Genomic DNA, 178,935 nt, shown 5'->3' with positions numbered 1-178,935 from the left:
GCGCCGATGGTACTGCAGGGGGGACCCTGTGGGAGAGTAGGACGCCGCCGAACAATTTTTCCGGGAAAGCCCCGCACCTTTTGGTGCGGGGCTTTTCTGCGTTCCAGGGCCTTTGAGGGCGTGTTCCCGCCACCTGTCCACGCACCGCCTACGTCGGGGTGACGAGGCGAGTGTCGTAGGCCAGGATGACCGCCTGAACGCGGTCCCTCGCGCCGGTTTTGGCGAGGATGCGGGTCACGTGCGTCTTCACCGTGGACTCGGCGAGGTGGAGGCGGGCGGCGATCTCCGTGTTGGACCAGCCCTGGCCGATCACGGTGAGGATCTCCCGTTCCCGTTCCGTCAGCGCGGTGATGCGCGGGTCCCCTGCGGCCGGGGCGCCGGGTGTGGCCGGGAGGTGGTGGACGTAGGCGTCGAGGAGGCGGCGGGTCAGGGTCGGGGCGACCACGGCGTCGCCCGCGGCCACCGCGCGGACGCCGGCGAGGAGCTCCTCGGGCAGGGCGTCCTTGACCAGGAAGCCACTGGCTCCGGCGCGCAGACCCTCGTAGGCGTACTCGTCCAGGTCGAACGTCGTGACGATGAGGATGCGGGCCCTGGCTCCTGACGTGATGATGCGCCGGGTCGCCTCGATGCCGTCCAGGCCCGGCATACGGATGTCCATCAGGACGACGTCCGGGTGGTGGCGGGCGACCAGGCCGACGGCCTCGGTGCCGTTGCCCGCCTCGCCGACGACGGTCATGTCGTCCTGGCTCTCCAGCAGCATGCGGAACCCGAAGCGCTGCATCGGCTGGTCGTCCGCGATGAGTACCGTCGTCACGGGTGTGTGTCCTCCAGGGGGAGGCGGAGCCGTATCTGCCATCCGCCGTGGTTCGGCAGCGGGCCGGCCTCGACCGTGCCGTCGTACAGTGCGGCGCGTTCCCGCATGCCCATGATGCCCTGGGCCGGCAGTGCGGCTTCCTCCGCGTCCGCGGTCGGTCCGGCTCCGGTGCCCGTGTCGGTGATGCGGGCGTCGAGGTGGGTGCGCGAGCAGGTGAGCGTGACCGTCGCGGACGTGGGTCGGGTGGCGTGCTTGAGGGTGTTGGTGAGGGCTTCCTGGACCACTCGGTACACGGTGAGTTGGCGGCCCGGGGTGAGCGACCGGGCGCGGGGTTCGCCGTGGAGCTCCAGGTGGACGGGCAGGCCCGCCCGGCGTACGCGTTCGATGAGGGGGGCCAGTTCGTCGAGCGTCGGCTGCGGGGTGCGCTCGGCCCCTGGCTGGTCGTCGCGCAGGACGCCCAGGAGACGGCGCAGCTCGGACAGGGCCTGCCTGCTGGTGGAGCCGATGGCTTCCAGCGCCTGGCCCGCCCGTTCCGGGTTCTTCCGGGCCGCGTACGCGCCGCCGTCCGCCAGGCCCGTGATGACGGACAGGTTGTGGCCGATGATGTCGTGCATCTCCCGTGCGATGCGGGTGCGTTCGGCGGCGGCGGCGAGCCGGGCCTGCTGATCGCGTTCGTGTTCCAGCCGGTGGGCGCGCTCGACCAGGGCCTCCGTGTACTCGCGACGGGTGCGTACCGCGATCCCCAACAGGACGACGAAGACCAGGCCCCAGACGTACGAGACCACTTCCTGCCCCCAGGCGGAGGGGATGCGGACGCCGATGGCCAGGACCGGGACGACGAACACCGCGGCCGCGACCCCGACCGTACGGAACGAGGAGCGCAGCACGGTCTGGAACACCGGGATCAGCTGGAGGAGGGCGGCCTGGACCACTGCGCCCGACCAGATGTTCACCAGGGACGCCGGTGCCATCAGCAGCAGTACGGCCATGGGGTGCGTCCGCCGCCACAGCAGTGGCAGGGAGAAACAGAGGCTCATCAGGAGCACCAGCGGTTCGGACGCCGTCACGTCGTCGTGGGCGACGGTCCGCCAGCCGCCGGAGGTGTAGTCGAGCACCGCCGCCACGACCCAGAACCCGGTCACCGCGGCGTCCCAGACCCGTGGCCGGCGCCGGTCGAAGGCGCGGAGCCGGTCCAGGGCGTTGCGGATGACGCGGATGAGGGGGGCCGTGACGGTGTCGTCGGCGGGTGGGGACGGGGGCGGTGCTGTGGTGGCTTCGGGTGCCGGGGGCGTGGCCGCGGCCTGGGAGTGGTCCGTCACCTCGTCGCTCTCCTCGCGTCAGACGTCGCGGCGGTTGAGCGCCAGCGCTGCCGCGGCCAGTGTCGTACCCGCCCACAGGGACAGGGCGAGCAGGGCGGGGCCGGGGGAGACGGTGCCCGGGATGGGAGTGGCGGACCCCAGGGCACCGGCGGCCTGGGTGGGAAAGTACATGATGGCGCGCTCCACCGCGTCGTACGGGAGCATCCCGAGGATCTCGGGCAGGACCATGACCCCGCCGATGAACGCGCCGATCGCGCCCGGTACCGAGCGCAGCAGCGCGCCGAGGCCGAGAGCGAGCAGCCCCATCAGAGTGAGCGCCGCCGCGTTCCCCGCCAGGGCGCGCACGATGCCCGGGTCGGTGAGCGAGGCGGCCTGGTCGGTGTCGTGGAGGAAGGCCTGGGCCGCCGCGAACGTGACCAGGGCCGTCGCGAACATGACCGTGAAGACGGTGGCGGCGAACACCGTGGCCTTGGCCCACAGGACGGGGAGCCGGGCGGGTACGGCGGTGAGCGAGGAGCGGATCATCCCGGTCGCGTACTCTCCGGCGGTCATCAGGATGCCCAGGACGACCAGGCACAACTGGCCCAGCATGCTGCCGTACAGGGTCAGGACGATCGTGTCGACGTCGGAGTCGCCACCGCCGGAGGTGTAGGTCGCGCCCATGATCAGGCCGATGACCAGGACCATGACCACTGCCGAGATGACGGTGATCCAGGTGGAGCGCAGTGAGTGCAGCTTGTGCCATTCCGAGCGCAGGATCCGGGTCGAGGTGACGCCGTACGACGATGACGGTGATGGTGACGGTGCGGTCGCGCCCGGGGGCCGACGGGTGGAGTGAGTGGTGGTCATGCGGGTGCTCCGGTGAGAGGGGAGGGGGAGGGGGGAGGTGAGCCGGCGGGAGTGGTGGCTGTTCGCTGCTGCGGCCGGTGGTCCACCGACTCCTGGGTGAGGTCCATGAACGCCTGCTCCAGCGACACGGTCTGCGGCGTGAGTTCGTACAGCGTGATCGCGTGTGCGGCGGCCACGCCTCCGATGTGCGCGGCGTCCACTCCTCGGATCCGGAGTTCGTGGCCCGGGGCGTCGGTGGTGGGGGCACGGGTGGCGGTGATGGTCACGCCCGGGCCCGTCAGGCGGGCGTCCAGGTCGTCCGGCTGCGGGGTGACGACCTTGACGGACGCCCCGCCCGCCGAGCGGATCAGCTCGGCCACCGTGGTGTCGGCGAGGAGCCTGCCACGGCCGATGACGATCAGGTGGTCGGCGGTGAGGGCCATCTCGCTCATCAGGTGGGAGGAGACGAGGACCGTACGGCCTTCGGCGGCGAGGGAGGTGAGGAGGGTGCGGATCCACAGGACGCCCTCGGGGTCCAGGCCGTTGACGGGTTCGTCCAGGATGACGGTGGCGGGGTCGCCGAGGAGTGCGGCGGCGATGCCGAGCCGCTGGCCCATACCGAGGGAGAAGCCCTTGACTCTCCGGTGGGCGGCGTCGGTCAGCCCGGCGAGGTCGATGACCTCCTCGACCCGGCGGCGCGGGATGCCGTGGGTGTGGGCGAGGGCCATCAGGTGGTTGAGGGCGGATCGGCCCGGGTGGACGGACCGGGCCTCCAGCAGGGCGCCGACCTGGGTGAGGGGCGCGGGATGGGTGGCGTAGGAGCGCCCGTTGACGGTGGAGCGGCCGTGCGTCGGGGCGTCGAGGCCGAGCAGCATGCGCATCGTCGTGGATTTCCCGGCGCCGTTGGGGCCGAGGAAGCCGGTGACCGTGCCGGGGCGGACGGTGAAGTCGAGGTCCTGGACGACGGTTCTGTCGCCGTACCGCTTGGTGAGTCCGTGTGCCTTGATCATGCGGTCGACGCTACGGAGACGGCGCGGCGCGGTCGTCCGACCGGGGGTTGGACGTGGGCCCGGGGCGTAGTACCGGGGTACGACGGGGTGTCGGTGTCGGTGTCGGTGTGGGTGTGGGGGTGGTGCGGTGGGGTCGTCGCTCTGTGGGTGGTGGCGGTGGGGCAGTGGGGGGGCGGTGGGGTTAGTCGGTTGAACGTCGGGCGGGCGGGGGTGAGGATCGGGGGATGGTTTATGTGATGCGTGCGGTGCACGCCGAGGAATGGCCGCAGGTCAGGCAGTTGCGGCTGGACGCTCTGAAGGACCCGGCGGCCCCGGTGGCGTTCCTGGAGTCGTACGAGGAGGCCTCGGCGAAACCGGACGCCTTCTGGCAGGAGCGCGCCGCGGCTGCCGCCGAGGGCGGGGGCGATCGTGTCCGGCAGTTCGTCGCGGAGTCGCCCGAGGGGGCGTGGGTGGGTACGGTCACCGTGCTCGTCGAGAGCCCGGCGGACGACGTGCGCTTCGGGGAGGCGCCCGCGGTGGAACAGGGGCACCTGGTCGGTGTGTTCGTCCGTCCCGAGGCGCGGGGGACCGGGGTGACGGACGCGCTGTTCCGGAAGGCCGTCGCGTGGGCGTGGTCGCTCTCCTCGCCCCGGCTGGAGCGGGTGCGCCTCTATGTGCACGAGAAGAATCCGCGGGCCGCCGCGTTCTACCGGCGGTTCGGATTCGTCCCCTCCGGGCAGCGGATCCCGGCCCCGGGCGACCGGGGCGAGCTGGAGCTGGAGTACGTCCTCGGGCGCGAGGGGTAGCGGCGCTTTCGGCCTTTCGTCCGGCCGGCGCTGCGGGGTCTTCCCGGCTAGCCGGCGCCCGGGGCGGGGGCGTGCAGGTGGTCCTGCCAGCGGGCCCGTCCCTGTTCCCGGGAGCGCAGCAGCACGAGGGCGGGCATGCCCTGGTGCTGGCCGGTCGCGAGCAGCTGCGGGAGCTGGGGCAGGGGCGCCACGGCCGCGATGTCGTCGAGGACGAGCGTCATTGGTGGGTCGAGCCGACCGTCGGATGACCGTGCGGCCATGCGGCGGCCGTGCTCGACCACGTCTGCGGCGAGCGCGGTGAGGAGGGGCATCGCGCCGGGGCGGGAGCGGGGATCCTCGATGGATTCGCCCACCAGATAGAGCGTTCCCCCTTCGTCCGCAAAAGATGCCAGCGCGAGGGAATCCGCTCGGTTCGCCGTGCAGGCCTCGCGGATGTGCACCGTGGACAGGGCGGCGAACGCCCGTACCGTCAGTTCCTGGGCCACTTCTCGTCGTTCGGGATAGGCGGTGAGGGCGGACTCCAGCAGGCCGGCGAGTCCGGACGCGGCCTTGGGGTGCGTACGGAGGAGGCGTACCGGTTCGTGGGCGCCGGACCCGGAGGCCCAGCGGAGGACCTGGCGGAAGGGGCGGCCGTCCACCGCGGCGGCGTGCAGCCAGCACTGGAGGAGCGTCTGCGCGGTGTCGGCCACCGCCGCGTCGATGCGGGCCTGCGGGCGCACCGGGGCGAGCAGGGCGGCGGCGCGTGCGGCGGCGACGTCGGGGAGCTCGCAGCCCGCGGTGGGCGACCAGTGCAGGCGGGCGGGGGTGTCGCAGAGGTGGCCCGGGTCGTAGACGAGGACCGGGCCGAGCTTGGCGCGGGCGTCCTTCGTCTCGGCCCAGACGGTGGGGTCCGAGGTGACGACGAGGGCGGGGCCCTCGGCGTCGTGTACGGCCCGGACGACGGTGGGACGCCGGGCGGGGGCGGGAGCGTAGACGAGGAGGGGGGTGCGGGGGGACGGGAGGGAGAGGGGGAGGGGGTGGGTGAGAGAGGCGTCGGAGGGCTCCTCGGAGGTCCCGGGGGCTTCGGGGGGCCCGGGGGCGTTCAGGGTTCCGCGGGCGGCGGCCTCGGGGGGAGTGGGCGTCTCTGTGGCCGCGGGTGTGTGCGCGGCTGCGGTGGGGTGAGTGGGCGTCAGTGCCTGTGCCTGTGCAGGTGCCGGTGCCGGTGCCGGTGCCTGTGCTGGTGCCGGTGCTTGAGGCTGGGTCGGGGGTGGGCTCTGTGCGGGGGGCTGCTTCTCCTGCGGGCCGAAGGCTCGTTCCTCGCGGCGCCGTTCCCGTACGGCCCGACCACGGGCCACGACTCCGAGCGCGAACACCACGAGGACCACCAGCACCATCAGTTCGCCGATGAACAGGCCCCAGAACAGGCCGTACCCGGAGAGCTGGGCGGGGGGTGTCCCCGGCCAGGCCGCGGCGAGGTCCTGGGGGGCGGTGGCCAGTTCGCGCAGGGCGAGCGGGGACCGGGTGAACGTCACGCCGTCCGGCCAGGCCCCGTGGGCGAAGAGCCCGGCGAGGCCGGTGGCCGTCCAGCCGACCAGGGTGGCGGCCAGGAGGAGGCCCAGGAGGCCGATCAGCAGGCCGTCAGGGATGCCGCCGCCCTGGGGCCGGTCGTGTCCGTCGTGATGGGCCGGGCCCCGGCCGCGTGCCGGCTGACGTGCCATGTCATGCCACCGTTGACTCTGACGATTCGTTCATCCGTGCTTGGTGCTCGATGCGGGCCGCCCGTTGTTCCGCCTCCAGCTCGGCGGCGCGGATGTCCTCGGGAAGCAGGTCGTCGGTCGATCCCTCGGTCATGGCACGGTCGGTGAAGACCAGGGGGCGTTCGGCTTCGGTGATCAGGTGTTTGACGACCTGGACGTTGCCGTTGACGTCCCAGACGGCGATGCCGGGCGTGAGGGTCGGGATGATCTCGACGGCCCAGCGGGGCAGGCCGATGACCCGGCCGGTCGCTCGGGCCTCGTCCGATTTCTGGGCGTAGATCGTGCGGGTGGAGGCCATCTTGAGGATGGCCGCCGCTTCCTTCGCCGCGGCTCCGTCCACCACGTCGCTGAGGTGGTGGACGACGGCGACGAAGGAGAGGCCGAGGCGGCGTCCGAACTTCAGGAGGCGCTGGAAGAGCTGCGCGACGAAGGGGGAGTTGATGATGTGCCACGCCTCCTCGACCAGGAAGATGCGCTTCTTGCGGTCGGGCCTGATCCAGGTGTGCTCCAGCCAGACGCCGACGATCGCCATCAGGATCGGCATCGCGATCGAGTTGCGGTCGATGTGCGAGAGGTCGAAGACGATGAGGGGCGCGTCGAGGTCGATGCCGGCGGCCGTGGGGCCGTCGAACATGCCGCGCAGGTCGCCGTCGACCAGACGGTCCAGGACGAGGGCGACGTCCAGGCCCCAGGCCCGTACGTCGTCTATGTCGACGTTCATCGCCTCGGCGGACTCGGGCTCCGGGTGGCGCAGCTGCTCCACGATGTCCATCAGGACCGGCTGGCGGTCGGTGATGGTCGCGGTGACGTAGGCGTGGGCGACCTTCAGGGCGAAGCCGGAACGCTCGTCGAGGCCGTGGCCCATCGCTACTTCGATGATCGTACGGAGCAGGGCGAGCTGGCCGGTGGTGGTGATGGAGGGGTCGAGGGGGTTGAGCCGGATGCCGCCGTTGAGGGCTGCGGTCGGGTCCAGGCGGATGGGGGTTATGCCCAGCTCCTGGGCGATGAGGTTCCATTCGCCGACGCCGTCCTCGCCCTGCGCGTCGAGGACGACGACCTGGCGGTCACGGAAGCGGAGCTGCCGCAGGACGTAGGTCTTCTCCAGCGCCGACTTGCCGTTGCCGGACTCGCCGAGGACGAGCCAGTGGGGGGCGGGGAGCTGTTGCCCGTACAGCTGGAAGGGGTCGTAGATGTAGCCCTTGCCGCTGTAGACCTCGCGGCCGATGATCACGCCGGAGTCGCCGAGGCCGGGGGCGGCGGTGGGGAGGTAGACGGCCTGGGCCTGGCCCGTCGACGTACGGACGGGGAGGCGGGTCGTCTCCACCTTGCCGAAGAGGAAGGAGGTGAAGGCATCCGACAATGCGGACAGGGGGTCTCGCATGGTGGGGGTGCCCTCTCTTGTCGCGGTTCGGTTCGGTGTGCGCTGCGGGTGGCCGCGTCAGCGGCGGATGCCGGTGGCGAACGGGAGCGTGTTCACGAAGGCCCGGTGGTGCTCGCGGTCGCACCACTCCAGCTTGAGATACGACTTGCCCGCCGAGGCGCGGATGGTGCGCTTGTCGCGGGCGAGGGCCTCGGGTGAGCGGGACGACACCGTGATGTACCCCACCAGGTTCACTCCGGCCGCACCGCTGGCGAGATCTTCACCCCGCTGGTCGAGCCGGCCGTGGGCGGCGATGTCGCGGGGGTCGACGGTGCGGTTCATCTTGGCCTGGCGGCTGGCCTCGGCGTCGTCGTTGGTCTTCTCCGTCAGCATGCGTTCGATGGCGACCTCGGTGGGTTCGAGGTCCATGCAGACGGCGACCGTACGGATGACGTCGGGGGTGTGGACGAGGAGCGGGGCGAGGAAGTTGACGCCGACGGGGGTCATCGGCCATTCCTTCACCCAGGCCGTGGCGTGGCACCAGGGGGCGCGGGTGGTGGACTCGCGGGTCTTGGCCTGGAGGAACGTCGGCTCGACCGCGTCCAGTTCGGCGGGCCAGGCGTTGCGCTTGGTCATGGCCTGGATGTGGTCGATGGGGTGGTCGGGGTCGTACATGGAGTGCACGAGGGAGGCCAGGCGGCTCTGGCCGAGCGGCTGGCGTACCCGGATGTCGGCCTCGGCGAGGCGGGCGCAGATGTCGGTGAGCTCGCGGGCCATGACGACGGCGAGGCCGGCGTCGCGGTCGAGCTTGCGGCCGCCGTGGGGGCGGGCGGCGCGGGCCATGGCGTTGGCCTCGGCGGCCAGTTCGCGGCTGTAGTGCATGCAGGCGACGAGGTAGGCGCGGTGCTGCTCGCTGGAGGTGGAGACCATGGACTGGAGCTGGTCGTAGGACTCCTGGAGCCAGCCCGGGGACGCCTTGTCGCCGCGCTGGGCGACGTCCTTGGCGTGGGCGTCGGGGTCGGCGGGGAGGGTGCGGGCGAGCATCTGGAGGCGGGTGACGAAGCCGTCGCCGTTGGCCACGTGCTTGAGGAGGGTGCCGAAGCGGTCGACGAGGGCTTCCTGGTCCTCGCTGTCGCGGAGGCCGACGCCGGGGCCCTCGATCTCGATGGCCGCGGTGACGGTGCGGCGGTCGGCGTGGAGGAGCACGGCGATCTCGTCGGGGCCGAACGGGGCGGCGAGCCAGCTGATCCGGCCGATGCCGGGGGGCGGGCCGATCTCGACCTCACGGCCGTCGGAGCTGATGCCCGCTTCCATGGCGGAGGAGCGGTAGGAGGTGCCGCGGCGCAGGGAGCGTTTGAAGCTGCGGTTGATCTCGAACCACTTGTAGAAGGTGCGGCCCTTGTACGGGACGTACACGACGGCGAGAGCCAGCATCGGGAAGCCCACGAGGCAGACGATGCGGAGGGAGAGGACGGGAACGAGGAGTCCGCTCATCATGCCGAGGAACGCGCCGGCGATGATGAGGGCGATCTCGCCGGTCTCGCGGTTCTTGCCGACGATCGCGTTCGGCCGGGCGCGGCCGATGAGATACGTGCGGCGGGGCGTCATCGTGTGGGACTGGGTCGTCAACGCCCTCCACCTCCTGTGTTCGAGTTACCTGTGGTGCCGAAGCCGCCTCCGCCTCGGGAGGAGCGGCTGCTGTGGGGGGTTCCGGAGGTGGGCGCGGATCCGCTGCGGGGCGAGGGGGCGGCGCCGCCTCCGCCGGTGGTGCGGGAGCTGTGGGCGGCGACGCCGCCGCTGGCAGGGTTGGCGGGGCGGGCGCCGCCGCCCCCTCCGCCGCTGTTCTGGTCGTTGCGGCCGCTGTGGGTCTTGATGCCCTGGGAGACGAGGGCGGCCGGGGAGCTGATCATGGCGGCGGCCTGGGAGCCGTCGGTGGCCTGCTTGCGGTTGGTGCGGGCGCCCTGGATCTCGTCGCCGAAGCCGGGGACGAAGCGGTAGATCATGGCGGAGGCGAAGATGGCCAGCAGGATGATGGAGAGGCCGGAGACGACGGCGGAGAAGGCGTCGGGGCCGTCGCCCGTGGAGAGTGCTCCGGCGAGGCCGAGGACGATGACGATGACCGGCTTGACCATGATCACCGCGATCATGATGCCGGCCCAGCGGCGGACGTGGCCCCACATGTTCTTGTCGACGAGGCCGGCGTAGACGACGATCCCGAGGAGCGCGCCGACGTAGAGCAGGGCGGCGCGGATGACGAGCTCCAGCCACAGGATGCCGGCCGCGAGGATCGAGACGAGCGAGACGACGATCAGCATGATCGGCCCGCCGCCGATGTCCTCGCCCTTCTTGAGGGCTTCGGCGAACGAGCCGAAGAACACGTCGGTCTGGCCGCCGGTGGCGGAGGAGATGACCTCGGTGACGCCGTCGGTGGCGGAGACGATCGTGTAGAGGATCAGCGGGGTGAAGGCCGAGGCGAGGACGGTGAGCCAGAGGAAGCCGACGGCCTCGGAGACCGCGGTGGTGAGGGGGACGCCGCGGATGGCCCGCTTGGCTACGGCGAGGAGCCAGAGGACGAGGGTGAGGATGGTGGAGGCCGCGAAGATGACGGCGTACTGCTGGAGGAACTTGGGGTTGGTGAAGTCGACGTTGGCCGTGGACTCGACGGCCTCGCTGAGCTTGCCGACGATCCAGGAGGCGGCGTCGGCGCAGCCTCGGGCCAGGGAGGAGAGGGGGTCGAGGGACTCTGCCGGGTCGGGAGACCCCGGCACGCTGCTGGGAGCGCTGTCGCCGTCGCCCTCCTCGCAGAACTTCTTCACCTCGCCGAACAGCAGACTGCAGTCGTTGCTGGGGCTCGGTGAAGGCGTCGGGGTGGGGGTCGGCTCCGCGGCCGCGCGACCGGCGAACGTCAGCGCGCCTGCTTGCAGTCCGATCAGCGTGGTGGCCACCGAACGGAAGCGGTGCTTGGGACTACGGCGCTTGGGGCTACCTGGCATAAGTGAAGCCTCCGTACTCCTCGACGGCCTTGCTGATCGCGTCCGACTGGGAAGCCGCGACGTCACCGGGAACCGGCGCCGGGCCGTCGCTCTCGGATGCTCCGGTCACTTTCCAGTCACCGTTCAACCACGACAACTGAGCCGTCCACGTCTTCCAGGTGGTGCTCACGGGCTTGGTGGAGTCCTCACCTGACATGCCGATGAGCCCCGTGTACCAGACAGCTACCTTTGCGGTGTCGTCGTCGAACGCGAGCACCTTCGTGCCCACGGGAACGGTCCTCGAGATGAAGGTGCTGCCCTGCGGGGCATTGCCGTCGGGGTCGAGACCGAGTCGCGCGAGGAACTCGGCCGAGTAGGCCAGGTCCTGAGGTGCTCTGAGTTTGTCCGCCGCCGCGGGCGAGTAGACCGTGTCGAGGATCCGGTGGCGGCTCTCCTTCGTGAACATCTCCGCAGACCCCAGCGCCACCGCGTAGTTCGCCGCAGCGCTCTGCGCCCCCTGCGCGTCGTGGGCGAAGCCGGAGGCGATCGTGCCGTTCTTGCCCTGGACGGGCTTGGTGCCGGTGGCCGCGGTGGGGGTGCTTCCCGCGGCCCCGGGCTTCTTGGCGCCCGGGGCGGCGTCCGCGTCGCCGCCACCGCCACCGCCGCGGTTGGCGAAGGCGATGGCAGCGATGAGGAGGACCACGACACCGGTGATCGTCACGAGGGAGCGGGAGTTGCGGGCCGGGCGGCGCGCGTGAGGAAGGCCCGCGTCGCCGTCGGGGAGACGGGTGCGGGTCTGACGGGTGCCGCCGAGGGTGCTGTACGGGTCGTCCGGGCGGCCCCCCTGGTCCTTGCCGCGGTAGTCGTGCTCGTCACCGGGACTCATGCCGCGTTCGCCCCCTCGGTCGTGTGCGGATCCGCGCAGGACGACGGTAGCTGTGCTGGTTGCCGCTTGAGCGCGGTGTGGTGACTCGACATCAGGGAAACGCGACCTCAGCCGGTGGGCACGACGGGCGGATGGTGGGGAGCGGGCTGGGGCGGCCCGGAGAAGCTGACCGACGGGGGGTCAGACAGCCATTCCGTAGACGATGGTGAACAGGGTGCCCAGGGAACCGATGATGAAGACCCCTGTCAGTCCCGCCACGATCAGGCCCTTGCCCTGCTCCGCGCTGAACGTGTCGCGGAGTGCCGTCGCTCCGATGCGCTGCTTCGCCGCGCCCCAGATCGCGATGCCGAGGCAGAGCAGAATGGCAATGGCCATCACCACCTCGATCATGATGCGCGCCTCGTTGCCCAGCGTCCCGAACGGCCCCCAGTCCGGAGCGATTCCGCCGATGATGGTGGTGATGTCGCCCTTCTCTGCTGCCAGGATCATGTAAGTCACCGCCCCTGTTGGGTAGTTCGCTGCCCGTGCCGTCCGGCACGGGTCGCCTTCTATCTTCGCTGATGAAACCGCGCTCGCACGACGCCTTCCCGGGTCTCTTTACCCGGATCTCGCACGTTTGACCGGGGCGGTCGCCCTGACCTGCGGCTCGTCAGGCTCCTCACGCATACACCTGGTTACTCTGTGTATCACGGGGTGTGACCAGGAGCAACGACGATGGCCATGGGTTCCTGACGCGGTTGCAGCGTTCGCGGGGCACGGCGTGTTCGTATGCGCCGTTCGAGAGCCGTCGGTGCGCCGGTCGGCTGCTAGTTCGATGCTTTGTCAGGTGTGGTTGGGGAAGCGCGCGCTGGGGCGAGGGGCCTCCGGGCGTGGACGGGTTGGGCCCGGCTCCCCCTTCGTTCGGGTGAACCGGGCGGCTCCGCTGGGAACGGTGCCCCGCTCGGCTCGGCCGGGAGCGACAGGGCTGGGGGCGCACGGCGCCGGGACCCGGCGGGTGCGCGTACGGCATGTCGCTCACCGCCGATTTGGCACAGTGCCGCTCCACGATCAAGAGGAACGGGGTGAGTGGTGTGGGCGGAGTGACGGTGTTCGGGCAACCGAACGATGGCGGGGAGCGGATCGGGGCGCCGGCGGGAGCGGCGGGGCCGGCGGGAGCGGCGGGGCCGGCGGGGTCAGCGGGGCCGGTGGGGCCGGCGGGAGCGGCCGGGGGTGGGGATCTTCGGCACAGCGGTGGGCCGTGGCTGCGGGCCGCTGGTGGAGCCGACGAGTTGGTCACGCACCTCGGCCCGGTGAAGGGCGAGCTGGAGGCGGCGCACCGGGGCTTGATCGCCGGGGCCGGGGCCGGGGCCGGGGCAGGGGCTTTGGGGGCACTGGCAGAACTGAACTCCGTGCGTGCCTCGTGGGAGCGCCGGATCGAGGGGGCGCGAGGCGAGTGCGGGAGCCTCGCCGGGAAGCTGCGGGCGGTCGTCCGGGGCCAGGCGCAGACCAACGAGGCGGTGAAGAGCGGCTTCGACGGGGTGAGGACGCCGGGCGGTGGTGGCGCGTGGTGAGCGGACGCAGCGGTGGTGCCGGTTCCGCTCTGACCTGGACCGCGTTACGTGAGGTGAGGTGCGCCGAACTGGAGCAGGCGGCGGACGGCTGGGGGCGGGTGAGCAACCGTGCCGACGCGGCCCGGGACCGTATCGAGGGCCAACTCCTGCCCGGCCTGCACCACACGCAGAAGGGGGAGGCGGTGGACGCGGCCGTGGGGCGGTTGCGCAGGCTGGGGACGAATTTCCAGTACATCTACACCGAGTGCGGGCTGCTGCGGACCACGCTGAACAGCCTGGCCCATGAGATCAGGGCCCAGCAGCGAGTGTTGCAGGGGGCGCTGGACGATGCGGCGGCGCTGAGGTTCACGGTGCACGCGGACGGTTCGGTGACGTATCCGGCGGCGGGCGAGGGACTGGTCGACGGGAAGCCGTTGGCGGGCGGGACGGCGTCCGGGGTTCCGAACCCGGGCATGGTCACCCCTTCGGGCCTCGTAGCGCCCAACCCGAACGCGGGGAAGGCCCAGGACATCGCGGACCGGGTGGCGCAGGCCGTGCGGACGGCGGCCGACGCGGACTGGCGGTACACCAGGATTCTGCGGTCACTGAAGGCGCAGGAGGGCCTGGGCGTCCCGGCCGCGACGTGGAAGGACGCCGCGGCCGACGCGGCGGCGGTGCGGCAGGCGGCGGGCAGCTACCTGAAGAACGCGATCCCGCAGGATGCGAGCCCGGCGGAGCGCAAGGCGTGGTGGGCCGGCCTGACGGACGAACAGCGGGAGGAGTACCTCGCGGTGTACCCGGATCAGATCGGCAACCTGGACGGGCTCCCGGCCCTCGTACGGGACGCGGCGAACCGGGACAACCTTCAGCTGCTGATGGGGAAGCTGGAGGGGCGGAACGACGAGGATTCGGCGACCAAGCTTGCTGCGCTGCGGGGGATCGACCGGCAGTTGAGGGCGGTGCCGCGGGCGGGGGAGCCGCCGATGTACCTGCTCGGGATCGGGGATCAGGGAAACGGTCGGGCGATCGTCTCGTACGGGAATCCTGATACGGCGCGGAATGTGGCGGCTTATGTTCCGGGGTTGAATACCTCGTTGGACGAGGAGTTTGCCAAGGGGGACCTGAAGCGGGCGCGTGACACAGCCTTAGCGGCAAGAGAGATCGACGAGTCCACCGCAGCGATCGTTTGGCTGGGGTATGACGCACCTCAGAGTCCGGACGGGATGAATAGCTTGGCTGTCGCCGGTACCGAAAGAGCGGAAACCGGGGGGCGGGCATTCTGCGGGTTCATGTCCGGGCTGGCTGTATCAAATGACCACGGTGACCCGCACATGACGGCTATCGGACACTCGTATGGTTCGAGAACGGTCGGGGCCGCTACGCAGCAAGGTGGTGGGATTCCTGGGGTCGATGACATCGTCCTGGTCGGGAGCCCGGGGCTCGGCGTGGACCGTGCGGAGGATCTCAAGGTGGGGAGAGACCACGTATTCGTTGGTGCCGCAGAGAACGACGTGGTGACCCACCTGCCCTCCAAGAAAAAGGCCTTGCTCGAGGCGGCGGGGAGCGCGCTCGGCCCGGCGGGGGCGCTGGCAGTGGACCTAGTTCATCCGAGAGGAAACGGCCTGTGGTTCGGGGAAGATCCGGCGAGTGAAGAGTTTGGTGCGCGGCGCTTCACAGTTGATCCGGGGCCGCCGGTGGTCGGCCTTGGGCGTGTTTCGATCGATGCGCACTCGCAGTACTTCGATCCGAAGCTGGACCCTGCTTCGGCTGACAGTATTGCGATGGTTGTCGCAGGAACTGGCCACAAGGTTAAGCAGGAGAGTGCGCGTTGAGGCTCCTCATTCGCTCCGTAATGATCGCCGGATGTATGGCTCTGGCAGTAATTGGATGTGCAACAGATAAGGGTTCAGGCGTGGATATGCAAGCTGCCGCAGAGCGATCGGATGAGATTCTCGATTCCGTACTTCTGGAGATTCGGCCGGAGCTGCGGTGGACGCATGGGCCCACGACCGTGGGCAGTTGCGATGTGTCACGCAGGCGCGTCGTTATGACCGATATCTCCCCTGCGAGGAGGGGGAATCTCTTAGGGGTGGTGGATCGGTTCTGGCGCAAGAGTGGATACCACATGACGGCCATCAATAACGATGTTGATTTCCCGGCAATCTATGCCCGAACGAGTGACGGGTTCGAAGTGAGGCTTCGTATCGGGGGTAAGGGGCAAGCCTTCTTTCAGGTAGACACGCCATGTGTTCGTGAGTCCGAAGTGGCCGACTCCACCAGCCAGGCGACGGCCCCCCTGTACGAGGGTGCGGAGTTTATCCCCCGCCCCAACATCCACTCCGACTTCTGGTCGGCAGGCGCCCCCGGGGTGGCGGCAACGGGGTCGTGAACGGGGCAAGTTGGCTCAACTGGGCCGGTGCGTGCGGGCTTTGAGCCCTGCATTGGGTCCTGGGGCCCATGTCGTGTCCCCTGCCCGTGTGGTCGCATACGCGGAGTGACTGATCTGTCGCCCGTTCCGCCCACTCACGAGGTAGGGGACTGCTCTTGTCCGGCATACGAAGAAGCGCGGTCCCTGTCGGCGTCGATGTAAGCGCTGCCGTAGCGGGTTCGGGGCGGTTGATGCCCCGGCCGTTGCAGGCGGTGCTGATCCTCCTTCACGTTCTCTTCGTGGCCACCCTGGTGGGCGCGATCAGGGCCCTGTCGACGGCGTCCTCGGTGGACGCGGTGGACGGGTACCTCCTCGGACTGCTGCTCTACGCCTCGTTACCCGGCATCGGCGCCTTCGTGCTGTCGTTGTACGTCCGTAAGGGCGGCGTTCGGGTCTGGTACGGGCTTCTCGCCGTTCAGGCGTGGATCGTCCTCGGCGCCCTCGCGGAGCTGAGCGGCGGGGCCGGAGCCGGGGGTGTCGCCCGGCTGGTGATACCGGCGGCCGCCATCGTGCTGCTCTGCCGGCCGGGGAGCCGTCGATGGTTCCGGAGCGGTCTGGAGCAGCGGGCCGAGCAGCGGCTGTTCAGCTTCGCCCGGATGATGAGGCTCCGCCGCGACGCTGGACAGACCGCGCTGGAGTATCTGGGCCTCGTCCTCGTGGTCGTCGCGCTCGTCGGCGGGCTGACGGCCACCGGAACCGGCCGGCAGCTCACCGCGGAGATCCGTAGCGCGATCTGCGAGCTCACCGGCGGCTCGTGCCCGGCCCCGGGGCATGACGCCGTGGCCGGCGGAGGAGGCGCCGACGGCAGGGGCAGTGGCAGCGGGAGCGGGAGCGGCAGCAGCGCCGGCAGCAGCGCCGGCAACAGCATCGGTCCCGGTGGTGCTCCGGGTGCCGGTACGCACGGCGGTGCTGGAGCCGACGGCGGCGGTGGCGGTGGCGGTGACGAGTCCAGTCTCACCGGCGGTACCGGCAGCACCGGTACCAGCGATGGCGCCCGTGACGCCGGAGGGGCCGCGACCGCCGGAAGCACTGGCGGTACTGACGGCGCCGGCGGAGACAGCGGCAGCACCGCCGGCAGCGGCGGCGGCTCCGGTGACACCGGCGGCTCCGGTGACACGTCAGGTCCCCCAGGGGGCGACCAAGGCGGCGGCTCCTTCCCCCCGAGCGATGCCATCGTGCCGGTCGACGCGGGTAGACCCGCGGGCCCCAACGGCGGCGGGTTCCTCGACGGGTTCCTCGGGGACGGGCTGGGCGGTGATGTCCGCGGCGTCGTCGACGCGGTCCTGCGGCCGGGCGAGAGCGGTCAGCGCGTCGCCGACCAGTGGGGGCGCGACACCCGGGGCGCGGGCGAGAAGTGGGAGCGGGGCGACTACGTCGGCGCCGCCTGGGACTGGAACAAGGCGGTCGGCGGCGCCGGCGCCGGGCTGGCGATACCCGGCTCGGGGGCGCGGGTCGACGCCGAGGTGCGGGACGCCGAGCGCGCGCACCTGAGCGGGCGGATTCCGCAGAACGCCCCGCCCGCCGGGAACAAGGCCTGGTGGGACGGGCTCTCGCCGGAGGAGCGCGATCGGTACATCGAGCTGGTCCCGGAGCGGATCGGCAATCTCGACGGCATCCCGGTCCTCGCGCGCGACGCCGCCAACCGCAGGAACCTTCCCGCGCTGATCGACAAGCTGGAGGGGGTCGACACCGACAAGGCCCGTGACCAGCTGGCCGGGTTGCGGGAGATCGACCGGCAGTTGAAGGAGAACGGCAAGCCGCCCATGTATCTCATCGGGATCGGGGACGAGGGCAACGGGCGGGCCATCGTCTCGTTCGGCAATCCGGACGCGTCCCAGAACGTGTCGGCGTACGTACCGGGGCTCAACACCTCGCTCGACGAGGAGTTCGCCAAGAACGACCTCGGGCGGGCCCGGGACACCGCGATCGGGGCGCAGGGGTACGACGACTCCACGGCGTCCATCGTCTGGCTCGGGTACGACGCGCCGCAGCTGCCGGACAAGGACGGGGCGGCGGGCTACTTCGCCGTCATGGGCACGGGGCGCGCGGAGAAGGGCGGGGCGGCCTACCGCGACTTCATGGGCGGGATCTCCGTGACCAACCAGAACAAGGACCCGCACCTGACGGCCATCGGGCACTCCTACGGGTCCCGGACCGTGGGCGCGGCGGCGGCCCGGCCCGGCGGAATTCCCGGGGTCGACGACATCATCCTGGTCGGCAGTCCCGGGGTCGGCGTCGACCACGCCGTGGACCTCGGCGTGGGCAGCGAACACGTCTTCGTGGGCGCCGCCGCCAACGACCCGGTGACCCAGCTGCCCTCGAAGACCCAGGTGGTGGTGGGTGGCATAGGCCTGGCCCTGGGCGGCCCCGGTGGGGCCTATCTGGCCGGCGATCTGGCCGATCCGGGTGACGACGACCTGTGGTTCGGGAAGGATCCGGCGAGCAAGGCGTTCGGGGCGCGGCGCTTCCCGGTGGCCGACGGCCCGCCGCTCGTCAGCGGGAGCGGTATCAGTCTGGACTCGCACTCGAACTACTTCAGCCCGGAACGCGACGCCGTGTCCGCGGACAGCATCGCCCTGATCGTGTCGGGCAACGCCGACCGGCTCAAGATGGAGGAACCGAAGTGAGTCGAGCGAAGCGGGCTCTGCCCCTCGGCGCGGTCGTCCTTGCCCTGGGAATCGCGCTGTCCGGGTGCGGGAGTGAGGACGGAAGCGCGCGCGACGGCGGCGTGAGCACCGGAAAGGAGCGGGGCATGGACATGCAGGAGGCTGCCGAGCAGTCCGACGCGATGCTGGACGCCGTCCTGAAGGGCATCGACCCCGACGTGCGGTGGGCGCACGGGCCGACCACCACCCGCGCCTGCGGTGTGACCCGCCGACGAGCCGTCATGACCGTCGTCTCCCCCGAACTCCGTCAGACGTTCCTGGACCGTGCGGAGACGTTCTGGCGGAAGAACGACTACCGGATCAAGGCGGTCAACAAGGACGAGAAGTTCCCGGCGGTCTACGCGGTCACGAAGAGCGGATTCGGTGTCAGCGTCTCCTTCCGGGGGAAGGGGCAGGCCTTCCTGGAGGCCGACAGCCCGTGCGTCAAGGAGTCCGAGGTCGCCGCTCCCACTGCCGAGCCGAACGGTCCGGCGTACAAGGACGTCTATCCGCTGCCCCGACCCAACGTGCGCTCCGACTTCTGGTCGGGGCCGGGCGGCTGAGGCAGCGTCACCCCTGGTGCCGGTGAGCCGTCGGCGCCCCCGTGTGCTTCGGGTGCGCCGGTGGTGTGCCGCGGATGACTCGTACACACCGTCGAAAACGGCTCTGAAGCGCGCCCCGATGGGGGATGGTTGAGGGGTGCGGAAATTCTGGGTGTTCGGTGGCATCGGCGTCGGCATGGTCATGTGCTTCCTGGCGCTGCTCGTCGTCGGTACGTACTCCGCCGCCGCCGGGCTCGCCGGGTCGGGGGGCGGCGGTGCCGTCGCGCTGGCCAAGGGGGCGGTCCCGGCGCGGTTCCAGCCGCTGGTGCAGAAGTGGGGCAACCTCTGCCCCGCCATCAACCCGGCGCTGCTCGCCGCGCAGTTGTACCAGGAGAGCGGCTGGAACCCACAGGCGCAGAGCCACGCCGCCGCGCAGGGCATCGCCCAGTTCATCCCCGGTACGTGGGCCACGCACGGGATCGACGGCAACGGCGACGGCAAGCGGGACGTGTGGGATCCCGCCGACGCGATCCCCTCGGCCGCCTCGTACGACTGCGAGCTCGCCGGGTACGTGAAGAAGGTGCCGGGCGACCCGACGAGCAACATGCTCGCCGCGTACAACGCCGGCGCCTACGCGGTGATCAAGTACGGCGGCGTCCCGCCGTACAAGGAGACGCAGAACTACGTCAGGATCATCCGCTCGCTGGAGAAGAGCTTCGCCCGGCCCGTCGGCCGCGTCGCGCCCTCCCGGCAGGCCGCCGGTGCCATCTACTTCGCACAGAAGAGGCTGGGCACGCCGTATCTGTGGGGCGGCAACGGTACGCCGGAGCAGCAGGGCCGGTTCGACTGCTCGGGGCTGACCCAGGCGGCGTACCGGACCGTCGGCATCGAGCTGCCGCGCGTCGCCAATGACCAGTACAACGCGGGCCCGCATCCCTCGCGGGACGAGTTGCTCCCGGGGGACCTGGTGTTCTTCTCCGACGACCTCACCAACTCGCGTGCGATCCGGCACGTCGGGATGTACGTCGGGGGCGGCTATATGATCAACGCGCCGTTCACCGGGTCGGTCATCCGGTTCGACAAGATCGATACGCCGGACTACTTCGGTGCGACACGGGTCACCAAGGACGGCGCCGCCGCCCTTCCGACGGATCTGCCCACGGGGTGACGGATGTCTGCCGCATGTCTCCCGGATGTGTCCTTCGCATCTTCTGTCGGCTCCTGGTGGTTCCCGGCGTCGCGTACGGGCGTACCGTTCGGGGCTTCCGGAGCGGCCGAGGATGCTGACGGGCAGTCGGCCGTGCCCGGAACTCTCTGTGAAGCCTGGGCCCTGAGCTGCGGTGACGAGTCACTCTTCGATAACGTCATGGTGATCATTCGGTGGAGAGCGGAACGCACACGACGGCCAGGCCGTTCCCTGGACAGGGGACGGGAACGGCACGCGCACTGACCATGCGTCGCAGCGATGCGGTACGGCGATGCTGTGCAGTGCGGTAGCGGACAGCACCGGACACGGGGGTTCGACCACGGCGGCGTGCAAGGACGCGCGTCGCAGCAGAAGAAGCAGACAAGGCAAGGGGCCGCAGCAGATGGCTGGACTCGAACTCGACGGGTCGAACCCGGACGTCAGTCTGCTCTACGACATCAACGGCCTCGCGAAGGCCGCTCCGACCTGGTTCGACCGGGTCATGGAGTTCGTCGGCGAGTACGGGATCATGTTCGGCCTGGTGCTGGTGGGCCTGTGGTGCTGGTGGAGCATGCGCAAGCGTGGGACGGCCGAGGACTCGGTGACGGCTGCCGCCGCCATCGTCTGGGCGCCGCTCGCCGCCGCCATCGCGATCCTCGTCAACGTCCCGATCCGCGGTTTCGTCGAACGGCCGCGCCCGTTCAACGACCACGAGGGCCTTGAGGTCCTGATCCACGGCAAGACGGACTTCTCGTTCGTCAGCGACCACTCCACCCTGGCGATGGGCATCGCCGTCGGCATCTTCGTGGCCAACCGGAAGTTCGGCTTCGTCGCGATCGGCCTCGCGCTCTTCGCCGGTTTCAGCCGGGTCTACATGGGCGTCCACTACCCGACCGATGTGATCGGCGGGTTCGCCCTCGGTACGGCGGTCGCCCTGCTGCTGGCCCCGCTCGCCATGGCGCTGCTGACCCCTCTGATGGCGGCGATCGCCCGCTCGCCGCGGGTGGGCTGGTTGGTCCGGTCGAAGAGCGCGGCCGTCGCGGACGAGCACGGCGAGGCGATGGGCATCCCCGAGCCGCGGCCCGGCTCCGGACGGGGCGACCCGGGGGAGAAGGACCTGGCCGCCTGACGATCTCTGTCAGCCCTGTCAGCCCTGTCAGCCCTGTCAGCCCCGTGAGTTACGTGAGCCCCGTCAGCCCCGTGAGTCCCGTCGATCTCGGTCGCAACCTCGGTCGCAACCTCGGTCGCAGCCTCGGTCCTGGCTCCGTCCGTCTCCCTTCTCTCCCCGCCCTTCTCCTCAGCTGATCGAACGGTTCTCCCGATCCCCCGGACGCCTCCGAGCGTCCGGGGGATCGTGCTTCGACCAGGTCCCGTGGGCGGGCGGGCGGGTCAGGGGGTGGCGAGGTGTTTCGCGGCGTCGGTCCGGGCCAGGTCGCGGGACCTGCGTGCCGGTCCCGACCAGCCGCAGGAGCAGCGGGCCAGGCAGAACGAGCCGCGTTCGATCGTCGTGGCGCTGTGCCCGGCCGACGGGCCGGGCGGGGGAGCGGAGGCGGAGTCGGACGGGTGGCCCGGGGCGGTGGGGGCCAGGACCACGACGGGGGCCGCCGGGGGAGCCGGGGCTGTCCGGGTGTGGGTGTGGGTGCGGGGGACGGTGGTGCGGGCCGGAGCGGGGAGATCCTCATGCACCCGACCACGGTACTGGCCACGGCCCGCGGGCGGGGGGCCGCGTCCAGTCTTCTGCCCACAGGGCACCGCACCCGGCGACGGAGCCCACGCTCCCCACCCCGCCGGGCCGCAACGCGCCGCTCCCCACCCCGCCGGGCCGCAACGCGCCGGGGGCGCGTGACGGGGGGCGTCGGCGGTCGTTATGCGGGGCGGGTGAGGGCTCGGCCGGTCGGTAGTCGTTGGGGGTTGGCAGGCGATGGTGGTGCAGCAGTACAGGGACGGAGGCAGGGCCCGTGCTGTTCGCGCCCTCGCCGCGGCCGGAGTGATCGCGGTCAGCGCCGGGTGTTTCGGCGGGGACGCGGGGAGCGGCGCGAGCGACGGTTCCGGGCGTCGGTCCGTGGCCGCCGATCGTCCGCTCGATCTGCTCGGGCAGGCGGCGGACGTCCTCGTCGAGGCGGGCGGCGCGGAGACCCGTACGTCGATGGAGACGGCGGCCGGCGGGACGCGGGTGACGATCCGGGGGCAGGGCGCGTACGACTTCCGCCGGCAGCTGGGGCGGCTCAAGGTGGTGCTGCCCGAGGAAGCCGCGGGTGCGGACGGACACCGGCCGATCACCGAGCTGCTGGCCCCAGGAACGCTGTACATGAAGAACCGCGGTGCCGGGGTGCCCGACGACAAGTGGGTCAGGATCGACACGACCACGCTGAAGGACGGCAACCTCCTCACCGGCGGGGTCACCGACCCGATGGCGGCGGCCGAACTGCTGCGCGGCGCGGCCGATGTGACCTATGCGGGGAAGTCCGAGCTGGCCGGGGTGACGGTGCACCACTACCGGGGGGTCGCGGATCTGGGCCGGGCGGCCCGGGCCGCGTCGCCGCAGTCGCGCGGAGCGCTGAGCGCGGCGGCGAAAGGGTTCAGCAAGGACGCCGTCCCGTTCGACGCCTACCTGGACGAGGACGGCCGGCTGCGGAAGGTGCGGCACCGGTTCACGTTCTCCGCCGAGGGCCCGGAGGTGTCGGTGGTCTCGACGCTGCTGCTGTACGGGTTCGGGCTGCCGGTCACGGTGAACCTGCCGGACGAGGACGCCATCTACACGGGCGAGATCCGGCAGGGGTGAGGGTGCGGGGCGACGGGACGGCCGGGCGACGGGTCGGGGCCGCGTCGGTGTTGGCGGCCGGGCGACGGGACGGGGCGGCGTCGGTGTTGGCGGCCGGGGTGGCCGGGACGGGACGGGTTGGCCTGGACGGGCCGGGTGGTGGGACCGATTGGGAGGGGGCGCAAAATGGTCCGTCCGTGCCATGCGCGGTGCGTATCGCGCTCTCTAGGCTGGGAAGCCGGTGTGCCGCCAGGGGCCGGTGGCGGCCGGGAGACGGCAGAGAGAGGTGACGCAGGTGGTGACGCTCAGCGCCCCGAACGCTCAGGACTGTGTGGCCCTCGCCGAGATCGAGCTGTGCGGCGAGCTGATGATCGCCGCGTCGGCGGCGGGCGAGGAACGCCTCAGTCCCGACCGGATCGACGAAGTGCTCGACGTACGGGGTGCGGAGTCCTGGGCGACGGTCCCCCGGCAGGCCGTTCGCCGGGGGTGACGCCCGCTTCCCTCCGTACCGCCCCACCGCTCACGAGGTCGGGCCTCAGGTGCGGAGCAGGCGGGCGATGGCCTTCGTGGCCTCCTCGACCTTCGCGTCGATCTCCTCGCCGCCCTTGACAGCCGCGTCGGCGACACAGTGGCGCAGGTGCTCCTCCAGCAGTTGGAGGGCGAAGGACTGGAGCGCCTTGGTGGACGCCGACACCTGGGTGAGTATGTCGATGCAGTAGACGTCCTCGTCGACCATGCGCTGGAGGCCGCGGATCTGGCCCTCGATGCGGCGGAGCCGTTTGAGGTGCTCGTCCTTCTGGTGGTGGTAGCCGTGAATGCCGCGGTCGTGGTCGGTGACGATGTCCACAGGGGTGGCCGCCCCCGCGTCCGGGGCCGTCACGCCCGTTGATTCCGTCCCCGTGGTCCCGGTCGTGGTCATCTGCGTCCTCCCGTTGCTGTCCTCTGAGTGTCCCTGCCGGTAAGTGTCCCTGCCGGAACGTGAATGCGGAGCCCTCGGGCCCGCTGTTGTGCCGTGGGGGCCGTGCCGGACGGTTCCGCCGCCCTGCCCCGTCCGCGCCGCACCGTGCCGTGTTGATACCCCTGACGGGTATATGGTAACGAATCCCGCCGAACCGTGACCGGGGGGCCGTGCTGATCGCCGTGTCCGATGGGCGACACTGAAGAACGCCGGTTAGCCGTGGCCGGATGATGCGCCTAGCATCAGCCTGACCGAATCCAAAGCACCCCGAGGACCCCACGTGCGCTTTCGTCTGACCCCCAGGGAGACGAGCTTCTACGACATGTTCTCCGCGTCCGCGGACAACATTGTCACGGGCTCGAAACTCCTGATGGAACTGCTCGGGGCGGATTCCGCCTCCCGAGTCGAGATCGCGGAGCGTATGCGGGCAGCGGAGCACGCGGGGGACGACGCCACCCACGCGATCTTCCACCAGCTGAACTCCTCCTTCATCACGCCGTTCGACCGTGAGGACATCTACAAGCTGGCGTCCTCGCTCGACGACATCATGGACTTCATGGAGGAGGCCGTCGACCTGGTCGTCCTCTACCAGGTCCAGGAGCTCCCCAAGGGCGTCGAGAAGCAGATCGAGGTGCTGGCCCGGGCGGCGGAACTGACCGCCGAGGCCATGCCGGGGCTGCGGACCATGGACAACCTCACCGAGTACTGGATCGAGATCAACCGCCTGGAGAACCAGGCCGATCAGGTCCACCGCAAGCTGCTGGCCCAGCTCTTCAACGGCAAGTACGACGCCATGGAGGTGCTGAAGCTCAAGCAGATCGTGGATGTGCTGGAAGAGGCGGCTGACGCGTTCGAGCACGTCGCGAACACCGTGGAGACCATCGCGGTCAAGGAGTCCTGAACCTCGTGGACACCTTTGCGCTGATCGTGACCATCGGTGTCGCGCTCGGCTTCACGTATACGAACGGCTTCCACGACTCCGCGAACGCCATCGCCACCTCGGTCTCCACCCGGGCGCTGACCCCGCGTGCGGCTCTGGCGATGGCGGCGGTGATGAACCTCGCCGGCGCCTTCCTGGGCCAGGGGGTCGCCAAGACCGTCAGCGAGGGCCTGATCGCGACGCCCGTGGGGCAGAAGGGGATGGGGATCCTGTTCGCGGCGCTGGTCGGCGCGATCATCTGGAACCTCATCACCTGGTACTACGGCCTCCCCTCCTCGTCCTCGCACGCCCTGTTCGGCGGCATGGTCGGGGCGGCGCTGGCCGGCGGCACGGACGTCATCTGGTCCGGGGTGCTGGAGAAGATCGTCATCCCGATGTTCATCTCGCCGTTCGTCGGCCTGATCGTCGGCTACCTGGTGATGGTCGGCATCATGTGGATGTTCCGGAACGCCAACCCGCACAAGGCCAAGCGCGGCTTCCGGATCGCGCAGACGGTCTCGGCGGCGGGCATGGCGCTCGGCCACGGCCTCCAGGACGCGCAGAAGACGATGGGCATCGTCGTGATGGCCCTGGTCATCGCGGACATCGAGGGCCCCAACGACGAGATCCCCGTCTGGGTCAAGATCGTCTGCGCGCTGATGCTCTCGCTGGGTACGTACGCGGGTGGCTGGCGCATCATGCGGACCCTCGGCCGCAAGATCATCGAGCTGGACCCGCCGCAGGGCTTCGCGGCGGAGACGACCGGCGCCGCGATCATGTTCGGTTCGGCGTACCTGTTCCACGCGCCGATCTCGACGACGCACGTCATCACCTCCGCGATCATGGGCGTCGGGGCCACCAAGCGGGTGAACGCGGTGCGCTGGGGCGTCGCGAAGAACATCATCCTCGGCTGGTTCATCACCATGCCGGCCGCGGCGCTGGTCGCCGCGCTGAGCTACGGAGCGGTGCTCCTGCTCTTCGGCTGAGCCGCCGCCGTGCGGTGATGCGACCGGGTTGGTTACACGTGTGGGTCCGCCCCCGTTCTCGTACGAGAACGGGGGCGGACCCTTTCGCCTTGTGGTGGCACCGCCATGCAGCACCGCAAGGCTGTCTGTGGGGTGGGACGGGGAGGCTTGGTGGCCGGCCCGGCCGGGGTGACTCAGCCGAAGCGGCCGGAGATGTAGTCCTCCGTGGCCTGGACCGACGGGTTGGAGAAGATCCGCTCCGTCTCGTCGATCTCGATGAGCCGGCCGGGCTTGCCGACCGCCGAGAGGTTGAAGAACGCGGTGCGGTCCGAGACGCGGGCCGCCTGCTGCATGTTGTGCGTCACGATGACGATCGTGAAGCGCTCCTTCAGCTCGCCGATCAGGTCCTCGATGGCGAGCGTCGAGATCGGGTCCAGCGCCGAGCACGGCTCGTCCATCAGCAGGACCTGCGGCTCGACCGCGATGGCGCGGGCGATGCACAGGCGCTGCTGCTGGCCGCCGGAGAGTCCGGAGCCGGGCTTGTTGAGGCGGTCCTTGACCTCGTTCCAGAGGTTCGCGCCGCGCAGGGACCTCTCCACGACGTCGTTGAGCTCGCTCTTGCGGTAGCTGCCGTTCAGCCGCAGCCCGGCCGCCACGTTGTCGAAGATCGACATGGTGGGGAAGGGGTTGGGGCGCTGGAAGACCATGCCGACCGTGCGGCGCACGGTGACCGGGTCGACGCCGGCGTCGTACAGGTTCTCGTCGTCCAGCAGCACCTTGCCCTCGACGCGGCCGCCGGGGGTCACCTCGTGCATCCGGTTCAGGGTGCGGAGGAAGGTGGACTTGCCGCAGCCGGAGGGGCCGATGAAGGCGGTCACGGAGCGCGGCTCCACGGTCATCGAGATGTCCTCGATGGCCTTGTGGCTGCCGTAGAAGGCGTTGAGGCCGCTGATGTCGATGCGCTTGGCCATGGAAAATCACTGCTTCTTTCGGGAGGTCGCTGTGGCCGCGTCAGCGACCGGTCTTCGGGGCCTTCCAGCGGGCGATGCCGCGGGCCACCAGATTCAGGATCATGACGAAGGCGATCAGCACCAGGGCGGCGGCCCAGGCGCGGTCGTAGGACGCGGCCTCGCCGACCTTGTACTGCTCGTAGATGTAGAAGGGCAGCGAGGACTGGGCGCCTTCGAAGGGGTTCGTGTTGATCAGCTGGCTGCCGAAGACCAGCAGGATGATCGGCGCGGTCTCACCGGCGATACGGGCGATGGCGAGCATGACGCCCGTGGTGATGCCGCCGATCGCGGTGGGGAGGACCACCTTCAGGATGGTGCGCCACTTCGGGATGCCGAGGGCGAGGGAGGCCTCGCGCAGCTCGTTGGGGACGAGCTTGAGCATCTCCTCGGTGGAGCGGACCACGACGGGGATCATCAGGATCGTCAGGGCCAGCGCGCCCATCAGGCCGGAGGGCTCCAGGTTGGCGATCAGCATGATCGACAGGATGAAGAGACCGGCCACGATGGACGGGATGCCCGTCATGACGTCGACGAAGAACGTGACGGCCTTGGCCAGCGAGCCCTTGCCGTACTCGACGAGGTACACGGCGGTCAGCAGGCCGAGCGGGGCGGAGATCACCGTGGCGATGCCGACCTGCTGCAGGGTGCCGATCAGCGCGTGGTAGACGCCGCCGCTGGCCTCGGAGCCGAGCACACCGGCCATCGAGTGGGTGAGGAAGTAGCCGTCCAGCCGCTCCGCGCCGCGGACGATCGTCGTCCACAGCAGCGAGGCCAGCGGGACGACGGCGACCAGGAAGCAGACCCACACCACGCTGGTGGCGAGGCGGTCCTTGGCCTGGCGCTGGTTCTCGACGATCGTCGTGGCGACGTAGGAGATGGCCAGGAAGAGCAGGGCCGAGATCAGGCCCCACTGGATGCGGCTCTCCCAGCCGGCGGCCAGCGAGACGCCGACGCCGAGCGCGACCGCGACGACGGCGAAGCCGAGCGGGGCGAGGCGGGGCAGGGAGCGGCTGCCGAGGCTGCTCTTCGGATCGGGCGATGCGGGCGTCGGGCGCTCGATGACGCCGGTGGGTGCGTGGCTCATGCGTTGGCCCCCGAGTACTCCTTGCGGCGGGCGATGATGAGCCGGGCCGCGCCGTTGACCAGCAGGGTGAGGACGAAGAGGACGAGGCCGGAGGCGATCAGGGCGTCCCGCCCGAACGCGTCGGCCTCGCCGAACTTGGCCGCGATGTTCTGGGCGAACGTCCCGCCGCCCGGGTTGAGCACGTGCAGCGAGATGAGGAAGCTCGGGGAGAGGACCGTGGCGACGGCCATCGTCTCGCCGAGCGCGCGGCCGAGGCCGAGCATCGAGGCGGAGATGATGCCGGAGCGGCCGAAGGGCAGCACCGAGAGGCGGATGACCTCCCAGCGGGTGGCGCCGAGCGCGAGCGCGGCCTCCTCGTTCATCTTCGGGACCTGGAGGAAGACCTCGCGGCTGACGCTGGTCACGATCGGCAGGATCATGATCGCGAGCAGGATGCCGACGGTGAAGAGCGAGCGGGCGACGCCGATCTCGGTCTTCTCGAAGATGTACGTCCAGCCGAAGAACTGGTCGAGCCAGAGGTTCAGGCCCTCCAGGTACGGCACCAGGACGAGTGCGCCCCAGATGCCGTAGACGATGCTCGGCACGGCGGCCAGCAGGTCGACCACGTACGCGATGGGGGCGGCCAGCTTGCGCGGCGCGTAGTGCGAGATGAACAGGGCGATGCCGACAGCGATCGGAACCGCGATGACCATCGCGATGATCGAGCTGACGACGGTGCCGAAGAGCAGGACCGCGATGCCGAAGACCGGCGGGTCGCCGGCCGGGTTCCAGTCGAAGGTGGTGAGGAAGTTGCCCTCGTTCTTCGAGATGGCGATGACGGAGCGGTAGGTGAGGAACACGGCGATCGACGCCATGATCACGAGCAGCAGGATGCCCGAGCCGCGGGAGAGGCCCAGGAAGATCTTGTCGCCCATGCGCCCGGTGGACCGGGGGCTGGGCCGCGTGACCGGCGGCGCCGGTGGCGTGTCTATCGGTGTGGTGGAAGCCATGGTCTTTCCGGTCTGTGTGGGGGAGCGGTGTGCTCCCCTGGCGGCGGTGCACCGGATGGAGAGTGGGCGGGAGGCGGGCCGGTCCGGAGGGGTGCGCCGGGCCGGCCTGCCGGCGGCGTTTCGCGTCGGTGGCGCGGGGCGCCGGTGACGGGTTACGCCGGTGGGCGGCCGGGCCGCGTGGGCCCGACCGCCCCGGGTGTTACGAGAGGGAGCCGATGGTCTCGCGGACCTTGGCGTTGATCTCGGCCGGGATCGGGGCGTAGCCGGCGTCGGTCAGGATCTTCTGGCCGTCGTCGGAGGCGGCGTAGGAGAGGAAGGACTTGACGGTGTCGAGCGTCTCGGGCTTGTTGCCGCTGTCGCAGACGACCTCGTACGTCACCAGGACCAGCGGGTAGGCACCCTCGGCCTTGGTGGTGTAGTCGAGTTCGAGCGCCAGGTCCTTGCCGGTGCCCTTGACCTTGGCGGCGGCGATGGCCTTGGAGGCGTTCTCCGAGGTGGCCTTCACCGGGGCGGCGCCACCGGTGGCGATGTCCACCGTGGTGATGCCCTGGGACTTGGCGTAGGAGAGCTCGAAGTAGCCGATCGCGCCGTCGACCTGCTTGACCTGGGCGGCGACGCCGGAGGAGCCGGACGCGGCCTGGCCACCGGGGGCCGGCCACTTCTTCTCGGCCTCGTACTTCCAGTCGTTCGGGGCCGCTGCGCCGAGGTACTTGCCGAGGTTCTGCGTGGTGCCGGAGTCCTCGGAGCGGTGGAAGGCCTGGATCGCCTTGTCCGGCAGCTTGACGCCCTCGTTCAGCTTGGCGATCGCCGGGTCGTTCCACTTCTTGATCTTGCTGTCGAAGATCTTGGCGAGGGTCGGGGCGTCCAGGACGAGGGTGTCGACGCCCTCCAGGTGGAAGCCGACCGCGACCGGGCCGCCGACCATCGGGAGGTTGATGCCCTGGCCGGTCTTGCACATCTTCTTCGACTCGGCGACCTCGTCGGGCTTCAGCGCCGAGTCGGAGCCGGCGAAGCCGACGGTGCCCTGGTTGAAGGCGACGATGCCCTCGCCGGAGGAGGAGGAGTTGTAGTTGATCTGCACACCGTCACAGGCGGCCATGTAGTTCTTGACCCAGAGGTCCATGGCGTTCTTCTGAGCGCTGGAGCCGGAGGCGCGCAGCTGCCCCTTGGCCTTGCCGCAGTCGACGTCCGACGCGGCGGTCGTCTTCTCGCCCGTCCCGGCCGTACCGCCACCGGTGTTGTCGTCCGAACCGCACGCCGTGAGGACCAGGGCGCCGGAGACGGCGAGGGCACCGAGCGCGGTGGCACGAAGCCGGTTCTTGCGCTGAAGCTTCACTTTCGGGTGTTCCTTCCAGGAGCCGCCGTGGTCAGTTCGTTCTACGACGGCGTGCGATGAGGAGCGGTGCGGTGGCTTGTCGCCGCGCACCGTGTACGTCCGAAATTAGGCAGAACAGGTGAAGCCGCCGACGGGGGAGAGTGAACGGCAGGTGAACCGTGTCGGGCAGGTGGGTGCGGACCGGGCCGGGCCGGTGGCCGGTGCGCGGCGCGGAACGTGGATCAGGGCTGGTCGGGGGCGGTGGCCGGGGCGCGGCGCGGAACGCGGATCAGGGCTGGTCGGGGACGGTGACCGGGGCGCGGTGCGGAACGCGGATCAGGGCCGGCTCGAATGCTGGTCAGGGTGCGGCGAGGACGTCCAGCAGGGCGGTCAGCTGCCGGACGTCGCGGGGCTGGGTGAGCCGGGCCCGGGCGGCGTCGGGGGTCAGCCACAGGATGCGGTCCACCTCATCGTTGGCGGTGAAGGAGCCGCCGGTCGCCTCGGCCGCCCAGTAGGCGACCTCCTTGGGCCGGCCGTCCACCGGGTAGCGGGAGGTGGGCAGCCGGTCCCCGGGGGCGCAGTGGTGGCCGGTCTCCTCCAGCACTTCCCGTACGGCGGCGGCCAGCGGGTCCTCGCCGCGTTTCAGCTTGCCTTTGGGAAAGGACCAGTCGTCGTAGCGGGGCCGGTGGACCAGGCAGACCTCGACCCCGCCCCCGCCCGGGGCGCGGCGCCACAGCACGCAGCCCGCGGCCCGGACGGTGCCGGTGCGGTGTTTCACGGGCCCGGTGGCCCCCGGGTCCCCGCTCATGGGGTGCTCAGGGCCGCGGCGTACGGCCAGGTCTCCCGGAAGACGGCCCGGGCCGCCTCCACCTCGTGGCGCTGGTCCGCGTGGAGCACGCCCAGCGCGTACGCCGTGGCCGGGGCGATCCGGGGGGTGCGGGCCGCCGCTGCCGCCGCCCCGGCCGCCTCCACGGCGTCCCGGTGCAGGTCGAGGGCGTGGCCCGCGCCGGTCAGGGCCGGGTCGGTGGCGCCGAGGACGACCTCGTGGGCGTACCGGTGCAGCCGCAGCAGCAGGCGGGTCTGGTGCCATGCCGCGTCCTGGGCCTCGTTGTACGGCTCGGTGTCGTCGGGCGGCAAGGCGGCCACGGCGGCGAGGAGGCGTTGCTCGGCGTGTTCGGCGGGCTCCAGGAGGGCCTCGGCGGTGCGGCCCGCGGGGCCGGGAGCCAGGGGGACGTCGGAGGCCAGGAGCGCCACGGCGTCGGCGATCGCGTGGAAGCGGGAGGAGCCGAGCGCCTGGAGGGCCGCGGAGTGGGACCGGGTCCGGGCGAGGGTGAGGCGGCGTTCCAGCAGCGCCCCCGCCCGTGCGGCGCCCACCCCGAGGGCGGCGCGGCCCTGGGCGTCGGAGGCGGCGCTGTCCCCGGCGGCCCGGACGCCCCGGGCGGCGGGGAGAGCGGGGCCGGAGAGCTGGTGCAGGGCCTCGACGAGCCGGGTGAGGCGGTTCGCGTAGGCGTGTTCGCGGGCGAGGATGCCGGAGAGCCAGGCCAGTTCGGCGCGGAGCTGATCGGCCCAGAGCGGGTCGAGCGCGGCCCGGAAGGTGTGCAGAGCGCCGCTGATCCGGCGGGCCGAGCGGCGCAGTGCGCGGGTGGCGGCGGCGGCGTCGTGGCCGCCGGAGTCCGCGGGGGCGCTGTGCTCGTGGTGCAGGCGCAGGCTCCGCAGGAACTCGGCGGCCTGCCCCCGCAGGTAGGGCGCGAGGACCGCCTCCGTGGTCAGGTCCCCGGTGGGGCGGGAGCCGACGGGGCGGGAGCCGACGGGTCCCGGGAGGGGAGCCGCCGCCGTGGTTCCGGCGAGCTGCCGGGCCCCCGGTCCCGTGGTGTCGGCGAGGTGCTGCGGTCCTGGTTCCAGGGGGTGTGCCCCCGGTCCGGTGGCCTCGGTCGGGCGCCGGGCCCCCGGTCCCGTGGTGTCGGCGAGGTGCTGCGGTCCTGGTTCCAGGGGGTGTGCCCCCGGTCCCGTGGCCTCGGCGGGCGGCGTGTCCGGTGTGGTGCCGGGGGCCGCTTCCGGCGTCGGCCGGGTCGTCGTCTGCTGGTCAGGGCGTCGCACGCCTGCGCCTCCGGGCGTCGATGAGCATTTCCTGGACGTGCCGCAGCGGCTGGCCGTCCGCGTCCGTGGCGTGCCGGGTCCAGTTCCCGTCGGGGCCCAGATGCCAGGAGGCGGTGGTGTCGGCCATACCGGTCTCCAGGAGTCGGCTGAGTGCGGCGCGGTGGGCGGGGTCGGTGACCCGGACCAGCGCTTCGATCCGGCGGTCGAGGTTGCGGTGCATCATGTCGGCGCTGCCGAACCACACCTCGGGCTCGCCGCCGTTACCGAAGGAGAAGACCCGGGAGTGTTCGAGGAAGCGGCCGAGTATGGAGCGGACCCGGATGTTCTCGGAGAGCCCGGCGACGCCGGGGCGGATCGCGCAGATCCCGCGCACCCAGATGTCGACGGGGACGCCCGCCTGGGCGGCCCGGTAGCAGGCGTCGATGATCGCTTCGTCGACCATCGAGTTGACCTTGATCCGGACGTAGGCGGGGCGGCCCGCGCGGTGGTGGGCGATCTCCTTGTTGATCCGGGCGATCAGCCCGTCGCGCAGGGACTTCGGGGCGACCAGGAGGCGGCGGTAGGTCTCGCGGCGGGAGTAGCCGGAGAGCCGGTTGAACAGGTCGGAGAGGTCCGCCCCGACCTGCGGGTCGGCCGTGAGCAGGCCGAGGTCCTCGTACAGCCGGGCCGTCTTGGGGTGGTAGTTGCCGGTGCCGACGTGGGAGTAGCGGCGCAGCGTGTCGCCCTCCTGGCGGACGACGAGGGAGAGCTTGCAGTGGGTTTTCAGCCCGACGAGTCCGTACACGACGTGGCAGCCGGACTCCTCCAGCTTGCGGGCCCATTTGATGTTGGCCTGCTCGTCGAAGCGGGCCTTGATCTCGACGAGGACGAGGACCTGCTTGCCGGACTCAGCGGCGTCGATGAGGGCGTCCACTATCGGGGAGTCGCCGGAGGTGCGGTACAGCGTCTGCTTGATGGCCAGGACGTCCGGGTCGCCCGCCGCCTGCTCCAGGAACGCCTGGACGGAGGTGGAGAACGAGTCGTACGGGTGGTGGAGCAGGACGTCGCGCTCACGCAGGGCGGCGAAGATGTCGGGCGCGGAGGCGGACTCCACCTCGGCCAGGTCCCGGTGGGTGCCCGCGATGAACTTGGGGAACTTCAGCTCCGGCCGGTCCAGCGAGGCGATGGCGAAGAGCCCGGTCAGGTCGAGCGGTCCGGGCAGCGGGTAGACCTCCGCGTCGGACACCTTCAGCTCGCGGACCAGCAGGTCCAGGACGTACGGGTCGATGGACTCCTCGACCTCCAGGCGCACCGGCGGGCCGAACCGCCGGCGCATGAGCTCCTTCTCCAGGGCCTGGAGGAGGTTCTCCGTGTCGTCCTCCTCGACCTCCAGGTCCTCGTTCCTGGTGACCCGGAACATGTGGTGCGCCAGCACCTCCATGCCCGGGAACAGCTCCTCCAGGTGGGCCGCGATGACGTCCTCGATGGGGACGTACCGCTGGGGCGAGGCCTCCAGGAAGCGGGTCAGCAGCGGCGGGACCTTGACCCGGGCGAAGTGCCGGTGGCCGCTGACGGGGTTGCGGACGACGACGGCGAGGTTGAGGGAGAGCCCGGAGATGTACGGGAAGGGGTGCGCGGGGTCGACGGCCAGCGGGGTCAGGACCGGGAAGACGCGCTGCCGGAAGAAGGTGAACAGGCGGGCCTGCTCCTTCTCGGTCAGGTCCGGCCAGCGGATCAGCTGGATGCCCTCGTCGGACAGGTCAGGGGCGATGTCCTGCTGGTAGCAGGCGGCGTGCCGGGCCATGAGTTCCCGCGAGCGGGTCCAGATGAGGTCCAGGACCTCGCGGGGCTGGAGGCCGGAGGCGGAGCGGGTGGCGACGCCGGTGGCGATGCGGCGCTTGAGGCCGGCCACCCGGACCATGAAGAACTCGTCCAGGTTCGACGCGAAGATGGCGAGGAAGTTGGCCCGCTCCAGGATGGGGGTGTTCGGGTCCTCGGCCAGTTCCAGGACCCTTTCGTTGAACGCGAGCCAGCTGCGTTCGCGGTCCAGGAAGCGCCCCTGGGGCAGCTCGTCGCCGTCCCGGTCGGGCTCGTAGGCGTCCGCGTCGGCGTCCAGATCGGGATCCAGATCGGCGGCGGTGGAGAAGCCGACCCCGTTGGAGGCGGGGGTGGCGTGCGGCCGGTGCGCGGCGAGCGAACCGACGGACGGCTGGGCTGCGGGCTGGACCGGGACCTCGGAGCTGGGCTGCTGGCTCATGGACCTATTGTTCCGCGCCGAGCGCTCCTCAGGCGCGTTGGAGCCCGGAAAGATCGCGGAAGGTCCGGGAAACCCCGGGTCACGGCCGGGGGTGCCTTGAGTGGCGTTTCCCCGGGCTCTCCCGTTGCGGCGGGGGGCGGGCACAGCTGGCTGCATCCCGTGAGGGTCGCAAGGGCGTCTGAATGGCCGGTAACGGCGACATGACGTACAGGAAGCGGTGCGCCTGCGGGTGGGCCTCGCGGTCACTGTACGTGTTCGGCGCGGCCGGATTGCCGAGCGGGGCGGGCGTACGTGTGCGCGGGGTACGCCCCCGGGCCCGCGCACGCGCCCGCCGTCCGGGCCCACCCCTCGCGGGGCCCGGACGGCGGTCCTTCCGTGGGTGGGTGCGGTCAGCCGTGCAGGCGGCGCAGGACCCGGAAGGCGGCGAACACGGCGAGGGCGGCGAGGGCGAGCAGGATGCCGGTCTCGACGAGCTGGAGGGGCCAGTAGTGGGAGGCGGGGTGGTGGTCGAGGTAGCCGTTGGCCACGCCCTGCTCCGACAGACAGACCTCGTGGTCGAGGGAGGAGTCGGTGCAGAGGTCGGCGGGCAGCACGTCGCCCCCCTTCGTCACCCAGCCCCACTCGACTACGGCGGCCCGGTCGGGCCAGTGGTAGCCGCCGTCCGGCGCGAAGGTGTCCCTCACGACCGGCCACAGGCTGTCGCGCAGCATGACCAGGGCGACCGTCACCAGTCCGGAGACGAACAGGCTCACCGCCATGGCGGGCACCGTGCGGCGCAGCCGGAGGCCGAGGAAAGCACCGAGTGCCAGGGCGAACAGGGTGTTCGCGACCGGGACCGTGCCGGACGCCATGAACGTGAACCACTCGAACCACGCGGCCGGGTATTCCGTTCCGGTCCGGGGCCGGGCCCACGCGAGGACGGCGGTCAGCGCGACGGCCCCCGGGACCACCAGCACGGCCGAGGCGGCAAGGCGGGCGATCAGCCAGTGGACGGGCGACACGGACTGGGTCCAGGACAGCCTGAAGGTGCCGTTCTCCCATTCACGGGCGATCAGCGGGCCCGCCACGAACGCCCCGACGACGGCGGGCAGGACGATCAGCACCAGGCTCGCGTGATCGGGTATCCGGCTGACCTCCAGCATGCTGTCGGCGTAGTCGCGGGCCGGCTGGAAGCAGGCCGGTACCGAACCGCTGGGCGTACAGCCGCTGTTCGCGAAGTCCGCCATGAGGTAGTCGGCCCGGAGTACTGCGGTGACCAGGGCGGCGGCCACGGCGGCGAGGAACGCTCCGGCGATCCACAGGCTCCGCCGGTGCACCCGCAGTACCACCCGCACGGCCCCCCGCAGGGTGGCGCGGCCTGGGGCGGCCGTGACCGCGTCGGGCTTCGGGGGCGTGAGGGTGCTCATGCCGCTGCCACCCCCTCCGCACCGGCCGTGCCCGCGACGACGCTCGCGCTCGGCGTGAACAGCGGCGGGGCGTCCGGGGAGCGGAGGTGGGCGAGCAGCAGCTCCTCCAGGGACGGTTCCGAGACGGCCCAGGCGGTGGTGTCCACGGGGCCCTCCTTCCTGACGAGCGCGGTGAGCTGACGTCCCGTCGTGCGGGATTCGACGACGGTGTGCGGGGAGAGGTCCTGCGTCCGGCCGGTGAGGAGGGCGTGGGCGGAGACGATGTCCTCGGCCTCCCCGCCGAGCCGGACGCGCCCGCCGTCGACGAACAGGAGGTAGTCGCAGGCGCCCTCCAGCTCGGTGAGGATGTGCGAGGACATCACGATGCTGGTGCCGTGCTCGGCGGTCTCCGCCATCAGGACGCCCATCAGCTCGTGCCGGGCGAGGGGGTCGAGGTCGGCCATCGGCTCGTCCAGCAGCATTAGTTCGGGCCGCTTGCCGAGGGCGAGGGCCAGCGCGAGACGGGTTCGCTGCCCGCCGGAGAGGGTACGGACGCGGGCCTTGCGCGGCAGTGGTCCGGCGATCCGGTCGGCGGTGGCACGGTCCCAGCGCCCGGGGTTCAGCTCGGCCCCGGCCCACAGGGTGTCGGCGACGGTGAGCTGCGGGTACAGGGGCTTGTCCTGGGAGACGAAGGCGATGCGGTCGCGTACGTCGCCGGGGGTGGTGGAGCCGAGGACGGCGAGCGACCCGGCGCTGGGGCGGTCCAGCCCGGCCGCCAGGTTCAACAGGGTCGACTTGCCCGCGCCGTTGGGCCCCACGAGGGCGCAGACGCGGCCGGCGGGCAGCCGGAACGAGCAGTCGTGCAGGGCGCGGTGGCGGCCGCCCCCGCGCCCGTAGGCCCTTCCGAGGCCGTGTGCCTCGATCGCGACGCCGGTCATCGTTCCTCGTCCCCCTTGTATGTGCTGTCCAGTACGGCGGTGAAGAGCGCGCCGACGTCGTCCTTCTCCAGGCCGGCCGCCCGGGCCCGGCGGGCCCAGTCGGCGAGTTCGGTGCGCAGCGGTGCGTCGGCGGCGGTCGCGTCGGCCGCGCCGCCCAGCGTGCCGAGCGTGCCCAGCGTCCGGCGGACGAAGGTGCCGAGTCCGCGACGGGCCTCGACGAGGCCTTCGCGCTCCAGCTCGCGGTAGGCCTTGAGGACCGTGTTCGGGTTGATCGCGGTGGCTTCCACGACCTCGCGGGCGGTCGGCAGCCGGTCGCCCGGTTCGAGTACGCCCAGGCGCAGGGCCTGCTTCGTCTGCTGGACGATCTGGAGGTAGGTGGCGACGCCGCTGCGCCGGTCGATGCGGAACTCGACCGCTGCGGATTCGGCTGTCATGCACTGCACCACCCTTTCACTAATTGAGTAGTGAAAGGGTGGTGTAAAAGCGGGGCGGCGTCAAGTGACGCCGCCCCTCGTCCGTCTGCCGGGGTGTCAGGACTCCGTGCGGTAGCCGGGGTGTCAGGACTCCGTGCGGTACATGAGGTCCACTTCGTGCGTGGTGAAGCCCATGCGCTCGTACACCGTCACGGCCGCCGTGTTGTCCGCGTCCACGTAGAGCATCGCGGTGGGCAGCGCCTCTGCGGCCAGGTGGTGCAGCCCGATCGAGGTCAGCGCCTTGCCGAGGCCGCCGCCCTGGGCTTCGGGCAGGACGCCGACCACGTACACCTCGCCGAGCTGCTCCGCCGCGTGCACCTTCGTCCAGTGGAAGCCGACGATCTCCCCGTCCCGCTCGGCCAGGAAGAAGCCCTTCGGGTCGAACCAGGGCTCCGCCTTGCGGTCGTCCAGGTCCTGCTGGGTCAGGGACCCCTGCTCGGGGTGGTGAGCAAAGGCGGCGCGGTTCACGGTGAGCCAGGCGGCGTCGTCACGGCCCGGCTCGAAGGTCCGTACGGTGACGCCCTCGGGCAGCACCGGCTCCGCCAGGTCGAGCGGGGCCAGGCTCCGCCGGAGCTGGCGCAGCTCGCGGAAGAGGGAGAGGCCGAGGACCTGGGCCAGGTGGCGGGCGGCGGAGCTGCCGCCGTGCGCCCAGACCCGCAGCCGCTTGCCGGTCGCGGCGAGGAGGGCCGCCCCCAGCGCCCGGCCGTGCCCGGTGCCGCGCCGGTCGGGGTGGACGACCAGCTCGGCGGCCGGGGCCTCCACCGGGTCGGTGTCCTCCAGCTGGGCGTAGCCGGCGAGCGTCCCGTCGACGGTGAGGAGGAAGTGCCGTACGCCGTCGCGGTGGCCGCCCCGGATCCGGAGCCTGCCCTGCTCGGAGACCGCCTGCCGGCCGTCCGACCGGGCGGCCTCGGCGAGCAGGGCGAGGACGGCGTCGGCCTGCGCGGAGTCGAGTGCGTCGAGGGTGTGGACCTCGCGTCCGGGAGCGGGGAGGGGTGCGTCAGTCGTCATGCCTCCGAGCGTACGGCGACGGGCGCGCCCGGCGGGGGCGCGGCGGGGTGGCGGGGCTGCGGACGGATGACGCGGGCGCTTGTGAGGGCGTTCCTGTCGAGCCACTTGGCCGGATGGCAACCAGTCCGTAACCCCGGACACCTGTTGCGCTACGCGCGTTGACTCTAGGCTGCGGCACGCAGGATCCCAGACGTGACACCAGCGACACGACTGCCACCACCGACAGCACTGACACACAAGGGGACCGATGTCAGCGACTCCGCAGAAGAACCGTGTGACACGGCGGCTGCTCGCCGCCACGGCCGGTCTGGCCACCGTGGGCGCGCTCGTCGCCGCGATGCCGGCCGGCGCCCAGGAGCGGGGCCACGGCCACGGGCACGGCCACCAGCCCCGTACCGTCGACGTGCAGTTGCTGTCGTTCAACGACCTGCACGGCAACCTGGAGCCGCCGGCCGGTTCGGCGGGCAACGTCTCCGAGACGCAGCCCGACGGCACGGTGAAGGCGATCCCGGCCGGTGGCGTCGAGTACCTGGCGACCTCGCTGCGCACCGCGCGCAAGGGCAACCCGTACTCCGTCACGGCGGCCGGCGGCGACCTGGTCGGCGCGAGCCCGCTGTTGTCGGGCCTCTTCCACGACGAGCCGACGATCGAGGCGCTGAACGGCCTCGACCTGGACGTCACGGCGGTCGGCAACCACGAGTTCGACGAGGGCGCGGCCGAGCTGGCCCGCCTCCAGGACGGCGGCTGCCACCCGGTCGAGGGCTGCTACGAGAAGGGCAAGAAGTTCCAGGGGGCCGGCTTCCCCTACCTCGCGGCCAACGTGACCAAGGAGAAGCCCGGCAAGCCGCTGCTGAAGCCGTACACCGTCTGGAAGAAGAACGGCGTCAAGATCGGCTTCATCGGTGTGACGCTGGAGGGCACCCCGGACATCGTCACCGCGAACGGCGTCAAGGGCCTCAAGTTCCACGACGAGGTCGAGACGATCAACAAGTACGCCCGCGAGCTGGACCGCAAGGGCGTCAAGTCCATCGTCGCGCTGATCCACGAGGGCGGGGCCCCGGCCTCCACCTCGTACAACTACGACTGCGACAGCCCCGGCGCGGGCGACGGCATCTCCGGCCCGATCGTCGACATCGCGAAGGGCATCACGCCGAAGGTGGACGCCCTGGTCACGGGCCACACCCACCAGGCGTACGTATGCACCGTCCCGGACCCGTCGGGCCGGCCGCGCATGGTCACCTCGGCCTCCTCGTTCGGCAAGGTGTACACGGACACCACACTCACCTACGACCGTCGCACCAAGGACATCGTCCGTACGTCGGTGAAGTCCGCGAACCACGTCGTGACCCGCGACCAGGCCAGGGCCGCCGACATGACGCGCCTGATCGACCGCTGGAACAAGCTCGCCGCCCCGATCGCGGGCAAGCCGCAGGGCTGGATCAGCGCCGACATCAACGGCCGCGGCTCCACGGCCCCCGAGAAGCCGCTCGGCAACGTCATCGCCGACGCCCAGCTCGAAGGCCTCGCCCCGGCCGACAAGGGCGGCGCGGAGGTCGCGTTCATGAACCCGGGCGGCATCCGCGCGGACCTGGTGCACAAGGCCTCCGGCAGTGAGGGCGACGGGGTCGTCACCTACGGCGAGGCGTTCACCGTGCAGCCGTTCACCAACATGATGAACGTCGTCGACCTGACCGGCGCCCAGCTGGTCACCGCGCTCCAGCAGCAGGTCAGCGGCTCCAACGAGGCCAGCCCGAAGATCCTCCAGGTCTCCAGGGGCCTCACGTACACCCTCGACCTGACGAAGAGCGGCGCGGACCGCGTGGTCGCCGGCACCATCAAGCTGAACGGCGCGGCGATCGACCCGGCCAGGACCTACCGCGTCGCGATGAACGAGTTCCTCGCGGGCGGCGGCGACGGCTTCGCGGCCCTCGGCCAGGGCACGAACAAGCTGGTCGGCGCCTCCGACCTGGACCTGTTCAACGCCTACCTGGCGGCCCACTCCACGGCCGCCGCCCCGCTGGCCCCGCCGGCGACGGACCGGATCACGGTCATTCAGTAACTCCGCGCGGGTGAAGGGGCGGTGGGCCTGGGGCCTGCCGCCCTTCCCTCGTTCCACGAGGTGGATCCGGCCTTTCCACAAGGTGGGGATCCGGGTGCCGGACACATCATTTCCCCGTTCCTGAGGAGCCCGTCGGGTGAGCAACGTGCTGAAGATGAACGGCGTCCGGCGGAAGGGCCGGAAACTCGCGTCCACCACGGTCGCGGACGCGATCGACTTCTCCGACGGTGCGGGACCGGCCCGCGCGGTCGCGTACCCGGAGCGTGAGCTGCCGCCGGGCGGCGTACCCGCCTATCTCGCGGCCCGCAAGAGCGGCGCCCGCTCCTTCGTGCTCTGGGCCGACGAGCACCGCCGGGAGCGGGTGGCCACGGTGGTGACCCGGTCCGCCGCCGGTGGCGTCGCCACCTTCCACGTCCTCGGCGCGCACGGCGAGCACCTCGGCACGATCGTGCTCGAGAAGGCGTTCCGCGGCAGGGGCCTTCGCACGCGCTGGACCGTGACCCCGGCCGGCGGCCCCGAGGCGGTGGGCTACAAGGGCCGGATCGTGTGGTGGTTCGTGTGGTGGCTGTGTCTGCCCCTGATGGTGGTGGTCGTCATCTTCTCCGTCCTCGACGGCATCCCCGGCAACGAGGGCGGTGCCGCGCGCGCCCCCCGGCGCATCCGATGGCGTGCGGGCGGCAGGATGCCCCTGGAGTTCAGGTCCCGCGGCAGCAAGCTGCATCTGCACGCGCCGGAGACGGACTGGCGGCTCGGGGCGGCGCTGGTCGCCCTGGTGGACAGCTTCAGCGCCGACATGTGGGACGGCCACCAGACGTGACCCGCCACCGGGCGGTGCTACGGGGTGGTGCGGCCCGGTCCTGCCGGCCCTCGCGATCCCCGGTGCGCGCATGAGGCCGGCGGGCGCGGGAGCAGCCGCGCTGGCGGGTGTCCGCGGGCGTGCGGGCTCCGGGCGGGCGTCATGGCGTACGCCTCCGGGCGGGCGTCATCGCGTACGCCTCCGGGCCGCCGGGCTCCTTGACGGAGGCCCGGGGCACGTCAGGGCCTGAACAGCGACGTCAGGCCGGTCACCTGGCCCGCGTCGTCGACGACCAGGTCGTATCCGATGCCGTCGGAGTACGTGGGGTCGAGCCGGTTGATCAGGGTGACCAGCTCGGCGGGGGAGTACGGGAGCAGCTCGGCGCGGCTGGTGCCGGCGACCTCGTCGCGGGCCGGGACCGCCAGCAGTACCTGGCTGTTCTCGGCCAGGGGAACCGTCGTGAAGGGACCCGTGCCCGGGTTGATCTCCCAGGTGTCGAACCGGGTGTTGATCTTCTTCTCGGCGGTTCGCGCGGACAGGTAGGCGCGTCCGTCGCTGATCCAGGCCTTGCTGATGTTGACGAACGGCTCGGTGCCGGCGAAGGGGGCGGTGCCGGCCGCCGCCGAGGTGTCCTTGAAGGCCGCCGCCGGGGCCGCCGGTGCGGAAGACGGGGCGGAAGGCTGGGCGGAGGACGGGGCAGGGGACGGGGCGGCGGCGTCGGTGGACTTCCTGTCCGCGTCCGTCCGGAAGCCGGTCTTGTCGGCTCGCGAGGGAGGTGTGGTCTTCTCGTCGCTCGCGGCGAGAGGCGTGCCCTGGTCGCCGTCCTCGGGCCGAGCGTCGTCCGCCGCGTCCGCCGCGTCCGTGGTGTCGTCGGCCGCGGGGGACGGAGCCGACTTGACGGCCGCGGAAGGAGCCATGTGGTCTGCGGACTTCTGGCCGCAGCCGGTCAGAACAAGGGCGCTGAGAGCGATAGCGGTGAGCCAGCCTTTTGCGGAGTGACGGCGGGAAGCGTTCATAGTCAACTGCTCCTATTGATCAGTGTGTTTGGGTTACACCCTCTCTACGCCCCACGCAGCCCCCCGGGTTGCACTCGGGCCAGATTATTTTCTTCTTTTGTATTTCACGGGCGCGCCGCCCCCGAACGACGAGTATCCCGGCAGTCGCGAAGACTGACGGGTCTCGTGGGGAAGCCTGTTCTGCCTGGTCAGGCGTTTATTTAACGGTCAGCCAGTAGGCTTCCCGAAGCGACTGCACGCGGCCCTCACCGTCATAATCGATGGCGAACACCCACTGCGGCCCGGCGCTCAGCCGGCCCACCAACGCGTCTATCCGAATGTCCCCCGCCTCTCCGGCGGTCACATTTTTGACTTCGACCGGAGTTTCCGGCCGCAGCGTTATTTTGTGCACCACTCCGGTGCGTGTGACGGTGCCCTTTCCGGCACGAGCCTGCGCCACAGTGACCCGAACCGTATTCCCGTCCCCCGCCACCGCGTCGTAAACGAAACCGAGTTCACTGGCGTATTCCTCTCCCGGTGCGGGCGTCGGGGCCACGAACGGAGAGGCGCTCGCCGCTGCTGTCGGCTTCGTGGCGGACGGTGCCGCCTCCGGTGCGAGCCGGGCAACTGACAGGATTCCCATGGCCAGAGCCGCCGCCATCACCACGCCACCCGTCGCCCGAGCCGCCCGTTTGCGCCGCCGGCGCCGATCGCCGCGCACGCGGACCTGCTCCGCGGTCTGTGGGGCGGCGTGTCTCCGGCCCGAGGCGGCGAGGTCGGCGAGCCGACCCTCCAGGTCGGTTTCATCGTCCATGCCTCACCTCCGCTCCTGTCCCCGGCGGGTTCCGGTGGGCCCCGGCCCACCGGTGTGCTCGGCTCACGGCTTGTACAGAGACTGCACCTTGGTGACCCGGCCCTCACCGTCGAAGCTCAGGTCGAATCCGGCGCCTCCGCGAATCCGGGGGTCCAACCGCGTCAGCAGGGTGACGAACTCGGCCTGTGAGGCCGGTAGGGGCTCCCCGCCCCCGGCCCCCGGGGTGTCATCGCCGCGCACCGGCACGGTCAGCAGCACCCGGGCGTCCTCCGCCAGGGCCACCGTGGTGTACTCCCCCGTGCCGGGGGCGATCTCCCAGGTGTCGAACTGGGTGTTCACCTTCTTCTCGGCGGGCCGCACCGACAGCTTGGTCAGCCCGCCCTCGGCCCAGGCCTTGTCGATCGTCACGAACTGCTTGGTACCGGCGAAGGGGACGCCGGTGGTGGCCTCAGCGGCCGGTGCGGCGTCCCCGGCGCCCGGTGTGGCGGCCGGTCCGGCGGCCGTCGTCCCGGCGGGGGAGGGGGCCGCGGCGTCCTCGGTCGTCCCGCCGCAGCCGGTCAGGACAAGGGCGCCGGAGGCGACGACGGTGAGCAGGCGCAACGTGGCCCGGCGGCGTGCGGCATGCATGTTCAACGTACTCCTGGAAGCCGGTGCGGACGGGTTGCACGGTCTCTACGCCCCACACCGCCCGCCGGGTTGCATCCGGGCCGGAACAATTTTCCGAGCGGGTCCGGACGCCGCACCGGCCGGACCTCCCGGCCGTCACTCCACGGTCAGCCAGTGGGCTTCCCGCAGCGACTGGACCCGGCCCTCACCGTCGTAGTCGAGGGCGAACACCCACTGCGGCCCGGCCCGCAGCCGGCCCACGACGTCCTCCAGCCGCTGGTCCCCCGGTTCCCCTCCGGTCAGGCGCTCCACCTCGACCGGGGTCACCGCCGGCAGGGTCAGCTCGTGCACCACGCCGGTGGGCACGGCCCTCCCCTTCTCGTCACGGAGCTGCTGGACGGTGACCCGGAACCTGCCCCCGTCCAGCTCCACCGCGTCGTACACATAGCCGAGTTCGACGGCGTATTCCTCTCCCGGCGCGGGCGTCGGGGCCACGAACCGGGGAGCGCTCGCGGACGGGCCCGGATCCGCGGCGGTCGGAGCCGGCTCGGACCCGGGCCGGACCAACGACAGACCCCCCACGACCACCGCGGCGGCCAGCAGCACACCGCCCGACGCCCGGGCGGCCCGCTTGCGCCGCCGGCGCCGGTCCCCGCGCGCCCGGATCAGCTCGGCGGCCATCGGCGCGGCCCCCTGGCGGCCGCCGGTGGCGAGGTCGGCGAGCCGCTCGTCCAGGCTGGTCTCGTCAACCACGTTCCACCTCCGACACCCGGTCCGCCCGCGGATCCAGCTCAGTATCGGCCAGAATCCTCGCCAGCGCAGCCCGCCCCCGGCTCAGCTGCGCCTTGACCGTGCCCACGGGGGAGTTGGTCTCCTCGGCGACCTGCTTCACTTCCAGGTCGCACAGGTGGTGGAGCACGATGACCCGCCGCTGCGCCGCGGGGATCTGCTTCAACGCCGCGACCAGCAGCACGTGGTGATCGTCCGGCGGCGGTACGTTCGGAGGCGGGCCCTGCCGTTTCGCGAAGGTGAGGGACGTACGCACCCGCCGCCACCGGCTGACCGCCAGCCGGTAGGCCACGGTGCGTACCCACGCCTCCGGCGCCCCGTCCTTGTCCAGCGCGGTCCGGCGCTCCCAGGCCCGCACGAAGGCTTCCTGCACCACGTCCTGCGCCTCGGCGCGGTCACCGATCATGGCGTACAGCTGACCGATGAGCCGGCCCACGCTCCCGGCGTAAAAGGCGTCGAACGCCTGCTCGTCCATCCCCACCTGGTCTTTTGGAAGATCGCCTATCCGTTCAGTCGTGCGAACACTGCCACCAGGCCCGCGCACGGCGCAAGGATCCGCGGAGAAGGATGTGGACCCGCCCGGGGCCCGGGATTTCGGACGGACGGGGGCGGGAGGGAGGTGGAGGGCTACGTGAGGGACTTCTGGGTCGGGACGACCACTCCGTACAGGTCCTGGATCGTGGCGAGAGCGGACTCGTGCAGCTGCTGTGCCGGGATGCCGTTCGGGTCGCCGTTCAGCGGCAGTGGACGGGTCGCGGAGGCGTCGGCGACGACAGTCGGGTGGTTGCCGTTGACGAACGCGCCCTGCGTGGTGAACAGGGTGCACATGTTGGTCATGAAACCGGCGATGATGACGTTCTCGCGCCCGGCCTTCTTCACCTCTTCGGCGAGGTTCGTGTCGTGGAATCCGTTCGGGACGCTCTTCTCCACGACGGGCTCGCCCTTGACCGGCTTCACGGCGGGGATGATCTGCCCCGCCTCCGACGTGAGGTCGTAGCCCTTGTCGACGATGTGGATGACCGGTGTCCTCGCCGCGCGGGCGCGCTTCAGCAGGGCCGCGGTGTTGTCGAGGGCGGGCTGCCAGCCGTCGAGCTCCATCACGCCCTCGGTGTAGGTGTTCTGGTAGTCGACGAGGATCAGCGTCGCGTCGGCCAGCGTGGCGGGGGTCTCGTCGAACTTGTTGAGCTCCCGCAGCGTGGTCGTGTCCTCGGCGGCGTTCTCCGAGGCGCCCTTCGCGGCGTTCTTCGCGGTGGCGCTCGGCGTGGCCGGGGCGCTGGAGCCGCCGTCCTGGCCGGGGGTGGCCTCGGGACTCCCGCCGCAGGCGGTGGCGGTGGCCGCGAGGAGGGCGGCGACGCCGATCGCGGTGACGGTGCGGAGCAGCTTCATCGGGTGATCTCCTGCTGGGAGGCGACGACGACCCCGTACAGGTCGCCGATGGTGGCCAGGGCGGCGTGATGCACCTGGCGGGCGTCGAGGTCGGTCCCGGCGACCGGCAGGGACCGGGTCGCGCAGGCGTCGGCGACGACCGTGGGGCGGTTGCCGCGCAGGAACGCGCCCTGTGCCGTGAACGCCACGCACATATGGGTCATCCAGCCCGCGATGATCACGTCCTGGCCCTCCGGGACGTGCTCGCCCAGGTCGGTGCCGTGGAAGGAGTCCGGGGCCTGCTTGACGACGACGGTCTCGCCGTCGGCCGGGGCGAGGGCGGGGTGGATCTGTCCGATCTCGGCCCGGATGTCGTACGGGGTTCCCACGCCGCCGTCGTTGATGACGTGCACGACCTTCGTCCCCGCCTCACGGGCCCGGGCCAGCAGGCGCACGGCGGCGTCCAGCGAGTCCTGCCAGCCGTCGAGTTCCATCACGCCACGGGTGTAGGTGTTCTGGTAGTCGACCAGGACCAGCGTGGAGTCGGCGAGCGTGGCCGGGGTCGCGTCGAAGCCGTTGAGTTCGCGCAGGGTGGTTCGGGACATGGGTGTACCGCCTCGGAGTGGTGCGTCGGGGAGATGCGCTCGGGTGTCGAGCTGTTCCCGACGCTAGGCCCGGACAGGGATGTCCGCAATGACGTCTAACATGCAGATACCGACATGCGTCTCCGGTGGCGACCGCCGCCGGACGTACGGCTGATCAAGGAGGTCGGGCATGGGCGTCGCCGGACGGCTCGTCGTCATCGTTCTCTTCGAGGGCGTCGACCTGCTCGACGTCACCGGGCCCCCGGAGGTGTTCTCGCTCGCCCGGCGCGAGACCGACGACGCGGCCGGATACGAGGTGGTCCTGGCTGCCGAGTCCATGGACCCCGTCACCACCGGGGCCGGGGTCCGCATCCTCCCTGATCTCACCTTCGACGAGGCGGCCGGGCGGAGCATCGACACCCTCATCGTCCCCGGCTCGGTGGAGGTCGACAGCGAGCGCCGGGTGCACGCCCTCGTCGACCCCGCGCTGGTGGAGCGGGTCAAGGAACTCACCGCGCGTACCCGGCGGGTCACCTCCGTCTGCGTCGGAGCGCATCTGCTGGCCGCCGCCGGCCTGCTCGACGGCAAGCGCGCCACCACCCACTGGTCGACCGCGCGACAACTCGCCGCCGAGCACCCGGAGATCGAGGTCGACGTCGACCCGATCTTCATCCGCGAGGGCGATGTGTGGACCGGGGCCGGGATCAGCGCCTGCCTCGACCTGTCGCTCGCCCTGATCGCGGACGACCTCGGTGAGGCGGTCGCCCTGCGTATCGCCCGTCAGCTCGTGATGTACCTGAAGCGGCCGAGCGGGCAGAGCCAGTTCAGTGTTCCGCTGGAGCAGATCTCGGCGACGCGGCGCGTCGAGGACCTCCGCCACCACATCCTGCGCAACATCGGCCGCCGGCTCACCGTCGAGGACCTCGCCGCCCACGCGCATGTCAGCGACCGCCACCTCACCCGGATCTTCAGGACCGAGCTGAACACGACCCCGCACGCGTACATCGAGTCCGTCCGGGTCGAGAAGGCGCGCAACGAACTGGAGTCCTCCGACGCCACCCTCGAACGCATCGCCTCCGTCTGCGGGTTCGGCACGGTGGACACCCTGGTACGCGCCTTCCGGCGGCGGCTGAACGCGACGCCGACGGAGTACCGGCGCAGGTTCCGGACCTCCCGCACGGGCTGAGCGCGCAGCACGAAGGGGGCGGCGTGCCGTATCGGCCCACCGCCCCCTCGGAGCGCGGCACGTATGTGGCCGAGCAGAAGCCGGAAGCCCCGGACGCGGAGGCGTAAGAAAGCCCCGCCCGCCCGCCGCGGGGGAACGACGGACGGACCGGGCCGCATGGGGGCTGTCAGCTGATGGCTACGCCCACGTGAGGCGTTGGCCATCGGGGCCGACGTGCAGCCGCATTCGATCGGCAGGCGGTCGCCCGTCCGCCTGCCAGCGTGTGACGCGTTCGGCGATCTGATCCCACAAGCGCGCCGCGCCGCCCTGCCGGACCATCCACCGCGCGCCGTCCCGGAAGACGACCGCCCACGATTCGGCGTCCACGTCGATCACGACGTGTTCGGTTCGGCCGTCCCGTTCGAGCGCGAGCCGCTGCGCGTGAGGCGCGGCGAACTGTGCGACGAATCGGGCCGTCCAGTCGTCGAGCACGTCCGCGCCGAATCCCGTGGGCACGGCCTCGCCCTCACTGAGGTTCGGCAGCATTCCGAGCGGGGGCGGAAGCTGCGGGCGGGCCAGCATGAACGAGACCTGTCCGCCGAGAACCGGGCCACTGGCCGTGCCGTCGTCGGCGACCGTGAGCCGTACGAGTTCGGATGCGTGCATCCATCCGCCGACCGTGACCAGGACCTCACCGCCGGGCCGGGTCTGCGCGAGCCAGTCGGCCGGCACCGTGTGCACGCCGCATGTCGCGATCACGCGGTCATACCGGCTGCCTTCCTTGTAACCCGCCAGGCCGTCACCGACCACGCGGGCAGGCCAGTGCCCGGCGCCCCCGAGCGCCATTCCGGCGCGGGCGGACACTTCCGCGTCCACCTCTACCGTGGTCACGTTGTCCTCGCCGACGACATGGCAGAGCAGCGCGGTTGAGTAGCCCGTGCCCGTGCCGATCTCCAGGACGCGCGTTCCCTCAGTGGCCCGCAGGTCTTCGAGCATCCGCACGACCAGCCCCGGCAGGGTGGACGACGAGGAGGGCGCCGCCGCGATGCGCCCCTCGACCTGGTCGGGGAAGACGCCCCCGGCCACCTGCGTCACGAGGGTGTCGTCTTCGTAGATCCGCCCGAGGCCGGCCGCGTCGTGCCCGGATACAGGCCGGTACCAGCCGCCGTCTTCGTACTCGAACCAGCCACGCGAGAGGAACGCCTCGCGAGGCACGGCCAGTACGGCCGCTTCCCATTCTGGGCTGCGCAGTGCGCCGGACTTGGTCAGGTGCCGCGCGAGGTCGGCCCGCAGTTTTTCCGAGGGCAGGTGGTCAGTCATGATGGCTCGCTCCGTTCTCCAGCAGGTCTGCGATTGCGCTGGTGACCGGCAGTCCGGCCGCTTCTTCGAGCCACGCCCATTGACCGTTCGGGTTGCACTCCAAGAACCACCATGCGCCGTCAGCGGTTACGGCGAAGTCGAAGGCTCCGAAGTTGAGCCCGAAGTCGGCGAGGAACCGCACCAGCGTCCCGCGGATCTCCTCCGGACAGGCCACGGGTTCATAGGCGAGGCTCTGATACTCCGCTCTCCAGTCCACGACCCCGGGCGGCGCGGTGATCCTGGCGCTGAACACCTGGTCGCCGACGACGACCGCGCGCACGTCCGCCACCTTGGGCACCTGCGCTTGGAACAGGTGCGCGCTGTAGCTCACCGCGCCGTCGATCTCCCCGGCCTCGACCGGAGCGGCCCAGATTCCGGCGGGCTCGCCCTCGACGTCGTACGCCCCGGCGTGCAAGGGCTTGTAGATGGCCGCCTGCTCGGCGCAGAACGCCTTGGCCTCCATCGGATCGTTCGTGATCAGGGTGGCCGGAGCCGTGAGACCTACCCGGGCCGCAGCGTCCAACTGCGCGGGTTTGTACTCGGCCCGCGCGATGGCCTGCGGGTGGCTGAGGTACAGGCACCCCGGCAGCGCGCCCAGCACTCCGCCCAGTCCCCGCCGGTTCTCCTGCGCGGCGAACCGGGCCGCCTGCTCGCCGCTGTCCGTCGGGTAGACGTTCGGGCGACGGTGGTACAGGGCGCGCACGGCGGATAAGTCGGCCGCCCGCTCTCCCGCAGTGAGCCGTCCGCCCCATCCGCCCGGCCCCAGACGCGCGGCGAGCACCGACGTGGCCGGAAAGTCCCGCCCAGGGTCGAAGCGCAGGACGGGCACCCGGCGCCGGTTCAACTCCGCGATGACCAGATCAGCGGTCGCGTCCTCATCCTGCGTGCAGACCAGCACCGAGCGTCCGTCCATGGCGCTACCCCCTAGTCCTGCGTTGCGTCGTGGCCGGAGTCGGCGTCTACCTTGCCGTCCTTGCCGACCTGCGTGGGCGGGTAGGTGTTCACGCTCCTACCGTGCTTGCCGAGTTCGGCCGGCGTCATCACGCCGTCCTCCCCGACCCATCGCCCGGTCTGCGTGGCGGGGTCAACGCCCGCGTACCGCCAGGGCGAGGGGGAACCGTTGCGCAACGGAGTCATACGGCGCAGTCCCCATGGGGCCTGTGCGATCGTCTCCGTACCTGCGAGGCTCGTTTGCAAGTCTCCTCCTTGGTCGCTTCGTACTGTGGATGTGGTGCAGGACCCGCCCCGGCAGGCGCTCGACCTGTCCAAGGGTTGCGGGCGGATGATCCGCCGGGGCGGGAGTCTGGGGGGCCCGCACCCCTGCCGGGGTTGGGTGTGGGAGAACCGTCAACCGGTCATCCCCGGCAGGGGGCGGAGTCTTCACAGCTAGAGCTGTCGCTTGCACTCGCGGCAGTACGTCTTGCCGCCGCGCCTCTCGGTCTGCCGGTGCCCACAGGTCTTGGTGTCGGTCTCGGTCATCGCGCCTTCCCGACCGGTAGGACCACGGGGGACCGCTTCCCTTTGCTGCGGGTAGCCGGTGACGGCCACCGGGCTCATCCACGGGCAGCGCGCGCGGCGGGGGTGCGTGGGAGGGCACGGCAAGCGTCGCGGACTGCGCAGCTCGTCGCGCACCCGCTCAGCGTCTCGGACCTTGCCGTCTGCCGTCTGCCGCTTGCCTGCCGTAGTCATGCCAGCTCCGAACCTTGGCCGTTGCGTCCCCGTGGGGGCGGGCGTCTCTGGTGTCCCCACCATTGCCAAAAGAACGAGTCAGGTACACGGACCGCACGTGACCAAATACCCTCAGTGGACAAGCTCTTGAGAGGCGGTCAGTGCGATGGAGCTAGAGCCGGACGAAGACGCAATGCCCGCTACACCTGCGGGGATGCTGGCCACACGTGCGGCACGTGCACGGGCCAAGACAGGTCTCTCGCTGCGCGCGCTCGCCGAGAAGCTGGGGTACCCACACACGTACCTGAGCCGGGTCGAACGCGGGGAGCAACTCCCGTCCGAGGCGCTGGCAGAAGCCCTCGACGACTTCTACGAGGCGGACGGGTTGTTCACCGACTTACTCGTTGTGGCCGTCGCGGCTGAGGTCCCGGTGTACGGGCGCAAGGTACTTGAGGAGGAAAAGCGAGCTGCACGCATCCAGACGTTCAACAGCAGCGTTGTTCCTGGCCTTTTGCAGACGGAGCCCTACACGTCTGCTCTCTTCACCGAGTCCATGCCGGGCAAGGATGCCGAGAAGGTCGCGCTTCAGGTGGCCATGCGCTCACACCGCCGGGCGGTGCTGGACTCTGCCGCACCTCCGCTGTACTGGGCCATCATGGACGAAGCGGCCCTACGCCGGCCGGTGGGCAGTCCAGCGATCATGGCCGAGCAGATCCGGCACATACTCGACGTGATCGAAAAGAACAGTGCAGTCCGGGTGCAGGCGCTTCCCTTCTCCCGTGGAGTCCATCCCCTGTTGGGCGGTAGCTTGAGCTTGCTCACCCTTCGGGATGGCGTGACCTTCGCTTACGTCGAGTCGTTCGCGTCTGGCACGTCAGTGGACACCCCGGCCGCTGTACTGGAGTTGACGACGCTCCTAGACATTGCCCGGTCGAAGGCCCTCGACAGCGGGGAGAGCGTGTCTCTGTTCCACAAGTACCTGAAAGAGTATGAAAATGACATTGACTCCTGATGAGAACACGCCGCCTCCGATCTGGGTGAAGAGCAGCTACAGCAACGGCCAGGGGGCCGAGTGCATCGAATGGGCACCAGAGCACGCAGCGGCCACGGGTGAGTTCCTGGTCCGTGACAGCAAGGACCCGAACGGCCCGCACCTGGCCCTGACTCGTGACGGGTTCGCCGGCCTCGTGGAGTTCGCCAAGAACCGCGGGTGACCCGCGCCCCACCGGCCCCGAGTGACCGGCCCTCGCCACGCGGCGGGGGCCGTTGTCACGTCAGGGAGCTTCTGTGGCCCCGGATCTAGCCCGCCCTCGAGGGCACAGGCAGGACACACGGCCACAGAAGATCACGGAAAACTGCTGCAACTACCAAAAGTAGTTTCCCCAGGTCAGAACACCTATTGCCGCGTCTGTGCAGGCCAAAGGATCACGAGGAGATTCCGTGACCTGCCGTCAGGCGTCGGAACCGGCCTTCCGGCGGCGGACGACGAACACCGCCGCCGCGCCGAGCAGCACGGCCGCACCGCCCGCGAGAGCGATCGAGGTGGTGGCGGAGGACGACCCCGTGGCGGCGAGGCTGCCGTCCGTGCCCGTCTTCGCCGGGGTGCCCGACGCCGAGCCCTGCGGCTGGTGGCCGGAGCCCTTGTCACCGGGCTTCGTGGTCTTGGCGGGCTTGGGCTTGGCGTCCTCGGTCTTGCCGGGCTTGCTGCCCGCGGCCTTCACGTCGAACTCGTACTGGTCCGCGCCGGGCGTCCCGCCGCAGGAGCCGTCCTTGTTGTAGAAGTGGGCCGCGATGAAGGCGACACCGTTGCCGGCCGGGGTGGCCTTGTCGAGGGTGAGGCGCATCTTCAGGTCGGTCCCGGTGTGTGCCTTCAGCGCGCCGACGGCGTCGATGTAGTCGTCCTTGACGTTCTTCCACTTCGGGGAGGACTCGGAGGACCACTGGAGACGGAAGAACTTGCCCGTGTCCTTGAGACCGGTCTTGTCGGTCGCGTGGACTCCGACGTACGTGATGATCTCGTCCATGTGCCGGTCGGAGCCGTTGGTCACCCGGAGGGAGAAGGCGGTGGTCGTCCCGGCGACGAGCTTGGTCGGCAGGCCGGTCACCACGGCGGTGAGGTCGTTCTCGGGCTCGCAGTCCTCGCCCTCCTCCTCGGCCTCCTTCTTGGCCTGGGCCAGCGCCGCGTCGGCCGCGATCTTCGCGGCGAGCGCGTCTTCGAGGGCCTTGTCGGCCACGCCGGCGGCGCGGAACGCCTCGATCCGGGCCTCGGTGACCGCCTCGCGGGCGTCGGCGGCCTTGGTGTCGGCGGCGGTCTTGGCGGTGGCAGCCGCCGTCGCGGTCGACTGGGCCTCGGAGAGCGCGGTCGCCGCGGCGGTCTTCTGCTCCTCGGTGGCCTCGGCGGGCAGCTCGGTGATGGCCGTCTCCGCTTCGGTCACCGCCTTGTCGGCGGCGTCCTTCGCGTCGGCGGCGAGCTTCGCGGCCTCCTTGGCGGCGTTGGCGGCGGCCACGAGGGGGTGGCTGTCCTCGGACAGTTCCTGAAGGGCCCTGCGCACCGTGATCTGGGCCTTGTCGCGAGCCTTGACGGCCTCTTCGTACGCCTTCTGGGCCTCGGCGGCGGCCTTCTCCAGCTCCTTGATGGTCGGCTTGTTCTGCTTGTTCTGCGTCTGCGTCTGCGTCACCGGCTTGGTGTCGGCGAACGCGGGGGTGACGGAGAGCAGCACGACGGGGGCGGTCACGGCGGCGGCGACGGCGGTGGCGAGAGCGCGGCGAATCTTCACATGATCCCTTGGTTGGGGTCCGAACGGAGAAAAAAAGCTGTGGGGCGGCTGCCACGGCGGAACATTCACGCGGGCGACCTGTGCCGATCGTATGGGGACCCTGTGAGGGGGGCGGGGCATTATTCCGGGCCCGGGGGCGGGGCGGCGCCCCCGGGAGCGGACAGACGTCACCAAAGCGCGCAGTTGCCCCCGGATTCCGTCTTTTCGCTGTGACGAAAGCCATGCGGCCGTGCCGTCCGTGCCGGTGCGCCCGTCAGGTCAGGCTGCGGCCGCTCGTGTGTCGTCGCTCCGGTGCGTGCGGTGTTCTCGGCAGTCGCGGCAGTGGCCGGGGGTGGGGGAGCGGAAGGCGCGGTCGCAGTCGTCGCAGGTCTGGAAGGGCGTGACGGTGACGCGGGGGCGGGTGGGGACGGTGAGGTCGCGGACGCCGGGGAGCGGTGGGGGCAGGAGGGCGGTGAGCCGGTGCTTGAGGAGCAGGGCGGGACGCCTGAGGGGGTGGGGCAGGTCGGTGGTGAGGGTGCGGCGGATGGCGTCGGGATGGGCGGCCCGTTCGAGCCAGGCCGCGACGCCGGGGGCCAGTTGACGGATGTCGGTCTCGGAGAGGGTGAACTCCGGTGTGTGACGGCGTAGGTCGCTGAGGAGCGCGGTGGCGGCGCGGTCGAGTTCCGGGGTCAGTTCGGCCGGCTGGGGGAGAGGCGGGGGCGGTGGCTTGGGTGCGGTCGGGTTCGGGACCAGCGGTACGGGGAGTGGGGCCGCCGGGGGCGTTACGAAGGAGGGCGGCGGCGGTACGGGCGGGAGCTCGGGCATGTCCGGCTCCGGCCCCGGCGGGGGCGGGGGTGGGGGCGAGGGTGCCGGTGCCGGAGCGGGAGTCGGGGCCGGGGCGGGAGCGGGAGCGGGAGCGGGAGCGGGAGCCGGGGCCGGGGCGGGGGCGGGCACTTCGCTCGGTGCCAGTGCCAGTGCCGGTGCCAGTGCCGCTGCCGCTGCCGCTGCCGGTGCCTGGGGTGTGGCTGTTGCGGCGGGTTGTCGCGGGATCGCCGTCGGACGGGGGCGTAACAGCGCTGTGGGCTGGTTGCAGAAGACCGTGCGGGTGACGGTTCGGCCGCTGGGCAGGCGGTCGCGGACGCGTTGCAGGTAGCCGAAGGCTTCCAGTTCCCGCAGGGCGGCTGCGATGCGCTTCTCGCCTTCCCGGCAGCGGGCGGCGAGGGCCTTGATGCTGACCTCCACGCCCTGGGGCAGCGACTGGATGCGTACGGCGATGCCGACTGCGGTGCAGCTGAGGTCGGGGTGCTGGGCGAGGTGGTTGCCGACGACGGTGAAGCGGTCGGTGTGCGGGATCGCGATGTGGATCACGCCTCGGGCCGGGAGGGGCCCGGGAATCTCTGCCAGGGCGCGCGTGAGCGCAGTATTCTGCTGGGTATCCATCGGGGAAGCGTCTTCTTCCGTGGTGGCCAGGCCCTCGGTTGGGATTGCAGTCCCGGTCGGGGGCCGACGTATGTCGGGTGGGGTGTTGCTGGCGTGAGCATATGCCGGACAACCCGCCCGAAAGCGAGCTGAGTTGGAAAACCTCACCCGTGCGGGTGACGAGCCCCTGGGATGCGTCAGGTGGTCGCCGGGGTGGGTCGGGTGGGGTTCTCTCTCTTGTTTCTTTAGGTAGTTGATGTCGCGCTTCACCAGGTCGCGGTCGAGAACGATCCGGTCGGCGGTCGACCGGCACGCACCAGGTCGCGGCGGCGCGCGACCCGGTCGGAGCAGCCCTTCTGTGAGCGTGCTCATCGGCCGGGACCGCACCGCATGGTGCAGCTGTTTCTTCGGGAGATCTCACGCTCGGCCAAACGCTGCCCCCCTGCCGACCCCCGCACGTCCGCCGGTTGCGCGGCAACGTCGAAGCCGTTCACGCTCGTCGCCCCCCGCATCGGTTTTCAGGAGCGTGGCGAGGATCCTCACGGTCGTGGTCTTGCCCGCCCCATTGGAACCGAGCAGGGCGAAGGGTTGACCCAGCGTCAAGGTCAAGCCGGTCCCGATCGAAGTCCGTATCGGACCGTTGCGGCAGTTCAGCCTGACCAACGCGAACCATCCCCACCACACGGTGCGGACCCGGGAGCCTCGCTCCAACCTGTGCTGGCACAACACTGACAGAGGAGCGGGGGCGCGATCGGCTGGCCCGCCCCCGCCCGTCCTGCGGTCAGCAGGGTGTCCGGTCGGGTCGATCAAGCCGCTCACGCCCAGCACGTTGTTGTCCTTCGCGGTGGCTTCTGCGTGGTTGGCCTGCACGACTTCGAGTGAGGACGGCGTGCCGTTCAGCATCTCCGTCACGTTCGCGGTGTCGGCGGACAGGGTGACTGGGCTGCCCTTGTAGTCGGGCTCCGAGTACAGCGTGACAGTGGACAGGCATCAGCCCGGAGGCGCCGTGCTCGCCGAGGTGGGTCAGGGAGGAGCGCCGGTACTCGTACAGATCCCAGCCGGTGCCGACCCCGGCGAGCGCGGTGTGCTGGTCGAGCAGCGCGCGGGCCTGCCCGTACGAGAGGCGGGCCGGGCCGGTGTCCGGGCAGACGTCTCGCGGCAAGTCTCTGTTCCCAGGTGCCGTCCACGGCCCATCTGAGCAGCCGCTTGTGAGCGGTTGGGAATGATCCCAGCTCGTCCGGCAGGTCCCGCCAGGGCGAGCCGGTGCGGTACTTCCACGCGATGGCCTCCACAGTCCGACGATGGTCGGCCCATCGCCGACCACGGACCGGATCAGCTGGCATCAACGGCTCGATCCGGTCCCACATCGCATCAGTGATCACCCGCCGAACAGACACATCCGATCAACCGGCGAGCAGATCAAGGAGACACGCTCTTGGTGCCGATCTGTGCCGAGTTCACCACGGAGTAGCCCCCCGCCGCAGGCGCCGCGTCAGTTCGGTGCCCCGCAGGGCAGTTGTGCTCGGGGAAGCCTGTTACGAGTCATGACACAGGCGGACCAGAGCACCCTTTTCGCCCAGCCCCGGCCCGGCCCCCGTCCTGGTGCTGGAGAGGGCCGGGCCGCGGGCGGTGTCAGCCGACGATGTTGTACAGGTCGAACTGCTCCCAGGAGCCGGTGATGTCGGCGGAGCGGGCGCGCAGCGTGTACTGGAGCGAACCCGTGTAGCTGTTCTCCATCGCGACGAAGAGGTTGTTCAGGGTGGACCGGAGCGCGTAGAGGTTCAGGTCCTCGTTGTGGTAGATCACGAAACGCTCCCAGCCGCCGGCGGTCGTCGAGCGGGCCCGCAGCACGTTCTGCGCCTGGCCGGCGAAGTTCTTTTCCACCGCCACGTAGCGGTTGTTCGCGAGAGACTTGATGGCGATGGTCTGGCTGGCCTCGTCCCATTCGAGCGCGAAGCTCTCCCAGGCGCCGAAGACGTGAGTGGAACGGGCGCGCACCGCTCCGGTGTTGGGCTCGGCGTAATTGATTTCGGTGACCGCGAACTTGCCGTTGCGCACCGACTTGATGGCCATGGGGCCGGACTCGTCGGCCGGGGCGGCGGCGCTTCTGCCGGAGGTGGAGAGGGTCTGCTGTCTGTCGGAGGCGTCGGCGATGCGCGCCAGGTCGGCCCCGTCCACCTTCTCCCAGCCCGCGGGGACGCCGCCTGCGGAGACTTCGCTCGCGGAGGCGCCGGCCGCGCGGTCGTTGTGCGGGGCGGCTCCGGCCGCCGGGGCCGCCAGGACGGAGGCGGTCAGCAGGGCGCTCAGAGAAAGGAGGGTGGAGGTCATGCGTCGCACAGGTCTTCCTCGCTTTTCATTGCCGCGCCTTCCGGAATCCGGAATACGCGGAGGGTGGAGAGAAAGGGTCCGGGCGTCGTCGCTCGCTCGCCCGCCGGGAACCCCGAAGTGGCCCCAGCGTAAGGGCAGTTCGCGATTCCCGGCAAAGGATTTCATAGCGTCACGGGAATTCCGGAAAAGGTCGTGCTGAATATGCTCTTCCGCTGTTATCCGTTAACCTTGATTCGTCAGCGGGGTTCGGTGGCTGACTTGCTCCGCAGTTCGCCTGTAATGTCCTCGGGTCACGCGGCCGGCGGATAAACCCGAACGTCCTTCTGAAGGTGACCGCAGCCACCACCTTCTTGGACGCGGACGTGATCAGCGCCGCAGCACGTCGCGCAGGAGCCTGGCGTTCTTCATGGTCTGGCTCGAACCTCTGCGCGCGGCCATCTCGTCGACCTCGGGGATGGAGCCCTTGGCTTGGCAGTGGGCGGCGCACTCGACGGCCAGTGCCAGGATCGCTCCCGCTCCGTTGACCGCTTTGCCGCGCAGCAGGGCGGGCAGGGCGGCCTCGAGTATCGACCAGACGGTCGCCCAGGCGCCGGTCTCGGCCGCCGCGCGCAGTACGGCGGTGGCCCGGGTGGGGGTTCTCAGCAGCGCCTGCAACTGTCCGGCGAACAGCCGGGCGTCCAGCTGCCCCTGCGCGGCGAGGACCAGCAGGGCGTCGACCACCGCGTCCGCCTCCTTCGGGTTCCCGTCGAGCCGCCGCGCGATCTGCCAGTGCGTGGCGTAGCCCGCGGTGCCGTGCATGTCCATCAGTCGCGGGAGCAGGCGGGGGTCCGGGAACATGGCCGGCGTGACCATCTGGGGACTCCTTGTGTGCGCGAGGCGTGCGGCCATCTCGTCGCGGTGGTGCGGCAGCTGCGCGAGCCAGAACGCGCCCGCTGAGGCGGTGTACGGTCCGGAGGGGCCGAGGAGGGCCGCGGCGACCGGCGGGAGAGGCAGGTCGTGGTCGGTACGGGGATCTGCGGGAGCCCACCGTCCCGGCTCCGCGCCGGTCGGGTCGTCGGCCGGCCACTTCTCGGGTGTCGTGTCCCGGTGGGGTGCGCCGCCCTGGTCCAGCCACCGTGCCAGTCGGCGGCCCGCGTCCGAGCGGAGTGCGCCCGCCGCGTCCCGCACCCGCTCGTCGTCGGTGGGGGTGGCCCGCAGCAGGGCCTGGGCCAGGTCGATGGGTGCGGGGGTGATGCCCAGGCTTTCGAACTCGGCGATCCGCTCCGCCAGGGTGGCGGCGTCCACCGCGCCGTTGGCGTGGGTCGGCAGGGCCAGCAGGTAGGGCTGCGCGCCGGACCCGATCAGTTCGATGGCCTCGGTGAGCCGCGCCTTGAGCAGGTCGTTGGGTGGGGTGGCTATCGCGGCCCAGAAGGCGCGGAGGTCCGGGTCCTCGTGGCGGAGGCGGATGTGCCATGTCCTCGGCTCGTCACCGCGCACCGCGGCCGCGACGTCGTACACGTCGAGCTGCGCGTCCAGTGGCGTCCAGCTCCAGCGGCTGCCCGGCAGGCCCAGTTTCCGGCGCATGACTGGTTCGAGCGCTTTGGACAGGGTGCTGCGGTCGAGGCGTGCGTGGCGGACGAGGCCGTCCAGAGCACGCTCGAAGGCCACCACGTTCTCGCGGTCGGCGAGCAGCACCGAGACCTCGGGGGCGACCTCGGCTGCCGTGGCGATGGGGTGGACCGGTGCCGGCTCGGGCACCTCCGGCAGGATGTCGCGCAGCGACTCGTCGGACGGTCCGGCAGACGGTCCGGTGGCGTCCCGCCCCGGCGGGCCGAGCAGTTCGGCGGCGCGCGCGGTGAGACCCGGGCTGAGGGATGCGGTGGCCTCGCGAAGGCCGGACAGCACCTGCTCGTCGGCCACCGCGGGCAGGTGGCGGGCGACCACGCGGAGGGCGCGTTCCTGGAGGCCCACGTCGGAGTGCTGGAAGGTGAGCGCCACGTCGGTCAGGACCCCGTTGGCGCGGGTGGCGTCCCGCTTGGCCACCCGGTCGAGCCAGGCGAGCTGGGCGCGCACCAGTTTCTTCTCCGGGCGGAGCAGGACGCGTTCGCAGATCTCGGTGAGGACGTCGGCCTCCAGCAGCCCCGCCCCGTCGAGACCGATGAGGACCTCCTGACCGTAGGCGGCGACCAGGGACGAAAGGTCGAGCATCGCGATGTGGTCACGGAGCAGGGGCGCGTTCTCGGCCGGGGTGAGGGCGAGGGCTCGCAGGTCGGTGAGGGGACGCGGATTGTCCCGGAGCACGTCCGGTATCAGGGAGCCGGCGAGTTCCGCGCGGGTGCGTGCCACGAGGTCCTGTTCGCCGGGGTCGAGGGACTCCCCGGCCAGCAGCTTCTCCGCCACCTGGGCCGCGGGGGTGCGGTGGGTGAGATCCAGGAAGGTGCGCCGGCTCAGCACGTCCCGGTCGATGACGCCCTTGGCAGCGAAGGCGGCGAGCTCCTTGCGATAGCCGGAGACTTCGACCTTTGGGCTTGCCACGGCGAGCGGGAGGAGTGCCGGGGTGAAGGGGTCGTTGCGCAGCCGTGCGAGGAGGTCGCCGTCACGCCGGCCACCGAGCACGTGGTCGGGGCGCCTGGGCCGCCAACGGCGGTCGGCCCGGTGCATCAGCCACTGCCTGATGAACTCGTCGGAGGTCGGCAGCGGACAGCCGGTGTCCAGGATGATGTGCTCGGCCAACTCGAACAGCAGGCCACTGTGGAGGCTGCCCCACCACGACTGCGTGGCGATGCAGGCGACCAGCTCCCCGCGCCACTCGGTGGAGTAGAAATGCGCGATGTCCACCATCCAGCCACAGGTCGAGGTCAAGTAGGTGGCGTTGGCCAACCAGTCCACTGCGTCCCGGGGGCTGGGTCTGCTGCCCATCCGGGCGGCGGCCAGGGCCTCCCACTGCGGGCTGGGGACGCCCCACTTGTTGCCGAGCCCCGGCTCGAAGTGGGCGTCGAGCGGGGCGGCCTGGGCGGCTCGCTGGTCCGCGGTGAGTTCACGGAGTGTCCCGAGCACCCCCTGGAGGTCACCGGCTTCCACGAGTTCGATCAGGTTCATCGTGCCGATTCCCTCTTCATGTCGTCGCGGACCATGCTGGCCGCGAGCACGTGTTTGCAGGGTCCGCGTCCGCCCTGGTATCTCGCCCACCACAGGCAGGTACAGCTCGGCCGGCCCGCGTCGTCGACGCGGACCATGTGGGTGTGGTCGTCCTTCCTGACCCAGGCGAGCGTGCCGTCGAGCCTGACGGCGCCCTCCGCGACCAGGGTCCGCGCACCGAGCAGCCGGGGGTTGCGGGCCTCCGCGTCACCGGCCGAATAGGGCAGGTGACGGTGGAAGTACGCCTGTTCGGCGAGGTCGTAGCCGATCTGCCCCGAGGTCCCGAGCACCGTGAGTGCCGCGCGGACCCGCTCGGGCGGGAGCCCGGCCTGGGCGGCCAGCACGGCTATGTCCAACGTCGGCTCCCAGGCGAGGAGTTCCGCCACCTGCTCGGCGTCGCGCGCCGCGGGCCCGGTGGCGAGGTCGTCGAGGACGCCGCCCTCGCCGGAGAACCCGCGCGAGGCGCTCGGCGAGAGCAGCAGCGTCAGCCGCATGCCGGGCAGCCCGACCTCCCAGGCGACGGCCGTGCCCTCGCCCTTGGCGGTCTCGGGGGCGTAGAGCCGCACACCGGTCGCGTACCGCAGCACGGGTATCAGGCCGGCCAGCCGCTCAGCACCGGGCAGGCAAACGGCGCCGGGCGCCGGTCTGCTGACGGCGCGTAAGGTGCGCCCGGTGGGTAGGACCCAGCGCGTGGTGCGGGCACCGGAGCCGAGGGTGAGGCGTGGCAGGGAGCGCAGGACGGCGGCCGCCTGCGCGGGCGGCACCTCGGCGCGCAGATCGAAACCGGCCCCGAGCACCTGGGCCTCGGCGAAGCCGCGCAGCCAGCGCTGCGGGAGGGGGACTTTCTTCTCCACGAAACGGCCCTCGAAGGTGGTGGCCTCCACACCCTCCGGACCCACGCGCAGGTGAAGCGGTTCGAGGCCGCCGAGTTTGGCGAGAGCCTGACGCAGCGGGACGTTGATGTCGACGTTCGTGGTGCCGTGGCCGACGTCGTCGCCGTCGAGGCCGGGTGCGAGGACGTCCAGACGCGCGTAGAGGCCGCAGCAGCCGGAGAACGACTCCATCCGCAGGCGGTCCCCGCCGGCGGTGACCACCGGGTCGAGCGAGGCGGCGGAGCTGGGCCGGTAGTAGCGGGTGGCCGCGACGTCCGCGACCGCGAGGAGCGCCGTGGCCGCGGCGGTCGGGGCGGTCAGGAACCCGTCGAAGAAGCGGGGGTTGGCCTGCTCACCGCCGGGTGTGGCACCGCCCGAGGTTTCCAGGGCGAGGCTGCGGCCGGAGGGGGACTCCCGCACCGCGGACGCGCCCAGATAGGCGTAGGACTGGGTCAGTGCTGTGCTCACGTCCGCAGGCTACGGCCAGGCACTGACATTGCTGACCTCGCGCTTCCACGAAGCGGGCTGCTTGAAGAAGGCGTTGATCCCATTCCGCTGAATAGACGAGGTCAAGAAACCGGGGTCAGAAACCGGGGTCAGAAACCGGGGTCAGAAACCGGGCTCAAGAAACCGTGATCAAGAAAGGTGACCCGCTCCGTCTTTGTTGCGGACACTTTGCGCCGCCCCCGGGCGCAGCGTGCTGCGGTGGGCCCGGTTGACGGCCATCAGGGCGTCCAGGGCGTCCCGGGTGGAGCGGAGGTCCTCGATGTGCGCGGAGAGCCGCTCCCGCTCGTGCTCCATCCGCTCCATCGCCGCGTCGGAGGTCTCCTCGCTGGGCGCGTCGACGCAGGGCAGCAGCTCCATGATGGTGCGGCTGGACAGGCCGGCGGCGTAGAGCCGTTGGATGAAGTGGACCCGCTCGACCTCGGCGTGCGTGTAGTGCCGCTGGCCGCTCGGGCTGCGGCTGCTCGTCAGGAGCCGCTGCTCCTCGTAGTAGCGCAGGGACCGGACGCTGGCCCCCGTGACGGCCGCGAGTTCTCCGATGCGCATGGTGTGGCCCCTCCGCTCCCCGCCGAGAGGGTCGCCGTACGGGCTTGCCCCTCACATTGATGTCAGGTTTTAGCGTAGCGCCGTACCCGGTTCACGGGTGCCTCGGAGCTGATGGAACCAGGAGATCCGCGCTATGGAGCAGAGCCTTTTCGACAGCTACCGCCTCGGTGACCTACGGCTGCCCAACCGGGTGGTGATGGCGCCGATGAGCCGTGTCCGGGCGGCCGCCGGAGGGCTGGCGACACCGTCGATGGCCACGTACTACGCGCAGCGGGCCACCGCCGGGCTCATCGTGAGCGAAGGGGTGCAGCCGAGCCTGGTCGGGCAGTCCAACCCCGGTACGCCGGGACTCCACACCGACGAGCAGGTCGCCTCGTGGCGGCCGGTGACCGCCGCGGTGCACGCCAACGGCGGCCGGATCTTCGCCCAGATCATGCACGGCGGCCGGGTCTCGCACCCGGACACCAACGGGCTGCGGCCGGTCGGGCCCTCCGCCGTCGCGGCGACCGGCGAGGTGTTCACGCCGACGGGCCCGCAGCCCGTGCCGGTGCCGCGCGCCCTGGAGACGGCCGAGGTGCCCGAGCACGCCGAGTCCTACGCCTCGGCTGCCCGCCGGGCCGTCGACGCCGGGTTCGACGGCGTGGAACTCCACGGCGCCAACGGCTACTTGATCTCCCAGTTCCTCTCCTCGAACGCCAACCTCCGCACCGACCGGTACGGCGGGTCCCTCGCCAACCGGGTGCGGTTCGCCGTCGACGCGATGGCGGCGACCGTCGACGCCGTGGGCGCGGCCAGGACCGGCATCCGGCTCTCGCCGGGCGGGGCGTTCTGGGGCGTCGAGGAGCGGGACGTGCCCGAGCTCTACGCCCTACTGCTGCGGGAGTTGGCGCGTCTGGAGCCGGCCTACGTACACCTGGAGGCCACGGCCGACGAGGAGGTGCTGGTCGCCCTGCGCCGTGCGTGGCCCGGCACTCTGATCATGAACCCGGTGCATCCGATGGGGGCCAAGCGCGCCGGGCGTTCCGACGCGGACCGCTGGCTCGGGCTGGGCGCCGATCTCATCAGCTTCGGCCGGGCCTTCATCGCCAACCCGGACCTGGTCGAGCGGATGCGCGCCCGGCTGCCGATCGCTCCGGAGGACGAGGCGACGTACTTCCAGGGGGGTGACACGGGGTACGTCACCTATCCCTCGTACCAGCACGCGGGCTGAGCCGGGGCGCGCCGGCACGGGGGCTGAGCCGGGGCGTACCGGCACGGGGGGCTGAGCCGGGGGACGTGGCCCGGGGGCCCACCTCCGGAGGAGGCCGGAGGCGCCCGCCCTCTTCCAGAGATGACGTGTTCCCGTCAGAATCCAAGGGCTCGGGGGCCAGACACCCCCTGCCCCCCCCATGCCCCACGGCCCTTGGAGGCACCCGCCATGTCCAGCCCCAGCCCCGCGCGCACGACCGGCCCCCCGCCCCGGCCCTCCCGCAGGGGCTTCCTGGCCGGCGCCCTCGCCGTCTCCGCCACCGCGATCGTCGGCGCGGCGCCCGCCGTCGCCGCCACGCGGGAGGCCGGCCGGGCGGCCCGGGGGGCGCAGGACTGGATGGCCGCCCTGCCCGACGGCACCGCGCTCCGGCGGCTCACGATCCCGGGCACCCACGACTCGGGAGCCCGGTTCGGCGGTCCCTGGTCGGAGTGCCAGAACACCACGATCGCCCAGCAGCTGGCCGGCGGTATCCGCTTCCTCGACGTACGGTGCCGGCTCATCGACGGCTCGTTCGCGATCCACCACGGGGCCTCGTTCCAGAACCTGATGTTCGGCGACGTCCTCGTCGCCTGCCGGGACTTCCTCGCCACGCGGCCGACCGAGACCGTGCTGATGCGCGTCAAGCAGGAGTACTCCTCGGAGGGCGACGCCGCGTTCCGGGCGGTCTTCGACGACTACCTGGACGTACGCGGCTGGCGGTCGCTGTTCCGCCTCGACGCCACCCTGCCCGACCTCGGCGGGGCCCGGGGCAAGGTGGTGCTGCTCGCGGACAACGGAGGGCTGCCCGGGGTCCGGTACGGGGACCAGGCCCTCTTCGACATCCAGGACGACTACATGGCGGAGCCGTTCGCCAAGTACCCGAAGATCGAAGCCCAGTTCCGGCGGGCGGTCCAGCAGCCGGGCAAGTTCTTCATGAACTACGTCTCCACCGCCGCCCTGATGCCGCCCCGCTGGAACGCCGACCGGCTCAACCCGCAGGTGCACTCCTTCCTGGAGCGCGCGGAGACCGCCGGATGGACGGGGCTCGGCATCGTCCCGCTGGACTACCCGAACCAGCGGCCCGGCCTGGTGGAGTCGCTGATCCGGCACAACCCCACGGGGTGAGGGGCGGTCGGCCCTGAATCACATCCCCGGCGGCGGCGTAGGCGCCCCCGGCAGCGTGAGCGCTGCCACCCTGCCGGGGCCGGGGTCCGGGGTCGGCGCATCCGTTTGCGTTTCTTTCGAATTGTGCGATGCTTGGGTCACCTCAAAGGAGACAGAGCTATGCATAGCACTGCGGAAGACCGCACCCTCCTGCCCGAGCACCGTGAGGAGATCGCCGAGCTCCGGTCATTCCTCGACCGGACGCCGGCCGCCGGCGAGCCTGCTTTGCTGCGGGGCCCCGACGGCGACACCCACAGCCTGCCCCCAGAGGTCTACGAAGCGCTCATGGTGGTAGTGCGGGCCTTGGCGGCGGGCAAGGCGGTGACCGTCGCACCGGTGAACACGACGTTGACCACGCAGGAGGCCGCCGACCTGCTGGGGGTCAGCAGACCGACCTTCGTCAAAATCCTCGACGACGGGGGTCTGCCGTTCAACAGGCCGGGACGGCACCGCAGGGTGCTCTTGGCGGATGTCCTCGCGTACAAGGAGCGGCGACGCTCGCAGCGCCGCCAGGGGCTCGACGAGTTGACCAGGCTGACCGAGGAATCCGGCCTCTACGGTGACTGACCACCCGATCGTGCCGAGCTGACTGGAGCGTGTGCAGCGCGCCGTTCTGGACACCTGTGTCCTGTTTCCGAACTATCTCAGGGACACCTTGCTGCGCCTGCGGAGGCCGAGCTCTACGAACCGCTCTGGTCGGCGGACATCCTGGACGAGCTGACCAGGAACGTTGCCGTACGGATCGGGGACCCGAGGGCCAAAAGGCTCGTCGACGCCATGACCGGCGCGTTTCCGGAGAGCTTGGTGACGGGGTACGCCCCGCTCATACCCGTCATGACGAACGACCCCAAAGACCGTCATGTCCTGGCGGCGGCGATCGGCGGAAACGCGCATGCCGTCGTCACGCTGAACCTGAAGGACTTTCCCGCGGCGGCTTCCGAGCCTTACGGGATCGAGGTGCTCCACCCCGACGATTTTCTCCTCGACATGCTCGACCTTGTTCCGGTGGAGTTGTACGCCGCCCTGCACACCCAGGTGAGCGGATACCGCAAGGAGCCCCGCGACCTCCATGGGTTGCTCGACAGGATCGGCGCGGGGGGCGCTCCCCAGTTCGCCGCAGAGGTCCGTCGTCGTCTGTGAGCCACCCGGCCCGCCGCCTCACAGCCCCGGCGGCGGCGTAGGCGCCCCCGGCAGCGTGAGCGCCGCCACCGTGCCGGGGCCGGGGTCCGGGGCCGGGCGCAGGGCGATCGTGCCGCCCGCCTGGTGCACCGTACGGGCCACGATGGACAGGCCCAGGCCCGAGCCGGGGAGCTGGCGGGCGGTCGGGGAGCGCCAGAAGCGTTCGAAGACGTGCGGGAGGTCCTCGGCGGGGATGCCGGGGCCCCGGTCCCGGACCGTCAGCTCGCCCCGGTGCAGCCGCACGTCGACCGTGCCGCCCGGCGGGCTGAACTTCACCGCGTTGTCCAGGACGTTGACGATCGCCCGCTCCAGGGCGGCCGGCTCCGCGCGCACGTACCAGGGGGCCAGGTCCTCCGTGATCGTCAGCTCCGGGCCGCGCAGGCGGGCGCGGCGCAGGGCGGTGCGGGTGGTCTCGTGCAGGGCCACCACCTGGAGCGGTCCTGGCTCGGCCGCGTCCGGGCGGGCCAGTTCCTGGAGGTCGCCGATCAGCGCGGCCAGCTCCGTCATCTGGGCCTTCACCGAGGCCATCAGCGCCCTGCGGTCCTCCGGCGGGATCATCCGGCCCGTCTCGTCGCTGCGGGCCAGCAGCTCCACGTTCGTCCGGAGCGAGGTCAGCGGGGTGCGCAGTTCGTGGCCCGCGTCCGCGATCAGCTGGGCCTGGCGGTCGCGCGAGGAGGCGAGCTGGGCCGTCATCGAGTTGAACGAGCTGGAGAGCCGGGCGATCTCGTCCTCGCCGTCCACCGGGATGCGTACGGTCAGATCCTCGGTGCGGGCCACGTGTTCGACGGCCTCGGTCAGTTCGTCGACCGGCCGGAGCCCGGCGCGCGCGATCCACAGCCCGGCCGCGCCCGCCCCGACGACACCGATGCCGGAGGCGGCGAGCAGGACCCAGGCCAGCTGGTTCAGCGGATCGGTGACCTGGGCCATGGGGACGGCCACGGAGACCGCGAGGCCCGGCCGGTCCGGACCGGCGGGCGAGGTGTGGACCCGCATCTCCGTGCCGTCCTCGGCCGTCGTGGTGTGCGTCGCGTCCTCGCGCAGCCCGGCGGCGACGGCCCGGTCGGTGGCGTCGATCGGGATGGCGGACCTGCCCGGCACCGTGCACGGCTTCGCCCCTACGGACGGCACGAGCTGGATCGTGTACGGGCCGGTCACGACCTGGAGGTCACCGGGCAGTCCGCTGGTGCAGGACGCCGTCAGCAGCCTGATCGCGTTCTCGTTCGGCTTGACCTGGGACAGCGTCGTGTCGAGCTGCTCGGTCAGCCGGTCCCGGGTGGTCAGCCAGCAGGCCGCGGCCACCGCGGCGACCGCCACCGCGACCGCCGTCGCGACCAGCATCGCGAGCCGGGAGCGCAGCGGCAGCGCCCGGAACCGGCGCAGCGGGCTCACGCCGGCCCGCTGCCGGCCGTGCGCGGTGGGCGCCGGACCGCTCACGCCTCCCCGCTCCCGCCCGTGCGCAGCGCGTAGCCCACCCCGCGCACGGTGTGGACGAGGCGCGGCTCGCCGCCCGCCTCCGTCTTGCGGCGCAGATACATCACGTACACGTCCAGGGAGTTGGAGCTCGGCTCGAAGTCGAAGCCCCAGACGGCCTTGAGGATCTGTTCCCGGGTCAGCACCTGGCGCGGGTGGGACAGGAACATCTCCAGCAGCGTGAACTCGGTGCGCGTCAGCTCGACCCGCCGCTCGCCCCGGCTGACCTCGCGGGTCGCCAGGTCCATCCGCAGGTCGGCGAAGAAGAGCACGTCGTCGTCGGGGGCGTCCGCGCCCGCCGCCGAGGCGTAGGAGCTGCGGCGCAGCAGGGCCCGGATGCGGGCGAACAGCTCGTCCAGCTCGAACGGCTTGACCAGGTAGTCGTCCGCCCCGGCGTCGAGACCGGTGACCCGGTCCCCGACGGTGTCGCGGGCGGTGAGCATGAGGATGGGCGTGGTGGAGCCGGTGGCCCGGATGCGGCGGGCGGCGGTGAGGCCGTCCATCCGGGGCATCTGGATGTCCAGGACGATGAGGTCGGGGGCGTAGGCCTCGGCCGTCGCCAGGGCGTCGTACCCGTCGACCGCGACCTGTGTCCCGTATCCCTCGAAGGCGAGGCTGCGCTGGAGCGCCTCGCGCACGGCCGGCTCGTCGTCGACGATCAGGATGCGCTGGGGATCGTCTTCGGCGGGGCTCATCGCTGTCTCGTCCTCTTCTCGTGTCGACCTGGTCCGTCCGCCCTGTGGGGGCGCTCTCAGCCTCGCACGGTCAGGCGCCGTTCCCCGCGCGAAGGGTGTCCAGGTCGGCCTTGAGGGTGTCCACCGGGATGGCGAAGCCGAGGCCGACGCTGCCCGTCGCGGAACCGCTGCCCGCCGCCGAGGAACTCGGCGCGTACATCGCCGAGTTGATGCCGATGATCTCGCCGTCCATGTTGATCAGCGCACCGCCGGAGTTGCCGGGGTTGAGCGACGCGTCGGTCTGGAGCGCCTTGTACGTGGTCGTCTCCTCGCCCGTGTCGCCGTTGAACTGCTGTCCCCCGAACTCGAACGGCCACTGCTGCCCCCCACCCTGCCGGCCCTGCCCCTGCCCCGAGCCGCCGGAGTCGTCCTTGGCCACGGTGACGTCCCGGTCGAGCGCGGAGACGATGCCGCTGGTGACGGTGCCGGTCAGGCCCTCGGGCGAGCCGATCGCCACGACCTGGTCGCCGACCTTGACCTGCGAGGAGTCGCCGAGCGTCGCCGTCTTCAGGCCGCTCGCGCCCCGGAGCTTGATGAGCGCGAGGTCCTTGTCGGGGGCGGTGCCCACGACGTCGGCCGTGTAGGTCTTGCCGGTGGAGAGGGTGACCTGGATCTGCCGCGCGCCCGAGATGACGTGGTTGTTGGTGACGATCTCGCCGTCCTCGGTGATCACCACGCCCGACCCGGTGGAGCTGCCCGCCGACGACGCCGCGCCGATCTCCACGATCGCGGGCGAGACCGCCTCCGCGACGCCCGCGACGGTGCCCTTGCTGGACTGCGAGACGGTGGTGCCGTTGACCGCGCCGCCGGAGCCGGTGGCCCCGGAGCCCCCGCCGTTCAGCTGGCCGACGAGGGTCGCGGTGCCGCCGCCGATCACGCCCGCCGCGATGGCCACCGCCGCCAGCAGCGCGACCGGCCGCTTCGCCCGGCGCCGGTTGGTGGGGGCGTACGGGGGCGGCGGCGGGTAACCGCCCGGGGCGCCGTCGTACGCCGTGCCGTAGCCGTAGCCGTACGGGGTCGGGTCCTGGTCCTGGTCCGTGGTGTACGCGCCGCGGGGGCGAAGGTTCTCCGTCATGTCCACCAGGCTGGTCAGCGAAGATGAGAAGGGCCTGAGTACGTCCTGAGAAGCCCGGAAGAACCGCGTATGCCCGCTGTAAGGGCGGAAGGTCCGCCGAGCGGGCGGTGTAAGGGCGGAAGGTCCGACGAGCGGGCGGTCAGGCGGACGCGGGGGGCTCCCCGCAGCCGCACGAGCGCCGGACCACCAGCGCGGAGGGGAACTGCTTCAGCCGCTCGCGCCGCGACCCCGAGACCCGCAGCGAGTCGTCCAGCACCAGGTCCACCGCCGCCCGCGCCATGGCCGGGCGGTCGGAGTGGACCGTGGTCAGCGGCGGATCGGTGAGGCCGGCTTCCTTCACGTCGTCGAAGCCCGCCACCGCCAGCTCGCCCGGCACGTCGATGCGCAGCTCGCGGGCGGCCCGCAGCACGCCGAAGGCCTGGTCGTCCGTGGCGCAGAAGATCGCCGGGGGCCTGTCCGGGCCCGCCAGCAGCCCGAGGGCCACCTGATAGGCGTCGTAGCGGTTGTACGGGGCCTGGAAGAGCCGGCCCTCCGTGGAGCGGCCCGACTCGTGCATCGCCCGTCGCCAGCCCTCGACGTGGTCGGCGACCGGGTCGCCGACCACCGGGGTCTCCTCCGTGCCGCCGAGGCAGGCAACGTACGCGTTGCCGTGCTCCAGCAGATGCCGGGTGGCGAGCTGGGCGCCGCCCACGTCGTCGGTGACGACGGCGACGTCGTCGATCGCCTCGGGGCGCTCGTGCAGCAGGACGACCCGGGCGTCCCAGGCCTCGATCTCGGCGGCGGCGCGCTCGCTGGGGCCCTGGCTGACCAGGATCAGCCCGGAGACGCGCATACCGAGGAAGGCCCGCAGATAGTGGACCTCGCGCTCGTCGCGGTAGTCGGAGTTGCCGACGAGCACCATCTTCCCGCGCTCGGCGGCGGCCTGTTCGACCGCGTGCGCCATCTCCGCGAAGAACGGCTGCCGGGCGTCCGGCACGATCATCCCTATGAGGTCCGTGCGGCGCGAGGCCATGGCCTGGGCGACCCGGTCGGGCCGGTAGCCCAACTGCTTGATCGCGGCGAGCACCCGCTCGCGCGTGGCCGGGGCGACCGGCCGGGGTCCGTTGTTGATGACGTAACTGACGACCGCGGTCGACGTCCCCGCCAGTCTCGCCACATCGTCCCGCGTCACCTTGGCCACGCGCGCAGTCTACGCGGATGGACCTAGGGCGTGGCAGCCTCTACCGGGGCTTCTTCCGGCACCGTGGCCGAAGAGGACTGCTCCGATCGGGCGACGGGGTCGGCCGCCTTCTGCCGGGCGGCGGCCCGGTCCTTCGCCTCCTCCGCCGCGCGCTCGACCTTCTCCGGCGTGACGAAGCGGTAGCCGACGTTGCGCACGGTGCCGATCAGCGACTCGTGCTCGGGGCCGAGCTTGGCGCGCAGCCGCCGTACGTGGACGTCGACCGTCCGCGTACCGCCGAAGTAGTCGTAACCCCAGACCTCCTGGAGGAGCTGGGCGCGGGTGAAGACCCGGCCCGGGTGCTGGGCGAGGTACTTCAGCAGTTCGAATTCCTTGAAGGTCAGGTCCAGGACCCGGCCCTTGAGCTTCGCGCTGTACGTCGCCTCGTCGACGGAGAGATCACCGTTGCGGATCTCCATCGGGGAGTCGTCGGAGGTGATCTGCCGGCGGCCCATGGCCAGCCGCAGCCGGGCCTCGACCTCGGCCGGTCCCGCCGTGTCCAGCAGGACGTCGTCGACGCCCCAGTCGGCGGTGACGGCCGCGAGACCGCCCTCGGTGACGACGAGGATCAGCGGACAGCCGGGTCCCGTGGACCGCAGCAGCTGACAGAGCGAGCGGACCTGCGGAAGGTCGCGCCGCCCGTCGACGAGGATCACGTCGGCGCCCGGGGTGTCCACGAGGGCCGGGCCCTCGGCGGGGGCCACCCGCACGCTGTGGAGCAGGAGCCCGAGGGCGGGGAGCACCTCCGTCGACGGCTGGAGTGCGTTCGTCAGAAGCAGCAGTGAACTCATCGCCGGCCACCTGCCTGGTTCGGTCGATCATGTTGCACGGTTCGCTCGCCCATTACGTCGGTCCTCCTCGTTCCCTGCGAGAGGGGCACTCCCGGGCCGGGCCCGGGGGAGTATGCGGCACTGCTTCGTACGTCATGCGGTCATGCGGTCATGCGATCCGCGTCATGCGGTTTCACGGTGCGGTCCCGCGCCCTGGGACCGCTGAGCTTGTGGAAACGTCTTCGTAACAACGCGGGTAAAGCACAAAAGGACCCGGGGGCTGCATTGCCCGGATCCTCTTCGCAGCAGAATAGCCCACATGAGTTCCGCGTCCGAGGGCCGATTCCCGAGTTCCTCTGTTCCCTTGCTCACGCGCCCCCCACGCTTCGCCACGTTGCTGACGGATGACGGCGTACCGGTCGAGGCGGTGTACGAACCGTGTACGGCGGGTCCCGGGACGCCGGAGGACGGAGCGTTCGAGGGGCCTGCGGCGTCCCCCGCGATCGTCGTCGCACACGGGTTCACCGGCTCGGCCGACCGCCCCGCCGTGCGCCGCGCCGCGCGGGTCTTCGCCCGGCGTGCGGCCGTGGTCACGTTCTCGTTCCGGGGCCACGGGCGGTCCGGCGGGCGCTCCACGGTGGGCGACCGCGAGGTGCTGGACCTGGCCGCCGCGGTGGCCTGGGCGCGGGAGCTGGGGCACTCCCGGGTGGTGACGGTCGGGTTCTCGATGGGCGGCTCGGTGGTGCTCCGGCACGGCGCCCTGTACACGGCCACATCCGTGACGGGGCAGGCACCCGTTCGTGTACCGGCGCACGCGGGGCGCATGGGTAGTTCGGGGGCGCACTCGGACGCGGTGGTCTCCGTCAGCGCTCCCGCCCGGTGGTACTACCGGGGGACGCCCTCGATGCGCCGGCTGCACTGGGTGGTCACCCGCCCCACGGGCCGCCTCGTCGGCCGCTACGGACTCCGTACCCGCATCGCGACCACGGACTGGGACCCCGTCCCGCTCTCCCCGGTCGCCGCGGTCCCGTTCATCGCCCCGGCTCCCCTGCTGCTCGTGCACGGCGACCGGGATCCCTACTTCCCGCTGGACCATCCGAGGATGCTGGCCGAGGCGGCCGGGCCCGGTGGCGCGGAGCTGTGGCTGGAGCGGGGGATGGGCCACGCCGAGAACGCGGCGGACGATGCCCTGCTCGCCCGTATCGCCGACTGGGCGACGGCCGCACCGCCCGCGTGACCCATCATGGAGAGCTGACGCACGAGGCGTCCGACGAACCGACCCGAAGGAGTGGCGCCATGGCAGCGGGGACGATCCGCTACTGGGCCGCGGCGAAGGCCGCGGCGGGCACCGCGGAGGAACCGTACGCGGCGGAGACCCTCGCCGAGGCGCTCGACGCGGTGCGCGAGAGGCACCCCGGCGAACTGAGCCAGGTGCTCCGGCGGTGCTCGTTCCTCATCGACGGGAACCCCGTCGGGGCCCGTGGGCATGAGACCGTACGCCTTGCCGAGGGCGGCACGGTCGAGGTGCTCCCGCCGTTCGCAGGAGGGTGAACCGCAGGCCATGAGCAGCAGCGATCAGCAGTACCCGTATCCGTACGACCCCGAGCGGCAGCAGCAGCCGGCGTCGCCGCACTGGCCCGACGGGACGGCCGGGCAGTCCGCCGCGCCCCAGGACCCGGACGCCTTCGACCAGGGCGGGACGCAGACGTGGCAGGCGCCGACCTGGGACACGCAGTACCAGCCGACGATCCGCCCGGGCGGGGAGCGACAGCACCGGGCGGGGGAGCAGGGGCAGGGTTACGGGCAGGGGCAGGGTTACGGGCAGCCGCAGCAGCCGGGTCCGTACGGGACGCCGGAGCCCGATCCGTACGGACGGCAGCAGGCGGGGCCGTACGCGGTGCCGCAGCCCGATCTGTACGCGACGCCGGAGCCGGATCCGTACGCGACGCCGGAGCCCGATCCGTACGGACGGCAGCAGCCGGGGCCGTACGCGGCGCCGGAGCCGCACCACCCTCCCTACGAGCAGCAGTACCAGGGTCCGCAGCAGCACCCGCAGCACCCGCAGCAGTCTCGTGAACCGCAGCAACAGGGACAGGGGCAGGGGCACGGGCAGGGACAGGGGCAGCCACAGCAGCCGTACCGGCCCTCGGCGGCTTCGGCGGCCGACGCCGCGTACCTCCCGCCCCAAGGGGCCTCAGGGGCCTTCCCGCTGCCGCCCGAGGCCCCGGCCGCGCCCGTGGCCCCCGCGGCACCCGTGCCCGCCCCCGCGCCCGCGACCGTGCGGCCGGAGCCCGGCGACACGGACTACAGCGCGCCCACGACGCTGGGCAACGCCCGGATCACCGACGCCCAGCGGGCCCGCGCGGAAGGGCGTTCGCCGATCATCGCGCCGGGGATGCAGCCCGCCGCGCTCACTGCCGTGCTCGGCCTGCTGCTCGCGGGGGGCGCGGCGCTCGGGCCGTACGCGCTGCTCGTCCCGGTGGTGCTCCTCCAGGCGGTGACGGCTGCCGGATGGTTCCGGCTCAACGGCATGTGGCCCGCCCGCCAGGGCATCGCGCTCGCCTTCGCCGGGGGCCTGGTCGCCGACGTCGTGCTGCTCGCCGCGGGCCGGGAGCACGGCCCCGCCGCGCTGCTGGGCACCCTGGGCGTCTGGGTGCTGCTCACCGTGGTCCTCCAGCTCCGCAGCCACGCGGGGGCCGACGAGCGGATGTACGGCCTGATGGCCACGGTCGTCTCGGCGTCGCTCGCGGTGCTCGCGGGCGGATTCCTCGCGGCGGCCCCGGACGCGGTGACGGTCGGCGGGGCGGCCGTCGCGGCGGCCACGCTCGTCCGTGCCCTTCCCCTGCCCGGCATCGCCTCCCTCGGGGTGACCCTGCTCACGGGTGCGGGTGTCGGCCTCGTCTTCGGCAACACGACCGACTTCGGGGCGAAGGGCGTGCTGCTCGGTCTCGCGGCGGCCGGGTGCGCGCTCATCGGGCTGCGGGTGGCGAGCTACGACTACCCGTCCCGCTTCGTGCACATGACCGCCGGGGTGGCCCTGCCGCTGACCGTGGCGGCCCCGGCCGTCTACCTGGTCGGCCGCGCCATCCTCTGACCGCCGCCCGGCCACCGTCGCCGACCGGCGGGCGGCCACCGCTCGACCGGCGTGCGGCCGCCGCACGGCCCGCCGGTCGACCACCGCACGGCCACCGTCGCCGACCGGCCCCCGGGAACCGATCGGGGGCCGTCGGTCGTCGATCATCCTGGGCGTCCCTCTCCTGCGGCAGTAGGGTCACGGGCGCCAGGGGGACCGATCGGCTGAGGTGGGGGAACGACACATGCGCGCACTGCGAATACTGCTGGTCCTGGTGGTAGTGGTCGGCGGCCTCTTCCTCGCCGTCGACCGTGCGGCTGTTCATTTCGCCGAGTCCGAGGCCGAGGACCGGATCACGATCAGCGGGGGCGGGCCCGCCACCACGGAGATCTCGATCAAGGGTTTCCCCTTCCTCACCCAGCTCGCCGCCTCGCGGCTCGACCGGGTCGACGTCGACCTCACCGGCATGGAGACCAGCGCCGCCGGCCGGGCGATACGGGTCAGCGAGGTCCGGGCCGAGCTGCGCGACGTGAAGCTCGGCTCCGGCTACCGCAGCGCCACGGCCGCCCGCGCCACCGGCACCGCGCTCGTCAGCTACGCGGACCTGACGGCGGCGGCCAGCGACGGCGTCGTGGTGGAGTACGGCGGCAACGGCAAGGCGAAGGTCACCGGCACCGTCGAGCTCCTCGGCCGGCCGATCTCGCGCAGCGTGCTGTCCACCGTGACCCGCGTCGACGGCCACACGATCAAGGTGCGCGCGGACGAGGTGCCGGGCGAGGGGCTGCCCGGCGTCGAGGAACTGGTCCGCAAGAAGACCGACTTCGAGGGCGACATCGACGGGCTTCCGCAGGGCCTGGAGCTCCGGGAGGTCAAGGTGACCGAGAAGGGCCTGGAGATCTCGGTGACCGGCTCGGACGTCTCCCTGACGGGCTGACCGACCGCCCCGCACTCCCCGACGGAGCCTCTCCCGCCCCCCGGACGGCTCGGCTGATCCGGATAGTGAGACGCCCGCGTCCGGTCCGCAGATACGGGGCAGGCTCGGGGGAGCCCCGCGCCGCATCCCCGGCCCGCACGCCTCTTCCGCGTCTCACATCACGGATGATCGTGTCTCATCATGCGACACGACGGTGACATCTCCGCCCGTACCTCCCTACGATCGGACCCATGAAGCGACAGGCGGATCTCACGAAGCGGCGGGCAGTAGACCTGTGCCGCGTCGCCGCCATGCTCTGTCGCACCTCCTGAGCGGGGCGTTCGCACCGTCCCGTCTCTCCCCGGCCCTTCGACCGTCGTCAGGGCCGGCCCCGTGCCCCGTACGCGCCGCGTTCCGTGCCCTCGCGCCTACACCCGCACCCAGCAACTCCGCATCTCGCACCACCCCGCCGCAGACTGCCCCGGAGGAGAACAACATGAGCCGCAGCGACGTCCTGGTAGACGCCGACTGGGTCGAGGCCCACATCGACGACCCGCAGGTCGCCATCGTCGAGGTGGACGAGGACACCTCGGCGTACGAGAAGAACCACATCAAGAACGCGATCCGGATCGACTGGACCAAGGACCTCCAGGACCCGGTCCGCAGGGACTTCGTCGACCAGGCCGGCTTCGAGAAGCTGCTCAGCGAGAAGGGCATCGGCAACGACACCCTGGTCGTCCTCTACGGCGGCAACAACAACTGGTTCGCCTCCTACGCCTACTGGTACTTCAAGCTCTACGGCCACGAGAACGTGAAGCTCCTCGACGGCGGCCGCAAGAAGTGGGAGCTCGACTCCCGCGACCTGACCGACGTCGTCCCGACGCGCCCGGCCACCCAGTACACGGCCAAGCCGCAGGACGAGTCGATCCGTGCGTACCGCGACGACGTCGTCAAGGCCATCGGCAGCCAGAACCTGGTCGACGTGCGTTCGCCCGACGAGTTCAGCGGCAAGCTGCTCGCCCCGGCCCACCTCCCGCAGGAGCAGTCGCAGCGCCCCGGCCACGTGCCGAGCGCCCGCAACATCCCGTGGTCGAAGAACGCCAACGACGACGGCACCTTCAAGTCGGACGACGAGCTCAAGGCGCTCTACGAGAACGAGCAGGTCGACCTGGCGAAGGACACCATCGCCTACTGCCGCATCGGTGAGCGCTCCGCGCTCACCTGGTTCGTGCTCCACGAGCTGCTCGGCCAGGAGAACGTCAAGAACTACGACGGTTCCTGGACCGAGTACGGCTCCCTCGTCGGCGTGCCGATCGAGCTCGGCCCCGCCAAGTAGTCCGCCGCCCCGTCCGACCGCCCGACCCGTCCGACCGACCGACCCGCACGACCCGACCAGAAGGACAGAACCATGTGTGGAGCACAGGCCGGTGGCCCCGACGCTTCGACGATCAAGCCCGGTGAGACCACCATCCAGGGCAGCGTGACCCGCGACGGCGAGCCCGTCACCGGCTACGTGCGGCTGCTGGACTCGACCGGCGAGTTCACCGCCGAGGTCCCGACCTCGGCGACCGGACAGTTCCGGTTCTACGCCGCCGAAGGCACCTGGACGCTCCGCGCCCTGGTTCCCGGCGGCAGCGCCGACCGCACGGTCGTCGCGCAGACCGGCGGGCTCTCCGAGGTCGCCATCGCCGTCTGATCCGCAGCGATCCGCAGCGATCCGCCGTACGCCGTTCCGTACGGCGTACGGCGCGAAGAACGGCCGGAGGGCCGCACCCCAGGGGGTTGGACGCCACCTGACGCGGGGTGCGGCCCTTCGTGCCGTCCGGGGGGCTCCGCCGGGTGGGCGGGCGGCCGGGGGGAGTCCTACGCTGGAGACATGTACGCCCGACGCAGGCGGAACTACGTCCTCATGATGGGCGGATGCGTCGCGCTCTTCGTGTCCGCCTGGGCCGTGGTGCGCCTGTGGTCCATGCCGGTCGCCGTCGGCATGTGCCTGGTCGCCATGGTGATCCCGCCCGTCGCCGCGATGGTCGCCAACCGGCGGGGCCCGGAGGACCGTTGGTGGGACGACCCGTCCGGCGACCCGGAGTCCGACGCGTGGTGGGACGAACTGGACGGGAGGAAACGCCACTGAGCCGCGCGAGGTCCTGCTGAGCCGGGGAGGCCCCCGCCTCGGCCGAGGAGCCCCCGCCCGGCCGTCCGATCAGTAGACGAGCGCCTGGGCGCCGTCCGCCATGGCCTCCTGCACGAAGACCTGCGCGCCCGCGATCCGCACGCCCTCCAGCACGTCCTTCTCGCCGATGTCGCGCCGGGCCGCGCACTGCGTGCACAGGGTGATCCGGCCGCCCGCCAGGATCGAGTCCAGCAGGTCCGGCAGCGGGGCCGCGTGCGGCAGTTCGAACTCGGCGGCCCGGCCCGGCAGGGCGAACCACGAGGACTCGCCGGTCAGCCAGAGCGAGACCTCCACACCGCTGGCGACGCCCACCGCCGCCACGGTGAAGGCCTGGGAGCAGCGCTCGGCGGCCTCGGGCCCGGCGGTCACCTTGATCACAAGCTTCTTCGGCATATGCCGAACTGTAATCGTCCAGGACGCAACCTCCTTGCTGACCCGGGGGTCACTTGTGCGCGCGGGTAAGGGAATCCGCGCTTCAGGTCTCTTGGGGGGACCCCTTTTGGAACCGAACGACACCATTCCTGCCGCGCCGGAAGGGTCCGCACCCGTGCCTCCGCCCGTGCCGCCCGTGCCGACGGAGCCGCCTGCCGCCGCCGATGCGCCGGTACGCCGCCGGCCGCGCGGACGTACGACGCTGATCATCGCGGCGGCGGCGCTGCTCGGGGTCTCGGGCGGAGCGGCCCTGGGCTACGGCATCCAGGCCGAGCGGGCACCCACGCCACTGGCCGCCCTGTCGCAGCCCGGCCTCGGCCACCCGGCGAAGCCGCTGTCCGCAGACCGGGCTCCGGCCCCGCTGCCCGTGGCCCAGGACCGGCGGGTCAGGACGGACGGAGACCTGCGCAAGCTGCTCGTCGACCGGCCCAAGGGCGCGAAGAAGACGATCACCGACGAGCTGGGCCTCGACGACGGCTGGCAGCCGCTCGATCAGTATGCCGAGACGAACTACAAGAACCCGCACTACATGTTCGAGGCGCTGACCGAGCAAGGACTGCGCCGGGTCGCCTCGGTCTCCTGGGAACAGGGGAAGTACCGGGAGACCGAGGTCCACCTGCTCCAGTTCCGGTCCGGCGACCTGCTCGGCGCGGCGGAGCACCTCGACAGCCAGTTGGAGTACATGCCGCGTGACGAGCGCGGCGCGGGCAACGAGGGAGATGCGATCAAGGGCAGCGGCGAGGGCCGCTACTTCCTCCACCCGGTCGAGCGGGAGACGGGATACCTCCCGGCGTACCGGGCCAGGGCCCTGGCCCGGCGCGGCGACATCGTGCTCGACATCCACATCTCCGACACCGTCCCGATCGGCAAGAAGGCCATCCGGACGCTGGCCGAGCGACAGCTGGAGCGGCTGTGAACGACGGCGAGACCCCTCCCTTGACCGATCCGCCCGGGCCTGCTGATCCGCCCGGGCCGCCCGGGGAGGCTGGACCGACCGTTGAAGCTGGGCCCACCGCCCCCACTCCCGCCCCCGCCCGCCGGGTGGTGCTGACCGCGCTGTCCGTCGTCCTGGTGCTCGGAGCGGTCGGCGGCGCGGCCGGGTACGTGAAGAACACCGTGGACACCGCGGACCGCACGGTCGCCACGACCGTCTGGGACGAGGACCACGCACCCACCGGCGAGGACCCGGCGGGCGAGCCGTCCCGGGGCCGCCACGACACCGAGCTGACCAAGCTCCTGCTCCCGGTGCCCGAGGGCTACCTCCTCGGCCCGGACATCGGCGAACTCGGCAACGACAGCGAGACGAGCGGCGCCAAGGCCGCCGCCGCGATGAAGGAGATGGGGCGCGGCCTGGCCGGGAAGGACCGCCGCGAGCTGGACAAGTCCATCGAGAAGCTCCGCATCCGGGGCATCGCGCAGCGCTCGTACGCCGCGGACTCCCATGACCTCGTCGTGAACATCCAGGTAGTGAAGATGCGGGACAGGCAGGCGGTCCGCGCGTCGTACCTGAACCGGAAGAAGCTGCTGGACTCCTTCGACTTCTTCCGCAAGGGACCGAAGGTGGACGGCCACAAGAGGGTGACCTGCTACCGGCTGCCCAAGGGCGACAAGAAGAGCCTCGACGGCGTCACCTGCATCGCGTACGAGGGAGCGGTCTCGGTGACCGTCGACGCGAACGGCAGCAAGCCGTTCAGCCCGTCCGAGGTCGGAGATCTGGTGAAGGACCAGCTTGACCACATCGCGTCCCCGGGGGAGTACGTATGAGCGAGCAGACGGTGACCCCTGGGACCACCACTGGGACGCCCGTGAGGCCCGAAACGCCGCCGCCCGTCCTTCCGCCCGAGGCGCCCGAGGCGGCGCCGAAGCCGCCCCGGCGGGTCCTGCGCGCCGTGGCCCGGTGGACCGCCGCCGCGCTGGCGTTCGGGGTGCTCGGCACCGGTACGGCCTTCGGCATAGCCTCCCTGGAGCGGACCGACGTCCCCGGGCTCGCCACCGAGGACGACGGCCGCTGGGACTACCCCAAGCTGGCCCTGCCCGCTCTCCCGGCCGGATCGCCCCGGCCGTTCGGGGCCGGCAACCCGGCCGAGATCCACCACGCCGACCTGCGCGACCTGCTGCTGCCGGCCCCCGCCGGAGCGGTGCCGGACAAGAAGCTGCCCGGCGGCTGGATCTCCACAAAGACGTTCCTGGACGCGTACCGGCAGCAGGACCGGCAGTCGGTGGCCCAGCTCCTGAAGGACGCCGCGCCGCGCCACATCGCGGCACGCGGCTGGGCCATGCCGGACGGCACGACGTCCCGGATCTACCTGGTGCGGTTCAACTCGACGGCGTTCGCGAGCCGCATGCTCGACGATCTGAACGTGGGCTCCTCGGCCGGTACGCCGTTGGACCGCACGGACACCACCGAGTTCGACGACACCTGGGGTTCGGACAACGACATCGAGAACCTCTCGTCGTTCGTCTTCGCCGAGCAGACGCCCTTCGGGGCCGAGCACGTCCGGCAGGCGTACACCCTGGCGGGGGACACGCTCGCCCTCGTCGTGCACGAGCGCGCCGGGAAGCGGGAGACGGACCGCGTTCCCTTCCAGCAGACGCTGATCCTCCAGAACCAGCTGCTCGCCTGAGGGCCGCCGCGGCTGCCCGCGGCCGACACCTGGACGAGAAGGCCGGGGCCCCACCCATTAGGCTGGGGCCCCGGCCCTGTCACCGCCGCCATCCGCTCGTCACGAGGAGCCCCCTGTGCTTGAGGCATTCTTCTCCGCCCTGCTGATCCTGGTCTGCGTGGGCGTCACCGCCTTCGCCGCGATCACCGTGAAGAAGCTGTACCAGGGCCAGCGCTGACCTTCGCCGTTCCCACGGTTCCCGCCCACCCCTCGCACCCTCACAGATCGTCTGAGCCGCTCATGATCGAGATTCCGTCCGACCTCCACCCGGACCTCGTCCCGCTGGCCTTCCTCCTCGGCAACTGGGCGGGCGCGGGCGTGTCCGACTTCCCCGGCGCCGAGAAGTGCAACTTCGGCCAGGAAGTCACCTTCAGCCACGACGGCCGTGACTTCCTGGAGTACGTCTCCCACACCTGGGTCCTGGACGACGAGGGCAAGCAGGTCCGGCCGCTGGAGACCGAGACCGGCTACTGGCGCATCGACAAGGACCGCAAGGTCGAGGTCGTCATGGCCCGCGACCAGGGCGTCATCGAGATCTGGTACGGCGAGCTGGCCGACCAGAAGCCGCAGATCGACCTGGTCACCGACGCGGTGGCCCGTACGGCGGCCTCCGGCCCGTACAGCGGCGGCAAGCGGCTCTACGGGTACGTCAAGAGCGACCTCATGTGGGTCGGCGAGAAGGCCACCCCCGAGGTCGAGCTGCGCCCGTACATGTCGGCGCACCTGAAGAAGGTCGTCACCCCCGAGGAGGTCGCCGAGATGGCGCGGAACCTCGAGGACATGCCCGACGACGGCATCGCGTTCTTCAAGTAGGGAGCCCGCCCGGAACCGGGGCTGCTGTCCGGTGCTCGCCCCGCCCTACACTGGGCGTGTGGTGAGCACCGACTGGAAGACCGATCTTCGGCAGCGCGGCTACCGGCTGACGCCCCAGCGTCAGCTCGTCCTGGAGGCGGTCGATGCCCTGGAGCACGCGACTCCGGACGACATCCTGTGCGAGGTGCGCAGGACCGCGTCCGGCGTGAACATCTCCACGGTGTACCGGACCCTGGAGCTCCTGGAGGAGCTCGGGCTGGTCAGCCACGCCCATCTGGGGCACGGCGCCCCGACGTACCACCTGGCCGACCGGCACCACCACATCCACCTGGTCTGCCGGGACTGCGCGGACGTCATCGAGGCGGATCTCTCCGTCGTCGCCGAGTTCACCGAGAAGCTGCGCGCCGATTTCGGCTTCGAGACGGACATGAAGCACTTCGCGATCTTCGGCCGCTGTGCGGACTGCGCGGCCACGAAAGCGGCGGCGGACGGGGCCGTGGACAGGGCCTCCGGCGGAACCTCCGGCAGGGCCTCCGGCGGGTCCGCCGACGCGGGTGCGAGCACGCCCGCGAAGGGCGCCTCCGCCAAGTCGTAGGCTGGGCGCATGAAGAGCCCCCTGCTGTCCCTGCCCGGTGCCGTTCCCGCCGAAGGCCGCGACGAAGGCGTCGCCGCGCACTACGGCGACCTGTTCCGCGAGCAACGCGCGCTGGCCGACGGCAACGGCTTCGTCGACCTCTCCCACCGGGGCGTCATCACCGTCACCGGCGACGACCGGCTGAGCTGGCTGCACCTGCTGATCACCCAGCACGTCAGCGACCTCGCCCCGCACCAGGCCACCGAGGCGCTCATCCTGTCCGCCAACGGGCACATCGAGCACGCGATGTATCTGGTCGACGACGGCACGACGGTGTGGATGCACGTCGAGCCGGACACCCAGGGCGAGCTGATCGCCTACCTGGAGTCGATGAAGTTCTTCTACCGGGTCGAGGTCGCCGACCGCACCGGCGACATCGCCGTCGTCCACCTCCCGGCCGGCTCCATCGCCGAAGTCCCGGACGGGGCGGCCGTACGGGAGACTCCTCAGGGCCGGGACCTGTTCCTGCCCCGCGCCGGCCTGGAGGCGTACGCCGCCGCCCACGGCCCCGCCGCCGGGATCCTGGCGTACGAGGCGCTGCGCGTGGAGGGCCACCGGCCGCGCGTCGGCTTCGAGACCGACCACCGCACCATCCCGCACGAGCTGGGCTGGATCGGCGGCGCCGTCCACCTCCAGAAGGGCTGCTACCGGGGCCAGGAGACCGTCGCCCGCGTCCACAACCTGGGGAAGCCGCCGCGCCGGCTCGTCTTCCTGCACCTGGACGGCAGCGAGGTGCACCTCCCCGGACACGGGACGCCGGTACGGCTGGCCGCCGAGGGCCAGGAGGGCCGCCAGCTCGGCTTCATCACCACCTCGGCCCGCCACCACGAGCTGGGCCCGATCGCCCTCGCCCTGGTCAAGCGGAACGTGGCCGTCGACGCGGAACTGCTCGCCGGCGACACGGCCGCCGCCCAGGAGACGGTCGTCGAGCCGTAGGCCCCCCGCTTACGGCTCAGGGGCTGTCCCGCCATACCTGGCGGACCGGACAGCCCCTACACCTCGATGATCACCGTGAACGGGCCGTGATTCGTGAGCGAGACCCGCATGTCCGCTCCGAACCGGCCCGTCTCCACCTGCGCCCCCAGCGCCCGCAGCCGCGCCACGACCTCGTCCACCAGGGGCTGGGCCACCTCGCCGGGCGCGGCGGCGTTCCAGGTGGGGCGGCGGCCCTTGCGGGCGTCCCCGTAGAGAGTGAACTGAGAAATCACCAGGAGGGGGGCGTTCACATCCGAACAGGACTTCTCGCCCTCCAGGACGCGCACCGACCAGAGCTTGCGGGCCAGCTGCGCCGCCTTCTCCGGGGTGTCGTCATGGGTGACCCCGACCAGCACACACAGGCCCTCACCGGCGATCTCCCCGACGATTCCGGGGGCCGAGGCGCCGTCCGTCGCACCGGCGACGGAGACGCTCGCGCCGTCCACTCTCTGTACCACTGCACGCATACAGACCAACCTATCTTGGGCTGAACGGGTACAGAACACCTGCGTCGGCACCGTGCGGAGTGGCACGATGCACGATGTCGGTGTGCCGACGCACCGGTCGAGGGGACGGAACAGCATGAGTACCTATGGAGCCGGACAATCTCCCGGTGCCGTACCGGGCGCGCGTCACCGCACCAGCACCCTGCGGTCACCCGTGCAGCGCAGTCTGCCGGGGCAGGGTCCCGTACCGCCACCCGCGACGCCCGCGGCAGCCGCCACCGTGCCCGAGCAGACCGGCGGCGACGCGGGCTTCGGCGGGCTGCGGCTGCCGGAGCTGCGGACGCTGCGCCGGGACGCCCAGCGCGACGAGGCCGATCTCAGTTACGTACGCCGGCTGGTACAGGGCCGGATCGACATCCTCCGCGCCGAGCTGGCCCGCCGCCGGGATCCGGCGGCCCCGGTGGAGGACGCGGCGGTGGTGAGCCGGCTCTCGGAGATCCTGACCGACACCCCGTCCCGGCACCGCACCTCCGCGCGGCACGTCACGCTGACGACGCCGCGCGGCGACGAGTTCCGGCAGCTGGCCGCCGAGAACCTCGCCGAGGTCGAACTGTCCGACCTGGAAGCCCGGACGGACGAGGAGCTGCACACGGCGATGGGGCGGCTCGTCCGCTACGAACAGCAGGTCTCCCGCCGCCGTCACGAGCTCCAGCGCACCGCCGACGATTGCGGCGCGGAGATCGCCCGCAGGTACCGTGACGGGGAAGCACAAGTAGACGACCTGCTCGCCTGAAGCGACCCTTCCGGGCGCGGGTCCCGCACCCCCGTCCCCGGAAGGCCACCCATGACGTCCACCGACGCCCCGTCCGCCATATCCTCCGCCCCGGTCCCGGCCCCCGCCCCGCCCGTCCTGGCCGAGGTCGTGCGCTCCGGGTTCACGGAGGGGCACCACCGGGGATCGCTGGTCCTGCTGGCCGCCGACGGCAGCGTGGAGCGGGCGATCGGGGACCCGGCGGCGCCGGTCTTCCCCCGGTCCTCCAACAAGCCGATGCAGGCCGCCGCGATCCTGCGGGCCGGCCTCGACCTCTCGGGCGAACGGCTGGCACTGGCCGCCGCGAGCCACTCCGGGGAGACCTTCCACCTCGACCTCGTACGGAAGATGCTCGCCGAGCACGGGCTGAGCACCGCCGACCTCCGGACCCCGCCGGACCTGCCGCTGGATCCGGTGGAGGCGGAGGCCTACCTCGCGAGCGGTCACGTGCGCGAGCGGCTCACGATGAACTGCTCCGGCAAGCACGCGGCCATGCTCGCCGTCTGCGTCCGCAACGGCTGGCCCACCGCCACCTACCTCGACCCCGCCCACCCGCTCCAGCAGCTCGTCGGCCAGGTCGTCGCCGAGGCGGCGGGCGAGCCGGTCGCGGCGCTCGGCACGGACGGCTGCGGGGCCCCGCTGATGGCGATCGGACTGACCGGCCTGGCCCGCGCCTTCCGGTCCTTCGTGCTGGCGGAGCCCGGGAGCGCCGAACGCCGGGTCGCGGACGCGATGCGCGCCCACCCGGAGTACGTCGCGGGCACCCGGCGTCCGGACACCTGGCTGATGCGCGAGGTGCCGGGGACGCTCTCCAAGATGGGCGCCGAGGCGGTCCAGGCGGTGGCGCTGGCCGACGGCAGGGCCCTCGCCTTCAAGATCGACGACGGGGGCGCCCGGGCGCTCGGCCCGGTGCTGGCCCGCGCCCTGGAGCTGCTGGGCGTGGACGCCCCGGTGGTCGCCAGGATCGGACGTTCGCCGCTGCTGGGCGGGGCGGCGGAGGTCGGGGAAATTCGCGCGACATTCTGAGGCGCGCGTGCCTAGCGTGGAGGGATGAGCCTCGATGTCCGCAACGTCACCGCGTCCGAGTTCCCCGAGTGGATGAGGGCGGTGGGCACCGGCTTCCTGACCGCCGGCAAGGAGCCGGGCGAGGAGCTCGTCGCTGACCGGCTCGCCGATGCAGACCTCTCCCGCGCGCAGGGCGTCTTCGACGCCGGGCGCTGCGTGGCGACGTTCCGCTCGTTCGCCCAGGACCTGACCGTCGTGGGCGGGGCCACCGTGGCGGCCGACGCGATCACCGCGGTCACGGTGACGCCCACGCACCGCCGGCGCGGGCTGCTCAGCCGGATGATGGCGACGGACCTGGCGGCGGCCAAGGAGCGCGGCGAGACGGTCGCCTCGCTGATCGCCGCCGAGTACCCGATCTACGGGCGGTACGGCTTCGGCCCCGCCGCCTGGAACGCCGTGTGGGAGGTCTCCGTGCACCGGGCCGGCCTCGACCCGCGCCGTTCCGGGCAGCCGGCGGGCGGCGGCCGGATCGAGATGGTGGACGGCACGGACGTCCGCAAGGTCGGCCCCGAGGTGCACGGAGCGCTCGCGGCCCGGCAGCCCGGGATCGTCACCCGCGGGGAGCGCTGGTGGCGGCGGCACACGGGGGTCGCACCCCGCCCGGACCACGAGAAGTGGACCGAGCCCTTCTACGTGGTGCACCGGGCCGCCGACGGCACGGTCGACGGCCTGCTGACGTACAGCACGGACGGCACGTGGGGCGACGCCATGCAGCCGCAGAACACCGCCTCCGTACACGACCTGATCGCGCTGAACCCGGCGGCCGAGCGGGCCTTGTGGCACTACGTCTGCTCGATCGACTGGATCACCACGGTCCGCTCGGGCAACCGGGCCCCCGACGACCTGCTTCCGCTGCTGCTGCCCGACCCGCGCGCGGCCCGGAAGGTCACGAACATCGACTGGCTGTGGCTGAGGCTGCTGGACGTGCCGCGCGCCCTGGAGGCCCGGACCTACGGCACCGAGGCGTCGCTCGTCCTGGAGGTCCGGGACGACGCGGGGCTGGCCGGGGGCCGCTTCCTGCTGGACGCCTCGACTGCCGGCGCCCGGTGCGCCCCGACCACCCGGAGCGCCGATCTGGCACTGGACGTGGCCGAGTTGGCGACGCTGTATCTGGGCGACGAGTCCGTGCGGCGGCTGGTGGACCTGGACCGGGCCGAGGAGCTGCGGGCGGGTGCGGCGACGACGGCGGACGCCGTGTTCCGTGCGGGCCGGCGGCCGTGGTGCCCGGACGTGTTCTGAGTCCTGTCCGCCGCCGGGACGGGGACCGGGCCCGGTACCGGCACCGGGCCCCGTCCCGGCGGCGGTGCCGGTGCCGTCGGCCCGGAGCCGGTGGTCAGCGGGTCCGGAGCCGGAACAGCGTCCCCGAGACGCCGATCGCCACGGCGAGCAGCCCGGCGGCCCAGGCGAGCGCGATCCAGGGGGTGTTGCCCACCTCCTGGCCGAGCAGCAGCCCGCGCAGGGACTCGATCGCCGGGGTGATCGGCTGGTGGTCGGCGAAGCCGTGCAGCCAGTCCGGCATGTTCTCGGTCGGGACGAACGCGCTGCTCGGGTAGGGCAGGAACGACATGAAGAACGTGAAGCCGCTCGCCGCCTCCGGGGTCCGGGCCAGCAGGCCGATCGCCGCCGAGATCCAGGACAGGGCCACGATGTAGGCCACCAGCACGACGCCCACCACGAGCCAGCCGCCCCAGGAGGCGGCGGGGCGGAACCCGATCAGCAGCGCGACGCCGAAGACCAGGGCGGTGGCGCAGAGGTTGCGGACGGCGCTCGCCGCCACGTGGCCGGCCAGTACCGGCATACCGCCCACGTCCAGGGAGCGGAACCGGTCGATGATGCCGCCCTTCATGTCCTCGCTGACGGCGGTGGCGGTGGTCGCGGCGCCGAACCCCGCCGACAGGAGCACGACGCCCGGGACGACGTACATGACGTACGAGTCGTAGCCCGTCCCCGTGTCGATGGCGCCGCCGAAGAAGTAGACGAAGATCAGCATCATCATGATCGGCAGGGCCAGGGACGTGATCAGCGCGTCGGTGTTGCGGCTGCTGATGCGCAGGGCGCGTGCGGCCATGACCGCGGTGTGGGTGAGCGGGCCGGTGCCGGGGGCGGGGCCGGGGCGCCGCGTGGCCCTGTCGGTGGGCCGGGCCGGGGTTCCGCGCCGGACGGCGGTGTCAGACACGGGTGGATGCCTCCGGGGTCGTGGGCGCGGTCGTGGGCGCCTTCGAGGTCAGGTCGAGGAAGACGTCGTCGAGGGTCGCGCTGTGCAGGCCGAAGCGTTCGATGGCGTGGCCCGTCGGGTCGATCTCGTCGAGCAGGGCGCGCACCTGGGCCGCCGAGCCGTCGGTGGGGAGACCGAGCGTCAGGGTCTCGGGGGAGTGGTGGACGGCCCGGCCGGCCAGCCGGAGGTAGGCCTCATTGCTGGTGAGGACCAGGTCGAGACGGTGGCCGCCGACGCGCGACTTGAGGTCGGCGGCGGTGCCCTCGGCGACGATCCGGCCTCGGTTCAGCAGGGCGATCCGGTCGGCGAGGCGGTCGGCCTCCTCCAGGTACTGGGTGGTGAGCAGGACGGTCGCCCCGCTCGCGGCCAGCTCCCGGACGACCTCCCAGAGTTCCTGGCGGCTGCGCGGGTCGAGGCCGGTGGTCGGCTCGTCCAGGAAGAACACCCCGGGCTCCGGTGAGCCGACGAGCCCGGCCGCCAGGTCGAGGCGGCGGCGCATGCCTCCGGAGTAGGCCCGGACGGGGCGGCGGGCCGCCGCGGTGAGGTCGAAGCGTTCCAGCAGCTCCCCGGCCCGGCGCCGGGCGTGGGCCCGGGACAGCCCGGTGAGCCGGGCCATCATCCGCAGGTTCTCCTCGCCGGTCTGGGTCTCGTCGACGGCGGCGAACTGGCCGGTGAGGCTGATCGACCCGCGCACCGCGCTCCGCTCGGCGACGACGTCGTACCCCGCGACGCGGGCGGAGCCGGAATCGGCCTCGGTCAGCGTCGCGAGGATCCGCACGGTGGTGGTCTTGCCGGCCCCGTTCGGCCCGAGGAGGGCGAAGACGGTGCCGAGCCCGACCTGGAGGTCGATGCCGTCGAGGACCCGGACGGCGGGTTTTCCGTAGGACTTGGTGAGGCCGTACGCCTCGATGGCGTGGGCGCCGGCGGCAGCGCTGTCGCTGTCGCTGCCGCTGTCGGTGTTGATATCGGTGTTGATATCGGTGTCGATATCGGTGGTTCCGGTCGGGCCGGTCATGGTCGAGCCCCCTTCTGCGTATGTCATACGCGTTATTGCGTAAGCATTACGCATCTCTAGGATGGGGTCAAGGCGCACGGGGGCGCAGAGCGCGACGGCGCCAGGACGGCGGCGTTGCCGGGACGGCGGATTGTCCGGGACGGCGGCGTGGCCGGGACGGCGGGCGAAGGGGATGCGGTGACGGAGAAGAACGGCTCGGGCGGCGGCGATCTGCCGGCCAGCCTGGAGGCGGCCTGGGGGCTGCGGGACCGCCCGGCCAAGGGGCCGAAGCCGGGCCTGAGCCTGGAGCGGATCGTGGCCGCGGCGGTGGCCGTCGCGGCGGCCGACGGGCTCGCTGCCGTGTCGATGGGCCGGGTCGCCCAGGAGCTCGGCGCGTCCACGATGTCCCTGTACCGGTACGTCTCCGCCAAGGACGAGCTGTACGTCCTGATGCAGGAGGCGGCCGTCGGCCCGCCGGAGCCCCTGTCGGCCCTGGAGGCCGACGCGGGCTGGCGGGCCGCGCTCACCGAGTGGGCGGCCGCGCAGCGCGAGCGGTACCACAGCCACCTCTGGGCCCTCCGGATCCCCATCGGCGGTCCGCCCGCGACCCCGAACTCGATCGCGTGGTGGGAGCAGGGGCTCCAGGCGCTGAGGGGCAGTGGTCTCCGCGAGGGGGACAAGACCTCGGTGGTCCTGCTGATCTCCAACTTCGTACGCAGCGAGGCGCTGATGATGGGCGACCTGGCGGCCGCCGTCACCGCGCGCGGGATCACCCCCGAGGAGCTGGCGGCCTCCCACGAACGCACCCTCAAGCGGCTCGTCGACCCCGAGCGGCACCCCGGGATCACCCGGCAGCTGGAGACCGGGGTCATGAGCGAGCCGGACGAGGCGGACTACGAGTTCACCTTCGGCATGGGCGTGCTGCTGGACGGGGTGGAGGCGCTGATCCGCAGGACGGCCGACGCCTCCGGCGCCGCTGGGGGCGTCGGCTCCTCCTCCGGCTCCTCCTCCGACGACGTCAAGTCCGCCTGAGGTCAGGGGCGTACGCTTCGTGGTCATGAACGGAGAGAAAGCCGGGGGCGAGTCCAGGAGCGCGGACGAGGTTCGGTCCCCGGGCCGGGCGCCGGAGCGCCCCCCGGCACCGGTCGGTCTGCGGGAGCGCAAGAAGCGGCTGACCTATCAGGCGGTCTCCGACGCGGCCATCACCATGTTCCTGGAGCGCGGCTTCGACAAGGTGTCCGTGGCGGAGGTGGCGGCCGCGGCGGACATCTCCAAGCCGACGCTCTTCCGGTACTTCCCCGCCAAGGAGGACCTGGTCCTGCACCGGTTCGCCGACCACGAGGACGAGTCCGCCCGGGTGGTCGCCGAACGGCCCCCCGGCGAGAGCCCGCTGGACGCCCTGCGCCGCCACTTCCTCGGCGGCCTCGACCGGCGGGACCCGGTGACCGGACTCTGTGACGTACCGGAAGTGCTGGCGTTCCTCCGCCTGTTGTACGGAACGCCGTCGTTGGTCGCCCGCATGTACGCCTACCAGGGCCGCTCCGAGGCGGCGCTCGCCCGCGCCCTCGGCGGCGGGCTGCCCGAACGGCTCGCGGCCGGGCAGATCATCGCCGTCCTGCGGCTCCTGGCCCTGGAGAACTGGCGCCGGATCGACGCGGGGGAGAGCGCGGACCGGGTCCACGCGTCCGCGGTACGGGCGGCCGAGCAGGCGTTCGTCCAGTTGCGGACGGGCCTGGAGCCGGAGTGAACCCGGGCCGGGGCGCTGACCCGCGGTCGCCCGGCTGAGGGTGGGGGTGAGGGGCGCGGGCCCGGTTCGCGGTGGTCAGTCGGTGAGCAGGGCTGCGGTCAGTGTGCGGCGGTGGTCAGTCGGCGAGCAGGGCCGCGGTCAGTGTGCGGCGGTGGTCAGTCGGTGAGCAGGGATGCGGTCAGGGTGCGGCGGTGTCCGGCCAGCCAGGTCTGGTGCCGGTCCCACGCCGCGCGCCCGCTCTCCGCGTACGCCGCCGCGTACGCCGCGTCCCCCCGCTCCACCCGCAGCTCGACGAACGCCCGGCACACCGCGGTGGCCTGCTCGATCACCCGGGGCAGGGCGGCCCGGTCCGCGCGCCCGAGTCCGTAACCGTCGGCCAGCACGCGCAGACGGTGCGACGGGTCGAGGCCGGCGCGGCCCCGCATCGGCGCCCAGTAGCGCGCCGCCATGGCCACGTCCCACACCGGGCGGCCGGGCGCGGCCAGGTCGAAGTCGATGAGCGCGGCGGCGCGGCCGTCCCGGAACACCACGTTCTCCAGGCACACGTCGTTGTGGCAGACCACCGCGCCGGGAGCCGTCGCCCCCTCCGGGTCCGCCAGGTCGCCGGGCCAGTCGGCCGCCCGGCCGGACGGAACGGCCGCCGCCGCGTCGTGCATGCGCCGGAGCAGCGCCCCCACGGAGCGCAGGGCCCCGTCCGTCCAGGCCCACGGCGGGTGCGGGGCGACGGCGACCTCGCCGGGGACGTACGAGAGCCGCTCGCGGCGTTCGGAGTCGGAGATCCCCAGCGGGACGGGTACGCCGTCGAACCCCTGCTCCCTCAGGGCCCGAAGGTGGGCGTGCAGGAGGGCGGCATGCGGTGGGGCGGGGCGTTCGACGGCATCGCCGTGACGGAGGACGGCTCCGGCGTTGGCCAGTCCGCCGGACAGCGCCTCCGGGTCCCGGTCCAGCGGGCTCAACACGCCCGCGCGGCGAGCTGCCGCGCCCTGTCGGCCGCCCCGTCCGCCGCCTCGGCGCTCCCCGCATCATCATTCTCGGCGCGAGGCCCCAACGCGCAAGGCCCCAACGCGCAAGGCCCCAACGCGCAAGGCCCCAACGCGCAAGGCCCCAACGCGCAAGGCCCCAACGCCCGTCGCAGGTCCGCCGGTTCGCGGTAGAGGACGCCGGTCATGCCGAGGGCGGCGGCCGCGTCGACGTTCTCCTGCCGGTCGTCCACGAACAGGCACCGGGCCGGCGGTACGCCCGCCCGCGCGGCAGCGATGCGGTAGATGGCCGGGTCGGGCTTGGCCACCTGCTCCACCGCGCTGCTCACGACCGCGTCGGCCAGGTCGGAAAGGCCCAACAGGGCTAGATCGGCGTCCAGTTGGAGAGTCGCGTTGGTGACGATCACCAGGGGGACGTGGGCCCTGGCCCGGCGCAGCAGCGCCACCACCTCCTCGTCGGCCCGGAACGGCGCGTCCGCGAGTGCCCGGCCCAGTGCGCGGGCCCGGTCCGCGCCCACCCGCTCCACGAGCCCGGCGGCGATGGCCGCCACCCAGGCGTCCGGGGTGATGCGGCCCAGGAGCAGCGGGAGGTCGACCTCGGGTGCGTAGGCGATGTCCGTCGTGGTGCCCTCCGGAAGTCCGGCGGCCCGCTCCAGGGCGGCGAGCGGGGCGGTGTCGTAGAAGCGGACGACGTTGTCGAGATCGCAGAGCACCGCGTCGAAGGCGCGCCCCGCGGGGACCGGAGGGGCGAGGGGAGGCGCTGCCGGAGTGCCGTCGTCGCCGGGGGTGTATCGGGAACTCATCCTGGTACTGGACTCCTGCCGTGGCGTTCGGCGTGGTGCGCCGGGTGCGGAGGGACGTGGTCGACCATAAACGGCCGCCGGACCGTTCATGGCCGATCACTGCCGCCCTTGGCCGTGTCCGCAAAGTCTCGTCCGGCCCGCCCAAAGGGTGGACGACGCTACTTCGCGGACACTCCCTCACGGGCGGCCCGCAGGACATCACGCGTCACCGTGTGTCCCACACTCGGCGGCGGTCAACCGGTCAGCGCCCGCCAGGTCACCGGGCCCGCCTCGCCGTCGGCCACCAGGCGGTTGCCGCTCTGGTAGGCGCGTACGGCGCTCGTGGTGACGGAACCGAACCCGCCGTCGACCGCCAGTCGGGCACCGCGTCTGTTCAGCGCGGTCTGCAGGGCCCGGACGTGGGACCCGCTCGCCCCCTGCCGCAGCGTGTACACGAGTACGGGCCAGGTGGCCGGTCCGACCTGGCCGTCGGCCGCCAGCCCCTTGGAGCGCTGGAACCGCTTGACCGCCTCGACGGACAAGGGGCCGTAACTCCCGTCGGCGGCCAGCCCGTGGCCGCGTTGGTTCATCAGGTGCTGGATCACCACGACCGTGGCGCCGCGCGCGCCCGGGTCGATCCTCGACCAGCCGCCGGACAGGTCCACGCCCCGGGCGGCCAGGAAGGTGACCGGGTTCACCGTGGCGCCGAGGCGTCCCGAGTGGGTCTCGAAGTGCAGATGGGGTCCGGTCACGTTGCCGGTGGCCCCCATGTCGGCGATGCGCTGTCCGGCCGAGACCTTGGCGTTGAGCGCGACGCGGTAGGCGCTGAGGTGACCGTAGTACGTGTACTGGTTGTTGCCGTGCGCGATCACCAGGGCGTTACCGGTCCGGCCCGGCAGCCCCCCTCCCCACGACCGGCGGACGACCGTGCCTCCGGCCGCCGCGTGGACGGCGGTGCCCGTGGAGTTGCTGACGTCCTGGCCGGCGTGGGACGCGCCGCCCCGGGGCGCGCCGTAGTGGCCCCCGGCCGGGAACCGGCCCAGGGCGGGATTGGCCCACGCCCCGTCCTTCGCCGCCGCCGCGGCCGTTGCTGTGGAGGCCCCGGCCGTGAGGTTCACGGCGAGCGCGCCCAGCCCCAGGCCCGCCAGCAGCCGCCGACGGGACAGGCCGTGGTCCGGGCGCTCCCTGTCCGCCGGTGTTTCCGCCGCCGCTTTCGCCGGTGTTTCCGCCGGTGTGGTGGTGGCACAGGATCGGCACATCATGTCTCCCTCGAAGCGGGTCGAGCGCGCGGGACGTCAGGGCGCGTGGGTGTGTGCGTGTGTGGGTGCGTGGGCTCGTGGGTGTCCGGGGCAGCGGCATCAGTGGGTACGAGGATCTACCCGCATGGACGATAGGGCCGGGCGGCTGCCCGGTCAGGGGCCCACGGGCCTATTGGGGGGCCCAACACGCGTATGAGCGGGCGGAGTTCCGTACCGGTTCCGTCTACCGCTCAGTCCCCGGCGGCTCCTGCGCCCGGCCGGCGATTCGGGACGCCAGCTCCTCGGCGAGGCGGGCGGCGGGCCCGCGACGGCGGCGGGAGAGGGCCAGACCCAGGTAGCGGCGCGGGCTCGGCCCGGCCAGCGGGAGGGCGACCAGGTCCGGATGCCGGGTCAGGCCGATCTCAGGGATCAGCGCGATGCCGACGCCGGCGCGGACGAGCGACTGGGCGAAGTCGTAATCCGTCGCCGTGCACGAGATGCGCAGCTCGACTCCGGCCAGCTCGGCGTGGCCGGCGAGCTGGGCGGCCGACTTCCGGCAGCCCAGAATCCATCGCTGATCGGCGAGTTCGGCCAGGTGCGGTGGGTCCGGACGTTCCAGGTACCGCGCCGCGGCGGGGTGGTCGCGCGGCAGAACGACCCGCAGCGGGTCCACCCCGAGGGGCGTCCAGTCGAGGCCGGACCGGTCACCGGCCCGGGCGGGCGGCGGACCGTCGAAGTGGTAGGCGAGGGCGAGATCGGCCCGTCCCTCGCGGACGCCGGGCAGGCTCTCCTCCGGCTCGGCCTCCAGGATCGTCAGCTCCACCTCCGGGTGTTCGGCGACGAACCCGGAGAGTGCGGCGGGCAGCAGCCGACGACCGCCACTGGCGAACGTGGCGACGGTGAGGGCGGTCCGCTCGGCGGCCAGCTTGTCGATGCGCCGCTGGGTGTCGGACAGTTCGGCCGCGATCGAGTCCGCCGCCTCCACCAGCAGGCGGCCCGCCTCCGTCAGCGTGACACCCCGGGTGGAACGTTCGACCGCGGGCGCGCCGAGGCCACGCTCCAGCGCGGCGATCTGCTGCGAGACGGCCGAGGGCGTGCAGTGCAGTGCGAGGGCCGCCTGGTTGAAGCTGCCGCGACGGGCCACCTCGCGCAGGACGGCCAGCCGCTGGACGTCAATCAACAGGTCTCCTTATGACGTGGTGCGTCGATCGACACTACCGCCGTTGACCGGAGCTGAGCAGACTGCATGCCGAAGACACTGAAGGACCCAGAAATCCGCAAGCAGGGCCGAGGAAGACGCAAGCAGGTCCACGAAGACACCAGCAGGCCCAGGAAGACACCAGCAGGCCCAGGAAGACACCGGGCGGGACGGCGTGCGGGCCTCCACAGGGCGGCGCGGGACTCCCCAGGCCGATGTACGGGAACGGGAACGGGAAGGGGACGCGGCATGGACGTATGCGTGATCGGGGGCAGCCGCCACTTCGGACGGCGGCTGATCGGAGAACTGCGGGACTCGGGGGCGGCGGTGACCGTGGTGAACCGTGGAACGACGCCCGCACCGCCCGGCGTGACCCATCTGCTCGCCGACCGCGACGACGAGGCGGCGCTGCGTACGGCGCTCGGCGGCCGTCGCTTCGACGTCGTGGTCGACCAGGTCTGTTACTCGCCGCTCCAGGCGGCCGTCGCCGCCCGGGTCTTCGCCGGGCGCACCCGGCGCTACGTGCTGACCTCCACGGTCGAGGTCTACGCCGAACTGGGCCGGCCGGGCGGACCGGCGGTCCCGGAGAATTCCGTCGTCCCCTCGGACGTGCTGTTCGACCTGGAGCTTCCATGGGCGGACGAGCGGTTCCTGGCGGACCACTACGGCGAGGGCAAACGCCAGGCCGAGGCGCTGCTCACGCGGGAGGCGCCGTTCGACGTCGTCCCGGTCCGCACCGCGCACGTCCTCGGCGGCGCCGACTTCACCGGGCGGCTCGCGCACTACGTGGAGCGGATCGGGCAGGGGCTGCCGGTGGTGGTCCATCCCGCGCCGCAGCCCGCGTCCTTCGTCCACGAGCCGGAGATCGCCCGCTTCCTCGCATGGGCCGCGGCGGCGGATTTCACCGGGCCCGTCAACGCGGCGTCCCACGGGCCGCTGGACGCACGGGAGTTGTGCGCGGCGATCGGCGGTGTGATCGCTGCCGTGCCGAGACTGGCCGAGGGGCCGCACGAGCTCCTCTCGCCGTTCTCCTTCGACCGCTGCTATGCCATGGACACCGGCCGGGCGTCCCGTCTCGGCTTCGGTTTCTCGTCGGTCGCCGACTGGCTGCCGCGCGTGGTCGAGGAGGCCCGAGGACGATGACCACCGCGCGGATTCCCACCGTGGACCGGACTGTCGGCGGCGTGGCGGTGGGGCCCATCGGCCTCGGCGCGATGCCGCTCTCCGTCGAAGGGCGCCCGAGCGAGGAGCAGGCCCTCGCCACGATCCACGCCGCACTCGACGCCGGCGTACGGCTGATCGACACTGCCGACTGCTACCAGTGGTACGCCGGTGAACTCGGCCACAACGAACGGCTGATCGCCCGTGCTCTGGCCGCCTACGGCAGCGGCTCGGAGGAGGTTCTGGTGGCGACCAAGGGCGGCCGGGGCCGACCCGGCGACGGGTCGTGGACGGTGGACGGCGACCCGCACCGCCTGCGGCGCGCGGCCGAGGCCTCGGCGCTCCGGCTCGGCGTGGAGGCCATCGGTCTCTACCAGCTGCACAAGCCGGACCCGGCCGTGCCCTTCGCCGAGTCGGTCGGCGCGCTCCGGGACCTGGCCGACGCGGGCACGATCCGGGCAGCCGGCCTCTCCAACGTGGACGGTGAGCAGATCCGTACGGCGCACGAGATCCTCGGCGCCCGCCTGGTCTCGGTGCAGAACCGCTTCTCTCCGGCGCACCGGTCCACCCGGGACACGCTCGACCTGTGTACGGAAATCGGCCTGGCCTTCCTGCCCTGGAGCCCGCTCGGGGGAATCTCGACCAGCGCCGTCGACGACCCGGGAACCGGCGAGCCCGCTCCGGACACCCCCTTCCACGACCTGGCCCGCGAGCGCGGCGTCAGCCCCCAGCAGATCACCTTAGCCTGGCAGTTGGCGCAGTCGCCGATCCTGATCCCCATCCCGGGCGCCCGACGGCCGGCCTCCGTCCGCGACTCCGTGGCGGCGGCCGGGCTCACGCTGTCGGCGGCGGAGGTGGCGGGACTCCACCTGTGAAGCCGCCGACAGCGTGCGGGGTGGTCAGCCTGCCGGGTGGCCAGCGTGCTGCGAGGCCGGCGTGCCGGGAGGTCAGCGTGCTGCGAGGCCGGCGAGCAGCTCGGCGGCGGGCTTCGGGTGGACGAGCCAGCGCAGATGACTGCCGGCGAGGGTCCGGACGTCGAAGGGGTTGTCGGGTGTGAGCGCGTCGGCCTCGCGGATCATGCGGTCCTGCACGGCCGGCGGAACGCTGGCGTCGTCGGCCAGGCGGACGTAGGTCCTGGGTATCCGGCCCCAGGTCGTTGCCTGTGCCCGGTCGGCGGCCGTACCGGCGTCGAGGTTCTCGTCGCACTGGAAGGTGCTGAGGAAGGTCCGGAACTCGTCATCGGTGAGGTCGGCGGCGAAGGCCTGCTTGAGCAGGGCGAGCGCCGTCGGGTCGGCCGTGCGGAAGTTGAATCGCAGCAGCCCGAGTTCGGCCGGGTTCCCGACGAGTGCGGCAGTGAGGGCTCCCGCGTCGACGTCGGCCATCTCCGGCTGGGCGTAGTAGTCGCCCACCTCCAGGTCGACGGGGCACCAGGCGGAGACGTAGACGATCCGGTCGACCAGGTCGGGCCGGGCGTTGGCGACGGCGGTGGTCGTGATGCCGCCCCTGCTGTGGGCGACGAGAACGGTGGGGCCGTTCCGCTTGGCCCTTTCGAGGACGTGGATCACTCGGGCGGCGTTGTCCGCGAGCGTGACTCCTCTGATGCCTCCCGGCTCCGTGGCGAGGGCGGCTGGATCCTGGGGGGCCTGGTAGGACGCCGGCGACGTCGCCTCGAATCCGTGCCCCGGAAGGTCGACCGCGACCGAGCGGTGCCCGAGCAGGGCGAGTTCGGCCTGTAGAGGCGCGAACGAGAAGGAATTCGCGAAGGCCCCGTGGACCAGGATGAACGTCGGTTGAGTATGCATGCTTCAGCCTCCAACAGAACGATCTTCGGAACAAGATCCGCCCGGCGGGAAGGCGCGCGCCGTGAACCCCGGGTCGGCCCCCGGCGGTTCAGAGCGTGAGTACGGGCCGGGTGGAGAAGTCCTCGCAGAGGCCCTCGCCGTCCGGGCCGTACGCGAACTCGGCCATGGAGGGGTTGCGGTTGGCTGTGGCCAGGGGCAGCCACGCCAGCACCCAGCCATAACCTCCGCACACCGACTCGCCGCCGTCGCCCCCATGCACCGCGGTGACGTCGCTCGTCAGCTCGGTGCTGTAGGTGTCATAGGCGATGCGCAGGCCGAAGCCGCTCAGTTGTTGATGCGGGCCGGTGTCGTCGTCGTAGGGGACGCCGCCGGTGGGGCAGTCGTCGCCCCACCGGAACAGCGTGTCCGCTCCGGCTCCGCAGGCGTGCTCCCACTCGTCGGAGCTCGGCATCCGCAGGCCGCGAGCCGCGAGGACGGCCGGCATGGCGGCAGGCAGCTCCGTCAGATTCTCGTCCCTCACGGCCATGAGCACCGTGGCCAAGGTGACGCTGCGGCGGGGGCTGAGCACCTGAGCGAGGTGGGCTCGCAGATCGGGGCCGTAGCCGAAGCCCTGTTCCAGGCTCTCCGCGTAGTCGGCGGCCTGCTCGGGCGTGGGCTGCCAGGTGTCGAGATCCCATCCGAGGGTCACCGCGCCGCCGGGTATCAGGGCGAATGACTGCCCGTCCCGCTCGATCCGCACCCGGTGCAGCGGAGCACCGAGATGCTCAACGGTCTCCACGCCGGTCACGCGGCCATCCACCTGGTGCGCGGCCTCTTGGGCGATGCGGCGTGCGGCAGGCAGCTCGAAGGACCGCCATTGGTCGAGAGTGAGATCAGCGAGAGAGATGGGCCGAAGTGTCACACCCGGGTCTGACACGGCTCACGCCCCAAGTCCGGCCCCGGTCGGCCCCGGTCGGCCCCGGTCGGCCCCGGTCGGCCCCGGTCGGCTCAAGACCCGCTGTCGGCCGCGCAGCCGGCGCCGGCTATCAGCCCCTGCGCCGGTGCCCGCGAGAAGGCCGAGTAGTCCTCGATGCCCGCCCACCCGCGTGGTTCGAGGAGCCACAGTCCCATGGCCGGTCCCGACATACCGCCCCCAGAGCCTCGTGGCCCAAGTGCCACCGGGACCCGGTTCTAGCAGGTCCTGACGGCAGGCGCCTGATCATTGTGGGCCCGGCCCAAGCTCAAGATCGATTCCAGCGCTGGAATCGTCCGGTTCAGTCCCCCGGGCAGTTACCGATCGACGTCGACGGGAACTCCACGCGTCTGCAACCGGGCCTTCAGGAACTCCATCTCCGGCAACGTCCCCACCAGGCCATCCTCGCTCAGTTCCCCGACCAGTTCACGAGCCCGCGACAACGAGGCTGCTGCGATCTCCCGAAAGACCTGCAAAGCCGGGACGAGACTGGGAACCGAACCGACCAGCCGCAGTCTGACGGACCCATGCGCCGCGAGGAGAGCCTCCCGAACATCATCAGGTGCTGGTCCCGGACCAGCGTGTTCGCACAGGCGGGTGCCACAGGACCCGCAAGAGAACTCCGCATCCCACCACAACTCGTCGTGAAGGATGAACTGGTTCACCTGCCGATCCGCCATGCCGCCGCACGCGCAAGGCGATGCGATCTTCGCGGTCTGACCAGTCACCCGGGCTCACCGACGTTCCACTCCTGAGGCAGCTCCTCGCCGCAGAAGACGCACACGAAGTCCCTGCAGTGCGAGCACGCGACGTAGAGACGCCGCCGGTAGCGGATCACCTCGCCTCCGGTACGCGCCTCAATCCGGGAGACCGCTGGCAATAGCATCCGAAGGGTCTCGTGAGGGAGACCCGTCAGGAGTGCCAGCCGCGGCAGAAGCATCGGAGTCCTCCGGAACCCATGGGAATCCACCAGAAGTTCTGGGCTGAAACCTCTCATGTGAGTGATGCCGCGAGCCAGCTCAGTCAGAGTCTTCATGATCACTGTCGGCATCGTCCGAGACGGGTCGAAGCCTGCGACGCGCCGCGTCCAGGCGTTCGCTGTAGTCCGCTGCGAAGATCCCAGGCAGGGACTTGTCGAGAGTTCCGGCCAGCCTATGAATGGGAGCCCAGACCGCCTCGTCGTCGACGAGACGGTTGAGGTCCGTCATCTGCACTCGCTCCAGCCAGTCCGACAGGACCAGCGCTTCGTCAGAGGTGAGCTTGATGATGATCTCCGTGTTCTCCACTGCTCGAACATAATGCGCCGACCCTGCGGTGTCAGAGGTGCCTGGCACAGTGCCGCCGTGGACATCGATTCCTTCTGGAAGCTCATCGAAGAGTGCCGACGGCAGACGCGGGGCCGGGACGAACGTCTGACGTGGCTGCGTGACGAGTTGTCGCGGAGGCCACTGACAGAGATCGTGCAGTTCCAGGTTCGCCTGGACGAAGTGACGCGCGAAGCCTTCACCTGGGATCTCTGGGCTGCTGCGGAGCGGATCTTCGGCGGCTGGTGTTCGGACGACGGATTCTGCTACTTCGGTCTGTGGATGGTGGGGATCGGTCGAGAAGCCTTCGCGCGGGCAGTGATCGATCCCGACGCTCTGGCCGACACCCCAGAGGTTCAGTGCCTGGTGGGTCGCCCTCGGGAGCTCTGGAACGACGACTGGCCGGAGTGGGAGTCTCTCGACTACGTCGCCATGGAGGCGTATGGACTGCTCACCCGCGCGGACGACGACTGCGGCGACGCATTCCATGAAGCCGTCGAAGCCGAGCAGGGCGCTGTAGGCGGCAATCCAGGGCCGCGCGGCGAGCAGTGGGACGCGCGATGCGAAGAGGAGTCGAAGCACAAACTGCCGAGCCTGAGCGCGATGTTTCCCCTCCGGCCACTGGTCCGGTAGACGCGAAAGCGCGAGGGATCAGGCCGAGGCTTCGGGGATGTCGACAGACAGGTGATGCCACGCGTGGACGCAGCCGCCGGAGCAGAAGCGCTCTCGTCGGCGTTCGTCGGCGACGGCCAGCACCGCGATCAGTAGCCGGAATGACTTGAGGCGCTCGTCGTGCGGGGTGAGACCGGCGATCTTTCCGAGTTGCTGGTCGATCCGCCCTCGTGTGATCAGAACAGTCGGTGTGTGCGTCGCGCGAAGTCCGGCGCGTCGGATACTTACCGGGCCGTCCTCGGTGGTGGCGCGGGCCTGAATACAGAAATGTGACAGGAGACGCAGGGTGTTGGACTGCTCCTCGGTCGAGAGGCCCTCGAACCACTCGATGCCCTGTGGCATCGGCCGAAGCTCCTGGGCGAGCTCGTTGAGAATGATGTACGAATCAGCCATTCTCCCGCCCCCGTTGCGCTCGGTCCACAGACTTACCCGGTGTCATCGAAGCAGACCATCGGGCGCCTGGAAAGGCAGTTCGTCGGCTTCCAGCGGCGCTGAGTATCCACGTACCCAGTGGCCGGGGAGGGTGGCGCAGAGCGGCTCCAGGTCGGCGAGCGTACTTCCCCGAACGTGGTTCCCCGTGAGGTCGTGACGCGTGCCGAGGAGCGCATACGCCTCGCGCGACGCGGTCGGCGGCGTGAGCCCCAGCATCTCCTCGGCTCGCTCCAGCTCCGGACCGTACGGGCCGGCCAGCTTCGCCGGGACTTCGCCAGGTCGTTTGCCAGAACCACTGGGACTTGCCGCATCTACTGAGAACGGACACCAGCGTGCTCAGTCACAGGCACCCATTGCAGTGGCACGCGACACTTTTGCAAGCATGTGCTTGCAAAAGTTAGCAGAGGTGTTGCACTATCGGGTCATGGCATCACTCAACGTCGGCAATCTCGGGGAGTACCTGCGGGAGCAGCGCCGGGCAGCGCAGCTCTCGCTGCGGCAGCTCGCCGATGCGACCGGGGTGTCGAACCCGTATCTCAGCCAGATCGAGCGCGGTCTGCGCAAGCCCAGCGCGGACGTGCTCCAGCAGGTCGCCAAGGCGCTGCGGATCTCGGCCGAGACCCTGTACGTACGTGCGGGGATCCTCGACGAGCGGGAGCGGGAGGAGCTGGAGACGCGGGCGGTCATTCTGGCCGATCCGTCGATCAACGAGCGGCAGAAGAACGTGCTGCTGCAGATCTACGACTCCTTCCGCCGCGAGAACGGATTCGTCCCCGGGCCCGGTGCGGACGGGAAAGCGGACGTCGGCCCCGTCGCGGACGGCGGCCTCGCCGCGGACGCTGATGCCGGGCCCCGTAACGGCGCCGGCGCCGGCGCTGACGCCACCGAAGACCAAGACCCTCACAGCTGAACAGCTGGTTCTGATGATCCGGGAGGACCACAGTCATGGCCATCACCGATGACCTGCGCAAGACCCTCACCGACCCCACCCCCCTCTACTTCGCCGCCGGCACGGCCGACCTGGCCGTGCAGCAGGCGCGCAAGGTTCCGGCGCTGATCGAGCAGCTGCGGGCCGAGGCGCCCGAGCGGATCGACGCGGTGCGCAACACCGACCCCAGGGCCGTGCAGGAGAAGGTGACCACGCAGGCCAAGGAGGCCCAGGCCACCGTGCAGGCGAAGGTCACCGAGGTGTTCGGTTCGCTCGACGCCGCCGACCTGAAGAAGCTGGGCGAGAGCGCTCAGGACCTGGCACTCCGCAGTGTGGGCGTGGCCGCCGAGTACGCGATCAAGGCCCGGGAGACGTACGAGAAGGTCGCCGAGCACGGCGAGCAGACGGTGCGGACCTGGCGCGGGGAGACGGCCGAGGAGATCGTCGAGATCGCCACCGTCGTCGAGGCGGAGCCCAAGCCGAAGGCCGCTCCCGCCGCGAAGCCCGCGCCCGCCGCGACCAAGGCCGCGCCCGCCGCCCCGGTGGAGTCCGCCGCGACCAAGGCCGCGCCCGTCAAGAAGGCGCCCGCGCCGCGCAAGCCCGCGGCCAGGAAGACCCCGCCGCCCGCCGGCAAGTGACCCCCACGGGTCCTTCCGGTGCGCGGTTCGCGGGACGCGTGACCGGGGCGCGGGGCGGGCACCTTTACAGGTGGCCGGCTCGTTGTCCCGGTACCTTGGCCTTTCCGGCCGCAGGGCGCTCATCCACTCACTAGGCGGTACACACCATGTCCAGTCCGATTCATCAGCTCTTCAATCTGGCGATGCTGGTGCTGGCCGTGATCGCGTTCGTCTTCGCGGCGACCGCCCGTGAGGACGCCTACCGTGCTGCCGACAAGAAGCAGAAGCCCTTCTGGCTGCTGATCCTCGGCATCGCCGTCGTCATCGACCTGCTGACCGTGATGAGCCTGTTCTCGATGCTCTTCCTCCAGCTCGCCGGTGTGGTCGCGTCGATCGTGTTCATGGTCGACGTGCGCCCCGCGCTCAAGGCGGTCTCGGGCGGCGGCGGTGGTGGCCGCAGCGGTGGCTCCAGCAGCGACGGTCCGTACGGTCCTTACAACGGCGGGCGCTGAGCCCTCGCCGCCCTCACGGACGGGGACGGCGGCCGGTCGACGGACGCGGGGTGGGAGCGCGGTGCGCTGCCGCCCCATCGTCGTATCCGCTCCGGATCGCGGCCCAGCAGCAGGACCGCCACGTCGTCGGTCAGCTCGCCGCCGTGTCGCTCCCGCACCTCGGCGACCGCCGCCTCCAGCAGCTCCTCGCCCGCCAGCCCCTGTTCCAGCCGGCTGTTGACCATCGCGACCATGCCGTCCTGGCCGAGCCGCTCGCTGCCGCCGTTCCCCGCGCGCCCCTCGATGAGCCCGTCCGTGTACATCATCAGGCTCCAGGCGCCGCCCAGCTCGACCTGACGGCGCGGCCAACGGGCCCGCGGCAGCAGCCCCAGGGCCGGGCCGCCGTCCTCGTACGGGAGCAGCCGGGCGGGCAGGCCGTGGCGGGCGAGCAGCGGTGCGGGATGCCCGGCCAGGCAGAGTCCGGCCCGTCGCCCGTCGGGTGCGATGTCCACGGTGCAGAGCGTCGCGAAGATCTCCTCGCTCTGCCGCTCGTGCTCCAGCACCTGCTGGAGCGTGGAGAGCAGCTCGTCCCCGCACAGCCCGGCCAGGGTCAGCGCCCGCCAGGCGATCCGCAGCTCGACGCCGAGCGCCGCCTCGTCCGGGCCGTGTCCGCAGACGTCGCCGATCATCGCGTGCACCGTGCCGTCCGGGGTGCGGACGACGTCGTAGAAGTCGCCGCCGAGGAGGGCGCGGCTGCGCCCGGGGCGGTAGCGCGCGGCGAAGCTCAGGCCGGAGCCGTCCAGCAGCGGAGTGGGGAGCAGGCCGCGTTCCAGGCGGGCGTTCTCCTGGGCGTGCAGCCGGGACTCGGTCAGCTGGTGCTGGGCGATGTCGGCGCGCTTGCGCTCCACGGCGTAGCGGATGGCGCGGCTCAGGACGCGCGCGTCCAGCTCGCCCCGGAAGAGGTAGTCCTGTGCCCCGACCCGGACCGCCTCGGCCGCCAGCTCCGTGTCGTCCTGCGCGGTCAGCGCGAGGACCGCGTGCAGCGGCGCGATGCGGAGTACGTGGGTGAGGGCCGCCAGCTCGTCGGCCCGCGCGGAGACGGGCTCGGGCAGCTCGGGCAGCGTTCCGCCGGACGTGCCGGTGCCTGCCGTCCCGGCGTCCGTGGGGGGCGAGCCGGGGCCGGATCCGCCGCCCGTGAGGGGCAGCGCCAGGTCCAGCAGGATGCAGTCGACGTCGTCGGTGAGCAGCCGCGCGGCCTCGGTGAGGTTGCGGGCGGTACGGATACGGACCCGGGTTCCGGCCGCCGCCGAGAGTTCGGGGACCGTGATGGTGGTGCCCGCCGGGTCGTCCTCGATCACCAGCAGGGTGAGGTCGCCGTGCGAGGTCTCCGCAGCGGGAACGGCTCGCTGCTGCGGTACGGGTACGGGCATCGGTTCGAGTTTCCTTCCCTCCCCCCGAGGGCGCGGCGGGTCGACGATCGACGATCCGCCAGACGGGGACGATAGCGGTCCGCGGTGGGGGAACGGAATGGCGCCCCGGGACCGGTCCTCGCCGGACGCGCCGCCATAAGCCGCGTCCCCACACGGATCCGGCGCGGCGGTCGGCCTAACGGCGGAGAAGCGCGCATGACAAACATCACGCGCTCACGGGCGGCGGCGTGGCCCCGCTCACGCGGCCCCGCCCACGCGGCCCCGCTCACGGGCGGCGGCGTGGCCCCGCTTCACGCGGTCCCGTTCACGCGGCCCCGTTCACGGCCCCGGGAGGGCCGTGCTGCCTGTTCGGTCGGTCCTACTTGTCCGGGCGGACCACGCCGAGGATCTTCATCGAGCCGGCGCCGGCCAGCGTGACGTTGCGGCCGGGGCGCGGGGCGTGGACGATCGAGCCGCCGCCGACGTACATCCCGACGTGGCTGGCGTCGGCGTGGTAGATGATCAGGTCGCCGGGGCGCATGTCCTGGATGTCGATGCGCGGCAGCAGCCGCCACTGTTCCTGCGAGGTGCGCGGGATCGTGCGCTTCGCCGCCAGCCACGCCTGTGAGGTCAGCCCCGAGCAGTCGTACGAACCGGGGCCCTCGGCTCCCCAGACGTACGGCTTGCCTATCTGCGCCGTCGCGAAGGCCACCGCGGCGGCTCCGCCCTCGCTCGCCTCGCCGCTGACGTCCTTGACGGGGCCGGAGGAGAGCCAGGCGGTCTGCGCCCTGTCCGCGGCGTCCCGCTCCAGCTGTCGGAGCCGGTCGCGCTCCTTCTTCTCCAGCTGTGATTCGAGCTTCTCCGCCGCCTTGATCTGGGCGTTGATCTTCTTCTTGGCCTTGGCCTGCTTGACCCGGATCGTCTCCAGCTTTTCCCAGTTGGTGCTGGCGTCCTGGGTGTACGTCTCCAGGTCCTGCTGTGTCTGGGTCAGATCGGTCAGGAGCGACTTGGACGCCTGCTGGCTCTGGCGGACCTGGTTGAGCCCGTCCAGGAACAGCTTCGGGTCGTTGCTCAGGGCCAGCTGCGCGCCGGGCGGCAGGCCGCCGTTGCGGTACTGCTCGCGCGCCTGGGCCCCGGCCTGGTCCTTCAGGGCGGCGATGCGCGCCTGGCCGTCGACGATCGCCTTGGCCAGCTTCACGATCTCGCCGGACTGCTTCTTCGTCTGCTCTTCGGCGAGGTTGTACGCGTCCGTCGCCGCGCCCGCCTTCCGGTACAGCGTGTCGATCTGCTCCCGGACCTTTTCGAGGTCCGCGTTGGAGTAGCGGGGCGGCGAGCCGGCGGAGGCGGAGGCGGACGGGGAGGGCGAGGGCTCCGGAACCGGGGCGGCCATGGCCTGGCCCGTGGACGTCAGCAGGGCCAGCGCACAGACCAGCGTGATGGCGGCAGTGGCGCAGTGGCGTCGGTTCACGAGCTCCCCCTCCGGGTTGTTACTCCGGGCCCGCCTCCGGACGAAGGCGACAATGTGTATCTGATTTACCGTCAGTAACTTCTCGGCAACGTCGCGATCGTGCCATGTCGTCCCGTAAAGCAACAGGGGCCGACGGTACCTGACGCGTCACATACCGCCCCCACAGGGCTACTTCGTCATGATTTCCCCCGTCCCCCCGTCCTTCGTCCCTCTGCCCCCGTCCCCCTGCCCCCGTCCCCCTGCCCCCGTCCCCCTGCCCCCGCCCGCCCGGCGCGCGCTCCGCCGCGCGACCCGCGTCATCTCCCCTCACTGGGACGAACGGTGCCCCTGCGGCGTTCCCGGAGCGGAGGCTTTCTGCCCTTCCGGGCAAGGCCTCAGTGGCTGTTGGGCCGCAGCGCGTCCCACGGCACGGTGATTTCGCCCTGCCGCCACCGCCGTACCCCGTCCGTCACCGGCCAGTCGGCCGCCACCGCCCGCACCGCCGCGATCCAGCGCTGCCGCGCGCCGAGCGAGGCGTACGGGGAGGCCGTCGCCCAGGCCCGGTCGAAGTCCCGCAGGAACGCGTGGACCGGCTCACCCGGAACGTTGCGGTGGATCAGCGCCTTCGGCAGGCGTTCCGCGAGGTCCGAGGGGCGTTCCAGCGAGCCGAGCCGGGTCGCGAAGGTGACCGTGCGCGGCCCCTCGGGGCCCAGCGCCACCCAGACGTGCCGGCGCCCGATCTCGTCGCAGGTCCCCTCCACCAGGAGCCCGTCCGGGGCGAGGCGGGAGCACAGCCGCCCCCAGACCTCGGCGACCTGGTCCTCGTCGTACTGGCGCAGCACGTTCGCCGCCCGGATGAGCAGCGGCCGGACGTCCAGCGGTACCTCGAAGCCGCCGTGCACGAAGATGAGGCCCTCGCGGGCGTACGGCCGCGCGGCGGCGACCCGTTCCGGGTCGATCTCGACGCCCGCCACCACGGTGCGCGGCTCGGCGGTGCGCAGCCGGTCCAGCAGCTCGACCGCGGTCCAGGGGGCCGCCCCGTACCCGAGGTCGACGGCGACCGGCGTCCCGGCGCGGCGCAGGGCCGGGCCGTGCGCGTCGGCGATCCAGCGGTCCATGCGGCGCAGCCGGTTCGGGTTGGTGGTCCCGCGGGTGGCGGTGCCGATGGGGCGCTGGCGCATGGGTCGAGCGTATGCGACGGGGCGGCGCGGGGTGGAGGAGAGGGCGTCCCCCGCTGCCGTGCGACGCGCCGACCGGCAACGTAATGATTTGGCAAAGCGGAAATGAAAGACGGGATTCCACTGTTCTCGCCCTTCGGAGGACCTCCGTGCCCTCCGGTCAGCATGCCCCGATCGAGGAGGACCGACGAGGTGAGCCAGTACGTCTCCCGGCTCGGCTCCACCCGCACGGCCGCGCGCCTCAGGTTTCCCGGAGGCTTCTCCGGGGCCTCCCGCAAGCCCCGCCGCATCGCGATGCTCTCCGTGCACACGTCCCCGCTCCACCAGCCCGGCACGGGCGACGCGGGCGGGATGAACGTCTACATCGTCGAACTGGCCAAGCGCCTCGCCGCGATCAACATCGAGGTCGAGATATTCACCCGGGCCACCACCGGCTCGCTGGCCCCCACGGTCGAGCTGGCGCCCGGCGTCCTGGTCCGGCACGTCGACGCGGGACCGTACGAGGGCCTCGCCAAGGAGGAGCTGCCCGCCCAGCTCTGCGCCTTCACGCACGGCGTGATGCAGGCCTGGGCCGGTCAGCGCCCCGGCTACTACGACCTCGTGCACTCCCACTACTGGCTCTCCGGCCAGGTCGGCTGGCTCGCCGCCCAGCGCTGGGGCGTCCCGCTCGTGCACGCCATGCACACCATGGCCAAGGTCAAGAACGCCGCGCTCGCCGAGGGGGACACCCCCGAGCCGGCCGCCCGGGTCATCGGCGAGACCCAGATCGTGAACGCCTCCGACCGGCTGATCGCCAACACCGCCGAGGAGGCCGCCGAACTCGTCCGCTTCTACGACGCGGACCCGGCCGCGGTCGCCGTCGTGCACCCCGGCGTCAACCTGGACCGCTTCCGCCCCTTCCCCGAGGGCTCCGACAAGCTCCGTCCGAGGGATGCCCCATCCGCCCGCGCCGCCGCGCGGGCCCGGCTCGGGCTGCCGCAGGACGCGCTGATCCCGCTCTTCGCGGGCCGCATCCAGCCGCTGAAGGCCCCGGACGTGCTGCTGCGCGCCGTGGCGGTACTCCTGGACCGGGACCCGTCCCTGCGGTCCCGCATCCTCGTGCCGGTGGTCGGCGGCCCCAGCGGCAGCGGACTCGCCAAGCCCGAGGGGCTCCAGAAGCTGGCCGCCCGGCTCGGCATCGCCGACGTCGTGCGGTTCCACCCGCCGGTGGGCCAGGACCGGCTCGCCGACTGGTTCCGCGCCGCGTCGGTGCTGGTCATGCCGTCCTACAGCGAATCCTTCGGGCTCGTCGCCATAGAGGCGCAGGCGACCGGCACCCCCGTGGTCGCCGCGGCCGTGGGCGGGCTGCCGGTGGCGGTGCGCGACGGGGTCGGCGGCTTCCTGGTGCAGGGGCACGAGCCGGAGGCGTACGCCCGCGCGCTCGGGCGGTTCGCGGACGCGCCGGAGCTGGTCGAGCGGATGGGGGCGGCCGCCGCGGCGCACGCCCAGTCCTTCGGCTGGGACACGGCCGCCTCGGCCACCGCCGACGTGTACACGGCCGCGCTCTGCGACCACCGCCGCCGGGCCCGGACCCACCACGGCTGAGCCCGTCCCGTGCGTCCCGGCGACCTGTCGTAGGCTCGCCGTATGGCTGACGTACCGGACGAGACCGCAGCGGCCCAGGTCATCGAGGCGACGCTGAACGATGCCGGGCTCGCATGGGAGAGCCCGGGGCGCGGCAACTACGTCGTGACGCTGCCAGGCACCCGCAAGCTGTCGACGACCTGTTCGCTGATCGTCGGCAAGCACTCCCTCTCCCTCAACGCGTTCGTCGTCCGACACCCCGACGAGAACGACGCCGAGGTGCACCGCTGGCTGCTGGAGCACAACCTCCGCCTGTTCGGGGTGAGTTACGCGATCGACTCGCTCGGCGACGTCTACTTGGTCGGCAAGCTGCCGCTGTCGGTGGTCACCCCCGAGGAGCTGGACCGGCTGCTCGGCGTGGTACTCGAAGCGGCGGACGGGGCGTTCAACACCCTTCTGGAGCTCGGTTTCGCGAGCTCGATCCGCAAGGAGTACGCGTGGCGGGTGTCGCGCGGCGAGTCCACCCGGAATCTGGACGCGTTCAGCCATCTGACCCGGCGGCCCCCCGGCAGCTGACCGGCGCGTGCGTCACCTTCTCCGGGCGGCGCGGCTATCAGCCACCCGGCCAAGGGCCGCGCCTGTCAGCCACCCCGGCGGCCAAGGGCCGCGCCCGTCAGCCACCCCGGCGGCCAAGGGCCGCGCCCGTCAGCCACCCCGGCGGCCAGGGGCCGCGCCTGTCAGCCGCCGCCACGGACGGCGTCCAGGGCGGCGACGAGATGAGGCGCGACCAACTCCCAGGTCTCCTCGGCGGCTTCGGACCCGACCGCGCGGGGCACGGTCTCGACCAGCATGATCAGGTAGAGGTAGCTCCGGTACAGCGCGTAGCGGGTCCGCAGCGAGTCCGTGAACTCCACCGCCGCGCCGGTCGACCGCGCGTACCCGTCGAGGAGGTCCCGGTCCTCCTCGATGTCCCCGAAGAGCGCGAGGGAGACGAAGTCGGCCACCGGGTCGCCCCAGAACATCCGCTCCCCGTCGATGATCCCGCCGATGGTGCGCGCGCCGGAACCACCAGTAACCAGCAGGTTTCCCGACCACAGATCGAAGTGGACGAGGGCGGGCCGGGTGACGTCGTCCAGCACGTGGGCCGCGCCCGCCAGCACCGTACGGATGTGGCCGACGGGGTACGGCAGCCGGGCCCGGTAGGTCTCGGCGTCGGCGAGCACGGCCTCGGTCATCGCGGTGAACGCGGCACGCCAGGTGGGGGCGAGCGGCCCGAACGGCTCGGCGGGATAGCCGAACCCGGCGCGGCCGGTCACGGTGTGCAACCGGCCCACCAAGCCGCCGAGTTCGGCGCGCAGCCGCGGCTCGTCGTCGGCGCACGGAGCACCGCTGGCCTCGTGCCAGGGGCGGCCGGGGCGGGCGGTCATGACCAGGTACGCGCCGGTCGGTGCGGCCGGGTCCGGTTCGCTGCGGACGACGCGGGGGACGGCGGGGCCGCAGGCCTGCGCGGCGGCGGTGCAGAACGCGACCTCGTTGACGAGGAGATCACGTTCGTACCGCAGGGCGGCGGCCTGTGGCGGGGGCGTCTTGACCACCCAGTCGCGGCCGTCGGTGAGCGTGACGCGGGTGACGGTGTTGTATGTGCCGCCGGTGAGGGTGGCGCGCGAGGCGATGTCGCGATCGCCGACCCCGAGGGCGTCGAGGACGCGGGCGAGCGTCGGATCGGGGGCGTGGCCGGACATACGGGTGACGTCCTTTCGCGTGGCGGGAGCGGGGTTGTACGGCGAGGTTGCACGGCTGGGGGGCACGGCGTGGCAGTACGGCGGGGTTGTACGGAGCTGCCACACAGTGCGTTCACAGGATGATCACAGCGGAATCACGATCACCGGAGGGTGCCACGGAACCGGTCGTCGCTCGCAGGTTCGATCGTAAAGTGTGGACCACTGCGACGGCCCGTCCCAGACGGAGTCGAAGTGCCGTACGGGAAGAGGGCGGTTGCTTTCCCAGCCGGATATTGCAGGAAGTAGAACCATGCGCGCCACTGCCGTACGCCGTACCGCCCTCGCCGCCTCCGCGGCCGCCCTCACCCTGCTGGCCACCGCCTGCGGCTCCACGTCGGACGCCGACAAGAAGGACGGGAAGGATGACAAGGGCGCCGGGGGCGGCAGCAGTTCGGCCCCGAAGACGCCGGCCAAGGCGCTCACCGCCGCCGAGCTGGAGAAGGCCACTCTCGCCCAGGGCGATGTGCAGGGCCGCAAGGTCACCAAGGCCGGCCCGGCCGACGAGGTCCCGGCGGACGGCGTAACGGTCGACAAGGAAGGCTGTCTGCCGGTGGCCCACGCCATGTTCGGCGTGGCGCAGAAGGGTTCGGTGGCCACCACGAAGCGCAAGGTGATCGACGAGCCGAAGACCGACGGCAAGAAGAAGTCGCTGGAGGACATGGCGGAAGGCGAAGCCGGGGAGGCGTTCAAGGACGCCTTCAACCTGACGTCCACCTTCGTCGCGCTGCACTCGTACGAGGGGGCGGCGGGCCCGGACGCGTTCGCCGCGCTGAAGAAGGCCGCCGCCGACTGTGCGGGCGGTTTCACCGCCACCGTCGCGGGCACGCCGACGAAGGTCGCCTCGATCGCCGAGGAGAAGGTCACCGGCGGCGACGAGGCCGCGGCCTGGACGGTCACCTCCGAGGACGAGGGCGACACCGCTCCGTTCAAGCTGGTGGCACTGCGCAAGGAGGCCACCGTGGCGACGTTCTTCTCCTTCAACCTGGCCGCGGCGGGCGGCGACGTGAAGTTCGAGGTGCCGGCGGAGGTCGTGGCGGCGCAGGACAAGAAGCTCGCCTGACTCGTCTGACGTACGGCCCCCGCCCCGCGCCCCTGCCCTTCCCGCCCGCCCCTCGGGTGGTCAGGGCAGGGGAACGAGGCGGACCACGGTGACGGTCAGGACGGACCGGGAGACGTAGTAGAGGACGATGGCCCCGGAGACGGTCGCCTCACGCCGGTCCCGTTCGCTCTTGACGGCGGAGGACGCGTGGCCGTACGGCTCCTCGCCGAGGGTGCGGGCCATCTCGTCCCGGAAGGTCTCGCCGCCGCGCATCTTGGCCAGGGTGTCGTCGGCGGGCGGCGCGTAGGAGATACGGAAGCTCAAGCGACGCTCCGCCTCTCGGCCTCGTCCTGCGCCAGCCGGTCCAGGATCTTCTCGGCCTCGGGGTCGGGGACGGCCTCCAGCATCCAGTGCCGCATGACGGCCTGAATCTCGTGCACCCCGGCCTCGTTGATCGCGAGATCGAACTCCTCGCGTCTCTCGTCGGGCAGCGCGGCCCGGATGTCCGGGATGGTGTTGGGCACCTCGACCTCGGCACCGCCGACGAAGGTCTTCAGAGACTCACCCATGATCGCTCTCCTCGATCTCCTTGCCCTGGAAGCACACGGACGGCATGGGCCCACCGTAGTGCGTACCAGGGGCACTTCGGCCGGTCCGAAGGGGTCACGGATCGGGCACGGATCGGGGTGCGCGGCGGCTGCGCCGACACCGCACGGCGGATGCGTCCTGGCCGCGCCGCGAGTCGGCCCGCACCGGCCGACGTGGCGCGGCTTGACCGCCGCGCCGTCCTACGGCAGCGGAGCTCGGCCCGCGCCACCCGACGGCAGGGCGACTCAGCCCGCCACCGGGATTTCAGCCCCGCCCGAGCCTCTCCGCGACCCGGTCGCGCAGGATCGCGTACTCCTCCTGAAGCCGCCGCCACTCGCTGACGGGCGGCCTGACTATGACGTCACCGCCCACGACGACCTCCTCCGGCCCGAACTGCTCCCGGGTCAGATCGATCTCGACGCCCATGCCCAGGCGGTTCCACCAGTGGAAGTCGGTGCGCACCCCGTCGACATGGACCTCGCCCCGGATCAGCCCCCCGCCGAGCAGGTCGTTGAGCACCATGGCGGTCACCCCGCACTGGTCCCGCGCCGGATTGTCCGGAGTCCAGCGGTCCCGGTACTCCGGGGTGCAGGTCTCGGCGCTCCAACTGTCGCGGAGGGCCCGTTCGATGTCGGTGAGCAGGTAGGTCGCCATGATGACCATGGTGGCAGGGGGCACTGACAACGCCGGGCCGAAGCAGGGAGCGAGGCCGGGGCGACGCCGGGTGGGCCGACCACCATCAATTGCGTCGACACAGCTCCCGGGCGCCCGGCAGAGTGGTCTCCCGTGACGAGCAGCGAACTGTGGAGCAGAGAGACCGCCGACCGCTACGACGACGAGGAGGCCGAGAACTCCTCGGCCGCCGCCCTCGAACCGGCCCTTGCCTTCCTCGCCGAACTCGCCGGAGGCGGCCGGGCCCTGGAGTTCGCCATCGGGACCGGGCGCGTGGGCGTGCCGCTCCGGGAGCGCGGCGTCCCGGTGACGGGCATCGAACTGTCCGAACCGATGGCGGCGGTACTCCGCCGCAAGGTCGACGCGGACACCCTCCCGGTGACCATCGGGGACATGGCCACCACGGTCGTCCCCGGCGAGTTCGCTCTCGTCTACCTCGTCTACAACACCATCTCGAACCTCCTCACCCAGGACGAGCAGGTCGAGTGCTTCCGCAACGCGGCCCGCCACCTCGCTCCCGGCGGCCGGTTCGTCATCGAACTGGGCGTTCCGCCCCTGCGGTTCCTCCCACCGGGCCAGGTCGCGGTGCCGTTCGACGTGTCCGAGCGGCATCTCGGCTTCGACACCTTCGACCTGGTCGAGCAGATCCTCGTCTCGCACCACTTCACCCGTGACGGCGAGGACGGCCGCTACCGTCGCGGAAGCTCCCGGCACCGGTACGCCTGGCCGGCGGAGCTCGACCTGATGGCCCGTATCGCCGGTCTTGAGCTGGAACAACGCGTGGCGGACTGGCACGGAGCGCCGTTCACCGATGACGCAGACCAGCACATCTCGGTCTGGCGCAAGCCGGAGGCCCCGGCGGCCTGAGCCACCGCCCGCCTCGCCGCGACCTTCTCCGAGCAACGCCCCGCCGGCTCTGGCGGGCCCGGAGCGCCGAGGAGCCCCCCACCACGCGGAAAGCCCGCGGCAGGGGGCTCGTCGAGCCGGAGAACGCGGGCTACTTCTTCTTGCCCTGGTTCTTCACGGCCTCGATGGCGGCCTTCGCCGCGTCCGGGTCCAGGTACGTGCCGCCCGGCTTCAGCGGCTTGAAGTCGGCGTCGAGCTCGTACGAGAGCGGGATGCCGGTCGGGATGTTGAGGCCCGAGATCTCCTCGTCCGAGATGCCGTCCAGGTGCTTCACCAGACCGCGGAGGCTGTTGCCGTGGGCGGCGACCAGGACCGTGCGGCCGGTGAGGAGGTCCGGGACGATGCTGTCGAACCAGTACGGGAGCATGCGGACGACGACGTCCTTCAGGCACTCCGTGTCCGGGCGCAGCTCCGGCGGGAGCGTCGCGTAGCGCGGGTCGTCGAACTGGGAGTACTCGGCGTCGCGCGCCAGCGGCGGCGGCGGGGTGTCGTACGAGCGGCGCCACAGCATGAACTGCTCCTCGCCGAACTCGGCGAGCGTCTGCGCCTTGTCCTTGCCCTGGAGCGCGCCGTAGTGGCGCTCGTTCAGGCGCCAGGAGCGGCGGACCGGGATCCAGAGACGGTCGGCGGACTCCAGGGCCAGCTGGGCGGTCCGGATCGCGCGGCGCTGGAGGGAGGTGTGCAGGACGTCGGGGAGCAGACCGGCGTCCTTGAGCAGCTCACCGCCGCGGACTGCTTCCTTCTCGCCCTTTTCGGTGAGGTTGACGTCCACCCAACCGGTGAACAGGTTCTTCGCGTTCCATTCGCTCTCGCCGTGGCGGAGGAGGATCAGCTTGTACGGTGCGTCGGCCATGAGTCCGAGCGTAATCGAACCCGTGCGGGCTCCGCGCGCCCGCCCGTCACGCGGACAGGGCCCGTGCCGGGAGGGCCCGACGGGCGGACGATTGACGGGGGCCGTCAATCCAGTGGCGGGCGGGGACCGGGGCTTCGTAATGTCTCGGACGTTGTCGGGGGTGTTACCCGAGACCTCGTTCCGTACGTCCCGTGGGGGGAATCCTTATGTCCGTCGCCGGTCTGCGCACAGCCGCCCGCGAGACCGTCTCCGGGCTGCCCCGCGAGTTCTGGTGGCTGTGGACCAGCACGCTGGTCAACCGCCTCGGGGCGTTCGTCGCGACCTTCATGGCCCTGTATCTGACCCTGGACCGGGGCTACTCCGCCTCGTACGCCGGGCTCGTCGCCGCTCTTCACGGGCTGGGAGGGGTTGTCTCCTCGCTCGGCGCGGGGGTGATGACCGACCGGCTCGGGCGGCGGCCCACCATGCTGATCGCCCAGCTCTCCACCGCGGCGTCCGTGCTGGTACTCGGGTTCATGGTGCACCCATTCGCCATCGCCGCCGTGGCGTTCTTCGTCGGCATGGCGAGCAACGCCTCCCGCCCGGCCGTCCAGGCGATGATGGCGGACATCGTGCCCCCGAAGGACCGGGTCCGGGCCTTCTCGCTCAACTACTGGGCCATCAACCTGGGCTTCGCGATCTCCTCCGCCGGCGCCGGGTTCATCGCCGAGTACAGCTACCTCGCCTGCTTCATCGGCGAGGCCCTGATGACGCTCGTGTGCGCCGTGCTCGTCTTCATGAAGGTGCCGGAGTCGCGGCCCGAGGAAGCGGCCGTGAAGACCGTCGGCGGCAAGCGGCCCAAGGATGAGGTGCGGCTGACCACTGTCCTGCGCGACGGGCGCTACATGGGCGTCGTGGGGCTGTCGTTCCTGGTGGCGCTGATCTTCCAGCAGGGGTACGTGGGACTGCCGGTGGCCATGGTGAAGGACGGGCTGTCCAGCTCCGACTTCGGTACCGCCATCTTCGTCAACGGTGTGCTGATCGTGGTCCTCCAGATCCCCGTCACCCGGTTCATCCAGGACCGCGACCCCCGACGGCTGCTGATCATCTCCTCGCTGCTCGCCGGGTACGGGTTCGGGCTGACGGCCTTCGCCGGGTCCGTCGCCGCGTACGCCCTCACCGTGTGCGTCTGGACCCTGGCCGAGATCGTGAACGCGCCCACGCAGACGGGCCTGGTCGTGCAGTTGTCGCCCGCCAAGGGCCGGGGCCGCTACCAGGGCATGTACACGATGTCCTGGTCGGTGGCCGCGCTGGTCGCGCCCCTGATGTCCGGCTTCGTGATCGACAACTACGGCGCCGCCTGGCTCTGGGCCGCCTGCGCCGTGATCGGCACGGTCGCCGGCCTCGGCTACTGGCTGCTGATGCGCAACCTGCCGCGCGAGGAGCACGCGGTGGTGGACGCCCTGCCCGAGCCCGCGCCCGTACCGGCCGAGGCCCGGCCGGATCTGGCCGAGCCGGAGGCCGCGCCCGCCGCCGCGGTGGAGCGGGCGGGCTGATCCGGGCGGACTGATCCGGGCGACCGGTGACGCGCACGGTGCCCGCCCGGAACAGAAGCCGGGCGGGCACCGTGCGCGCGTAGGAGGCGGGGGTCAGCCGGAGCAGCCGCCGCACTGGCACGGGGCACCGGACTGGCAGCCGCACCCGCAGCCCGACCCGCAGCCGCAGGCGCCGAGCACGGGTCGGCGCACCACTTCGGTCGAGGTCTCCTGCTGGGGTCCGGTCGTGGGGGAATCGGCCATGGTTCCTCCTGGAGGGCATACGGCTGGGCGGCGGACGCCGGTGCGCCGCCGCCGGGGACGTACGGGCATGGCCCACCGCTCACGGCCATGGCGTCGTCCGTCCCCGCCCCATTGCATGCCCATCCCAGCGGGCGCATCAACGGCGCACGCGCGCAGGAACATGAGTGCGACCCGCGTGCGCCGCCGATACTCCGGTACGCCAGCGGCTGCCGGAGCCGCTGGCGTACCGCCGAAGCTGCCGTTACGCGCCCTCGACCGGGGCCGCCGCCTGGATCTCGTCCGCGTGCTCGCCCGTCACCAGGTAGACGACGCGCTTGGCGACCGACACCGCGTGGTCGGCGAAGCGCTCGTAGTAGCGGCCCAGCAGCGTCACGTCGACGGCCGTCTCGATGCCGTGCTTCCAGCGGTCGTCCATCAGGTGCTGGAACAGCGTGCGGTGCAGCAGGTCCATCTCGTCGTCGTCCTGCTCCAGCTGGAGTGCCAGATCGACGTCCTTGGTGATGATGACCTCGGCCGCCTTGGCCATCAGGCGCTGGGCGAGCTGGCCCATCTCCAGAATGGTGGCGTGCAGGTCGTTCGGGACCGCCGCCTGCGGAAAGCGCAGCCGGGCCAGCTTCGCCACGTGCTGGGCGAGGTCGCCCGAGCGCTCCAGGTCGGCGCTCATCCGCAGCGAGGTCACCACGATGCGCAGGTCGGTCGCCACCGGCTGCTGGCGGGCGAGGAGCGCGATGGCGCGGGCCTCCAGATCGTGCTGGAGGTCGTCGACCTTCTGGTCGCCGGCGATCACGGTCTCCGCCAGCGCCAGGTCGGCGTCGAGCATGGACGTGGTCGCCCGCCCGATCGCCGAGCCGACCAGCCGGGCCATCTCGACCAGGCCCTCTCCGATCGAATCGAGTTCCTCGTGGTAAGCGTCGCGCATGGGAAGTCCCTCTCCAGTTCCAGACTGAGGCCGGGGTCTCGGACCGACCCCCACGGTTACACGGTGGGGCCGGAACGCGTCCGGATCCAACCCCCTAAGTGAACCGGCTCCTACCCCTCGGTGAACTCTGGGCGACGAGTGTTCGAGATGGCACTCGGACGGCTGGGAGGGAGTCGTCGCACCCGCATAACCTTGAAGCATGGACGTGAACGCGGCGGTCGCCGCAGCTGCAGCGATCGCCGGGCTGTTGACCGGTGTGATCGCCATGCTGGCGTTCCGCTGGAGTGAACGCGACCTGAAACGTCCCACGCGTACGTCGCTGCGGCCGGACAACAACGCGGCCCTGCCCCCCGGGGTGGACACCGTCCTCTCCGTTCTCAGCTCCTCCGCCGTCGTCCTCGACGAGAGCGACGGCGTGGTGAAGGCCAGCTCGGCGGCGTACGCACTGGGCCTCGTCAGAGGCGGCCGACTGGCCGTCGAACCCATGCTCAACATGGCCAGGGACACCCGGCGGGACGGAGAGATACGGCAGGGCGAGCTGGACCTGCCCCGGCGCGGCACGGGCCGGGGGGACACCCTCGCGGTCTCCGCCCGGGTCGCCCCGCTGGGCTCGCGGCTGGTGCTGCTGCTGGTCGAGGACCTCACCGAGGCCCGCCGGATAGAAGCGGTACGGCGCGACTTCGTCGCCAACGTCAGCCACGAACTGAAGACGCCGACCGGAGCGCTCTCCCTGCTCTCCGAAGCGGTCATGGACGCCTCCGACGACCCGGAGGCGGTGGAGCGGTTCGCCGGGCGGATGCAGATCGAGGCGACCCGGCTGACCAACCTCGTCCAGGAGCTCATCGACCTCTCCCGGGTGCAGAACGACGACCCGCTGGAGGACGCCGAGCCGGTCAAGGTGGAGACGCTGGTCGCCGAGGCGATCGACCGCTGCCGCCAGCAGGCGGGCTCGAAGCAGATCACCATGGCCTCCGCGGGAGCCGAGGGCCTCACGGTCTGGGGCAACCGCGGCCAGCTCGTCGGCGCGCTCGGCAACCTCGTCGAGAACGCCGTCAACTACAGCCCCGCCCACACCCGCGTCGGCATCGCCGCACGCCGCATGGGATCACCGGGCGGGGACCTCATCGAGATAGCCGTCACCGACCAGGGGATCGGCATCTCCGAGAAGGACCGCGAACGGGTCTTCGAGCGGTTCTACCGCGTCGACCCGGCCCGCTCACGGGCCACCGGTGGCACCGGTCTCGGCCTCGCCATCGTCAAACACGTGGCCGCCTCGCACGGCGGGGAGGTCACCGTCTGGAGCTCCGAGGGACAGGGCTCCACCTTCACCCTCCGGCTGCCCGAATCGGGCGCCACGAGGGAGCGCACCACCGGCGGACCGCTTATCGTCAACGACGACGACGAGGGGCCGTACGAGACCGACACCTTTGACCCCTTCCCTGCCCCGGAGGCTCTTCCGTGACCCGAGTGCTTGTCGTCGAGGATGAGGAATCCTTCAGCGACGCCCTGTCCTACATGCTGCGCAAGGAAGGTTTCGAGGTCGCCATCGCGGCGACCGGACCCGACGGTCTTGACGAGTTCGAGCGCAACGGCGCCGACCTGGTCCTGCTCGACCTGATGCTGCCCGGCCTGCCCGGCACCGAGGTGTGCCGCCAGCTCCGCAGCCGCTCCAACGTTCCGGTGATCATGGTCACCGCCAAGGACAGCGAGATCGACAAGGTCGTCGGGCTGGAAATAGGAGCCGACGACTACGTCACCAAGCCGTTCTCCTCACGGGAGCTCGTCGCCCGCATCCGTGCCGTCCTGCGCCGGCGAGGGGAGCCGGAGGAGGTCACCCCGGCCGCCCTGGAGGCGGGCCCCGTCCGGATGGACGTGGACCGGCACGTGGTCACCGTCTCCGGCGGCAAGGTCGACCTCCCGCTCAAGGAGTTCGACCTGCTGGAGATGCTCCTGCGCAACGCGGGCCGGGTGCTGACCCGGATGCAGCTCATCGACCGGGTCTGGGGCGCGGACTACGTCGGCGACACCAAGACCCTCGACGTCCACGTGAAGCGCCTGCGGGCCAAGATCGAGCCCGACCCGGGCGCCCCGCGCTACCTCGTCACCGTGCGGGGCCTGGGGTACAAGTTCGAGCCGTAAACCGAAGGACGCCGAGGGCCACACCGCCCGCTCCACGCCGAAGGGGCGCTTCCCGGCCGGGAAGCGCCCCTTCGGCGTGCTGTACGCCCCGCGTCCGCGTTCCGGTGCGTTACGGGGCTAGGAGCTTCGCGTCAGTCGGCCGCAGGCACCGAGGCGGCGTCGCCCGTGCCCTGGGTGCCCGTCTCGCCCTGCGTGCCGGTCTCGCCCTGGGCGCCCTCGGTGTCCGCGCCGTTCGCCGGCGTGCCGGACGTCTCGCCCTCGGAAGCGCCGGGGGTCTCCCCCTCGCCGGACGCGTCGCCGGACGCGCTGCCCGACGGCGTCGGCTTCGACGCGGGCGCCTCGGCCTTCGGACTGGGGCCGAAGTCCTTGAAGAAGCCCTCGGCCGGGAAGACGCTGGCGCCGAGGCCGACGTCGCCGGTCTTGCTGAGCTTGAAGACGACCTGCTGGACATCGCCGTTGCGCGCCGCCTCGCCGCTGTTCTCGATCACGGCGGCGGCGTTGCCCTTGCCGCCGATCGTGACCTGGCCGCCGGCCGGGACCACGATGGGGCCGTCGCCCTTGGCGGCCTGGAGCTTCACCTCGACGTCGCTGCCGGGCAGCGTGACCGACTCCAGCACCTCGCGCTCGGTGCCTTCGTTGAACAGCGTCGCGGCGACGACGGCGGGGCCGTCCGCGCCGCCCTCGGGCTGCGTGAGCACGTTCACGTTCTGGATCTTGATGTCGCCCACCGTGGTGGCCGGGTTGTCCGGCCTGATCTTGAGCGTCTCGGCGTTGTTGCCCGCCGCGCAGGCGGACAGGGAGACGATCGAGATCACGGTGGCGGCGGCGGCGAGGGCGCCGTGTCGAAGGCTGCGGCTCACGGCGGCGGCAACTCCTTGAACGAGTCGGACTGCGGACTTCGGACGTCAGTCGTCGAGCGGTGGTGTGTCGAGCGGTGGGTGTAAAGCCGCCCTAAGGGTGTGTCAGCGGCCTTAGGCTACCGAGCCGCCGCGCCCGCCCTGCACCCGACCCGCCCCCTACGCGCTCCGGCTCTTCCCCCGGGGCGGCGAGTGACGTTCCCGGGGGGATGGCGAGGGATGTTTTCCGGCGTGGGGAGGGAGGGCCCGGGAGGCTTCGCGGGTACGAGGCCGGAGGTACGTCATCCGAAGGGCCACGAGGTGTTCTACCGGCAGGTACGCCATGTGCCGTTCACATAATCCGCGTGATCAATTCTTCTGCCCGTGTCGTGGCGCCGTGGTCGTTTCTTCGCCATTCCCGGCTTCGCGGCGGAAAGGGGCCGGGTCTCACTGTGGCTTGATCAATTTCATTGCGGTCGGACAGTTACGTCCGTACGGGTGAGCGATCACCGAACGGAGTACGGAATGATGGGCATCTCGAAACCGACAAAACGGGACTTTCGTCCTCTTCTGTAGGGCTTCGAGGCTGCGTGACGGGGCTGTTTCGCTCCGGGCGCACAGCGGCTCCGACCTGCGAATACCGTCTTCCGGAAGCCTTCCGCAGCACGTTCGTGTTGCTGTTGTCAAGCCCCGAGATATGCCCTGACCTGCGAAAACGCCATTCAGGAGATGTGGTTCTCGTGTTACTCTGGATAGCCACGGAAGGGGTACCTGTCACATGACGTTCAAGGTTGGCGACACCGTGGTCTATCCCCATCACGGGGCCGCGCTGATCGAGGCTATCGAAACTCGCCAGATCAAAGGCGTGGACAAGACCTACTTGGTGCTCAAGGTCGCCCAGGGCGACTTGACGGTTCGTGTGCCGGCGGACAATGCGGAGTTCGTGGGCGTGCGCGACGTGGTCGGGCAGGAGGGGCTGGACCGGGTCTTCGAGGTGCTGCGCGCACCGTATGCCGAAGAGCCGACGAACTGGTCCCGTCGCTACAAGGCAAATCTCGAAAAGCTCGCCTCCGGCGATGTCATCAAGGTCGCCGAAGTAGTGCGTGACCTGTGGCGTCGGGAGCGCGAGCGCGGTCTCTCCGCCGGAGAGAAGCGCATGCTCGCCAAGGCCCGCCAGATTCTGGTGAGCGAGCTCGCTCTCGCGGAGAACACGAACGAGGACAAGGCCGAGGCTCTGCTCGACGAGGTCCTCGCGTCCTGAAACTGGATTACTCCGGTCTCGTGCGGCCGGAGCGCACCGGTTGTATGAATGTGCCGCGGTGCCCGCTGACCAGCCGTTTTCACGCTGTGTCGTCGGGCGCTGCGGCATGTTCGGACCCGCATCCGGTGCCCGACTGCCGGTAGCCCCGTGCCCGCGGTGAGATCCGCGTGTGCGGCGGCCGTCCGGCGAAGGACGGCCCCCGTGCTGTGTGAGCACCCGACGGCGACCTGCGCTCGACCGGGTGTCACGGAAGGGGCCCGGTGCGAGCCCAGGGCGTCACGCCCGGCTCGCTGGGCCCCTACCCATGTCGGTCGTGGAAACAAACCTGCCGAACCTTCGGACCTTCTCGGACCTTCGGAGTGCAACCGATGTCATCGACGCCACCCCCGACCGACCGGCCGCGCCCTCCCCGTACCGCCGCGGTGATCCCCGCGGCCGGACGGGGCGTGCGGCTCGGGCCGGGCGCGCCCAAGGCCCTGCGGGCGCTCGGCGGAACGCCCATGCTGATCCACGCCATTCGCGCCATGGCCGCGTCCCGGGCCGTCTCCCTCGTCGTGGTCGTCGCCCCGCCGGACGGCGCGCCCGAGGTGAAGCACCTCCTCGACGAGCACGCGCTGCCCGAGCGCACCGACTACCTGGTGGTGCCGGGCGGTGAGACCCGCCAGGAGTCCGTCCGACTGGGCCTCGACGCGCTGCCCGAGGACATCTCCGTAGTCCTGGTCCACGACGCCGCCCGCCCCCTGGTGCCGGTGGACACGGTCGACGCCGTCGCCTCGGCCGTACGGGACGGAGCGCCCGCCGTCGTTCCCGCCCTGCCCCTCGCGGACACCGTCAAGGAGGTCGAGCCCGCCGTCACGCCCGGGGAGCCGGAGCCGGTGCTCGCCACTCCCGTACGGGCCAGGCTGCGCGCGGTGCAGACGCCGCAGGGCTTCGACCGGGACACGCTGGTCCGGGCCCACGCCGAGGTCGCGGTCGACGGCGAGGGCGCCACGGACGACGCGGGCATGGTGGAACGGCTCGGCGCGCCGGTGGTCGTCGTCCCCGGCCACGAGGAGGCGTTCAAGGTGACCCGGCCACTCGATCTGGTGCTGGCCGAGGCGGTACTCGCCCGCAGGAGGGCCAACGATGGTTTCTGAGAACCCCGGAGCGGGAGCCCCCGTCCCCGGAGCGGGAGCCCCCGCCCCCGTCATCCCGCTCGTCGGCATCGGCACCGACATCCACGCCTTCGAGGAGGGCCGCGAACTGTGGTGCGCGGGCCTGAAGTGGGAGGGCGAGGGCCCCGGGCTGGCCGGCCACTCGGACGCCGACGTCGTCGCGCACGCCGCCTGCAACGCGCTCTTCTCCGCCGCCGGCCTCGGCGACCTCGGGCAGCACTTCGGCACCGGCCGCCCCGAGTGGTCCGGGGCCGCGGGCGTCACGCTGCTCACCGAGGCCGCCCGGATCGTCCGCGCCGGGGGCTTCGAGATCGGGAACGTCGCCGTCCAGGTCGTCGGCGTCCGCCCGAAGATCGGCAAGCGGCGCGAGGAGGCGCAGAAGGTGCTGTCCGACGCCGTGGGCGCCCCGGTCTCGCTCTCCGCCGCCACCTCCGACGGGCTCGGCTTCACCGGCCGCGGCGAGGGCATCGCCGGCATCGCGACCGCCCTGGTCTACCGGACCGCCTGACGCCCGGGCGGCGCCCCGGGCCCGCCTCCTCCTGCACATGGCGGCGCCCCGGGCCCGCCGCCTCCTGCACATCACTTGCACGTACGCTGAAGATGCAAGCGATGTGCAGGAGGAGGCCGAAGTGGTACCGGTGACCAGCGCGACCACGGTGACGGCGGGGGCTGCGGCGACGGCGGCCGACCGGGCCGGCGACCGGGTCGGCGACCGGACCGCCCACGACGGCCATCGGGACGCCGGATACGCCCTGCGCACCGCCACCGCCGACGACCTCGGCGGAGCGCGGGCCGTGATGCTCGACACCGTCTACCGCGACCTGAAGTCCGGCTACGTACCCCGCTGGCACGCCGACATCATCGACCCCCAGGCCGCCTATCTGCGCCCGGAGCGGTGCACCCTGCTCGTCGTCGAGCACCGCGGTGAGATCGTCGCCACCGGGGCCGTGCGCGACCGGGGGCCGCAGGCGCCGCCCAATCCTCCGTGGGTCGCGGAGCGCTTCCCGTCCGGAACCACCGCGCAGCTCTGCCGGATCTATGTGCGTCCCGAGCACCGCAGGCACGGACTGGCCCGGCAGTTGGTGCGCGAGCTGGCGGAGTTCGCCGCCCGGGCCGGAGGCTACGAGGCGCTGTACCTGCACACCGACCCCGCCGTGCCGGGCGCCGAGCCTTTCTGGCGTTCGCTGGCCCGCGAGGTGTGCGACGAGCGGGCGCTGCCCGGGGGCGGGCAGGGCATCGTCCACTTCGAACTGCCGATGCCCGGGGCCGCCCCCGGTGCCGCCGGCGTCCAGGGTGCCGCCGACGCCCCCGGTGCCGCCGACGGCTCCCGCCGGGCCACCCCTCCCCTTAGATGACAATCGTTTCCATATAAGGTCGTCGCCATGCCCGCCTCCCGCCTTCCCCGCCGCCGCGTCGCGCTGCCCCTGGCCGCCGCCACGCTCCTCGTGCCCGTCGCCACCGCCTGCACCTCGTCCACGGATTCCGGCGGCTCCGGCGGGGACCAGCGGCTGAAGGTGGCCATGGCCTTCCCGCCCGCCCAGGCCATGTCCCCGTACGGCGACGACGCCGTCACCCTGAGCCGGCTCGCCGTCGTCGAGGGGCTCACCCGGCTCGACCGCGACGGGGAGGCGAAGCCCGCGCTCGCCGCCTCCTGGAAGCGCGACGGCGAGCGGGCCTGGGAGTTCACGGTCCGCGAGGGCGCCGTCTTCCAGGACGGGACGAAGCTCGACGCCGCCGCAGTGGTCCGCTCGCTGACCGCCGCGCAGAAGGCGTCCCCCAAGCCCCGGGTCCTGTCCGACACCACCCTCACCGCCACGGCCGCGGGCACGGACACCGTACGGATCACCACGAAGGACGCCGACCCGCTGCTGCCCCAGCGGCTCGCCAACCCCTCCCTGAGCATCCTGTCCGCCGCCGCGTACAAGGACGCTTCCCGGACGAACCCCGCCGGGCACGCCACCGGACCCTTCACCCTCGCCGAGACCAACGGCGCGGTCAGCGCCACCCTGGAGCGCAACGACACCTACTGGGGCGGCAAGGCGAAGGCCCCCGGCGTCGACGTGAAGTTCGTCGCCGACGGCACCGCCCGCGCCAACGCGCTGCGGACCAAGGACGTCGACGTCGCCGAGTACGTACCGATCTCCCAGGCCTCGCTGCTCGGCGACGGCCTGGTCCACGAGTTCCCCTCCGCCCGCACCAACGGCCTCTCCCTCAACACCGAACGCGGCGTCTTCGCCGACCCGGCGATGCGCGCCGCCGCCCGCGAGGCCATCGACTCCAAAGCCCTGGTCGACGCCGTCTACGAAGGGCGCGCCGACACCGCCCAGGGGCTGCTGGGCCCCGGCGTCCCGTGGGCTGCCGACCTGCGCACCGCACCCACCGGCCGCACGAAGGCCGCCACCCCGGCCGAGGTGAAGAAGACGCCCGAGATCGTGCTGGCCACCTACACCAACCGGCCCGAGCTGCCCGAGGCCGCCACCGTCGTCCAGCAGCAGCTCCAGAAGCGCGGCTTCACCGTCAAGCAGGTCGTCCGCGACTACGCACAGCTGGAGGCCGACGCGCTCGCCGGGAAGTACGACGCGTTCATCCAGGCCCGCAACACCCTCCTGGACACCGCCGACCCGGTCTCCTACCTCGCCTCCGACTTCACCTGCGACGGCAGCTTCAACATCACCCAGCTCTGCGCGGCCCCCGTCGACGCCGCCGTCGACCAGGCCGCCGCCCTCGCCGACACCGACGCCCGCCACCGGGCCGAGATGACCGCCGAGGCCGCGATCCTCGGCTCCGACGCCCTCGTCCCGCTCGTCCACGAACGCTTCGTGCAGGGCTACGACGACACCCGCGTCCAGGGCGTCGCCCTCGACCCGATGGAACGCACCCTCATCACCGCCGACACCCGCATCGGGTGACCGCGTGAAGTACCTCGCCGGACGGCTCGGCGCGCTGCTCGCCGTCGTCGCGGTGATCGGGCTGCTGCCCTGGCTGACCCGGACCGACCCGGCCCGCACGATCCTGCACGCCCGGTACGCCGACCGGGCCCCGACACCCGAGACCCTCGCCGCGATCCGCGCCGAGACCGGGCTCGACGGCGGACCCCGGCACGTCCTGGGCGGCTGGCTCGGCGGACTCGTACGCGGCGACCTCGGAACCTCCTGGGTCTCCGGGCAGCCCGTCGGACCCGACGTGACCGCCGCCCTGGGCAACTCCCTCACCCTGATGGCCGCCTCACTCGCCGTCGCCGTGCTCCTCGCCCTCGCGCTGAGCGCCGCCACCCTCCGGCGCGGGGCCGCCCGCCGGATCGTCCGGGTGCGCGCCGGAGCGGGCGCGGCGGTCCTCGCCGCGCTGCCCGAGTTCCTGCTCGCCGCCGTACTGGCCACGGTGTTCGCCGTGCACCTCGGGTGGTTCCCGGCGCTCGGCTGGGGCACCCCCGACCAGCTCGTGCTGCCCGCGCTCGCCATGGGCGTCCCCGCTGGGGCGCTGCTCGGCCGGCTGCTGGACGACGCCCTGCCCGGCGCGTTCGCCGAACCCTGGGCCCGCGCCGCCGCCGCGAACGGCCTGCCCGGCCGCACCGTCGCCCGGCACGCCCTGCGCCGGGCCCTGCCCGGCCTGCTGCCCCAGCTCGGCCTGGTCGCGGTCGGGCTGACCGGCGGGGCGGTCGCCGTCGAGACGCTGTACGCCGTCCCCGGCCTCGGCGGCACGGCCCTGGCCGCCGCCCTCGCCCAGGACCTGCCCGTCCTCCAGGCGACCGTGCTGGTCCTGCTGCTCCTCGGAGTCGCCGCGGGCCTGCTCTCCCGCCTCGCCGTCCGCGCGCTGCTCGGCCCCGCCCTCACCGACCGCGCGCTCCCCGCCCTCGTCGCGCCCCGGCTGCCCGGCCGCCGCGCGCTCACCCTCGCCGCCCTCGTCCTCGGCGGCCTCCTGATCGCCGTCACCGTCGCGGGCCTCCTGCGCGACCCGCTCCACGTCGACACGGCCGCCCGCCTCGCCGGCCCCTCCACCGCGCACCCCTTCGGCACCGACAACCTCGGCCGCGACGTCCTCGCCCGCCTCGGCCACGGCGCCGCCCGCACCGCACTGACCGCCGGCGCGGTCGGAGCCGTCACCCTGATGCTCGGCCTGCTCCTCGGAGCCGCCCGCGCCGGAGCGCTCACCGAGACCGCGAACGCGCTCCCCGCCGTCCTCGCCGGCCTCGTCGTCGCGGGCATCGCCGGGCCCGGCCCCTGGGGCGCCGCAGCGGCCGTGGCCGCCGTCGCCTGGGCCCCGCTCGCCGCCCACACCGCCGCCCTGTACGCCCAGGAGAAGGCGGCCCCGCACCTCGCCGCCGCCGCGGCCCTCGGCGCGGGCCGGGCCCACCTGCTGCGCCGCCACGTCCTGCCCGGGGTCCTGCCGCCGGTGGTGCGCCACGCCCTGCTCCGCGTCCCGGCCATCGCGCTGGCCCTCGCCTCCCTCGGCTTCCTCGGCCTCGGCACACAGGCCCCGGCGCCGGAGTGGGGCCGGATGCTGTCGGAGAACATGCCGTACGCCGAACGCGCCCCGTGGGCCGTTCTCGCCCCCGCCGCCGCGCTCGCCGTCCTCGGCGCACTGGCCGTCCTCACCTCCGCCGCGGTGCGCGGGCGCACCCCGGCGGGCCTGAAGTGAACCGGCCCGCACCCGCGCAAGCCCCCGCCCAGGAGAGGCGCGGGCCCCGGCTCGCGAGCGCGCCCACCCCCTACCTCCGGCTCCTCACCGCCACCCAGTTCGCCTTCAACATCGGCTTCTACGCCGTCCTGCCCTACCTGGCCACCCACCTCGGCAGCGGCCTCGGCATGGCGGGCTGGCTCGTCGGCCTCGTCCTCGGGCTGCGCACCTTCAGCCAGCAGGGCCTGTTCGTCGTCGGGGGCGCCCTCACCGACCGCTACGGCCCGCGCCCCGTCGTGCTGGCGGGCTGCGCCCTGCGGATCGCCGGGTTCGGCTGGCTGGCCCTCGCCGGATCCACGGCCACCGTCATCGCCGCCGTGCTCCTCATCGGCTTCGCCGCCGCGCTCTTCTCCCCGGCCGTCGAGTCCGAGGCCGCCCGCGAGGCCGTCCGGCACGAACGGGACACCGGCGCCCCGCGCGCCCACGTCCTCGCCCTGTTCTCCGCCGCCGGGCAGGCCGGGGCGTTCGTCGGGCCGCTGCTCGGCTCCCTGCTCCTGCTGCTCGGCGGCGGCTTCCGGGCGGCCTGCCTCGCCGGGGCCGCCGTCTTCGTCGGCGTACTGGCCGGGCACGCCCGCCTGATGCCGCGCGCCGACCCCGTACGGGAACGGGAACGGGACCGAAGGCGGGGACAAGGACGGGAACGGGCACCCGACCCCGTACGCGAACGAGAACGGGACCGACGGCGGGAACAAGGACGGAAACGGGCAGCCGACCCCGTACGGAAACGCCGGGCACCCGACCCCGTACGCGGACGAGACCAGCCACAGGCGTCGCCGGACGCCGTCACCCGAACGGCCCCACCGGCCCGGTCGCCGTGGCGGGCCGTCTTCACCAACCGGCCGTTCCTGCTCCTCTGCCTCACGTACAGCAGCTACCTCGTCGCCTACAACCAGCTCTACCTCTCGCTGCCCGTCGAGGTGGAGCGGGCCACCGGATCGGGCGCCGCGCTCGGCTGGCTCTTCGCGCTGTCCTCGCTGCTCGTCGTCGTCGCCCAGTTGCCGCTGACCCGCTGGTCCGCCCACCGAATCACCCCGCGCACCGCGCTGGTCACCGGCCTCGTCACCGTCGCCGCCGGGTTCGCCGCCGTACCGCTCACCCCGGCGGGCCCCGGCGGCCTGCTGCCCGGCGCGGTGCTCGTCGTCCTGCTGACCCTGGGCCAGATGCTGCTGGTCCCCGCCGCCCGGGGCCTGGTGCCCGACCTGGTCGAGGACCGGCAGCTCGGGCTCGCCACCGGGGCGCTGTCCTCCGTCTCCGGGATCGCCGTCCTCGCGGGGAGCGCGGCGACCGGCGCCCTGCTCGACGCGCCCGCGCCCGTGCGATGGGCGGTGCTCGCCGCGATCCCGCTGGCCGGTGCGGCGCTCGCGTTCACCCTTCCGGCGGGCGGGGAGGGAAGGATCGGCGAACGCGCCCGGTTGCGGGGTAGGAGCAGCACTGGACGAAGGACCGCCCGCACCACCGAGGAGGACGTACGCATGACCGCCGCACTCTCCGCCGAGCTCAAGAACCTGCTCGACAGCCCCGTGTTCGTCAACATCGCCACCATCCAGCCCGACGGCAGCCCCCAGGTCTCCCCGGTCTGGGTCAAGCGCGACGGCGACGACGTCCTGATCTCCACCACCGTCGGCCGCCGCAAGGAGAAGAACCTCCGCCGCGACCCGCGCGTCACCGTGGTCGTCCAGCCCTTCGACAACCCGTACACCTACGCCGAGATCCGCGGCGAGGCGACGCTGACGACGGACGGCGGGCAGGAACTGATCGACGAACTGTCGGTGAAGTACACCGGCAAGCCGTACGCGGAGTTCAACCCGAACTCCGGCGACGACGGCCCCCGCGTCGTCGTCCGCGTCTCCCCGCGCAAGGTCGTCGGCCGCCTGTAGGCCCCACGGGCGGTGTGAGAACGCTCTCCGGGCCCTTCCAAGGCCGATCCGGGGCATCCCGGTACCAGAAAGTTGTCCCCGCGATCCCCAAGGGTCGCGGGGCACTGGTGCGGGCCTACTACCCTTGAGGCGTGACTATTCGCCTGCACGACACCAACGCCCGGCAGATCCGTGACTTCGTCCCGCTCACAGCGGGCTGCGTCTCGATCTACCTCTGTGGCGCCACTGTCCAGGCAGCACCGCACATCGGCCACATCCGCTCGGGCCTGAACTTCGACATCATGCGCCGCTGGTTCACCTACCGCGGCTACGACGTCACGTTCATCCGGAACGTCACCGACATCGACGACAAGATCATCGCGAAGTCCGCCGACCAGGGCCGCCCCTGGTGGTCGATCGGCTACGAGAACGAGCGCGCGTTCAACGACGGCTACGACGCCCTGGGCTGCCTGCCGCCCACCTACGAGCCCCGCGCCACCGGCCACGTGCCCGAGATGATCGAGATGATGCGCGGCCTGATCGAGAGCGGTCACGCCTACGAGGCCGACGGCAACGTCTACTTCGACGTGCGTTCCCTGCCCGGCTATCTGGCCCTCTCCAACCAGGAGCTCGACGATCTGCGCCAGCCCTCCGGCGAGGGCGAGACCGGCAAGCGCGACCAGCGTGACTTCGCCATGTGGAAGGCCACGAAGCCGGGCGAGCCCAGCTGGGAGACGCCCTGGGGCCGCGGCCGGCCCGGCTGGCACCTGGAGTGCTCCGCGATGGCCCACAAGTACCTGGGCTCCGCCTTCGACATCCACGGCGGCGGCATCGACCTGATCTTCCCCCACCACGAGAACGAGATCGCCCAGGCCAAGGCCTACGGCGACGAGTTCGCGAAGTACTGGGTACACAACGGCTGGGTCACCCTGTCCGGCGAGAAGATGTCCAAGTCGCTGGGCAACTCCGTCCTCGTCAGCGAGATGGTCAAACACTGGCGCCCGATCGTCCTGCGCTACTACCTCGGCACCCCGCACTACCGGTCCATGATCGAGTACAGCGAAGAGGCCCTGCGCGAGGCCGAGTCCGCGTTCGCCCGGATCGAGGGCTTCGTCCAGCGCGTCACCGAGAAGGCCGGCGAGGTCGTCGCCCCCGCCGCCGAGGTGCCGCCCGCCTTCGCCGAGGCGATGGACGAGGACCTGGGCGTGCCGCAGGCGCTCGCGATCATCCACACCACCGTCCGCCAGGGCAACAGCGCACTGGCCGCCGACGACAAGGAAGCCGCGGTCGGCCGCCTCGCCGAGGTCCGGGCCATGCTCGGCGTCCTCGGCCTGGACCCGCTCGACCCGCACTGGGCGGGCGAGACCGACCGGGGCGAGGACCTGCACGGCGTCGTCGACACCCTCGTGCGCCTCGTCCTCGACCAGCGGGAGGCGGCCCGCGCCCGCAAGGACTGGGCCGCCGCCGACGCCATCCGCGACCAGCTGGGCCAGTCCGGCCTCGTCATCGAGGACAGCCCCACCGGCCCCCGGTGGACGCTGGGACCGCGCTGAGCACCCGCTCCGAGCAGTGAGATGGTGCCGCCCGGCGATCCGGGCGGCACACTTTCCTTATACGTACGTACGTCTGAAAGCAACGAAACAGGTAGATCATGGCCGGGAACAGCCAACGCAGGAACCGCCGCACGTCCAACAAGAAGGGCATGCAGGTCGGCAGCGGTGGCCAGCGACGCCGTGGTCTCGAAGGCAAGGGACCGACGCCGCCGGCCTCCGCCCGCAAGGGACACAAGAAGAACCGGATCGCCGGCGCCCAGGCCAAGCAGGCCGCCGCCCGCCGCCCCGCCCCCCGGCGCGGCGGCGTCAAGGGCACCTCGGAGATGGTCGTCGGCCGCAACCCGGTCTACGAGGCCCTGCGCGACGGCGTGCCCGCCACCACCCTCTACGTCCAGCAGTACATCGACAACGACGAGCGCGTCCGCGACGCCCTCAAGCTCGCGAGCGAGCGCGGCAACATCAACCTGATGGAAGCCCCGCGCCCCGAGCTGGACCGGATGACGAACGGCCTGAACCACCAAGGCCTCGTCCTCCAGGTCCCGCCGTACGAGTACGCGCACCCGGAGGACCTCACCGCCGCCGCGTACGACAACAACGAGGACCCGCTGATCGTCGCCCTCGACGGGGTGACCGACCCGCGCAACCTCGGCGCCATCGTCCGCTCGGTCTCCGCGTTCGGCGGCCACGGCGTGGTCGTCCCCGAGCGCCGCGCGGCCGGCATGACCGCCGGTGCGTGGAAGTCCTCCGCCGGCACGGCGGCCCGCACGCCCGTCTCCCGGGTCACCAACCTCACCCGCGCCCTGGAGGGCTACCAGAAGGCGGGACTCACCGTCGTCGGCCTCGCCGCCGACGGCGAGCACACGGTCGAGGACCTGGAGCAGCTCGCGGGCCCGGTCGTCATCGTCATCGGCAGCGAGGGCAAGGGCCTCGGCCGTCTCGTCAGCGAGACCTGCGACTACCGGGTGCGGATCTCGATGCCGGGCGGCGCGGAGTCGCTCAACGCCGGCGTCGCGGCGGGCATCGTGCTGTACGAGGTGGCGCGCCGCCGCGGATAGCCGTCCGGCGGGCCCCGGGCCGGCCCGGGGCCGACCCGGGGCCCGCCGACCCGCCGGTACCACCGCGTCCGCGAGGCCGGGCGCGTCAGCGCGCGTCACGACGCGCGCGGCAACCGGGCCGCCCGCCCGGCGAGTCGACGCGCGAACCCGAACACAATTCCAGGTTGCCCGAGTTTGGCCTGATCTTGACGGGTCTCGGACACATCCGGTGCGGTCAAGGCAGTGTCCTAAACACACATCACTCGGTTAGATGAGTGTGGACACCAGAACGCCTCGGTTCGACGAGCAACCCGCCGCCCTGAGCATGACCAAGGTGGACAGCGACCCCGCGCAGGTCATCGTCAACCACGCCAGCTTCCGGGTGCAGCTCGCCCCGGGCCAGCGCACACGGCTGCGCGGTGCCCCCGCGGAAACGGCCCGCATCCCAGCCATGAGCGGCCCCGGCGGAGGCCGCAGGCGGGCACCGGTCGTCTGGAGCGGAAAGTCCGCTCCCGGCGACCCCGGCGCGACAGGCCTCCTCCAAGCCGTGCGCAACTCCACCGCGGGCCGCCTCGACGCCGGACTCGGCGGGGCCTCCGGGAGCGGGCACGGGGCGGGCGCGACGCAGGTCATCCCCCTCCTGGAGGAGACACAGCCCAACCCCGTACTGACCGCCCCCCACCCGCCAGGACACACCGGCCCCCTGCTGCCGCCCATGCGGCAGGCCGTCGGCGCGTACGACCCGGCCGAGGGACCCGACGACCTCGACAGGACCGGCACCCCCGGCGACGACGACTACGACGAGGCCGACGAAACCGCCGACTCCCGCGCCCGACAGGGCGTGGGCGACCCCGTCCGGCACGCCTACTACCCCGGCCACCGGATGAACCTGGGCGTCGTCCTGCTCCCCATGCGGGTGCTCCTCGGCTTCATCTCCATCTACGCCGGCATGGGCAAGCTGAGCGACCCCGTCTACTTCGACGGCGGCGAGCGCGGCTCGATGGTCAAGTGGCTGACCTCCCTGCACCCCTGGGCGATGGCCGAACCACTGCGCGACTTCGCGCTCTCCCACCCGGTCGGCGCCGGCCTGACCGTCGCCTTCCTCCAGGTCGTCGTCGGCGTACTCACCGTCCTCGGCCTCTGGCAGCGGGTCGCCGCCGCGTTCGGCGCGCTGCTCTCCGCCGCACTGCTGGTGACCGTGAGCTGGCGCTCGGTCGCCGTGTACGACGCACCCGACATCATCCTCCTCGCCGCCTGGAGCCCGCTGATCATCGCCGGCGCACCCGTCTACTCCGTGGACGGCCGACTGGCCGGAGAAGCCTGGCGCAAGCTCGGCCCGCGCTCCGAGATCTGGGACCTGCGCCGCCGAGTCCTGCGCCGCGGCACCGTCATCGCGACCGTCGTCGTCGGCTGCACCCTGCTCATCGGCTCCATCCTCGGCGGCGCGGTCCGCTCCAGCGAGGTCGTCACCGTCCCCGGACGCAACGACAACCCCACCAACCGCCTCCCCGGCATGCCGCTGCCCCAGGAGTCCACCGGCGAGCGCCAGGCCTCCCGTACGCCCGACCAGCGGCGACAGCCGGAGCCCAGCCGCACCGGCGCGGCCACCACCCCCGCCGACGGCCGGGCCACACCGGGCGCGACGCGCGACACCGGCGGCCAGAGCACCGGTTCGGACACCCAGCCCAGCCAGACCCAGGGCACCGACCAAGCACCCCCGCAGCAGTCCACCCCGCAGGAGCCCCCGGCGGCCACCAGCGCCGGACCCACCTCATCCGGCTCCACCGGCGACGCCTCCTCCGGCGGCGGCGAACCGGCCCCCACCGGCGGCTCGACCTCCACCGGCGGCGAGGGATCGACCACGGGCGGCGGCGGCCGGAACCCCATCGGCGGCCTCCTCGGCTGACCCCACACGACCCCGCACGACCCCGCACGACATCGGAAAAGGGGCGGCCCCCACCCGGGCGGAAGAACCGGGTGGGGGCCGCCCCTCCGTGTGAAGACGAGATCCCGGGCGGGGAGGCGACGGCTGTCAGCCCTCGTGGGAGCCGAGCTCGCGGGCCGCCTCCGTCAGGTCCTTCGCCGTGTCGATGGCCCGCCAGTACGCCCCGTTCGGCAACGGATACCCGGCCAGCCGACGCTCGCGGGCGAGACGCGGAAACGTGGTCCGCTCATGGTCGCCCCGGTCCGGCAGCAGCTTCGTGAACGCCGGCGAGAACACATACACCCCGGCATTGATCAGATACGGGGAGGGCGGCGACTCGATGAAGTCGGTGATGTGCCCGAACGCGTCCGTCTCCACAGCACCCCACGGGATCCGGGGCCGGGCGAGAGCCAGGGTGGCGGTGGCGTCACGCTCCGCGTGGAAGGCCGCCATCTCCCGCAGGGAGAAACGGGTCCAGATGTCACCGTTCGTGGCGTACCAGGGCTGCTCCGGATCGGGCAGCCGCCCGGCCGCGTACTTCAGACCGCCGCCGCGACCCAGAGGCTCGGTCTCCACGACGGTGGTGACCCGGAGCGGCAACACGGCGGCGTCCAGCCACTCCTGGAGCACCTCGGCGAGATGCCCACAGGAGACCACGGCATCGGTGACCCCCTCAGCGGCCAGCCAGGACAGCTGATGGCCGATGATCGGAGTCCCGGTCCCGGGAATCTCCACCATCGGCTTGGGGCGGTCGTCGGTGTACGGCCGCAGCCGCGACCCCTGGCCACCGGCAAGGATCACGGCCTGCGTCGGATACGTATGCATGGCAGGCACGATATGCGGTGCCCGCCGGACAGAAGGCGACGCTCCGCGCGACCGCCCCCCCCGGACTGGGAGTACTCAGCTGAACTGCGCGACGCCGGAGGCGAACGAGGTGTCGCAGACGGGCCGGGAGAAGCGGTGCGCCCGGGTCGGACCGTACTGCTCGACGGCCGCCTTGCCGAGAGCCTTCGCGATCGACATGCAGTGGCGGGCGAGCGAGGGACGCTGCTCGACGGCGCGCTGAAGGCCCGTGAGCGCGACGCCCGGGTCCTTCTCCCGCAGCTCCACGAGCAGCTTCTCGCGCAGGACGTCCTGCGGGGCATGCGGCTTCGCCGGCTTGGACACGGTCTCCGACGAGGCGGCCAGCAGCTGGGAGTCGTTGTCCGACTCCGCCCACTGGACACTGGTGACCGCGAGGGTCCCGGACAGAACCATGACGACGGGCAGGACGAGAGCGAGGGATCGGCCGATGCGGCGCGCGGTGTGGGTCACGCAGCGAGCGTAGCGGCCAGTGATGACCTGGCGACAATTCGTCACCCTTGCGGGGGATGGTTCGACGCGCCCTTTCGAATACGGGCTTGACGAACCGGGGTGAAATGCCCGTGAAATGCCCTGTGTGTCGGGGCATTTGCCGCCGCCCGGCACCGAAACCCAAACCCACCGGGACCACGCAAACGGCCCCGCACCCCCTTGCGAGGAGTGCGGAGCCGGGCGTACGGCAGGTGGGGCGGGGGGCGGGGCGTCAGTTGGTGAGACGCTCGCCCGTGGAGGTCGCGAAGACGTGCAGCTCGTCCGCGCGCGGGACGACGTGCAGCTCCGTGCCCTTCTCCGGGACGGCACGGCCACCGACGCGGACGACCAGGTCCTTGTGCTCGCCGGCGACCTGCGCGCCACCGTAGACGAAGCCGTCGGCGCCGAGCTCCTCGACCACGTTGACGGAGACGGCGAGACCGGCCGGCGCGTCCGAGGAGTCCTTGGTCAGCGACTTCGCGGCAGCGCCGCCGTGCTCGACGATGTCGAAGTGCTCGGGGCGGATACCGACCGTCACCGTGGTGTCACCGCGGTCCGCGGCGGCGGTGAGCGCCTCACGGGAGACCGGGACGACGCTGTTGCCGAACTTCACGCCGCCGTCGGTGATCGGGACCTCGACGAGGTTCATCGCGGGGGAGCCGATGAAGCCGGCGACGAAGAGGTTCGCGGGCCGGTCGTACATGTTGCGCGGCGAGTCGACCTGCTGGAGCAGCCCGTCCTTCAGCACCGCGACCCGGTCGCCCATGGTGAGGGCCTCGACCTGGTCGTGGGTGACGTACACCGTGGTGATGCCGAGACGGCGCTGCAACGAGGCGATCTGCGTACGGGTGGAGACACGGAGCTTGGCGTCGAGGTTCGACAGCGGCTCGTCCATGAGGAAGACCTGCGGCTCACGCACGATGGCCCGGCCCATCGCCACACGCTGACGCTGACCACCGGAGAGCGCCTTCGGCTTGCGGTCCAGGTAGTCGGTGAGGTCCAGCATCTTGGCGGCCTCTTCGACCTTCGCCCGGATCTCGGTCTTGTTGATACCGGCGATCTTCAGCGCGAAGCCCATGTTGTCCGCGACGGACATGTGCGGGTAGAGCGCGTAGTTCTGGAACACCATGGCGATGTCCCGGTCCTTCGGCGGCAGGTGCGTGACGTCGCGGTCACCGATGCGGATCGCACCGCCGTTGACGTCCTCAAGACCCGCGAGCATGCGCAGGGAGGTCGACTTGCCACAACCGGAGGGACCGACGAGGACGAGGAACTCACCGTCCGCGATGTCGATCTCCAGCTGGTCCACGGCCGGCTTCGTGGAGCCGGGGTAGACGCGGGACGCCTTGTCGAACGTGACACTGGCCATGCTGAATCTTCTCCTCAACCGGCAGGAACGTGCCGGACGATCCGAGTAGGGAGTGGTCTGGTCCACAGACGCGAACCTGCCGTGACGCTACCTGGCGTTCATATGTTCTGTCAGTACCTCTTGGGTCACGAAAGCGGCCCGTGGACCCGAAGACGCCAGAGCAATGCACTTTTGACCCGCCCCGTGTTAGAGGAGCTTCCTGCTTCGGCGCCCGTCGCCGACCGGACGCCACCCTGAAGGCGACACCCCGCCGGTCTGACACGGACTCCCCAGGCATCACGGCCGACGGCCCGTCGGTCCGGCTGCACACTTTCCTGCGTATCCACCTGCCGCACCCGAACAGATCCCCGGGCGCCTCACGCCGACTATGCCGTCAGCACCACGTCCGGCATCTCGGACGACTTGATCCCCGTCGTCCAGCGTGACCAGAGCCGCCAGCCCGAGGTCCAGACCGACCGCTTTCGGCGCACCGCCATCCCGCAGAAACACCGGCGGCAGCGGCTCCATCCGCTCCTCCACCAGCACGGAGACGAAGAAGCGCCCCGCCCGGTCACGGCTCACGGTCAGCTTCACCGGCCGCACCCCCGCCGGAAGCGGCCGGGACCACCGGACACGCAGCGGCCCGGACTGCTTGGCCAACGCGATCAGCCCCGTACCCGGCCGCTCCGGGTCCTCCACCCAGCGGAAGCCCGTACGGACGTAGGTCGCGGAGTCACGGGAACGGCCCTTCTTCTTACGCTTCGGCTGTCTCCCCGAGCCCTTGAAGAACCGCCCGAACGCGGCGTCGAGATGCGGAGCGCCTGCTGGAGGACCGTCGAGGGCACCTCCTGCAGCCATTGCGTCCCCTCGGCGTTCCGCCAGCCCGTGAGAGCCCGGCAGGACTCGGCGAACCCGAGCGCCACCCGGTGCTCGCGCCAGGCCTTGTCCCGCAGGGCGAGGCCCTCGTTGTAGGCCCAGCGGCAGGCGCCGAAGGTCTTGATCAGCTGCTCGGCCTGGGTGGGGGAGGGGTAGCAGCGGTACCGGTAGACACGCTGGCGGGTGTCCGCCTCCGGTGTCCGCCTCCGGCGTCCGCCGCTGCATCGGCACGGCCACCCGCTGCTGATGCTTGATCCGGTCGGGAACGCCCAGCGCCTCGCGTTTGATGCGCTGCGCATCCACGCCGGTGACGCGGAGCCGTCCGTCCTCCCCTGCGGCCTCGACCACGGCCCCTCCGCCTGTCCGATAGTCGGATGGCACGTCAGTGCGTTCAACGAACAGGTGAGTGGGAGGTTACGGCCGTCCGATATGCCTGTCCGTGGGGGAGCGGGGCTGTGTAGAGTTGTGGCGTCTTGGTGCGCGCTTCTGGCGCGCGTCCTTGCCGCCTTAGCTCAGTTGGAAGAGCTCTCCACTTGTAATGGAACGGTCGTCGGTTCGATTCCGACAGGCGGCTCAGCGTGGAGCCCGGGTCAGATGTACTTCTGACCCGGGCTTCTTCCGTTTCCGGGTGGCGCATGCCCGTTGAGTCCTTGTTTATCGGACCTTTATCGCGTTTCCCCAGGCTCGCAAGGAGCCGAACTCATGGGGGACCACATGCTCCGCATCCACTTCAGCGACGTGGATCTGGCCAGGACCCGGATGGCCCCCGCGCCCGACCCCCTCTTCGAGATCGCCGCGAGCCTGCACCGGCTGCAGTCCAGCCGAGGCCGCTGGGCGCATGCCGGGTGGTATCGGACGGCGCGGCGGGATCTGCGGGAGAAGGGCCTGGAACGGGCCTTGCGGAGCGTGCTGCTGCCTCTGTATCCCCGGGCCGCGTACTTCCCGGACTTCCTCACGCCGTCCACCGGGGTGGACGGGCTGGAAGCGGGTCTTGAGGCGCTCCTGGCCACTCCCGCGCGGCGGGTCGAGGAGGAGATCACCCTCTTCGACCGGCTCATCGGGGCGCCCGAATGGGCCGGGCGACTGGCCGAGCGCGGAGCGCGTCAGGAGTTCGTCGGGGTACTGCGCGCGTACTACGCCGCCGCCGTCGTGCCCCAGCAGGAACGTATCCAGGCTCGCATCGAGGCCGAGCGGGCGGTGCGTGGCCGTGGTCTTCTGCACGGTGGAGTGGAGGGGATGCTCGCCGGGCTCGGGCCGATGCTGCGCTGGCGTGCGCCCGTGCTGGAGGTCGCGTATCCCCGGCAGACGCGGGACCGGGATCTCCATCTGAACGGTCGTGGGCTCACTCTGGTCCCCTCGTACTTCAACTGGGGTGAGCCGGTCGCGTTCGCCGATCCGGGGCTGCCGCCGGTGCTCTGGTATTCGCTGCTGCATGAGCCGCCGGCCCGTCCTCTGCGGGAGGAGGACCCGGAGCGTTCGCTGGCCCATCTGCTCGGGCGGGCCCGGGCGGGGGCGCTGCGGGCGGCGGCGGGCGGTGCCACCACGGGGGAGATCGCCCGTGCCGCCGGGGTCTCGGCGTCCGCCGCCAGCAGGCATGCCACCGTGCTGCGTGACGCGGGGCTCATCACGACGGCCCGCATCGGCTCCGCCGTTCTGCACACCCTCACCCCTACCGGCGCGTCCGTCCTGCGGGCCGCCCGGTCCGGGGCGGGCGAGGAGATCGTGGACGCGCCGCGCTGAGCGGGCGGGTGCGGTGTCGCCCGGGAGGGCCACCGCGCGGTGTGAGGGGCGGGGTGGTCGGTGGTGGGCGTGCTGTGTGCGGCGGAGCAGGCAGCTGAAGGGGATGCGTAGGCACCAGGTGGCGCCGTGTGATGCCAGGTGGTGCCAAGTGGTGTTGTTGTGGTGCCATCTTGGGGTGTCTTGGTTGCCTCTGTGGTGTCGCCTCGACTTCTCTGGTTGTGATGTTGCAGGTCAGGGGCTTCTTTAGGTGGGGTGAGCCAGGGTGGCTCGACGTGGTGCCATTCGTGTGCCATGATGGCGTCATGGACCTCACCCCCTACGTCGACAATCTCCGGCGGGAACTCGCCGTCGCCGCGGATGCCAGCGGTGACGAAGCCCGCGCCCTGGCCGAACGGCTCAGTGCTCCTCTGGAGTCCGCCGTCCGGCTGACCCTGCTCAACGTGCTCTCCGCGGCCATGGGTGACGTCACCCGGGAGCTGGCCCCCGGTTCGGTCGACGTACGGCTGCGCGGGCTCGATCCCGAGTTCGTGGTGACGCCGCCGCCGGTGCCCGAGCCGGAGCCGGTGCGGGAGGAGCGGGAGGCGGTCGTGGCTCCCTCGGTGGTGGCTCCTTCGGCCGGGGAGGCCGACGACGGCACCATGGTGCGGATCAACCTCCGTCTCCCCGCCCACCTCAAGGGCCGCGCCGAGAGCGCCGCTGCGGCGGAGGGGCTGTCGGTCAACGCCTGGCTCGTGCGGGCGGTGTCCGTGTCCCTCGACGGCGGGGGGCGCGCGAGCGCGACGGGCCGGGGCAGGGACTCGGGCGGTCGCGGCTTCACCGGCTGGGTCCGCTAGGCCTGCTGGGTCTGCCGGGCCTGCTGGGTCTGCCGGGCCTGTTGGGCCCGCTAGGCCTGCTGGGCCCGCTGGGTCTGCTGGGCCTGCGCTGGGTCCGCTGGGCCGCCTCTTCGTAGGCGGCGCCCTTTCACCGGCGGATCGCCGATCCGGCCGACGTCACTGATCATTCAGCACTCACCGAGCCAAGAGGACGGGACAGCCATGCCTTCTTTCGATACCCCCGAGCCGATCTCCGCCGTCATCGAGCTGGACGCCGGCACCGCCCGCATCACCGCCGGCAAGCGCACCGACACGGTTGTCGAGGTGCTGCCGGGCAGCGGGTCCGACGAGGACGACGTACGCGCCGTGCAGCAGACCCAGGTCTCCTGCTCGGGTGGCCGTCTCACCGTCAGAACCCCCAAGAAGCGCTCCCTGTTCGGCAAGCCGGGCGCCGTCGTGGTGAGCATCGAACTGCCCGCGGGGTCCGATGTGCGCGGCACCTCCGCACTGGGCGGCTTCTTCGGCGAGGGGCCGCTCGGCGAGGTGCGGCTCAGGACCTCGCTCGGCGACCTCCAGGTGGAGGAGGCGGCCCGCGTCGAGCTCAGGACCGACCACGGCGACATCCGCCTGGTCCGCTCCACCGGGGACGCCGAGGTCATCGGCTCGGGCCGGGTCGAGGTCGGCGCCGTCGCCGGGGCGGCGGTCGTCAAGAACGGCAACGGCGCGACCGGGATCGACGAGGTCGGCGGTGTCCTCAAGGTCAACGCGGCCAACGGCGACATCTCCGTGGGCGTCGCGCACAGCGACGTCGTCGCCAAGTCCGCCAACGGGCGCATCGAGATCGGCGTCGCACGGGCCGGGGTCGACGCGACCTCCTCCAACGGGCGCATCCGCGTCGGCGACGTGACCCGCGGCCGCATCGCCCTGCGCACCTCCGTCGGCGACCTCGAAGTGGGCATCCACGAGGGCACCGCCGCCTGGCTCGACCTGAACCCCAAGTTCGGCACCGTACGCAACTCGCTCGGCGCCGCCGCCGGGCCCGAGGACTCCGACGAGACCGTCGAGGTGCACGCCCGGAGCGGGGCCGGCGACATCATCGTCCGCCGTGCCTGAGTGCGTTGTGCCCGAGGCCGCTGTGCCCGAGGCCGCTGTGTCCGAGACGGTCGTGTCCGAGGCCGCCGTGCCCGAGTGCGTCGCGCCCGACTCCGTCGTGGCTGGGGCCGCCGCTCCCGACTGCGCTGCGGCCGGCCCCCGCCGAGCTCGCCCCCCGTTCCGTCCACGCCCGACTCGCCGCTCACGCAAGGGCACCAGCACGAAGGGAACCAGCATGACTGTCACCCGGGCCTCCGCGCCGCTCGCAGCCCAGGCGATCACCGCCACCGGACTGCGCAAGTCCTACGGCGACAAGGCCGTCCTGGACGGCATCGACCTGGCCGTCCCGGCCGGCACGGTCTTCGCACTGCTCGGCCCCAACGGCGCCGGCAAGACCACCGCCGTCAAGATTCTCTCCACCCTCATCTCCCCCGGCGCCGGCTCCGGCGAGATCCGCGTCGGCGGACACGACCTCGCCACCGACGCCCAGGCCATCCGCGCCGCGATCGGCGTCACCGGCCAGTTCTCCGCCGTCGACGGGCTGATCACCGGCGAGGAGAACATGCTCCTCATGGCCGACCTCCACCACCTGCCCCGGCGTGAGGGGCGGCGGGTTGCCGCCGAACTCCTGGAGCGTTTCGACCTGATGGAGGCGGCGAGGAAGCCCGCCGCGGGCTACTCCGGCGGTATGAAGCGGCGCCTCGACATCGCGATGACCCTGGTCGGTTCCCCGCAAATCATCTTCCTCGACGAACCGACCACCGGCCTCGACCCGCGCTCCCGCCACACCATGTGGGGGATCATCCGCGAGCTGGTCTCCGGTGGCGTCACCGTCTTCCTCACCACCCAGTACCTCGAAGAAGCCGACGAGCTGGCCGACCGCATCGCCGTCCTCAACGACGGGAGGATCGCCGCCGAGGGCAGTGCCGATGAGCTCAAGCGGATCGTCCCCGGCGGCCACGTCAAGCTCCGCTTCACCGACCCGGACGCCTACCGGTCCGCCGCCTCCGCGCTGCGCGAAGTCACCCGCGACGACGAGTCCCTGTCGCTCCAGATCCCCAGCGACGGCACCCAGCGCGAACTGCGCTCCATCCTCGACTGGCTGGACTCGGCCGGTGTCGAGGCCGACGAACTGACCGTGCACACGCCCGACCTCGACGACGTGTTCTTCGCCCTCACCGGCTCCGGCGTGCCCGCCCGGGACAACCAGCCGAAGGAGAACCTCCGATGAGCACCCTCGCCCTCGCCGTCCGCGACACCAACACCATGCTGCGCCGCAACCTCCTGCACGCCCGGCGCTACCCCTCCCTCACCCTGAACCTGCTCCTCACGCCTGTCATGCTCCTGCTGCTTTTCGTCTACATCTTCGGCGACGTGATGAGCGCGGGCATCGGCGGCGGAGGGGGCGGCCGTGCCGCGTACATCGCCTACATCGTCCCGGGCATCCTGCTGCTGACCGTCGGAGCCACCGTGGTCGGGACCGCCGTGTCCGTCTCCACCGACATGTCCGAGGGCGTCATCGCCCGCTTCCGCACCATGGCGATCCACCGCGGTTCGGTGATCACCGGGCACGTCGTCGGCAGCGTGCTCCAGAGCGTGCTGAGCGTGGTCCTGGTCGGCGCGGTCGCCGTGGCCATCGGCTTCCGCTCCACGGACGCCACGCTCGTGGAGTGGCTGGCCGCTTTCGGGCTGCTCGTGCTCTTCTCCGCCGCCCTCACCTGGGTCGCGGTCGGCATGGGGCTCATCAGTCCGAACGCCGAGGCCGCCAGCAACAACGCCCTGCCGATGGTGCTGCTCCCGATGCTGTCCAGCGCCTTCATCCCGGTGGAGACGATGCCGGGCTGGTTCCGGCCGATCGCCGAGTACCAGCCCTTCACCCCGGCCATCGAGACCTTGCGCGGTCTGCTGCTCGGCAGCGAGATCGGCCACAACGGCTGGCTGGCCGTGGGCTGGAGTCTCGGGCTCGTGGTGCTCGGCTACTTCTGGGCGACCTCGAAGTTCGCCCAGGACCCCCGGTGAGTTCCCGCCCAGGTGTCGTGGCCCCGGTGGCGTGGCCCCGATGACTTCGGCTCCGGCGTCTCGATAGCTCAAGTGTCTCGATCCGATGTCTCGATCCGATGTCTCGATCCGACGACCTGGAGAGAACCTGATGGCGTACGACCCGGCCACCGACTCCGTGCCCACCGACTCCGTGCCCACCGACTCCGCGACCGCCGACGATCCGCCCGCCCTGCCTGCCGACCGGCACACCGGCTGCCCCTTCGATCCGCCCGCCGCGCTCATCGCGCTGAGCGACCGGCCGGTCCGCCTCCGCTACGCCGACGGGCACGTGGGCCGGCTGGTCACCGGGCACGCCGCGGCCCGCGCGGTGCTGGCCGATCCGCGCTTCAGCTCCCGCTACGAGCTCCTGCACCTCCCGCTGGCGATGGAGGGCGCGCCGGGGGAGCTGCCGCCGGCGCCCGTCGGGGACATCATCGGCCTGGACGCCCCGGAGCACACCCGCTACCGCAGGCTGCTCGCCGGCCGGTTCACCGTGCGCCGGATGCGTCAACTGACCGGCCGTGTCGAGCGGTTCACCGCCGACTGCCTGGATGCCATGGAGCAGGCCGGGCCGACGGCCGACCTGGTGGAGGCCTTCGCCCGGCCCGTGCCCACGCTGGTGATCTGCGAGCTGCTCGGCGTGCCCTACGCCGACCGGGGGCGCTTTCTGGGGCTGGTCGAGGTCATCTTCGACCAGGTGGCCGACGCCGGGGCCAGGGACGAGGCTTACGCGGGGCTGCTCCGGTACGTCGGTGAACTCGTCCTTGGCAAGCGGGCCGAGCCCACCGACGACCTGCTCAGCGACCTCGCGGCCCCTGGGCCCGGCCGGCTCGACATCCGTCGCCGGGCCACCGGGCATCTCTCCTTCGGTCACGGCCCCCATCAGTGCCTCGGTCAACAGCTCGCCCGGGTCGATATGACCGTCGCGCTTCCGGCGCTCTTCGCCCGCTTTCCCTCCCTGCGCCTCGCGGTCCCGCCGGGGGAAGTGCCGCTGCGTGAACGCTCCAGCATCTACGGAGTGGTCTCCCTGCCGGTCGCCTGGGGGGAGGAATAGCGCCGAACTGCCCTTGGGGCGTGGAGAGACGGTGAGTGTCCGTACCGATTTCTACCGGGGGGTAGGCGGCCCGGGATCCTTGTTATACCTTGCGTCTAACAAGGATCCCGGGCCGGCCGGTGTCCGGCCCGGCGCGGGCCGCCGCCCCCGGCCCGGTGATCCCGAACGGCACACAGCACGACCGACCCCGTGCAGTACAGGGCACCCAGCACGACCCCGACCCCGTACAGCGCGAGCCGACTCCGTACAGCGCGAGCCGACTCCGTACGCGCCGGTCGGCCGACGTACGCACCTCACCACGATCGAGGATCACCGCACTCGACCCAAGGAGCCGCAGCATGGCCGGCAGCACCGTTCCGTCGAAGGTCCAGGAGAGCCCGGAGGGCGACGACGTCGCGCGGCGGCTGCTCGACTCGGCCGCGCAGCTGGCGTACGACCCGGCCACCGAGGTGGACTGGGAGACGCCGCTGGACAAGGAGTTCCACGGCGCGAGCCCGGAGTGGTGCAGTCTCTACGGGACGGCGTACTGGGGCGAGTTGTCCGAGGGGCAGCGCAAGGAGCTCACCCGGCAGGAGGCGGCCTCGGTCGCCAGCACCGGGATCTGGTTCGAGATGATCCTCCAGCAGATGGTGCTGCGCGACATCTACATGAAGAACCCGGCGGGCGCGGAGTTCCAGTGGGCGCTCACCGAGATAGCCGAGGAGTGCCGCCACTCGATCATGTTCGCGCGCGGTGCGCAGAAGCTCGGGGCGCCCCACTACCGGCCCCGCCGTGCGGTGATGGAGCTGGGCAGGGCCTTCAAGACGCTGGCGTTCGGCGAGGCGGCGTACGCGGCGATCCTGGTCGCCGAGGAAGTGCTCGACGTGATGCAGCGGGACTGGATGCGCGACGAGCGGGTCGTGCCGTTCGTCCGCACGATCAACAACATCCATGTGGTGGAGGAGTCCCGGCACATGAAGTTCGCCCGGGACGAGACCCTCAAGCGCCTGGCGGGTGCCGGGTGGGCGCGCCGGCAGCTCAACGCGTTCGTCGTCGCCGTCGCCTCGTACTTCATCGTGACCAGCATGGTGAACCCGGAGGTCTACCGGCAGGCCGGGCTGGACAAGCGGCGTGCGCTGGCCGCCGCCAAGGGCAACGAGCACCACAAGTCCATGATGCGGTCCAGTTGTTCGGGGCTGATGGACTTCCTGGCCTCCGCCCGCCTTCTCACCAAGCCCGCCCTCGCGTTCTACAAGCGCGCGAACCTGATCTGAGCCGGGGTCATGACCTACGCCATCACCCAGACCTGTTGCAACGACGCCACCTGCGTGGCCGTCTGCCCGGTCAACTGCATCCACCCGACGCCCGAGGAACGCGCCTTCGGCAGTACGGAGATGCTCCACATCGACCCGCGGGCGTGCATCGACTGCGGGGCCTGCGCGGACGCCTGCCCGGTGGACGCGATCTTCCCGGTGGACTCGCTGTCCGCCGCGCAGCGGGAGTACGCGGACATCAACGCCGCCTATTACGAGGGCGGGGAGCCGGCCGCCGCAGAGGTCGACGGGCCGAACTTCCACGTCTGGGGCGAGCCGGTCTTCGGGCGCAGCCTGCCGTCCGACTTCGGGCCGCTGCGGGTGGCCGTCGTCGGCACCGGGCCCGCCGGGATGTACGCGGCGCAGGACCTGCTGCTGCACACCGCCGCCGAGGTGACCCTGATCGACCGGCTGCCGGTGGCCGGTGGGCTCGTCCGGTACGGCGTGGCCCCCGACCACCCCGCGACGAAGAAGGTGGGCGACGCCTTCTCCCGTTTCCACTCCCACCCCCGGGTCCGGATGCACCTGGGCGTCGAGGTGGGCCGGGAGGTCACGGCGGAGGAGCTGGCCGCCCACCACGACGCGGTGATCTACGCGGTCGGCGCCTCAACGGACCGGCGGCTCGGCATCCCCGGCGAGGAAGGGCCCGGATGCCTGTCGGCGACCGCGTTCGTCGCCTGGTACAACGCCCACCCGGAGGCCGTCGCGCAGGGCGTCGACCTGTCCGCCGAGCGGGTCGTCGTGGTGGGCAACGGCAACGTCGCCCTCGACGTCGCCCGGATCCTGGTCGCCGACCCGGAGGCGCTCGCGGGCACGGACATCGCCGCCCACGCGCTGGAGGCGCTGCGGGCGAGCCGGGTCCGCGAGGTGGTGGTGCTGGGGCGGCGGGGGCCCGGGGACGCGGCGTACACCCGCTCCGAACTCCTCGCGTTGAAGCATCTGCCGGGCGTGGAGCTGGTGGTGGACGACCACGATCCGCGTACGGCGGCGGCGATCGACGTGGCCGGTGCGGGCGACCGGGCCGGGCTGCTCCGGGGGCTCGCCCGGGCGCGGACGGCCGCCGCGTCCCCCGGGCGAGGTCGAGGGGCGGACCGGCGCATCGTGCTCCGCTTCCACTCCGAGCCGGTGGAGGTCCTGGGTGAGGCGGGCGCGCGTTCCGTGCGGGTCACCGACGGCGGCGGCGAGGGTGTGGTGGATCTGGCCGCCGGAATGCTGCTGCGGGCCATTGGATACCGGGGGTTGCCGGTCCCCGGGCTGCCGTTCGACGAGGCCTCGGGCACCGTCCCGCACGAGGGCGGCCGGGTCGCGGGGCTGCCCGGCGCCTATGTGGTCGGCTGGATCAAGCGAGGGCCCTCCGGCGGGATCGGGGCGAACCGCACCTGCGCGGCCGAGACGGTCGGCACACTCCTGGCCGACGCGGTCGTCGGGACGCTGCCCGCCCCGACGGGCGACGCCAAGGCGTTCCGGCGCCTGACCCGACGGCGTAACCGCCGGGTGGTGGACGCCCGGGGCCTGGCCGCGATCGACCGTGCCGAACGGGACCGGGGGCGGCGCGACGGGCGGCCCCGGGTGAAGCTCGCCACCGTCGAGGAGCTGGTCGCGACGGCGAGAGCGGGGCGGCTGCTGAGGCTGACCCGTTGACCCGTTGACCCGTTGGCCCGCCGCTTGCTGACGCGCCACTTGCTGACGCGCTGACCCCGCGTCGTGACCGGGGTGCCGGGTCACCGGGCGAAGTCCGGCCCGTAGTGCGGCCCGTGGTCCGGCCCGTAGTGCGGCCCGTGGTCCGGCGGTTGAGCCGTCGGGCCACGGGCCGCACTCCGTACGGGCGACGGTCAGACCTTGGACTCCGAGGCCTCCGGCACCCCCGCGGGGCCGCTCGCGGCGGCCGGCCGCATGGGTGCGGTCGCCGGGCGTACGGGGATGAGAGCGGCGACGACCGCCGCCGCGAGGCCCACACCGCAGCCGATGAGCATCGCGACGCGGAAGCCGTTCTGGGAGGCCAGCGGGAAGCCGCCGAAGTCCGTGGTCATCTGCGCCAGGACCACGCCGATCACCGCCGCCGCGAAGGACGTGCCGATCGAGCGCATCAGGGCGTTGAAGCTGTTCGCCGACGCGGTCTCGGACTGGGGCACCGCACTCATGATGAGCGCGGGCATCGCGCCGTACGCGAAGCCGACGCCCGAGTTGCAGACGAGGGTGACGATCAGCAGGCTCCACGGGGAGTCCGCGCCGATCAGTGGTACGGACAGGCCGTAGCCGGCGGCGATGAGGAGGCTGCCGACGGCCAGGGTGACCTTCGGGCCCTTGGCGGCGGACAGCTTCGCGCCGACCGGGGACATCGCCATCATCATCAGGCCCGCCGGGGCCATCCACAGGCCCATCGCCAGCATCGACTGGCCCAGGCCGTAGCCGGTGGCCTCGGGCAGCTGGAGCAGCTGGGGCACGACGAGGGACTGCGCGTACATCGCGAAGCCGACCAGGATCGAGGCCGTGTTCGTCATCAGGACCTGGGGGCGGGCGGTGACGCGCAGGTCGACCAGCGGTTCGCTGAGGCGCAGTTCCCACCAGCCCCAGGCGGGCAGCAGCACCAGCACGGCGGCGAAGAGGGCGAGCGTGGTGGCGCTGCCCCAGCCCCAGTCGGAGCCCTTGGAGACGGCGAGCAGCAGACAGATCAGGGCGGTGCCGAGGCCGACGGCCCCGAGCAGGTCGAAGCTGGTGGATCTGGTGGCCGGGCGGTCCCCGGGGACCAGGGCCAGGATCAGCGCGCCGACCGCGAGGGCCAGCACGGCGACCACCCAGAACAGCACCCGCCAGCTGGTGTTCTCCGCGATGGCGGCGGCGAACGGCAGGCCCAGCGCGCCGCCCACGCCCATCGAGGCGCTCATGATCGCGATGGACGGGCCGAGCTTCTCGGCCGGCACCACATCACGCAGCAGGCTGATGCCGAGCGGGACCACGCCCATGCCCAGGCCCTGGAGCCCGCGCCCGGCGATCATCGGGACCACCGACGAGGACAGGGCGCAGACCACCGAGCCGAGGATCAGCGGGACGAGCGAGACGAGCAGCATGCGCCGCTTGCCGTACATGTCGCCGAGCCGGCCGGCGACGGGCGTGGCCACGGCGGCGGCCAGCAGGGTGGCGGTGATCACCCAGGAGGCGTTCGACGCGGAGGTGTCGAACATCTTCGGCAGCTCCGCGATCAGCGGCACCACCAGGGTCTGGGTGAGCGCCGCCACGATGCCGGCGAAGGCCAGGATGCCGACCACGCCTCCCGGGCGGGCTGCGGGGGGTGAACTCTCCACGGGTACTGCTCCCTCTTGCCCTTCCGGGCCGGTCGTTCGTTCGAGTCGTTCGTTCGGATCGGTCGTTCGGGTCGTTCGCTCTCGCGTACGCGCTCTCGGGCGGCGCTCTCGGCGTTCGACTATGCAAGATACATTGATTGTGCATTATGCATAGCATGTGCATCATGCACATCTATCGTGAGAGACCTGGTTCGACGAAGGAAGCAGCGCGCGTGGACAAGCCCATCGACCGGATCGAACGCGAGACGATGCTGCTCGGCCGGTACATGCACATGGTCACCCCACGCGTGGACTGGCAGCTCGACCGGTCCGCCTACATCCTGCTCAGCCGGATCCAGGTGGAGGGGCCCATGTCCATCGGCCAGCTCGGCGACGCCTTCCGTCTGGACGCCTCCACGCTCAACCGGCAGACCGCCGCGATGCTGCGGGCCGGGGTCGTCGAGCGCATCCCGGACCCCGACGGTGGCATCGCCCGCAAGTTCGCGATCACCGAGGAGGGCGGACGCCGCCTGGAGAGCGACCGGGCGAGGAACATGGCGGGCCTCGCGAAGGTCCTCACGGACTGGACCCCCGAGGAGGCCCAGCAGCTCGCCGACTCCCTCAGCCGTCTGAACCTCTCCATCGAGCGTCTCGACGGACGGCCCTGGCCGCGCGACTGAGCGAGCGGCCCCGGGCCCGGCCCCGGGCCCGGGCCCGGGCCCGGTGGCTCAGTGGCGGCCCGCGATGCGGTCGGCCACCCTGGCGACGGGGTCCGTGCCGGGGCGGGGCGAGGTGCTCTCGCGGCGGTCGGCCGCGCGGTAGGCCGCGTACATGCCGTGGACGCCGAGCCAGCGGAAGGGCTCCGGCTCCCAGCGGCGTACCTTGTGGTTCACCCACGGCAGGGTGGTCAGCTCCGTCGGGCCCGCCTGCCCGGAGTCCTGCTGGATCAGGTCGCGCAGGGTGCGGGCGGCGAGGTTGGCGGTGGCGACGCCGGAGCCGACGTAACCGCCCGCCCAGCCCAGGCCCGTCGAGCGGTCCAGGGTGACCGTGGCGCACCAGTCGCGCGGGACGCCGAGGACGCCGGACCAGGCGTGGTCGACGTGGACGCCCGCCGTGGTGGGGAAGAGCCGGACCATCAGCTCGCGCAGGGCCGCGACCGTCTCGGGCCGGGTGCGGCCGTCGTTGTCGGTGGCCGAGCCGAAGCGGTACGGGTAGCCGCGGCCGCCGAGCGCGATGCGGTCGTCGGCGGTGCGCTGGGCGTAGAAGTAGGCGTGGGCCAGGTCGCCGAGGGTCTCGCGGCCCTCCCACCCGATCGTGTCCCAGATCCGGGCGGGCAGCGGCTCGGTGACGATCATGGAGGAGTTCATCGGGAGCCAGGTGCGCTTCTGCCCCTTGAGGCTCGCGGTGAAGCCCTCGGTGCACCGCAGGACGTACGGGGCGCGGACCGTGCCGTAGGGCGTCACGGCGTGCTTGGGCTTGATCTCGGTGACCGGCGTCGACTCGTGGATGGTCACGCCGAGCGCCTCCACCGCGTCCGCGAGGCCCTTGACCAGCTTGGCCGGGTGCAGCCGGGCGCCGTGCGGGGTCCAGGTCGAGCCGACGGCCCCCGTCACATGGACGCGCTCGGCGGTCTCGCGGGCGCCGCGCAGGACCCGGTCGCTCTCTCCGAAGGCGATCTCGACGCTGTGGAAGTCCTTGAGCCGGGCGAGCTGGGAGGGGGTGTGGGCCACTTCCAGGACGCCGCCCTGATGGATGTCGGCGTCGATCTTCTCTTCCGCGGCGGTCCTGACGACCTCGCCGACGGTGTCGTTCATCGCCTTCTGGAGCCGTACGGCGGCGTCGTGGCCGTGCAGCTTGGCGTACCGGTCCCGGCCCGCGATGCCGTTGTACAGCCAGCCGCCGTTACGGCCGGAGGCCCCGTAGCCGCAGAACTTGGCTTCCAGGACGGTGATGTTGAGGAAGGGGACGGCCTTCTTGAGGTAGTACGCCGTCCAGAGCCCGGTGTAGCCGCCTCCGACGATGCAGACGTCGACGCTCGTGTCGCCGGGGAGGGGTTCGCGCGGGGCGGGGGTGCCGTCCTGCGCGTACCAGAACGATATGCCGCCGACGACGGTACTGACGGTGCTCATGATGCCCCTGGTGTCCCTGTCCGGTCCGGTGAGATGGAGAGCGTACGTGTGGCGGGACGTTACTGCGCGCGGGGCTGTTCCGTCAGGGCCCGGTCGACGCGGGTCCCTAGGATCGGTGGGGTGATCGACATTCCCGACGAACTGATCGCCACCCAGTCGCGGTTCAACGGAGCGGCCGGCCGGGCCTTCGTCGCCGCCCTGCCCGGCCTCGCCGAGCGGTGCCTGGAGCGGTGGGGGCTGCGGCCGGACGGCCCGTCGATGTACGGGATGTGCGCCCTGGTCCTGCCGGTGGTGCGGGAGGCCGACGGGCGGCCCGCCGCGCTGAAACTCCAGTCGGTGGACGAGGAGACGGCGGGCGAACCGGTCGCGCTGCGGGCGTGGGCCGACGCGGGGGCCGGGGCGGTGGAGCTGCTCGGCCATGACCCGGAGACCGGTGCGATGCTGCTGGAACGGCTCGACGAGCGGCGGCCGTTGTCCGGCGAGGCCGACGTGCGGAATGCGGTGACGGTGCTCGGCGCGGTGCTGGCCCGGCTGGTGGCGGTGCCCGCGCCGGAGGGGCTGCGCACGTTGGGCGGGGCCGTGGAGCGGATGCTCGCGGCGGTCCCGGAGCGGGTGGGCCTGCTGGCCGACGCCGAGGACCGGCGGCTCGTCGCGGAGTGCGCGGCGGCGGTGCGGGAGGTCGCGGGGGAGCCGGGGGCCGGCTGCTGCACTGGGACCTGCACTACGGCAACGTCCTGGCCGGGCGCGCGGACGCGGGGCGGTCCGGGGAGTGGGTGGCGCTCGACCCGAAGCCGCTCGCGGGAGACCCGGGGTTCGAGCTGTTCCCGGCGTTGCACAACCTCTTCGACGCCGACGAGGTGGTGTGGCGGTTCGACGCGCTGACGGAGGCGCTGGGTCTGGAGCGGGACCGGGAGCGGGCGCGGGCCTGGACGCTGGGGCGGGTGCTCCAGAACGGGCTGTGGGCGGCGGCGAGCGGGGCGGGCCGGATCGCCCCCGACCACGCGGAGATCGCGCGGCGGCTGCTGGGGCGGTGAGGGGCCCGCCTCCCGCGTGCCGGTCGGGGGCGGGGGCAGGAGCGGAGCCGGGGCGGGGGGCACGAGCGGGGCCGGGGCGGGGGGCACGAGCGGGGCCGGGGCGGGGCGGGGCCGGAGGCCGCGAAACCAGGGTGTGGCCCGGGCCGCGGGTTGCTTACGCTGCGCCCATGATTCGTACCGCCACACCTGAAGACGTCCCCGTCCTGCACGCCCTGGTGCGAGATCTCGCCGCGTACGAGAAGGCCCTCGACGAAGTCGTCGTCACCCAGGAGCAGCTGCGCGAGGCGCTGTTCGGCGACCGGCCCGCCGCCTACGCGCACGTGGCGACGGCCGACGACGACGGTGGCGAGGCGATCGGCTTCGCCCTGTGGTTCCTGAACTTCTCCACCTGGCGCGGAGTGCACGGCATCTACCTGGAGGACCTGTATGTCCGTCCCGACCGGCGCGGCGGCGGCCACGGCAGGGCGCTGCTGACGGAGCTGGCGCGGATCTGCGTGGAGCGCGGCTACCAGCGGCTGGAGTGGTCCGTCCTCGACTGGAACGCCCCGTCCATCGCGTTCTATGAGTCGCTCGGCGCGCGCCCGCAGGACGAGTGGACGGTGTACCGGCTGACGGACGGGGCCCTGGCCCGGCTGGGGTCGGGCGGTCGCGGGGCCTGAGCCCGGCTGGGGTCGGGCGGTCGCGGGGCCTGAGCCCGGCTGGGGTCGGGCGGTCGCGGGGCCTGACTACGGCTCCAGCACCACTTTGCCCATCGTGCCCCGGGTCTCCAGCGCGCGGTGCGCGGCGGCGGCCTCGGCGAGCGGGAAGCGCTGCACGGCGGGCCGCAGCCGGCCGGCGGCGGCCTCGGCGAGGGCACGGGTCTCCAGGGCGCGCAGACCGCCGCCCCGCTCGATCATCCCGGGCCCGAGGACGGACCCGGACGTGATGCCGCGTGCGGCCAGCTCCTCGTCGGTGAAGGTGAGCGGCCCTCCGTCGTGGAGCCCCTCGCCCGACCAGCCGTAGACCACGTGCCGCCCGCCGGGGCCGAGGAGGTCCACGGCGGCGCGGGCGGTGGTCCCGCCGACGGAGTCGTAGACGACGGTCGCCCGCAGTCCCGCCGCTTCGAGGTGCTCGCGGGCCCGGCGGGGCCAGTCGGGGCGGGTGTAGTCGAGGGCGAGGCCGGCGCCTTCGGCCGTCGCCCGGGCCACCTTCGCCGGGCCGCCGGCCAGCGCGATCACGGTGGCTCCCGCGTTCCTCGCGTACTGGACGACGAGGATGCCGATCCCGCCCGCCGCCGCGGTGACGACGACCACCGAGTCCGGGCCGAGCGGGGTGGACCCGAGGATGCCGAGCGCGGTGCGGCCGGTGCCGATCATGGCGACGGCCCCGGCGGCGTCGAGCCCCTCGGGGATCTCGTGGAGCCGGTCGGCCTCGGTGACGGTGAGTTCGGCGTACCCGCCGGGCGCCATGCCGATGTGGGCGACGACGCGCTTGCCGAGCCAGTCGGCGTCGACGCCTTCGCCCACCGTCTCGACGGTTCCGGCGACCTCGCGGCCGGGGACGGTGGGGAGGGCGACGGGCGCCGGGTAGGGGCCGCGCTCCCCTTCCCGCAGCGCGGTGTCCAGGAGGTGCACCCCGGCCGCGGCCACGGCGATACGGACCTGGCCGGGGCCGGGGGCGGGGTCCTCGGTGCTCTCGTACACGAGGTTCTCGGCGGGGCCGAAGGCGTGAAGGCGTACGGCGTGCATGGCGGGCTCCCTGGGATCGCGCTGCGGGCTGTACCCGTCGCGGGCTGTGCCGGCTGTTGGCCGTGACGGTTGTGGGCCGTGACGGTTGTGGACGGTGACGGTTGTGGACGGTGACGGTTGTCGGCCGTGACGATCGTGAACCGAGCCCGCTGCGGGCTGTGTCCCCACCCTCGTACCTCAAGTCCGCTTGGGGTCAACTCCGGCCCTGGGCTCCCGTCCTGGAGCGCTGTCCGGCGGCCTTCACGGCGAGCAGGGCGGCTTCGATGCCGCTGGTGAAGGAGACCTCGCTGAGGAGTCCGGGGGCGGCGACCTGGTCGCCCGCCAGGAAGATCCCGTCGCCCCGGACGACGGAGGGCCGGTCCCGCCAGGTGGTGCCCGGGCGGTCGACGGCCCCGGTGCGGCCGTCGGCGAGGGCCTCGACGCGCCAGGTGGTGCGCTCCCGCCAGCCGGGGAAGCCGAGGTCGAGGAGTTCCTCGGCCCGCGCGGTCCCTTCCGCCCTGCGCGCGTCGGGGCCGATCGGGAACTGGCCCTGGAGCAGCTGTTCGCCGACCGGGGCGAGGCCGGGATCCTGGGCGGTGAACCGCTCCAGCCAGCCGGGCGCGTCCAGGTCCGACACGACGAACGCGTCACCGCGCCGGGTGCGCACCGCCAGGTCCAGCAGGACGGTGCGGCCGCTCTCCCAGGTGAGGGACGCGTCGTCGAGGAGGCCACGGGCGGAGTCGAGGGAGGTGGCGACGACGACCGGCCCGGTACGGGCCAGCTCGCCGAGGGTCCGGGCATCGACGCGGGCGGCGGTCTCGATGCCGACCCCGAGGCCCCGGGCGTGGCCGGCCAGCCGCTCGACGAGCGGAGCCCAGCCGCCGGCCGGGTAGTGGGCCTCGGGCGGGAACGAGGCCAGGCGGCGCAGGCGCTCCTGGACGAACCGGGCGGAGAGCGAACCCGGGTCGTGGTGGAACAGCGCGGTGGCGGCGAAGTTCGAGGCGGCCCTGGCGCCCTCCTCGCCGACCTGCCCGGCGGCCCACTCCAGGAAGGCGACGTCGACCGGGGCGGTGCGGGGGGCCCGGCGGGCGAGCCGCAGCAGGGCCACGGGCGGGGTCCGGCGGGCGGCTCCCGCGCGGCGGAAACGGAAGCGGAGGCCTTCGAGGGGCGGTACGGAGACGACGGCGCCGAGAAGACCGTGCCGGGCAAGCCAGGTCCAGTGCGGCCCGCGCCGGTACAGGGCGTGCGGGCCCTCGTTGGCGCGGTACGGCCCGTCCGCGGTCCTGGCCCGGCCGCCGAGGGTCCGGTGGCCCTCGTGCAGGGTGACGCGCGCACCGGACTCGGCCGCGGTGATGGCGGCGGTGAGGCCGGCGAGGCCGCCGCCGATGACGTGGATGTGTTCCATGGCTGGATCTCCTTCGCGTCTTTGATGATGCGACGGATCGCGGGCGGCGGCTCGTGACACGGTCGCCGGGGGGTGTCAGTGGGGTGCGTCACGATGGGGGCATGGCAGCGAGCGAGGGCAGGACGACCAGAACGACCAGAACGACCGGGGCGACCAGGGGGGCGAGGGCGGCCAGGGCGGTCAAGGGCAAGAAGGACACCATCGCGGCGGCGCGACGTCCGGAGGTGCGGCTGCCACCGCTCGTTCCCTATGACGGCGAGGGCCTGGAGCCGGACGGGGACTACGACGGGGTGCGGTTCGACGGGGTGGACCTGACGGACGCGTCGGGCCGGGGCGCCCGGTTCATGGACTGCGCCCTGGACGGCTGCACCCTGGACCGAGCGGAGCTGGCGCGGGCCCGCTTCATCGACGCGGTGCTGACGGGCGTACGGGGTGTGGGCACCGATCTCGCGGAGGCGTCGCTGCGGGACGTGGAGGTGGTGGACGCCCGCCTGGGCGGGGTGCAGCTGCACGGTGCGGTGCTGGAGCGGGTGGTGGTGCGCGGCGGCAAGATCGACTACCTGAATCTGCGCAGGGCCCGGCTCAAGGACGTCGTCTTCGAGGGCTGCGTGCTCTCCGAGCCGGACTTCGGGGACGCGCACCTGGTCCGCGTCGAGTTCCGGGACTGCGTGCTGAAGCGGGCGGACTTCAGCGGGGTCCGGATGGAGTCGGTGGACCTGCGCGCGGTGGCCGAGCTGGACATCGCGCGGGGTGTGGACCGGCTGGCGGGCGCGGTGATCAGCCCGTCGCAGCTGATGGAGCTGGCTCCGGCGTTCGCGGCGCAGATCGGGGTGCGGGTGGAGGCCTGAGGCCCTCGGGCGGCAACGCGGGCCTCACAGGCGGGGGAAGCGGGCCTGGAGGTCCCAGATCACGGGGTTGTCGGCGAGGCCCTCGTGCAGGTCGGCCAGGTCGGCGATCAGGTCGTGCAGGAAGTCGCGGGCCTCGCGGCGCAGGAGGGAGTGGCTGAAGGTGAGCGGGGGCTCGTCGCCGGGCATCCAGTCCGCCTCGACGTCGACCCAGCCGAAGCGCCGCTCGAACATCATCCGGTCCGATGACTCGGTGAAGTCCAGCTCCGCGTACTGCTGCCGGTGCGAGCGGTTGCCGCGCGGATCCTGGTCGATCTGCTCGACGATGTCGCACAGCGCCCACGCGAAGTCCAGCACCGGCACCCATCCCCAGGCTGTGGACACCTCGCGGTCCGCCTTGGTGTCCGCGAGGTAGACGTCGCCGGAGAACAGATCGTGCCGCAGCGCGCGGACGTCCGCGCGGCGGTAGTCGGTCTGCGGGGGGTCGGGGAAGCGGCGGGAGAGGGAGTAGCCGATGTCGAGCACGGATCGATGGTGTCATGCCCGTCCGGGGCGGACCGACACGATCGAGTGAAGCGGGATGGATATGCCGAACGCATATGTCGACCAGTTCTTAGTCTCCGGCATATGGTCAGTTCGCCTCATGAGGCTCATCATAGGATCTTCCAGGAGAATCCGGGCTTATTCGCGAGTGCCTTCCGCACCTTGGGCATTCCCTTTCCGGAACCTGTCGCGGTGTCGCTCATGGACACCGATCTCACGGAGATCAGACCGCTCGAACGGCACGTGGACACGCTGCTGCGCATTGATGTGGCCGACGGGGGCTCCCTGTTGCTGGCGATCGAGGCGCAGGGCAAGAAGGACCCGGACAAGCGCAGTAGCTGGGCGTACTACCTCGCCCACCTCTACGCGAAGTTCCGCTACCCGTGCGTGCTCCTGGTCGTCTGCCGGGACAAGGGGACGGCGGAGTGGGCAGCCGAGCCGATCCGTGTCGGCCTGGACAAGCACCCCAGCCTGGTCGCTCACCCCCTGGTGCTCGGACCGCACAATGTACCCATGGTCACGGACGCCGGCAGGGCGGCCGACGACATCCCGATGGCCGTCTTCTCGGCGATCACGCATAGTAACGATCACGACATCGCTGCCATACTGGAAGCTCTTGCCGAGGCGCTCCGGGCCACGGACGCCGATGCCGCGGCGGTTTTCGCCGAATTCACCGAGGCGGGCCTGGGAGCCACCCCGGCCCGTGAGATCTGGAGGAACCTGATGGGCACTGGTCTCAGTCACTTCCGCGGCTTCGTCGCCGAGAGCTTCCGCGACGAAGGCCGCGTCGAAGGCCGGGCCGAGGACATTCTGCGGATTTTCGCGGTGCGCGGTGTCACGGTGCCGGATGAAGCACGGCAGCGGATCACCGCCTGCAAGGACCTCGCCGTGCTCGATGTGTGGTTCGAACGCGCCGTCACGGCGAGGACCGTCGACGCGGTGCTCGCGGAGATCTGATCGCCGGGTTCGTCCCGGAGGTCCTGTCTCCGCGCGCACTTCAACAACGTCCCGTGTCCGGGGCCGTTCGGCGCAGGTCAGTCGGCCACGGCCTCGATGACGGCGAACGGCGCGGCCTCCGCGAGCGGGGTGACCGTCGTGAGGGCCAGGCCCGCGCGGCGGCACACCTCCGCGAAGTCATCGCGGGTGCGCTCCCGGCCGCCCAGATTCACCAGCATGTTGAGGTCGCTGAGGTAGGTGACCCCGCCGTCGGTGACGTCGGCCCGGACGTCGACCGCGTCGGGGAGCACGGGTTCCACGATCAGGACGAGGCCGCCTGACGGCAGCACCTGACGGCAGTGGCTCAGGATCGTGACCGCCTGGTCGTCCGTCCAGTCGTGCAGGACGCTTTTCAGCAGGTAGAGATCCGAGCCCCCGGGCACCGAGTGGAAGAAGTCTCCGGCGATCAGGGAGCACCGGTCTCCCATCCCGTGCCGCGCCATCGTGTCCGGCGCTCCGGCCAGGCCCTCCGCCGTGTCGAGGACGGCACCGGTGAGTCCGGGGTGGGCGGCCAGCACACCGGCCAGGAGGGTCCCGTCGCCTCCGCCGACGTCCGTGACCGTGGTGAACCGGCCGAAGTCGAAGGCGTTCCAGCCCGACGGAGGCGCGGTCACGGAAGCCGGCCATCCGGACCCCGTCGAGTGCCGTGCTGCCGAGGAAGGGGGCGACCTCCCAGCCGTGCTCGGAATCGTGCTCCCGAGGCGCGGGACCCACGTGATTTCTGCGCATGCCCCTACCGTTGCCGACTCCTGCGCGTCTGTCTTGGACGAAAGTTCCGGAGTCACCCGGTCCCGCTGTGCCGCGCTGGCGTCCGGCGATCACGCGGACCACCCTGATCACGCGGGTCACGCGGGTCGCCCGGGTCACCCGGATCACGTGGGCTTCGTGTCCCTTCGCGTGCCGACTCACGGAAGCAGGCGCTGCTCCTTCGCCACCGACACCGCGCCCGCACGCGTGTCGACGCCGAGCTTGTCGTAGATCCGGCCCAGGTGGGTCTTGACCGTGGCCTCGCTGATGAACAGGGCGCGGGCGATGTCGCGGTTGCCGAGGCCCTGGGAGAGCTGGGCCAGAATGTCGCATTCCCGGTCGGTGAGGCTGGGACGGGGGCTGCGCATCCGGGCCATCACCCGGCTGGCGACGGGGGCCGAGAGCGTGGTGCGGCCCTGGGCGGCGGACCGGATCGCGGCGAACAGTTCCTCGGGGCGCTCAGCCTTCAGCAGATAGCCGGTCGCCCCCGCCTCGATGGCCCGGGTGATGTCGGCGTCCGTGTCGTACGTGGTCAGCACGAGGACGTGGACCGTGCCGTCGGCCGCGATCCGGCGGGTCGCCTCGACGCCGTCGATGCCCTCGCCGAGCTGGAGGTCCATGAGGACGACGTCCGGCGTGAGCCGGGCGGCGAGCACCACGGCCTCCTCGCCGCTGCCGGCCTCGCCGACGACCTCGATGTCCGGTTCGCTGCCGAGGAGGGCGAGCAGTCCGGCGCGGACGACCACGTGGTCGTCGCAGAGCAGGATGCGTACGGGGGGTGTCTGCGGGCCTTGGCCGGTCATGCGGGGTCCTCCGGGGCGGTGAGGGGGGCGGGGGTGAGCGGGATCGCGGCCGAGAGGACCGTGCCCTCGCCCGGGGCCGACTCGATGGTGAGCGTTCCGCCGAGCTGGTGCACGCGGGCCCGGATGGCGGGGAGCCCGTGGCCGCGCACGGTGTCGGGGCTGCGGACGGGCGTGGGCTCCACGGTGAAGCCGCGGCCGTTGTCGCCGATGTCGAGGACCACCCGGTCGTCGAGGTGGGTCAGGGTCAGCCCGGCGGCGGTGGCCCCGGAGTGCTCCCGCACATTGGCCAGGGCCCCTTGGGCGATGCGCAGCAGGGCCGACTGCACCCGGTCCGGCAGCGGGGCGTGCGGGGTGCCCTCCACATGGCAGTGGACGGTGATCGCGCCCTCCGCCTGGGCGCTCTCGCGGGCCGCCAGCGTGTGCAGGGCCGCTTCCAGGCCGCCGCCCTGCGCCAGGTCGGCGGGGGCGAGGTCGTGGACGAAGCGGCGGGCCTCGGTGAGGTTGCGTTCCGCGATGCCGGTGGCCGTACGGACGTGGCGGCGGGCCGCGTCCGGGTCGGCGCTCCAGGTGCGGTCGGCCGCCTGGAGCAGCATCTGCTGGCTGGACAGGCCCTGCGCCAGGGTGTCGTGGATCTCCATGGAGAGCCGCTGACGCTCGGCGAGGGTCCCTTCGCGCCGCTCGGTGGCGGCCAGTTCTCGCCGGGTGCGCAGCAGGTCGTCGATCAGCTCGCGCTGGCGGGCCGCCAGTTCCCGTTGGCGTACCGCCTGGCGCTGCATATGGACGAAGACGGCGGTCGCCACGGCGGCGACCGCGGGCGGGGCGAGGACCAGATTCGGGTCGAACCCCTCGGCCAGGCGCAGTTGCGCGGCCACGACGAACGCGGTGAGCAGGGCGACCAGGGCGAGGGCCGCGCGCGGCGGCAGGATGCGCAGCCCGGTGTAGAACAACGGCACCGCGCACCACGCGAAGCTCGGCGCGAGGACGACCAGCACCATCCAGACGAGGACGAGCACGCCGAGCCAGGCGAGCCGGCGCGGGGTGGGGCGCGAACCCAGGACAGGTCCCAGGAGGTACAGCACCGCCAGGGTGATCGACAGGGCGATGATCCAAGGAGTTCGGGCCTCCCCGGGGTGCCGCATCAGGAACCGGGTCAGCGAGGCGCCGAGCAGCAGGAAGAACGCGGCGTGCATGAGCAGCGCGAGCCAGCGGGCGTCGGGGTCGGCGCCCGGCCCCGGACCGAGGCCGGGGCCGGCGCTCTTGCCCGGGCCGGAGCTCGTCCCCGGGCCGGAACCCGTGCCGGGGGCAGTGTCGGTCCCCGGGCCGGAACCCGTGCCGGGGGCAGTGTCGGTCCCCGGGCCGGAACCCGTGCCGGGGGCAGTGTCGGTGCCCGGGCCGGAACCCGTGCCGGGGGCGGAGCCGGGACCCGTGCCGGGGGCAGCGCTCCGGCCCGGGCCGGAGCCGGAGCCGGCGTCGGCGGGCCCGTCCCCCTCCGGGGCCTGCGGATCGCTCCGGTGCTCCACCTCGTACCTCGTGTTCCGTCTCGGCCGAACCCGCTGAGACCCTGCTGACCTGCGCGGATCTTCCATGGTGACCCGTTCCGGCGACCCCCGCATCAACCGATCGGCCGACGGGGGCGTCGGCCGACCCGCGCGCCGCTTCCAGCCGGTACGTCGACCGTACGGGCCCGGATCCGCCGGGAGGATCGATACCAGAGCGAAACGCCCGGACCACTACCGGGCCGATCCGCACACCGAACCACCGAACCACCGAACCACCGGACCACCGAACCACCGAACCACCGGACCACCGAACCACCGGGCCGCCCCCGGATCACCAAGGAGCCATCATGAAGAAGCTGTCGCTGCGCACTCGTGTCGTCACCGGCGCCGTCGTCGTCGCCGCCCTCGGGGCCGGCACGTTCGGCGCGATGTCCGCGAGCGCCTCCTCCCCGGCCGCCGCCCCCGCCGCCGCGGTCAAGGCCGACACGAGCAACCGGAACCTCCAGCAGACGACGCATCTGACCGTGGCCGCCGCCACCAAGGCCGCGCAGGCCACGCTGGACGCGGCGAAGAAGGAGAACCAGCGGATCTCCGTCGCGGTCGTCGACCGCAACGGCAACACCATCGTCTCCCTGCGCGGCGACGGCGCGGGCCCGCAGTCCCCGGAGTCCGCGGTGAAGAAGGCGTACACCGCCGTCTCCTGGAACGCCCCCACCTCCGAGCTGGTCAAGCGCCTGGAGCAGGCCCCGAACCTGAAGGACATCCCTGGCACCCTGTTCCTCGGTGGCGGTGCTCCGGTGCAGGTCAAGGGCGCCCCGGTGGCCGGCATCGGCGTGGCCGGCGCGCCCAGCGGCGACCTCGACGAGAAGTTCGCCCAGGCGGGCGTCGCGGCCCTCGCCCGGTAGTCACGACCCGCACAGGCACACGCACAGGCACAGGCACAGACGGGAACGGAGTACCCATGAACGCCCTCGATCACGACCTGCTCACCGCCGCACGCACCGGCGACACCGAAGGTGTGCGCACCGCGATCGAGGGCGGCGCGCGGGTCGACTTCCGCGACGAGGAGTTGCGCACCCCTCTCCTCCTCGCCGTCCACGGCGACCACGTCGAGGCGGCCCGGTTGCTCGTGGCCGCGGGGGCGGACCCGGACGCCCAGGACCGGCGCGAGGAGAGCCCGTGGCTGGCCACCGGCGTCACCGGCAGCGTCGCGATGCTGCACGTACTGCTGCCGGCCGGACCGGACCTGACCCTGCGCAACCGGTTCGGCGGCATCTCCCTCATCCCGGCGAGCGAACGCGGCCATGCCGGTTACGTACGGGAGGTGCTGCGGGTCACCGACATCGACGTCGACCACGTCAACCGGCTCGGCTGGACCGCCCTGCTGGAGGCGGTGATCCTCGGCGAGGGCGGGCTCGCCCACCAGGAGGTCGTGGAGCTGCTCCTCGCGGCCGGGGCGACGCGGGACCTGCCCGACGGCGACGGGGTGACGCCCCTGGCCCACGCCGAGCGGCGCGGTTTCGCCGAGCTGGCCGCCCTGCTGCGGGACGCCGCATGACCGGGGCGCCCGGCCCCCGCGCCGCCCGCCCGGGTGCCTTCCCGACCTCCGGCCCCCGCGCCCGTCGCCGGGGTGCCTTCCCGGCCTCCGGCCCCCTCATCCCCCGTCGCGACGCGGGCCGTGACGACGGCCCCTCGGCCTCCGGCCCCCGCGCCACCCTCCGGCTGCCCGGCCCCCGCGCCCGTCGCCTCGCCCTCGGGCTCGCCGCCGCCGCCCTGCTCGCCGGGTGCTCGACCGGCACGACGGAGGCGGCCCCGGACACCAGGGACACCCCGGGCACCCGTGGACCGTCCGCCGCGGCCGGCACCGCGGCGACCCCCGACCCCTCCCGCGCCCCCACCGGCCGCACCCCCGACGGCACCCTCCTCGTCGCCGACTTCGGCGGCGACACCGTGACCTTCGTGGACCCCGGGGAGGACGGTTCGGGGAGGAACGGGGCCCCCATCGCCTCCGTCGAGGTCGGCACCGCGCCCTACGGCCTCGTCGTCGGCGAGGACGGGCGGGCCTGGGTCGCCACCGCCGAGGGCGTCGCGGTCGTCGACACCCGGGAGCGGACCCGGCTCGCGCTCGTCCCGTACGAGACGGAGTCCGGCCCGGTCACCACCGGCGAGTACCGGGGCGGCGGCATGGGCATCGCCCTGGCCCCGGACGGGAAGCACGTCTACGTCGGGGTCAACGTGCCCGGCGGCGACGGCGCGGTCGAGGTCATCGACACCACGACCCGCGAGGTCACCGGCAGCGCACCCGTCGGCATGCGCCCCTTCGACGTGGACGTGTCCCCGGACGGCCGGGAGGTGTACGCCACCGATCACGACTCCTTCGACGTGACGGCGGTGGACGCCGACTCGCTGGAGACCCGGCGCATGGAGGTGGCCCCGTACGGCACGGAGGGCGGGCTCGGCTCCTGGCTGAAGCCGCACTACGCCGTCGTGCGCCCCGAGGACGGCAAGCTGCTGCTGCCGTTCGAGGGGGAGCGGCTCGCGGTCCTCGACCCGCGCACGGGAGAGGTGGCCATCGAGCCGATGACCGCCGACACCCATCAGCACGGCGCTGCCCTCGCCCCCGACGGCACCCTCCTCGTGGTCGGCACCGGCCCGATCGGACCGGACGACGAGGGCCCCTCGCTCACCGTCCGGTCCCCCGATGGCGCGGAACGGTTCGTTCCGCTGGACGGGCCGCACGAGGACGTGGCGGTGTCGGAGGACGGCCGCACGGCATACGTGACCGGCGGCTTCACCCGCGACGGGTACTGGAACGGCATCACGGTCGTCGACCTGGACGACGCGAGCAGCGAGCCGGTCCGCCTGGAGGCAGGCAACCGGCCGCTCGGAATCGCCATCCTCTGAACGGGAGCCGCCCGCTCTTCCCCCGAGGCGGGCGGCTCCTTCCCCCGATGCGGGCGGCTCCTTCCGCCCGGGAACCGGTCCTCCCGAGTCCTGGGATCTGTCGGGTCAACCACGCTCACCCGCTCCGGCGGCGCACCGCCCGAACCCCTGCTGCTCGCCCTCGCCCTGCCGCTCCGCGGCGGGGGCTGTACGGGCGGGGTTCGGGGGAACCCCGGCGTACGGCGGACGGGCGCACCGCCTACCGCCGGCGGACCGCCGAGCCGATGGCGAGTTGTCCGGCGACCGTCGCCGCGGGGCGGTTCGCCACCGAGGAGTCGCCCGACGGCACCCGGCTGTTCACCGCCGTGGACCGGAGTCGGCCGCCGCGAGCGAGGACGTGCCGGCGCGGATCACGGCCGTACCGAAGTGGTGGGCCGGGACGTTCCGCCCGTACCTTCACACGCGCCGGAGCCCCCGGCCGCGAAAGCGGCCGGGGGCTCCGGGTGAAGCGGGTGAAGCGGTTGTGCGCTCGGGTCAGAGGTTGACGCCGAAGTCCTGGGCGATGCCGCGCAGGCCGGAGGCGTACCCCTGGCCGACCGCGCGGAACTTCCACTCGGCGCCGTTGCGGTAGAGCTCGCCGAAGACCATGGCGGTCTCGGTGGCGGCGTCCTCGCTCAGGTCGTAGCGGGCGATCTCGGCGCCGCCGGCCTGGTTGAGGATGCGGATGAACGCGTTCCGGACCTGGCCGAAGTTCTGGCTGCGGTTCTCGGCGTCGTAGATGGAGACCGGGAAGACGATCTTGTCCACGTCGGCCGGCAGACCCGCCAGGTTGACGTTGATCTGCTCGTCGTCGCCCTCGCCCTCACCCGTGACGTTGTCACCGGTGTGCACGATGGTCTGGTCCGGCGTCGACTTGTTGTTGAAGAAGACGAAGTGGCCGTCCGAGACGACCTTCCCCGCCGGGTTGACCGCGATTGCCGAGGCGTCGAGGTCGAAGTCGGTGCCGGTGGTGGTGCGGACGTCCCAGCCGAGGCCGACCGTGACGGCGGTAAGGCCCGGTGCCTCCTTGGTGAGCGAGACGTTGCCGCCCTTGGACAGGCTTACTGCCATGGGAAGTCCCTTTCCTCGTCGTGTGCGGGCTTCGTGCCATCACGAAAGCTACCGTCACCCGTCATAACGCAAGCAGCAGACCACGAGGTTCCTGGTCGCTTTACTTTCTTTGCCGAACTTCGTCCCGAAGTGGAGCCGGTCAGGGGACACCGCGCGGCCCGGTGGCCGATCGCGGGCGGACCCAATGCGCGATCCCGTGGGCAAAAGGAGGTGACGGACAGGGTGCGGGGAGGGGACCATGGGTGTCATGTCCGGGCCCTATGTCATCCGCGGCTCGGTCTCCCTCCCGGAGGCCGAGCTCATGTGGCGTTTCTCGCGGTCCTCCGGGCCCGGCGGCCAGCACGTCAACACCAGCGACTCCCAGGTGGAGCTGCGCTTCGACCTGGCGGCGACCGACGCGCTCCCCGAGGTGTGGAAGGCGCGGGCGCTGGAGCGGCTCGCGAGCAGGCTGGTGGGCGGGGTGATCTCCGTACGGGCCTCCGAGCACCGCTCCCAGTGGCGCAACCGCGAGACGGCCGGCACCCGGCTCGCCGCACTCCTCGCCGAGGCCACGGCGCCGCCGCCCAAGCCCCGGATCAAGCGCAAGATCCCGCGAGGCATCAACGAGCGCAGGCTGCGCGAGAAGAAGCAGCGCGGCGACACCAAGCGCGGGCGCTCGGGCCGCGACTGGTGACGCCCGGGCCCGCGCGAGAGTGACGCTCAAGCCGCGACTGGTAGCGCCCCGGCCCGCGACGGGTGACGCTCAAGCCGCGATTGGTGACGCTCAAGCCGCGGCTGGTAGCGCCCCGGCCCGCGACGGGTGACGCTCAAGCCGCGATTGGTGACGCTCAAGCCGCGACTGGTAGCGCCCCGGCCCGCGACGGGTGACGCTCAAGCCGCGATTGGTGACGCTCAAGCCGCGACTGGTGACGCCCGGGGCCCTGTCCCGTCAGCCCAACTGGCGGTAGCGGCCCTTGAAGTACGCCAGCGGGTCGCCCTCCGGGCTCGGCAGCACCGCCGTGAGCACCCGCCCGATCACCAGGGTGTGGTCCCCGGCCACCACGCGCTGCTCGGTGCGGCACTCCAGCGTCGCCAGCGCCCCGCCGATCAGCGGCGCCTGCGTGACCTCGCCCCGTACGTACGGGACGTCCTCGAACAGCAGCCGGTCGCTGATCCGGCCCTTCATGGCGAACCGCCCCGCGATGTGCCGCTGGCTCGCGGCCAGGACGGAGACCGCCCACAGCGGCTGCTCGTCCAGCAGGTCGTCCATCCGGGAGCCGTTGCGCAGGCTCACCATCACCAGGGGCGGGTCCAGGGACACGGACATGAAGGCGGTCGCCGTCATGCCCACGTCCTCGCCCCGGCCGTCCTCGTCGAGGGGCGGCTCCTGGGCGGTGACCAGCACCACCCCGGCGGCCAGCCGCGCGAGGGCGGCACGGAACTCGTCGTTGCTCACTCCCTCAGCATGGGGGACGGTCTCGGGGCGCGGGGTGGGAGGCTTCGTCTGGAGCACACACCGACGCTAACCCCGGGGGCCGGACGGTCGCATCGGGCCAGGGGACCAGACCGGTCCTAGGACTCCGGAAAGGCCGCGTACGCGGGCGCGCGAGCGGCGTGACAGACGCGCGCACACAACGGGAACCGGGCCCTCCGGCTCCATCCACGCGCAGTGGAGCCGCCCCTCCGGCTCCGCCGCGAACAAGAACAGTCACCGTGAGTCACCGACCACACCCGGTCATCTGTTGTGACTTGAGTCACAGAGTCCATTTTCTGCTGACCCTGTGTACCGGGTGCACAGCTCACTGTGATTCAGTGGCCGTGACACTGCGATAAGTACGTCGATATGAAACCTGGAGTTGCTGTCGAGGTCTCGGGGAGTGCGAGCGATGGAGGCCGAGTCGGAACCGTACGTCCGCCTTGCGACCATGCGGCAGCTGCATCAGGCCGTCGCTGATCTCAACACGGCGCGGAGTCTGGCGGACACGCTGCAGACCGTGGCCGACGGAATCGTCGCGGGCCTCGGCTACGAGCTGGGCTGCGTGAACCTGGTCCGGCCGGACGGCGACCTCGTCATCGCCGCCTTCGCGGGCAACGCCGCGGCCGAGGCCCTGATCACCGGGCGCGTCGGCTCCCGTGCCTCCTGGGAGCGCCGGCTCTCCATGGGCGAGGCCTGGGACAGCCTCCGCTTCATCCCGCACACCGAGGGCTGGGTCCTCCTCGACGACGACGTACCCCAGTGGCACACCGAGGGGCCCGAACCCCGGTTCGAGGACGAGTGGCACCCGCTGGACCGGCTCTACGCCCCGATGTACGCCGCCGCGGGCGGCCGTGACCTCCTCGGGGTCATATCCGTCGACCGGCCGCGCAACGGGCGCCGCCCCGGAGCCTGGGGGCGCGAGGCGCTCCAGATGTACGCCTCCCAGGCCGCCATCGCGATCAGCAACGCCCGCCTGCGGGCCAACATGCAGCGTGCCCTGGTCCGCCTGGAGCGGGAGCAGCAGGCGCTGCGGGCCAGCGAGGAGTCCTTCCGGCAGGCCTTCGAGTACGCGCCCAGCGGCATGGCCATCGCGGAGATGGGCGGCGACCAGCAGGGCAGGCTGCTGCGCACCAACGACGCCCTGTGCCGGCTGCTGGGGCGCCCGGCCTCCGTCATGCGCCGCTACTCCTTCGCCGACCTGGTCCACCCCGAGGACATCGGCACCCTGCTGCGCACCTCCGCCGAGGGCGGCCGGGCCGAGCTGCGGCTGAGCCGCCGGGACGGCACCTACCTGTGGGTCTCGCTGCGCAATTCGGTCGTCGCCGACACCGCCGACGGGCCGCGCTTCCTGCTCACCCATGTCGAGGACATAGAGGAGCGCAAGCGGCACGAACTGAACCTCGCCCACCGCGCCTCGCACGACGCGCTGACCGGGCTGCCCAACAGCGCCGAGCTGAAGTCGCGGCTCAGCGCACGGATCTGCGAGCGGCCGCACTCCCCGGCCGCGACCGCGATCGAGGCGCTGGACGCGGCGTACGGGGACGTCGAGTCGTCCCTGACCCACGGCTACCGGGCCGACCGGTACGAGGGGACCCACGGCTACCAGGCCGACGGCTACGAGGGCGAGGCCGTCCCCGGCGGCGGCCCCTTCGACCACCATGTGCACACGGTGGCCCCGGATCCGGAGCACGACGACGGGACGAAGGGCCTCGCGGTCCTCTTCTGCGACCTCGACGGCTTCAAGTCCATCAACGACCGCTTCGGACACCACACCGGGGACGCCGTGCTCATCGAGGTCTCCCGGCGGCTGAGCACCTGTGTGCGGGACGGTGACACCGTCGCCCGGCTCGGGGGTGACGAATTCGTCGTTCTCGCCGACGGGCTCGGGGCGGCGGACGCCGCTGACCTGGCCGTTCGCCTGAGAAATGCCATCATTCCGCCCATAAGGGTCGATGGTCGCGCAGTCCGGGTCGGGGCGAGTTTCGGCATCGGCTGGGCCGAGTGCGGAATGACCGTCGAAGAGGTCCTGCGCTCCGCCGACCAGCGGATGTACGTGGAAAAGCGGTCCCGGTCGAAGGTTCACCGCAGGGCCGGATGAGGTTCACGGCCCGTTTCTCCCCCTACCCCGTGCCCGTTCCCCGACGGCCGTCCCGGCCGCCGAGCGCAATTCGGGCGCTGCTCCGTTCGAGGTAGGCTCGGCCGGTCGGCGACGGCTGGCGACATGGTGAGGAGTGACCCAGGGATGACGGCCGGAAACAACGGCGCGAGCAAGCCCGAGGACGACGATCCGTTCGGCTATCTGTACGCGGACGGACAGGCGGCAGGCGCCCAGCCGCCCGGCCAGGGCGGCTACGGCTACCCGGGCCCGGCCGCGCAGCCGGGCGTGCCCAGAACGTCCTACAACCAGGTGCGGGCCGTCGGCGAGCGCCAGTACGGCCAGCAGCAGGCGCCGCAGCAGCAGGGCGGGTACGGCTACCCGCCCCAGCAGAGCTACGGCCAGCAGCCCCCGCAGCAGTACAACCGGCCGAACCCGCAGTACGCGGCGCCCGAGACCTACCCGGGCGGCGGGCCGGGCGGACAGCCTCCGGCGCAGGGCGGCCACGGCGGCGGTCCGGGCCGGGGCGGCCCGAACACCAAGGCGCTCCTGATCGCGGCGGTCGCCGTGGTCGCGGTCGTCGTCATCGGCATAGGCGCCGCCCTGCTCACGGGCGAAGACGGCGACAAGGACGACAAGAAGGACGAGGCGTCCTCCTCGCAGGGCCCCGCCGGCGAGGTCGAGCAGTCGAAGAAGCCGGAGAAGAAGCCCAAGGAGTCGCCGAAGCCGGTCGAACTGCCGAAGCAGGACGCGGCGACGCTGACGCTGGGCGGCACGGCGGCCCTGGACTCCACGGTCGAGGGCGCCAAGGGCGCCAACGGCAACTACATCAACCTGAACGAGGTCGGCCGGTCGGCCACCTGGACGGTCGAGGTCCCCGAGGCCGGCGCGTACACCCTGTACGTGACCTACGGCGTGCCCGGCAAGGACGCGAAGACGACCTTGACGGTCAACGCGCAGGAGCCCCGCTCCATCAACATGAAGAACTTCGCGCAGGCCCCCGAGGGCGACCTGGAGAAGGGCTGGACGAACACGTACGCGTACGTCCAGCTCGACAAGGGGTCCAACACCCTCAAGCTGTCGTGCGAGACGGGCGATCAGTGCGACGCCAATCTCGACCAGCTGGAGCTGAAGTCCGGCCACATCAAGAGCTAGGACGTGTCCGGCGGATCTTGACCGGGTCCGCGGCCTGATCCGCCGGACACGCCCTGGACACCTCTGTGCGCGCCGACGCCCTGACCGCCCCCGAGGTGGTCAGGGCGTCGGCGTGTGCGGCTCCACCGTGACGCGCGGCAGCAGCTCCGCGTAGGCCGCCGCGTCGAACTCGCCGGCCGTCGGGGCCAGCACGGTCGCCGTCGACAGGGCCACCGCCCGGGCGAGGCGATCCGGCCAGTCGAGGCCCTCGGCCAGGGCGGACAGCAGTCCGGCCACCGCGGAGTCGCCCGCCCCGGTCGGGTTGCCGCGCACGGGGGCGGGCGGGGCGGCCCGCCAGACGCCGTCCGGGGTGAGGGCGAGCACACCCTCCGGGCCGAGGGACGCGATCACGGAGTGGGCCCCGCGGCGGCGGGCGTCGCGGGCGGCGCGCAGCGGTTCGCGGAAGCCGGTCAGCCGGGCCAGTTCCTCGGCGTTCGGCTTGACCAGGTCGGGGCGGGCGGCGATGCCCCGACGCAGCGGTTCTCCGCTGGTGTCCAGGAGCACGGGCACGGCGGCGGCGCGGGCGGTCCGGACCAGTTCCGCGTAGGCCCCGACATGGATGCCGGGCGGCAGGCTGCCGCAGAGCGCGACGGCGTCGGCTCCGGCGAGCAGCTCCTTGTACGTCCGCAGGAAGGCGGCCCATTCGGCGGGGCTCACCTGTGGTCCGGGTTCGTTGAGCTGGGTGGTGTCGCCGGTCGAGCGGTCGGCGACCGCCAGGGTGCGGCGGGTGTTCCCGGCGACGGGCACCAGCGCGTCGCGTGGCGGGAGCGGGGCCAGCAGGGAGCGCAGGACGTCCCCGGTCGGGCCTCCGACGAAGCCGGTGACGACGCAGTCGTGGCCCAGCGCGCCGAGGACCCGGGCGACGTTGAGGCCCTTGCCGCCGGGGCGTTCGGTGACCTCGTCGACCCGGTGGCTGCGGTGCGGGACGAGCGCGTCGACGGTGTACGTCACGTCGAGCGCGGTGTTCAGGGTGACGGTCAGGATCATCTCTGCCGGTCCCTCCCTCGGTGCGTGGCCCTGGGGCCTTTCGTTTGGATCAGGTCGGGCTCGCGGGGGCCGACCTGATCCAAACGAAAGACCCCAGCGGTGCGCTCACCGGTCCGCGGCGCGCCCATCCGATGATCATGTCAAAGCGATGGCGGTCGGCCCAGTTCCGCGGGCCGACCGCCATCGCTTCGTTACGTGCTCACCGCGCGGGCTACGCGGTCTTCGGCTCGATGATCCACTCGCCGCGGCGCATGACGCCCTTGAGGACGAAGTCCTCGTCGAGGACGACCAGGTCGGCGTCCTTGCCCGCCTCCAGCGAGCCGACCCGGTCGTGGACGCCGAGCAGCCGGGCGGGGTTGGCGGAGATGGACCGGACGACGTCCTCGACGGGGATGGCGTCGACGGTGACGGCCCGCCGGAACGCGGTGTCCAGGGTGAGCGTGGAGCCGGCGATCGAGCCGCCCTCCACCAGCCGGGCCACCCCGTCGGTGACCTCGACCGCGAGCGGGCCGAGCTCGTACTTGCCGTCGCCGAAGCCGGCGGCGTCCATCGCGTCGGTGATCAGCGCGACGCGGCCCGCGCCCTTGTGGCGGTAGGCCAGCTCCAGGACGGCCGGGTGCAGATGCGTGCCGTCGTTGATCAGCTCGACGGTGATCCGGTCGTCCTCCAGGAGGGCGGCGATCGGGCCGGGGTCGCGGTGGGCGAGCGGCGGCATCGCGTTGAACAGGTGCGTGGCGACGGTCGCGCCCGCCTCGATGGCCTCGACGGTCTGCTCGTACGTCGCGTCCGTGTGGCCGATCGCGGCGATGACCCCGTGCTCGGCGAGCAGCCGTACGGAGTCGATGCCGCCGGGCAGCTCGGTGGCGAGGGTGAACATCCGGGCGGTGCCGCGCGCGGCGTCCAGCAGTTCGCGGACGTCGGCCGGGTCCGGGTCGCGCAGCAGCTCCTCGCTGTGGGCGCCCTTGCGGCACGGCGAGATGAAGGGGCCCTCGAAGTGGATCCCGGCCAGGTCGCCCTGCTCGACCAGCTCGGACAGGATGCCCGCGCGCCGGGCGAGGAAGTCCATGGAGCCGGTGACCATGGAGGCGACCATGGTGGTCGTGCCGTGCTCGCGGTGCGTACGGATGCCGGTGAGGACCTCGTCGACGGTGCCGGAGGTGAAGGAGCCCCCGCCGCCGCCGTGGTTGTGCATGTCCACGAAGCCGGGGACCACCCAGTGGCCGCTGAGGTCGATGGTCCGGGCGTCCTCCGGTGCGGAACCGGAGATCCGGGTGGACTCGACGGCCACCCGGCCGTCCTCGACGGTGCCGGTGGGGAGCACCACCCGGGCGCCGACGAGAACGGTGCTGTCTGCTGCGCGTCCGGCCATCAGGCGGAAACCTCCGTGGAGAGTAGATCCCAGGCGAGCAGCCCCGCGCCCAGGCATCCGGCGGTGTCCCCGAGGGCCGCCGGGACGATGTGGGGCAGTCCCTGGAACGTGACGCGTTCCTCGACGGCCGCACGCAGTGGTGTGAACAAGGTTTCCCCGGCTTCGGCGAGTCCGCCACCGATGATGAGCGTGGCCGGGTCGAGGAGGGTGAGCGCGGTGACGAGGCCGGCGGCGAGCGCGTCGACCGCGTCCTGCCAGACCCGGATCGCCGCGGGGTCGCCCGACTCGACGGCCTTCGCGCAGTCCGCGGCGTCCGCGCCTGGGTCCCCGGAGGCGGCGGCCCAGGCCCGGGTCACCGCGGCGGCCGAGGCCAGCGTCTCCAGACAGCCGCGCTGGCCGCAGCTGCAGTCGGGGCCGTCCGGGCGGACCACGATGTGGCCGATCTCGCCCGCGTTCCCGTGGGCGCCCGCCTCGATGACCCCCGCGATGCCGATGGCCCCGGCGATCCCGGTGCCCAGCGGGATGAACACGAAGCGGTCCGAGCCCCGCCCGGCCCCGATCCGGCCCTCGGCGAGCCCCCCGGTGCGGACGTCGTGGCCGAGGGCGACGGGGACGCCGAGGCGCTCGCCGAGGAGGGCGCGCAGCGGTACGTCGCGCCAGCCCAGGTTCGCGGAGTACTCGGCGATGCCCTTCTCGGCGTCGACGATGCCGGGCACGGCGACCCCGGCGGCGACGGCGCTCTCGCCGAGGTGCTCCTCGCCGTGGGCCCGCAGGTCCGCCGCGAACCCGAGGATGGTCTCGACGACCGCGTCGGCGCCGCGCTCCCGGCCGGTGGCTCGCCGCGCCTCGTGGAGGAGGGTGCCGTCGGTCCCGACCAGTGCGGCCTTCATTCCGGTGCCGCCCACATCGAGGGCGATGACATGTCTCACGGGAGACAGTTTCGCCCGCCGACCCCCAAAAGGTCTAGTCCACTAGCGAGGTTTGTTGCGCACCCATACAAAATGATGAAGGAGTGAAGGCCGGTCTTTTTCTCCCGGAAAGTCACTCATGGGGAACCCGGACCGGGGGGAATCGGCCCAAAGGTCTGGACCAAGATACGGGTAGAGGCCGCCGACTGCCAGTGCGCGTACGCCAGTTGTGGCCCCCGGGACCGGTATACGTTGCCGAAGCGATACGCCGGTGGTGTAGACCTCCGCGTCGCCAATGGGGGAAAATCGCAGTTCATCCGGACGGTGCCCAGGACAGGGCGGCGCTGCCGCGGCCGAACCCGGCCGGGGGCCGGCGCCGTGCGCGCCGTCCGTGAGCCAGGTGATCAACGAGGATGGGCGAGGCTGTGCAGCGGCGCTTTTTGGGTCTGACCGCGGTGGTGGCCGCGTTGGGAATGACGGCGACGTTGTCGGGCTGCGGCGGTGACGGCGGCTCGGGCGACGTCACGCTCAAGCTGGTCGCCGCCGACTACGGCACCAGCCCGGAGAACAGCTCCGAGAAGTACTGGAGCGGAGTCGCGGCGGGCTTCGAGAAGGAGCACCCCGGCATCAAGGTCGACGTCACCGTCCTGCACTGGAAGGACGTCGACCGCGAGGTCGCCGCCATGGTCAAGGCCGGCGACGCCCCGGACATCGCCCAGATCGGCGCGTACGCGGACTACGCCAAGGCGGGCAAGCTCTACACCGCCGACGAGACGCTCGCGATCCGCACCACGGCGAACTTCCTGCCGAGGCTGGCCGACGCCGGCAAGATCGACGGCACGCTGTACGGCCTGCCCTTCGTCGCCAGCACCCGGCTGCTCTTCTACAACGAGAAGCTCTTCGCCCGGGCGGGCCTGGACGCCCCCGAGACCTGGGACGACATCCGGAGCGACGCCGCCGCGCTCAAGGAGAAGGGCGTCGACTACCCCTTCGCCCTGCCGCTCGGCCAGGAGGAGGCCCAGGCCGAGACCCTGATGTGGCTCCTCAGCGGTGGCGGCGGCTACACGGACGACGTCGGCGCGTACGACCTCGACTCGGCCCAGAACATCGCCACGTTCCGCTGGCTGCGGGACAACCTCGTCGGCGAGGGCCTCACCGGACCGGTCGAGCCGGACAAGCTGGACCGGGCGAAGGCCTTCAAGGCGTTCGCCGACGGCGAGGTGGGCATGCTCAACGGCCACCCCACCCTCATGGACGAGGCCGAGGCCAAGGGCGTCAAGGTCGGCATGGTGCCGCTGCCCGGCTTCGACGGCCCGACCAAGGGCTCCATGGGCGTGGCCGACTGGATGATGGGCTTCAAGGAGAACGGCCATCGCAAGGAGATAGGCACGTTCCTCGACTACGCCTACTCCGACGAGAACGTGCTGGAGTTCGCCGAGAGCTACGACCTTCTCCCGGTGACCGGCAGCGCCTCCGCCGCGATGGAGACCGACAAGAAGCACAAGAAGCTGCGCCCGTTCCTGGCGGCCCTGCCGAACTCGACGCTCATCCCCTACAGCAAGACGTCCTGGGCCTCGGTCAGCGACGGGATCAAGAAGAAGATCGGCAGCGCGGTCGCGCCGGGCAGCAACCCCGAGAGCATCCTCGGCGAGCTCGCCACCGAGGCGTCACAGGCGGAGGCCGCCGAGTAGCAGCCGCGCGCACGGTGTCGGGGGCGGGCGTTAGGTTGGTTGATATGACCGCCCCCGACCACGAGCACCGCGCCCCCCGGGCCGAGCCCGCCCCCGACGCCGGCGGACTGTCCGTACGGGACCGGGCGCTGCTGGCCCTGGAGCGGCGGCCCTGGGCGGGGCCCGGGGCGAAGGAGCGGGCGATCCGCGAGGAGCTCGGGATCTCGCCGGTCCGCTACTACCAGCTGCTGAACGCGCTGATCGACGACGAGCGGGCGCTGCGCGAGGACCCGGTCACGGTGAACCGGCTACGGCGCGTGCGCGACGCGAAGCGCAGGCGGCGCTGAGCGCTCCCTTCCGGGGGCTCCGCCCCCGGTCCCCCCGCTCCTCAATCGCCGGAGGGGCTTGACTCAGCTCCGCAGCCCAGCACCAGGTCCACCGCCCGGTCCAGGCGGGCCCGTTCGTGGTCGGTCAGATGCGGGTTCGCCCGCTGGCGGGCGCGGGCGAGGGACAGATCGGCGGCCGACGCGCCGCCGTCGTCGGTGAGTTCCGCCAGGAGCGCCGTCAGCAGGGGCCGGACGTCCGCCCCGGCGGGGACCTCCGGGTCGAGCGCTGTCCGGGCCAGCGTCAGCGCCGACATCGCCCGGTCGAGGCCGGGCGGGCCCTCCGCCGCGGTGGACCAGTCGATCACCACCGCGCCCCCCTCCGTCAGCACCACGTTCTCCGGACGCAGATCCAGGTGGAGCACGCAGTCCTCCGGGTCGGCCGAGACCCGGGGCGGTATGGCGTGGAGCTCGCGCAGCAGCCGGGCGAGCAGCGCGCCCGCCTCGGCCGCCGACCACCGCCCCGCCCGCAGGGCCTCGGCCAGGGTCGGGCCGGTCAGTCGCTGGAGCACCAGGTCCGTGGGGCGGGCCCCCTCGGCGGGCGGACCGATGCGCGGCACCGGGAAGCCGAAGGCGCCGACGTAACTCATCACGGCCAGCTCCTCCGTGGTGTCGGTGCGGTCCCGGTAACGGCGAAGGACCCAGGAGCCGTCGAGTGCGTACACGTCGGCGGTGCGTCCCGAGCCCAGAAGTTGGCCTGTGTGCATGGGGCCGAACCTACCCGGGCGCCCCGCCGAAAGGGAGACGCGATCCGGCTTCGCCCGGCAGGGCCGCGAAATCGGCTCCGTACCCGCCCGCGGGGTGGGCCGGAGCACGCGCCGCGCGGCCCCATAACGCGGAGGGAGGGGGGTGAACGGGATCTCCTGCGCCGGGTGTCGCCGCCGCTACGGTTTCGGCAATTCCCTGGTCCGGACCAACCCCAGCCGGACCTGGACACCCCCAGAACCAAGGAGAGTGACGTGGAGAGAACCACGCTCCGCAGACGCGCCCTCGCCGCCGGCACCGCCACGGTGGCCGTGGGTGCGCTCGCCCTCGCCGGCCTGACCGGCGTGGCGTCCGCCGACCCCGCGGCCACCGCCGCCCCGGCGGTCTCCGCCGACAGCCTGTCGCCCGGCATGCTGGCCGCCCTGGAGCGCGACCTCGGCCTCGACGCGGACGACGCCCGCAGCCGGATAGCCAACGAGTACCGCGCCGCCGCCGTCGCCGCCGGGCTGGAGAAGTCCCTCGGCGCCAGCTTCGCCGGAGCCAGGGTCAGTGGCGCGAAAGCGACTCTGACCGTCGCCACCACCGACGCCTCCGAGGCCGACCGGATCATCGACGCCGGAGCGCGCGCCGAGGTCGTCGGCCACAGCCTGGACCGGCTCGAAGGCGTCAAGAAGACCCTCGACAAGGCGGCGCTGAACAAGGCGCCCAAGAACGTGCCCGTCTGGTACGTCGACGTCGAGACCAACCGGGTCGTCGTCAACGCCGCCAGCACCGCCGCAGGACAGGCGTTCCTCAAGGCGGCCGGGGTCGACAGCGGCCTCGTCACCGTCGCCAGGTCCGCCGAGCAGCCCCGCGCCCTCGCCGACATCCGGGGTGGCGACGCGTACTACATGAACGGCTCCGGCCGCTGTTCCGTCGGCTTCTCGGTGAAGCGCGGCACCCAGAACGGCTTCGCCACCGCGGGCCACTGCGGCCGCGTCGGCACCACCACCAACGGCGTCAACCAGCAGGCCCAGGGCTCCTTCCAGGGCTCGACCTTCCCGGGCCGGGACATGGCCTGGGTCGCCACCAACGCCAACTGGACCCCGCGTCCGCTGGTGAACGGCTACGGGCGGGGCGACGTCACCGTCGCCGGCTCCACCGCGTCCGTCGTCGGCGCCTCGGTCTGCCGCTCCGGCTCCACCACGGGCTGGCACTGCGGCACCATCCAGCAGCTGAACACCAGCGTCACCTACCCGGAGGGCACCATCTCCGGCGTGACCCGCACCAGCGTCTGCGCCGAACCGGGCGACTCCGGCGGCTCCTACATCTCCGGCAGCCAGGCGCAGGGCGTCACCTCCGGCGGCTCGGGCAACTGCTCCTCCGGCGGTACGACGTACTTCCAGCCGATCAACCCGCTGCTCCAGACGTACGGGCTGACCCTGGTCACCAGCGGTACGCCGACGGACCCGCCCACCACGCCGCCGACCGACCCGCCCACCGACCCGCCGGGCGGCACCTGGGCGGCCGGCACCACGTACGCCGCCGGTGCCACGGTGACGTACGGCGGAGCGACCTACCGCTGCCTCCAGGGACACACGGCCCAGCCCGGCTGGACCCCCGCGGCCGTCCCGGCGCTCTGGCAGCGGGTCTGACCACCCGGGACCGGTCCCGGGTCCGACCGCCCCGGGACCGGTCCGGCACCACCGAACCTCCTGAACCTCCCGCCTCCCGCCTCCCCGCGTCGAGGAACCCCGAGGACTCCGAGGAACCGTCATGACCCCACAGATGGACAACACAACCCCCCATGAGCCCGACGCGTCCGACGAGACGCCGGGGGACCGGCGGCGGATCAGCCGCAAAGGTCTCCTGAAGGCCGCGTTCGTCGCGAGCGCCGCGCCCCTGCTCGCCGGAGGCGGCGTCGCGCTCGCCCGGGACGCCGCCTCGTCCGGGAACGGGCCGCTGGCCCCGACCCCGGAGTGCGACGACGGCGACGACACGACGCCTCCGCAGATGGAGGGGCCGTACTTCAAGCCCAACTCGCCCCGCCGCACCAGCCTGGTGACCCCGAGCACCCCCGGCGTACCGCTCACCGTGAGCGGATACGTCTTCGGCCGGGCCTGCCGCCCCATCTCCGGGGCGCTGCTCGACTTCTGGCAGGCTGACGCCAACGGGGCCTACGACATGGCCCAGTTCGCCTTCCGCGGTCATCAGTTCACCGGCGCGGACGGGTCGTTCAGCCTCACCACCATCGTGGCGGGCCTCTACCCGGGCCGCACCCGGCACATCCATGTGAAGGCGCAGGCGCCCGGCGGGCGCATCCTCACCACCCAGCTGTACTTCCCGAACGAGCCGCGCAACAACACCGACGCGCTGTTCGACCCCGAGCTGCTGATGAACGTCCGCACCGTCGGGAACGGGCGCCAGGGCACCTTCGACTTCGTGCTGGACGTCGCCCAGACGCCCGGCCCGACCGATCCGCCCACCGATCCGCCGGGCGGCACCTGGTCGTCCGGCACCTCCTACCGCGCGGGTGACCGCGTGACGTACGGCGGGGTCGCCTACCGCTGTCTGCAGGCACACCGGGCCATGTCGGGCTGGGAGCCGCCGAACGTCCCCGCGCTGTGGGAACGCGGGTAGACGAGGACACAGCGAGCGCACCACCGCCCGCGCCCCGTTCACGCCGTCCGGCGCGTGAACGGGGCGCTTCTCGCGTTCCCCCGCGAGGCCCCGCTCCCGGCCCCGGAAATGTTTTCCCGGATCGGCCGAAACATTTTCCCGCCCCCGCCGCGTCGTACAGGGGGAAGGGCGGAACGGATGGACGGGGGAGTGTGTGAGGGCGTCGCGTACCGAGGAGTTCAAGGTGTTCGCGGCCGGCCGGGCCGGCCATCTGTTCCGCTCGGCCTCCCTCCTGACCAGCGGCGACGTGCATCTCGCCGAGGACCTGGTGCAGGAGACGCTGAGCCGGATGTACGTGCTGTGGGGCCGGGCCCGCCGGATCGACAACCCGGCGGCGTACGCGCAGACCGTGCTCGTACGGACCTTCCTGACCCACCGGCGACGCCGCTCCGCGAGCGAACGCCCGCTGGCCGAACTGCCCGAGGGCGCTCAGACCGCCCCCGACGACCCGGCGCTGCGGATGACGCTGCTCCGGGCCCTGGCCCAACTGGCCCCCAAAGACCGGGCGGTCGTGGTGCTGCGGTACTGGGAGGACCGGAGCATCGAGGAGACCGCCGCCGCCCTCCAGGTCAGCCCCGCCGCCGTACGGACCCGCTGCGTGCGGGCCCTCGGGCGGCTGCGTGAACTGCTGGGCGGCAGCCTCGCGGAGCTCGCCGCCCGCTGACCTCCGGCAGCCACCGGCCGCCTGCCCGACCGGCCCCACGGGCCGTCAACCGTCGATCATCCAGAACGAGAAGTGGTGGTTCCCCATGCCCAGTGAAGACGAGCAGCCGTTCGAGGACGGCCTCGGTACGGAAATCCGCCGTGCCGGAGAGACCTTCGAGCTGTCCGGCCGCGGCGCCCTGGTGGACGGCGCGCTGGAACGCGGCCGGCGCACCGTGCGCCGCCGTCGTGCCGCCGCCGTGGCGGGCAGTGTGCTGACCCTGGCCCTCGTCGGCGGCGGGGTCACGTTCGCCACCGGACAGCTGGGCGCCTCCGGCGACGGGGCGAACGTCGCGAGCAGCGGCCCGATCCCGCAGACGGCCGCCACCCCCACGGACGCCGCCACGGACACCGCCACCCTCACACCGACGGCCGCGCCCACGGACGCCGCGACGGCCACGCCGTCGGACGCGCCCCCGGCCCCGACCCCGGACGCGCCGGCGCCCACCGCTACGGACACCGCGCGCCCCGGTGAGCCCTCGCCGGACCCGGCGTCGCGCGGAACGCACGATGCGGGGGAGCCGGCGCCGCCGCTCGACTACTCCCTGCTGATGCCCACCTTCCGCTCGCTGCTGCCCGACGGCCTCTCCGTAGGGGAGGAGACGGACAGCGGGGGCGAGTTCGCCTCGGTCGTCGTCGACGACAGCAAGGGCCGGTCCCTCGTGCAGATCAACGTGCAGCCCGACATGCGGGACGTCGCCGACCAGCTGTACGGCGAGGCGACCACCCTGCCGGACGGCACCCTGCTCGCCACCTCGAAGAAGCCCGGCGAGAAGGGCGGCCAGGGAGTGGTCATGTGGACGGCCGACACGATGCGCCCCGACGGTATGCGGGTCGTCGTCTCGGCCTTCAACTCCGGCGAGCAGTCGAGCCCCGCCACCCGGCCCACGCCCGCGCTCACGATGGACCAGCTCACCGCCCTGGCCCTCAGCCCGGAATGGCCGAGGCTCCAGCAGCGGTAGGGCGCGTCCTGCGGACCGGGACCGCGCCTGCGGCGCCTGGTATGCCTCAGTCACGCCACGGGCGTCACTTGGCGTCACTTGGCGTCGGCGTATCGCTCCACCACCGCCGTCGTGAAGGGGAACCGCACCGGCGTCTCCCCGAAGGCGGTCCGCCCGGCCAGCTCGCCCGCCGCGCGGATCGCCTCCGCGACGGCCTCGGCCTCCCCGGCCGGGCAGTGCACGATCACCTCGTCGTGCTGGAAGAACACCAGCCGCGCCCGCAGCCCCTGCTCGTGGAGCGTCCGGCGCAGCGCGGCCAGCAGCAGCAGCGCCCAGTCGGCCGCGCTGCCCTGCACCACGAAATTACGGGTGAAGCGCCCCCGGGCCCGGGCCCGCCCCCCCGCCCGCGCGGCCCCGGCCCCCCCGGGGCCCCCCCGGGGGCGGCCCGCCCCCGCGGCCGCCCCCC

The 178,935-nt window shown here is 72.0% G+C and carries 172 protein-coding genes, 1 tRNA gene and 6 pseudogenes; 89 read left to right on the top strand and 90 right to left on the bottom strand.

Going from position 1 to position 178,935, the window contains the following annotated elements:
* Positions 1–148 precede the first annotated feature (148 nt).
* Genes ACH4KB_RS29925 through ACH4KB_RS29910 form a run of 4 tightly spaced genes read right to left on the bottom strand, consistent with a single transcriptional unit; the run spans position 149 to position 3,971 of the window.
* On the bottom strand, positions 149–814 hold the full coding sequence (locus tag ACH4KB_RS29925) for a response regulator (RefSeq protein ID WP_398068955.1): 666 nt from the start codon (positions 812–814) through the stop codon (positions 149–151).
* Positions 811–2,133: a sensor histidine kinase gene (locus ACH4KB_RS29920; RefSeq protein WP_398068954.1), complete on the bottom strand. Its 1,323-nt coding sequence runs from the start codon at positions 2,131–2,133 to the stop codon at positions 811–813. Before ACH4KB_RS29920 ends, ACH4KB_RS29925 begins: the two co-directional genes overlap by 4 nt.
* A gap of 18 nt (positions 2,134–2,151) precedes the next feature.
* Positions 2,152–2,982, bottom strand: coding sequence for an ABC transporter permease (locus ACH4KB_RS29915; protein ID WP_398068953.1), 831 nt, complete (start codon positions 2,980–2,982; stop codon positions 2,152–2,154).
* The gene (locus ACH4KB_RS29910; RefSeq protein ID WP_398068952.1) at positions 2,979–3,971 is read right to left on the bottom strand and encodes an ABC transporter ATP-binding protein; all 993 of its coding nucleotides are present in this window, start codon (positions 3,969–3,971) and stop codon (positions 2,979–2,981) included. The genes ACH4KB_RS29915 and ACH4KB_RS29910 overlap by 4 nt, the downstream gene beginning before the upstream one ends.
* Positions 3,972–4,195: 224 nt before the next feature.
* On the opposite strand from ACH4KB_RS29910, the gene ACH4KB_RS29905 reads away from it, so the two are divergent.
* Positions 4,196–4,756, top strand: coding sequence for a GNAT family N-acetyltransferase (locus ACH4KB_RS29905; RefSeq protein WP_398068951.1), 561 nt, complete (start codon positions 4,196–4,198; stop codon positions 4,754–4,756).
* A gap of 47 nt (positions 4,757–4,803) precedes the next feature.
* On the opposite strand, the gene ACH4KB_RS29900 is transcribed toward ACH4KB_RS29905, so the two are convergent.
* The 6 genes from ACH4KB_RS29900 to ACH4KB_RS29875 form a co-directional block, all read right to left on the bottom strand.
* Positions 4,804–6,453, bottom strand: a complete 1,650-nt coding sequence (locus ACH4KB_RS29900) for a type VI secretion protein (RefSeq protein WP_398068950.1) — start codon at positions 6,451–6,453, stop codon at positions 4,804–4,806.
* A 1-nt stretch (position 6,454) separates the two neighbouring features.
* A complete protein-coding gene (locus ACH4KB_RS29895; protein ID WP_398068949.1) occupies positions 6,455–7,873 on the bottom strand; it encodes an ATP-binding protein in 1,419 nt (472 codons plus the stop codon).
* A gap of 57 nt (positions 7,874–7,930) precedes the next feature.
* Positions 7,931–9,481 (bottom strand): SCO6880 family protein, encoded by a 1,551-nt coding sequence (locus ACH4KB_RS29890; protein WP_398068948.1) that lies wholly within the window; start codon positions 9,479–9,481, stop codon positions 7,931–7,933.
* A complete protein-coding gene (locus ACH4KB_RS29885; RefSeq protein WP_398068947.1) occupies positions 9,478–10,845 on the bottom strand; it encodes a hypothetical protein in 1,368 nt (455 codons plus the stop codon). Before ACH4KB_RS29885 ends, ACH4KB_RS29890 begins: the two co-directional genes overlap by 4 nt.
* Complete coding sequence (locus ACH4KB_RS29880; RefSeq protein ID WP_398068946.1) at positions 10,835–11,710, bottom strand: hypothetical protein; 876 nt, start codon at positions 11,708–11,710, stop codon at positions 10,835–10,837. The genes ACH4KB_RS29885 and ACH4KB_RS29880 overlap by 11 nt, the downstream gene beginning before the upstream one ends.
* Before the next feature lie 180 nt (positions 11,711–11,890).
* Positions 11,891–12,199 (bottom strand): hypothetical protein, encoded by a 309-nt coding sequence (locus tag ACH4KB_RS29875; protein ID WP_003968086.1) that lies wholly within the window; start codon positions 12,197–12,199, stop codon positions 11,891–11,893.
* A 779-nt stretch (positions 12,200–12,978) separates the two neighbouring features.
* Between ACH4KB_RS29875 and ACH4KB_RS29870 the strand changes: the two genes are divergently transcribed.
* The 6 genes from ACH4KB_RS29870 to ACH4KB_RS29845 all read left to right on the top strand — a co-directional run bounded on the left by ACH4KB_RS29870 (position 12,979) and on the right by ACH4KB_RS29845 (position 21,169).
* On the top strand, positions 12,979–13,260 hold the full coding sequence (locus ACH4KB_RS29870; protein WP_398068945.1) for a hypothetical protein: 282 nt from the start codon (positions 12,979–12,981) through the stop codon (positions 13,258–13,260).
* On the top strand, positions 13,257–15,071 hold the full coding sequence (locus ACH4KB_RS29865) for an alpha/beta hydrolase (protein ID WP_398068944.1): 1,815 nt from the start codon (positions 13,257–13,259) through the stop codon (positions 15,069–15,071). Before ACH4KB_RS29870 ends, ACH4KB_RS29865 begins: the two co-directional genes overlap by 4 nt.
* Before the next feature lie 787 nt (positions 15,072–15,858).
* On the top strand, positions 15,859–18,294 hold the full coding sequence (locus ACH4KB_RS29860; protein WP_398068943.1) for an alpha/beta hydrolase: 2,436 nt from the start codon (positions 15,859–15,861) through the stop codon (positions 18,292–18,294).
* Complete coding sequence (locus ACH4KB_RS29855; protein WP_398068942.1) at positions 18,291–18,875, top strand: hypothetical protein; 585 nt, start codon at positions 18,291–18,293, stop codon at positions 18,873–18,875. Before ACH4KB_RS29860 ends, ACH4KB_RS29855 begins: the two co-directional genes overlap by 4 nt.
* Before the next feature lie 151 nt (positions 18,876–19,026).
* Positions 19,027–20,022 carry an NlpC/P60 family protein gene (locus ACH4KB_RS29850; RefSeq protein ID WP_398068970.1) on the top strand — a complete coding sequence of 332 codons (996 nt, stop codon included), beginning with the start codon at positions 19,027–19,029 and terminating at the stop codon, positions 20,020–20,022.
* 421 nt (positions 20,023–20,443) lie between these two features.
* Positions 20,444–21,169 (top strand): phosphatase PAP2 family protein, encoded by a 726-nt coding sequence (locus tag ACH4KB_RS29845; RefSeq protein WP_398068941.1) that lies wholly within the window; start codon positions 20,444–20,446, stop codon positions 21,167–21,169.
* Positions 21,170–21,429: 260 nt separating this feature from the next.
* Here ACH4KB_RS29845 and ACH4KB_RS29840 read toward each other — a convergent pair whose 3' ends face one another.
* Complete coding sequence (locus ACH4KB_RS29840) at positions 21,430–21,726, bottom strand: hypothetical protein (protein ID WP_398068940.1); 297 nt, start codon at positions 21,724–21,726, stop codon at positions 21,430–21,432.
* A gap of 235 nt (positions 21,727–21,961) precedes the next feature.
* Here ACH4KB_RS29840 and ACH4KB_RS29835 point away from each other — a divergent pair, with 235 nt between their 5' ends.
* The gene (locus ACH4KB_RS29835; protein WP_398068939.1) at positions 21,962–22,822 is read left to right on the top strand and encodes a hypothetical protein; all 861 of its coding nucleotides are present in this window, start codon (positions 21,962–21,964) and stop codon (positions 22,820–22,822) included.
* 265 nt (positions 22,823–23,087) lie between these two features.
* A complete protein-coding gene (locus ACH4KB_RS29830) occupies positions 23,088–23,291 on the top strand; it encodes a hypothetical protein (protein WP_383260024.1) in 204 nt (67 codons plus the stop codon).
* 45 nt (positions 23,292–23,336) lie between these two features.
* Here the strand turns inward: ACH4KB_RS29830 and ACH4KB_RS29825 are convergent, their stop codons facing one another.
* Complete coding sequence (locus tag ACH4KB_RS29825) at positions 23,337–23,720, bottom strand: metal-sensitive transcriptional regulator (protein WP_398068938.1); 384 nt, start codon at positions 23,718–23,720, stop codon at positions 23,337–23,339.
* A gap of 319 nt (positions 23,721–24,039) precedes the next feature.
* Here ACH4KB_RS29825 and ACH4KB_RS29820 point away from each other — a divergent pair, with 319 nt between their 5' ends.
* Together ACH4KB_RS29820 and ACH4KB_RS29815 are read left to right on the top strand one after the other, a co-directional pair.
* The gene (locus ACH4KB_RS29820) at positions 24,040–24,660 is read left to right on the top strand and encodes a DUF47 domain-containing protein (RefSeq protein ID WP_026290881.1); all 621 of its coding nucleotides are present in this window, start codon (positions 24,040–24,042) and stop codon (positions 24,658–24,660) included.
* A 5-nt stretch (positions 24,661–24,665) separates the two neighbouring features.
* Positions 24,666–25,664 carry an anion permease gene (locus tag ACH4KB_RS29815; protein ID WP_398068937.1) on the top strand — a complete coding sequence of 333 codons (999 nt, stop codon included), beginning with the start codon at positions 24,666–24,668 and terminating at the stop codon, positions 25,662–25,664.
* Between the two features lie 173 nt (positions 25,665–25,837).
* Here ACH4KB_RS29815 and pstB read toward each other — a convergent pair whose 3' ends face one another.
* From pstB to mshD, 11 genes are all read right to left on the bottom strand, one after another.
* A complete protein-coding gene (gene pstB, locus ACH4KB_RS29810; RefSeq protein WP_398068936.1) occupies positions 25,838–26,614 on the bottom strand; it encodes a phosphate ABC transporter ATP-binding protein PstB in 777 nt (258 codons plus the stop codon).
* Positions 26,615–26,654: 40 nt separating this feature from the next.
* A complete protein-coding gene (gene pstA / locus ACH4KB_RS29805; protein ID WP_398068935.1) occupies positions 26,655–27,737 on the bottom strand; it encodes a phosphate ABC transporter permease PstA in 1,083 nt (360 codons plus the stop codon).
* Positions 27,734–28,726, bottom strand: a complete 993-nt coding sequence (gene pstC, locus ACH4KB_RS29800; protein WP_398068934.1) for a phosphate ABC transporter permease subunit PstC — start codon at positions 28,724–28,726, stop codon at positions 27,734–27,736. Before pstC ends, pstA begins: the two co-directional genes overlap by 4 nt.
* A 199-nt stretch (positions 28,727–28,925) precedes the next feature.
* Positions 28,926–30,062, bottom strand: coding sequence for a phosphate ABC transporter substrate-binding protein PstS (gene pstS, locus ACH4KB_RS29795; RefSeq protein ID WP_398068933.1), 1,137 nt, complete (start codon positions 30,060–30,062; stop codon positions 28,926–28,928).
* Positions 30,063–30,399: 337 nt separating this feature from the next.
* Positions 30,400–30,849 (bottom strand): NUDIX hydrolase, encoded by a 450-nt coding sequence (locus tag ACH4KB_RS29790; RefSeq protein ID WP_398068932.1) that lies wholly within the window; start codon positions 30,847–30,849, stop codon positions 30,400–30,402.
* Positions 30,846–32,138: a CHAD domain-containing protein gene (locus ACH4KB_RS29785; protein WP_398068931.1), complete on the bottom strand. Its 1,293-nt coding sequence runs from the start codon at positions 32,136–32,138 to the stop codon at positions 30,846–30,848. The genes ACH4KB_RS29790 and ACH4KB_RS29785 overlap by 4 nt, the downstream gene beginning before the upstream one ends.
* Positions 32,125–34,374 (bottom strand): RNA degradosome polyphosphate kinase, encoded by a 2,250-nt coding sequence (locus ACH4KB_RS29780; RefSeq protein ID WP_397924888.1) that lies wholly within the window; start codon positions 34,372–34,374, stop codon positions 32,125–32,127. The genes ACH4KB_RS29785 and ACH4KB_RS29780 overlap by 14 nt, the downstream gene beginning before the upstream one ends.
* Positions 34,375–34,763: 389 nt before the next feature.
* Positions 34,764–35,780 carry a hypothetical protein gene (locus tag ACH4KB_RS29775; protein ID WP_398068930.1) on the bottom strand — a complete coding sequence of 339 codons (1,017 nt, stop codon included), beginning with the start codon at positions 35,778–35,780 and terminating at the stop codon, positions 34,764–34,766.
* A complete protein-coding gene (locus tag ACH4KB_RS29770; RefSeq protein WP_398068929.1) occupies positions 35,777–36,697 on the bottom strand; it encodes an ABC transporter ATP-binding protein in 921 nt (306 codons plus the stop codon). Before ACH4KB_RS29770 ends, ACH4KB_RS29775 begins: the two co-directional genes overlap by 4 nt.
* Positions 36,694–37,131, bottom strand: a complete 438-nt coding sequence (locus ACH4KB_RS29765; protein WP_228924345.1) for a GntR family transcriptional regulator — start codon at positions 37,129–37,131, stop codon at positions 36,694–36,696. Before ACH4KB_RS29765 ends, ACH4KB_RS29770 begins: the two co-directional genes overlap by 4 nt.
* A gap of 123 nt (positions 37,132–37,254) precedes the next feature.
* Positions 37,255–38,178 carry a mycothiol synthase gene (gene mshD, locus ACH4KB_RS29760; protein WP_398068928.1) on the bottom strand — a complete coding sequence of 308 codons (924 nt, stop codon included), beginning with the start codon at positions 38,176–38,178 and terminating at the stop codon, positions 37,255–37,257.
* A 247-nt stretch (positions 38,179–38,425) separates the two neighbouring features.
* Here mshD and ACH4KB_RS29755 point away from each other — a divergent pair, with 247 nt between their 5' ends.
* Entirely contained in the window at positions 38,426–40,237 is a 1,812-nt protein-coding gene (locus tag ACH4KB_RS29755; RefSeq protein ID WP_398068927.1) for a bifunctional metallophosphatase/5'-nucleotidase, read from the top strand.
* Between the two features lie 136 nt (positions 40,238–40,373).
* Positions 40,374–41,054, top strand: coding sequence for a hypothetical protein (locus tag ACH4KB_RS29750; protein ID WP_398068926.1), 681 nt, complete (start codon positions 40,374–40,376; stop codon positions 41,052–41,054).
* Positions 41,055–41,272: 218 nt separating this feature from the next.
* Here the strand turns inward: ACH4KB_RS29750 and ACH4KB_RS29745 are convergent, their stop codons facing one another.
* The 7 genes from ACH4KB_RS29745 to ACH4KB_RS29715 form a co-directional block, all read right to left on the bottom strand.
* Complete coding sequence (locus ACH4KB_RS29745; RefSeq protein WP_398068925.1) at positions 41,273–42,049, bottom strand: hypothetical protein; 777 nt, start codon at positions 42,047–42,049, stop codon at positions 41,273–41,275.
* 196 nt (positions 42,050–42,245) lie between these two features.
* Positions 42,246–42,842 (bottom strand): hypothetical protein, encoded by a 597-nt coding sequence (locus tag ACH4KB_RS29740; protein WP_398068924.1) that lies wholly within the window; start codon positions 42,840–42,842, stop codon positions 42,246–42,248.
* A gap of 63 nt (positions 42,843–42,905) precedes the next feature.
* Positions 42,906–43,469, bottom strand: coding sequence for a hypothetical protein (locus ACH4KB_RS29735; RefSeq protein WP_398068923.1), 564 nt, complete (start codon positions 43,467–43,469; stop codon positions 42,906–42,908).
* Between the two features lie 135 nt (positions 43,470–43,604).
* A complete protein-coding gene (locus ACH4KB_RS29730) occupies positions 43,605–44,201 on the bottom strand; it encodes a hypothetical protein (RefSeq protein WP_398068922.1) in 597 nt (198 codons plus the stop codon).
* Positions 44,194–44,712, bottom strand: coding sequence for a SigE family RNA polymerase sigma factor (locus ACH4KB_RS29725; protein ID WP_398068921.1), 519 nt, complete (start codon positions 44,710–44,712; stop codon positions 44,194–44,196). Before ACH4KB_RS29725 ends, ACH4KB_RS29730 begins: the two co-directional genes overlap by 8 nt.
* A 152-nt stretch (positions 44,713–44,864) precedes the next feature.
* Complete coding sequence (locus ACH4KB_RS29720; protein ID WP_398068920.1) at positions 44,865–45,623, bottom strand: isochorismatase family protein; 759 nt, start codon at positions 45,621–45,623, stop codon at positions 44,865–44,867.
* Positions 45,620–46,207, bottom strand: coding sequence for a cysteine hydrolase family protein (locus tag ACH4KB_RS29715; protein ID WP_398068919.1), 588 nt, complete (start codon positions 46,205–46,207; stop codon positions 45,620–45,622). The genes ACH4KB_RS29720 and ACH4KB_RS29715 overlap by 4 nt, the downstream gene beginning before the upstream one ends.
* 169 nt (positions 46,208–46,376) lie before the next feature.
* On the opposite strand from ACH4KB_RS29715, the gene ACH4KB_RS29710 reads away from it, so the two are divergent.
* Positions 46,377–47,372, top strand: coding sequence for a GlxA family transcriptional regulator (locus tag ACH4KB_RS29710; protein ID WP_398068918.1), 996 nt, complete (start codon positions 46,377–46,379; stop codon positions 47,370–47,372).
* A 177-nt stretch (positions 47,373–47,549) separates the two neighbouring features.
* Here ACH4KB_RS29710 and tgmC read toward each other — a convergent pair whose 3' ends face one another.
* The 3 genes from tgmC to tgmA are packed head-to-tail and all read right to left on the bottom strand — an operon-like array spanning position 47,550 to position 49,907.
* The gene (tgmC, locus tag ACH4KB_RS29705; RefSeq protein ID WP_398068917.1) at positions 47,550–48,671 is read right to left on the bottom strand and encodes an ATP-grasp peptide maturase system methyltransferase; all 1,122 of its coding nucleotides are present in this window, start codon (positions 48,669–48,671) and stop codon (positions 47,550–47,552) included.
* Positions 48,664–49,623, bottom strand: coding sequence for an ATP-grasp ribosomal peptide maturase (tgmB, locus tag ACH4KB_RS29700; protein ID WP_398068916.1), 960 nt, complete (start codon positions 49,621–49,623; stop codon positions 48,664–48,666). The genes tgmC and tgmB overlap by 8 nt, the downstream gene beginning before the upstream one ends.
* Before the next feature lie 11 nt (positions 49,624–49,634).
* Positions 49,635–49,907 (bottom strand): putative ATP-grasp-modified RiPP, encoded by a 273-nt coding sequence (gene tgmA / locus ACH4KB_RS29695; RefSeq protein WP_398068915.1) that lies wholly within the window; start codon positions 49,905–49,907, stop codon positions 49,635–49,637.
* 685 nt (positions 49,908–50,592) lie between these two features.
* On the opposite strand from tgmA, the gene ACH4KB_RS29690 reads away from it, so the two are divergent.
* A complete protein-coding gene (locus tag ACH4KB_RS29690) occupies positions 50,593–51,390 on the top strand; it encodes a helix-turn-helix domain-containing protein (RefSeq protein ID WP_398068914.1) in 798 nt (265 codons plus the stop codon).
* The gene (locus tag ACH4KB_RS29685; protein ID WP_398068913.1) at positions 51,374–51,592 is read left to right on the top strand and encodes a DUF397 domain-containing protein; all 219 of its coding nucleotides are present in this window, start codon (positions 51,374–51,376) and stop codon (positions 51,590–51,592) included. Before ACH4KB_RS29690 ends, ACH4KB_RS29685 begins: the two co-directional genes overlap by 17 nt.
* Positions 51,593–51,829: 237 nt before the next feature.
* Here ACH4KB_RS29685 and ACH4KB_RS29680 read toward each other — a convergent pair whose 3' ends face one another.
* The 9 genes and pseudogenes from ACH4KB_RS29680 to ACH4KB_RS29640 all read right to left on the bottom strand — a co-directional run bounded on the left by ACH4KB_RS29680 (position 51,830) and on the right by ACH4KB_RS29640 (position 61,920).
* On the bottom strand, positions 51,830–53,155 hold the full coding sequence (locus ACH4KB_RS29680; protein WP_398068912.1) for an LAETG motif-containing sortase-dependent surface protein: 1,326 nt from the start codon (positions 53,153–53,155) through the stop codon (positions 51,830–51,832).
* Between the two features lie 258 nt (positions 53,156–53,413).
* A complete protein-coding gene (locus ACH4KB_RS29675; protein ID WP_398068911.1) occupies positions 53,414–54,574 on the bottom strand; it encodes a hypothetical protein in 1,161 nt (386 codons plus the stop codon).
* A gap of 396 nt (positions 54,575–54,970) precedes the next feature.
* Complete coding sequence (locus ACH4KB_RS29670) at positions 54,971–55,456, bottom strand: ATP-binding cassette domain-containing protein (RefSeq protein ID WP_398068969.1); 486 nt, start codon at positions 55,454–55,456, stop codon at positions 54,971–54,973.
* A gap of 85 nt (positions 55,457–55,541) precedes the next feature.
* A pseudogene (locus ACH4KB_RS29665) lies at positions 55,542–55,730 on the bottom strand (site-specific integrase); the annotation flags it as partial.
* Positions 55,708–55,950, bottom strand: a pseudogene (locus tag ACH4KB_RS29660) (transposase); the annotation flags it as partial. The pseudogenes ACH4KB_RS29660 and ACH4KB_RS29665, both read right to left, overlap by 23 nt.
* 235 nt (positions 55,951–56,185) lie before the next feature.
* Positions 56,186–56,881: a fascin domain-containing protein gene (locus tag ACH4KB_RS29655; protein ID WP_398068910.1), complete on the bottom strand. Its 696-nt coding sequence runs from the start codon at positions 56,879–56,881 to the stop codon at positions 56,186–56,188.
* A gap of 366 nt (positions 56,882–57,247) precedes the next feature.
* Positions 57,248–59,959, bottom strand: coding sequence for a DUF6493 family protein (locus tag ACH4KB_RS29650; protein WP_398068909.1), 2,712 nt, complete (start codon positions 59,957–59,959; stop codon positions 57,248–57,250).
* Entirely contained in the window at positions 59,956–61,338 is a 1,383-nt protein-coding gene (locus tag ACH4KB_RS29645; protein ID WP_398068908.1) for an SWIM zinc finger family protein, read from the bottom strand. The genes ACH4KB_RS29650 and ACH4KB_RS29645 overlap by 4 nt, the downstream gene beginning before the upstream one ends.
* A 168-nt stretch (positions 61,339–61,506) precedes the next feature.
* A complete protein-coding gene (locus tag ACH4KB_RS29640) occupies positions 61,507–61,920 on the bottom strand; it encodes a MerR family transcriptional regulator (RefSeq protein WP_398068907.1) in 414 nt (137 codons plus the stop codon).
* A 133-nt stretch (positions 61,921–62,053) separates the two neighbouring features.
* Here ACH4KB_RS29640 and ACH4KB_RS29635 point away from each other — a divergent pair, with 133 nt between their 5' ends.
* From ACH4KB_RS29635 to ACH4KB_RS29620, 4 genes are all read left to right on the top strand, one after another.
* Complete coding sequence (locus ACH4KB_RS29635) at positions 62,054–63,130, top strand: alkene reductase (RefSeq protein ID WP_398068906.1); 1,077 nt, start codon at positions 62,054–62,056, stop codon at positions 63,128–63,130.
* A 207-nt stretch (positions 63,131–63,337) separates the two neighbouring features.
* Positions 63,338–64,273, top strand: a complete 936-nt coding sequence (locus tag ACH4KB_RS29630) for a phosphatidylinositol-specific phospholipase C domain-containing protein (RefSeq protein ID WP_398068905.1) — start codon at positions 63,338–63,340, stop codon at positions 64,271–64,273.
* Positions 64,274–64,432: 159 nt separating this feature from the next.
* Positions 64,433–64,879: a helix-turn-helix domain-containing protein gene (locus ACH4KB_RS29625; protein WP_398068904.1), complete on the top strand. Its 447-nt coding sequence runs from the start codon at positions 64,433–64,435 to the stop codon at positions 64,877–64,879.
* An 18-nt stretch (positions 64,880–64,897) separates the two neighbouring features.
* Positions 64,898–65,452: a PIN domain-containing protein gene (locus tag ACH4KB_RS29620; protein ID WP_398068968.1), complete on the top strand. Its 555-nt coding sequence runs from the start codon at positions 64,898–64,900 to the stop codon at positions 65,450–65,452.
* Positions 65,453–65,470: 18 nt separating this feature from the next.
* Here the strand turns inward: ACH4KB_RS29620 and ACH4KB_RS29615 are convergent, their stop codons facing one another.
* The 5 genes from ACH4KB_RS29615 to ACH4KB_RS29595 form a co-directional block, all read right to left on the bottom strand.
* Entirely contained in the window at positions 65,471–66,829 is a 1,359-nt protein-coding gene (locus ACH4KB_RS29615) for an ATP-binding protein (RefSeq protein ID WP_398068967.1), read from the bottom strand.
* A 92-nt stretch (positions 66,830–66,921) separates the two neighbouring features.
* Entirely contained in the window at positions 66,922–67,656 is a 735-nt protein-coding gene (locus ACH4KB_RS29610) for a response regulator transcription factor (protein WP_398068903.1), read from the bottom strand.
* A 70-nt stretch (positions 67,657–67,726) separates the two neighbouring features.
* Complete coding sequence (locus ACH4KB_RS29605) at positions 67,727–68,770, bottom strand: S1C family serine protease (RefSeq protein ID WP_398068902.1); 1,044 nt, start codon at positions 68,768–68,770, stop codon at positions 67,727–67,729.
* A 139-nt stretch (positions 68,771–68,909) separates the two neighbouring features.
* Entirely contained in the window at positions 68,910–69,950 is a 1,041-nt protein-coding gene (locus ACH4KB_RS29600) for a LacI family DNA-binding transcriptional regulator (protein ID WP_097868102.1), read from the bottom strand.
* Positions 69,951–69,973: 23 nt separating this feature from the next.
* Positions 69,974–70,780 carry a winged helix-turn-helix domain-containing protein gene (locus tag ACH4KB_RS29595; protein WP_398068901.1) on the bottom strand — a complete coding sequence of 269 codons (807 nt, stop codon included), beginning with the start codon at positions 70,778–70,780 and terminating at the stop codon, positions 69,974–69,976.
* A gap of 298 nt (positions 70,781–71,078) precedes the next feature.
* Between ACH4KB_RS29595 and ACH4KB_RS29590 the strand changes: the two genes are divergently transcribed.
* The 8 genes from ACH4KB_RS29590 to ACH4KB_RS29555 all read left to right on the top strand — a co-directional run bounded on the left by ACH4KB_RS29590 (position 71,079) and on the right by ACH4KB_RS29555 (position 76,879).
* Positions 71,079–71,996: an alpha/beta hydrolase family protein gene (locus ACH4KB_RS29590; RefSeq protein WP_398068900.1), complete on the top strand. Its 918-nt coding sequence runs from the start codon at positions 71,079–71,081 to the stop codon at positions 71,994–71,996.
* A 59-nt stretch (positions 71,997–72,055) separates the two neighbouring features.
* A complete protein-coding gene (locus ACH4KB_RS29585) occupies positions 72,056–72,310 on the top strand; it encodes a MoaD/ThiS family protein (RefSeq protein ID WP_397924959.1) in 255 nt (84 codons plus the stop codon).
* A 10-nt stretch (positions 72,311–72,320) separates the two neighbouring features.
* The gene (locus ACH4KB_RS29580) at positions 72,321–73,853 is read left to right on the top strand and encodes a hypothetical protein (protein ID WP_398068899.1); all 1,533 of its coding nucleotides are present in this window, start codon (positions 72,321–72,323) and stop codon (positions 73,851–73,853) included.
* A 223-nt stretch (positions 73,854–74,076) separates the two neighbouring features.
* Entirely contained in the window at positions 74,077–74,766 is a 690-nt protein-coding gene (locus tag ACH4KB_RS29575; protein ID WP_398068898.1) for a DUF2993 domain-containing protein, read from the top strand.
* Between the two features lie 230 nt (positions 74,767–74,996).
* Positions 74,997–75,077, top strand: a complete 81-nt coding sequence (locus ACH4KB_RS29570; RefSeq protein WP_350240574.1) for a putative leader peptide — start codon at positions 74,997–74,999, stop codon at positions 75,075–75,077.
* A 164-nt stretch (positions 75,078–75,241) separates the two neighbouring features.
* Positions 75,242–76,081: a sulfurtransferase gene (locus ACH4KB_RS29565; RefSeq protein ID WP_018959851.1), complete on the top strand. Its 840-nt coding sequence runs from the start codon at positions 75,242–75,244 to the stop codon at positions 76,079–76,081.
* 72 nt (positions 76,082–76,153) lie between these two features.
* The gene (locus tag ACH4KB_RS29560; RefSeq protein ID WP_003968135.1) at positions 76,154–76,441 is read left to right on the top strand and encodes a DUF1416 domain-containing protein; all 288 of its coding nucleotides are present in this window, start codon (positions 76,154–76,156) and stop codon (positions 76,439–76,441) included.
* 180 nt (positions 76,442–76,621) lie between these two features.
* Positions 76,622–76,879 carry a DUF3099 domain-containing protein gene (locus ACH4KB_RS29555; protein ID WP_398068897.1) on the top strand — a complete coding sequence of 86 codons (258 nt, stop codon included), beginning with the start codon at positions 76,622–76,624 and terminating at the stop codon, positions 76,877–76,879.
* 69 nt (positions 76,880–76,948) lie between these two features.
* On the opposite strand, the gene ACH4KB_RS29550 is transcribed toward ACH4KB_RS29555, so the two are convergent.
* A complete protein-coding gene (locus tag ACH4KB_RS29550; RefSeq protein ID WP_012380275.1) occupies positions 76,949–77,311 on the bottom strand; it encodes a DsrE family protein in 363 nt (120 codons plus the stop codon).
* 154 nt (positions 77,312–77,465) lie between these two features.
* On the opposite strand from ACH4KB_RS29550, the gene ACH4KB_RS29545 reads away from it, so the two are divergent.
* The 6 genes from ACH4KB_RS29545 (at position 77,466) to ACH4KB_RS29520 (ending at position 82,396) form a co-directional block, all read left to right on the top strand.
* Positions 77,466–78,266 carry a hypothetical protein gene (locus ACH4KB_RS29545; RefSeq protein WP_398068896.1) on the top strand — a complete coding sequence of 267 codons (801 nt, stop codon included), beginning with the start codon at positions 77,466–77,468 and terminating at the stop codon, positions 78,264–78,266.
* 128 nt (positions 78,267–78,394) lie between these two features.
* On the top strand, positions 78,395–79,114 hold the full coding sequence (locus ACH4KB_RS29540) for a hypothetical protein (RefSeq protein ID WP_398068966.1): 720 nt from the start codon (positions 78,395–78,397) through the stop codon (positions 79,112–79,114).
* A complete protein-coding gene (locus ACH4KB_RS29535; protein ID WP_398068895.1) occupies positions 79,111–79,974 on the top strand; it encodes a hypothetical protein in 864 nt (287 codons plus the stop codon). The genes ACH4KB_RS29540 and ACH4KB_RS29535 overlap by 4 nt, the downstream gene beginning before the upstream one ends.
* Before the next feature lie 279 nt (positions 79,975–80,253).
* Complete coding sequence (locus tag ACH4KB_RS29530) at positions 80,254–80,826, top strand: FABP family protein (RefSeq protein ID WP_047177390.1); 573 nt, start codon at positions 80,254–80,256, stop codon at positions 80,824–80,826.
* A 58-nt stretch (positions 80,827–80,884) separates the two neighbouring features.
* Entirely contained in the window at positions 80,885–81,421 is a 537-nt protein-coding gene (locus ACH4KB_RS29525) for a Fur family transcriptional regulator (RefSeq protein WP_398068894.1), read from the top strand.
* Between the two features lie 9 nt (positions 81,422–81,430).
* A complete protein-coding gene (locus tag ACH4KB_RS29520; RefSeq protein WP_398068893.1) occupies positions 81,431–82,396 on the top strand; it encodes a YgfZ/GcvT domain-containing protein in 966 nt (321 codons plus the stop codon).
* A gap of 56 nt (positions 82,397–82,452) precedes the next feature.
* On the opposite strand, the gene dtd is transcribed toward ACH4KB_RS29520, so the two are convergent.
* Positions 82,453–82,902, bottom strand: a complete 450-nt coding sequence (gene dtd / locus ACH4KB_RS29515) for a D-aminoacyl-tRNA deacylase (RefSeq protein WP_398068892.1) — start codon at positions 82,900–82,902, stop codon at positions 82,453–82,455.
* A 115-nt stretch (positions 82,903–83,017) separates the two neighbouring features.
* On the opposite strand from dtd, the gene ACH4KB_RS29510 reads away from it, so the two are divergent.
* Genes ACH4KB_RS29510 through ACH4KB_RS29500 form a run of 3 tightly spaced genes read left to right on the top strand, consistent with a single transcriptional unit; the run spans position 83,018 to position 85,996 of the window.
* Positions 83,018–83,674, top strand: coding sequence for an ABC transporter substrate-binding protein (locus ACH4KB_RS29510; RefSeq protein WP_398068891.1), 657 nt, complete (start codon positions 83,018–83,020; stop codon positions 83,672–83,674).
* Between the two features lie 51 nt (positions 83,675–83,725).
* Positions 83,726–84,718 carry an asparaginase gene (locus ACH4KB_RS29505; RefSeq protein WP_398068890.1) on the top strand — a complete coding sequence of 331 codons (993 nt, stop codon included), beginning with the start codon at positions 83,726–83,728 and terminating at the stop codon, positions 84,716–84,718.
* Positions 84,719–84,742: 24 nt separating this feature from the next.
* A complete protein-coding gene (locus tag ACH4KB_RS29500) occupies positions 84,743–85,996 on the top strand; it encodes a GNAT family N-acetyltransferase (RefSeq protein ID WP_398068889.1) in 1,254 nt (417 codons plus the stop codon).
* Positions 85,997–86,090: 94 nt separating this feature from the next.
* Here the strand turns inward: ACH4KB_RS29500 and ACH4KB_RS29495 are convergent, their stop codons facing one another.
* Together ACH4KB_RS29495 and ACH4KB_RS29490 are read right to left on the bottom strand one after the other, a co-directional pair.
* Positions 86,091–86,933 (bottom strand): ABC transporter permease, encoded by an 843-nt coding sequence (locus ACH4KB_RS29495; protein WP_398068888.1) that lies wholly within the window; start codon positions 86,931–86,933, stop codon positions 86,091–86,093.
* Positions 86,926–87,987, bottom strand: a complete 1,062-nt coding sequence (locus ACH4KB_RS29490) for an ATP-binding cassette domain-containing protein (protein WP_398068887.1) — start codon at positions 87,985–87,987, stop codon at positions 86,926–86,928. The genes ACH4KB_RS29495 and ACH4KB_RS29490 overlap by 8 nt, the downstream gene beginning before the upstream one ends.
* Before the next feature lie 177 nt (positions 87,988–88,164).
* Between ACH4KB_RS29490 and ACH4KB_RS29485 the strand changes: the two genes are divergently transcribed.
* The gene (locus ACH4KB_RS29485; protein ID WP_398068886.1) at positions 88,165–88,998 is read left to right on the top strand and encodes a TetR/AcrR family transcriptional regulator; all 834 of its coding nucleotides are present in this window, start codon (positions 88,165–88,167) and stop codon (positions 88,996–88,998) included.
* Positions 88,999–89,017: 19 nt separating this feature from the next.
* Positions 89,018–89,713, top strand: a complete 696-nt coding sequence (locus ACH4KB_RS29480) for a TetR family transcriptional regulator (RefSeq protein ID WP_398068885.1) — start codon at positions 89,018–89,020, stop codon at positions 89,711–89,713.
* 155 nt (positions 89,714–89,868) lie between these two features.
* Here ACH4KB_RS29480 and ACH4KB_RS29475 read toward each other — a convergent pair whose 3' ends face one another.
* The 4 genes from ACH4KB_RS29475 to ACH4KB_RS29460 all read right to left on the bottom strand — a co-directional run bounded on the left by ACH4KB_RS29475 (position 89,869) and on the right by ACH4KB_RS29460 (position 93,893).
* Positions 89,869–90,669 carry a phosphotransferase gene (locus ACH4KB_RS29475; protein ID WP_398068965.1) on the bottom strand — a complete coding sequence of 267 codons (801 nt, stop codon included), beginning with the start codon at positions 90,667–90,669 and terminating at the stop codon, positions 89,869–89,871.
* Entirely contained in the window at positions 90,666–91,496 is an 831-nt protein-coding gene (locus ACH4KB_RS29470; RefSeq protein ID WP_398068884.1) for an HAD-IA family hydrolase, read from the bottom strand. The genes ACH4KB_RS29475 and ACH4KB_RS29470 overlap by 4 nt, the downstream gene beginning before the upstream one ends.
* A gap of 233 nt (positions 91,497–91,729) precedes the next feature.
* Positions 91,730–92,734 (bottom strand): peptidoglycan-binding protein, encoded by a 1,005-nt coding sequence (locus tag ACH4KB_RS29465; RefSeq protein ID WP_398068964.1) that lies wholly within the window; start codon positions 92,732–92,734, stop codon positions 91,730–91,732.
* Between the two features lie 223 nt (positions 92,735–92,957).
* Complete coding sequence (locus ACH4KB_RS29460) at positions 92,958–93,893, bottom strand: LysR family transcriptional regulator (protein WP_398068883.1); 936 nt, start codon at positions 93,891–93,893, stop codon at positions 92,958–92,960.
* Between the two features lie 267 nt (positions 93,894–94,160).
* Between ACH4KB_RS29460 and ACH4KB_RS29455 the strand changes: the two genes are divergently transcribed.
* Positions 94,161–95,054 carry a reductase gene (locus tag ACH4KB_RS29455; protein WP_398068882.1) on the top strand — a complete coding sequence of 298 codons (894 nt, stop codon included), beginning with the start codon at positions 94,161–94,163 and terminating at the stop codon, positions 95,052–95,054.
* A complete protein-coding gene (locus ACH4KB_RS29450; RefSeq protein WP_398068881.1) occupies positions 95,051–95,947 on the top strand; it encodes an aldo/keto reductase in 897 nt (298 codons plus the stop codon). Before ACH4KB_RS29455 ends, ACH4KB_RS29450 begins: the two co-directional genes overlap by 4 nt.
* 72 nt (positions 95,948–96,019) lie before the next feature.
* Here ACH4KB_RS29450 and ACH4KB_RS29445 read toward each other — a convergent pair whose 3' ends face one another.
* From ACH4KB_RS29445 to ACH4KB_RS29435, 3 genes are all read right to left on the bottom strand, one after another.
* Positions 96,020–96,874 (bottom strand): alpha/beta fold hydrolase, encoded by an 855-nt coding sequence (locus ACH4KB_RS29445; protein ID WP_398068880.1) that lies wholly within the window; start codon positions 96,872–96,874, stop codon positions 96,020–96,022.
* Positions 96,875–96,962: 88 nt separating this feature from the next.
* Entirely contained in the window at positions 96,963–97,760 is a 798-nt protein-coding gene (locus ACH4KB_RS29440; RefSeq protein WP_398068963.1) for a hypothetical protein, read from the bottom strand.
* 1,085 nt (positions 97,761–98,845) lie between these two features.
* A complete protein-coding gene (locus tag ACH4KB_RS29435) occupies positions 98,846–99,112 on the bottom strand; it encodes a hypothetical protein (RefSeq protein WP_398068879.1) in 267 nt (88 codons plus the stop codon).
* Positions 99,113–99,169: 57 nt separating this feature from the next.
* On the opposite strand from ACH4KB_RS29435, the gene ACH4KB_RS29430 reads away from it, so the two are divergent.
* Positions 99,170–99,763, top strand: coding sequence for a DUF4240 domain-containing protein (locus ACH4KB_RS29430; protein ID WP_398068878.1), 594 nt, complete (start codon positions 99,170–99,172; stop codon positions 99,761–99,763).
* Between the two features lie 18 nt (positions 99,764–99,781).
* Here ACH4KB_RS29430 and ACH4KB_RS29425 read toward each other — a convergent pair whose 3' ends face one another.
* Positions 99,782–100,195, bottom strand: a complete 414-nt coding sequence (locus ACH4KB_RS29425; protein WP_398068877.1) for a DUF5958 family protein — start codon at positions 100,193–100,195, stop codon at positions 99,782–99,784.
* Positions 100,196–100,658: 463 nt separating this feature from the next.
* On the opposite strand from ACH4KB_RS29425, the gene ACH4KB_RS29420 reads away from it, so the two are divergent.
* The 3 genes from ACH4KB_RS29420 (at position 100,659) to ACH4KB_RS29410 (ending at position 102,291) form a co-directional block, all read left to right on the top strand.
* Complete coding sequence (locus tag ACH4KB_RS29420; protein WP_398068876.1) at positions 100,659–101,144, top strand: helix-turn-helix domain-containing protein; 486 nt, start codon at positions 100,659–100,661, stop codon at positions 101,142–101,144.
* 35 nt (positions 101,145–101,179) lie between these two features.
* Positions 101,180–101,800: a hypothetical protein gene (locus ACH4KB_RS29415; protein WP_398068875.1), complete on the top strand. Its 621-nt coding sequence runs from the start codon at positions 101,180–101,182 to the stop codon at positions 101,798–101,800.
* Positions 101,801–101,946: 146 nt separating this feature from the next.
* Positions 101,947–102,291 carry a DUF2516 family protein gene (locus tag ACH4KB_RS29410; protein ID WP_398068874.1) on the top strand — a complete coding sequence of 115 codons (345 nt, stop codon included), beginning with the start codon at positions 101,947–101,949 and terminating at the stop codon, positions 102,289–102,291.
* Here the strand turns inward: ACH4KB_RS29410 and ACH4KB_RS29405 are convergent.
* From ACH4KB_RS29405 to ACH4KB_RS29395, 3 genes are all read right to left on the bottom strand, one after another.
* Positions 102,273–103,700, bottom strand: coding sequence for a PP2C family protein-serine/threonine phosphatase (locus ACH4KB_RS29405; RefSeq protein ID WP_398068873.1), 1,428 nt, complete (start codon positions 103,698–103,700; stop codon positions 102,273–102,275). The genes ACH4KB_RS29410 and ACH4KB_RS29405 overlap by 19 nt on opposite strands.
* A 358-nt stretch (positions 103,701–104,058) precedes the next feature.
* Positions 104,059–105,147, bottom strand: a complete 1,089-nt coding sequence (locus ACH4KB_RS29400; RefSeq protein ID WP_398068872.1) for an NlpC/P60 family protein — start codon at positions 105,145–105,147, stop codon at positions 104,059–104,061.
* 374 nt (positions 105,148–105,521) lie between these two features.
* Positions 105,522–106,307 (bottom strand): class I SAM-dependent methyltransferase, encoded by a 786-nt coding sequence (locus tag ACH4KB_RS29395; protein ID WP_398068871.1) that lies wholly within the window; start codon positions 106,305–106,307, stop codon positions 105,522–105,524.
* 189 nt (positions 106,308–106,496) lie between these two features.
* Between ACH4KB_RS29395 and mshA the strand changes: the two genes are divergently transcribed.
* Both mshA and ACH4KB_RS29385 read left to right on the top strand, forming a co-directional pair.
* Entirely contained in the window at positions 106,497–107,888 is a 1,392-nt protein-coding gene (gene mshA, locus ACH4KB_RS29390) for a D-inositol-3-phosphate glycosyltransferase (protein WP_398068870.1), read from the top strand.
* Positions 107,889–107,930: 42 nt separating this feature from the next.
* Positions 107,931–108,443, top strand: a complete 513-nt coding sequence (locus ACH4KB_RS29385) for a YbjN domain-containing protein (RefSeq protein ID WP_398068869.1) — start codon at positions 107,931–107,933, stop codon at positions 108,441–108,443.
* Positions 108,444–108,604: 161 nt separating this feature from the next.
* Here ACH4KB_RS29385 and ACH4KB_RS29380 read toward each other — a convergent pair whose 3' ends face one another.
* Complete coding sequence (locus ACH4KB_RS29380; protein WP_398068868.1) at positions 108,605–109,609, bottom strand: phosphotransferase family protein; 1,005 nt, start codon at positions 109,607–109,609, stop codon at positions 108,605–108,607.
* A 289-nt stretch (positions 109,610–109,898) separates the two neighbouring features.
* Here ACH4KB_RS29380 and ACH4KB_RS29375 point away from each other — a divergent pair, with 289 nt between their 5' ends.
* Positions 109,899–110,708 carry a hypothetical protein gene (locus tag ACH4KB_RS29375; RefSeq protein ID WP_398068867.1) on the top strand — a complete coding sequence of 270 codons (810 nt, stop codon included), beginning with the start codon at positions 109,899–109,901 and terminating at the stop codon, positions 110,706–110,708.
* Between the two features lie 60 nt (positions 110,709–110,768).
* Here ACH4KB_RS29375 and ACH4KB_RS29370 read toward each other — a convergent pair whose 3' ends face one another.
* The 3 genes from ACH4KB_RS29370 to ACH4KB_RS29360 all read right to left on the bottom strand — a co-directional run bounded on the left by ACH4KB_RS29370 (position 110,769) and on the right by ACH4KB_RS29360 (position 111,929).
* Complete coding sequence (locus tag ACH4KB_RS29370) at positions 110,769–111,011, bottom strand: hypothetical protein (protein WP_398068866.1); 243 nt, start codon at positions 111,009–111,011, stop codon at positions 110,769–110,771.
* Positions 111,008–111,256 (bottom strand): hypothetical protein, encoded by a 249-nt coding sequence (locus ACH4KB_RS29365; protein ID WP_398068865.1) that lies wholly within the window; start codon positions 111,254–111,256, stop codon positions 111,008–111,010. The genes ACH4KB_RS29370 and ACH4KB_RS29365 overlap by 4 nt, the downstream gene beginning before the upstream one ends.
* 283 nt (positions 111,257–111,539) lie before the next feature.
* A complete protein-coding gene (locus ACH4KB_RS29360) occupies positions 111,540–111,929 on the bottom strand; it encodes a hypothetical protein (RefSeq protein ID WP_398068864.1) in 390 nt (129 codons plus the stop codon).
* A 132-nt stretch (positions 111,930–112,061) separates the two neighbouring features.
* Here ACH4KB_RS29360 and ACH4KB_RS29355 point away from each other — a divergent pair, with 132 nt between their 5' ends.
* Positions 112,062–112,814: a class I SAM-dependent DNA methyltransferase gene (locus ACH4KB_RS29355; protein ID WP_398068863.1), complete on the top strand. Its 753-nt coding sequence runs from the start codon at positions 112,062–112,064 to the stop codon at positions 112,812–112,814.
* 130 nt (positions 112,815–112,944) lie between these two features.
* Here ACH4KB_RS29355 and ACH4KB_RS29350 read toward each other — a convergent pair whose 3' ends face one another.
* On the bottom strand, positions 112,945–113,706 hold the full coding sequence (locus ACH4KB_RS29350; protein WP_050356805.1) for a phosphoglyceromutase: 762 nt from the start codon (positions 113,704–113,706) through the stop codon (positions 112,945–112,947).
* A gap of 206 nt (positions 113,707–113,912) precedes the next feature.
* Between ACH4KB_RS29350 and ACH4KB_RS29345 the strand changes: the two genes are divergently transcribed.
* Positions 113,913–115,241: an MDR family MFS transporter gene (locus ACH4KB_RS29345; RefSeq protein WP_398068962.1), complete on the top strand. Its 1,329-nt coding sequence runs from the start codon at positions 113,913–113,915 to the stop codon at positions 115,239–115,241.
* Between the two features lie 93 nt (positions 115,242–115,334).
* On the opposite strand, the gene ACH4KB_RS29340 is transcribed toward ACH4KB_RS29345, so the two are convergent.
* A complete protein-coding gene (locus tag ACH4KB_RS29340; RefSeq protein ID WP_398068862.1) occupies positions 115,335–115,484 on the bottom strand; it encodes a hypothetical protein in 150 nt (49 codons plus the stop codon).
* Positions 115,485–115,725: 241 nt separating this feature from the next.
* On the bottom strand, positions 115,726–116,403 hold the full coding sequence (phoU, locus tag ACH4KB_RS29335; RefSeq protein ID WP_018959812.1) for a phosphate signaling complex protein PhoU: 678 nt from the start codon (positions 116,401–116,403) through the stop codon (positions 115,726–115,728).
* A gap of 199 nt (positions 116,404–116,602) precedes the next feature.
* Here phoU and ACH4KB_RS29330 point away from each other — a divergent pair, with 199 nt between their 5' ends.
* Positions 116,603–117,865: a sensor histidine kinase gene (locus ACH4KB_RS29330; protein ID WP_398068861.1), complete on the top strand. Its 1,263-nt coding sequence runs from the start codon at positions 116,603–116,605 to the stop codon at positions 117,863–117,865.
* Positions 117,862–118,542 (top strand): response regulator transcription factor, encoded by a 681-nt coding sequence (locus ACH4KB_RS29325; RefSeq protein ID WP_003968183.1) that lies wholly within the window; start codon positions 117,862–117,864, stop codon positions 118,540–118,542. Before ACH4KB_RS29330 ends, ACH4KB_RS29325 begins: the two co-directional genes overlap by 4 nt.
* 131 nt (positions 118,543–118,673) lie before the next feature.
* On the opposite strand, the gene ACH4KB_RS29320 is transcribed toward ACH4KB_RS29325, so the two are convergent.
* Positions 118,674–119,402: a DUF461 domain-containing protein gene (locus tag ACH4KB_RS29320; RefSeq protein WP_398068860.1), complete on the bottom strand. Its 729-nt coding sequence runs from the start codon at positions 119,400–119,402 to the stop codon at positions 118,674–118,676.
* Positions 119,403–120,156: 754 nt separating this feature from the next.
* On the opposite strand from ACH4KB_RS29320, the gene ACH4KB_RS29315 reads away from it, so the two are divergent.
* From ACH4KB_RS29315 to ACH4KB_RS29265, 11 genes and pseudogenes are all read left to right on the top strand, one after another.
* Complete coding sequence (locus tag ACH4KB_RS29315; protein WP_006380568.1) at positions 120,157–120,639, top strand: CarD family transcriptional regulator; 483 nt, start codon at positions 120,157–120,159, stop codon at positions 120,637–120,639.
* Between the two features lie 368 nt (positions 120,640–121,007).
* Positions 121,008–121,775 (top strand): 2-C-methyl-D-erythritol 4-phosphate cytidylyltransferase, encoded by a 768-nt coding sequence (gene ispD / locus ACH4KB_RS29310; protein ID WP_398068859.1) that lies wholly within the window; start codon positions 121,008–121,010, stop codon positions 121,773–121,775.
* A complete protein-coding gene (ispF, locus tag ACH4KB_RS29305) occupies positions 121,765–122,301 on the top strand; it encodes a 2-C-methyl-D-erythritol 2,4-cyclodiphosphate synthase (protein WP_398068858.1) in 537 nt (178 codons plus the stop codon). The genes ispD and ispF overlap by 11 nt, the downstream gene beginning before the upstream one ends.
* Before the next feature lie 121 nt (positions 122,302–122,422).
* Positions 122,423–123,148 carry a GNAT family N-acetyltransferase gene (locus tag ACH4KB_RS29300; protein ID WP_398068961.1) on the top strand — a complete coding sequence of 242 codons (726 nt, stop codon included), beginning with the start codon at positions 122,423–122,425 and terminating at the stop codon, positions 123,146–123,148.
* 27 nt (positions 123,149–123,175) lie between these two features.
* Positions 123,176–124,702: an ABC transporter substrate-binding protein gene (locus ACH4KB_RS29295; RefSeq protein WP_398068857.1), complete on the top strand. Its 1,527-nt coding sequence runs from the start codon at positions 123,176–123,178 to the stop codon at positions 124,700–124,702.
* 4 nt (positions 124,703–124,706) lie between these two features.
* A complete protein-coding gene (locus tag ACH4KB_RS29290; RefSeq protein WP_398068856.1) occupies positions 124,707–126,428 on the top strand; it encodes an ABC transporter permease subunit in 1,722 nt (573 codons plus the stop codon).
* 110 nt (positions 126,429–126,538) lie between these two features.
* A pseudogene (locus ACH4KB_RS29285) lies at positions 126,539–127,831 on the top strand (MFS transporter); the annotation flags it as partial.
* A gap of 108 nt (positions 127,832–127,939) precedes the next feature.
* Positions 127,940–128,344, top strand: coding sequence for a PPOX class F420-dependent oxidoreductase (locus tag ACH4KB_RS29280; RefSeq protein WP_398068960.1), 405 nt, complete (start codon positions 127,940–127,942; stop codon positions 128,342–128,344).
* Positions 128,345–128,475: 131 nt separating this feature from the next.
* The gene (gene cysS / locus ACH4KB_RS29275) at positions 128,476–129,876 is read left to right on the top strand and encodes a cysteine--tRNA ligase (RefSeq protein WP_398068855.1); all 1,401 of its coding nucleotides are present in this window, start codon (positions 128,476–128,478) and stop codon (positions 129,874–129,876) included.
* Positions 129,877–129,974: 98 nt separating this feature from the next.
* Positions 129,975–130,931 carry a 23S rRNA (guanosine(2251)-2'-O)-methyltransferase RlmB gene (gene rlmB / locus ACH4KB_RS29270; protein WP_398068854.1) on the top strand — a complete coding sequence of 319 codons (957 nt, stop codon included), beginning with the start codon at positions 129,975–129,977 and terminating at the stop codon, positions 130,929–130,931.
* Positions 130,932–131,181: 250 nt separating this feature from the next.
* Complete coding sequence (locus ACH4KB_RS29265; protein WP_398068853.1) at positions 131,182–132,816, top strand: DoxX family membrane protein; 1,635 nt, start codon at positions 131,182–131,184, stop codon at positions 132,814–132,816.
* A gap of 126 nt (positions 132,817–132,942) precedes the next feature.
* On the opposite strand, the gene ACH4KB_RS29260 is transcribed toward ACH4KB_RS29265, so the two are convergent.
* The 5 genes and pseudogenes from ACH4KB_RS29260 to ACH4KB_RS29240 all read right to left on the bottom strand — a co-directional run.
* Positions 132,943–133,659 carry an NDP-sugar synthase gene (locus ACH4KB_RS29260; RefSeq protein WP_397925040.1) on the bottom strand — a complete coding sequence of 239 codons (717 nt, stop codon included), beginning with the start codon at positions 133,657–133,659 and terminating at the stop codon, positions 132,943–132,945.
* 75 nt (positions 133,660–133,734) lie between these two features.
* Positions 133,735–134,148, bottom strand: coding sequence for a hypothetical protein (locus ACH4KB_RS29255; RefSeq protein WP_398068852.1), 414 nt, complete (start codon positions 134,146–134,148; stop codon positions 133,735–133,737).
* 250 nt (positions 134,149–134,398) lie between these two features.
* Positions 134,399–135,535, bottom strand: a complete 1,137-nt coding sequence (locus ACH4KB_RS29250; protein ID WP_398068851.1) for an ABC transporter ATP-binding protein — start codon at positions 135,533–135,535, stop codon at positions 134,399–134,401.
* A gap of 276 nt (positions 135,536–135,811) precedes the next feature.
* A complete protein-coding gene (locus tag ACH4KB_RS29245; RefSeq protein WP_398068971.1) occupies positions 135,812–136,372 on the bottom strand; it encodes a hypothetical protein in 561 nt (186 codons plus the stop codon).
* A gap of 128 nt (positions 136,373–136,500) precedes the next feature.
* A pseudogene (locus tag ACH4KB_RS29240) lies at positions 136,501–136,689 on the bottom strand (helix-turn-helix domain-containing protein); the annotation flags it as partial.
* Between the two features lie 202 nt (positions 136,690–136,891).
* Between ACH4KB_RS29240 and ACH4KB_RS29235 the strand changes: the two are divergent.
* The 9 genes from ACH4KB_RS29235 to ACH4KB_RS29195 all read left to right on the top strand — a co-directional run bounded on the left by ACH4KB_RS29235 (position 136,892) and on the right by ACH4KB_RS29195 (position 146,061).
* Positions 136,892–136,964 (top strand) — tRNA-Thr (locus ACH4KB_RS29235).
* Between the two features lie 140 nt (positions 136,965–137,104).
* Positions 137,105–138,130 (top strand): helix-turn-helix domain-containing protein, encoded by a 1,026-nt coding sequence (locus tag ACH4KB_RS29230; protein ID WP_398068959.1) that lies wholly within the window; start codon positions 137,105–137,107, stop codon positions 138,128–138,130.
* 302 nt (positions 138,131–138,432) lie between these two features.
* A complete protein-coding gene (locus tag ACH4KB_RS29225; protein WP_398068850.1) occupies positions 138,433–138,963 on the top strand; it encodes a toxin-antitoxin system HicB family antitoxin in 531 nt (176 codons plus the stop codon).
* A gap of 201 nt (positions 138,964–139,164) precedes the next feature.
* Positions 139,165–140,055 (top strand): DUF4097 family beta strand repeat-containing protein, encoded by an 891-nt coding sequence (locus ACH4KB_RS29220; protein ID WP_398068849.1) that lies wholly within the window; start codon positions 139,165–139,167, stop codon positions 140,053–140,055.
* A gap of 214 nt (positions 140,056–140,269) precedes the next feature.
* Positions 140,270–141,265, top strand: coding sequence for an ATP-binding cassette domain-containing protein (locus ACH4KB_RS29215; RefSeq protein WP_398068848.1), 996 nt, complete (start codon positions 140,270–140,272; stop codon positions 141,263–141,265).
* Positions 141,262–142,053: an ABC transporter permease gene (locus ACH4KB_RS29210; RefSeq protein WP_398068847.1), complete on the top strand. Its 792-nt coding sequence runs from the start codon at positions 141,262–141,264 to the stop codon at positions 142,051–142,053. Before ACH4KB_RS29215 ends, ACH4KB_RS29210 begins: the two co-directional genes overlap by 4 nt.
* Positions 142,054–142,183: 130 nt before the next feature.
* On the top strand, positions 142,184–143,128 hold the full coding sequence (locus ACH4KB_RS29205; RefSeq protein WP_398068846.1) for a cytochrome P450: 945 nt from the start codon (positions 142,184–142,186) through the stop codon (positions 143,126–143,128).
* A gap of 338 nt (positions 143,129–143,466) precedes the next feature.
* Positions 143,467–144,381 carry a diiron oxygenase gene (locus ACH4KB_RS29200; RefSeq protein ID WP_398068845.1) on the top strand — a complete coding sequence of 305 codons (915 nt, stop codon included), beginning with the start codon at positions 143,467–143,469 and terminating at the stop codon, positions 144,379–144,381.
* A 9-nt stretch (positions 144,382–144,390) separates the two neighbouring features.
* On the top strand, positions 144,391–146,061 hold the full coding sequence (locus ACH4KB_RS29195; protein WP_398068844.1) for an FAD-dependent oxidoreductase: 1,671 nt from the start codon (positions 144,391–144,393) through the stop codon (positions 146,059–146,061).
* Between the two features lie 191 nt (positions 146,062–146,252).
* On the opposite strand, the gene ACH4KB_RS29190 is transcribed toward ACH4KB_RS29195, so the two are convergent.
* The gene (locus ACH4KB_RS29190) at positions 146,253–147,722 is read right to left on the bottom strand and encodes an MFS transporter (protein WP_398068843.1); all 1,470 of its coding nucleotides are present in this window, start codon (positions 147,720–147,722) and stop codon (positions 146,253–146,255) included.
* Between the two features lie 212 nt (positions 147,723–147,934).
* Between ACH4KB_RS29190 and ACH4KB_RS29185 the strand changes: the two genes are divergently transcribed.
* Positions 147,935–148,381 (top strand): MarR family winged helix-turn-helix transcriptional regulator, encoded by a 447-nt coding sequence (locus ACH4KB_RS29185; RefSeq protein WP_398068958.1) that lies wholly within the window; start codon positions 147,935–147,937, stop codon positions 148,379–148,381.
* 48 nt (positions 148,382–148,429) lie between these two features.
* Here the strand turns inward: ACH4KB_RS29185 and ACH4KB_RS29180 are convergent, their stop codons facing one another.
* Positions 148,430–149,830: an NAD(P)/FAD-dependent oxidoreductase gene (locus tag ACH4KB_RS29180; protein WP_398068842.1), complete on the bottom strand. Its 1,401-nt coding sequence runs from the start codon at positions 149,828–149,830 to the stop codon at positions 148,430–148,432.
* A 120-nt stretch (positions 149,831–149,950) separates the two neighbouring features.
* Here ACH4KB_RS29180 and ACH4KB_RS29175 point away from each other — a divergent pair.
* Together ACH4KB_RS29175 and ACH4KB_RS29170 are read left to right on the top strand one after the other, a co-directional pair.
* A pseudogene (locus ACH4KB_RS29175) lies at positions 149,951–150,864 on the top strand (aminoglycoside phosphotransferase family protein).
* Between the two features lie 167 nt (positions 150,865–151,031).
* Complete coding sequence (locus ACH4KB_RS29170; RefSeq protein WP_398068841.1) at positions 151,032–151,523, top strand: GNAT family N-acetyltransferase; 492 nt, start codon at positions 151,032–151,034, stop codon at positions 151,521–151,523.
* 66 nt (positions 151,524–151,589) lie between these two features.
* Here ACH4KB_RS29170 and ACH4KB_RS29165 read toward each other — a convergent pair whose 3' ends face one another.
* Positions 151,590–152,591, bottom strand: a complete 1,002-nt coding sequence (locus tag ACH4KB_RS29165; protein ID WP_398068840.1) for a zinc-binding dehydrogenase — start codon at positions 152,589–152,591, stop codon at positions 151,590–151,592.
* A gap of 193 nt (positions 152,592–152,784) precedes the next feature.
* On the bottom strand, positions 152,785–153,975 hold the full coding sequence (locus ACH4KB_RS29160) for an NAD(P)-binding protein (protein ID WP_398068839.1): 1,191 nt from the start codon (positions 153,973–153,975) through the stop codon (positions 152,785–152,787).
* 101 nt (positions 153,976–154,076) lie between these two features.
* Here ACH4KB_RS29160 and ACH4KB_RS29155 point away from each other — a divergent pair, with 101 nt between their 5' ends.
* Positions 154,077–154,823, top strand: coding sequence for a pentapeptide repeat-containing protein (locus ACH4KB_RS29155; protein WP_398068838.1), 747 nt, complete (start codon positions 154,077–154,079; stop codon positions 154,821–154,823).
* A gap of 24 nt (positions 154,824–154,847) precedes the next feature.
* On the opposite strand, the gene ACH4KB_RS29150 is transcribed toward ACH4KB_RS29155, so the two are convergent.
* Positions 154,848–155,345 carry a hypothetical protein gene (locus tag ACH4KB_RS29150; RefSeq protein ID WP_398068837.1) on the bottom strand — a complete coding sequence of 166 codons (498 nt, stop codon included), beginning with the start codon at positions 155,343–155,345 and terminating at the stop codon, positions 154,848–154,850.
* Between the two features lie 102 nt (positions 155,346–155,447).
* On the opposite strand from ACH4KB_RS29150, the gene ACH4KB_RS29145 reads away from it, so the two are divergent.
* On the top strand, positions 155,448–156,320 hold the full coding sequence (locus tag ACH4KB_RS29145) for a hypothetical protein (protein ID WP_398068836.1): 873 nt from the start codon (positions 155,448–155,450) through the stop codon (positions 156,318–156,320).
* A 77-nt stretch (positions 156,321–156,397) separates the two neighbouring features.
* Here the strand turns inward: ACH4KB_RS29145 and ACH4KB_RS29140 are convergent.
* From ACH4KB_RS29140 to ACH4KB_RS29130, 3 genes and pseudogenes are all read right to left on the bottom strand, one after another.
* Positions 156,398–156,946 (bottom strand): annotated as a pseudogene (locus ACH4KB_RS29140) (methyltransferase); the annotation flags it as partial.
* Positions 156,947–157,264: 318 nt separating this feature from the next.
* Entirely contained in the window at positions 157,265–157,909 is a 645-nt protein-coding gene (locus ACH4KB_RS29135; RefSeq protein WP_398068835.1) for a response regulator, read from the bottom strand.
* Positions 157,906–159,429, bottom strand: coding sequence for a histidine kinase (locus tag ACH4KB_RS29130; RefSeq protein ID WP_398068834.1), 1,524 nt, complete (start codon positions 159,427–159,429; stop codon positions 157,906–157,908). Before ACH4KB_RS29130 ends, ACH4KB_RS29135 begins: the two co-directional genes overlap by 4 nt.
* Positions 159,430–159,755: 326 nt before the next feature.
* Here ACH4KB_RS29130 and ACH4KB_RS29125 point away from each other — a divergent pair, with 326 nt between their 5' ends.
* The 3 genes from ACH4KB_RS29125 to ACH4KB_RS29115 are packed head-to-tail and all read left to right on the top strand — an operon-like array spanning position 159,756 to position 162,312.
* Positions 159,756–160,313 (top strand): heme-binding protein, encoded by a 558-nt coding sequence (locus ACH4KB_RS29125; protein WP_069756054.1) that lies wholly within the window; start codon positions 159,756–159,758, stop codon positions 160,311–160,313.
* A gap of 56 nt (positions 160,314–160,369) precedes the next feature.
* Positions 160,370–160,966, top strand: a complete 597-nt coding sequence (locus ACH4KB_RS29120; protein WP_398068833.1) for an ankyrin repeat domain-containing protein — start codon at positions 160,370–160,372, stop codon at positions 160,964–160,966.
* Positions 160,963–162,312, top strand: coding sequence for a YncE family protein (locus tag ACH4KB_RS29115; protein WP_398068832.1), 1,350 nt, complete (start codon positions 160,963–160,965; stop codon positions 162,310–162,312). Before ACH4KB_RS29120 ends, ACH4KB_RS29115 begins: the two co-directional genes overlap by 4 nt.
* A 513-nt stretch (positions 162,313–162,825) precedes the next feature.
* Here the strand turns inward: ACH4KB_RS29115 and ACH4KB_RS29110 are convergent.
* Positions 162,826–163,401: a TerD family protein gene (locus tag ACH4KB_RS29110; protein ID WP_018959769.1), complete on the bottom strand. Its 576-nt coding sequence runs from the start codon at positions 163,399–163,401 to the stop codon at positions 162,826–162,828.
* 238 nt (positions 163,402–163,639) lie between these two features.
* Between ACH4KB_RS29110 and arfB the strand changes: the two genes are divergently transcribed.
* Positions 163,640–164,074, top strand: a complete 435-nt coding sequence (gene arfB, locus ACH4KB_RS29105; RefSeq protein ID WP_398068831.1) for an alternative ribosome rescue aminoacyl-tRNA hydrolase ArfB — start codon at positions 163,640–163,642, stop codon at positions 164,072–164,074.
* 255 nt (positions 164,075–164,329) lie between these two features.
* Here arfB and ACH4KB_RS29100 read toward each other — a convergent pair whose 3' ends face one another.
* Positions 164,330–164,836 (bottom strand): flavin reductase family protein, encoded by a 507-nt coding sequence (locus ACH4KB_RS29100; RefSeq protein ID WP_398068830.1) that lies wholly within the window; start codon positions 164,834–164,836, stop codon positions 164,330–164,332.
* 430 nt (positions 164,837–165,266) lie between these two features.
* Here ACH4KB_RS29100 and cdgB point away from each other — a divergent pair, with 430 nt between their 5' ends.
* The gene (gene cdgB, locus ACH4KB_RS29095; protein ID WP_398068829.1) at positions 165,267–166,955 is read left to right on the top strand and encodes a diguanylate cyclase CdgB; all 1,689 of its coding nucleotides are present in this window, start codon (positions 165,267–165,269) and stop codon (positions 166,953–166,955) included.
* A 144-nt stretch (positions 166,956–167,099) separates the two neighbouring features.
* A complete protein-coding gene (locus ACH4KB_RS29090) occupies positions 167,100–168,107 on the top strand; it encodes a carbohydrate-binding protein (RefSeq protein ID WP_398068828.1) in 1,008 nt (335 codons plus the stop codon).
* 99 nt (positions 168,108–168,206) lie between these two features.
* Here ACH4KB_RS29090 and ACH4KB_RS29085 read toward each other — a convergent pair whose 3' ends face one another.
* The 3 genes from ACH4KB_RS29085 to ACH4KB_RS29075 form a co-directional block, all read right to left on the bottom strand.
* A complete protein-coding gene (locus ACH4KB_RS29085; protein WP_398068827.1) occupies positions 168,207–169,133 on the bottom strand; it encodes a 1-phosphofructokinase family hexose kinase in 927 nt (308 codons plus the stop codon).
* A gap of 211 nt (positions 169,134–169,344) precedes the next feature.
* Positions 169,345–170,502, bottom strand: coding sequence for an N-acetylglucosamine-6-phosphate deacetylase (gene nagA / locus ACH4KB_RS29080; RefSeq protein WP_398068826.1), 1,158 nt, complete (start codon positions 170,500–170,502; stop codon positions 169,345–169,347).
* Positions 170,502–171,392, bottom strand: coding sequence for an ROK family protein (locus tag ACH4KB_RS29075; RefSeq protein ID WP_398068957.1), 891 nt, complete (start codon positions 171,390–171,392; stop codon positions 170,502–170,504). The genes nagA and ACH4KB_RS29075 overlap by 1 nt, the downstream gene beginning before the upstream one ends.
* 431 nt (positions 171,393–171,823) lie before the next feature.
* Here ACH4KB_RS29075 and ACH4KB_RS29070 point away from each other — a divergent pair, with 431 nt between their 5' ends.
* Positions 171,824–173,101: an ABC transporter substrate-binding protein gene (locus ACH4KB_RS29070; RefSeq protein WP_398068825.1), complete on the top strand. Its 1,278-nt coding sequence runs from the start codon at positions 171,824–171,826 to the stop codon at positions 173,099–173,101.
* Between the two features lie 44 nt (positions 173,102–173,145).
* Complete coding sequence (locus tag ACH4KB_RS29065) at positions 173,146–173,427, top strand: DUF3263 domain-containing protein (RefSeq protein WP_398068824.1); 282 nt, start codon at positions 173,146–173,148, stop codon at positions 173,425–173,427.
* Positions 173,428–173,468: 41 nt separating this feature from the next.
* On the opposite strand, the gene ACH4KB_RS29060 is transcribed toward ACH4KB_RS29065, so the two are convergent.
* Positions 173,469–174,170 (bottom strand): phosphotransferase, encoded by a 702-nt coding sequence (locus ACH4KB_RS29060; RefSeq protein WP_398068823.1) that lies wholly within the window; start codon positions 174,168–174,170, stop codon positions 173,469–173,471.
* Between the two features lie 252 nt (positions 174,171–174,422).
* Here ACH4KB_RS29060 and ACH4KB_RS29055 point away from each other — a divergent pair, with 252 nt between their 5' ends.
* The 4 genes from ACH4KB_RS29055 (at position 174,423) to ACH4KB_RS29040 (ending at position 178,490) form a co-directional block, all read left to right on the top strand.
* Positions 174,423–175,802 carry an alpha-lytic protease prodomain-containing protein gene (locus ACH4KB_RS29055; protein ID WP_398068822.1) on the top strand — a complete coding sequence of 460 codons (1,380 nt, stop codon included), beginning with the start codon at positions 174,423–174,425 and terminating at the stop codon, positions 175,800–175,802.
* A gap of 133 nt (positions 175,803–175,935) precedes the next feature.
* Positions 175,936–176,787 carry a carbohydrate-binding protein gene (locus ACH4KB_RS29050; RefSeq protein ID WP_398068956.1) on the top strand — a complete coding sequence of 284 codons (852 nt, stop codon included), beginning with the start codon at positions 175,936–175,938 and terminating at the stop codon, positions 176,785–176,787.
* A gap of 193 nt (positions 176,788–176,980) precedes the next feature.
* The gene (locus tag ACH4KB_RS29045) at positions 176,981–177,490 is read left to right on the top strand and encodes a SigE family RNA polymerase sigma factor (protein WP_398068821.1); all 510 of its coding nucleotides are present in this window, start codon (positions 176,981–176,983) and stop codon (positions 177,488–177,490) included.
* An 85-nt stretch (positions 177,491–177,575) separates the two neighbouring features.
* The gene (locus tag ACH4KB_RS29040; protein WP_398068820.1) at positions 177,576–178,490 is read left to right on the top strand and encodes a hypothetical protein; all 915 of its coding nucleotides are present in this window, start codon (positions 177,576–177,578) and stop codon (positions 178,488–178,490) included.
* 74 nt (positions 178,491–178,564) lie between these two features.
* Here ACH4KB_RS29040 and ACH4KB_RS29035 read toward each other — a convergent pair.
* The coding region (locus ACH4KB_RS29035; RefSeq protein ID WP_398068819.1) for a DNA polymerase at positions 178,565–178,935 on the bottom strand (371 nt) is incomplete at its 5' end.

Source organism: Streptomyces sp. NPDC017520, assembly GCF_044329855.1.
Taxonomy (GTDB): Bacteria; Actinomycetota; Actinomycetes; order Streptomycetales; family Streptomycetaceae; genus Streptomyces.
The sequence above is the reverse complement of the archived record's forward strand: the minus strand, read 5'-3'. Positions and strand labels throughout refer to the sequence as shown.

Bases quoted from the DNA above. Each gene is read 5' to 3' on its own strand.
- ACH4KB_RS29040 (WP_398068820.1), top strand. From the start codon at position 177,576: ATGCCCAGTGAAGACGAGCAGCCGTTCGAGGACGGCCTCGGTACGGAA.
- ACH4KB_RS29775 (WP_398068930.1), bottom strand. From the start codon at position 35,780: ATGAGCACCCTCACGCCCCCGAAGCCCGACGCGGTCACGGCCGCCCCA.
- ACH4KB_RS29520 (WP_398068893.1), top strand. From the start codon at position 81,431: ATGAAGAGCCCCCTGCTGTCCCTGCCCGGTGCCGTTCCCGCCGAAGGC.
- ACH4KB_RS29885 (WP_398068947.1), bottom strand. From the start codon at position 10,845: ATGCCAGGTAGCCCCAAGCGCCGTAGTCCCAAGCACCGCTTCCGTTCG.
- dtd (WP_398068892.1), bottom strand. From the start codon at position 82,902: ATGCGTGCAGTGGTACAGAGAGTGGACGGCGCGAGCGTCTCCGTCGCC.
- ispD (WP_398068859.1), top strand. From the start codon at position 121,008: ATGTCATCGACGCCACCCCCGACCGACCGGCCGCGCCCTCCCCGTACC.
- ACH4KB_RS29720 (WP_398068920.1), bottom strand. From the start codon at position 45,623: ATGAAGCTGCTCCGCACCGTCACCGCGATCGGCGTCGCCGCCCTCCTC.
- ACH4KB_RS29610 (WP_398068903.1), bottom strand. From the start codon at position 67,656: ATGAGCCCCGCCGAAGACGATCCCCAGCGCATCCTGATCGTCGACGAC.
- ACH4KB_RS29060 (WP_398068823.1), bottom strand. From the start codon at position 174,170: ATGCACACAGGCCAACTTCTGGGCTCGGGACGCACCGCCGACGTGTAC.
- ACH4KB_RS29120 (WP_398068833.1), top strand. From the start codon at position 160,370: ATGAACGCCCTCGATCACGACCTGCTCACCGCCGCACGCACCGGCGAC.
- ACH4KB_RS29200 (WP_398068845.1), top strand. From the start codon at position 143,467: ATGGCCGGCAGCACCGTTCCGTCGAAGGTCCAGGAGAGCCCGGAGGGC.
- ACH4KB_RS29735 (WP_398068923.1), bottom strand. From the start codon at position 43,469: ATGCATGCCGCACGCCGCCGGGCCACGTTGCGCCTGCTCACCGTCGTC.
- ACH4KB_RS29230 (WP_398068959.1), top strand. From the start codon at position 137,105: ATGCTCCGCATCCACTTCAGCGACGTGGATCTGGCCAGGACCCGGATG.
- ACH4KB_RS29575 (WP_398068898.1), top strand. From the start codon at position 74,077: ATGCGCGCACTGCGAATACTGCTGGTCCTGGTGGTAGTGGTCGGCGGC.
- pstC (WP_398068934.1), bottom strand. From the start codon at position 28,726: ATGGCTTCCACCACACCGATAGACACGCCACCGGCGCCGCCGGTCACG.
- ACH4KB_RS29535 (WP_398068895.1), top strand. From the start codon at position 79,111: ATGAGCGAGCAGACGGTGACCCCTGGGACCACCACTGGGACGCCCGTG.
- ACH4KB_RS29905 (WP_398068951.1), top strand. From the start codon at position 4,196: ATGGTTTATGTGATGCGTGCGGTGCACGCCGAGGAATGGCCGCAGGTC.
- ACH4KB_RS29670 (WP_398068969.1), bottom strand. From the start codon at position 55,456: ATGCTGAACGGCACGCCGTCCTCACTCGAAGTCGTGCAGGCCAACCAC.
- ACH4KB_RS29605 (WP_398068902.1), bottom strand. From the start codon at position 68,770: ATGACGGAGAACCTTCGCCCCCGCGGCGCGTACACCACGGACCAGGAC.
- ACH4KB_RS29090 (WP_398068828.1), top strand. From the start codon at position 167,100: ATGACGGCCGGAAACAACGGCGCGAGCAAGCCCGAGGACGACGATCCG.
- ACH4KB_RS29385 (WP_398068869.1), top strand. From the start codon at position 107,931: ATGGCTGACGTACCGGACGAGACCGCAGCGGCCCAGGTCATCGAGGCG.
- ACH4KB_RS29585 (WP_397924959.1), top strand. From the start codon at position 72,056: ATGGCAGCGGGGACGATCCGCTACTGGGCCGCGGCGAAGGCCGCGGCG.
- cdgB (WP_398068829.1), top strand. From the start codon at position 165,267: ATGGAGGCCGAGTCGGAACCGTACGTCCGCCTTGCGACCATGCGGCAG.
- ACH4KB_RS29595 (WP_398068901.1), bottom strand. From the start codon at position 70,780: ATGAGTTCACTGCTGCTTCTGACGAACGCACTCCAGCCGTCGACGGAG.
- ACH4KB_RS29530 (WP_047177390.1), top strand. From the start codon at position 80,254: ATGATCGAGATTCCGTCCGACCTCCACCCGGACCTCGTCCCGCTGGCC.
- ACH4KB_RS29640 (WP_398068907.1), bottom strand. From the start codon at position 61,920: ATGCGCATCGGAGAACTCGCGGCCGTCACGGGGGCCAGCGTCCGGTCC.
- ACH4KB_RS29360 (WP_398068864.1), bottom strand. From the start codon at position 111,929: ATGGCGACCTACCTGCTCACCGACATCGAACGGGCCCTCCGCGACAGT.
- ACH4KB_RS29260 (WP_397925040.1), bottom strand. From the start codon at position 133,659: ATGCATACGTATCCGACGCAGGCCGTGATCCTTGCCGGTGGCCAGGGG.
- ACH4KB_RS29900 (WP_398068950.1), bottom strand. From the start codon at position 6,453: ATGGCACGTCAGCCGGCACGCGGCCGGGGCCCGGCCCATCACGACGGA.
- ACH4KB_RS29135 (WP_398068835.1), bottom strand. From the start codon at position 157,909: ATGACCGGCCAAGGCCCGCAGACACCCCCCGTACGCATCCTGCTCTGC.
- ACH4KB_RS29790 (WP_398068932.1), bottom strand. From the start codon at position 30,849: ATGAGCGGGGACCCGGGGGCCACCGGGCCCGTGAAACACCGCACCGGC.
- ACH4KB_RS29780 (WP_397924888.1), bottom strand. From the start codon at position 34,374: ATGAGCCAGCAGCCCAGCTCCGAGGTCCCGGTCCAGCCCGCAGCCCAG.
- ACH4KB_RS29050 (WP_398068956.1), top strand. From the start codon at position 175,936: ATGGACAACACAACCCCCCATGAGCCCGACGCGTCCGACGAGACGCCG.
- ACH4KB_RS29505 (WP_398068890.1), top strand. From the start codon at position 83,726: ATGACGTCCACCGACGCCCCGTCCGCCATATCCTCCGCCCCGGTCCCG.
- ACH4KB_RS29065 (WP_398068824.1), top strand. From the start codon at position 173,146: ATGACCGCCCCCGACCACGAGCACCGCGCCCCCCGGGCCGAGCCCGCC.
- phoU (WP_018959812.1), bottom strand. From the start codon at position 116,403: ATGCGCGACGCTTACCACGAGGAACTCGATTCGATCGGAGAGGGCCTG.
- ACH4KB_RS29415 (WP_398068875.1), top strand. From the start codon at position 101,180: ATGGCCATCACCGATGACCTGCGCAAGACCCTCACCGACCCCACCCCC.
- mshD (WP_398068928.1), bottom strand. From the start codon at position 38,178: ATGACGACTGACGCACCCCTCCCCGCTCCCGGACGCGAGGTCCACACC.
- ACH4KB_RS29635 (WP_398068906.1), top strand. From the start codon at position 62,054: ATGGAGCAGAGCCTTTTCGACAGCTACCGCCTCGGTGACCTACGGCTG.
- tgmC (WP_398068917.1), bottom strand. From the start codon at position 48,671: ATGACTGACCACCTGCCCTCGGAAAAACTGCGGGCCGACCTCGCGCGG.
- ACH4KB_RS29280 (WP_398068960.1), top strand. From the start codon at position 127,940: ATGACCGCCGCACTCTCCGCCGAGCTCAAGAACCTGCTCGACAGCCCC.
- ACH4KB_RS29245 (WP_398068971.1), bottom strand. From the start codon at position 136,372: ATGGCTGCAGGAGGTGCCCTCGACGGTCCTCCAGCAGGCGCTCCGCAT.
- ACH4KB_RS29555 (WP_398068897.1), top strand. From the start codon at position 76,622: ATGTACGCCCGACGCAGGCGGAACTACGTCCTCATGATGGGCGGATGC.
- ACH4KB_RS29345 (WP_398068962.1), top strand. From the start codon at position 113,913: ATGTCCGTCGCCGGTCTGCGCACAGCCGCCCGCGAGACCGTCTCCGGG.
- ACH4KB_RS29710 (WP_398068918.1), top strand. From the start codon at position 46,377: ATGGGCGTCGCCGGACGGCTCGTCGTCATCGTTCTCTTCGAGGGCGTC.
- ACH4KB_RS29215 (WP_398068848.1), top strand. From the start codon at position 140,270: ATGACTGTCACCCGGGCCTCCGCGCCGCTCGCAGCCCAGGCGATCACC.
- ACH4KB_RS29835 (WP_398068939.1), top strand. From the start codon at position 21,962: ATGGTGGTGCAGCAGTACAGGGACGGAGGCAGGGCCCGTGCTGTTCGC.
- ACH4KB_RS29115 (WP_398068832.1), top strand. From the start codon at position 160,963: ATGACCGGGGCGCCCGGCCCCCGCGCCGCCCGCCCGGGTGCCTTCCCG.
- ACH4KB_RS29580 (WP_398068899.1), top strand. From the start codon at position 72,321: ATGAGCAGCAGCGATCAGCAGTACCCGTATCCGTACGACCCCGAGCGG.
- ACH4KB_RS29265 (WP_398068853.1), top strand. From the start codon at position 131,182: ATGAGTGTGGACACCAGAACGCCTCGGTTCGACGAGCAACCCGCCGCC.
- ACH4KB_RS29825 (WP_398068938.1), bottom strand. From the start codon at position 23,720: ATGACCACGACCGGGACCACGGGGACGGAATCAACGGGCGTGACGGCC.
- ACH4KB_RS29405 (WP_398068873.1), bottom strand. From the start codon at position 103,700: ATGCCCGTACCCGTACCGCAGCAGCGAGCCGTTCCCGCTGCGGAGACC.
- ACH4KB_RS29220 (WP_398068849.1), top strand. From the start codon at position 139,165: ATGCCTTCTTTCGATACCCCCGAGCCGATCTCCGCCGTCATCGAGCTG.
- ACH4KB_RS29500 (WP_398068889.1), top strand. From the start codon at position 84,743: ATGAGCCTCGATGTCCGCAACGTCACCGCGTCCGAGTTCCCCGAGTGG.
- ACH4KB_RS29590 (WP_398068900.1), top strand. From the start codon at position 71,079: ATGAGTTCCGCGTCCGAGGGCCGATTCCCGAGTTCCTCTGTTCCCTTG.
- ACH4KB_RS29915 (WP_398068953.1), bottom strand. From the start codon at position 2,982: ATGACCACCACTCACTCCACCCGTCGGCCCCCGGGCGCGACCGCACCG.
- ACH4KB_RS29165 (WP_398068840.1), bottom strand. From the start codon at position 152,591: ATGCACGCCGTACGCCTTCACGCCTTCGGCCCCGCCGAGAACCTCGTG.
- ACH4KB_RS29225 (WP_398068850.1), top strand. From the start codon at position 138,433: ATGGACCTCACCCCCTACGTCGACAATCTCCGGCGGGAACTCGCCGTC.
- ACH4KB_RS29630 (WP_398068905.1), top strand. From the start codon at position 63,338: ATGTCCAGCCCCAGCCCCGCGCGCACGACCGGCCCCCCGCCCCGGCCC.
- ACH4KB_RS29550 (WP_012380275.1), bottom strand. From the start codon at position 77,311: ATGCCGAAGAAGCTTGTGATCAAGGTGACCGCCGGGCCCGAGGCCGCC.
- ACH4KB_RS29625 (WP_398068904.1), top strand. From the start codon at position 64,433: ATGCATAGCACTGCGGAAGACCGCACCCTCCTGCCCGAGCACCGTGAG.
- ACH4KB_RS29875 (WP_003968086.1), bottom strand. From the start codon at position 12,199: ATGATCCTGGCAGCAGAGAAGGGCGACATCACCACCATCATCGGCGGA.
- pstB (WP_398068936.1), bottom strand. From the start codon at position 26,614: ATGGCCAAGCGCATCGACATCAGCGGCCTCAACGCCTTCTACGGCAGC.
- nagA (WP_398068826.1), bottom strand. From the start codon at position 170,502: ATGGCCGGACGCGCAGCAGACAGCACCGTTCTCGTCGGCGCCCGGGTG.
- ispF (WP_398068858.1), top strand. From the start codon at position 121,765: ATGGTTTCTGAGAACCCCGGAGCGGGAGCCCCCGTCCCCGGAGCGGGA.
- ACH4KB_RS29565 (WP_018959851.1), top strand. From the start codon at position 75,242: ATGAGCCGCAGCGACGTCCTGGTAGACGCCGACTGGGTCGAGGCCCAC.
- ACH4KB_RS29085 (WP_398068827.1), bottom strand. From the start codon at position 169,133: ATGATCCTGACCGTCACCCTGAACACCGCGCTCGACGTGACGTACACC.
- ACH4KB_RS29340 (WP_398068862.1), bottom strand. From the start codon at position 115,484: ATGGCCGATTCCCCCACGACCGGACCCCAGCAGGAGACCTCGACCGAA.
- ACH4KB_RS29160 (WP_398068839.1), bottom strand. From the start codon at position 153,975: ATGGAACACATCCACGTCATCGGCGGCGGCCTCGCCGGCCTCACCGCC.
- ACH4KB_RS29465 (WP_398068964.1), bottom strand. From the start codon at position 92,734: ATGTGCCGATCCTGTGCCACCACCACACCGGCGGAAACACCGGCGAAA.
- ACH4KB_RS29895 (WP_398068949.1), bottom strand. From the start codon at position 7,873: ATGCGAGACCCCCTGTCCGCATTGTCGGATGCCTTCACCTCCTTCCTC.
- ACH4KB_RS29350 (WP_050356805.1), bottom strand. From the start codon at position 113,706: ATGGCCGACGCACCGTACAAGCTGATCCTCCTCCGCCACGGCGAGAGC.
- ACH4KB_RS29410 (WP_398068874.1), top strand. From the start codon at position 101,947: ATGTCCAGTCCGATTCATCAGCTCTTCAATCTGGCGATGCTGGTGCTG.
- ACH4KB_RS29450 (WP_398068881.1), top strand. From the start codon at position 95,051: ATGACCACCGCGCGGATTCCCACCGTGGACCGGACTGTCGGCGGCGTG.
- ACH4KB_RS29295 (WP_398068857.1), top strand. From the start codon at position 123,176: ATGCCCGCCTCCCGCCTTCCCCGCCGCCGCGTCGCGCTGCCCCTGGCC.
- ACH4KB_RS29510 (WP_398068891.1), top strand. From the start codon at position 83,018: ATGAGTACCTATGGAGCCGGACAATCTCCCGGTGCCGTACCGGGCGCG.
- ACH4KB_RS29195 (WP_398068844.1), top strand. From the start codon at position 144,391: ATGACCTACGCCATCACCCAGACCTGTTGCAACGACGCCACCTGCGTG.
- ACH4KB_RS29420 (WP_398068876.1), top strand. From the start codon at position 100,659: ATGGCATCACTCAACGTCGGCAATCTCGGGGAGTACCTGCGGGAGCAG.
- ACH4KB_RS29715 (WP_398068919.1), bottom strand. From the start codon at position 46,207: ATGTCCCGAACCACCCTGCGCGAACTCAACGGCTTCGACGCGACCCCG.
- ACH4KB_RS29330 (WP_398068861.1), top strand. From the start codon at position 116,603: ATGGACGTGAACGCGGCGGTCGCCGCAGCTGCAGCGATCGCCGGGCTG.
- ACH4KB_RS29380 (WP_398068868.1), bottom strand. From the start codon at position 109,609: ATGTCCGGCCACGCCCCCGATCCGACGCTCGCCCGCGTCCTCGACGCC.
- ACH4KB_RS29570 (WP_350240574.1), top strand. From the start codon at position 74,997: ATGAAGCGACAGGCGGATCTCACGAAGCGGCGGGCAGTAGACCTGTGC.
- ACH4KB_RS29560 (WP_003968135.1), top strand. From the start codon at position 76,154: ATGTGTGGAGCACAGGCCGGTGGCCCCGACGCTTCGACGATCAAGCCC.
- ACH4KB_RS29615 (WP_398068967.1), bottom strand. From the start codon at position 66,829: ATGCTGGTCGCGACGGCGGTCGCGGTGGCGGTCGCCGCGGTGGCCGCG.
- ACH4KB_RS29490 (WP_398068887.1), bottom strand. From the start codon at position 87,987: ATGACCGGCCCGACCGGAACCACCGATATCGACACCGATATCAACACC.
- ACH4KB_RS29455 (WP_398068882.1), top strand. From the start codon at position 94,161: ATGGACGTATGCGTGATCGGGGGCAGCCGCCACTTCGGACGGCGGCTG.
- ACH4KB_RS29745 (WP_398068925.1), bottom strand. From the start codon at position 42,049: ATGAACGCTTCCCGCCGTCACTCCGCAAAAGGCTGGCTCACCGCTATC.
- ACH4KB_RS29725 (WP_398068921.1), bottom strand. From the start codon at position 44,712: ATGGACGAGCAGGCGTTCGACGCCTTTTACGCCGGGAGCGTGGGCCGG.
- ACH4KB_RS29845 (WP_398068941.1), top strand. From the start codon at position 20,444: ATGGCTGGACTCGAACTCGACGGGTCGAACCCGGACGTCAGTCTGCTC.
- ACH4KB_RS29125 (WP_069756054.1), top strand. From the start codon at position 159,756: ATGAAGAAGCTGTCGCTGCGCACTCGTGTCGTCACCGGCGCCGTCGTC.
- ACH4KB_RS29205 (WP_398068846.1), top strand. From the start codon at position 142,184: ATGGCGTACGACCCGGCCACCGACTCCGTGCCCACCGACTCCGTGCCC.
- ACH4KB_RS29170 (WP_398068841.1), top strand. From the start codon at position 151,032: ATGATTCGTACCGCCACACCTGAAGACGTCCCCGTCCTGCACGCCCTG.
- ACH4KB_RS29110 (WP_018959769.1), bottom strand. From the start codon at position 163,401: ATGGCAGTAAGCCTGTCCAAGGGCGGCAACGTCTCGCTCACCAAGGAG.
- ACH4KB_RS29860 (WP_398068943.1), top strand. From the start codon at position 15,859: ATGCCCCGGCCGTTGCAGGCGGTGCTGATCCTCCTTCACGTTCTCTTC.
- ACH4KB_RS29685 (WP_398068913.1), top strand. From the start codon at position 51,374: ATGACATTGACTCCTGATGAGAACACGCCGCCTCCGATCTGGGTGAAG.
- ACH4KB_RS29470 (WP_398068884.1), bottom strand. From the start codon at position 91,496: ATGAGTTCCCGATACACCCCCGGCGACGACGGCACTCCGGCAGCGCCT.
- ACH4KB_RS29365 (WP_398068865.1), bottom strand. From the start codon at position 111,256: ATGGGTGAGTCTCTGAAGACCTTCGTCGGCGGTGCCGAGGTCGAGGTG.
- ACH4KB_RS29880 (WP_398068946.1), bottom strand. From the start codon at position 11,710: ATGAGTCCCGGTGACGAGCACGACTACCGCGGCAAGGACCAGGGGGGC.
- pstA (WP_398068935.1), bottom strand. From the start codon at position 27,737: ATGAGCCACGCACCCACCGGCGTCATCGAGCGCCCGACGCCCGCATCG.
- ACH4KB_RS29145 (WP_398068836.1), top strand. From the start codon at position 155,448: ATGGTCAGTTCGCCTCATGAGGCTCATCATAGGATCTTCCAGGAGAAT.
- ACH4KB_RS29070 (WP_398068825.1), top strand. From the start codon at position 171,824: ATGGGCGAGGCTGTGCAGCGGCGCTTTTTGGGTCTGACCGCGGTGGTG.
- ACH4KB_RS29250 (WP_398068851.1), bottom strand. From the start codon at position 135,535: ATGGCCAGTGTCACGTTCGACAAGGCGTCCCGCGTCTACCCCGGCTCC.
- ACH4KB_RS29445 (WP_398068880.1), bottom strand. From the start codon at position 96,874: ATGCATACTCAACCGACGTTCATCCTGGTCCACGGGGCCTTCGCGAAT.
- ACH4KB_RS29740 (WP_398068924.1), bottom strand. From the start codon at position 42,842: ATGGACGATGAAACCGACCTGGAGGGTCGGCTCGCCGACCTCGCCGCC.
- ACH4KB_RS29180 (WP_398068842.1), bottom strand. From the start codon at position 149,830: ATGAGCACCGTCAGTACCGTCGTCGGCGGCATATCGTTCTGGTACGCG.
- ACH4KB_RS29375 (WP_398068867.1), top strand. From the start codon at position 109,899: ATGCGCGCCACTGCCGTACGCCGTACCGCCCTCGCCGCCTCCGCGGCC.
- ACH4KB_RS29210 (WP_398068847.1), top strand. From the start codon at position 141,262: ATGAGCACCCTCGCCCTCGCCGTCCGCGACACCAACACCATGCTGCGC.
- tgmB (WP_398068916.1), bottom strand. From the start codon at position 49,623: ATGGACGGACGCTCGGTGCTGGTCTGCACGCAGGATGAGGACGCGACC.
- ACH4KB_RS29155 (WP_398068838.1), top strand. From the start codon at position 154,077: ATGGCAGCGAGCGAGGGCAGGACGACCAGAACGACCAGAACGACCGGG.
- ACH4KB_RS29650 (WP_398068909.1), bottom strand. From the start codon at position 59,959: ATGAACCTGATCGAACTCGTGGAAGCCGGTGACCTCCAGGGGGTGCTC.
- ACH4KB_RS29315 (WP_006380568.1), top strand. From the start codon at position 120,157: ATGACGTTCAAGGTTGGCGACACCGTGGTCTATCCCCATCACGGGGCC.
- ACH4KB_RS29075 (WP_398068957.1), bottom strand. From the start codon at position 171,392: ATGAAGGCCGCACTGGTCGGGACCGACGGCACCCTCCTCCACGAGGCG.
- ACH4KB_RS29395 (WP_398068871.1), bottom strand. From the start codon at position 106,307: ATGCGCCAGCGCCCCATCGGCACCGCCACCCGCGGGACCACCAACCCG.
- arfB (WP_398068831.1), top strand. From the start codon at position 163,640: ATGGGTGTCATGTCCGGGCCCTATGTCATCCGCGGCTCGGTCTCCCTC.
- ACH4KB_RS29910 (WP_398068952.1), bottom strand. From the start codon at position 3,971: ATGATCAAGGCACACGGACTCACCAAGCGGTACGGCGACAGAACCGTC.
- ACH4KB_RS29425 (WP_398068877.1), bottom strand. From the start codon at position 100,195: ATGGCTGATTCGTACATCATTCTCAACGAGCTCGCCCAGGAGCTTCGG.
- ACH4KB_RS29755 (WP_398068927.1), top strand. From the start codon at position 38,426: ATGTCAGCGACTCCGCAGAAGAACCGTGTGACACGGCGGCTGCTCGCC.
- ACH4KB_RS29765 (WP_228924345.1), bottom strand. From the start codon at position 37,131: ATGACAGCCGAATCCGCAGCGGTCGAGTTCCGCATCGACCGGCGCAGC.
- ACH4KB_RS29690 (WP_398068914.1), top strand. From the start codon at position 50,593: ATGCTGGCCACACGTGCGGCACGTGCACGGGCCAAGACAGGTCTCTCG.
- ACH4KB_RS29655 (WP_398068910.1), bottom strand. From the start codon at position 56,881: ATGACCTCCACCCTCCTTTCTCTGAGCGCCCTGCTGACCGCCTCCGTC.
- ACH4KB_RS29675 (WP_398068911.1), bottom strand. From the start codon at position 54,574: ATGGATACCCAGCAGAATACTGCGCTCACGCGCGCCCTGGCAGAGATT.
- rlmB (WP_398068854.1), top strand. From the start codon at position 129,975: ATGGCCGGGAACAGCCAACGCAGGAACCGCCGCACGTCCAACAAGAAG.
- ACH4KB_RS29770 (WP_398068929.1), bottom strand. From the start codon at position 36,697: ATGACCGGCGTCGCGATCGAGGCACACGGCCTCGGAAGGGCCTACGGG.